A 174,440-nucleotide genomic window follows, 5' to 3' on the forward strand; every position below is an offset into this window, starting at 1 on the left:
GCCCCCAATACGGTTGTTGCCATCACGCCCAGTGAAGGGCATCAAAACGGCCCAAGGCTCTACTCGTAAATGGTAGAAACTACGGGCTCAGACCACCAGTGCCGCCATGCCCGACTTCGCAGGGCCAGTCCCGCCACGGGACGCGGGAGGTGGTGACAATAAAGGGCGCCGCCACAATGGCGACGCCCCTTTATATGGTCCGGCGGCTATCTCGGACAGCCGGTGTCTCAGTCCTCAAATTCCATGATGACCGCATCAACGGCCAGACTGTCGCCCGGCGCTGCGTTGATCGACTTCACCACGGCGGTCTTTTCGGCGCGAAGGATGTTTTCCATCTTCATCGCCTCAACCACGGCAAGCGGCTGGCCCGCCTCGACCGTGTCGCCTTGCGCTACCTCGATCCGGGTGACGAGGCCCGGCATCGGGCACAGCAGCAGTTTGGAAAGGTCAGGCGCTTCCTTTTCGATCATATGCCCGGCAAGCTCGGCGATACGCAGCGACAGCACGCGAACGCTGTGGCTGGCCCCGCGGGTCGTCAGCCGCCAGTCGGTGCGGCGACGATCGACACGCACGGCGAGCACGTCGTCCCCGAACTTCGCCTCGACCAGCTTGCGCCCCGGCAGCCAGTCGGCATCGATGTCGAACGGTTTGCCACCGACCTCGACCGCGCCGTCCTTCACCGCGACCTGATGGTCGCTGCCGTCGATCCGCACCACCCAGTCCCGCCGGGTGAGCGTTTCGTCCAGCCGTGGCGATAATTGCCCGTCGATCATGCCGTTTCGCGCGGTTTCGATACTGGCGAGCAGCCCGGCCAGCGCCGCCAGCCGTTCGGTCAGTTCAGCATCCGCAGGCGCGCCCTGAAAACCTTCGGGATATTCCTCGGCAATGAACCCGGTCGACAAATTGCCGTCGCGGAACCGCTGATGCTGCATGACGGCAGAGAGGAAGTCGACATTATTGCCCAGCCCCTCCAGTTCGAACCGGTCGAGCGCGCCGATCTGCGCGTCGATCGCTTCCTCCCGCGTCGGTGCCCAGGTGACCAGCTTGGCGATCATCGGGTCATAGAACATGCTGACCTCACCGCCCTCGGCCACGCCGTCATCGACGCGGATATAGGCGCTGTCGGTATTCTCCACCGGCTGCTGATGCGCAGCCGCGTCCGGCGTACGATAGCGAACCAGCCGCCCGGTCGAGGGCAGGAAGTTGCGATACGGGTCCTCGGCATAGACGCGGTTTTCGATCGCCCAGCCGTTGATCTGGATATCGTCCTGCGTGAACGGCAGCTTTTCGCCATAAGCGACGCGGATCATCTGTTCGACCAGATCGATCCCGGTAATCGCCTCGGTCACCGGATGTTCGACCTGAAGCCGCGTGTTCATTTCAAGGAAGTAGAAGCTCTCGCCTGTCGTATCGGCACCCGACACGATCAGTTCGACCGTGCCCGCGCTGTAATAGCCGACCGCCTGCGCCAGTGCGACCGCCTGCTCGCCCATCTTGCGGCGCATGGCGTCATCGACGAAGGGCGACGGCGCTTCCTCGACCACCTTCTGATGGCGGCGCTGAATCGAGCATTCGCGTTCGTTGAGGTACAGCGTGTTGCCATGCTTGTCGGCGAGCACCTGAATTTCGATATGGCGCGGGCTTTCGATGAATTTCTCAATGAAGACGCGGTCGTCGCCGAAGCTGGCCAGCCCTTCGCGCTTGGTCGCCTCGAAACCTTCGCGGACATCCTTTTCGGACCAGGCGAGCCGCATCCCCTTGCCGCCGCCGCCTGCCGACGCCTTCATCATCACCGGATAGCCGATATCGTTCGAAATTTCGACGGCATGTTCGGTATCGCGGATTTCGCCGACGAAACCGGGGACGACATTCACCCCTGCCTCGCGCGCCAGCTTCTTCGATTCGATCTTGTCGCCCATCGCCGCGATGGCGTTCGGCGGCGGGCCGATAAACGCAACGCCAGCATCGGCGCACGCCCTGGCAAAGCTCTCACGCTCCGACAGGAAACCGTATCCCGGATGGATCGCATCCACGCCGGTGGCCTTGGCGGCATCGAGGATCAGCTCGGCCTTCAGATAGCTTTCGGACGCCGGTGCCGGCCCAAGCCGAACAGCCTCATCCGCCATCAGCACATGGGGTGAGCGCGCATCGGCATCCGAATAGACCGCAACGGTGGCGATCCCCATCTTCTTCGCCGTGCGCATCACCCGACAGGCGATTTCACCGCGATTGGCGATCAGTATTTTTTTGAACATCCAGCTCCAGCCTTACATCGTCATGGTTTGTTGAAGGTCGCGCAGTTGCTTGATGCGCTCGCGGGTCAGCTCCGCTTTGCAGCCCGAAACCAGCATCGGTTCCATGCTGCCGCCACGCGCGACATAGCCTTCAACGCGGCATTGCGAATCGCGATATTTCAACCAGTCGCGCTGCGATTCGAGCAATGCAGGCGCGTAGCCCGGACGCGCGTCATCGGCAGGCGCGCTCGCATCCCGCGCCTTCATGAAAGCGTAAGTCGTCTTCCACTGCGCATTCAGTGTTGCATCCGCCGCCTGATAGGCCTGCACGGAACAGCGGCTCATGTCCGCCTGCGTCTTCGCATCGTCGCAGGCCGGCGCACTCTGCGCAGCCAGCGCCATCATCGCCAATATCAGCATCGCAAATCTCCTATTCCGCCGCCTCTGCGCGCATCACCCGGCGGGCAATCTGTCCGCGATTGGCGATCGGTATTTTTTGAACATTAGCGGCTCCAGCGTTTGGTAACTTTTTCGGTGATAATTTCAGTGCCGAGAAGCATTGCGATCAGCCAAACTAACGCGACCAAAGCGAATGCGACCATTCCTGCAGCCTTGGGCATTTGCGAACCAACCAATCCAACGAGGAAAAATATCGGCATTACGGAGACTATGAACAGGCCAAACCCGACCACTGTCTTGAGAAGAATGTAACGGCCCCAGCTCATCTGGATGTTATCTCGGTCAATCCTTCGTCATGCCGGACTTGTTCCGGCATCCACTCTTCATCAGGCGGGCAGGCCCGCGGCTCTGTGGCCCCCGGCACAAGGCCGGGGTGGCGAAGACGAGGAAAAATCACTCCGCCGCCTCGACCTGCGGCGCGCAGCCGCAACCGCTGCGCATCGGCTCTTCGCTTTCCATCGGCTTCAGCCCCAGCTTGGCGAACAGCGCGGCATCGGCATTGTCGCCGGCATTGGCGGCGGTGAGCAGCTTGTCGCCGGTGAAGATCGAATTCGCGCCCGCCATGAAGCACAGCGCCTGTGTCGCCTCACTCATGCTCTCACGCCCGGCGCTCAGACGCACCATGCTCAGCGGCATGGTGATGCGCGCGACCGCGATCGTGCGGACGAATTCGATATCGTCGATTTTCGCCATCGGCGTGTCGGCGAGCATATCGCCCAGCGGCGTGCCCTTTACCGGGACCAGCGCGTTAACCGGCACGCTTTCGGGATGGCGTTCAAGCGTCGCAAGCGCATGGACGAAGCCGACGCGGTCACTACGCGTCTCGCCCATCCCGACGATCCCGCCCGAACAGACATTGATCCCCGCCTGCCGCACATTGTCGAGCGTTTCCAGCCGCTCCTCAAAGCTGCGCGTCGAGATGACGTTGGCGTAATTTTCGGGCGCGGTGTCGATATTGTGGTTGTAATAATCGAGGCCCGCTTCCTTCAGCTGCGCCGCCTGTGCCGGCGTCAGCATGCCCAGCGTCATGCAGGTTTCCATGCCCATTGCGCGCACGCCTTCCACGATCTCGACGATCGCGGGCATGTCGCGCTCCTTGGGGTTGCGCCATGCCGCGCCCATGCAGAAGCGCTTCGACCCCGCATCCTTTGCCTGCGCTGCCGATTGCAGCACTTGCCGCACGTCCATCAGCTTGGTCGCCTTCACACCGCTATCGGCATGGGCGGATTGCGAACAATAACCGCAATCTTCGGGGCAGCCGCCGGTTTTGATCGACAGTAACGTGCAAAGCTGCACCTCGTCCGCCGAATGATGTTCGCGGTGCACCGTGGCAGCGCGGAACAGCAATTCGGTGAACGGAAGGTCGAACAGTTCGGCGATCTCTTCGCGGGTCCAGTCGGTACGGGTCATGCAAATAGGGTCCGGATAAATAGGTAAACGAACATGCCCACGCCGAAGCAGAGCAAAAATGGCGCGGTCACACGGTAAAAATTGAGCGAGCGGCGCGGCGCATCTGGCGCGCGTTCGCGCACCAGTTCGCCGGTCCCGCTAAACGAAAGCAATGCAGAACAGCCGATGACGATCACTGCGCCGATCAGCAATTCCTTGCCGCGTCCGGCGGCGGGCACTTTTTCGGACAGCGCCAGCACGCCGCCCAGCGAAAGCACGCAAAGCGAGGTCAGATATTTGAAATAATCATAGAGAAGCGCATCGGTTGCATTGCCATGCGGGGCGAGCGGCCCTTCTCCATCCTCGCTTATCATTCGGCGGCCTCTTCGCGTGGGGGCATATTGTGCCCGAGCAGGCGTAGCACTTCCTCGGCCGCTTTCACCAGATTGGTGCCGGGACCGAAAATGGCCTGCACACCCGCATCGCGCAGGAACTGATAATCTTTGGACGGGATCACCCCGCCCGCAATCACCTTGATATCGCTGCGGTTCTTTTCTTTGAGCAAATCGATAAGCTGCGGGATCAGCGTCTTGTGCCCGGCGGCAAGGCTCGACGCGCCGATCACATCGACATCGCGCTCGAGCGCCAGTTCTACCGCTTCCTCCGGCGTCTGGAACAGCGGCCCCGCAGTCACGTCGAAACCGAGATCGCCGAACGCTGAAGACACGAGATTCGCGCCGCGATCATGCCCGTCCTGTCCCATTTTGGCGACGAGCATACGCGGTTTGCGCCCCAGCCGCCGCTCGGTCGCGGAGACGCCTTCTTTCAGCGCTTCCCATTTGCGGTCGCTGCCATAGGCACCGCCATACACGCCCTTCACCGGCGTCGGCATGGTGTCGTAGCGGCCGAACACATCCTCCATCGCCAGGCTGATCTCGCCCAGCGATGCGCGTTCGCGCGCAGCATCGACCGCCAGCGCGAGCAGATTGCCGTCGCCGCGCGCGCCGTCCCGCAGCGCATCGAGCGCGGCCTGACATTTCGCCTCGTCACGGTTCGCCCGGAGCTTTTCGAGCCGCGCAATCTGGCTCTGTCGCACCTTGTGATTATCGACGTCGAGGATTTCGATCTCCTCCTCCGTCTCGGGCCGGAATTTGTTGACGCCGACGATGGTATCCTCGCCGCGATCGACGCGGGCTGCACGCGCGGCGCTCGCCTCCTCGATCATCGCCTTGGGCCAGCCGGCGGCGACCGCCTTTGCCATGCCGCCCTCATCCTCGACCCGGTCGATAATCTCCTGCGCCTTGTCGACCAGCTCCTTCGTCAGCGCCTCGACATAATAGCTGCCGCCGAGCGGATCGACCGTATTGGTCATCCCCGTCTCTTCCTGAAGGATGATCTGGGTGTTGCGGGCAATGCGGGCAGAGAAATCGGTGGGCAGCGCAATCGCTTCATCGAGCGCGTTGGTGTGCAGCGACTGAGTGCCGCCCAGCATCGCCGCCATCGCCTCGATCGTGGTGCGGATGACGTTGTTATAAACGTCCTGCTCGGTCAGGCTCACGCCGCTCGTCTGGCAATGGGTGCGCAGCATCTTAGACCGGTCGGACTTGGCGCCCAGCTTCGTCATGGCATTGTACCACAGCGTCCGCGCGGCGCGCAGCTTCGACACTTCCATGAAGAAGTTCATGCCGATCGCAAAAAAGAAGCTCAGCCGCCCTGCGAACTTGTCGATATCGAGGCCCGAAGCGACGCCATATTTCACATATTCGATGCCGTCGGCGATGGTGAAGGCAAGCTCCTGCACCTGCGTCGCGCCTGCCTCCTGCATGTGATAGCCGGAGATCGATATCGAATTGAAACGCGGCATCTTTTCCGCCGTATAAGCGAAGATGTCGGAGATGATCCGCATGCTCGGCTGCGGCGGATAGATATAGGTGTTGCGGACCATGAACTCCTTCAGAATGTCGTTCTGAATGGTTCCGGACAGTTTTTCGGGCGCAACGCCCTGCTCTTCCGCCGCGATGATGTAGAAGGCAAGGCACGGGATCACCGCGCCGTTCATCGTCATCGACACGCTCATTTTATCGAGCGGGATTTGGTCGAACAGGATTTTCATATCCTCGACGCTGTCGATGGCGACGCCCGCCTTGCCCACATCGCCGGTGACGCGCGGATGGTCGCTGTCATAGCCGCGATGCGTGGCAAGGTCGAAGGCGACCGACAGCCCCTTCTGCCCCGCAGCCAGATTGCGGCGATAGAAAGCGTTCGATTCCTCTGCCGTGGAAAAGCCCGCATATTGGCGGATCGTCCACGGACGCCCGGTATACATGCTGGCATAGGGTCCGCGCGTATAGGGCGGGAAGCCGGGCAGTCCTTCGTCCCACCCTTCGGTATCCGCCTTCGTATAAAGCGGCTTTACGTCGATCCCCTCCGGCGTGCGCCAAGTGAGATCAGCCCCCTTCGTCTCCTTCGAAGCGGCTGCCTGCCAGTCATCCACGGTTATTTTCTTATCAGTCATGATTTCGTCCAATCGCGTGCGGATCAGCAGGCGTCGAGCTGCTTATCCTCACCCCCCTGAAGCACATATTTGCCGTTCACCAGTTTGTAGGTCGCATCGAAACTGCGACTGCCGGTGAAGTTCACGGTGAAGGATTTACCCGGCGCGACATCAGCGATCCTGCCCGAAATATCGGTCCCGTCATCGGTAACCGCGCCCTTGTTGCTATACGCGCTCTGGAAACGGGCGACGGTCTTCGGGCCGTCAGCAGTCAGTTCGACCAGATCGGTATATTGGCAGCTATAGCCCTGCCAGGTGCCGCCGCCAATCGCTTCGATCACCGGAAGGTCGAGCAGATCGTCGCGGATTTTCCAGCTTCCGACTTCCCCGAAACTGCCGGTTTCGATGGCTTCGGGATAGCGTTTCACAACGCTGTAGCTGCTGCCCTCAGGCTTCAGATAGATGGCGGAGATCAGCCCGGCGGAGGCGTGTGCGGCATCCTGCGCCGTGCCTTCGCTGACCAGCACGGGGCCGAACGGGGCTTGAACCAACTTGTGATGGTCGAGCACATAATGCTCGTTCTTCCCGTCATAGGTCGCGTTGTCGCCAAACGCCGCCTGCACCGCTGCGTCGAGATTGCCGGTTGCAGGCGCGGTGTCGTTAGTCATCGCCGCATTATCAGGCGCGGGCGCAGTGCTGTTGCTTTCCGATCCCGGATTGCACGCGGCCAGGACTGCAATCAATCCCGCCGTCAAACCTACCCGTATTCCCGCGAAAGCGGGAATCCAGAGCCGCGAACGCCGCACCGCACCGCTCTGGACTCCCGCTTTCGCGGGAGTACGAAAGCCGCTCCGGGCTCCCGCTTTCGCGGGAGTACGGCGATGCGCGGGATCGTCGATACGCGGATACTGCATGTTCAATGCGCCTCCTTCGGCGTTTCCATGATTTCGGTGAGCTGACCGCCCATATCCTGTGGGTGGACGAAGAAAATCATCGTGCCATGCGCGCCGATCCGGGGTTCGCCCAGCACGCGCTTGCCCTGCGCTTCGAACCACGCTTTCGCCTCGTGAATATCGGGCACTTCGTAGCAAATATGATGCTGCCCCCCGAGCGGGTTCTTCGCCAGCCATTTGCCCACCGCACTGTCGGGATCGGTCGGTTCGAGCAACTCGATCTGCGTTCCCGCCGTGCCGTTTTCGCCCGGCGTGTTCACAAAGGCGACGCGCACCTTCTGGCTTTCGAGCACGAACGGCTCGGTAATGTCGCTCGCGCCCATCACATCGCGATAATGCGCGATCGCGGCATCAAGGTCCGGCGTCGCGACGCCGATATGGTTGAGACGGCCCAGTTTCATCACAAACCTCTCTCAAGAATTCCTATGGCTTGGCTAAGAGCCAAAAGGACGATCACAATTTTTATTGCCTGTTTTAGCCAGAAATACCTCCTTGAAGACTGCTCCTTACCCGCCGCAGTTCTTCCTAGCACCTGCCAAAGCCTACGCCCCAACGAGAGCGCTCCAACGGTCGCCACCGAAAGCATCAGCGCGAGCCACGGGATTACGAATGCCTCAACACCCATTACAGCGGAATATTGTCGTGCTTCTTCCACGGATTCTCCAGCTGCTTGTTCCGCAGCTTTCGCAATCCCAGCGCAATCCGGCGGCGCGTCGAGTGTGGCTGGATCACCTCGTCGATAAAGCCCTTGCTCGCGGCGACAAACGGGTTGGCGAAGCGCGCTTCATATTCCGCTGTCTTTTCCGCGATCTCCTCAGGCGTTTTCCCGCGAAAGATAATCTCGACCGCGCCCTTGGCACCCATCACCGCAATCTCTGCGGTCGGCCAGGCATAGTTGAGGTCGCCGCGCAGATGCTTCGACGCCATCACGTCATAGGCGCCGCCATAGGCCTTCCTCGTGATGATCGTGATCTTGGGCACCGTCGCCTCGGCATAAGCGAAGAGCAGCTTCGCGCCATGTTTGATGATGCCGTTATGCTCCTGTCCCACACCCGGCAGAAAGCCCGGAACGTCGACGAACGTCACGATCGGAATGTTGAATGCGTCGCAGAACCGGACGAAGCGCCCGGCCTTTTTCGATGAATTGATGTCGAGAACGCCGGCCAGCACCATCGGCTGATTGGCGACGATACCAACGGTTCGCCCCTCGATCCGGGCAAAGCCGCAAAGAATATTCGGCGCATGGGCGGGCTGAATTTCAAAGAAATCGCCCTCATCCACCGTTTTGCGGATCAGCTCATGCATGTCGTACGGCTGGTTCGCATTGGGCGGGATGATCGTGTCGAGGCTGTGCTCGATCCGGTCCCACGGATCGGTGCATGGCCGTTCGGGAACCTCTTCGCGATTGCTCGCAGGCAGAAAGTCGATGAAGTCACGCGCGGCGAGCAGCGTTTCGATATCATTTTCGAATGCGACATCGGCGACCGAGGATTTGGTCGTGTGCGTGATCGCGCCGCCCAGCTCTTCCTGCGTGACGACCTCATTCGTCACGGTCTTCACCACATCGGGGCCGGTGACGAACATGTAGCTCGAATCCTTCACCATGAAGATGAAGTCGGTCATCGCCGGGCTGTACACCGCGCCGCCCGCGCACGGCCCCATGATGAGGCTGAGCTGCGGCACCACACCCGATGCCAGCACATTGCGCTGAAACACCTCGGCATAGCCGGCCAGCGAAGCAACGCCCTCCTGAATGCGCGCGCCGCCCGAATCGTTGAGGCCGATGACCGGTGCCCCGACCTTCATCGCCATGTCCATCACCTTGCAGATTTTTTGCGCATGGCGTTCGGAAAGCGCGCCGCCAAACACGGTAAAGTCCTGACTGAAGACATAAACGAGGCGGCCATTGATCGTGCCCGACCCGGTCACCACGCCGTCGCCGGGCACCTTTTGCTCGTCCATGCCGAAATCGACGCAATTATGTTCGACGAACATGTCATATTCTTCGAAACTTCCGGCATCGAGCAGCACCTCGATCCGCTCACGCGCGGTCAGCTTACCCTTTTCATGCTGCCGGTCGATCCGCTTCTGCCCGCCACCGGCGCGCGCAGCCGCGCGGCGCTTTTCCAGTTCTTCGACGATTTCGAGCATCCGGCTCCCACCTTTGTTGATTGCTTCGCGTTGCCTGTCACTCCCAAGCTTTCGCGCGAAAAGCAAATCGCGCAGGCGCTCTGCTCAGGAACCTCCGTACAACCACGGAGATCCGGCACTTTCTTGCGATTCCCCCAAAAAAGGCGTATTTTTGTAACCCGACCGCGAAACGGCCCTGTCCGGCAGAGACAGGCAAGCGGTCGGGTTAGGAGTGGATATTATGGAACGACTCGATTCGGACGTTCGAAAGTGCCCATTTGCATTTTTGATGATGCTGTCGCTCAGCGCAGCCGCAATCATTGCATTGCTGGTGTTGCTGATCCGGTGAACGGCTGCAACGCCCTGAAATAATAGATCCGCCACCTTACAGCAATGCGTCCGGGGGGGGGGCGAGGCGGCGAGGACGATCGCGCGCCCTCGCCGGTTCAGAACGCGCGAACGATAGCCGGAATCACGGCACCACCAATGCACCTCATGCGGGCCCCTTCTTTGGTGCCCCCCGGATGAGCAGCGCCGGTCAAACGCCGCCTGTCCCAATGGACGCGACACCGTCATCATGCCGCGGCCCGGAGATCATGAAAGCGGGAGGGCAGAGATTTAAGACATCTGCCCCTGCTTCTCAGGAGATTCGAAATTCGGAATCTCTTTCGTAAACCTTCGCTTGCTTACAAAGCGGTGAAGCGGTTTCTCAACCCACCAATATGCAAGAATTCCAGCGAAGACACCTGCCGCTGTTGCGAAAATTACAATGCTGACGGACTCAAGCCTGAGCATTTGCCCTATTTTCAAAGCTATCGACAACGCGAACGTATGCCATAGGTAAATGGAGTAACTTGCATCGCCGATGAGCAACGGAATAAAATAACGCCGCACGCCGTATTTTTTCTCGATTACCAGTGTTCCCGCGACCAGCAATAGCGAGGGAACACCGAAAATCAGAATCCTGGTCGCCTCGACGTTCAAAAATTCGACAAGAATGAACAGAAACCCCGCCAGAAAGCAGAACGGAAATCCCATCCACGCCGGAAAGCTTTCCCGGGTCTTCCATACCGAGCCCAGCAGCGCGCCGGCGAGAAACTCCAGCAATATGGGGTTCGTATAGAATGTCACCAGCGTCCCATGGTTCTGGCTGACCAGCCCCGCCAACACCAGACTTGTCAGCATCGCCGCAAGAACAAATACCCGTATTCTCTCCAACCGGATAAACAGGACGAGCGAGAACAAAAGGTAAAAGAATATCTCGTAATTCAGCGTCCAGCCCTGAACCAGAATCGGATAAATCTTTCCGAGGCTCGGCGACACCGCCGGAATGAATAAAAACGAAGCAAGAATATGCCCTGCTTCAATTTTCGCACGCGGAAACATGCCGATAAGAGCACCGAGCACCATCGCCACAGTCGCAGCCCAATAAGAAGGCGCAATACGGCGGAAACGGTCCAGAATGAACTTCGCGGGCAGCGTTTTTTCGTTCGTGATAGCAACCATCAGGAAGCCGCTGAGCACAAAGAAAATATCCACGCCCGCCTCGCCGATGACAAGATCGATTCCTACCCGACCGGCAGCGTGAAATGCGACAACCCCCAAGACCGCTATCGCACGAAGATATTGCAAACCAATGATTTTATTCATCACCCCCCCCTTGGCGATAAAGCTCTGCACGCACTTGCGGTACTGGAGAATTCCAAAATAAACAGTATCTTAGGCGAAGCCCATGAAGCGATAGCCCGATATTCAACCGGACAATTCGCTATGAGGGCGGATTTTCAAGGATATACTTGTGCTCGTGTGTGTCTTCAACGATCCGGCATTAAGTTCCACTATCCCTTTGTCCCATATTCGGCCAGACTGAACAGCGGATATGCGCCGGCCCGTATCGGAAAACGGTTCAGCCGAACGCCGATTGATCCGGACGCTCCACACGACCGAAGCGCCGCGCGGCTTGCGCACGACATGACCTAAACAGATTACAGATCTGCGATCGATTATTTGCCGGACGATAACGGTGGCGAAAAAAGCGTGCCGGAAAAATCGCTGCGCTGCAGCCAAGCCAACCGTTCACGCACATATCATCCGGATCGTGCCTGGCGCTGATAGGGAACTCGCAGGGGGCGCCTACCCATCGACATGCGAAAACGCGGCGTTACCGCGCGGGCCCCTGTGCATGTGGCTTTATCTGGCGGGTAAAAACGAGCGGATCGCCCGCCATGACCAAAGCCATTGCAACAAGCCAGGAACGGCCTCAGCCACTCACCAGCCCGGTGGGAGGCGCTCGCCATGTCGCGTTCAATCTGAAGAGGGGATGGTGGAGCCTAGCGGGATCGAACCGCTGACCTCTACAATGCCATTGTAGCGCTCTCCCAGCTGAGCTAAGGCCCCATTCCCTTGGGAGGCGACGCCTTTACAAAGGCGTCGCCGGGATTGCAAGCGCGATCGACGGTGGATCGCGAAATTTTACGAATTAATTTTCGTCTTTGTCATCGGACGTGTTGACGCCCAGATCGTCGTCGCCGCCCAGATCGTCGTCGTCGACAGCATCCTCATCATCGTCATCGATGTTCAGATCCTCATCGTCCAGATCCTTATCCTCGTCCTTTTCCTTCTCCTTATCGGTCTTGGCCGAATCGAAGGGGAGCGGCTGTTTGGACTTCAGAATCGGTTCCGGCTCCCACGCATAACCGCATTCGATGCAGGTTACGGGATCGTCCTTTTCCAGGTCGTAAAATCGCGTTGCGCATTTCGGACACGTACGTTTCGTGCCCCATTCCGGCTTCACCATGTGCCGCCTTTCGCCTTTCAAGCTAACAGGAAATCGGGTTCGAACCCGGGAAAGTGGCGCGCGCCTTGCCATAGCGCAAGGGCGCTGTCAAAAGCCGCGCGCCAATGAATAGATCCGAACCCCGCCCGCTGACCCTTTCCGCCCCCGGACCGCTTACCGGTTCGCTGACCGTTCCCGGCGACAAATCGATCAGCCATCGATCGCTGATGTTCGGCGGTCTCGCCGTCGGCGAAACCCATATTACCGGCCTGCTGGAGGGTGAGGACGTGCTCGCCACCGCCGCTGCCATGCGCGCGATGGGATGCACGGTGACGCGCAGCGGACCGGGCGAATGGCGCGTCAGCGGCGTTGGCGTCGGCGGCCTGTTGCAACCCGAAACCGCACTCGACATGGGGAATTCGGGCACCTCCACCCGGCTGCTGATGGGGCTGATCGCCAGCCATGCCATCACGGCGACCTTTATCGGCGATGCGTCGCTCTCCAGACGCCCGATGGCGCGGGTGATCGAGCCGCTATCAACTATGGGAGCCGATTTCACCGCGAGCCCCGGCGGGCGCCTGCCGCTCACCCTGCGCGGGATCAGCCCGGCAGTGCCCATCACTTATACGCTGCCGGTCGCATCGGCGCAGGTGAAATCGGCGATATTGCTCGCCGGGCTCAACACGCCGGGCATTACCCGCGTGATCGAACCCGTGCTCACTCGCGACCATAGCGAGCGGATGCTCACCGGATTCGGTACTGATATCAGCGTCGAGCCGAGCGATCAGGGCCGGGTGATCTCGATTCGCGGTGAGGCCGAGCTTCGCCCGCAGCAGATCGTGGTGCCGGGTGATCCTTCCTCGGCCGCTTTCTGGATGGTGGCGGCATCGATCGTTCCCGGATCGGACATTGTGATCCGCAATGTCGGACTGAACCCGACTCGCTCCGGGATCGCGACCGCGCTCCGGGCGATGGGTGCCGATATCGTCGAACAGGATACGCGCGAAGCGGGCGGCGAGCCGGTCGCTGACCTTCGCGTGCGGCATGCACCCTTGTCGGCGATCGAGGTGCCGCATGATCTCGCCCCCAGCATGATCGATGAATATCCCGCGCTGTTCGTCGCCGCGGCGTTCGCGAGCGGTCGCACGGTGGCGCGCGGCGCGCACGAGCTGCGCGTCAAGGAATCGGACCGGATCGCCGCGATGGCCGCCGCGCTCGGCGCATGCGGCGTGGAAATCGAGGAATTTGAGGACGGGCTTGCCGTTACCGGCACTGGGGGCGACCCGCTGCCGGGCGGCGCGCGGATCGCAAGCCTGCTCGACCATCGGATCGCGATGAGCATGGGCATCGCGTCGCTTCACGCCGGAAAGCCGATCGTGGTCGACGATGCCCGTCCGATCGCGACCAGCTATCCCGATTTTACCGACACCGCCATAGCGCTGGGTGCCGAAGCACATTGGGTGACGCAATGATCATCGCCGTGGACGGACCCGCAGCGTCGGGCAAAGGAACGATCGCACGCGCGCTGGCGCGGCATTACGGCCTGCCGCATCTCGATACCGGGCTGCTCTATCGTGCGGTGGCGGCAACCGTGCTCCGCGAGGAACTCGATCCGGAGAAAGAAGCTGATGCGGTCGCGTCGTGCGGCTTTCCCGATTCGCTGCTCGACGATCCGCAGCTGCGCACCGACGATATCGGCAAGGTGGCATCGGTTGTCTCGGCACATCCGCTGGTCCGCGCGGCGCTGCTCCAGCGGCAGCGCCGGTTCGCGCAGCAACCGGGGGGCGCGGTACTCGACGGGCGCGACATCGGCACGGTGATTGCGCCCGATGCCGATGTGAAGCTGTTCGTGAAGGCGACGCCCACCATCCGCGCCCAGCGCCGCCATGCCGAATTGCGCAAGGCGGGGCAGAATGTCAGCCTCGATCGCGTGCTCGCGGATATTCGCGCGCGCGATGATCGCGATGCGCGGCGCACGCAGGCACCGCTGCGTCAGGCCGACGATGCCCTGGCGCTCGACACCAGCTTTCTGTCGATCGAGGCGGCGGTGCAGCGCGCGATCAGTCTGGTCGATACCCGGCTCGCAGCGGCGAGCGCGACAGGCAGGGGATAAGCGCGCCCGCCGCTTGCCTTTTAACCGCTATTCCGCTAATGCGCGCGGGTCCTGCAAGCCGATGCTTGTGGAGGTCGGCGCGGAGGAATTCCTCACGCGCCCTTTTCGCATTTGACGCGATTTTTCGCATCGCCCGCGAGTCCGCCTCCTCCAAGCGCCGGTGCGCAGGATGTCGCGACCGGTATTCGACCGCCGCGGCAGATCGGCCAAAAGACCGCCGGAACCAACCGGCTGGCCGGAAAAATGATTTGAACAGGAATTTGTGACCCTATGGCCACTATGGCGAATCCTTCCCGCGATGATTTCGCGAAAATGCTCGAACAGACCCTTGGCGATGCGGACAGCTTTGAAGGCCGCGTTGTCATCGGCACCGTCACCGGTATCGAAGCCGATATGGCGATCATCGATGTCGGCCTGAAATCCGAAGGCCGCGTGCCGCTGCGCGAATTCGCAGCGCCGGGTCAGAAGGCAGAGCTGTCGGTCGGTGACGAAGTCGAAGTCTATGTCGACCGCGTCGAAAATGCGAACGGCGAAGCGATGCTCAGCCGCGACCGCGCCCGCCGCGAAGCCGCCTGGGACAAGCTGGAAGCCGAATATGCGCAGAACAGCCGCGTCGAAGGCGTTATCTTCGGCCGCGTGAAGGGCGGCTTCACCGTCGACCTCAACGGCGCCGTGGCGTTCCTGCCGGGCAGCCAGGTCGATATCCGTCCGGTTCGCGACGTCACCCCGCTGATGGACATGCCGCAGCCCTTCCAGATCCTGAAAATGGATCGCAAGCGCGGCAATATCGTCGTTTCGCGCCGTGCGGTGCTTGAGGAAACCCGCGCTGAACAGCGTTCGGGCCTCATCCAGTCGCTCACCGAAGGTCAGGTCATCGAAGGCGTGGTCAAGAACATCACCGATTATGGTGCGTTCGTTGATCTGGGCGGCATTGACGGCCTGCTGCACGTCACCGACCTTTCGTACAAGCGCGTCGGGCACCCCAGCGAGATGCTGAACATCGGCGACACCGTCACCGTTCAGATCATCCGCATCAATCGCGAAACGCAGCGCATCAGCCTTGGCATGAAGCAGCTCGAAAGCGATCCGTGGGAAGGCGCGAGCGCGAAATATCCGGTCGGCATGAAGCTGAACGGCCGCGTCACGAACATCACCGAATATGGTGCGTTCGTCGAACTGGAGCCGGGCATCGAAGGCCTTGTCCACGTTTCGGAAATGAGCTGGACCAAGAAGAACGTACATCCCGGCAAGATCGTTTCGACCAGCCAGGAAGTCGAAGTTGTCGTGCTCGAGGTCGATGAGGACAAGCGCCGCATCAGCCTTGGCCTCAAGCAGGCTCAGGCCAATCCGTGGGAGAAGTTCGCCGAAGATCACCCCATCGGTTCGACCGTGTCGGGCGAAGTCAAGAATGCGACCGAATTCGGTCTGTTCATCGGCCTCGACCACGATGTCGACGGCATGGTGCACATGTCGGACATCGCATGGGGCATTTCGGGCGAGGACGCGCTGGCCCTGCACCGCAAGGGCGAACAGGTCGAAGCAGTCGTTCTGGCTGTCGAACCCGACAAGGAGCGCATCAGCCTCGGCATGAAGCAGCTTGAGCGTGGCGCACCGGCAGTTGGCGTTGCCACCACCGGCGACCGCCTCAACAAGGGTGCGATCGTCACCGTCAACGTCCTTGAAGTCCGCGACGCGGGTCTTGAGGTTCAGGCTGGCGAAGACGGCGCGACCGGCTTCATCAAGCGCACCGATCTTGGCCGCGACCGTGACGAGCAGCGCCCCGAGCGCTTCCAGGTCGGCCAGAAGTTCGACGCGATGGTCACCGGCTTCGATCGTTCGAAGAAGCCCACCTTCTCCATCAAGGCGATGCAGATCGCTGAAGAGAAGCAGGCGGTTGCTCAGTATGGTTCGTCCGATTCGGGTGCGTCGCTCGGCGACATCCTCGGCGAAGCGCTGAAGCAGCGCGGCGGCGAAGAATCTTGATAAAGATCAAAAATTAAAAATCGTGGCGCGGCAGGCACTTACGTCTGCCGCGCCATTTTTTTTGCGCGAAGTTTACGTAAAGGTAACGTTGATCGAGGTTAAATTATCAGTCTAAGGACCGATTTCGGTAAACGTTATCTTTTTTCACTCTTTCAGAAGGGACGGTTATGATCCGCTCCGAATTGGTGCAGATCCTCGCGCACGATAATCCCGAGCTCGCTATCGGCGATATTGAAAAGATCGTTGCGCTGTTTTTCGACGAAATAAGCCGTCGCCTCGCAGAAAATGGCCGTGTCGAACTTCGGGGTTTTGGTGCCTTCTCCACCCGCGCACGCGATGCGCGTACGGGCCGCAATCCCCGCACCGGCGAGACCGTCGACGTCGCCGCGAAGCGGGTTCCCTATTTCAAACCGGGCAAGGAAATGCGCGAACGCCTCAATATGTAGCGCTGTTTGCATCGGAATGGCTTGACCTCGGCCTCACCTTCGTCTTGGCAGGTCCGCAACGCGGACGTGGCGAAATTGGTAGACGCACGGGACTTAAAATCCCCTGGCTGAAAAGCCGTGCGGGTTCGAGTCCCGCCGTCCGCACCAGCATCGGGCCGGGTCGGCCAGGATCGGGGATGCAGATGAGGCCGCTGTTACATCGCATTGCTGCCGCAGGCGCGCTGTGCCTCATCCTCAGCGGGTGCCAGCAAAGCCAGGATGATTCGACGATCGTGCTAAGCGCGATCGGCGAGGCGGCCGGTCGGGCCGATCCTGTCCGGGGACCGATGATATTTCCCGATTCGGTGGTGATGGGCGCTACGGCGCAGGGTCTCGTGCGATTCGACGCAAACGGTCAGGTCGAACCCGGCCTTGCCGAACGCTGGATCGTGATCGACGACGGAACCAGCTATATCTTCCGCATCGACGATGCGGTGTGGCCCGATGGCAGCCCTGTTGATGCAAGACAGGTCGCACGCGCGCTGAACCGGGTCATCGCACCCGGATCCCGTAATCCGCTCGCGCCCTTCTTGCGCAGCGTCGAAGAGATCGTGGCGATGACCCCCGAGGTGATCGAGATTCGTCTTTCGCACCCCCGTCCCGATCTTCTCCGTCTGCTCGCCCAGCCGGAAATGGCGATTTTTCGTCCGAGGACGCTGGTCGGTACCGGCCCCTTCCGGCTGGAAGACGCTACCGCGCCACTGCGGCTGACCTCGGCTCCTGTCAGTGACGCGGATATCGACGGCGATGATGACGGCGAGGCGGCACCGCAAATCCGCCTGCGACTGCGCGGCGAACGTGCGTCGCTGGCGCTGATCCGCTATCGCGAGCATCTCTCCGATCTGGTGCTGGGCGGCACCTTTGTCGACTGGCCCACCGCCCGGGCGAGCGGCGTTTCCGATTCCGATTTGCAGATCGACCCTGCCGAGGGGTTGTTCGGATTGCAGATTCGTAACCGCAAGGGCTTTCTGAGCGATCCCGGCAATCGGCAGGCGCTGGCGATGGCGCTCGACCGCGATGCGATACTCGATCGCGTGGCGGGCGACTGGAACCCCAGCGAGACCATCCTGCCCGAACAGCTCAATTCCGCCGCCCCGCCCGCGCAGGCGCCCTGGGGCACGATGGGTCGCGACGATCGGATAGCGGCGGCGAAGGCACAGGTCGCGCGATGGAAAGCGCAGCAGCGCGAGGCGATGCCGCCGCTGCGCATTGCCCTGCCCGACGGGCCGGGAGCGAATCTGCTATGGACCGGAATCGGCCCCGCATTGAACGGGATCGGGCTGCCGGTGCTGCGCGTCCCGCTCAGCGCTGAGGCCGATCTGACGCTGGTCGATGCGGTGGCGCCGTTCGACGGGGCGAGCTGGTATCTGCGCACCGCATGCGGCGCGTGCGACGAAACGATCATTGCGATGCTCGACGCTGCGGTTACCGCGACCAATACCGGCGTGCGCGCGCAATATCTGGCGCAGGCCGATGCAGCGCTGGCGCAGGACGCCGCATATATCCCGCTCGCACGGCCGCTGCGCTGGTCGCTCGTCCGCCCCCGGCTTGGCGGGTTCCAGCGGAACTCGCGCGCATGGCACCCGTTGAACCACCTGCGCAAGGAGAATGGATCATAGCCATGGCGAAACCGACCCGGATGAGCGGACAGACAAGCGAGAACTTCCGCGCCATGGCCGCGTCGCGCAACGATCCCGCCGCGATCCGAAAGCGGGTCGAATGGCTCGAATATATTCTGGAGCGCTCGATCACCATTCCCGGCATCAACCGGACAATGGGTCTGGATGTCGTACTCGATCTGGTCCCGTTCGGCGGCACGACGATCGCAGCAGCGATGGGCAGCTACCTGATCTGGGAAGCGCGCAACCTCGGCATGTCAAAAGCGCAGATGGCGCGTATGGCGGGCAATGTCGGCGTCGACTGGGCGCTGGGGATGATCCCCTGGGTCGGCGCGGTGCCCGATTTCTTCTTCCGGTCGAACAGCCGCAATCTGAAGATCATAAAACGCCACCTCGACAAGCATCATCCCTCTTCGGTCGTGATCGACGGATAGGTCCGGGCGGAGCAGCTTGCCCCGCCCTCACCCTTACCGGTCTGCCGGACGACGTATCCGGATCGGCTGATCGTCGGGCAGGCTCTTTTCGAACGCGGGACATGCGCGATAGCGAAGCCGGGTATCGAGGCACAGCCATACCTCCTGCAACCATCCCCGCTTATCGGCGGTCAGCCGCATCATCCGCGTCGTGATACCCGGATTCGCCGCCGCGATGGCACGGGCAAGCTGACCCGCGGTCAGATCCCGTTTGCGCGAGAGCGCCGCCATATCGGGATAGCGCAGATTCCCGAACAGCCGCGCCGATGTGGCGAAATAGGTCGTCGGCGTCATGCCGGTGCACGTCCCGTGTTTGGCATATTCATGCTGAAGCAGCTGAGCCGAAGGCGTTGTGCAGATATGGCGGCGGATGACCGTTTGCGGCAGCACCGGCGCGGCCTTGCAATATTGCGGCCACTGATTTTCGCGCTTTCCGTCGGGCCAGAGCCCGTGCAGCGTAAAGCCGAAGCGGTTTTCCGGGTCGCACTGGAAGCTCGACGAAATATCGCTGCGGTGCGCGCATTGCTGCGGCGACCAGCTGATCGCCAGCGTATAGCCGCCGATGGGCAGCACGCGGCGCGGCTGCCCCTGGGTCGGCCCCTCGGCATGCGGCGGCGCGATCCGTTCCGGGATATTGCACTGATAGGATTGGGCCGCAGCGACACCCGGCGCCGCGCACACCAGCGCGGCCAGCGCCCCGGCGATCCGGTTCATTCGAACGTATCCGCGCCGACCGCTTCGTCGTTGGCGAACCATGCACGCGCGTCAGGCTGGAACAGCATGACCACCGCCGCTGCTTCGAGCAGCAGCGAAACGATCGCGATCACTGCGCCCAGGCCGTCGGGGAAACTGCCGCGTGCGAGCGACATGACATTGCTGAACAGGCTGATCGCGAAGAATATGACGATGATCCAGCGGGCGATATTGCTCGCCTTGCGCGCGGTGAAGAACCACAACAGCAGCGTGATGAGCGCGCCGATCGCGACGCTGCCCACCATGATCGCGGGACCGTAATCCTCCATCCCCGGACCGGCAGCCGCCATTTGCTGCATCGTCGCATCCCAGGCGACGACCATGTTGAGCAGTCCCACCACAAAGGACAACAGATAAAAGATTTCGAACCGCTTGATCGATATCGGACGCATGAAACGCCACTCCCCCTTCAAAAACCGGGCGCCGTTGTATGCGATTTTTCCACCGCGGGAAAGCAGCCGGATAGACGTCAGGCGGCGAAGAAATCCAGCCCGATATCGGCGGCGGGGGCGGACTGGGTCAGGCGACCGACGCTGATATAGGTGACGCCGCTTTCGGCGATCGCGCGAATGGTTTCCAGCCGCACCCCGCCCGACGCCTCGGTCGGCACTCGCCCCGCGACCAGCGCCACGGCGCGGGCGAGCATAGCCGGGTCCATATTGTCGAGCAGCAGATGCGTCGCGCCGGCACCCAGCGCCGGTTCGATCTGATCGATCCGGTCGACCTCGACAATGATCCGCTCGATCCCGGCCGCGACCGCGCGGGCCACCGCCGCCTCCACCGATCCGGCAACCGCGACATGATTGTCCTTGATCATCGCGGCATCCCACAGCCCCATGCGATGATTGGTCGCGCCGCCCATGCGGGTCGCATATTTCTCAAGCACGCGAAGCCCGGGCAGCGTCTTTCGCGTGTCGAGCAGGGTCGCGCCCGTCTCAGCGATCCGGTCGACATAGGCGCGCGTCATCGTCGCAATACCCGAGAGATGCTGGACGGTGTTGAGCGCGGAGCGTTCGGCGGTCAGCATCGCACGCCCTTTGCCTTTCAGCCGCATCAGCTCGGTGCCCGCCGCGACCTGTTCGCCCTCTGCGACCAGCGTTTCGATCTCCACATCGGGATCGAGCGCGCGAAAAAACGCTTCGGCAAGCGGCAACCCAGCGACGCAGATCGCATCGCGCGTGTCCATGACGCCAGTGAACACCGCGTCTTCAGGAATCACCGCAGCCGAGGTAATATCGCCCGCGCTCCCCAAATCTTCGGCCAGCACAGCCTGTATAAAGGCGTCGCGATCAAATCCGTCGAGTTCGAACATATGCTCCCCTTCGCAGGTCAGCGCCGAAACGCAAGGGGCATCCCAGCCCGCCTCGCTAAGCCAATCCTCATCGCGAGAAGCGCAGCGACGAAGCAATCCAGAGCGACGCACACGCCGCATCTGGATTGCCGCGCCCCTGCGGGGCTCGCAATGACGATCATGCGATGGGTCCGCCCCCTATACCCGATATCAGGCGTCGGTGAATTTCGCTACCGCACGGCGGACATCCTCCAGCGCGGGGCCGTGCAGCGCGCCTTCGGCCTGTTCGAGCAGCAGCCGTGCCTCGCGCCGCAGCGATTCGATGCGCCCCCCGGCGGGATGGCCCGCACTCGCATTATGGATCGATTCAACGAAAATCCGCGCGGCAAGCGGGCTTTCCGCCGCTGATGCGCGGATCGATCCGAAACCGCGCGACACGAAATGATCGAAATCATCGGCAAGCGCATAGACGCCCTGCTCGCCATAAGGCCGCCCGTCCGAATCGCAGGCAAGGTCGCGCTTCGCGAGCAACGCCGTCGCCGCCGACAGCCAGTGCAGGCAGGTGATCGCAGTGAACGGATCGTTGATCCCCGGCGAAAGCGCGCGCAGCCCGATCTCAACCAGTTCATCGAGCAGATATTCGATATCCTGTGCCGAGGTCCGACTGTCGCCGATCGCAAAGGCGCGGCGCAGCCGGTCGTCGACGCCTTCGCCAAACGTCCCCTCGACCTTGCAAATCGCCACATCGGGATGAACGAAATCGCCCGGTCGCACCGTCAGCCTTACGCTGATCCCCTGATCCTCGCAAACACTGCCCAGCGTATCGAAATCGATCACCTCGACATAGCCGGTTCGCTTTGCGCGCACCGGCGTCACCTCGCCGCTGGACGGCGCGATCCGCATCGTACCGTCGTCGGAATCGGGAAAGCGCGAATCGATTTCGCTCAGCGCGCGGCGGCCGATCGCGGCGACGACATTGTTGATCCGGATACTGTCGGGAACGTGATGGAGGAAATAGACCAGCACCCCGACCGATAGCATCGTCAGCGCGAGCGCGACGAGCAGCGACAGTTCGGGAACGAATCCCGGCTGCCCGCTATCGATCAGAAAGCCGCCCTCATCGGGCTGGCGCACGGTGCGCAGCACCATCAGGCAATAGGTGAAATTGGCAATGAACACGCCCAGCGAAAGCTGATTGCCGCGATCGGTCATGAAATTGGTCAGCAGGCGCGGGCCATAGCTGCCCGAGGCATAGACCACCGCAGCGATGGTGATCGCGAACACCGTGCCCGCAACCGAGATCATGGACCCCGCAATGGTGGAAAGCAGCGAGCGCGCGCCGTCGGGCTTGGACGCATGCAACCAGCCGGCAGCGTCCAGCCAGTCGGGACCCAGCCGGACATCGATATAATAGGTCAGAAACGACAACAGGATCGCACCGATGGTGAGCACCGCCGGCAGGAACCAGTAGCTCGCATTCAACCGGACGACGAGCTGACGAAACCAGGCTTTCATTCGCCTAGAACGTAGCGCGGGCGAAACGGTTTCGCGCCGACGCCACGCTTCGGAGCGGACCGATCAGTCGCCGGTGACTTTCAGCGGGCCGAGATCGCCCATGCCCACCGTCCCGCTTGCCATTGCCAGCATCCGGTCGAGGCTGGTCTTCGCTTTCAGGCGAAGCCCTTCCTCCATCTCGATCCGCGGCTCCAGATCGCGAAGCGCGATATACAGCTTCTCGATCGTGTTGAGCGCCATATAGGGGCAGATATTGCAGTTGCAGTTACCGTCCGCGCCCGGCGCACCGATGAAATTCTTGTCGGGCTTCGCCTTGGTCATCTGATGGATGATATGTGGTTCGGTCGCGACGATCAGCGTGTCGCCGTCCATGTCTTCGGAATATTTCAGGATGCCGCTGGTCGAACCGACATAATCGGCATGATCGACGATATAGGCCGGGCATTCGGGATGCGCGGCGACGGGCGCGCCGGGATGTTTCGCCTTCAGCTTCAGAAGCTCGGTTTCGCTGAACGCCTCATGCACGATGCACACGCCGGGCCAGAGCAGCATGTGGCGCCCGGTCTTGCGGGCGAGATAGCCGCCCAGATGGCGGTCGGGGCCGAAGATGATCTTTTGCTCAGGCGGAATCTGGCTGAGGATTTTCTCGGCCGACGAAGAGGTCACGATGATGTCGCTGAGCGCCTTCACCTCGGCCGAGCAGTTGATATAGGTCAGCGCGATATGATCGGGATGTTCGGCGCGGAACGCCGCGAACTGTTCGGGCGGGCAGCTATCCTCCAGACTGCATCCGGCATCCATATCGGGCAGGATCACGGTCTTTTGCGGCGAGAGGATTTTCGCCGTCTCCGCCATGAAGCGCACCCCGCAAAAGGCGATGACATCGGCGTCGGTGTCCGCCGCCTTGCGCGACAGATCGAGGCTGTCGCCGACAAAATCGGCAAGGTCCTGAATCTCCGGCCGCTGATAATAATGCGCCAGAATGACGGCGTTGCGCTCCTTGCGCAGCCGGTCGATCTCGGCCAGCAGATCGAGGCCGTTCAGGCTCCCGCCCATTCCGTTGCGTGCGTCCATGGAAATTCGTCTCCTTATGCCCCGCCACATGGCGCGGCACGAGCCGGCGATCAAGGCTATTGCTCGGTTGCGTCCTTACGATCGGCAAGCACATCGGCGATCGGGCGGCTGACGTCCCAGCGCTCGCGATCCTTGTCGGTGCGTTCGTCGGCAAAGGTCGCATGCACGGTCGCATCGATCCCGGCAGCGCGCAGCGGCATCGCGAAGCTGCGCTCGACCGCGCGCCGCGCCGAATCGCGGGCAAGCCGCATCGGAACCGCCTGACGCGCCTGATTGAGCAATTCCTGCTGCCCCGCCTTGCGATTGGCGGCATCGAGCCGCTCACCCGCATCGGTGAAGCGCAGCAACAGCCCGCCATCGTCATATTCCTTCATCGCATTCAGATCGACCTGCGGCCCGACCAGCTCGATCGGCGGCAGATGCACCTCCAGCGTCTTGGTCTGCGCATCCCAGGCGACATCGCGGTCAGTGATTTTGGCAAGGTCGATCTGATACCGGACCATGCCCGGCATGATCAGCGTCTTTTTGGCGGAAAGGCCAAGCCGGCTCTGCGTCGAAGTCACCACCGCGACATAGCGTGCGGCAAAGGTCGACAGCTTCGCCTCTTCGCGCATCCCGGCAAGGCTGCCGCTGGCGATCGTCACCGGATCGGGGTCGATCTTGCGGTCGAGATATTGGGTGAAGGCCCAGAAGGCACCCCCCGCCGCCATGGCCATCAGCGCCAGCACGCCCAGCACGATCAGGCAGCCGCGAAGCATAGCGCCGCCGCGCCGTTCGGCCTTCGCCTCGTTCACGCTGTCAGTACCCATGCATCCCCCTCCGCCCGAACCCGGTCCCGGTCGCGCAAATCGATCAGATGCGCGAGCACCGAGCGCTCCGCCGCGCCGACCAGCCGAGGATCGAGCCCGACATACATGCGCTCGACCAGCGCCGGGACGCTGTGTGGCGTTTCGCCGAGCAGCCGGACGATCTGCCCCTCGCGCTGCTTGCGATGTCCGGCAAGGCCGCGCACGAAGCGCTGCGGCCGCTCGATCGGGTCGCCATGCGCGGGCAGATACAAAGCGTCGTCGCGCGCCATCAGTTTTTCCAGACTGGCCATATAATCGGCCATATTGCCGTCGGGGGGCGAAACCACTGTGGTGGACCAGCCCATGACATGATCGCCGGTGAACAGGATATTCGATTCGCGCAGCGCGAAACACAGATGGTTCGACGTATGGCCCGGCGTCGCCACCGCCTCCAGCGTCCAGCCGCTCCCGCACACCGTCTCACCATCGGCGAGCACCCGGTCGGGGGCATAATCGCGATCAAAGGCCGCATCGGCGCGCGGACCGCTATCGTCGAGGATCAGCGCGGCGCAGCCGATGACCGGGGCGCCGGTCGCCCGCGCAAGCTCGCGCGCCAGCGGGCTGTGATCGCGGTGGGTATGGGTGCAGAGGATGGCGCGCACGGGACGCTCCGCAATCGCCGCGAGCAACGCTTCCAGATGCCGCGGATCGTCCGGGCCGGGATCGATCACCGCCAGATCGTCGGTCCCCACCAGATAGGTCTGGGTGCCGTTATAGGTATAAGGCGAGGGATTGGGGGCGAGGACCCGCGTAACCAGCGCGTCGATCCGCTCAATCCGGCCGGTGGGCGCGTCTTTCATACAGGATCAGATGGCCGCTGCGACAACCGGGCGCAAGGGGCATACCCGGCCTTCGCCCCTGTGCGCACCATGTTGTGACAAGCGTGCTTCGCAACCCGATCGTCATCGCGAGGAGCGAAGCGACGAAGCGATCCAGCGACACGCGCTGTCGTTGTGGATTGCCGCGCCCCTACGGGGCTCGCAATGACGATGGTGCCATACCCTGGGATCGATGCAGGCTGGTATAAGAGGAATTGCGCCCCCTCAGTCTTCGGATGCCTGCTGACGCCGCAGATCGGCTATCCCTGAATCGATTCCGGCCACCGCCTCTGCCCGTGTTTTGGCGGACAGCGCGTCATTTTCGGCAAGCGACGCGCGCGCTGCGACCAGTCCCTGCATCGCGGCCGCCAGCGCTACCTTTTTGTGCTGCATCGCCTGTACCTTCGCCGCACCGGCTTCGCTGGCGATGCGCGCGATACGGTCGCGACAAACCAGAATGCGGACGACCCTGCCATTTTCCCGGGTTGTTTCCACCGCCTGCGTGCCTGCGCCGCAGTCGCGCTCCTCGGTCCGGGGAATATCCTTCAGGCCCTCCTTCGTTTCCTCCATCGATGCGCGCATATCGGCCATCGCGCCTTCCAGATCATTGTCGGGGACGGCGGGCGCTTGTGGAGCTGCGGGCGGTTCGGCGCTTTGCGGGGCTGCCTCCGCCTGGACGGCCGAAACCGGAGCTACGGGCGCTGGGGGGGCGACCGGCGCGATCGGCGCGATCGGTTCCTCGCCCGGATGGCTCTCGGTGGTCGTCATGCTGCTGACACTGGTGCGCAGGTTCTCAGCCGCGCTGCTTCCCGACGCGGTCAGCCCCAGCCCGGCCATGGCGAGCACCGCCATGCCGGCCCCGCCCATCGCCATCCGGCGACGCGATACGCCCTTTGTCCGTGCAAGCATCTTCAGCCTCCCTTTCACATCGTTGATCGTGTGCAGATGGCAGGCGGCGGAGACCGCCCCGCCATGCGCCGATTTGACGATCGCCCGGCCATAGGCATGGCGCAGCGATCCTGCCCGACCGGCGAGCACCAGCGCATCGCACGCCATTTCCTGATCGGCCCGGAATGCCCGGAATGCGCGCCAGGCGATCGGATTGAACCAGTGGCAGGCGAGTACGATCAGCGCCGCCCAGTTGGCGTACAGGTCTCCGCGCAGATGATGGCCAAGCTCATGCGCCAGCGCGAGGTCGCGCTCCTGCGCATCATAGCGTTCGGAAAAATCACCGGGAAAAGCGACATATTTGCGCCACAGCCCGAAAGCGAGCGGCCCGGTCGCGGCATTGGTCTCGATCATCCGCACGCGTCCTTGCGCCAGAATCCGCTCATGGCGGCTCTGCGCCACCATCGCGCGGCAGAAATGGCGGTGGCGCAGCACGTGCCAGACGAGGAAGCCGATCGCGCCCAGCGCCCATAGCGCCACGATCAGCGTGAGGAGCGGCGCGCCGCCCGGCGTATCGGCAGGGCCGAGCACCGACGCGGATATGTCGCCGGGCACCGTCAATGTCAGCGGCGCGTGCGCTGCGATATCAGGCGGCAGCGTATCGGTCGCCATGACGCCCATCACCACTTCATGGCCGCTCGCTTCCGATAGAAACGGCGCGAACAGCGCGCTCCACTGCCGGTTGCCGGGAAGCGGCGGCAGCACCATCCGCAACAGCGGCAGCGCCCAGAGCCAGTAGGCAAGACGCGGCCCCAATGCTTCGCGCAGCGGCTTTCGCACCACCAGCACCAGCAGCATCAACAGCGTCGATGCGATCAGCGTTTCGACGGCCCAGGCGATCATGGTTTCAGCTCCTTCAACAGGGCTTCGATCTCGGCGATATCATCGGCGGAAAGTTCGTCGCGTTCGGCCATATGCGCGACCAGCGGGGTCAGCCTGCCGCCGAACAGCCGGTCCATCAGGCGGCGCGATTCGCCGGTGACATATTCGCTGCGCGCAACGAGCGGGCGATAGAGGTAGCGCCGCCCCTCCGCCTCATGCGCAATCACATTTTTGGAAAGCAGCCGCCCCAGCAGCGTCTTGACCGTATTCGCGCTCCAGTCGCGGTCCGCCGGGATGCGTTCTACCACTTCGGCGGCGGTCAGCGGGCTTTCGTCCCACAAAACCTCCATCACCGCATGTTCGGCTTCGCTGATCCGCTCGGTCACGTCTCGCTCCTTATCGACTACATACGTAATCGCACATGTTTACGCCTGTAGTCAATAGCCGGTGAACGACCGATGCGCGAAGGGGATTACCGCCCGCCGGGGGGCAGGTTGGTTTCCAGATAGCGCGTCATCAGCGTGTAGAGATGGATGGTCGTATTTTCGCCTTCGGAAATGCCATGGGTGCGGTCGGGATAGGCCATCATCGTGAACTGTTTGTTCGCGCGGATCAGCCGGTCGACGAGCTGATCCTGATTCTGATAATGGACATTGTCGTCCGCCGTGCCGTGGATCAGCAGCAGATTGCCCTGCAACCGATCGGCAAAGGTGATCGGCGAACCGTTCTTATACCCCTCCTTATTCTCCTCGGGCAGGCCCATATAGCGTTCCTGATAGACGGTATCGTACAGCCGCATATCGGTCGGCCCGGCGACCGCGATGCCGGTCTTGTAGAGATCGGGATAGCGGAACAGCGCATTCTGCGTCATCGCCCCGCCGCCGCTCCATCCCCAGATGCCGATCCGGTCGGGGTCGATATAGGGCCGCGTCGCGAGCATCTTTCGCACCGCTGCGGCATAATCGGCCGAGGCGAGAATACCGACCTGACGATAGATGCTCTTGCGCCAGTCACGCCCGCGCGGGGTCGCGGTGCCGCGCGGGTCGATACTGGCGACCAGATAGCCCGATTGGGCCAGCATGCGGTGCCACAGCCCCTGCGATCCCGTCCAGCGATCGGCGACCGTCTGCCCCCAGGGTTCGCCATAGACATAGAAGAGGATCGGATAGCGTTTGGCGGGATCGAAGTGGGGCGGCTTGATGAGCCATCCGTCAAGCTTCGTGCCGTCGCCGATATCGACGCGGAAGAATTCGGTTGCGGGAAGGCCGGTATCGGCGACCAGCGCGGCCAGTGGCGCATTGTCGACCAGCGTCCGCAGCGGCTTCTGACGGGTGAGGTCGAGCATATCGGTCACTGGCGGCGCGTCGAAGCGCGACACGGTGTGCAGCGCCCAATGTTCGCCCGGTGCGATGTCATAGCTGTGCGTGCCGGGCTGGTGCGCAGGGGTCAGCCGCTCAACGCGCGGCGTGCCCGTCAGGGTGGTGCGATACAGATAGCGCTGCGTCGGATTGTCGGGCGAGGCGATGAACCAGGCATAGCCCGCTTTCTCGTCCACCTTGAGCAGGTCGATGACATCGAACTTGCCGGGAGTGCGCAAGATGGCGCGCCCGCTCGCGCGATCGATGGTGTAAAGATGCCGCCAGCCGTCGCGCTCCGACAGCCAGGTGAACCGCTTGCCGCCGTTCAGCCATTCGGGCGCTGCGTTGGCCTCCACCCAGGCGGCATCGCGCTCGACCATGACCGGACGGACCGCACCGGTCGCCGGATCGCCGAGCAGCACCTTATAGGTGTTCTGCAACCGGTTCGATTGCTGGATGAACACCGCGTCGGAGCCGCCCGCCCAGCTCATTTGCGGCACATAATTCTGCCGCGGATCGCCCTCCAGCCGGAACCAGCGGGTAGCGCCGTCGGCAATATCGACCGTGCCGACCGTGACCGCCGAATTGGTCGTTCCGGCCTTGGGATATTGCAGCGGGATGATCTCGGAATATTGCCCGCCGGTGTTTTTAATCATGTAGAAGGTGCCGACGCCGCGCGTATCGAAGCGCCAGAACGCGATGCGCCGCGAATCCGGGCTCCATTCGAATGCGCGATGGAGCGAGAATTCCTCCTCATACACCCAGTCGGCCAGCCCGTTGACGATATACTCGTCGCCGTCCTTCGTGAGCTGAACCGGCGCACCGCCCGCGACCGGTTCGGCATAGAGATTGTTGCGATAGACATAGGCAATCTGCCGGCTGTCGGGCGAGAAGCTGGCATAGAGCGTGCTGGACGGCGCCACATCGCCGCCGATCCGCCGCAGCGACCCTGCGGCCGGATCGTACAGCCAATAGTCGGCGAGCGCATGGGTGCGACGGAAACGCTGGCCATTGGTCCGGATCAGCAGCAGGCGATGGTCGGGCGACCATGTATAGCCGTCGATTCCCAGCGGCTTGTCCGCGCCCTTCGGGATCAGCGCAGTGGCGGAAACCACGACCGCGCGCTGGCCATCGGCGATACGATAGCGGACGATGTCCTGCCCGCCCCCCGGCGCATCCTCGATCGCGAGATAACTCTCGCCATCCTCGCCCCAGCGGCTGTCGCGCACCGATTGGCTGGTGACCGCCTGCGGCCCGAAAATTGCTTGTACGGATAACGTCCCCGATGCCGCTTTTTGCTGTTCGGTCGGGCTTGCCGCCGCCACCGACATAGCGCCGGGCGGGCAGAGCGAAAACAACGTGGCGGAAATCAGGAAAGCTGCGCGCATAGGATCGTCCGTCTAAGTGCAGATTCGATCAGCCTATCGCCACAAAAGCAGATCGTATACGCATTGTCGCGAAGATTGCGCTCAGTTGGAAAGTTTGATGCCGTAATCGATCCGGATCCGCACCCAGGCGCCGATCTGCGATTTGCCTCCGACACGCGGCGGTCGCACCTTGAACTGAAACGCCGCCGCCTGTGCCGCGCGGGCGATCCCCGATCCTTGCGGATATTCGTCGATGATCTGGCAATCCTCGACCCGGTAATCGGGCGCAGTCTTACACGCGATCAGTCCCCAGCCCGGCCCCCGCGCGCTCGATAAAAAGCCGCGCAGTTCATCGGGATAGGGCTCGCGATACCAGCGCGCGGCATATAGCGGCTCGCCATTGGGGGCGGTGCCGACCTGCGGCGTATCGTCCGATCCGACGCCGGTGCCCGGCGGCGCTACCGGGCCATAGACTTTTTTCGTCGCTACGGCTTTTGGCGGCGATGCCGACGGCTTGGCCTCGATATCGCTGGCCGCCATGTCGTTCTTCGACAGCTCGATCCATGGCTGCGTGCTGTTCTTCACCGGTAGCGGCGGCGGCTTGGGCCGGTCGGGAGGCGGCGGCACGGCATCAGTCGGTTGCGCCTCAGCAGTTTCGGTTTTCTGCACGGGTTGTGCGGGTGCAGCCGGGGCGGATGCCGCCTCGTCCGCCTGCTCGCTATCCTCGCTGCTATCGGGGACGGAGAAGACGCTGAGCGACGCCTGCCCATCGTCCTTTTTGAAGAGCGTCGGCCCGCCGAGCGTCAGTAGCACCAGCGCGATCAACAGTTCGACGAGCAGCGCAAGCACCAGCCCTGCAAAACGCTGTCCGAACCGTTCCCGCAGCGGCGCATAGCCCCGCTCCCACCATTCGCGCACTGACTGAAACAAAGCGACTCCGCATTCACGGGTAGGACGATGCGCCGAAACTATCGTCGCGAAGGCAGCGGCGATAGGCCGCTATTGCGTCTAAATCATGTCCGGGCCGCGAGGAACAGCGCGCCGCGCCGCACGGCCATATTGTACGAAAATTCAGACGCATGTCCGGACAGGAAAAGGTGCCGCCGCGTCAGAACGAATGATGCGCATCCTATAAAGCCCCGGAGGGGCCTTTCTCGAACTACTATACTCAGGAGGCGAAAAGCCGGATGTCGAGCTTCTTTTCCAATCTGAAAATCTCCGTGAAGCTGATGATCGGCGTGGGACTTTCAGCCATTCTCACCTTGGCCATCGCGGCGCTGGGCATTGTCTCTCTCCATCGGACTGCGGACGCCACGCAGACGATCGCGCAGCGCGAAACTCGCGCGGTTGCGCTGACCGGCGATATTCGCGCCGACCAAAACCGTATTCAGCAAATCTGGCTGTCGAGCGTCATCGAGCATGATCGCGACGATTTCGAAGCGATGATGGCAAGCATCGCCGAAGCGCGCAAATCGATGGATCGTTCGATCGAGGAATTACAGGGCCTGCTTCCCGAAAGCCAGCAGGCAAATTTCGACACGCTGAAGTCGTCGATCGCTGACTATCAGCGCGAAAATACCAAGATTCCGCCGCTCTGGTACGCCGGGCGGCTGGACGATGCCGCCGATGTGCTGCAGCATGATTCGCTCGATCCGTTCAAGAAGACGGTCGAGACGACCGACACGATCTCCGATGCGGTACAAAAGCGCGTCGAAGCCAATGCCCAGCGGCTGGAAGACAACGCAGACTCGACGATCTGGCAGATGATCGTTTTCTCCGCAATCGGCCTTCTCGGCATCGGCGGCGCGGTCATGGCGCTGGTCCGGTTTCAGGTTTCGGCACCGATTGACGATATGACGAAGCGCATGCGCAGCCTTGCTGATGGTGATACTTCGATTGACGTCGCCAACACCGATCGTCGCGACGAAATCGGCGAGATGGCCCGCGCTTTCCTGGTGTTCCGCGACAATGCCCGCCGCCAGAAGGAAGATGCCGCCGCGAAAGCGAAAGCGGACGCCGAACAGCGTGAAGTGGTCGACGCGCTCAGCCATTCGCTGAGCGGCCTGTCGAAAGGCGATCTGACGGTCGATATCGTGCCCGACTTTCCGCCTGCTTATCGCGAGGTTCGCGCCAATTTCAACGAAGCGATCGCCAATCTGCGCGAGTTGATCCTCAATCTGATGGCCACCACGGCTACGATCGATACCGGCTCGCGCGAAATCGCATCGGCGTCGGAGGATCTTGCACGCAGGACCGAGGGGAACGCCGCCAGTCTGGAACAGACTTCGGCTGCAGTGACTCAGATGAACGACCGGCTGAGTGCAACCGCACAGGCAGCGAAGCGCACCGTGGATCGTGCGGACGGCGCCATCTCCACTGTCGCGGAAGGTCGCAACGTCGCCGATCGCGCAACGCAGGCGATGAGCCGCGTGTCGGAAAGCGCCAAGGGCATCGACAGCGTGATCGAGGGGTTGGACAAGATCGCGTTCCAGACGCGCGTCCTCGCCATGAACGCAGCCGTCGAAGCGGGCCGGGCGGGCGAAGCAGGTCGCGGGTTCGCCGTGGTCGCCGATCTGGTCTCGGCGCTGGCCATGCGCTCGGAAGAGGAATCGAAGCGGGCGCGCGAACAGCTCACCACCACGCAGGACGAGATCGTCTCCGCCGTGGACATGGTGCAGAAGGTCGATGGCGCGCTCGCCGATATTCTGAACGATGTGGGCGAGGTGCATTCGCTGGTCGGCAACATCGCCAGCGACAATCAGGCGCAGTCGATCGCGATCACCGAAATCAGCAGCGCGATCGGTGCGATGGACCATTCGACCCAGCAGAATGCGGCCATGGTCGAGCAGACATCGGCTGCCGCGCGGAACCTGTCGAACGAGGTCGCTGGCCTTGCCGAACGGGCAGGCGCTTTCCGGACCGGAAGCAAGGCGGCCGCGGCGCGGCGCGTTTCGCCCCCGTCCGCCCGGCCTAAGGCAGCGGGCCCGAGCAATACCCGGACCGCCCCTGCCGTGCCAAAGGCCGCGACGGCGCGACAGGAATATCAGTCCCCGGTAAGCGCGCTGCCCATTGCGGTTCCGGTGGATTCCAACGACGACTGGGCTTCATTCTGAGATAATCAAGCACTGGCTTTCCGGCCCGGCAGTTCACGCTGCCGGGCCTTTTTTTGGGGCAGGCACTGCGCGGATGCCCCGCTTTCCGACGATCGGGCCGACAAACAGGGTCCGCCCGTTGCGCGGCGGCGCTTGCCGCCTTATCTGCGACGGGCAACAAATTTGGGGAATGGGAACGTCCATGACGACTTTCGATGATCGTGAACGCGCATTTGAGGCGAAGTTCGCCCGCGACGAAGAGATGGCGTTCCGCATCACCGCACGCCGCAACCGGCTGGTCGGCGAATGGGCTGCCGCGAAAATGAACCTCACACCTGCCGAGACCGATGCCTATGCCAAGGCGGTCGTGCAGGCGGATTTCGAAGAGGCGGGCGATGAGGACGTCGTTCGCAAGCTGCTGGGCGACCTGACCGCGGCGGGTATCGATATCGACGATTCCGCGATCCGCAAGGCGCTGGACGAGCACACCATCGAAGCACGCCGCCAGCTGATCGGACCGGAATAAGTCATGCCCATGCCAGCCGAACAGATCGAAACGCTGATCCGCGAAAGCATTCCGGATGCGAAGGTCGAAATTACCGACCTTGCCGGCGATGGTGACCATTATGCCGCCCGGGTTGAGGCCGAAAGCTTTCGGGGGCTTCCCCGCGTGAAGCAGCATCAGGCCGTCTATGCCGCCCTGGGCGGCCGGATGGGCGGCGAACTACATGCGCTGCAGCTGACCACCGCAGTGCCCGTACAGGAGTGATTTCATGAGCCAGACTATCGAAACGCGCATCAGCGATATCGTAAAGAAAAGCGATGTCGTGCTGTTCATGAAGGGCAGCCCGCTTTTTCCGCAATGCGGATTTTCCAGCCGCGCAATCGCGATCCTTCAGCATCTGAACGTCGAATTCGACAGCGTCGATGTGCTTCAGGATCAGGAAATTCGTCAGGGCATCAAAAGCTATTCCGACTGGCCGACCATCCCGCAGCTTTACGTGAAGGGTGAATTTGTCGGCGGTTCGGACATTATGATGGAAATGTACGAAAGCGGCGAACTGGCCGAAATGATGAAGGAAAAGGGCGTGACGGCAAGCGCCTGAACGCAGACCGGCAGCGAGGCGGACACTGTCCGCCTCTTTTTCCTGCAAGAGGCGCGACGTCCGGCGGCGTGGCGCCTTTTTGCTGTCGCTTTTCCGTGGGGAAATCGGGTCGGCGGGCAATGGGAAGCCGAAAAGGCCACCATCGCCCGCCATTTGAAGCGAATCTACGCTTTCAACGAAACCGAACTATGCACCGGCCATGCCAGAACCGCAAGATGCAAGATTCCCGCGCGAGACGATCGTTAATCGAAGGTAACCGCGCGGCGCTTCTGTAAAGCAGACCGACAGATCGGATGGCCCCCATCGCTGCCCCGTTCAGCCGCGCGCCCGATCCGGCCGGCCCGATCTTCAGTCGCCGATTTCGACGACCAGTTTCCCGATCGCCTGACGCGCCGCCATTTTCGCGATCGCCTTCCCGCCCTCGGCCAGCGCGAAGGTGTCGGTCACGCGCGGTGCGATCTTGCCCTCCTCCCACAGGCGGAACAGCGTTTCGACATGGGATGCATTCGCTTTGGGATCGCGCGTCGCGAACGCGCCCCAGAACACACCGCACACATCGCAGCTTTTGAGCAGCGTGAGGTTCAGCGGCAGTTTCGGGATACCCGCCGGAAATCCGACGACCAGATAGCGCCCTTCCCAACCGATCGAGCGAAGCGCAGGCTCGGCATAATCGCCGCCCACCGGATCGTAGATGACCTGCGCGCCATCGGGTCCCAGCGCTGCCTTGAACTGCTCCGCAAGCGCCTTTGACTGGCCCTTGTCGAAGGGTGCGCGGTCATAGATCAGCGTTTCGTCAGCGCCCGCCTCGCGCGCTGCCCGCGCCTTGTCTTCGGACGAAACCGCAGCGACGACACGCGCGCCATAGGCTTTGCCAAGCTCGATCGCAGCAAGGCCGACCCCGCCCGCAGCGCCCAGCACCAGCAGATTGTCGCCCGCCTTCAGATGCCCCCGGTCGAGCAGCGCATGGATCGTCGTCGCATAGGTAAGGAGCAGCGCCGCCCCCTCGGCATGACTGCGCCCGTCGGGCAGGCGATAGGCGCGCCGCGCATCGAGCGTCAGCTTTTCCGACAGGCCGCCATGGCCGATCGTGGCGAGCATCCGGTCGCCGACCGACCAGTCGGTGACACCTTCGCCGACCCCGGCGACCACGCCCGAAATCTCGCAGCCCGGCGCGAAAGGGCGTTCGGGACGAAACTGATATTTATCCTCGATGATCAGCACATCGGGATAGTTGATCGAGCATGCCTTTATATCGATCAGCAATTCGCCCCTGCCCGGCGTCGGATCGGGCAGATCCGACAGTTCCAGAGTTTCGGGTCCGCCCGGTGCCTTAGATAGCAATGCCTTCATTACCGCTCTCCCGCTTGATCCACGGTCGAGACTGTCCGACCGCATTTTCGTAATTCGAAATTGCGGTATCTTTTGCCAGTGTAATGCCGATCTCGTCCAGCCCCTGCATCAGGCATTCGCGGCGAAACGGGTCGAGGGTGAAGGTGAAGCGATCCTGAAACGGCGTCGTGACTGTCATCGTCTCCAGATCGATCGTAATCTCGTCAGTTTTCGCGACTTCGATCAGCCGGTCGACCGCCTCCTGCGGCAGGACGACGGTAACGATGCCGTTCTTGAACGCATTGCCGGAGAAGATGTCGGAAAAGCCCGGGGCGATCACCGCTTTCACGCCCATATCGCCCAGCGCCCAAGCGGCATGCTCGCGGCTCGACCCGCAGCCGAAATTATCGCCTGCGATCAGGATCGGCGCTCCCGCATAGCGCGGATCGTCGAAAACGTTGCCGGGTTTCGCCCGGACGCTTTCGAACGCGCCCTTGCCGAGCCCTTCGCGCGTGATGGTTTTCAGCCAGTGCGCCGGGATGATGATATCGGTGTCGATATTCTCCGCGCCCCACGGATAGGCGCGACCTTCGACATGGGTAACAGCTTCCATCAATTCCTCCCGGTGACACATGCGCCGGGCAGAAAGACCGGCAGCCTTAACGTTGAGCGATTTCGGACGACGCCGCCATGGCCGAAGGGATGATGGCCTGCGTCCCCGTTTTGTGCAGCGATGCGGCATAGGCAGCAGCCATCCCGCTCAGCACGGTGCCGCACACAAGCGCCGTAAGCGCACGTTTCATCGTTTCATTCCCCCATCAGGTCACGCACATCACTCAACCGCCCCGTCACGGCCGCCGCTGCCGCCATGGCCGGCGACAACAGGTGCGTCCGTGCGCCCGGTCCCTGCCGCCCTACGAAATTCCGGTTCGAAGTGGAAGCACAACGTTCCCCCGCCGGAACTTTGTCGGGATTCATGGCAAGGCACATCGAACAGCCCGGTTCGCGCCACTCAAAGCCCGATCGGGTAAATATTTCGTGAAGCCCCTCTGCCTCTGCCTGCCGTTTGACCAGCCCCGACCCCGGCACGATCAGTGCCTGACGGATATTGTCGGCGATCCGGCGGCCCTTCAGCACAGCAGCGGCGGCGCGCAGATCCTCGATCCGGCTGTTCGTGCAGCTTCCGATGAAGATATTCTCGACCGCGATATCCTGCATCGCGGTGCCGGGGGTAAGGCCCATATAATCGAGCGCACGCAAGGCCGCATCGCGCTTTGCCGGATCGGTGAAGCTGTCGGGATCGGGCACCGCGCCGGTGATCGGCACGACATCGTCGGGGCTGTTGCCCCATGTCACGCACGGCGCGATGTCGGTGGCATCGAGCTTCACCACGCGGTCATACACAGCGCCGGGATCGCTCGGCAGCGTCTTCCAGTAATCGACCGCCCATGCCCATGCATCGCCCTTCGGCGCCATCGGACGACCGCGAATATAGTCGAACGTCGTCTGGTCGGGCGCGATCAGCCCGGCGCGCGCGCCACCCTCGATCGACATGTTCGAAACGGTCAACCGCCCCTCGACCGACAGGCCGCGAATGACACTGCCGGTATATTCGATGACATGGCCTGCACCGCCGCTCGCGCCGATCCGGCCGATGATCGCCAGGATGACATCTTTCGCGCTCACGCCGAAGCCGAGGCTGCCCTCGACGCGCACTTCCATCGTTCTGGAAGGCGACAGCAGCAGCGTCTGCGTCGCGAGCACATGCTCAACCTCGCTCGTGCCGATGCCGAAGGCGAGCGCGCCCAGCGCGCCGTGCGCCGCCGTATGGCTGTCGCCGCACACCAGCGTCATGCCCGGTAGCGTGAAGCCCTGTTCCGGCCCGACCACATGGACGATGCCCTGCTGCGGCGCGGTCGCACCGAAATAATCGATGCCGAATTCCGCCGTGTTGCGCTCCAGCGCTTCGAGCTGTCCCGCGCTTTGCGGATCGGCGATCGGCAGCCGCGCGCCGTCTGCATCGACCCGCGCGGTAGTGGGTAGATTATGGTCGGGCACTGCGAGCGTGAGATCGGGCCGCCGCACCCTGCGCCCCGCATTGCGAAGCGCTTCGAATGCTTGCGGACTCGTCACCTCATGGACAAGGTGCCGGTCGATATAGATCAGACAGGTTCCATCGTCCCGGCGCTCGACCACATGGTCGGCCCAGATTTTTTCGTACAGGGTTAAAGGTCGGCTCGCCATGCGCGCTATCTAGCCGAATGATGCGCCAACGCAAGCATTACGCTAATTTTCATGCGCGCTATCTGCGCGGTCCGGGCCAGCGAGCGCGCGAATCGGATTTGATAAAATCGACAAAGGCGCGCAGCGGCGGCGGCACATTCCGGCGACCGGGATAATAAAGGAAGGGTCCGGAAAATTCCGGCCACCAGTCGGTTAGTACGGGGGACAGCGCGCCGCTTTCGAAATGCGGCTGCAACCAGTCCTCAAACAGCGCAACCACGCCCATCCCTCCGATCGCTGCCTGAACCAGCAACTCCGTACCGCCGCCGATTTGCGCTAGCAATGGTCCCTTCGGCTCAAGCCGGATGACCTCACCATCGCGCTCCAGTTCCCAGATCAGCTTGCGCCCGCTGGTGAAGCGCCCTTCAAGGCAAGCATGATCCAGCAGGTCGTTCGGGTGCTTTGGCACGCCTTTCGCGGCGAGATAAGCGGGAGCAGCGCCCAGCGCGAAGCGCTGCCGCGCGGGGCCGATCGGCAATGCGATCATATCCTGCTCCAGCCGCTCATCATATCGGATACCCGCATCGCATCCGGCGGCGAGTACGTCGACAAAGCTTTCATCCACCGTCACCTCGATACGGATATCGGGATAGACAGCGCTGAAGGCGGGAAGGATATGCGGCAGCACCAGTCGGGCCACCCCGCCGGGAACGTTCAGCCGCAACCGACCGGCCGGGCGGTCGCGAAACGCATTCACTGCGTCGAGCGAGGCACCGACCTCCGCCAGCGCGGGTTCAAGGCGTTCGAGCAGGCGTTCGCCCGCTTCGGTCAGCGTCACACTGCGCGTCGTTCGGTTGAGCAGCCGAACGCCCAGCTGCTCCTCCAGCCGGCGCACCGCATCGCTCAGAGTCGATGCCGAATAAGCCGAGCGGATCGCCGCGTCGCGAAAACCGCCCGCGCGCGCGACCTCGGCAAAGGCAGTAAGATCGGAGAGCCTGCGCATTGTTCGATTATCCGTACGGGCCGTACAACTTCATCCGCCTTATCGGACGGCTTTGGAAGGCGCAAATAGACGCTGTCCCGAATGACAGGAGCCATCCCATGACCAATCTATCTGCTGCCGGAACCTACCGTCTGGGCGACCGCGAAGTGAAGCGCATCGGCTATGGCGCCATGCAGCTTGCCGGACCGGGCGTATTCGGCCCTCCAAAAGACGAAGCGGAAGCGATCGCCGTTCTGCGCGAGGCGGTCGAAGCGGGCGTCGACCATATCGACACCAGCGACTTTTACGGCCCGCACATCACCAACCAGATCATCCGCAAGGCGCTGCATCCCTATCCCGACAGCCTGACCATCGTCACCAAGATCGGCGCGCGCCGCGATGATGCGGGCAACTGGCTACCTGCCATGGCCCCGGACGAGCTGGAGCGCGCGGTTGAGGATAATCTTCGCAATCTCGGACGCGATTCGATGGATGTCGTCAATCTCCGCCTGATGGGCGACGATCATGCCAGCGCCAGCGACGGGCCGGTCGAACCGATGCTAAGCGCCGTCGCACGGCTTCGCGAACGCGGCCTGATCCGCCATATCGGCATCAGCAACGCGACCGCCCATGCAATCGCAGAAGCGCGCAAGATCGTGCCGATCATATGCGTGCAGAATATGTATAATCTCGCCCATCGCGGTGACGACGCGCTGATCGACGCGCTGGCTGCGGAGGGGATCGCCTATGTCCCCTTCTTCCCGCTCGGCGGGTTCAGCCCGCTGCAATCAGACCGGCTCGATGCGGTAGCAAAGCGCGTCGGCGCAACGCCGATGCAGGTGGCGCTGGCATGGCTGCTTCAGCGCTCATCCAATATCCTGCTGATCCCCGGCACCTCGTCACGCACCCATTTGCGCGAAAACCTTGCCGTGGCGGACATCCGCCTTGATGACGAAGCGATCAGCGAACTCGATTCGATCGGGTCCGAAGCCGCCTGATCGCGGGACGGGGCGCTGAGGTTGTCAGTGCCCCATCACGCCCAGCGATTCGAACGGCTTGTCATGCCCGCCATATTTGTCGATCAGCGTCGCCGTCGCCTTGTTCCGGCCGATTACCTCGACCTCCTTGCCCTCGCCGCGCAGGCGAAGCACCATCTTGTCGAGCGCGCCGGTCGCCGAAATGTCCCAGAAATGCGCGTCGCTCAGGTCGACCACCACGCGCTTCACCTTCTCTTCGCGGAACACCACTTCCTCGACGATGCGATCGACCGAGGCGAAGAAAATCTGGCCCGCAATCGTATAGGTGCGCGTGCGCCCGTCGGGGGACAGCGTCGTGGTCATATTGACCAGGCGGCGGACCTTGCCCGCAAAGAAGATGCCCGACAGCAGCACGCCGACCAACACGCCGATCGACAGATTATGCGTCCATACGACCGTGACCACTGTCGCCAGCATGACCGCGCTGGAGGGCAGCGGGAAATGGCGAAGCTCCGAAAAGCTCTGCCAGCGAAAGGTACTGATCGATACGAAGATCATCACGCCGACCAGCGCGGGCATCGGCACGCGCGCGACCAGCGGGCCGAGCGCGACCATCAGCACCAGCAGCATGGCGCCCGCAACGAAGGTCGAAAGCCTGCGGCGTCCGCCCGAGCTGATATTGATGACCGACTGACCGATCATCGCGCAGCCGCCCATCGCGCTGAGAAAGCCTGTTACGAAATTGGCGACGCCCTGCCCCATACATTCGCGGCGCTTGTCCGACCGGGTTTCGGTCATGTCATCGACGATCGCAGCGGTGAGCATGGTTTCCAGCAAGCCGACCGCCGCCATGCCCAGCGCATAGGGCGCAATGATCCTCAGCGTGTCCCAGGTGAAGGGGACGGCGGGAAGGTGGAAGACCGGAAGCGTCGAGGGCAGATCGCCCATATCGCCTACCGTGTTCACCTGCGTTCCGGTCAGCATCGTATAAGCGGCGACCAGCACCACCGCGACCAGAGGCGCGGGCACCGCCGTGGTAATGCGTGGAAAGCCGTAAATCACCGCCAGCGTCACTGCGACGAGCACATAGGTCATCCACGGCACGCCGATCAGTTGAGGCAACTGCGCCATGAAGATCAAAATGGCGAGCGCATTGACGAAGCCGGTAATCACCGAACGCGATACGAAACGCATCAGCAGATTGAGCCGGAGCAGCCCGGCGATCACCTGAAACCCGCCCATCAGGATCGTCGCGGCGAACAGATATTCGACGCCATGTTCGCGCACCAGCGGCCCGACCAGCACCGCCACCGCAGCGGTCGCGGCAGAGATCATGCCGGGACGCCCGCCAAAGATCGCAATGATGCACGCGATCGAGAAGCTGGCGTACAGGCCGACACTGGGATCGACCCCGGCGACGATCGAAAAGCCGATCGCTTCGGGGATCAGCGCAAGCGCCACCATCAGGCCGGACAGAAACTCTCGCCCCGGATTTTCCAGCCAGTCGCGGCGGACATTGGATGCGAATGACATGCGTACATCGGCCATGGCCGGGCGTTCCTCGTCTGGCGAACGAGCGCGCGCCACACCGGCACGCTATCGATCAGGGTTCGGATTGCTGCGCTGCAACATACAAAGGGCGCGCGGGGGTGCCCCTACCGCCAAGCGGCGATGCGATCAACCCTGCGGGCGTGACGCGGCTGGCTGCGCTTCGTTGCGCTTCTCCGCCAGCGCCTTGTCGATAAACGCTACCGTATCGGCCAGAACCGGCGCTTTGCCGCGAAACGGCTTGGACAGCGCCATCGCGACATTTTCGTGAGTGAGGCCCGTATATTCGCGAAACGCGACCGGCGCGCCCAGTTCGCGCAAGCGTTTGGCAAGCGCCACCGCGTTGCGCGGCTTGACCACTTCGTCCTTGGTCGAGGTTATCAGCAGCATCGGCGGCGCATCGTCGCGCGCATAGCTGATCGGCTGCGTCGCCTTCGGGTCGGGCCAGTTGCCCAGCGCATCGACCGCGCGCTTGTCGGTCAGGGGCAGGAAATCATACGGCCCCGAAAGCCCGACGCCCGCCTTGACGAAACCGGGGGCGACGCCCGCTTTTGCGAGGAACTCCCGGTCGAGCGCGAGCATCGCGACGCTATAGGCGCCCGCCGAATGGCCAACGATCGCGACGCGATTCGGGTCGCCGCCATATTCGACGATATGGTCCTCGACCCATTTCATCGCCTGCGCGCCATCCTCGACAAAAGCGGGGAAGCGGACATCGGGCACTTTGCGATAATCGGGGACGACGGTGACAAAGCCTTTCGACGCAAAGGCGCGGCCCGCAAAGGCATAGCCCTGCCGCGTGCCCTTTACCCAGCCGCCGCCATAGAAGAACACGACCACCGGCTTGGGTCGGGTCCCGCCATTCTTCGGCACCCACACATCCAGCTTCTGCCCATGCGAGCCGAACGGGGCGCCCGACACGGCCTCTTTCGTGCCCGCGCCGCCGCCGCTGACGCTGTCGAGCGTGCTGAGCAGCTTGGGCGGCGAGCAGGCGGCGAGCAGCGCCGCGATGCTGATCGCCAGAAAGGATGTCCGCCTGCTCAACCCACGAATTTCGCTTGTCCGCCCAGCAGGATCGCGATCGAACCCAGCACAAAGCCCAGAAACAATGTCTGCAAGAACAGCGCAGTGGGAAAATCCGCGGACGCCGCGGCCTGAACAAAGCCGCTATTGATCGCCACATCCGCGACCATCACAACAAGCCCCAGCACCGCGCCCGCCCGCACCTTCCACCACAAAAGCGCGACGACCAGCAGGTCGATCGGCAGCAACAAGGTCCAGAACAGGTTCAGCGCAGCCGGGGCGAAGCTGTAGGGCATCCACCCGCCCGCCAGAATCTGACGCGCATGGTTGAACGCCCCGCCAAGGAACGCCGCCGACCAGACCAGCCGGATGGCGTTCCCCGCAATCGTCATTACAGCGCGACCTCATATTTCGCGGTAGTTTTTTCAGCTACTTCCTCGGCCGTAACGCCGTCGGCGAGTTCGATCAGCTTGAAATCGCTGTCATGGTCGGGCCGCTGGAACACGCACAGATCGGTGATGATCATGTCGACGACGTTCTTACCGGTCAGCGGCAGCGTGCATTCGGGGATGAATTTCGGATCGCCATGTTTGGAGGTGTGCTCCATCACGACGATGATCTTCTTGACGCCCGCGACCAGATCCATCGCGCCGCCCATGCCCTTGATCATCTTGCCGGGGATCATCCAGTTGGCGATGTCACCATTTTCGGCGACTTCCATCGCGCCGAGCACGGCAAGGTCGATATGTCCGCCGCGGATCATCGCGAAGCTGGTTGCGCTGTCGAAATAGACGGTGCGATCGAGTTCGCTGACCGTCTGCTTGCCCGCATTGATCAGGTCGGGGTCTTCCTCACCCTCAAACGGGAACGGGCCGATGCCCAGCATTCCGTTTTCGGATTGCAGCGTCACATCGACGCCATCGGGAATATGGTTCGCCACCAGCGTCGGGATACCGATGCCGAGATTGACGTAAAAGCCGTCCTCCAGCTCCTTCGCGGCGCGCGCCGCCATTTCGTCTCTGGTCCAGGGCATCAGTTGAGGCTCCCATCCTGTATGGTGGTAATCGTGGAAAATTGGTCGCGAAGCTGTTGAGAAATGCCATCAACGATCGCCTGCAACGCTTCGCCTTCGTCCATGTCGTAGGTCGAGGCGTAGGCCCGTGCGCCGTGCCGCGCGACGTCAGCCAGGAAATGCCCGAATATATTCGGATCTTTGAGGCGATATGCCGCGATCCATACGCTTGCCAGGCCTTCGTCATTGATCCAGGCACGGATCAGCTCGGCAGCTTCGGGGCCAAGCGCGTCGCCGTCTTCCAGTGAGATTGCACCGGGATGTTCCGTCTCGCTCATGGCGCGGTGCCCCTGTCCAAGGGCGGCGACCAGCGTTTTTCCGCCGGGAACACATCGTCCATCCCGCCCTTCAGCGCCGCTCCGTAGACCGGATTGGGCAGCACGAACCAGCCATGCCCCCAAAGCGGCGCGAAAGCAGCCGACGATACCGCCGCGCGGCGCGCAGGCACCGAAAGCGCGGGCGAATCGAACAAATCGGTGAAATCGCCGAGCTGATCGCCTGCCATCGCGATCACGCAATAGCGCGCCGCGATCGCCCTGCGGCGACCATCCTTGCCGTGTTCGCCCTCCGCTTTCGTAAACAGCGTTTCGCCCGGCACCGCAGGTCCCAGCCCCGCCCGGTCGAGCATCGCCTCGGTCGCACGCGCATTCCCGGCCGATCGGTTGGTGTTGAAAATCACCGTCACGCCGTGCGCGCGGGCGCTTTTCAGCGCCTCGGCGACGCCGGGGACGGGCGCGACCTCGTCACCGCCGGTGCGCTCCCAGTCGTCCCAGCGCTCGCTGCTATACGCGTTGCCGGCAGCAGCATCCGATTCGAAGCCGAGATTGAGCACCGTCGTTTCGTCGACATCGAGCACGATCGCCGCGGGCTGTCCCGGCGCGCATTCACGCCATTTCGGTGCAGCGAGCGTCGCATCGGGCGCGAGTACTGCCGAACGAACCGGCTGTCCGCTCGCATGGCGGGCGGCGGTGTCGAGCACATAATCGGTGAGACCGGCATACGCCTGCTGCGACAGCGCCGACGCCTCGCCCGAACCATAAAGGAACTGCATCCCGGCGGGCACCGTCGCCGCGTGCGGCGCGGCGGCACTGGACACCGGTGCCTGCCCCGCCATCGTGCATCCGGCAAGCAACAGCGCGCCGGTGCAAACCGTCAACGCAGGTTTCACGCCGCTTCGCGCTCACGCACGGTGCGGAACTCGATCTTCTTGTCATAGGGCGCGCCGATGATCATGCGGTTCACATAGATGCTCGGCAGGTGAATCTGATCGGGATCGAGGCTGCCGGTCGGCACCACTTCCTCGACTTCCGCGATGCAGACCTTGCCCGCCGTGGCCATCGGCAGGTTGAAGTTGCGCGCCGTTTTGCGGAACAGCAGATTGCCCGCTTCATCGGCCTTCCAGCCCTTCACGATCGCGATATCGGCGACGATGCCGCGTTCGAGAATATAATCCTCGCCGTCGAACTGTTTGACTTCCTTACCCTCGGCGATCTGCGTTCCGACGCCGGTTTTGGTATAGAAACCGGGAATGCCCGCGCCGCCCGCGCGGCAGCGCTCGGCCAGCGTCCCTTGCGGGCAAAATTCGACCTCAAGCTCGCCCGACAGGAATTGCCGTTCGAATTCCTTATTCTCCCCCACATAAGAGGAGATCATCTTCTTGACCTGTTTCGAACGAAGCAGCTTGCCCAGCCCTTCATTGTCGATGCCTGCATTGTTGCTGGCGATCGTCAGGTCCTTGGTTCCGGCTGCCTGAATCGCGTCGATCAGCCGCTCGGGGATGCCGCACAGCCCGAACCCGCCCGCGCAGATCGTCATGCCGTCGAAAAGAAGGCCGTCGAGCGCCGCCGCCGCATCCGAATAGAGCTTCTTCATGGCATCGAATCTCCGCAAATCTGATTTGGTTCAGGGCAGCGATTACGCGCCGACGCCATATAGGGTCAAGGAGCTGAACCGGGTTTCAACCTGGAGGTGAGCATGCCCTGAGACAGGCCGAGCGCCGCTTCCAGATCGGCCAGCGCCTGCACCGCCGAGACGACCTTGATCGCTGCCATGCCAAGCGCGGCGGCCGGTTTGCAGTTCACCCCGAGATCGTCGAGATAGACGCAGCGGTCGGGCGGCACGCCCAGCCGGTCGCAGGCGATGCGATAGATAGCCGGATCGGGCTTTCGCACCCCCTCGCGGCTGCTTTCCACCACCGTTTCGAACCGGGAAAGGATCGCGGCGATCTCGTCCGCATGATCGGCGCTGCGCGACATTTGCGCGCCCTTGCCAGACCGGACATTGTTGGTGATGCATGCGATGCGGAAGCCGAGTTGTGTCAGCTGGTCGAGCGCCGCCACCATTTCCGGCCGGATATCGCCCACCAGCCGCGCGAGCACCTCGCGCCCGGCAAGATCGTGCCCCATAGCGAGCGCTTCGGCGCGAAACGCCAGGTCAAAGGCCGCAGCGTCGATCTCGGATCGTTCGAACCGCGCCCATGCATTGTCGTCGGGGTTCGCGCTGTTCACCCGACGGACAAAATCGTGCGGCAATCCGCGTTCCGCCTCCATGCGGTTGAACGCTTCGAACGGAGAGCTGGTAAGTACCCCGCCGAAATCGAAAATCACCGTATCGCGCGTCATGGCGAAAAGCTTCGCCGGGATGGATCAGAATGGCAAGCATCGCCCTTTGCGCGGTCGCTCATGAGCGGGTAGACCTTTCGCTATGACCATGAAACGCAGCGGCGGACGCATCCTTACCGACAATCTTCTGGCGCAGGGCTGCGACAGGATTTTCCATGTGCCGGGCGAGAGCTTTCTCGCGGTGCTCGACGCGCTGCACGATATTCCCGCTATCGATCTTGTCACTTGTCGTCAGGAGGGGGGTGCAGCGTTCATGGCGTGCGCCGACGGGGCGCTGACCGGCAAGCCGGGAATCTGTTTCGTGACGCGCGGCCCCGGCGCGACCAATGCGAGTATCGGCGTGCATGTCGCAATGCAGGATTCGATCCCGATGATCTTGTTCATCGGCGATGTCGACCGGTCGATGCGCGACCGCGAAGGCTTTCAGGAGGTCGATTTCCCGGCGATGTTCGCACCGCTCGCCAAATGGGCGACGCGCATCGAGGATGCCGCGCGAATCCCCGAATATATTGCGCGCGCCTGGCGGGTGGCGACCAGCGGACGGCCCGGCCCCGTCGTGATCGCGCTGCCCGAAGACATGCTGACCGACACGGTCGAGGCGACCGACCGTCCCCGCCTCTCGCCGGTCGAGCGCAGCCTGTCGCCCGATGCGCTGACCCCCATGCTCGACCTGCTGCGCACGGCGGAGCGACCGATCGCGATTGTCGGCGGCGCAGGCTGGGATGCGGCGAGCGGCGAGGCGTTCGATGCGTTCGCGCGCAGCTGGGGCCTGCCGGTCGCGGGCGCGTTTCGGCGGCAGGACGCGATTTCGAACACATCGCCGGTCTGGGCCGGCAATCTCGGCTATGGTCCCAATCCGAAACTGGTCGAGCGCGTGAAGCAAGCGGATCTGATCCTTGCGGTGGGTGCCCGGCTGGGCGAAGCGACGACCGACGGCTATACGCTGATCACGCCCGATCATCCGGGCCAGACGCTGGTCCATATCCATCCCGATGCGGGCGAGCTTGACCATGTCTATCGCACCGATATGGCGATCGCGGCGAGCATGGCCGAATTCGGCGCAGCAATTGCCGCCGTGACCCCGCCCCACCAGCCGCATCCCGCCGGGCAGGCAGCAAATGCGGAGTGGCGCGATTGGTCCACGCCGCAGTCTCGCGAGGGCGTGGCGCTCGATCTGGGGCAATGCGTCGCCGCGATGCGCGAGCGGATGGCGGCCGACGACACGATCATCTGCAACGGCGCGGGCAATTTCTCATCCTGGTGGCACCGATATTGGCGCTATGGCCATCTAGGCACGCAATTGGCGCCGACGGCCGGTGCGATGGGCTATGGCGTGCCCGCAGCCGTCGCCGCAGCGCTACGCCGCCCCAAAAAGACTGCCGTAGCGCTTGCCGGGGACGGCGATTTCCTGATGAACGGTCAGGAACTGGCAACAGCGGCGCAGCATGGCGCTGACCTGCTCATCATTCTGGTCGATAATGGCGGTTATGGCACGATTCGCATGCATCAGGAGCGCGAATATCCTGAGCGGATCAGCGGGACGACGCTCGCCAATCCCGATTTCGCCGCTCTCGCCCGTGCTTATGGCGGATGGGCCGTGACGATCGAGCAGACCGATCAGTTCGCGCCTGCGCTCCATGAGGCGCTGGAGCGCTCCGGCATTCGGATGATCCATTGCCGGACCGATATCGCCGTCATCAATCCGGCGACCACCATAGAAAAAATCCGCTCGCACCGTCCCGCCTGAATAGCGGGACCGGTACGGCGGATTCCTTTGCGGCGCTAAGGGGGGGGTAAGCGCCGCTCAGCTATCGGCAATGGTCAGACGTCGTCGCCAAGTGCGCCCTTGACCTTGCCCGCAAACTGCTGGGCCTTGCCCTTGCCTTCCTGCGCCGCGCCTTCTTCGCGCGTCTCAGGATTGTCGGACTGCTGCTTAACCTTGCCGACGGCTTCGTTGACATTGCCTTTGATCTTATCGGTAAGTTCACCCATCACACGTCTCCTTCGGGAATGATTTCGGCTGCAATCGCTTGCAAGCCGTTGATCTTTCAATCTTCCCCAACAACGTGCGACAATCGCATCGCGTTCCGCGCCATGCTTTCGGCTCGTCGCATCGGGCCACGCTTCACCGCGATCAGATCAGCCCTGATAGCGGGCTCGACGGATCGGCATAGCGGCGTTTCCCCATCCGCCCGGCGCGATAGGCGAGTCGCCCGCTTTCCACCGCAAGCCGCATCGCGCGCGCCATCATTACCGGGTCTTTCGCTTCGGCAATCGCGGTGTTCATCAACACGCCGTCGCAGCCAAGCTCCATCGCGATCCCGGCGTCCGAAGCGGTGCCAACACCGGCATCGACCAGCACTGGCACGTTCGCACCCTCGACGATCAGGCGGATCGTCACCCGATTCTGGATACCCAGCCCCGAACCGATCGGCGCGCCCAGCGGCATGATCGCCACTGCGCCCGCCTCTTCCAGCTGTTTCGCAGCGATCGGATCGTCGGTGCAATACACCATCGGCTTGAACCCTTCGGCCACCAGCGTCTCAGTGGCCTTCAGCGTCTCGCGCATATCGGGATAGAGCGTCTTCGCTTCGCCCAGCACCTCCAGCTTGACGAGGTCCCAGCCGCCCGCCTCGCGCGCCAGCCGCAGCGTACGGACCGCCTCATCCGCAGTGAAGCAGCCAGCGGTATTGGGAAGATAGGTGATCTTTTTGGGATCGATATAATCGGTCAGCATCGGCGCATTGGGGTCCGACACGTTCACCCGGCGGACCGCCACCGTGACGATCTCCGCGCCTGCCGCCTCGACCGCGGCGGCGTTCTGTTCGAAATCCTTGTACTTGCCGGTGCCGACGATCAGCCGCGAACGGAAGGTGCGACCAGCGACCGTCCAGCTATCGTCCGCGCCGACCGGCTGATGATCGCCGCCGCCGACGAAATGCACGATCTCCAGCTCATCGCCATCCTCAACCTTCACCTCGCCCAGCGTCGAACGCGGCACGACCTCCAGATTGCGTTCGACCGCGATCTTTTCGGGAACGAAGCCAAGCTCGCTCGCCAGCTCGGCGATGCTGTGCCCCGCCTTTACCCGGCGATGTTCGCCATTGATCCGGATCGATACGGTGCCGTCCTTGTGCATTGTTTTCCCTGTGCCGTTCGCTTCGAGCGCGATTTCGAGAAGCGTGGCGAATCTGGCTTTTGGTGCCCGCATGCAACAGGTGTCTCGACTTCGCTCGACACCAGCGGGTAAGAACAGCCGCGATTTAGGGGCGCGGACAGCGCCTCGCAACCGAAAGGCTGCCCTTTGGCGCAAACGATCTTTGTCCTCAACGGTCCCAACCTCAACCTGCTGGGGCTTCGCGAGCCGGAAATCTATGGCACCGACACGCTCGACGATATCGGCGGGCGGATGCAGGACCGGGCGAGCGAGCTGGATCTGGAGATTGATCTGCGTCAGTCGAATCACGAAGGGCATCTGATCGACTGGCTGCACGAGGCGCAGTCGCGCCGCGCAAAGGCAGTCATCCTTAATCCCGGCGGGCTGACCCATACATCGGTCGCGCTGCACGATGCGGTAAAAGGCATCACGACTCCGGTGATTGAGGTGCACTTATCCAACCCGCACGCCCGCGAAGAATTTCGTCATACGAGCTTTGTCGGTCGTGCCGCGCGCGGAACCATCGCGGGCTTCGGCGCGCTTTCCTACCTTCTGGCGCTTGAAGCGGCTGCCAGTCTCTGACACAGGGCCACGCTTCGTATTACGAGGGGTTCATGAGCGAAGATAAGAAGCACTCCGGTGCAATTGCGGTTGATATCGATCTGGTGCGTCAGCTGGCCGCCGTGCTGGACGATACCCAGCTTACCGAAATCGAGGTCGAGGACGGCGATCGCCGCGTCCGCGTCGCGCGCAAGGCGGCAAGCCCCGCTGCGGTAAACTACGCGCCGCCGCCGATGCAGCAGGCCGCACCTGCTCCCGCCGCCGCCGCGCCCACCGTGGACAATGCAGGGCCGTCGGCGGAAAACGATGCCAATGCGGTGCGCTCGCCCATGGTCGGCACTGCCTATCTGGCCGCCGAACCGGGGGCCAAGCCGTTCATCGCGCCGGGCCAGCAGGTTCAGGCAGGCGATACGCTGCTGATCGTCGAGGCGATGAAGGTGATGAACCCGATCGCTGCGCCCTCTTCGGGCACGGTTAAATCGGTACTGGTCGAAAACGGTCAGCCGGTCGAATTCGATCAGCCGCTGGTCATCGTCGAGTAAGCAATGGCTAAAATCGAAAAGCTGCTGATCGCCAATCGCGGGGAAATCGCGCTTCGCATCCATCGTGCATGCCATGAAATGGGCATTCGTACCGTCGCGGTCCATTCGACCGCCGATGCCGATGCGATGCATGTGCGGCTGGCCGACGAAGCCATCTGTATCGGCCCGCCTTCGGCTGCCGAAAGCTATCTCAACATCCCCAACATCATCTCGGCCGCCGAGGTGTCGGGGGCGGACGCGATTCATCCAGGCTATGGTTTCTTAAGCGAAAACGCGAAATTCGCCGAGATTGTCGAGCTGCACAATATCCTGTTCGTCGGCCCGAAGCCCGAACATATCCGCATCATGGGCGACAAGGTCGAGGCGAAGCGTACTGCGGGCAAGCTGGGCCTGCCGCTCGTGCCGGGATCGGACGGCGCGATTCATGATGTCGAAGAAGCCAAACAGCTTGCCCGCGACATCGGCTATCCGGTGCTGATAAAGGCCGCATCGGGCGGCGGCGGTCGCGGCATGAAGGTAGTGCCGGGCGAGGACCAGCTCGAAACGCTGATGCGTCAGGCAGGCAGCGAGGCAAAGGCGGCGTTCGGCGACGACACCGTCTATATGGAAAAATATCTCGGCAATCCGCGCCATATCGAATTTCAGATATTCGGCGACGGCAACGGCAATGCCATCCATCTGGGCGAGCGCGACTGCTCGCTTCAGCGCCGCCATCAGAAGGTACTCGAAGAAGCCCCGTCCCCCGTCATCACGCCCGAAGAGCGCGCGCGGATGGGCGGAATTGTCGCGAACGCGATGGCCGATATGGGCTATCGCGGCGCGGGCACGATCGAATTCCTGTGGGAAAACGGCGAATTCTACTTCATCGAGATGAATACCCGGCTGCAGGTCGAACATCCGGTGACCGAGGCGATTACCGGCCTCGATCTGGTGCGCGAACAGATTCGCGTTGCCGAAGGCCATGGCCTGTCGGTGCGTCAGGAGGATTTGGAATTTCGCGGCCATGCGATCGAATGCCGGATCAATGCCGAAGACCCGCGCACCTTCACGCCCTCGCCGGGCAAGGTCACTTATTTCCATCAGCCGGGCGGCATGCATGTCCGCGTCGATAGCGGGCTGTACGCCGGGTATCGCATCCCCCCTTATTATGACAGCATGATCGCCAAGCTGATCGTCTATGGCCGCACTCGCGAAGGCGCGCTGATGCGCCTGCGCCGCGCGCTGGAGGAATTCGTGGTCGAGGGGGTCAAGACGACGATCCCGCTGCATCAGGCGCTGCTCGACGACCCTGAATTCCAGAAGGGCGATTATACGATCAAATGGCTTGAGGAATGGCTGGCGCGGGAGACGCCCGAATGAAGGCGACGATCTGGCACAATCCGCGCTGTTCGAAATCGCGCGAAGCGTTGAAGTTGCTGGAGGAGCGCGGCGGCGTCGAGGTCGATATCGTGCGCTATCTCGAAACGCCGCCCAGCCGCGAAACGCTCGCCAAGCTCTATAAGCGCGCAGGCATGACCGCGCGTGAGGGGCTGCGCAGCGTTGAGGCAAAGGCGAAGGAGCTGGGCCTCGCACAGGCGAGCGAGGGCGAAATCCTGGACGCGATGGCGGAGCATCCGATCCTGATCGAGCGCCCGCTGGTCGAGACCGAAAAGGGCGTCGTGCTGGGCCGCCCGCCGGAAAAAGTCCTGGAAATCCTGTAAAGCTACATGGTCGCGCCCGCCCCCGTTCTGGAACCCGGTCGCAACTGCTGGCGAATCGAAACGGCGAGCGCGGCCAATGTGATCATCGATGCCGATGATTATTTTCGCATCTGCCGTGAGGCGATGAAAGATGCCGAGCATCAGATCCTGCTGATCGGCTGGGATTTCGACGCCCGGATCAAGCTGGTGCATGAACATGAGGATGAAGCACCGGGCGAGGTCGGCGCCTTTATCGACTGGCTGGTCGCGCGAAAGCCCAACCTGCACGTCAATATTCTGCGCTGGGATACGGGGGCGCTGAAAAGCTTCGTTCGCGGGCGGACCATGGTGACGCTCGCCCGCTGGTGGTGGCACAAACAAATACACCTCAAACTCGACCGCTTCCACCCGACCGGCGCCTCGCATCATCAGAAGATCGTGGTGATCGACGATTGCCTCGCCTTTTGCGGCGGGATCGACATGACCGATGACCGCTGGGACACGCGCAGCCATCGCGATGACGAACCGAATCGGGTCGAGCCGGGCGGGACCGTCTATGGCCCCTGGCACGATGCGACCACGGCGCTGACCGGCCCGGTGGCGAAGGCGCTGGGCGAATTGTGCCGCGACCGCTGGGCGCGCGCCGGGGGCAAACCGCTCGCCATCCCCAAAGCGACCGAACCGCGCTGGCCAGAAGCGCTGCCCAAGGCTTTCGAAAATTGCGAAGTCGCGATTTCGCGCTCTTTTCCGGCGATGACGGGGCAGGAACCGGTGCGCGAGATCGAGCAGCTCTATCTCGACCTGATCGCCCGGGCTGAACGCTGGATCTATGCCGAGAGCCAGTATTTCGCCTCGCGCAAGATCGCCGAAGCGATCGCAAAGCGGCTGGAAGAGCCGGACGGGCCGGAGATCGTCATCATCAATCCGGTACAGGCCGATGGCTGGCTGGAACAGGAAGCGATGGATTCGGCGCGCGCGCAATTGCTCGACGCGCTGGAAAAGCGCGATCCGCATGGGCGGCTCGGCGTCTTCCACGCCGAAACGGCGGGCGGTCAGCCGATCTATATCCATGCCAAGGTGACGGTGATCGATGGAGAAATCCTGCGCGTCGGTTCGTCCAATTTCAACAATCGCTCGCTTCGGCTCGACACCGAATGCGATGTGACGATCGATTCGACCCGGCGGGCCAATGCAGGCTGCACCGATGCGATCGCGCATGTCGCCTATGACCTGCTCGCCGAACATCTGGGGAGCGAGGCGGAACTGATTCGCGCGACGCACGCGGAAACCGGATCGCTGCTCGAAACCATCGAGCGCCATGCCGGGACCGGGCGCCGCCTGCGCCGCTATCGCCGCCCCGATATCAATGCGATCGAAGGCTGGATGGCGGATAATGAGATCCTCGATCCGGAAGGGCCGGAAGAAATGTTCGAGCCGGTTTCAAAGCGCGGGCTGTTCCGGCGACTGCGCCGTCGCTGATCCGATCGCTACTGCTTTTCGCATGAAACTATAGCGGTGCGCGACTTGCCTCGCTAAAGGCGCTTGGCATGACCGACATCACGCCAGAGATCGTCGCCGAACACGGCCTGTCCCCCGAAGAATATGCGCGCGTGCTGAGCGCGATGGGGCGCGAACCCAATCTCACCGAACTGGGTATCTTCTCCGTCATGTGGTCGGAGCATTGCAGCTATAAATCGAGCCGCATTCACCTGAAAAAACTCCCGACCGAAGGGCCGCAAGTGATTTGCGGACCGGGCGAGAATGCGGGCGTGGTCGATATCGGCGACGGACAGGCGGCGATCTTCAAGATGGAATCGCACAACCATCCTTCATATATCGAACCCTATCAGGGCGCGGCGACGGGTGTGGGCGGCATTTTGCGCGACGTCTTCACCATGGGTGCGCGGCCGATCGCGAACCTGAACGCGCTGCGATTCGGGCGGCCCGATCATCCGAAGATGCGCCACCTGATTTCCGGCGTGGTGCATGGCATCGGCGGCTATGGCAATTGCGTCGGCGTGCCCACCGTAGGGGGCGAGGTGAACTTCCACCCCGCCTATGATGGCAATATCCTCGTCAACGCGATGACGGTCGGCGTCGCCGATACCGACAAGATCTTCTATTCTGCAGCGAGCGGCGTCGGCAATCCGATCGTCTATGTCGGATCGAAAACGGGCCGTGACGGCATTCACGGCGCGACCATGGCGAGCGCTGATTTTGGCGAGGATTCGGAGGAAAAGCGCCCCACCGTTCAGGTCGGCGACCCCTTCACCGAAAAGCTGCTGATCGAGGCGTGCCTCGAACTCATGGCATCCGACGCGATCGTCGCGATTCAGGATATGGGCGCGGCAGGGCTCACCTCCTCCAGCGTCGAAATGGCGTCAAAGGGCGGGGTCGGCATCGAACTGGTCATGGACGATGTGCCGCAGCGCGAAACCGGCATGACGCCCTATGAAATGATGCTCTCCGAGTCTCAGGAGCGCATGCTGATGGTATTGAAGCCCGGCCGTGAGGCAGAGGCAGAGGCGATCTTCCGCAAATGGGAACTGGATTTCGCGGTGATCGGCCATGTCACCGATACCGGGCGGATGGTGCTGAAATGGAAGGGCGATACCGTCGCCGATATTCCGCTCGGGCCGCTTGCTGACGATGCGCCGCTCTATGACCGGCCGCATGTCGCGCCGACCGTGCCCGCCATGCCGACCGATATCGGCGAGTGCGAGGACATCCGCGCCGACCTGCTGACGCTGATGGGGTCGCCTGATATCGCCTCGCGCCGCTGGATCTGGGAGCAGTACGATCATATGGTCGGCGCCGATACGGTGCAGCGCCCCGGCGGCGATGCGGCGGTGGTGCGCGTGCACGGCACGCAAAAGGCGCTGGCGATGACCACCGACTGCACCCCGCGCTATTGCTATGCCGATCCGCATGAGGGCGGAAAGCAGGCTATTGCCGAGGCTTGGCGCAACCTGTGTGCGGTCGGTGCCACCCCGCTTGCCGTGACCAACTGCCTCAACTTCGCCAATCCGCAGCGCCCCGAAATCATGGGGCAGTTTGTCGGCTGTCTGGAGGGCATGGGCGAAGCCTGCCGCGCGCTCGATTTCCCGATCGTGTCGGGCAATGTGTCGCTTTATAATGAATCTAAGGCGACGGGCGGCGGTTCGGCGATCCTGCCCACCCCGGCGATCGGCGGGGTCGGCCTGATGCAGGACTGGACCAAATCCTGCCGCATCGGGTTTCGGGGCACGGGCGATGCCATTCTGGTCGTCGGCGACCGGATGGGGCATCTCGGCCAGTCGCTGTGGCTACGCGAAGTCCATGGCCGCGAGGAAGGCCCCCCGCCCCCCGTCGATCTCGCCGCCGAGCGCAAGGCGGGCGATTTCATCCGCAACGCGATCGAACATGGCTGGGTAACGGCGTGCCATGACGTTTCCGACGGCGGGCTTGCCGTAACGGTGGCGGAGATGGCGCTGGCGTCGAATATCGGCGCGATGATTAACGAACCCCAGCCTTTCGGCGTTGCCGGCAGCTTTTTCGGTGAGGATCAGGGCCTGTATGTCGTGACGCTTCGCGACGATTCGCTCGCTGATTTCATGGAAGCGTCGGAAAAGGCCGATGTCGTCGTCGATCTGCTCGGCCGGACGATCCGCGACCGGATCGTGTTCGAGCTGGAGGATGCCGACGCGGTCATCACGCTCGACGAGCTGCGTCAGGCCCATGAGGGCTTTTTCCCGAAGCTGATGGGCGAAGACGCCGCGCTTGCCTGAACCGGGTTAAGGGGAACCCCGACGCGCGTCGCCGGTTGCCCCTCTACCCGCAAAAACAGGCAAGGATTTCAATATGAACGACACGCTTCCCCCGCTTGCGCGCGAACTCGGTTTCGAGCGTGGGATGCGGTGCTGGTTTCGCGACCTTCCCGACGATGTGCGCAAGGCGCTCAACCCGGAGGCGGCCGGTATGGAAGAACTCGCCGCGCCCTCCGCAGGGATTGAAGGCGCGCTGATCTTCGTCGACAGCCGCGAGACGCTCAATACCGAACTGGGGGCGTTTCACGAGCTGCTCGACAGCAATGGCTTCGTCTGGGTCGCTTATGGCGAGGAATTGAGCGAATCGAACGTGCTCGACGCGGCATCGCCGTGCGACATGGTGCACGCGGGCAGCGTGACGCTGGCCGGGCGGCGCGCGATCAAGCTGGCCCATCGCCCCGGTCACTGAGGGCGGCGCTTTGCCCCTGCTATATTCCCGCCTAGGGAGGACGGCCAAGGCGAAGGGGCGGATATGGCGACGACACCGGCAAGGCGGATCATAACGCTCGATATCATTCGCGATGTGGCGGTGATGGGCATCCTGATGATGAACATCACCGGCTTCGCCTTTCCTGATCCCGCCTATCTCAACCCGCTGGCCACGCCGGGGGCCGGGCCATGGGATGTCGCGCTCTATCTGATGAACTTCCTGTTGTTCGACGGGAAGATGCGCGGGCTGTTCTCCTTTCTGTTCGGCGCGTCGATGCTGATGGTGATCCTGCGGGCCAAGGCGGGCGGGAACAGTGCGGCGCGCACGCATTTTTCGCGCATGGTGTGGCTGCTGATCTTCGGCCTCATCCATCTTTACCTGATCTGGTGGGGCGATATTCTGACGCTTTATGCGGTGATCGGGATGGTCGCGTGGTTCTTCCGCACGCTTCCCGCTCATAAGCTGGTAACGGTCGGGATTCTGCTGCTGGTGGCGCAGCTGGCGATGGTCGCGCTGGTGCCGCTGAGCCTGTTGCTGCTGAAGGCGCATGCGGCGGAGCCCGGTGCACCGGCGGGCGTGGTGATGGCGCTTATCGACATGCGGCGCGGGCTCGGCAGTCCCGAACCCGGGTGGATGGCGGAGCAGATCGCGCTGTACCGGTCAGGCTATGCGGCGATTTTGCAGGCGCGCATGGCAACGATCAACCCGGTCGGAATGGTGATGTTCAACGGGTTCGAGACGCTTGCCTATATGCTGTTCGGCATGGCCGGGCTGAAAAGCGGCTTCCTGTCGGGCGAGGCACCGCGCGCGACCTATCGCAGATGGGCGGCCATCGGATTCGGGGTGGGGCTGCCGGTCTATGCCGCGCTGGGTGCCTATCTGATCGCACAGAATTTCAGCCCTTTGTCGGTCAGTCTTGCGGTGATGACGGCGACGGTTCCGGTACGGCCGCTGATGATCATGGGATGGGCGGCGCTGATCATTCTGACGGTGCGCGGCGAGAGCGGCATGGGCAAGCGAATCGCGGCGACGGGGCGGATGGCGTTTTCCAACTATCTGGGAACCAGCCTGATCTGCACCACGATCTTCTACGGCTATGGGCTGGGCTGGTTCGGGGCGCTAAGCCGGGCCGAATCGCTGCTGGTGGTGGTCGCGATCTGGGCGGTGATGCTGGGCTGGTCGGAGCCGTGGCTTCAACATTTTCGCTATGGCCCGCTGGAATGGCTGTGGCGGTGCTGCGCGCGCGGAAGTTGGCAAAGGTTGCGCGGAGCGGCATTTGCCGGGGACTGAATTATTGCGAGCGCGACGCAATACCTATTGCAAGTCGCTATCAATAGCGCTATTAACCAACCGCGATTCGGAGAGAAAAGCCAATGGTTGTATGCGTTTGCAATGCAATTCGGGAAAAGGACGTGCGCGCGGCAGCACGGGCAGGCGCGACCAGCGCATGCCAGGCGTATCGTGCGGTCGGGTGTCAGGCCAAATGTGGCCAGTGCGTCCCCTTTGCCCGCGCGATCATCGCCGAGGAACGCAGCGCGGCGTGACGTGCGCGCCGCTGTCACCCGCCCTCCCCTTGCCCCTTTCTGCCGCCTCGCTTAGGCGGGGCCTCTGCAAAAGGAGGTAGCGATGAAGGGCGACGCACAGGTCATCGAATATCTGAATCTCGTTCTGAAAAACGAGCTGACGGCGGTCAATCAGTACTGGCTGCACTATCGGATGCTCGACAATTGGGGCGTGAAGCGGCTCGCCCATTTCGAGCGGCACGAGTCGATCGATGAGATGAAGCATGCCGACTGGCTGTCGGAGCGCATCCTGTTTCTGGACGGCCTGCCCAATTTCCAGCTGCTCGGGCGGCTGCGCATCGGCGAGACGGTCGAGGAAGTCCTCAAAGCCGACCTCGCGCTGGAAATGGAAGCCATCGCCGTGCTGCGCGACGCCATCGAACATTGCGAAAAGGTCCGCGATTATATCAGCCGCGACCTGTTCCGCCGAATCCTCGACAGCGAAGAAGACCATGTCGACACGCTGGAACGCCAGTTCGACATGATTGCGCGGATGGGGATCGAAAATTACATCCAGCTCAATTCGAAGCCCGAAGACGAGGGCGAGTAAAGTTGGCGGCGCGGCGCATTTCGCGCCGTTTTCGCACCAAAGTTGACGCCGGGGCAGCGCCGGGGCGGCCGGGACTGTCCGCGAGATCGGGATATGTAGCTGATTTTGCGCGGGTCCCTCGCCGCGCGGGGTGGTGTGAACTTTGAAGGCGCGGTGCGGTGATCGGGGCTGAGTGATACCAGGCTGCATGGATGGCGCCCCATCCCCCGCCGTCATGTCAGCGCACGCCGCGCATGACGACTGGCGGCAAAGATCGCAATACGCCGATAGGTCCATATCAGCGCAGCCTGGTATGAGTCGGATGCTCCGCCTCCTGATACTCCCCCCGTTCGTATCGAGCGAAGTCGAGATACGTTTTAGGCGGGGAGACGCTTCCCTCCCGACTGTGCTTCGCAAACGAACGGGGGTGGGCGCAGCTGTCCTTTCTCCGTCCGCCCTGAGCAGCTGCCGAAGGCAGCCAGCCGAAGGACCGGCTTTCTCCTCTAGTGCCGCGCACAGCAAGAAGGACGGCGCTTCGACAGGCTCAGCGCGAACGGGGGTTGGGTTGGGGCGAGTCGTCGTCATCACCGGTACGCCCCCTGCCCGCACCGCTATCCGGCGGCGAGGTCGGGGAGCAGCGCGGCGAGCTGATCGAGCTGTTCGGGCAATCCGGCGGCCGATCCGTGCAGCGCCTCGTCAAGCGCTTCGGGCGTGGGATAACGTTCGTGGAAGGTCAGCAGCGTGGCGCCGTCCCGATTCTCGAACGTGACCGTGGTGACCGCGCCCGCCTCCCCCTCATCATTGGTCCAGACGATCCGTTCGTTCGGCAGGACGTCGAGATATTTGCCGTAAAAGGCCATGGTCTCGCCGCCCGCACTGAATTCCAGCCGATAGGTGCCGCCGGTGCGCACATCCATCTCGCAGCCGGTCAGCGTGACGCCGGTGACCGAGCGCGGCATCCACCAGCGGCGGAAGAGGTCGGGGCTGCTCCAAGCCCGATAGACCAGAGAAGGAGGCGCATCGAACCGGCGGGTGATGGCGAGTTCGCAAGGCCCCCGCCGCTCTACCTGCGTTGCAGTGCCCTGATCATTGTTCGGGCAGGTCATGGCATCGCTCCTGCTTCAGTTCGTCGAGAATATCGTCAAGCGCTTCGAAGCGGTCCGCGAAGAGCGCGCGATGCGCCTCGATCCACTGCGCCTCTGCCGCCAGCCCGCGCGTGCCGAGCCTGCATTGCCGCACGCGCCCGGTTTTGCGGGTCACGACCAGACCGGCACGCTCCAGCACCGCGACATGTTTCTTCATACCGGTCAGTGTCATCTGAAACCGGTCGGCCAGCATCGAAATCGACGCCTCGCCCTGCCCAAGCTGTTCGATCACCCCGCGCCGGGTCGCATCGGCAAGCGCGGCAAAGGAAAGATCGAGGGCCGAGGTTGATTGCTGAACCATATGGTTCAGTGTTTTGAACCTGCTTCAGGGGCTTTTTAAGCCCTCTCTTTCCGAACCTGTTGACAGCAATTCGTGCAAGCGCATTTCGTCAGCGGGCGACGCCGGGTTGTACACGATCATCGCGAGTTCCGGGCGTCCTTCGACGGCGAATGTCGAAAACTCCACCGAGAGCCTTCCTGATTTGGGATGGAGGATATGCTTCACCCCCTCGCCATGGGCGATGACGTCGTTATCCTGCCAGAGGGCAGCGAATTGGGGACTGATCTGCGATAATTCCGCAACCAGTTCGGTCGCCGCGGCGCTGTTACTGGCCCCGACCCGCGCGACATCTGCGCGAAACGCACCCACCACGATCCGGGCGATATTGTCCCAATCCTCATTCCTTACGCGGACATGGGGCGTCGCGAACATCAGCCGGAGAATATTTCGCTGCTCACGCGGCAACTGCCCGTAATCGGTCAGCAACAGCGTTGCCGCCCGGTTCCACCCGACCACATCCCACATCGCAGTCTTTATGATCGCGGGACTGAATTTCATGCCATCGAGCACACGTTGCAGTCGCGGCGTGATGCCATCGATCGGCTGATAGCGCGCATCGGGCGGATGACCGAGCGCCAACATGTAGAGATGTTCGCGTTCAGGTTCGGTCAGCAACATGCCTTTGGCAATGCGATCCAGCACATCAGCGGACGGTGAGCCGCCGCGCCCCTGTTCGAGCCAGGCATACCAGGTCGGGCTGATATTCGATCGAAGCGCGACCTCTTCCCGGCGCAGGCCCGGCGTTCGCCGTCGTCCCACCGGAAAGCCGAAGGCGACCGGATCAAGCCTTGCCCTGCGATCGCGCAAATAGCTGCCGAGAGGATTGGATGTTTCGCCCGTCACGCCTGATCCTGTTGGTTTTTATACCATGATAAAGCCACTAGTTTAATAGCTTGAGCGGGGCCGCGATATCCGTTTTTCACAAAACGGAGATTTGCCATGCGTGTTTTCCTTACCGGCGCAACCGGCTTTGTCGGGTCGCATATCCTTACCGAACTGCTTGCCCACGGCCATCAGGTGCTGGGGCTCACGCGGTCGCAAAGCGGTGCCGAGGCGCTGGAACGCGCAGGCGCCGAGGTGCATCGTGGCACATTGGAGCAACCTGAAACATTGGCGAGCGGAGCGGCGGCGGCCGATGCTGTCATCCATTGTGCATTCGATCATAATTTCGATGCGTTCGTCGAGAATACGAAGAAGGATGCGCGCGTCATCGCGGCTATGGGAGACGCGCTGGAAGGGACGGCAAAGCCGATCCTCATCACCTCCGGCGTGGGAATAGGAACGCCGATACAGGGCGGCCCCGCACGCGAGGACATCCTGAACCCGCACCATCGCAATCCGCGTATTGCGACCGAGTTTGCCGGGGCGGCGCTGGCCGCGCGCGGTATCGACGTTCGAACGATCCGCCTGCCGCAGGTGCACGACACCAGCAAGGCGGGCCTTATAACGCCCTATATCGCCGAAGCGCGCCGCGCGGGTGCCGCTGCCTATGTCGAGGACGGCAGCACATCGATGGCGGCCGCACATATCAGCGATGTCGCAAGATTGTTCGTCGCGGCGCTGGAAAAGGGCGAGCCGGGCGCGCGCTATCATGCATCGGCCGAGGAAGGCGTTCCGTTTCGCGCTATCGCCGAGGCGGTCGGTCGCGGGGCTAACCTGCCCGTCCGGTCCGTCGGGCAGGAAGAGATCGAATATTATTTCGGGTGGATGGCGGGGTTTGCTCTGCTCGACATGCGGGCATCGAATGCATGGACGCGCGAACGGCTGGACTGGGAGCCGGTGGGACCCGATTTGCTTACCGATCTGTCCGCGATGGATCTCGCGGTAGCGCAGGAGGCGTAAGGCAACGCAAAGGGCGGCGAACGGCGGGTTGCTTTCCCCAATACGAACAGCGGGCGGATCAGTCCCCTGCCCGCCGCACCACCCGATACACCCCCTCGCCCGCCGTCTCGATTCGCGCGTCCGCCTCTTCCGCCACCAGCGTCAGTTCGCGTTTCGCTGCGGGGTCATCGGCGTGGATTTCGATTTGCCCGGCGCTCTCGCGCAGCGCTTTGGCCAACCGGATCGCCGGCCAGGGGCAGCGCATGCCGCGGGCGTCGATCCGCTGCGTCAATCGCGGTCGCGGTCGAAGGGGTTGCGCGAATTGCGGATGGTCAGGCGCACCGGAATGCCGGGAAAGTTGAATTCGCGGCGGATGCCGTTGACCAGATAGCGTTTATAGCTTTCGGGCAATTGATCGACGCGTGTGCCGAACAGCACGAAGCTGGGCGGGCGGGTCTTGGCCTGTGTGACATAGCGCGGCTTGATCCGCCTGCCGCCGGGTGCGGGGGGTGGATTTTCCTCCATCGCACGTTCGAACCAGCGGTTGAGCGCGCCGGTCGATACGCGGCGTGACCATGCATCGCGCGTTTCGAACGCAACCTTGACCAGCGTGTCGATGCCCTTTCCGGTGGCGGCGGACACGGTTAGGACGGTGACGCCCTTTGCCTGTGCGAGGCCCTCCTCAAGCGCTGCCTTCACGCCGTTGAACAGGCTGCTGGCGTCCTGCGCCACGTCCCATTTGTTGATCGCGATGATAAGCGCTCGCCCTTCCTGAAGCACGCTGTCGGCGATTTTCAGGTCCTGAAGCTCCAGCCCCTTGGTCGCATCGAGCAGCAGGACGACGACTTCGGCAAAGTTCACCGCGCGCAGGGCATCGGCGACCGAGAGCTTTTCGAGCTTTTCCTGAACGCGGGCGCGTTTGCGCATGCCCGCCGTGTCGATCAGGCGGACGGGGCGCCCTTCCCATTCCCAGTCGATCGCGATCGAATCGCGGGTAATGCCAGCTTCAGGACCGGTGAGCAGGCGGTTCTGCCCAAGCATCCGGTTGATGAGCGTCGATTTGCCCGCATTCGGCCGCCCGACAATGGCGAGTTTGAGCGGCGGGTCGCCTGCTTCGGCTTCCTCAGCGGCGTCGAGTTCGGCCTGCACCCGCTCAATATGCGGAAGCAGCGCCTCGAACAGATCGGCGACGCCGTCGCCATGTTCGGCGGACAGTTGCACCGGATCGCCCATGCCGAGCGACAGCGATTCGAGAATACCCGATTCGCCTGCGCGCCCCTCCGCCTTGTTCGCGCCCAGAATGATCGGCGTGTCGGATGCGCGCAGCCAGCGGGCGATTTCCTCGTCGAGCGGGGTGAGGCCGGCGCGGGCGTCGATGAGGAAGAGCGCGACATCGGCCTCCGCCACCGCCGCTTCGGTCTGCTGCCGCATCCGCCCGGGAAGCGACTGCGCATCCTCATCCTCATAGCCCGCCGTGTCGATGACGCGGAAATCGAGGCCGAGCAGATGCGCCTCCCCCTCCCGCCGGTCGCGGGTCACGCCGGGCTGGTCATCGACCAGCGCCAGACGTTTCCCGACAAGGCGGTTGAACAGGGTGGACTTGCCCACATTGGGGCGTCCGATAATGGCAACAACGGGAAGCGGCATTCTGGCGGTCCTAAACGATTACGCGCCGGGCTTCACGCGTTACTCGCCGACATCATGTCAGCGAAAGGCAGTGATCCGGCCTTCATCGGAAAGCGTGTAGAGCATATTGTTCGCGACGATCGGCGGCAGGCTGAACGCTTTGCCCACGTCGCGCATCTCGCCGATGCTGCCGTCGAGCGGATCGACGCTGGTCATCGCACCCCGGCTGCTGACGACATAGAGCTTGCCGCCCGCCATGACGGGGCCGGACCAGTAGATCGGGTTCTTTTTCTTCTTCTGGTTGCGATAGCCGGGAAGCTGCGCGATCCAGCGGATCTTGCCGCTGTCGCGCGCGATGCAGAGCAGTTTGGCATCGCTCGCCATGACATAGATCCACTGGCCCGCGACCCAGGGAGTCTTGATGCCGGAGAGATTCTGTTCCCACAGGCGACGGCCGCTGAGAATGTCGACGGCGACCATGCGGCCGCCCTCACCGATCGCGAAGACCTCGTCATTGTCGATCACCGGGTCGGCATCGATATCGGCGAGCGAGGAAACCGAGGTGGAGACGGTGGTGCGCGAAAGGCTGTCGCCCCACAGCGACGCGCCGTTTTCATAGCGATAGGCGTTGAGTTCGCCCGAAGAGAACCCCGCGACCACGGACCCGCGCCCCGCAGCAGGGGCCGCCACGCCGAACACGCCCTGCGATTCGAGCGAGCCGGACTGGTTCCACACGACATCGCCGGTCTGCTGCGACAGAGCGAAGAGCTGGTTATCCTGGCTCATCACATAGACATTGCCGTTGGCGACGGTAGGGGCACCGCGCAGCGGGCCGCCGGGACGCTTGCGCCAGATCACGCTGCCGTCCGCTGCGTTCATCGCGACGACATCGCCGAGCCCGTTGGTGGCGTAGAGGCGGTCGCCCCCGACGCTCACCCCGCCGCCGAACAAAGCGCGCGCGCCCTGCTGTTCCTCGGTCGCGGTCGTGGCGGTCCAGCGCTCGGCGCCGGTCGCTGCGTCAAAGGCGTGCACCTTGCCATCGGTCCCCATGGCATAGAGCGTGCCGTTCGCCACCACGGGCGCAGCGGCCATCCGGACGCGGCTGGTATCGCCCGGAATATCGGCAGTCCAGACGGTCGAGAGAGAATCGCCAAGCGCGAGATTGCCCATCACCTTGGCAGCGTTGCCGCCCGGTTGCGTCCAGTCGCCATTGGCGACCGGCGCGGGCACGGTGACGGGAATGGCCGCGATGGTTTCGTCGGGCTTTACCGAGCTTTCGGAGGAAAGCACGGGCACCCGCTCGCCCAGAACGGGCGTCGATTTCTTTCCGCTGCCGCTGCACGCGCCCAGCGCGGCGGCAAATGCCAGTATCGCGGCGGAGGTCCTGAACTTCGTCATCCTGCCTTTTGATCCTTCGCGTTCTTTTCATCCGCTCCGCCCTTCGCGGCGGGCTTGGTCCCGGCACCGTCCAAAGCACCTGCCATCTGAACGGCACGTTGCCGGATCGAGTCGGGAATGGTGTCGGCAGCGGCAAGGTCGCTGAACATCTTCTTCGCAAGGTCGCGGCGCCCGCTGCGCAGATACGCGATGGCGACCATTTCGCCCGCGCTGCCGAACCAGGGGCTTTCCTTCATCGCGAAGGGGCGTAGCCGCTGAATCACCTGCTCGGGTTTGAGCGAATCATATTGGGCCAGCGTCTGGCGCACCACCGCGAGGTCGCGATAGGGTTGCGACACATCGTCATCGTTGGCGATTGCTTCGAACTTTGCCGCCGCGCCCTTCAGATCGTCTTTCTGCAGCAGCAGATCGGCCTCGACAAAGCGCGAAAGCGCGCGATAGCCGTCGATCTTCGACGTGGTCAGCGGCTGAAGCTGTTTCGACGCTGCGTCCACATTGTTGTTGCCCAGCGCCTCAATCGCCGCATTATATTCGATGCCCGCCTTTTCCGCGCGGACATGCTTTGCGTGGACCCAGTACATCGTGCCCGCGACCGCAGCGATCACGACGACGACAGCGACGACGATCCACAGGCCATAGCGTTTGCCGAAGCTCGCAAATTGCTCGCGGCGCATCTCTTCATCGACTTCGCGGAAAAACGCCTCGTTGGACTCGGGGGACAAGGCCACGTTGTATCAGCTCCGGGGAAAAGGGGGTGTAAAGGCGCGGACCTTAGCCGCGACGGAGACAAAAACCTAGATCAGTTCTTCGGCGCATAAATCTGTCCCTCGCCGGGAAATTCCCGCGCGCGGACATCACGGGCATAGGTTTCGACCGCGGCAGAAATACGGCCGGCCAGATCGTCGAATTTCTTCACGAAGCGCGGCGTGCGTTCGAACATGCCGAGCATATCGTCGACCACCAGCACCTGACCGTCGCATCCCGCCGAAGCGCCGATGCCGATCACCGGGCAGGAGACCGATTCCGTGATGGCGAGCGCGAGCGGTTCGACCACGCCCTCGACCACGAGCGCAAAGGCACCGGCATCGGCGATGGCGTTCGAATCGGCGAGAATCTTTTCCGCCTCCGCCTCGCTTCGCCCCCGCGCGCCATAGCCGCCGAGCATGTTCACTGCCTGCGGGGTGAGGCCGACATGGCCGAATACCGGAATGCCGCGTTCGACCAGAAAGCGCACTGTCGGGGCCATCGCCGCCCCGCCCTCCAGCTTCACCGCCGCCGCGCCGGTTTCGGCGAGCACCCGCGCAGCGGCGCGAAACGCGGCTTCGGGGCTTTCTTCATAGCAGCCGAACGGCATGTCGATGACGACCAGCGCATGATGGCTGCCGCGCACTACCGCCGCGCCATGCGCGATCATCATGTCGAGCGTCACCGGCAGCGTGGAAGGCAGGCCGTAAATCACCTGCGCCAGACTGTCCCCGACCAGCAGCACGTCGCAATGCGGGTCGAGCAGTTGCGCCATGCGCATCGTATAGGCGGTGAGCATCACGATCGGCTCGCCCCCCTTGCGCTCCCGGATGGCGGGTACGGTGAGCCGCTTCATCGGTGCGGGCACCGGCGTTGCGCGGCTGGTGGCAGTGTCGAGCGTATAGGTGGACATGGGACTGCTCCTTAACGGCTGTGGAAACCATGCGCCAGCAGTGGCAACGCCTGCGTTTCCTATATTTGACTCGATGTTCGTTATACTTTACATCGAGTCGTATTGAAGCAACATTGGGAGGATGAAATGGCCTATCGCGAAAAGCTCGCCTGGTTGACGCTGGCGGTCATGCTGATGACCTATTCGGTCTATTTCCTGATGGTGGCGCTATGGATCGCGCCTGCCCCACCCCAGGGCGCGGCGATGCTGCATATGCTGGTGCTGTTCGCAGGCGTGACCGTGGTGCAGGCGGTGCTGGTCGCGATCGGCGCGGCGTTGCTTGCGGTGCGCGCACGCGCCGATGGAGAGGAGCGCGCGGACGAGCGCGACCGGGCGATTGCGCGGCGGGGAACGCATATTGCTTATTATGTGCTGATGACCGGCATGGTGCTGGTCGGGCTGGTGATGCCGTTCGGCGAGGCACGATGGAAGATCGTCAATGCGGCGTTGCTGGCGCTGGTGCTGGCCGAAGCGACTCGCCATGCGGTGGTGGTGCTGAGCTATAAGCGGGGCTGGCATGGCTAAACCACCGATCAGCAATCAGATTCGCACGCTGCGTTTCCTGAGCGGCGAAATGACTCAGGCCGAGCTCGGCGAGCGCGTCGGGGTCACCCGCCAGACGATCGCGGCGATCGAACAGGGCCGCTATTCGCCGACACTGGAAGCGGCGTTCCGCATCGCCCGGGTGTTCGGCAAGCCGCTGGAGGACGTATTCTGCTGGGAGGGGGAATAAGCCTCAGAGCAGCGCATCGCCATAGTCGCCGGGTTTGAACCCGACGAGCAGCCCGCCGGGATGGGTGAGCACCGGGCGTTTGATCATCGCGGGTTGTTCGACCATCAGCGCGATCGCTTTGTCGCGGTCGAGCCCCTGCTTCGCCTCATCGGGCAGTTTGCGGAAGGTCGTGCCCGCCTTGTTGAGCAGTTTCTCCCACCCCACCCGCTCGGCCCAATGCTGGAGCGTAGCGGCGTCGATCCCGTCAGCGCGGTAATCATGAAAGCGATAGGCAATGCCGTTTTCGTCCAGCCATAGCCGCGCCTTCTTCATCGTGTCGCAATTGCGGATGCCGTAGATGGTGACTGTCATGGGTGTGTTTTAACAGGGAAACGAGCGCGGGGGCAGCGGGTTTTTGGGCGGGTGTGGGAGGCGGGTTGCGCCCGGTTTCGGACGTGCGCCTCCTAGAGCAATAGCCACTTAACGAGCCCGGCCCCAGCGAGTAGGACCAAGGCGCAACCCCACCACGGGATAGGCGTGCCGTCATCATATTCGCCGTGATCGACATACCGGCGCACCTCTCGCCTTTGATGCGACCCGTATGCGTCGTCGCGGCATCGGATGTCGGCGTCGTCAAGATAACGATGCACAGCCTCTGGCGTCGCGTCGATTGGTAGTTCCCGCTGAAGCTCGCTCGAAAGCCGCTCCACCTCAGCCCAATCGACGGGCTTGTGCTCTTCGACAGCCAGAATGACTGCCAAGCGCTTACGCAACTCGTCCATGTCCACGCCGACAGACTACCGTTGCCGTCACTAAGCGCAACGTCCGCTTCCGCCCATTTGCCGACACTCGGCTATCATGAGAGAAAGAGTGATGCGAGTTTCCGCTTTGCCGTTGATCAGTCTGCTGCTGCTGTCGTGCCAAGGCCGGCCTGAGACTATTAGCTATTTCGAGAAAGTCACTGGGGTAGAGCTCTGCCAAGGGGCGACTGTGCGTAATCTAAACGCTGAATCTCCCGACCGATCACCCGGCTTCGACAGCATTTACGTTGTGCTAGTTAAAATGCCGTCGAGCTGCAGAAGTGCGTTTCAGCAAGCGATAGAACGTCGAATCGGCGCTGCGTGCGAGCAGGGCAAGCGATGTGCAGGGAACACTACCGAAGGTGACTTCATCGAAATTCAGCCGACTTCCGCCGGATTCCGGGTCACTCAGTCCACGTGAGCACGAACGGCTTGTATCCACTAAGTCCTGTCATTCCCGCGAAAGCGGGGATCCAGTGACGCGGGCGGGGTCTTGCGTTTCGCTGGATTCCCGCTTTCGCGGGAATACGGGCGTGCGGCGGGGGTAGCGGGAACCGGACGAAAGTTTCGCGGCGGATTCCGGGCGGTTATCCAATTGCGCCGTGGTTCGGGGGCGGTACAAAGGCGGCATGGTCTTTGTCAGCATCACCCGGCTGCGCGTCCGGTCGTGGCGGTTCATGCCTGCCTTCTTTCTGCATGCCCGCAGGATCATAGCACAGACCGGTCGGGCGGAAGGCTTTGTGCGCGGGTCGCTGCTTCGCGATCGGAAACTGACCTTCTGGACCATGACGCTGTGGCGCGAGCAGGCCGATATGAAGCGCTATATGGCGAGCGGCGCCCATCTTAAGGCCATGCCGAGGCTGAGCCGCTGGTGCGACGAGGCAAGCGTGGTGCACTGGACGCAGGACGATGCCGCCGCGCCCGACTGGCGCGAAGCCGATCGCCGGATGCGCGAAGCGGGCCGCCCGTCGAAAGTGCGCCATCCCTCCGCCGATCATCAGAACCTGACCTATGCTGCGCCGAGAACCAGCGGTGCAGTGGCGATCAGGCCGGTGCGGGCGAGGCGATAGGCGCTGCGCATCGTCGGGCGGCATGCCGCCTTGGGCCGCCGTTCGTCCCGTTCGCTCACGAGCGTCCTATAATGGCACCGGGAGCCAGTATCGGAGGTGAAGAATGTCGGAAAATCCGGGGCTGAATGCGTCGTGGCACGAAGAGCCTTCGGCCGACGATTATGCGCGGATCATCGACGTGCTTGTACAGGACCTGTCCGACGGGCTCGACCATCCCGATCTCTGGCCCGTTTTTGGCCAGTTTCTCGACCATTTTCCGCTGCTCCCGGTGTTCGTGACGCATCGCCTGAACCAGCAGCAGCGGGAGCCGCATGTCAGGGCAGCGCTGACCGCAATTGTCGCGCTCTGCCATAGCGCGCAGGGCAATGCCGATCTCGGCGTCGCCGAAATCCGGCGGGCGGGTTTTGTGCGTCCTCATCCGTTGCTCGACGGGGTCAGGCAGCATCTGGGTACCATCATAGCGGCAAGTGAGATCACCGGGTCCGATTACGAACTAAGCTGGTCGCCCGCCGTCGAAGCGATATTGCGACGCGAGCATATCTATCCCGCGCTCGATCGACGCTGGGAGGGAGTCTTTGCAGAGGGCGGGACAGTGCGCATTCCCGGCCACTGGCTCCCCGAACGCTATGCGTTCATGCCGCGCGGCGGTTTCGCGAATTTCGGTTCCTTCACCTATTGCCAGACTCCCGGAATGATACTGCCGTTCGAAGCGGGCCGCTACACTTCGGTCGCTATCGGCGTCAGGGTCATGGGTCCGGCGCATCCGACCGACTGGGTATCGACGCATTTTTGGCCATATCGCGAGAATATGGCGCAGCTTGCGCAGCAGGAATTCGGTCGCGACGTGCCGTTGCGGGCGTTCGATACATATTACGGGCCGGTCCGGATCGGCAATGATGCCTGGATAGGTGAGGATGTGCTCATCAAGGGCGGGGTGACGATCGGCGACGGCGCCATCGTTGCCGCAGGGTCGGTCGTGACCAGAGACGTGCCGCCTTATGCCATTGTCGGCGGAGTTCCCGCCAAAATCATTCGCATGCGGTTTGATGAAAGCACCGTGGATCGCCTGCTCGCCAGCCGGTGGTGGGACTATAATTATGTCGATTTTGCCGCACTCGATCCGACCGACCCCAATCGCTTTCTCGACGGGCTAGAACCGATGATCGCGAACGGCAGGATCGAACCCTTCAAGCCGGGTCGAGTCCCGGTCGCGGCGCTGCTGCGCGCGGAGCTGGAATAGCGGCGGGTTCGTTTGTCTATTTGCTTGCCCGGCACGCACGCACCACTTGCTTGAGCGGCCCGGCGACCGGGACCGATAGCGGGGCGCGGCCGTCGAGATCGGTCTCCAGCGTGCCCTTTGCCGCGAGCAGGCGGTCGAGCCACGGGTCGCGCAGCGGCATGCTGCCGCTATAGGCCGGGGGATCGCCGCCGTCGGAAAAGGCGCGGACGAGCGAAGCGCCGCCGACCAGCGACAGGTTGAGCGTGACGACGCGGACCGAAGACGCTTCGTCGGTGGTCCTGCGAAAGATCAGCGCATCGTGGGCGCGGTCGCAGGTGACGGTGATGCTCCCCTCCCCGTTCGGCGGGCCGAAAATCGCGACCGGGCCGGGACTTGCCGAACGGGCATACCAGCGGCTGGCGCGGCCCGGCGCCGGGGGAAGCGTTGCGGAGGGATCGGCGACGAGGCGCGGCTTCACCACCGGCGGTTCGTTTACCGACGGAGCGGGCGGAGGTTCGGGCGCAGCGTCCGATTGCGGCGCGGCGCGGTTGGCGGACGCGTCCGTGCCGTCCGAACAGGCGGTGAGCGCGATCAGCGCCGCGCCCATCGCCAGCGCGCCCAGCGTGTGCCGCATGGTCATGCCCGCCGCGTTCGGATCATCGAAAATTGCAGACCGTCCCTGCCCATAAGGCGGTTACCTTTGCCGTATCGCCTTTGCCGTCGAACAGGCCCGACAGATCGCCTGCGGCAAACTCCTCGCCCAGCGTGCTGTCGACCGGTTTGATGTCGAGCGAGGCGGCCACCGCTTTGCGGGTCGACCCGACCCCCACGCCGGACATGGTAGTGAGCTTTGACGGACCGGTGAGCGACCAGCCGACAAATTTGCCCTTTTCGCTCCATGCCGTGACGCCATTGTCGAACTTCGCATAGTCCATCGGGCCGGCACCGCATTCCTTATTGGTGCCGCGATCCTCCGGCTTGCCCGCAGCGAGCGCGATGGCGTCCACTGCGTCTTTCTCCGCCATGCCGAAGGTAAGATGCCGGGTGCGTCCGCTATTCGGGTCGATCAGCGTGAGCTCGCCCGGCGCGATGCCGAGCAGCGGCGCGTTGCCGTCGGCGCGGTTGGGCGAGTCCGCCGGACCCGGCGTCGCGGGACAGGCCGTTCGAAGCGTGGTGTTGCCGTCCGCAATGACCGACAATTTGCCGGTTGCAGTGCGCTGCAGAACGAATTGCCGCTCGCGGGTCATCCCCTCACCGTCGAGCACGACATTGACTCGCACCGCGTCGCCCTCGCCCGGCGTCACCGATGCGACGCGCCCCGCCGATTCGTAAAAGGCCAGCCGGTCGGGCGAGACGGTGAGCCGCATTTCGCTCGCGGGTCTGGCGCAGTGCGCGTCGTCCGCATCCCAGGTGCCGAGAAAGCGGTCGGGGATGGTCGCCGCCGGTTCCTGCGTATCGCCGAGCGCTTCGGTCGTGCTCTGATTGGCATCGGGCACGGCCTGATACCCGCCGCCGCCGCATGCTGCGAGCAGTCCCGCCGCGAGAAGAATAGCGCTGCGCATTCTATCAACACCTTTCGCAATAATGGTTGCAGGCGAGGGCCGGGCTATGCCGGGGCCTGCAACGATGGTCCAGCCGCCCGGTCATACGCGCTTGTCCGGATAGCGGCACAATTGGTTCAGAAAACAATCGGGGCATTTGGGCGCGCGGCTGGTGCAGATACGTTTGCCGAGGCGGATCAGCCAGAAATGCCCTTCAGGCTTTGCCCAATCGGGCGCGCGCTGGTCGAGTGCGGCCGCGATCGCCGCCTCGGTGCTGCCGATGGCGAGCCCGGTACGCTCGCACACCCGCCCGACATGCGTATCGACCGCGATCGCATCGCCGCCAAAGGTGAAGGACAGCACGATATCGGCACATTTGCGACCGATTCCGTGCATCGCCATCAGCCCGGCACGGGTGTCGGGAACCGCGCCATTCCGCTCATCAATCAGCTGGCGGCAGAATTTGCGGATCGCCTTTGCCTTGTTGTTGTACAGACCCGCCGGGCGGATCGCGTCGATCAGCGTGTTCTCATCGAGTTCGAGGATCGCCTGCGGCGTTTTGGCGAGCCGAAACAGCGCTTTGGTGGCCGCTGTCGTATTAGCGTCGCGCGACTGGGCCGATAGCATGCAGGCGATACAGGCGCGGAATGCATCGGGTTGCCCCTTGGGCCCCTTCGCACCCGCCATGTCGCCGCCCATCGCGTCGCGCAGCAGGACGAACACCCGCTCCACTTCATCGGCATCGAGCAGCCGGTCGGCTATATCGCTTCGTCCCCGCGCCATCGAAAAGCAAAGCGGCGAACCGGGCAAGAGTTCCCGGACGCGCCGCTAACGATTGTCATTCAAAGGGAAAAGAGGCGGCGCTGCCCCGATGGGGCACGCGCCGCCAAGGGGGGATTAAAAGGTCCCGCGAAGCCCGACCAGCCAGACACGGCCGGGGCGGTATTGGGTGAAGGTCGCGCCTTCATACTGGAAATAGGAGCTAAGCTTCGAATCGGTGAAGTTCGACACGTTCACCGTCAGCTGCGGCAGGCCGGGCACGCCGAGCAGCGTGTCGAGATCAAACGCCGAAGAGAAGTCCCAGACGGTATATTCATTGCCGAACAACCCGGCCGCCGGAATGCCGTTCTGGGCATTGCCGCTGTCCTGCGACCCGTCGCGATGCGTGGTGGAAACCCGCATCATCACGCCGCCATGTTCATAATAGCCGGTGATATTATAGGTAAAGGGAGCAACACCAAACGCAACCGCAGCGCCGTCATTCGACTGATCGACCACGGTCGCGTTGGCGTTGAAGCCGAAGCCTTCCACGCCGAAGCTGCGGGTGAGGAAATCAAGCGGCTGCACCCACTGGAATTCCAGCCCGTTGATCTTCAGCCGGTCGGGAACATTCACCTGCGACGTGACCTGCACCTGCGCCTGATCCGGGCCGCCGCGCGAATTGATCGCGATCTGCTGCGTCGGGTTCAGCGTGTTATAGGTGATGCCATATTGCGCCAGCGCGCTGAACGGCACGGTATCGATATTGGTGGTGGTGAACCCTTCGATCGATTTGCGGAAGGCGTTGAACGCGATCACCCCTTCGCCGCCGGTATAATATTCGAAACCCAGATCGATATTGTCCGAAAGATAAGGTTCGAGCGCCGGGTTGCCGATGCCCGCCTGATCCGCCGAAGGTGCGCCGAAATTGACGCCGGGAAGCTGGGCCGAAGGGCTTGGCCGCGTCATGGTGCGCGATGCCGCGGCACGGACCACCGCATGTTCGCCGACATTATAGGCAAGCGTCACCGCCGGGAGCAGGTTCGAATATTCGTTTCGCGTCTGAACGATGTTGACGACATTCGGATAGCGGCTGCCGTCGGGGATCAGCGTCCCGTCGGCATTGCTGTTGCGTGGATCGGCAAAGGATACACGGCCGCGAATGGTCTGAATCGTGTTGACGAAGCGCGCGCCGATATTGAAGCGCAGCATATTGCCGCCAAGCTCCTGCTCGCCGATCAGCTCGCCATAGGCCGATTTCACGATTTCGCGAATGTAACCGCCGCTCGCCCCCGTGGTCGAACCGCCGCTTTCCGGCGCGTTTTCGAGGAAATATTTGTAATTGGTCGCATCGGCGAATTTCGGGAAATCGACCGTGATGAAACCCGCCGGGCCGGGGCGAAGATAATTGGCGGTCTGCCCATTGGGGACCAGCGAGCCGCCATAATTTACCGGGCCGGACAGTCCGGTCGTATAGCCTGAACCAAGCCCCGGATAGGTCGGATAGCCCGCCGGTGCCCCGCCGGGCGCGTTCAGCCCCTCACAGGGCGGCTGAGAATTGGGCGACGGCAGGAAGACATCGGGATTGTTGCCGCACACCGCATTCTGCCACGCCTGACTATTGTCGAAACCGCTGATATTGCGCGAGATATCGTCATAGGCACCGCCGACCTTCAGCGCGAGGCCCTTGTCGCCCCATTTCAGGTTGCCGCGCACGCCCTTGGTCTCGTTCACGCGCTTTTCGACACTGACATTCAGGCGGCTGCCGGGATACCAGCCGAAATTGTTCGGATCGTTAAGGTCGAGGCTGCTGTCGATCACCGGCGGACCGTTGCCGTCATTCGAATAGGTCACCGTCCCCCCGACGCCCAGCGGGGTTGTCATGCCGACGGTCGGATTTTCGCGGCGGAAGGTCGAGCGCGAATAATTGGCCTGAAGATCAAGCTGCAGCTTGTCGGAGATTATCCATTCGCCGCCGGGATTGACGCTGAACAGTTCGGTCTTTTCCAGATAGGGGCGATATTCGTTGAAGAATTGCGTGTTGGCGAAGGTGCCGCCGGTCACCACGCAACCATCCGAACAATCGTCGCGGTCGAAGGTCATGTTGGTCGGGATGATCGCGCTGTTGCGCACGATCCACGCGACATTTTCGCGGGTCAGGTCGTTCTTCTTATACCCGTACAGCCCGTCGACATAGAAATGCAGATCGTCGCTCGGCCGCCATTCGGCGCTCATGATCGCATTGATGCGATCGCGGCGGCCACGCTGGCTGGAGAAACGGCCGAGACGCGGAAGCAGGCCGTTATCGATCTGCTGAATCGTCGCCCCCGGATTGTTGGCGAGCAGGAAGTCACGGTCCACCACCGTTCCGGCAGCGAGCCCGGCACCCGCGCCCTGCGGCACCGTGGCGGGGATCGTCCAGTTGCCGCCGCCGGTGCTGTTGCATCCCGAGGTCGCCCCGCACTGCGCAGCGCTGAGCGCGGGATTGGTATAGCCAATCGTTTCATAGCCGCGGGTGTCAGTGAACAGGCGCTGCGCCGACACGCCGGCAAGGATGCCGACCGTATCATTGTGCCAGCTGCCGATCAGCGAGCCGCGCGCGCCGATCTTGTCGGCATCGCCCTGCTTCGATCCCTGAATATTGTACGCGAGATAGGGTTTATCGCGGTCGAAGGGGCGGGCCGAGCGCAGGTTGATATTACCGGCGGCACCGCCCTCGACCAGATCGGCGGTATAGCTTTTGTTCACGGTAAGCTGGGTGAACAGGTCGGTCGGGAAGAAGCTGAGATCGACCGACCGGTCAGTCCCCTGCGCATCGGTGGCGCCCGACGACGCAACCGCGATCGGCGCGCCGTTCAGCGTGACATTGGTGAAGTTCGAGCCGAGCCCGCGAATCGCGACGTTCACGCCCTCCCCCGTCACATCACGCGAAATGGTGATGCCGGGGATGCGATTGAACGATTCGGCGATGTTGGTGTCGGGGAATTTGCCGATATCTTCCGCGAAGATCGAATCGGTAAAGCCGGTTGCCTCGCGCTTCGCTTCGGTCGACTGGCGCAGACTCGATCGATAGCCGGTAACGACGATGTCGCTTGCACTATCAGCGCCGAGCGGGCCGGTCTGCGCGATCGAATCCGACTGCGCCGCATCGTTATCTGAGCTTTGCTGAGCATGTGCGGGAACGGCAACCATCGCACAGGCGGTAGCGCAGAGCAGCATGGCACGCAGGTGCCGCGAAGAGCGGTGAAACCCCATTTCAATCATCCTTCCCAATGGCGCCGCCTTGCAGCGCGAACCGCCGGTTTGCCCGGTTTGTTATCGGTCACATTGGTGGATCATCATCAGATGGTAGTCAAGCCAAATTGGCAATACCAATATTCGGGTATAGATATGAGAGGGACAGACTACCGGATTGACCAGATGCGGACCAGCGCCGCCCTATCGCGTTGAATAATCGTCACATTATCGCCGCCCGTGCGCAGGTTTACGCGCGGTCCGCGAGGCGCGCTTGATACGCCGGACCGTGACAAAATTTCGCCGAAACTGGTCAAACAACCGGGCGGGAACGCTATCGCAGCCGATGGTGACGGTGAATCGACTCAGCGAAAATGGCGGCCCCCATGCCGTCCTGCGCTGCTATCCGAAGGAAAAGGCATTGGCGGGCACCTGTCCGAAACCGGTGCCCGCGAAGAGATCAGCGTTGCAGGGTGCCCGACATGGAGAAGGGCCGCGCCGATTTCGCCGTGCCCCATTGCTTGTTCGGGGTTGCCTGCATGGTGAAATGCAGCTCGCCGCCCGACCGGATTTCGGCGTCGGTCAGCCATGTCCGCGCCAGCGGCTTCCCGTTCAGCGTCACCGATCCGATATAGCGGTTAGCGGGCGACAGGCCGTCCACCGTGATTTCGAAGCGCTTGCCGTTGGGCAGGTTAATCGCGGCATGATCGACGAAGGGGCGGCCGATCACATATTGGTTGCTGCCCGGCGCAACGGGGTAAAAGCCGAGCGCAGTGAACACCAGCCAGGCCGACATCTGACCAAGATCGTCATTCCCGGCAAGGCCGTCGGGCGTCGGTTTATACTGGCTGTCGACGATCTGGGCGAGTCGCTCCTGTGTCCGCCATGGCGCGCCTGCATAGTCGTAGAGATAGGCGACATGGTGGCTGGGTTCATTGCCATGGATATATTGACCGATCAGCCCGGCAATATCCTCCGCATGGCTGTAATCGACGCCCGACAGGTCGTAATCGAACATGGCGTCGAGCTTCGCGATCGTCTTCGCATCGCCGCCCAGAATGCGGAACAATCCGGCCTGATCCTGCGGGACGAACCAGCTATATTGCCATGCATTGCCCTCGGTATAATCCGACCCGTAATTGATCGCGGCGGGATCGAAGGGGGTACGGAAATCGCCGTCGCTCTTTCGCGCGCGAAGCCAGCCCGATTTCGTATCGAAGCTGTTGCGCCAGTATCCGGCACGCTTTTCGAACCGGTCGGCAATCGCGTCCTTGCCCATGGCGCGCGCCATCCGCGCGATGGTCCAGTCGTCATAGGCATATTCGACCGTCTTGGACGCAGCCTCCGGCTCCTTGTCGATCGGAACATAGCCGAGCCGCATATAGTCGCCGAGGCCCCCATAAGGCGCATAGGTGGCGCTGGCGACCATCGCATCCAGCGCGGCGTCAGCGTCGAAGCCGCGAATACCCTTCATATAGGCATCGGCGATCACCGGCACGGCATGATAGCCGATCATCGTCCATGTCTCGCGCCCGGCGAACTGCCAGACGGGCAGGATTCCCTGCGGGCTGTATTTCTGGCTGGCGAGCAGCGAATTGACGATGTCCGAATTGGTCTTTTCCGGCTGGATCAGCGTCAGCAGCGGATGCTCGGCGCGGAACGTATCCCAGAGCGAGAAGGTCGAGCGGAAAGTGAAATCCTTCGCCTGATGCACCTGATCGTCCGGCCCGCGATAGCGGCCATCGGCATCGCTCCACACGCTGGGCGCGAGCAATGTGTGATAGAGCGCGGTGTAGATATTGGTGCGCATCGGTGCGGGCGCGTCGATCTCGACCGCGCCAAGCGCCTTTTGCCATGCGGTCTGTGTGGCGGCGCGGACCTGATCGAACGAACCGGCTTCGGCGTCGAGATTGGCGATCGCACCCGCTTCATCGACGCCCGACAACGCGACGCGCACTTCAAGCGGGCCGTCGACCTTGCCGAAATCGAGCCGTGCTTCGAGCGCGCGGCCGAGCTTTTCGGCGAGTTCGTCGCTGCCGCGCCCCGGCCCCTGAAACCCGCGATATTTTACGTTCTCGTCGCGATCGACAAAGGCGTGGGATTTGAGCGGCTTTGAAAAGCGCATCGCGAAATAGAGTTTGCGCCCCGGTGCCCAGCCGCGCGTTTCGCGAAAGCCGGTCAGCGTCCCGTCGGCATGCATGTGCAGCCCCGACCAGAGAATCTTGCCCGGATAATTGTAGAGCGAGGTGCGAAGGTCGATCAGCAGATGCGCCGCCTTCCCCGCCGGAAAGGTGTAGCGGTGCACGCCCACGCGCGTGCCCGCCGTCAGCTCGGCGCGGATGCCGCTATCGGCGAGCGTCACCGCATAATAGCCCGGCGCGGCGGTTTCGCTGTCATGGCTGAAGCGCGAGCGATAGCCCGAACCGGGCTGTTTCGGATCGCCCGCATCCATCTGCACCGTATCGCCAGCCTGCGGCATCACCAGCACATCGCCAAGATCGCTATGCCCCGCGCCTGAAAAATGGGTGTGGCTGAACCCCTGAATGGTCGGATCGTCATAGCGATAGCCCGCCGCATGGCCGTAGCATTCGCGGATCTCGCAACTGGCATCGGTATCGGGCGAAAGCTGCACCATCCCGAACGGAGCAGTGGCGCCGGGATAGGTATGCCCCTCCCCACCAGTCCCGATCATCGGATCGACCGCCTGATACGGCGTTACGGTTGCGTTCGACCCTGCCTGCGCGAAAGCCGGGGCGGGGAAAAGAGCGGCCAGAAGCAATAGCTTATGCATGGATGCAATGTATGCGGACAAGCTGCGATCCTGTCCAGCCGCGAGAATCGACGCTTTTGCGGGACTTTCACGGTTTTGCCGGACAACTGACACAAAAATAAAACAATTTGGCATGTTTTTGTCACGGCTCTGTCCGGGACATGCAACCAATGCGTCACGCCACTGCCCCAAGGCACCCTCGCCGTCGATAGCGGTAACAGGGGGAAATGATGAAATTCAAACGCGCTACCGCGCTGGTTCTGGCACTTGGCTGCCTGACCGGCTTTGCTCAGGCGGACAGCGGCTATCTCGCTCCGGGGGACCGGCCCGACCTGACGCAGATCCTGCCGCCGCCGCCCGCACCGGGCTCGGCGCGCGCCGAGGCGGATCGCCGCATCTATGTCGAGAGCCGCAAGCTGAAGGGCAGCCCCCGCTGGCAACGGGCGACCGACGATGTGTCGGGCAGCCAGTTCGACCATTTCGCCTGTGCGCTGGGCATTCGCCTGACCAAAGAAGAGGCGCCCGTGCTCACCCGATTGCTCGACCGGGCGGGCGCGGACCGCAGCGTGGTCGGCGATGCCAAACGGCATTGGCAGACGCAGCGGCCGTGGATCGGCAACGACCTTCCCATTTGCGAGCCGCGTACCGACCATCTGGCGGGCAATGGTGACTATCCCTCGGGCCATGCCGCGCATGGCGAGCATGTCGCGATGATCCTTGCCGCGATCGCGCCCGACCGAAAGACGCAGTTGCTCGCCCGCGGCCGTGAATTTGGCGACAGCCGCTGGATTTGCGGATCGCACAGCCAGAGCGCGGCTCAGGCCGGCACGCTTTCCGGCGCGGTGATTTTCGCGGCTGAGATGAATTCAGCGGCGTTTCGCGCCGATCTCGAACGTGCCCGCGCGGAGCTGGCCCGGCTGCGCGCCGAACCGCATGCCGCCCCGGAACCATGCGGGGCGAACCCCTAATCCGCTGAGCGCGGCACCCATCGCGCTCAGCCCCGGCCTTTTCGATTTTTGAACCGGAGTGCGCCTGCACGCACCCGAAGCCTTTGGAGCATTGCAATGACCTCGACCCGACTTCGTACCTCGCGCATCCCGACGCTGATGCTCGGCGCGGCACTCGCTGCGATCACCGTGCCGCAGGCCTATGCTCAGACCATGGACGCAGACGCCGCCGCCGCCGCGCAGGCCGCGGATGCCGATCCGGCAAGCGACCTGATCGTCACCGGCTATCGTGGCAGCCTGAAAGCCGCGATCGATATCAAGCGCGACACGATCGGCTTTTCGGATTCGATCGTCGCAACCGATATCGCCGATTTCCCTGAGCAAAATCTGTCCGAAGCGCTACAGCGGCTGCCCGGCATCACCATCGAACGCGATCGCGGTCTCGGCACGCGAGTCAATGTTCGCGGCCTGCCGAGCGAATTCACCTTTGTTTCGATCAACAAGCTGGCGACCGCTTCCGGCTCGGGCGGGCGCGATGTCGAATTCGACATCTTCGCCTCCGAACTGATCCAGTCGGTCACGGTGCATAAATCGCCGGTCGCCAGCGACGAGGAAGGCGGCATCGCCGGGTCGGTCGCGATCCGCACCGCCCGCCCGTTCGACATTCCGGGCCTTCGCCTCGTCGGTACGGCGGAGGGCGCGTACAACACGATTTCGGAAAAGGTCGATCCGAAATTCTCCTTCCTTGCCAGCGATACCTTCGGCGATTTCGGCGTGCTGGTATCGGTCGCCAAGCAGAAGCGCACCAATCGCACCGATTCCAATTCGGGCATCAATTTCCGCCCCATCTCGCGCTGGACCGACAAGGGCAATGCCCAGACGACTCAGGCGCTCGCCGTGCTGGAGCGCGATGCGGGGATCGTGTTCAACGATGTGAGCGACCATAATGAGGTCGATCGCGTCGTGTTCCTCGATAAGGTCGGCGACCGCGTCTATCTCAACGATCAGGACCGGTTCGGCCTGTCGGGATCGGTCCAGTATAAGCCGAGCGAGCGGTTCAGCCTGACCTTCGACGCCTTTGCCGGTTCCTATGACACCGATGAGGATGAATATGACGCGGCTGCCTATTCGGCGTCGAGCCGTTCGACGCTCGACGTCATCCATGATTATGACGACACCACGCTTGCCGATAACGGCATCGTCGTGCTGCGCGACGTTTCCTACACCGCGACCCAGCACGAATTCCTGAGCAAGGAATATCTCAACGACACCGATTATCGCCAGTTCAGCGGCGAGATGAACTGGCAGACCGGTTCCTGGTCGATCGATGTGCTGGGCGGCTATTCGGGCGCGAAGAAAACGCGCGATTATGCCAATCTGAAGCACGTCGCCTATGCGCCCTCGCGCACCCGCTATACCGCAAAGGGCGGCGAGACGATCCCGAGCGACGCATCGGGTTCGTTCGACATGTACAATTCGCCCGAAAGCTATCTCTTCGAAGCCTATGAGACGAGCTATGAGCGGATCAAGGACGATAAATATGCCGCGCAGATCGACATCCGCCGCGACTTCAACCCCAGCGACGTTCCCGGCCTGACCTCGATCGAATTCGGCGGTCGCTATACCGACAAGACCAACCAGCGCGATTATGGCGAGGAGAAAATTCAGGGGCCGACGCGCGGCGATTCTTCCTATGTGAACACGCGCACGCTTGCCGATAGCGAGCTGGAATATGTCACCGACATCACCGGCGGCCAGGACTATCGGCCCAAGGACCTGAAATGGATGCAGGTGCCCAACAGCTATGCGCGCGACTTTTTCCGGCCCGACGGCTTCGTCTCGCCCTTCGACGACGGCCAATATTACAAGGTGCAGGAAAAGACCTGGGCCGGCTATGCCATGGCCGATCTGCGCTTCGACATTGCGGTGCCGGTCTTCGTCAATATCGGCGCGCGCTATATCCACACCGAAACCCGCTCGGAAGGGTTCCAGCAGATTCAGAACACCGACGGATCGACCGGCTATACCGCCGCGCCGGTGTCGAGCGACGGCAGCTATGACAAGGTGCTGCCCGCGTTCAACGCGCATGCCGAGCTGACCGACAGCCTGTTGCTGCGCGCCGCCGCATCGCAGACGCTGATCCGCCCTGCCCTCACCGATCTTGCCTATAAGCGCACCGCGAGCTTCAACGAGTTTCGCTATAGCGACGGCAATCCGGGACTGAAGCCGACCTATGCCGATCAGTGGGAAGTCGGCGTCGAAAAATATCTGCCCAATGGCGGCCTGCTTGCCGCCTCCTATTTCTGGAAGAAGATCAAGGGCGTGGTCCGCAATCAGCTGACCGGCACGGTGCCCAACGTCACCAAATACAACGCCAATGGCACGATCGACGGCGTCTATGATTTCGATGTGTATCAGCCGGTCAATGCCAAGGGGTCGTACACGGTCAGCGGGGTCGAGCTGAACGCGATCCTGCCCTTCGGCATGTTCGTCGATGCGCTGGACGGGTTCGGGGTAAACGCCAATGCCACCTTCCTCGACAGTTCGCTGACCGGCGAATCCGATCTGGGCATTCCGACATCGCCCGTCGGGCTGGCCGACAAGGTCTACAACGCCACGGTCTTTTATGAAAAAGGTCCGGTTTCGATCCGCTTTTCGTACAATCGCAAGGGCGCTTATGTCGAGCGGATCGAGCGCAACATGTACCCCGTCTATCGCGCCGCCTATGGCCAGCTCGACGCGTCGGCCAGCTATCAGCTCACCCGCAATTTCCGGCTTGAGCTGAAGGGCATCAACATCACCGACGAAGCGACGACGGGCTATACGATGGACCCGAAATTCCCGACCATGTACGAATTTTCGGGTGCCCGGATCACCTTCGGCGTTCGCGGGCAATTCTGACCGGCTGACGATATGAGGCGGCTGCACCGGGCTTTCACCGATGCAGCCGCCGCCCCGACGGCGAACGCGCGGCGCTGGTTCAGCCGCTGCGTTTTCCTGTCTCACACAAGGATTGCGCGACGCAGTTCGCGCAATCGGGCCGGGCCGGGCGGCACCATGTCTGACCGACTTTCTTCATCAGCAGATGATGCTCGTCATAGTCGGCGGCCTGCCATTCGGGCGGCATTACCGGCATGATCGCAGCATAAGCACGCGCAGTATCCGCCTTTGCCGGGACAAGGCCCATGCGCTGCAGGATGCGGCGGTGGTGGCTGTCGAGCACCAGCACGGGGCGATCCAGCGTAGAGGCGTTCATTACCCCTGCCGCGACTTTGCGCCCGACACCGGGCAATTGCTCCAGCCAGTCCATCGCGTCCGGTGTGGCCATGCCACCGAGATGCGACAGATCAGCCGCGCCGCGCCGCGCGACAAGATCAGTGAGCGCGCTTTTCAGCCGCTCCGCCGCGATATTCGGATAGGTCTGGGTGGTAAGTTCACCCTGTAACTGCGCGATCGGTGCGTCGGCAACGCCTTCCCAACTGCCATAGCGTTGCAGCAGGCGATCGGTTGCGGCGTTCGAAATCTCCGATTTCGTCCGGGCTCCGATCACGCCCTGCACCAGCACCCATTCCGGCACCCGCCGCTCAGCAGTGGCGCGCCGCATATGCCCGAACCGCTGCACCAGCAGCGGCTGCAGCCGACGAAGCGTTTCAGTGCGCGGGTCGGGGCCGAGGGGGAGTTGCGCCATGGGACGATCGTAAGCCTGACGATACGCTCCCGAAACCCTGTTTGCCCCGGACTGCGCGCACACGATTCATTCTAAAGCAACCGACGCCGCCCACCATCGCTCAGCCCGATCATTCCCACTCGATCGTGCCCGGCGGTTTGCTGGTATAATCGTAGACCACGCGGTTGACGCCGCGCACTTCGTTCACGATGCGGGTGGCGACGCGCGGGAGGAAGTCGCCGGGGAACGGGAAGACTTCCGCCGTCATGCCGTCGGTCGAGGTCACTGCACGCAGCGCCAGCACGCTGTCATAGGTCCGGCCATCGCCCATCACGCCGACGGTGCGAACCGGAAGCAGCACAGCAAACGCCTGCCAGATGGCATCGTACAGCCCGGCGTTGCGGATTTCCTCCAGATAGATCGAATCCGCCTTGCGCAATATGTCGCAGCGTTCCTTGCTGACTTCGCCCGGGATGCGGATGGCGAGGCCCGGTCCGGGGAAGGGATGGCGGCCGACAAAGGCTTCGGGCAGGCCAAGCTCCTTGCCCAGCGCGCGCACTTCGTCCTTGAACAGTTCGCGCAGCGGCTCGACCAGCTTCATATTCATGCGTTCGGGCAGGCCGCCGACATTATGGTGGCTCTTGATCGTGACGCTCGGCCCGCCGGTGAAGCTGACGCTTTCGATCACATCGGGATAGAGCGTCCCTTGCGCGAGGAATTCGGCGCCGCCGATCTTCTTCGCCTCTTCCTCGAACACGTCGATAAAGGTTTTTCCGATAAACTTCCGCTTGGCTTCAGGGTCGGTCACGCCCGCCAGCCCCTGCATGAACAGCGCTTCGGCGCGAACATGAACGAGCGGGATATTGTAGCTCCCCCGGAACAGGCCGACGACCTGATCCGCCTCGCCCGCACGCAACAGGCCGTGATCGACGAACACACAGGTAAGCTGATCGCCGATCGCTTCGTGGATCAGCACCGCAGCGACCGCACTGTCGACCCCGCCGGACAGGCCGCAAATCACCCTGCCCTTGCCGACCTGCTTGCGGATCTCGGCGATCTTGGCATCGCGGAACTCCGCCATGGTCCAGTCGCCCGACAGGCCGCAGACATGGCGCGCGAAATTGGCGATCAGCTTGCCGCCATCGGGGGTGTGGACCACCTCGGGGTGGAACTGCATGCCATAATAGCGGCGGCTGTCATCGGCGATGACCGCCAGCGGCGCGCCGGGGCTGGTCGCGACGACGCGGAAGCCGGGGGCGAGCTCGGTCACCTTGTCCCCATGGCTCATCCACACCTGATGCGATTCTTCGGGCCGCCACAGCCCGTTGAACAGTTCGCAGCTATCCTGAATCTCGATAAAGGCGCGGCCGAATTCGCCCGAATCGCCGCGCTCCACCGCGCCGCCCAGCTGCGCCATCATCACCTGCTGACCATAGCAGATGCCGAGCACGGGGACGCCGGAATCGAAAATCGCCTGTGGTGCACGCGGGCTGTCCGCATCCGGCACCGAAGCCGGGCTGCCCGACAGGATGACGCCGCGCGGCTTCATCCGTTCAAAGGCCGCTTCAGCAGCGTTGAAAGGAGCGATTTCGCTATAGACGCCCGCTTCGCGCACGCGGCGCGCGATCAGCTGGGTCACCTGGCTTCCGAAATCGACGATCAGGATGGAATCGGCATGGCTTGTCATGCCCAGAGCGCATAGCAGATGGAACCGCGCGGAAAAGGGCTGAACGCATCCTGCCGCGCTTTCGCCGTTAAAAAGCGGGTGCCATGTCGTCAATCTTCACTGCGGTGACCTGTCCATCGGTGAAAGTGCAGCGAAATCCGCGCCGGTCCTTCGGCGGATCACGATAATCGTCGCGCAGGAACAGCGAGCCGCGCACATACCATCCGCGCGGGCCGGGATCGACGGCATCGACCTTGCCCACCTGAGCGATTCGCGCATAGCGCGAAGCGTCGGCCTCCGCAGCCTCGCCGCACCGGTTGACTGCCTCCTGCCGTTCGCTCTCCTCCGGCGGGGGCGCATCGGGGTCCGGCTCGCCATAGGGTTCGTAATAATGCGGCGGCGGCACCGGGCGTTCCTGATCGTCGGCACGCTGCCCATTGCCCTTGTCGATCGCCGAAGCAACGAGCACCGCCCCGCCGATCAGCGCAGCGCCGAGCAGCACATCGCCGCCATCGATGCCGCCGCCATCGTGATGGGCATGGGGGTGGTGCCAGTATCGATCGCCGCGATAGCGATGCTGCGCCTGTGCCGGAACGCTGGTCGCGAGCACCGCAACCAATACACCGCCGCCCGTCATCATCCGCAACATCGTCATCGCTCTTTCCCCTGCCTGTCCGCAAAGCCACGGTCCGAGCCTCGCCGGACCGTGCTTTACCGACGCTGAACCGTCATTCGACCGACTTCACCTTCATTCCCGTCCAATAGGCGGCAAAGGTCCAGAGATTGGCATATTCCTCGATAATCTTGTCGGTAGGCTTGCCCGATCCATGGCCCGCGCGCGTCTCGATCGTCACCAGATGCGGCTTGTCGCCGATATCGGCATGTTGCAGCGCTGCGGTATATTTGAACGTATGGCCGGGAACGACGCGGTCATCGGTATCGGCGGTCGACGCGAGGATCGCGGGATATTCCACGCCCGACCGGATATTGTGATAGGGCGAATAGGACCGCAGCACCTTGAAATCCGCCTCATTTTCCGGCGAGCCATAATCATCGACCCAGTAGCGGCCGGCAGTGAATTTGTTGAAGCGCAGCATGTCCATCACGCCGACTGCGGGCAGCGCGACCGCGAACAAATCGGGCCGCTGATTGGTCACCGCGCCGACCAGCAGGCCGCCGTTGGACCCGCCCTGAATGGCGAGCTGCTTCTTTGTGGTCACGCCCTGCGCGATCAGGTCTTCGCCCGCCGCGATGAAATCGTCGAACACATTCTGCTTGTTGTGCAGCCGCCCGCCGTCATGCCAAGCCTTGCCATATTCGCCGCCGCCGCGAAGATTGGCGACCGCGAGCACGCCGCCCTGCTCCATCCATGCGAGCCGCGTCGACGAGAATCCCGGAGTGAGCGAGATATTGAACCCGCCATAGCCGTAGAGCAGCGTCGGCGCGGGCAGTTTGATCCCTTTCTTGTGGACGATGAACATCGGCACGCGCGTTCCGTCCTTCGAGGTGTAGAAGCGCTGCTTCACCTCATATTGGCTCGGATCGAAATCGACCTTTGGCGTGGCCCATGCCGTGGTCTGACCGGTCGCGATATCATAGCGATAGATCGTCGTCGGCGTCGCGAAGCTGGTAAAGGCAAAGAACGTCTCGGTCGAATCGGGCTCGCCACCGAACCCCGATGCCGTGCCAATCCCCGGCAGATCGACCTTGCCCAGCGCCTTACCGTCGGGGGCATAACGCAGCACTTCGGTCTTCGCATCGACCAGATAGCTTGCGAAGATACGCCCGCCGACCATGTTCGCGCCGTCGAGCGTCGCTTCGCTCTGCGGTACGATTTCACGCATCGTCGCCACCGGATCGGCGGCGGCAACGTCAAGCGTCACGATCCGCCCGCGCGGCGCATCCTTGTTGGTGTTGAAATAGAAGGTCGAACCCATATTGCCGATCGGCACCCACTGGTTGGTGAGTTCGGGAATGATCGTGCGCGGTTCGGAATCCGCTTTGGTCAGGTCCTTCACCGTCACCGCATAGCGGTTATCGGTGCCCTCGCTGGTGATGATGACCAGCCATTTGCCGTCATCGGTGACATGCGCGCTATGGCCGTATTTGGGGTGGCCGGGGGTGGCATAGATCATCCGGTCGTCAGCCTGTGCGGTGCCGAGCTTGTGAAAATAAACCTTCTGATTTTCGTTCGTCGCCTGAAACTTCTCGCCGCTCGCCGGTTCGGGGAAGCGCGAATAATAAAATCCCGATCCGTCCTTCGCCCAGGAGAAATCGGAGAATTTGATCCATTGCAGCTCGTCGGAAAGCTGCTGCCCGGTCGCGGTGTTGAGCACCTTCACCGTGCGCCAGTCGGTACCGCCATCCTGTACCGAATAGAGCAGATATTTACCGTCTTCGGACGGGACCCATTCGGCAAGCGCGGTCGCACCGTCGGCCGACCATTCATTGGGGTTGAGCAGCACGCGCCCCTCCCCGTCGAGCGAATCGCGCATGAACAGCTCGGCCTGATTCTGCAGCCCGCTATTGTGCATGTAGAAATAATGGCCGCCCTGCTCCACCGGGATGCCGAAGCGTTCATAATCCATCAACGCCTTCAGCCGGCGGGCGAAGATATCATGCCCGGGCAGCGACGCGAGATAGCTGTCGGTAAGCTTGTTTTCGGCCGCCACCCAGTCCGCGACTTGCCTGTCCTCACGAACGTCATTTTCGAGCCAGCGATAGGGATCGGCGACCTTCGTGCCGAAATAATCGTCCGTCACATTGTCGCGGCGCGTCTGGGGATAGGTCAGCTTGCTGGCGGGCATTGCGGTTCTGGTCTCCGGTCTGGTCTGGGCATGCAGCGGCCCGGTGGCAAAAAGAAGCGGCAAAGCGAGAAGGCTAAGGCGGCGCATGAAATCCCCCGACACAAATGTGATAAGGTCGCATCGTAGGCACGACGCGCCGGTTACTCAAGCGCGTGTCGATCCGAAGCTTGTCGATCGGCGTCATTGCGCGCCCCAAGGGGCGCGGCGATCCGAGGCGCCACCGGTCGCACCGGATCGCTTCGTCGCTTCGCGCCTCGCGATGACATTGGTATTTGCACTGCGCCATACCGCACGCGCGCAATGCGGCATCGTAAACAGCGCATACCAGGCTGCGTTGATGAGGACCTATCCGCGTATTGCGATCCTCGCCACCCGTCGTCACCCCAGCGAAAGCTGGGGTCTCCGGGCGGCTTGGGGAGAACGGAGCCGCGAACCTGCAGCAGATGCCAGCTCGCGCCGGCATGACGGCGGGGAGACGGGTCGCCATCCATGCAGCTTGGTATCAGTCGGTGGGCAGGCGGTGCGCCTTGCCGAAGAAAACCCGGATCGCCCCAAAAAACAAAACCCGCCCCGCGCATCCTGTCGGAACAGGGGCGCGGGGCGGGTCTGCTTTAACCCTTCAAAGGCCGACCGCGATCAGGCGGCGTCTTCGAAATCCTCGTCGGTCATGACGGGGCCGGAATCCTGACCCTTCGCATCCACGTCGCGATCGACGAATTCGATCACTGCCATGGGCGATGCGTCGGAAGCGCGGATGCCTGCCTTGATAATGCGGGTATAACCGCCGTTGCGGCTGGCATAGCGATCGGCCAGCGTGTCGAACAGCTTGGCGAGCTGCGCGTCGTCCATCAGCCGCGCTGCGGCCAGACGACGGTTGGACAGGCCACCCTTCTTCGCCAGCGTCACCAGCTTTTCGACATAGGGACGAAGTTCCTTCGCCTTGGCGACAGTGGTGGTGATCTGCTCATGCTTGATGAGCGCGGCCGACATGTTGCGCAGCAGCGCCTGACGGTGGGACGAGGTACGCTGCAGCTTACGGCCGCCATAACGATGACGCATAATATCTTCCTTCTCGTTCGTGCCGGGGCCGTTTTACGGACATCCCCGGTACAGGCAGGGACGGCGGCCTGCTCCAAAATCCGTCACCTTCCGTGTGGAAGGCCCAAAGTCTTCAAACCGTCGTCATTCCCGCGAAAGCGGGAATCCAGCTGGTTCGGAAACGCCGCGGCAAAGCCGCGTCGTCAAACGGGTCGGCTTAGCCGACCCGCTGGCCGTGCTGATTGCTGAAACGGCGGATAGGTACCCTATCCGCCTGCAATCAGCCCAAAATCTCCTGTTCGAGCTTCTTGGCCATTTCTTCGATATTTTCCGGCGGCCAGCCCGGGATCTCCATCCCCAGACGCAGACCCATCGAGCTCAGGACTTCCTTGATCTCGTTGAGGCTCTTGCGCCCGAAATTCGGGGTGCGGAGCATCTCGGCCTCGGTCTTCTGAACCAGGTCGCCGATATAGATGATATTGTCGTTCTTCAGGCAGTTTGCCGAACGCACCGACAGTTCCAGCTCGTCGACCTTTTTGAGGAGGTAACGATTGATCTGCGCGGTGTCGCCGCTCGTTTCGCCCTGCGCCGGCGCGGCCTGACCGACCGGTGCCTGTGCCGGCATCGCCGAATCGTCGAAATGGACGAACAGCGACAGCTGGTCCTGAAGGATGCGCGCGGCATAGGCCACGGCATCTTCGGGCGTCACGGTGCCGTCAGTTTCGATCGACAGCGTGAGCTTGTCATAATCGAGTTCCTGACCGACGCGGGTGTTTTCCACCTTGTACGACACCTGACGCACCGGGCTGTAGAGCGCATCGACCGGGATCAGGCCGATCGGCGCATCCGCCGGACGATTGCCGGCAGCGGGCACATAGCCCTTACCGGTATCGGCGGTCAGCTCCATATTGAGCGTCGCGCCTTCGTCCAGATGGCAGATGACCAGTTCCGGATTGGTGACTTCGATGTCGCCGCTGACCGCGATATCGCCGGCCTTCACCTCGGCAGGGCCGGTGGCGGAAAGCTGGAGACGCTTCGGGCCTTCGCCCTGCATCTTAAGCGCGATCTGCTTCACATTGAGGACGATGTCGGTCACGTCCTCGCGCACGCCCGCAAGCGAGGAGAATTCGTGAAGCACGTTTTCGATCTTGAGCGACGTTACCGCCGCACCCTGTAGCGACGAGAGCAGAACGCGGCGAAGCGCATTGCCGAGCGTCAGGCCGAAACCGCGCTCGAGCGGTTCGGCAACGAACGTCGCCTTGCGCTTGGAATCGCCGCCCGACTTCTTCTCGAGGCCATTGGGCTTCTTGAGTTCCTGCCAGTTCTTTGCGTTGACAGACACGGGCTTCCCCTAGGTTGGGCGGGAAAAGGGGGCGTTCCCGCCGGAAAAACCGATGGAATCGAAGCGGGCGCGGGAAGCGCCCCACTCCGGTTCCGACGGCAAAATCAGACGCGGCGGCGCTTCGAGGGACGAACGCCGTTATGCGGGATCGAGGTCACGTCGCGGATCGACGTGATCTGGAAACCGACCGCCTGCAGCGCGCGAAGCGCCGATTCGCGACCCGAACCCGGGCCCTTCACTTCGACTTCCAGCGTGCGAACGCCGTGATCTGCGGCCTTGCGACCAGCGTCTTCCGCTGCGACCTGCGCGGCATACGGCGTCGATTTACGGCTTCCCTTGAAGCCCATCATGCCTGCCGAGGACCAGCTGATCGCATTGCCCTGCGCGTCGGTGATCGTGATCATCGTGTTGTTGAAGCTGGCGTTCACATGGGCGACGCCTGCGGAAATATTCTTGCGTTCGCGCCGGCGAAGGCGCTGCGGTTCACGTGCCATTTGGTATTCCTGACCTGAAATCCTGATGCGGAGAGCGGCGGGCTGCCTGCCTCAAACCGGCTTCCGGCGGAGAAAAAGCTTGAAAATCGTCCCCCGGACGATTTCCTTACTTCTTCTTGCCCGCGATCGGCTTGGCCTTACCCTTGCGGGTGCGCGCATTGGTGTGCGTGCGCTGGCCGCGGACCGGAAGGCCCTTGCGATGGCGGAGCCCGCGATAGCAGGCAAGGTCCATCAGGCGCTTGATGTTCATCGCGGTTTCGCGGCGAAGATCGCCTTCCACCGTGTAGCCGGCGTCGATCGCTTCGCGCAGATGCAGAACTTCCTGATCGGTCAGGTCCTGCACACGGCGCTCAGGCGCGATGTTCAGCTGCTGCGTGATTTCCTTCGCCTTGGCCTGGCCAATGCCGTGGATATACTGAAGCGCGATTACCACGCGCTTGTTGGTCGGGATGTTAACACCCGCAATACGTGCCATGAGCTTACTTTCTCCCAGCTCCACGGGATGCGCATGGCAGCGTCATCCCATCTCGTCGCGTTCAAATATATTCCGTAACGCACGCGACCGGCGAGCGCGCAAGCACGCCGCCGGAATCACCGGTGTGTTTCGGAATATGGGTCCGCTTAGGTTGAACGGCAAGCAGTGTCAAGCAATGCATTGCCTGTCAAGCGAGTCGATGGTGCGTACCGTCCGCTATACCACGCCATAGGCAAGCATCGCATCGGCGACCTTGCGAAAGCCCGCAATATTAGCGCCTTTGACATAGTCGCAATAGCCGGTGTCGCCGTTCATGCCATTGTCGCGGCAACGCTGGTGGATGTCCTTCATAATGTCAACGAGCAGGCCCTGCACCTGATCCTCATCCCAGGAACGGCGTTCGGAATTCTGGCTCATCTCCAGCCCCGACACCGCGACTCCGCCCGCATTCGCCGCCTTGCCCGGAGCGTACAGGATTTTCGCCTGTTTGAACGCCTGCACCCCGTCGCGTTCGGTGGGCATGTTCGCGCCTTCGGACACCGCGATACATCCATTGTCGAGCAGCTTCCTGGCGTCCTCGCCGCTCAGTTCGTTCTGAGTCGCGCACGGCATCGCGATATCGCATTCCAGTCCCCAGGGCTTTTCGCCCTTGTGAAAGGTCGCGCCGGAGAACTGATCGACATAATCGGAAATCTCGCCGCCGCGCCTGCCCTTATGCTGCTTGATCCAGTCCAGCTTTTCGGAGTCGATCCCGTCGGGATCATGGATAAAGCCCTTGCTGTCCGACATGGCGATCACCTTCGCGCCCAGCTCGGTGATCTTCTCCGCCGCATGGGTTGCGACATTGCCCGCGCCCGAAATGACCGCTGTCATCCCCTCGAGGTCGCGGTCCTGCGTCTCCAGCATCGATCGCAGGAAATAAACCGCGCCATAGCCGGTCGCCTCGGGCCGGATCAGCGAGCCGCCATATTCCAGCCCCTTGCCCGTGAGCACGCCGGTAAACTGGTTGGTGATCCGCTTATACTGGCCGAACATGAAGCCGATTTCGCGCGGACCGACGCCGATATCCCCGGCGGGCACATCGCGGTCGGCGCCGACATGGCGGTAGAGCTCGGTCATGAAGCTCTGGCAGAAGCGCATGATCTCGCGCTCGGACCGGCCCTTCGGATTAAAATCGGCGCCGCCCTTCGCCCCGCCCATCGGCAGGCCGGTGAGCGAATTTTTGAACGTCTGTTCGAACGCCAGAAATTTGAGGACGCTTTCGTTCACGCTCGGGTGAAAGCGCAGGCCGCCCTTATACGGGCCGATCGCATTGTTGTTCTGCACGCGATAACCGCGCTGGATGCAGATATCGCCATCGTCATTTTCCCAGCAGATGCGAAAGCTGATCACGCGGTCCGGTTCGCTCATCCGGCGCAAAATCTGCTGGCGGTGATATTCGGGATTTTCATCGATGATATCGACGACATCTTCGGCGACTTCGCGTACCGATTCGAAAAATTCTTTCTGGCCGGGATTGCGGCTTTTCAGGTCGTCGAGAAAGCTTTCCAGATCGAAACGATCCGCCATGGCGCTGCTCCTGTCTGCAAGGTCCGCCGCCGCTATGCGTCACGCAATGCGATACCGGGCAGCGATCCTGTTCGTCGGTCGGGACCGAAGGAACGCCCGTCGGTCACCGAAATGTCCCCGAACATGCAAAAGCCGGCGCGCAGGGCACCGGCTTTCGGCAAAAAACAGCGGTGTATCAGGCGCGAAAGCGCTCAGCCTTTCTCGTCGAGAATTGCCTTGATCTCCTGTGTCACCGCATCGATCTCGCCCATGCCGTCGACCCGGCGGACAAGACCGCGCGCTTCATAGATCGGCAGGATCGGCGCGGTCTTGGCGCGATATTCGGCCATGCGCGTGCGCACTGTTTCGGCATTGTCGTCGGGACGCCGCTTGAATTCCTGGCTGCCGCACACGTCGCACGTGCCTTCGACCTTCGGCAGATTATATTTGTCGTGATAGCCCGCGCCGCATTTGGCGCAGGTGAAGCGACCGACGATACGATCGACCAGTGCTTCCTCATCGACCTTCAGCTCGATGACATAATCGAGGCTGCGCCCCCGCTCCGCCAGAATTTCGTCGAGCGACTCGGTCTGGGCCACGGTGCGCGGATAACCGTCGAAGATCGCGCCCGTGCCGGGGGCGAGCTTATCGAGCCGCTCACCGATAATGCCTGACACGATCGCGTCGGAAACCAGCTCGCCCGCATCCATGACCGCTTTGGCCTGAAGCCCGACCGGGCTTCCTTCCTTCACCGCTGCGCGCAGCATGTCGCCCGTGGAAAGCTGGACCATGCCGCGTTCCTGTTCGAGCCGGCTTGCCTGGGTGCCCTTCCCGGCCCCCGGCGGTCCTAGCAGAATGATATCCACGCACACTCCCCTGTAAACGTGATGATGGCCGCCGCACCCCTATTGGCGCAGGCGCCCGCCCTTCAGCTTCGCCTTTTTGATCAGGTCGCCATATTGATGCGCGAGCAGATGCGACTGAATCTGCGCCACCGTATCCATGGTGACATTCACGACGATCAACAGGCTGGTCCCGCCCAGCAGGAACGAAATGCCCATCTGCGCGATCAGATATTCGGGCAGCAGGCAGATCAGCGCCAGATAGGCCGCACCGATCACGGTGATCCGGGTCAGCACATAATCCAGATACACTTCGGTATTCTTGCCGGGGCGAATGCCCGGAATGAACCCGCCATAGCGTTTCAGATTATCGGCCGTCTCTTCCGGATTGAACACCACGGCTGTGTAGAAGAACGAGAAGAAGACGATGCCCGTGCCGTATAGCAGCATATACAGCAACGACCCGTGCTGGAGATACTGGTTCAGCGTCAGGATGATGTCGCCCCAGGTGCTTTCGCCCGACACGCGATTGCCCGCGAACTGGCTGATCGTCAGCGGCATCAGCAGCAGCGACGAAGCAAAGATCGGCGGGATCACGCCTGCGGTGTTGATCTTCAGCGGCAGATGGCTGCGATCGGCATGCACGCCGCGCGCGGTCTGGCGCTTCGGATACTGGATCAGGATGCGGCGCTGCGCCCGCTCCATGAAGCAGATGAACAGGATCAGCCCCGTCACCGCGGCGATGACGACGACGATCGTCAGCGGATTGACCGAACCCGAACGGCCGCCCTCGAACAACTGCGCCAGCGTCACCGGCAGGTTGGCGACGATGCCCGCCATGATGATCAGCGAAATGCCGTTACCGATGCCGCGCGTGGTGATCTGTTCACCCAGCCACATCAGGAACATCGTGCCGCCGATCAGCGAAACCACCGCTGCGATGCGGAAGATCATGCCCGGCATCACCACTGCCTGAACGCCCTGATTCGCGCCGATCGCCTCAAGCCCCGCGGCAAGGAAATAGCCCTGCACCGCAGTCAGGCCGACCGTGCCGTAGCGGGTATATTGGTTCAGCTTCTTACGGCCCGATTCGCCTTCCTTCTTGATCGCGGCGAGCTGCGGGCTGAGCGAGGTGGCGAGCTGCACGACGATCGACGCCGTAATATACGGCATCACGCCGAGCGCGGTGACGCTCATGCGCTTGAGCGACCCGCCCGAAAAGCTGTTGAAGAAATCGAGCACACCGCCCGATGTGCTCTTGGCGAGCAGCCCCAGCGCCGTGGGATCGATTCCCGGCAGCGGGACATAGCTCAGCATCCGGAAGATGATGAGGGCGCCCAGCGTGAACCAGAGACGTTTTTTAAGCTCGGTAGCCTGGCTGAAATTAGCGAGGCTAAGCCCCGCGCCCATCTGATCGGCAGCACTCGCCATGTTTATCTACACGTCCTGAAATGATGAACGGCGGAAACGGACCAATCCGTTCCCGCCGCCCCATATAGTGAAGTGAACAGACTTGTCTAAGCCTGTGTCACGGGCCGCGGAAAATCAGCCCTCGGCCTTCGCCTTATTCTTCGAAACGCCCTTGCCCTTCTTGGCAGCGGCCTTTTCGGAAGCCGGAACGACCTCGATCACCTCGATCGAACCGCCGGCCTTCTCAACCGCTTCCTTCGCGCCCTTCGACGCGCCGGCGACGATGAACTTCGCCTTTGCGGTCAGTTCGCCCTTGCCGAGCAGGCGGACACCGTCCTTGCCGCCACGGGCAAGATGGGCTGCCTTCAGCGCCGCTTGGTCGATATCCTTGCCCGCATCGAGCTTGCCTGCGTCGATCGCCTTCTGCACCGCGCCGAGATTGACCTCGGCATAATCCTTGGCGAACGGATTGTTGAAGCCGCGCTTCGGCAGGCGCATGTGGAGCGGCATCTGACCGCCCTCGAAACCGTTGATCGCAACGCCCGAACGTGCCTTCGCACCCTTCTGGCCGCGACCTGCGGTCTTGCCCTTGCCCGAGCCGATGCCGCGTCCGACGCGCATCCGGCCCTTACGGGCGCCATCATTATCGCGGAGTTCGTTGATCTTCATAACTATGCACTCGCTTTCGCTTGGTTCGCGCTGAAAAATGGAGAAGGGGGCGTGTAGCCCCCTTCCCTTGCTTTGTCATCACCGAAGATGGGGCGCAAGCCCTTAGTCTTCGACGGTAACCATGTGATGAACCTTACGGATCATGCCGCGCACTTCGGCCGTGTCCTTCAGTTCGACGGTCCGGTGCAGCTTGCCGAGGCCAAGGCCGGTCAGCGTCGCGCGCTGCGCCTTGTCGCGGCGGATGGGCGAACCCGTCTGCGTGATGCGAACCGTTTCTTCGTTCTTCTTCGCCATGCCGGTTTACTCCGTGATCGCGGCGGCGTCAGCCTCCGCGGTCTGCGAACCGCCACGACCCAGCAGGTCGGCAATCTTCTTGCCGCGACGCTGTGCCACCGCCTTCGGGCTCGACTGGTCGCCCAGTGCCTCGAAGGTCGCGCGGATCATGTTGTAGGGGTTGGAAGTGCCGACCGACTTGGTCACCACGTCTGCAACGCCCAGCGATTCGAACACGGCGCGCATCGGACCACCTGCGATGATGCCGGTACCCGACGGAGCCGAACGGACATAGACCCGGCCTGCGCCGAAGGTGCCGCGACCATCATGGTGCAGCGTACGGCCTTCGCGAAGCGGCACGCGCATCATCTTCTTCTTCGCAGCAGCAGTCGCCTTCGAGATCGCTTCCGGAACTTCACGGGCCTTGCCGTGACCGAAACCGACCCGGCCCTTGCCGTCGCCGACAACGACCAGAGCAGCGAAACCGAAGCGCTTACCGCCCTTTACGGTCTTCGAGACGCGGTTGATGTGAACCAGCTTCTCGATCAGCTCTTCGCCATCGTCCTGACCCCGGCGATCGTCGCGACGACCACGACCACGGCCGCCGTCACGGCCACCGCGATCATTGCCGCCACGGCCGCGACCACCACGGCCACCGCGCGGGGCGCCCTGATTCTGACCCGGCTGGGTTACGTCCTGCGGCGTCGTTTCGGCGGCCAGCGTCGCTTCGGGCTGGTTGCCCTGGCCGGTCGTATTTTCGTCAGCCATACTTAAAACTCCAATCCGCCTTCACGAGCCGCGTCGGCAAGCGCCTTGACCCGGCCGTGGAACAGGAAACCGCCGCGGTCGAAAACGACCTTGGTCACGCCGGCCTTCTTGGCCGCCTCGGCGACGCGCGCGCCGACCTTCTTGGCAGCTTCGATATTCGCGCCGTTCGTGCCGCGCTCGTCCTTGTCGAGCGTGGATGCGGCGGCAACCGTCTTGCCCTCGATATCGTCGATCACCTGAGCATAGATGTGCTTGCCCGAGCGATGGATCGACAGCCGGGGACGGCCACCGGCGCGCTTCATCAGCGCGGTGCGATTGCGGCGACGCCGCTTCTGAAAGAGAGACAGACCCTTGGTCATTACTTCTTCTTCCCTTCCTTGCGGAAGATATACTCGCCGGCATATTTCACACCCTTGCCCTTATAGGGCTCGGGCTTGCGCCACTGGCGAATTTCCGCGGCCAACTGGCCTACCTTCTGCTTGTCGATGCCCGAAATCTCGACCGTCGTCTGGTCCGGAGTCTTGACGTCAAGACCTTCGGGAATCTCGATATCGACATCGTGGCTGAAGCCGAGCTGAAGCTTCAGCTTCTTGCCCTGCGCGTTCGCACGATAGCCGACGCCGTTGATCTCGAGCTTCTTGGAGAAGCCCTCGGTCACGCCCGTCACCAGATTCTGGATCAGGGTGCGCTGCATGCCCCAGAACGAGCGCGCACGCTTCGTCTGGCTCACCGGGTTCACCTGGATGCCGCGATCGGTCATCTCATAGGTGACCAGCGGATCCTTCGGCATGGTCAGCGTGCCCTTGGGGCCCTTGACCGAAATTTCTTTGCCGTCGAGATCGGCGGTAACACCCGCCGGGATCGCGATCGGCCTTTTGCCGGTACGGCTCATCAGAACACCTCCGCCAGCACTTCGCCGCCGACATTCTGCTCACGCGCTTCGGCGTCGGACAGAACGCCGCGAGGCGTCGAAACGATGGTGATGCCAAGGCCGTTGCGAACGCGCGGGAGTTCCTTGGAACCCGAATAGACGCGGCGGCCGGGCTTCGACACGCGCGCGACATGCTTGATCGCCGGCTGGCCTTCGAAATATTTCAGCTCGATGCGGATGCCCGCAGCGGGGCCCATCTGCTCTTCGCTGTAACCGCGGATAAAGCCTTCGCGCTGCAGAACGTCGAGGACGCGGGTGCGCAGCTTCGACGCGGGCGTAAGGACGGAATCCTTGCGCGCGCGCTGGCCGTTGCGGATGCGGGTGAGCATGTCACCCAGGGGATCGGTCAATGCCATTGCGTTTTCCTTACCAGCTCGACTTGGTGACGCCGGGGATCATGCCGCGGTTGGCAAGATCGCGAAGCATCACGCGCGCGAGACGGAACTTGCGGTAATAACCGCGCGGACGGCCGGTCAGCTCGCAGCGATTGCGGATGCGCGTCGGGTTACCGTTGCGCGGAATTTCCGCCATCTTGAGCCGGGCGACCCAACGATCCTGGAAATCCAGGCTTTCGTCGTCCGCAATGGCCTTCAGCCTCGCATATTGACCGGCATATTTCTTTACCAGCTTCTTGCGACGCTCGTTCTTATTGATCGAACTCAGTTTCGCCATGACTTAAGTTCTTCCTTCCTTATGCAGCCTGCTTCGCTTCACCGTCCGCATCCTGCGGGAACGGGAAGCCGAAAAGGCGCAGGAGTTCGCGAGCCTCTTCGTCGGTCTTCGCGGTGGTGGTCACGATGATATCCATGCCCCGGACCTTGTCGATCTGATCATAATTGATCTCGGGGAAGATGATCTGTTCCTTCACGCCCATGGCATAGTTGCCACGGCCGTCGAACGACTTCGGGTTCAGGCCGCGAAAGTCGCGGATGCGCGGCATTGCGATCGTGACCAGACGGTCGAGGAATTCGAACATGCGTTCCCGGCGCAGGGTAACCTTGCAACCGATTGCCATGCCTTCACGCAGCTTGAACTGCGCGATCGACTTCTTCGCCTTGGTAACGACCGGCTTCTGACCGGCAATCCGTTCCATTTCAGAAACGGCCTGATCGACCTTCTTGCGGTCCTGGGTCGCCTCGCCGACGCCCATGTTCAGGACGATCTTTTCGAGACGCGGAATTTCCATGTCGTTGGCATAGTTGAACTTCGACTTCATCGCCTTGGCGATTTCGTCGTCGTACAGCTTGCGCATACGCGGCGTGTATTTGTCAGCCATTGATGACCTCCCCGGTCTTGACGGCGACGCGGACCTTCTTGCCATCGCGCTCTTCAAAGCGAACGCGGGTGGCCTTGCCGTCCTTCGTCACATGCGCGACGTTCGAGATATCCAGCGGCGCCGGGCTGCGATCGATGCCGCCCTGCGGATTTTCCTGGGTCGGCTTGCGGTGACGGGCATGCACGTTGATCCCGTCGACAATCACCTTGCCGTCGCGCGGCATGGCCTTGACGACCTCACCGGTGCGGCCCTTGTCCTTGCCGGACAGAACGATGACCTGATCGCCCTTCCTGATCTTGGCGGCAGCCATTACAGCACCTCCGGCGCAAGCGAGATGATCTTCATATAGCCCTTCGAACGCAGTTCGCGGACCACAGGGCCAAAGATACGGGTGCCGATCGGCTCCTCGTTCTTGTTGACCAGAACGGCTGCGTTGCCGTCGAAGCGGATTACCGAACCGTCGGGACGGCGGATATCCTTCGACGTGCGCACGATAACGGCGCGATGGACGTCGCCCTTCTTCACGCGGCCACGCGGCACGGCATCCTTCACGGAGACGACGATGACGTCGCCCACGCCGGCAAAGCGACGCTTAGAGCCGCCCAGCACCTTGATGCACTGCACCCGCTTCGCGCCGCTGTTATCTGCGACGTCGAGATTGGATTGCATCTGGATCATCGATCCAATTCCTTCTCGTTAGGCCTGCCGGGAGATCCCGGTGGTTCCGTTGCTCTTAAAACCAGATGGCGATCAGGCTTCCGCCTGGACCTCTTCGGGGGTCGCATGGGTGTTCACCCGCGCAATCACCTTCCAGGTCTTGGTCTTGGAGATCGGTGCGATCTCTTCGATCCGGACGGTCTCGCCTTCCTTATACTCATTCGCCTCATCATGGGCGTGGTATTTTTTCGACCGGCGCATGATCTTGCCGTAGAGCGGGTGCTTCACCCGGCGCTCAACGAGCACGGTCACGGTCTTGTCGGTCTTGTCGGAGACGATCTGCCCCTGCAGCACGCGCTTCGGCATGTCTTCGCGTCCTTCTTACTTCGCAGCCGAGCGCGAGCGCTCGGTCTGCAGCGTCTTGATACGGGCGATATCGCGACGAACTTCCTTCACGCGGCTCGTCTTTTCGAGCTGCTGGGTCGCCGCCTGAAAGCGCAGGTTGAATGCCTCACGCTTCAGCTGGCCGAGCTGGGTGTTCAGCTCGTCATCGGATTTTGCCCGAAGATCGGTGATATCGGTCATTGTCCTCAACCCTCCAGGTGCGAATTGTCGCCGAGGCGGGCCACCACCTTGGTCTTGATCGGCAGCTTCATCGCTGCGCGCTCGAATGCCTCGGCAGCGAGCGGACCGGCAACGCCGTCCAGCTCGAACAGAATCCGGCCGGGCTTGACGCGGGCTGCCCAATATTCGGGCGACCCCTTACCCTTACCCTGACGGACTTCAGCGGGCTTTTTCGAAACCGGCACGTCGGGGAACACGCGGATCCACAAACGTCCCTGACGCTTGATGTGACGCGTGATCGCACGGCGAGCTGCCTCGATCTGGCGAGCGGTAATTCGTTCCGGCTCAAGAGCCTTCAGGCCATAGGATCCGAAGTTCAGCGAGGTGCCGCCCTTCGCATCGCCATGGATGCGGCCCTTGAAGGCTTTACGGAACTTGGTGCGCTTTGGTTGCAGCATTGTTCTTGTCCTGGTCCCTTAAGCTCAGCGTGCCGGACGGACGCCGGAGGTCTGAGCCTCCATCATCAGCCGGTCCTGCGCCATCGGGTCGTGGCCCAGGATCTCACCCTTGAAGATCCATACCTTTACGCCGCACACGCCATAGGCGGTGTGGGCTTCGGCTTCGGCGTAATCGACATTGGCGCGCAGCGTGTGAAGCGGAACGCGGCCTTCGCGATACCATTCGACGCGGGCGATTTCAGCACCGCCCAGACGGCCGCCGCACGTGATACGGATACCTTCCGCACCAAGGCGAAGCGCCGACTGCACTGCGCGCTTCATTGCACGGCGGAACGCGATACGGCGTTCCAGCTGATCGGCAACGCCCTGTGCGACGAGCTTGGCATCGATTTCCGGCTTGCGGATTTCGACGATGTTCAGCGACACGTCGGAGTCGGTCATCGTCTTCAGCTTCTGACGAAGCTTTTCGATGTCCGCACCCTTCTTGCCGATGATCACGCCGGGACGCGCAGCATAGATCGAAACTCGGCACAGCTTGGCCGGGCGCTCGATCACCACCTTCGAGATCGCTGCCTGCGGCACCGTCTTCAGGATGTACTGGCGGATCTTGAGATCCTCCATGAGGAGGCGGCCATAATCATGACCTTCGGCGAACCAGCGGCTGTCCCAGGTCCGGTTGATCTGGAGCCGAAGCCCGATCGGATTGCTCTTCTGACCCATGACTTACGCCTCTTCCATCTCGCGAACGACGATCCGCAGCCGCGAAAACGGCTTGAGGATGCGCGTCGACTTGCCGCGGCCACGTGCGTGGAACCGCTTCATGGTGATCGACTTGCCGACCGAAGCCTCGGCGACGACGAGTGCGTCGACGTCGAGATTGTGGTTGTTCTCCGCATTGGCGATCGCCGAAGCGAGTACCTTGCGAGCGTCAACCGCCATCGCACGCTTCGAAAAAGCGAGGATGTTGAGTGCTTCGTCCGCCTTCTTGCCGCGGATCAGACCGGCGACGAGGTTCAGCTTCTGTGCCGAACCACGAATGGTGGTGCCGACGGCCAGCGCTTCCTTCTCGCCGACGCGGCGTTCAGCTGCCTGCTTGCTCATCAGCGCTTACCCTTCTTGTCGGCTGCGTGGCCGGGGAAGAAGCGCGTGGGAGCGAACTCACCCAGCTTCATGCCGACCATGTCTTCGTTGATCGACACCGGCACGAACTTGCGGCCATTATAGACGTTGAACGTAAGCCCCACGAACTGCGGGAGAATCGTCGAGCGGCGCGACCAGGTTTTGATCGGCGCACGGCCACCGGCATCTTGTGCGGCTTCCGCTTTCTTCAGCAGGCTCAGTTCTACGAACGGGCCTTTCCAGACTGAACGAGCCATTATTTAGCCCTTCTTCTTCGCGTGACGCGACCGGATGATCATCTTGTCGGTCTGCTTGTTATTGCGCGTGCGCGCACCCTTGGTCGGCTTGCCCCACGGCGTAACCGGATGACGGCCACCCGAGGTACGGCCTTCACCACCACCATGGGGGTGATCGACCGGGTTCTTCGCGACACCACGGGTAAGCGGGCGCTTGCCCTTCCAGCGGGTACGACCGGCCTTGCCGAAATTCTGGTTCTGGTTGTCGGGGTTCGACACCGCACCAACCGTCGCCATGCAATTGGCGTGGATGTAGCGCTGCTCACCCGAGTTCAGACGAACGATGACCATGCCACGGTCACGACCGACGACCTGAACGTACGTTCCTGCCGAACGGGCGATCTGCCCGCCCTTCATCGGCTTCATCTCCACATTGTGGACGATGGTGCCGACCGGCATCTGACCCAGCTCCATGGCGTTGCCCGGCTTTACGTCGGTCTTCTTGCCCGCGATCACCTTGTCGCCAGCGGCAAGCCGCTGCGGCGCGATGATATAGGCCTGCTCGCCATCGGTATATTCGACCAGCGCGATGAACGCAGTGCGGTTCGGGTCATATTCGAGCCGAACGACCGTGCCTTCGACGTCCCATTTGCGGCGCTTGAAATCGACGATGCGATAGCGCTGCTTGTGACCGCCGGCGATGCCGCGCGACGTGACATGACCCTTGTTGTTACGGCCGCCCGTCTTGCGCTTGCCCTCGGTCAACTGCTTGACGGGGCCGCCCTTGTGAAGACCGCTGCGGTCGACGAGGATCAGCCCGCGCCGTGCCGGAGAAGTCGGGTTATAATGCTTGAGTGCCATGTGCCTCAGACCCCCGTCGTGACGTCGATCGAGTCGCCGTCTTTCAGCGTCACGATCGCTTTTTTCATGTCAGAGCGCTTGTAAGGAGCACCCTTCCACTTCTTGGTCTTGCCCTTCTGGACAATCGTGTTCACGGCCGTGACCGAAACGTTGAACAGCGCTTCGACCGCTGCCTTGATTTCGGGCTTGCTCGCATCGTTCGCCACCTTGAACACCACCGCATTGGCTTCGCTGACCAGCGTCGACTTTTCGGTGATGTGGGGCGCGACGATCACGTCGTAATGGCGGTTATCGACCGCCGCTTTTGCCGGCTTCTTAGCCATTGAAACGCGCCTCCAGCTTTTCGACCGCTGCCTTGGTCAGGATCAGCGTGTCATGCTTCAGGATGTCGTACACATTCGCGCCGACCGCCGGCAGGACGTTGACGCCCACCAGGTTACGAGCCGCTTTCGCCTCGTTCTGCTCGCCGTCGATGACCAGTGCGGTCTTGCCGATGCCGAGCTTTTCGAACTGCGCCTTGAGCGCCTGCGTCTTTTCAGCTTCGAAGCTGTCGAGAACGATCAGCGAACCGCTCTTGGCATGGCTCGAAAGCGCCATCTTGAGACCCAGTGCACGGATCTTCTTGTTGAGCGAGATCGAAAATTCGCGGGCACGGGCACCATGGGCCTTACCGCCGCCGATGAACACCGGAGCAGCGCGGTCGCCGTGACGGGCGGTACCACCACCCTTTTGACGGCCCCACTTCTTGCCGGTGCGCGCAACGTCGGAACGCTCACGGGTCGGACGCGCATAAGCGCGGCGATTCTCGAGCTGCCAGGTGACGACGCGGTGCAGAATGTCTGCACGCGGCTCAACCGCGAAAACCGCGTCGTTGAGCTCGATATCGCCGCTTGCCTTGGCGTCGAGGGTCTGAATCTTGACCTTCACTGGATCAGCCCTCCTGGCCTTCGGTCGCTTCCGCAGCAGCCGCTTCGTCAGCAGGCGTATCGGCGGGAGCGGAGTCGTTGGAATTCGCGGCCTGCTTCAGACCGGCCGGATAGGGAGCCTCGGCGTGCCGCGGAACCTTCATCGCATCCTTGACGATCAGCCACGCACCCTTGTGACCGGGCACCGAGCCCTTCACAAAGATCAGGCCACGCTCGACATCGGTCGAAACGATCTCAAGATTCTGCTGCGTGCGGTTACGGTCGCCCATGTGACCGGCCATCTTCTTGTTCTTGAAGACGCGGCCCGGATCCTGACGGTTACCGGTCGAACCATGCGAACGGTGCGACAGCGAAACGCCGTGCGACGCACGCAGACCACCGAAGCCCCAGCGCTTCATCGCACCGGCGAAACCCTTACCCTGGGTCCGACCCGATACGTCGACCAGCTGGCCCGCAACGAAATGATCGGCAGCCAGTTCGGCGCCGACATCCAGCAGACCATCTTCCTCAACGCGGAATTCGCAGAGGATCGCCTTCGGCTCGACTTCGGCCTTGGCGAACTGGCCGCGCTGCGGCTTGTTCAGATTCTTCGCCTTGGCGCTGCCCGCACCAAGCTGCACGGCCACATAGCCGTCTTTGTCCATTTCGCGACGGGCAACGACCTGAACGCCTTCAAGCGCCAGAACGGTAACCGGCACGTGCCGACCATCGTCCTGGAAAAGGCGGGTCATACCCATTTTCTTCGCGATCACGCCAGTGCGCATGATCCAGTCACTCCCATACAGAGGCACCGCGCGGGACCATTCCCATGCGGTGCGTGCCAACCCGATGCTATGAAATGCGAGCCCCCGTCCGGGCTGACGCCCGATATGCCGAAACATATCGAACATGACGGGGGACGCAGACCCGACTGCCGAAGCGGCCGGCGGTATCCCTATGTCGTGTGAGGGCGAGCCCTCGCGCTCACCGCTATCCGCGGGAGCCTGTTTTCATCGCGTCTCGCCAATTGGCCGAGTCGCGGGAAAACCGAATCTCTTTATCGTCGAGAAGGCGCGTCCTTACGCCAATTTGATCTCGACATCAACACCCGCGGCCAGATCGAGCTTCATCAGCGCATCGACGGTCTGCGGGGTCGGCTGAACGATGTCCAGCATGCGCTTATACGTGCGCACCTCGAACTGCTCACGCGACTTCTTATCGATGTGCGGGCCACGGTTAACCGTGAACTTCTCGATTCGCGTCGGCAACGGGATAGGACCACGAATAAGCGCGCCGGTACGGCGAGCAGTCTCGGCGATATCGCCGGTAGCCTGATCAAGCACGCGATGATCGAACGCCTTCAGGCGAATGCGGATATTGTTGTCCATAACCCTACCAATGCGAAAGAGCGGGGCCGCTCCCCCAACCACCCGCTCCGAAAAAGCAAACGGAACGACGGCTGAGAGGCAGCCTCTTGCTGTTCAAGTCAAAACCGAAGGCGCGCCTCTACCTGTAACCGCGGCGCCGATCAACCCCTCGACGAGAATATTCTCACCAAAATCGCAAAATGGGAGGAACGCCGATGGCGCGCGGTCCAGCACGTCACCGATTGCAGCGCGGCGATATCGGCGTAAAGTCCTGTGATGCGGTTTTTTCGAGGTTTCGGCGGTCGCCTCTATAAACACGACAGCCAGCTCGCGATCAACCTCGCGCGATCAGTGTTCGCGCGCTGGCAGGATCGAATTCTCGCGCTGGCACTGCTGGCCCTTTGTGTTGCGCTGCTGCGAAGCCGGGTGAGCGAAATGCAGCTGCCAACAAGGACATGGATCGCACTCGCAGTGGGTATCGCCCTCGGATGGTCTGCGGGGCAGCTGCTAAACGCTCGAGCGAAGTTTCATGCAAGCGATGGCGTGATCGCGAGTGATGCGCTGAACCCGAAACTTGTGCGCCACTTCCTCATCGCTTTCCACGTCGCGCCGATCGCCCTTACGATCGCGCTGGTTCTGATGGTGATGCCAGACCTCGTGCTGTTCGCGGTATCAGGCTATGGCGCGGGCGCATATCTTGCATATCGGCTCGCCGCATTCTCCCATGAAAAGAACGTCTCATTTCGCTGGTCTGCAGCCTCACCGGCAATCCGGGCGTTGTTGCGCAATCCGGTTATCGGCGCAATCGCAGGGGCGTTGCCGGTATTCGCAATCGCGCTGCAGCAGGGGCTCGAGCCTCGCGCGCTGCAAATTCTGGTGACCGCCGAAATCACTATTCTGGCACTGCTGTTCACTACGGTCGAATATCCGATCGTGGCCTTTATGCGCGTGAGCGGGAAAGCCCCTTTGTCGATCATTCTCTACCACATAAAGGGGCTGGCAGGTTTTGGCGCGGTGGTGGCTTGCCTTATATGGTTTGGCGACAGCACGGGCCTTGCCGTCACTGTCGTGGCAATCGTCCTCGCGGCCGGGTTCCTGATCGCTATTCGAATCCTGCTCTATTGCATCCATTTCAAAGCGATCGGCGACCTGCTGACAGGCCTTACAATCGCCGCGATCATGGGAGCAGTCGTCATAGCGGCACCCTTGGCGCCCGTTTTGATGGCATTGCTGGTCTGGAATCTGCATCGCCGGGCGTCGGCGCGAACGTGGCTGATAACATGACGCCTGCTGTCGACCTGCGGGGGGCTTCCGTCCTGCGCGCCGGAAATGTAGCGGTGGATAACGTCGATTTAATGGTAGCGCCGGGAACATGGTGCGGAATCATCGGCGCAAACGGATCTGGCAAGACCAGCCTGTTGCGCGCGCTTGCCGGTCGCCTCCCTTTTCAAAAAGGATCGTGCCGGATCGATGGCGAAGAACGCATCAGCGACCGGGCCGGGCGTGCCCGGCACTTCGGCTTTGCGCCACCGCCCGAAATGTTACCGGATGCGCTTCGGGTGCGCGACATATTAGCCCTTGTCGCTGGCGATGTGGATTGCGCACTGCAATCAGTGGGGCCGCTATGCGATGTTCTGGGCATATCTGATCTGCTGAGCCGCTGGATTGGCGATTGTTCGGCAGGCATGCGTCAGCGCGTCGCGGTGGCGTCCGCCTTCGCTGATGGCAAGCCGGCCATCATCCTCGATGAACCGTTTAACTGGCTTGATCCTGTGGCGCTCTTCGATCTTCGGGAGGAATTGCGGCGGCGAGTAACTCAGGGTCTCACGCTCATCACCGCATTGCATGATCTGCCTTCGATCGCGACCATGTGCCACGGTGCGATCATGATGGCCGATGGCGAAGTCGCGATGGCGCTCGACAGCGATACGCTGCGCGCCGGAGCGGCAGATACGAAACGCTTCGAGCGCCACACCATCGAAGCGCTACGTTCGAAACGCTCCTGATCGAAGGCAGGCTATCCGGGCGCGACCTACGCCGCGCTAGGCCGAACTGAATCCGGCGCATCGGAAGATACGCACGATACACGGCAGCTGAGACAATTCGGGCCTGCAACGCGCGCAGGGCAGGACGGCCCCCTGCGCTTCGGCGAATCAATCGGCGACGGTTCCCACGACTGCACCGGCGGCACCGCCGACAGCTGCGCCCTTTTCAACGTCACCACCAGATGCGGCAGCAACACCCGCGCCGCCTGCTGCGCCGATTCCGGCACCCTTCAGTGTGGCGCAACCGGCGAGCGAGGTTGCGGCGACGGCAAGGATCAGGATGTGTTTGCGCATGACGAACTCCTCTGTTTCCAACCATCTTTTAATCAAGATCGGCGCCGGAAGTTCCCGCCACGCGGAGGCGCCCACCCGCTGAGCCGGTCGGCTTACCGATATCTCCCGTCAAGCAGCGCTGTCTGGTGCGCAGGGGTACCCCATCACGCGTCACGCGCGTTACTTATGGCGCTGCCCCACCTGACAGACCTTGCACCCTGGAAACAACAAAACCCGACCTCCCCGTGGGGAAGCCGGGCCTTGTCAGTTCTTTTCTACCCTTGCGGGCGGAAAATTACTTCTGGATTTCAGCAACCACGCCGGCGCCGACCGTACGGCCGCCTTCACGGATGGTGAAGCGCTGGCCAACGTCCATAGCGATCGGTGCGATCAGCTTCACGCCGAGCGACACATTGTCGCCGGGCATGACCATCTCGGTGCCCTCGGGCAGTTCGACGGTGCCGGTGACGTCGGTCGTACGGAAGTAGAACTGCGGACGATAGTTCGCGAAGAACGGCGTGTGACGACCGCCTTCGTCCTTCGACAGGACGTACACTTCCGACTTGAACTCGGTGTGCGGGGTGATCGAACCGGGCTTCGCCAGAACCTGACCACGCTCGACATCGTCACGTGCAACGCCGCGGAGCAGCGCACCAACGTTGTCGCCGGCCTGACCCTGATCGAGCAGCTTGCGGAACATTTCGACGCCGGTGACCGTGGTCTTGCGCGTGTCGGTGATGCCGACGATTTCGACTTCTTCACCAACCTTGATGATGCCGGTCTCGACGCGGCCAGTCACAACCGTACCACGACCCGAGATCGAGAACACGTCTTCGATCGGCATCATGAACGGACGATCCAGCGGACGCTCCGGCTCAGGGATGTAGGCGTCGACCTGCTTCATCAGCTCGAGAACGGCCTTCTTGCCGATTTCCTCGTTGCTCTCTTCGAGAGCGGCCAGCGCCGAACCCTTGACGATCGGAATATCGTCGCCCGGGAATTCGTACGAGCTGAGCAGTTCGCGGATTTCGAGTTCGACGAGCTCGAGCAGCTCTTCGTCATCGACCTGGTCGACCTTGTTCATGAACACGACCATCGCGGGCACGCCGACCTGACGTGCGAGCAGGATGTGCTCGCGGGTCTGCGGCATCGGGCCGTCAGCAGCCGAAACCACCAGGATCGCGCCGTCCATCTGCGCCGCGCCGGTGATCATGTTCTTCACATAGTCAGCGTGGCCGGGGCAATCGACATGCGCATAGTGGCGCTTTTCGGTTTCATATTCGACGTGCGCGGTCGAGATGGTGATGCCGCGCTCACGCTCTTCCGGAGCCTTGTCGATGTTCGCGTAATCGGTGAACGTCGCGCCGCCGGTTTCAGCGAGAACCTTGGTGATCGCTGCGGTGAGCGAGGTCTTACCATGGTCAACGTGACCGATGGTGCCGATGTTCAGGTGCGGCTTCGACCGCTCGAACTTTGCTTTCGCCATTTTTTCCTACCTTCTGAGTCTACGCTATTTCGAATCGCCTGAAGCAGCGCGAAGCGCGCCCATAGCGAGCCTTTTTCAATTACGCCAGCTTCGCCTTCACTTCGTCGGCGACGTTCTGCGGCACTTCGTCATAATGCGAGAACTGCATCGTGTACTGCGCACGGCCCTGCGTAAACGAACGGAGCTCGTTCACATAGCCGAACATGTTGGCCAGCGGAACGTTGGCGATGACCGCCTGTGCGTTACCGCGGGTCTCCGTGCCCTGAATCTGGCCACGACGCGAGTTCATGTCGCCGATCACATCCCCAAGATAATCTTCGGGTGTGACGACTTCCACCTTCATCACCGGCTCAAGCAGCTTGATACCGGCCTTCTGGGCGGTTTCCCGCATTGCACCGCGAGCGGCGATTTCGAACGCCAGTGCCGATGAGTCGACGTCATGATATTTACCGTCGACCAGATGCACTTCGAAATCGATGATCGGAAATCCGATCAGGTGACCGCTCTCGGCCGCCTCACGCATGCCCTTTTCCACCGACGGGATATATTCGCGCGGAATGTTGCCGCCCTTGATCTCGTCGAAGAACTGATAGCCCGAACCACGCTCGCCGGGGGCGACCTTGATCTTCACCTCAGCGAACTGACCCGAACCACCCGACTGTTTCTTGTGGGTATAGGTCAGCTCGACCGGCTTGGCGAGATATTCGCGATACGCAACCTGCGGCGCACCGACATTCGCCTCGACCTTGAACTCGCGCTTCATACGATCGACGAGGATGTCGAGGTGAAGCTCGCCCATTCCCTTGATGATCGTCTGGCCCGATTCGTGATCGGTCGAAACGCGGAACGAAGGATCCTCGGCGGCCAGACGATTGAGCGCAACGCCCATCTTTTCCTGGTCGGCCTTGGTCTTCGGCTCCACCGAAAGCTCGATCACCGGCTCGGGGAATTCCATCCGCTCAAGGATGATCGGCTTGGCCGGATCGCACAGCGTATCACCGGTCGTCGTTTCCTTCAGACCCGCGATAGCGACGATGTCGCCCGCATAAGCCTCTTCGATGTCCTCACGCGAATTCGCGTGCATCAGAAGCATACGACCGACCTTTTCCTTCTTGTCCTTCACAGAGTTCAGATACGAACCCTTGGTGAGCTTGCCCGAATAGATACGGGTGAAGGTCAGCGTGCCGACGAACGGATCGTTCATGATCTTGAACGCCAGCGCCGAGAACGGCGCATCGTCGGACGACGGACGGCTGTCTTCCTCGTCGCTGTCGGGCTTGACGCCCTTAATCGCGGGAACGTCGATCGGGCTGGGCAGATAGTCGACGATCGCGTCGAGCAGCGGCTGAACGCCCTTGTTCTTGAACGCCGAACCGCAAACGACCGGAACAAATGCGTGCTCAAGTGTACCCTTACGGATCAGCTTCTTGAGCGTCGCGACGTCGGGCTCATTGCCTTCCAGATACGCTTCCATCGCGGCATCGTCCTGCTCAACGGCAAGCTCGACCAACTTTTCGCGATATTCGGCGGCTTCGTCCTTCAGCTCGTCGGGAATGTCGACATAGTTGAACTTCGCGCCCAGACCTTCCGATTCCCAGATGATGCCGCGCATCTCGACGAGATCGACCAGACCCTGAAGATTGCTCTCCATGCCGATCGGCAGATAGAGAACGGCAGGCGTCGCACCCAGACGATCGATGATCGACTGAACGCAATATTTGAAATCGGCGCCGGTACGGTCGAGCTTGTTGATGAAGCACATCCGCGGAACTTTATACTTGTCCGCCTGACGCCACACCGTTTCCGACTGCGGCTCAACGCCCGCAACGCCGTCGAAGCACGCGACCGCACCGTCGAGCACGCGCAGCGAACGCTCGACTTCAATCGTGAAGTCGACGTGGCCGGGCGTGTCGATGATGTTGATGCGATGGTCGTTCCAGAAACAGGTCGTGGCAGCCGACGTGATCGTGATGCCGCGTTCCTGCTCCTGCTCCATCCAGTCCATCGTTGCGGTGCCTTCATGCACCTCACCGATCTTGTAGGACTTGCCGGTGTAGAACAGGATACGCTCCGTCGTCGTCGTCTTGCCGGCATCGATGTGCGCCATGATGCCGATGTTGCGATACGTGTCGAGCGGTTCTTTACGAGCCATCTTGGAAAAACTCCGGTGCCGGGGAAAGCGTCCCCGGCGATCAGTTAAAAACTACCAGCGATAATGGCTGAAGGCGCGGTTCGCTTCGGCCATACGATGGGTATCTTCACGCTTTTTCACCGCATTGCCTCGATTATTGGCGGCATCCATCAGCTCGCCCGACAGGCGGGCGGCCATGGTGTGTTCACTGCGGGCGCGCGAGGCAGTGATGAGCCAGCGGATCGCGAGCGCCTGCGCACGTTCCGGGCGGACTTCGACGGGAACCTGATAGGTCGCACCGCCGACGCGGCGGCTGCGGACCTCGATGCCCGGCTTGATGTTGTTCAGCGCTTCGTGGAACACGCCCAGCGGTTCCTTCTTCGCGCGGGCCTCGACCGTGTCGAGCGCGCCGTAGACGATGCGCTCGGCAGTGGACTTCTTACCGTCCAGCATGACCGAGTTCATGAACTTGGAAAGGACGATATCTCCGAATTTCGGATCAGGCAGGATTTCCCGCTTTTCGGGACGACGACGACGAGCCATTTCTGTTTCCTTGGACTAATTCAGCTTACCCGGAACCCGTGGGGACCCCAACAAAATGCCATTTTGATGGGCGCCCCTGTCCGGCGCTTACTTTGGCTGTATTACTTCGGACGCTTCGCGCCGTATTTCGAACGCGACTGCTTGCGATCCTTCACGCCCTGCGTGTCGAGAACGCCGCGCAGCACGTGATAGCGCACGCCGGGAAGGTCGCGCACACGCCCGCCGCGGATCAGCACGACCGAGTGTTCCTGAAGATTGTGGCCTTCGCCCGGAATATAGCTGATGACTTCGCGCTGGTTCGTCAGACGAACCTTGGCGACCTTACGAAGCGCCGAGTTCGGCTTTTTCGGGGTCGTCGTATACACACGCGTGCAAACCCCGCGCTTTTGCGGGTTCTGGTCCATTGCGGGGACCTTGCTCTTGGCCTTTTGCGGCTCGCGGCCCTTACGGACCAGCTGGTTAATCGTTGGCATGAAGCCCTTCACCTTATCTTGCCGGAAAACCCGGCGGTTACTTTGCTGGAGCCCAGGTCGTGCAATACAAAAAGTCCCCGGCGGCCATATGACCCCCCGGGTCTTCGTCTCCAACAACGTTCAGCTCTTTGACTTGCAGGACAGCCGCCGGCCGGATTCGCCGATCGCACGGTTCTGCAGGACGCGGGCGCCTATAGCCATGTGCACGAAAAGCGTCAATGCCCGGCGCAGTGCATGAATGGGTGGCGCGAGGGCTTATCTGGCGATGGCGAGGGGATTCGTCAAGCCGCGGGAGATGCGCAACGTCTTAACCAGCTTCCTGTCATGCGCGTGCAGCGCTTTTATGCTACGCACCGGTGATATTGGGATTGATAGTCAGGGGGAGCCAGGAATGTTCGGGAAAAACAATGATAGCCGACCTGCCGTGTCGCAGGCACCGGCGGGAAGGCGCGGCATGTTTTCGGTCCTCGCCGCCGATCTGACGATTCGGGGAAATATCGAATCGGCGACGGAACTGCATATTGAGGGCCGGGTCGAGGGCGATGTGGAATGCAGCTCGCTCACGCAGGGCAAGGAAAGCCGGATCGTCGGCAATCTTAGCGTGGACACGGCCCGGCTCGGCGGCACGGTCGAGGGCGGAGTGAAGGCACGGCAGCTGGTGGTCGAACCCAGCGCGCGGATCACCGGCGATGTCGAATATGAATCGATTGCGATCGAAACCGGCGGTCAGGTCGATGGTCAGCTGAAACATGTCAGCGCTGCCGAAGCGGAAAAGGCAACGGCGCCGAAGACCGGCGATAGCGGCGAGGATAATGTCCGCTTCATGACGAAGCTCGGCGAGGCAGGGTGATTCGCCGCCGCATCTGAACCGAACAAAAAGGGCGGCGGGATCATTCCCGGCCGCCCTTTCCATATCAGATATGCAGCGCCTTGCCGTATGCGCCGAGCACGCTTTCGTGCATCATCTCCGACAGGGTCGGATGCGGGAAGACGGTTTCCATCAACTCCGCTTCCGTCGTTTCCAGCTGACGTGCAGCGACATAGCCCTGAATCAGCTCGGTGACTTCGGCGCCGATCATGTGCGCGCCCAGCAATTCGCCGGTCTTTTCGTCGAACACCGTCTTGATGAAGCCGTCGGCCTCACCCAGCGCGATTGCCTTGCCGTTACCGATGAACGGGAATTTGCCGACCTTCACCTTATGCCCGGCTTCCTTCGCCTTGGCTTCGGTCAGGCCGACGCTCGCGACCTGCGGACGCGAATAGGTGCAGCCCGGAATATTCCACGTCTCAAACGGATGCGGTTTCTTGCCAGCAATTGCTTCGACACAGACCACGCCTTCATGGCTCGCCTTGTGCGCCAGCCAGGGCGGACCGGTGACGTCGCCGATCGCATAGATGCCATCGACATTGGTGCGCGCATAGCCGTCGGTGACGATATGGCCACGATCGGTTTTGATGCCGAGTTCTTCCAGCCCGATATTCTCGGTATTGGGGACGATACCGATCGCCACGATCACATGGCTATATTCCTCGGTAACGCTCTTGCCGTCCTTGCCCTTGATCGTCGCCTTGACCGACTTCGCGCCGGGTTCCAGCTTTTCGACGCCGGCGCCGGTCATGATCTTCATGCCCTGCTTTTGCAGCGTCTTATCCATATGGGCGGAGATTTCTTCATCCTCGACCGGCAGGACGCGCGGCAGCATCTCGACGATGGTCACATCGGCGCCCATGTCGGAATAGAAGCTGGCAAATTCGACGCCGATCGCGCCCGACCCGATGACGAGCAGCTTGGTCGGCATTTCTTCGGGCACCATCGCATGGCGATAGGTCCAGATGCGCTTCCCATCCGCCTTCGCAAAGGGAAGGTCGCGCGCCCGTGCGCCGGTCGCAACGATGATGTGCTTCGCCTGCAGATCGACCGTTTTATCGCCCTGCGTGACCTGCAGTTTGCCCTTGCCGACCAGCTTGCCGACGCCTTCATGCACGGCAACCTTGTTCTTCTTCATCAGGCCTTTGACGCCTGCATTGAGCTGGCCCGACACCTTGCGGCTGCGCTCCACCACCTTGGTCAGGTCAAACCCGATATTGTCGGCCTTCAGCCCGTAATCGGCTGCGTGGCTCATATAATGATAGATTTCCGAGGTGCGCAGCAGCGCCTTGGTCGGGATACAGCCCCAGTTGAGGCAGATACCGCCCAGCCGCTCACGCTCGACAATGGCCACTTTCATGCCAAGCTGGCTCGCGCGGATCGCGGCGACATAGCCGCCCGGCCCCGAACCCAGAACGATAAGATCGTATGATTCAGCCATTTACAGTTCCTTGGGGAGATTGGATGTTTCGAGTTCAACCGCGCGCGGTTTGCCCTGTTCGTCGATCGCGACGAAGACGAAGCTCGCCTGAGTGACTTTCTCATGGCTTTCGCCAAAGCGGCCACGCCGCCATGCCTCAACCTCGATCGTCATCGACGTCCGCCCGGTCTTCACGATTTCGGCAAAAACGCTGACTTCATCGCCGACATAGACAGGGTGATGAAACTGCATGCTGTCCACAGCCGCAGTCACTGCCCTGCCCTTCGAATGGCGCGATGCGACCAGCCCGGCGGCCATGTCCATCTGACCCATCAGCCAGCCGCCGAAAATATCGCCATAGGGATTGGTATCGGCGGGCTGGGTGGTCACCCGGATCGCCGGTTCGCGCGCGGGCGGATGCGGTTCAGTCATGGTTTTCTCCGGCAAGAGCGGCCCGGTCCGCACGCCATGCGCGAAGCACCGAACCGGCCCCCATGGCGACGACGACGATCATCGACGCCACCGTCACCATCCAGATATCGTGCGCGCCCAGCGGATAGGACCAGGCCGACAACCGGCCGAGCAGCAGCGCGGCAAGAACGCCCGCCACCACATACAGCACTTCGATCAGAACGCGCATCCGCGTTGCCTTATGCAATCATGCCGAGCGGCGATTCGACCAGTTCCTTGAACAGCTTCAGCATTGCTGCACCGTCGGCACCATCGATTGCGCGATGGTCGAAACTGCCCGTGGCGCTCATCATCGTCGCGATCTGCAGCGAATCGTCGATCACATGCGGACGCTTTTCGCCCGCACCGACCGCCAGGATCATGCCCTGCGGCGGATTGATGACTGCCTCGAACTGCTTGATGCCGAACATGCCCATGTTCGAAAGCGATGCGGTACCGCCCTGATATTCCTCAGGCTTCAGCTTGTTTTCCTTGGCGCGGCCGGCAAGCTCCTTCATCTCGGTCGAAATCGCCGAGAGGCTCTTCTTCGCGGCATCGCGAATGATCGGCGTGATCAGCCCCGAAGGCGTGGACACCGCAACCGACACATCGGCGCGGGCATATTTGATCAGCTTGTCACCGGCATAGGTAACGTTGCATTTCGGGCTGGCTTCCAGCGCGACGCCAAGCGCCTTGATCAGCATGTCGTTCACCGACAGCTTGATGCCGCGCGATTCAAGGCCGGCATTGATCTGGCTACGCAGCTTGAGCAGCGCATCGAGGCGAATATCCACCGTCAGATAGATATGCGGAACCGTCTGCTTCGCTTCGGTCAGGCGGCGCGCAATCGTCTTGCGGATGTTGGAGAGCTTCTCTTCCTCATGCGGAATCGAATCGTCATACCAAACGGCCTTCGCTTCGCCTGCGGGTGCCTGTCCCGCTGCCTGCGGGGCAGTTTCAGCGGCAGGCGCGGATTTCGCGCCCGGCTTCGCACCTTCGACATCCGCCTTCACGATCCGCCCGTTCGGGCCGGAACCCGAAACGCCCGAAAGGTCGACGCCCTTGTCCTTTGCAATGCGGCGGGCAAGCGGGCTTGCCTTGATACGCTTGCCATCTTCGGTGGGAGCAGGTCCGGCCTTCGTCACCGACGCATCGGCAGGCTTTCCATGATCTTCCGCCTGCGCGGTATCGCGGTCAGCGGATTTCGCCTCACCACCCGTTTTGTTCGGATCGGCGGGGTTCGGCTTGCCCTCGTCATTCTTCGCCTTGGGCGTTTCGGCCTTGTCCGAACCGGAGGGCGCGCTGACGCTGGAAACGTCCTCACCCTCTTCGGCCAGCATCGCGATGACCGAGCCGACCTTCACGTTATCGGTGCCTTCCGCAACGGTAATCTTTGCGATGGTGCCGGGATCAACCGCCTCGAACTCCATCGTCGCCTTGTCGGTTTCGATTTCGGCAAGCAGATCGCCCGCCTCTACCGTGTCGCCTTCTTTAACCAGCCATTTGGCCAATGTGCCTTCCTCCATCGTCGGAGAAAGTGCGGGCATCTTGATTTCGATCGCCATGAAATGTCCTGAAGCGTGATTCCCGGGGATTGCCCCTCTAATTCCCTCCACGCGGTGCGCGGTCAAGCCCAACCACTTGCACAAAGCGGTTTGCTGGGTCAGGGAACGCTGGTCGGGAGAAACTTATCCATGCGTACCTATCTGGTCGTGATCGATGAAAGCAGGGAGTCGGAAATCGCGATGCGATTCGCCGCGCGCCGCGCCGTAAAGACCGGTGGCGGCATCGAAATCCTCGCTTTGCTGCCCACCCCCGAATTCGTCCAGTGGGGCGGCGTGATGGCGACCATGGAGGAGGAAGCGCGGCAGCGCGCCGAGGCGCTGGTGGCGGGTGCTGCGGGCACGTTGCTCGAAGAATCCGGCCTGAAACCATCGATTAACGTCGCCAAGGGCGATGGGGCGAAGATCGTGCGGGAGATGATCGCCGCCAATCCGGACATCGCCGCGCTGGTGCTCGGCGCTGCGCCCGACGGCGCGCCGGGGCCGCTCGTCACCCATTTCGCCGGCGTCGATGCGGGCAAGCTTCCGGTGCCGGTGATGATCATTCCGGGCAATCTCGACCGGGAGGCGATCGACCGGCTGAGCTGATCGCGGCAACGCCTTACGCATTGTAACACCCGTCTTTTCCCGGCAGGTTCGCGCGATGCGATTTTTTATTCCTGCCCTCGCCCTGATTACCGCCGCGCTTTCGGCACCGGTCAGCGCCGCCCCGACCAGCCGCGAATCGCCCGACCCTGCCCGGCTGCGCGCCAGCGTCGCGGCGCTGGTCGGCTTCGGCACGCGCCACACCCTTTCCGCGCCCGACGATCCGAAGCGCGGCATCGGCGCAGCGCGCCGCTGGGCGGGAACTGAGCTTACCCGAATCAGCGATTCGTGCGGCGGGTGCATCACCGTGGCCAATATCGGGCGCGGCTTTACCGGCGAGCGTGCGCCCGATGGCGTACAGGTCGTCGATGTGCTCGGCTTTCAGAACGGCCGCGATCCCAAACGGATGGTCATCGTGATGGGCCATATCGATTCGCGCGTCAGCGATGTGATGGACGCGGTCAGCGACGCCCCCGGCGCGAATGACGATGCCTCCGGCGTTGCGCTGGTGCTGGAAGCGGCACGCATCCTGTCGAAAGAGAGGTTCGACGCAAGCATCCTCTATGCGATCACCTCGGGCGAGGAACAGGGCCTGTGGGGCGCGACATTGCTCGCCGATACCGCGAAGGAAAAGGGCTGGGACGTCGTCGCTGTCCTCAACAACGACATTGTCGGCAATACGGTGGGGCAGAATGGCGTGAAGGTCGATGACCGGGTGCGCGTATTTTCCGAAGGCATTCGCGCATCGGAAGACCTGCCACAGCAAATGGCGCGCCGGGCCGATGGCGGAGAGGATGACGGCCCCAGCCGCGCGCTGGCCAAGGCGGTGGACCATATCGCTGACACGCTGCCCGGCGGCCTTGACGTCACGATGATTCGCAGGCCGGACCGGTTCGGGCGCGGCGGCGATCATTCGCCTTTCCTCGCGCTCGGCTATCCGGCGGTGCGATTTTCGGTGGGGGCCGAAAATTACGACCAGCAGCATCAGGATCTGCGCACCGAAAACGGCACAGAATATGGCGATACGATCGACAAGATGGACTTTCCCTATCTGGCGAAGGTCACGGCGATCAACGTCGCGACGATCGCGCGGCTCGCCGCCGCGCCCCCTGCCCCGGCTGAGGTCACGCTGAGGGGGGCGCTGGCCACCGATACCACCGTGTCATGGGAGCCGGTCGCCGGTGCGGCGGGCTATCGCGTGTACTGGCGGCCCACCGACCGGAGCGATTGGACCGACCACGTCGATGTGGCTGCCGATGCGACCAGCCATGTGCTGAAGGACGTAGTGGTCGACAACCATTTCGCCGGTGTCGCCGCGTTGTCGTCCTCGGGCGCCGAGAGCCTCGTTACCTTTGGCGGGCGCGAGCGGCGCTGATCAGGCGAGCCGGGGCGCCAGGATCCGCATCAGCGCTTCGCACCCGGCCGCATCGCCTGCGTCAAACCGCGCCGCCTTAGGACTGTCGAGGTCGAGCACGCCGATCAGCTCGCCCTGCGATACGATCGGGACGACCAGTTCGGACCGGCTCTCGGCATCGCAGGCGATATGGCCCGGAAAGGCATGAACGTCCTCGACCAGCTGCGTCTCGCGGGTTTCAGCGGCCGTGCCGCACACGCCGCTGCCAACCGCGATCCGGATACAGGCGGGCTTGCCCTGAAACGGACCGAGCACCAGCTCGCCGCCGACCATTCGGTAAAATCCCGCCCAGTTGAGGTCGGGCAGATATTGCCAGATCAGCGCCGCCACATTTGCCATATTGGCGATGGCATCGGGCTCATCGGCAGTCAGTGCATCCAGCGCGCTGGTCAGATCGCGATAAAGTTCGGCCTTGGTACCGTCCGCGACTTCAAATTCGTACATCGTCCGCCTTCTCAATCCATTTGCACGCGGCCGCGTGCCTGTTTCACTTTTGCGCGCGCCTTTTTTGTATCGACGCGTTTCGCTTTCGCGCTGCGGCTCGGCTTGGTCTTGATCCGCCGTGCATCGCGCTGGTGCGCCTCAGCGATCATCTCGATCAGGCGGCGGCGGGCGTCGTCGCGATTGGCCTCCTGCGTGCGGAATTTGCGCGCGGTGATGACCAGTTCGCCGCTCTGGTTCAACCGCGTCCCCGCAAGCTGTTTCAGCTTATGATAGGCAAAAGGCGGCAGCCCCAGCCGATAGACATCGATGCGAAGCTGCACCGCCGTCGCGACCTTGTTGACATTCTGCCCGCCCGGCCCCGACGACGCGATAAACCGCTCATCAACGATCGCATCGTCGGGAATCGCGAAATCAGCCACGATCGAACCCGGCTTCGGCAAAGCGTTCCGGCCAGGGCGCTTCGGCGATCACATCATTTTTCCCTGCGCGCGGCATAACCAGCGAGACGGCGTGCAACATCATCGCCGGACCGCCAGCGCCATAGACGGGATCGCCCATGATCGGGATGCCCATCCCTTCGGCGGCATGAACGCGAATCTGATGCGTGCGACCGGTTTCGGGATAAAAGGATACCAAAGCGCGATGCGCCTGCCGCTCCAGCACTTTCCAGCGCGTCCGGGCAGCCTTGCCCTTCGGATCGCCGCGCATCCGCCAGCCATTGGCCGCACTCGACGTCTTGGACAGCGCAAGGTCTACCGTCCCCGAATCCTCTTCGGGCACGCCGTCCAGAATCGCGAAATAGCGCTTCGTTACCTCACCCGCCTCGAACGCCTGATGAAAGCGTTTATGCGCTTTGGGATTGCGCGACAGCAGCAGACAGCCCGACGTATCGCGGTCGATGCGATGGACGATTTGCGGCAGGCGCTGAAAGCCGAAGGTCAGATCCTCCAGCATCGATTCGGCGCTGGGGCTCCCGTCGCGCGGCCGATCGACCGCCAGCCCGGCGGGCTTGTCGATCACGATAGCCTCGCCATCGATGAACAGGACGCGGTCTTCAAGCATAGTGGCGGCGCAAAGCGGAATGTTTCATGGCTGCGCACATAAGAAAGGCGGGCGGCAAACGCCACCCGCCCTTCTTCATCCCGTCGCTGAAATCAGCTGGCGAGCTTCGCCGCAGTTTCCGCGATCCGGCGACCCTGATAGCGGGCACCGTCCAGATCGGTCTTGCTCGGCTGACGGCTGCCGTCGCCGGCTGCGATCGTCGTGGCGCCATAGGGCGATCCGCCCTTTACTTCGTCCACGCCCATCTGGTCCTGAAAGCCGTAATCGAGGCCGACCACGACCATGCCGAAATGCAGCAGGTTGGTGATCATCGAAAACAGCGTCGTTTCCTGACCACCATGCTGGCTCGCCGTCGAGGTGAAAGCACCGCCGACCTTGCCGTTGAGCGCACCCTTCATCCACAGGCCGCCTGCTTTATCTAGGAACGCAGCCATCTGGCTCGGCATACGGCCGAAGCGAGTCGGCGCGCCGAGAATGATCGCATCATAATCGGCGAGTGCATTCGGGTCCTGCAACACGCCATGTTCATATTCGGTGCGGAAGCCGGCGGCCTGCACCACTTCGTCCGGCGCGGTTTCGGGAACCCGCAGCACATCGACGTCAGCGCCCGCACCGCGCGCGCCCTCGGCAACTGCATCGGCCATCTGCTCGACATGGCCGTAGGACGAATAATAAAGAACAAGAACCCTGGTCATTGCAAACAACTCCCATTTCAAAAGCGATGCGGAAAGCGCGCATCCGGCGCCGCACAAACATTGTCTGATCCCCAGATAGGGCGCATGGTCGGCAGGTAAACGGAAACGTTGGAAACGGATCGTTTCATGTCACTACCTGATTTCGAAGGCTGGGCGATTTTCGCGAGCGTTGTCGAGCATCGCTCGTTCAGCGGAGCAGCGCAGGCGATCGGCATGTCCAAGGCAACGGTGTCGAAGGCGATCACCCGGCTGGAACATAAGCTGGGGACCAGCCTGTTCCACCGCACCTCGCGCAAGTTGACGCTGACCGAAAGCGGTGCCGCGCTTGCCGAACGCGCGCAGCGAATCCTTGCCGAAGCGCAATGCGCGGAAGAAGATGCCCGCCATGCCGCCAGTACCCCCAGCGGAACGATCCACCTCGCCGCGCCGCTGACCTTCGGCCTTTCGCATGTCGCGCCAGCGATCGCCGATTTTCTGATTGAACATCCTGCGATCACGATCGACCTCCGACTGTCCGATGCGAAGGTCGATATCGTCGCTGACGGATTCGACATTGCGCTGCGCATCGCCGACCTGCCCGACAGCAGCCTGCGCGCGCGCCGTCTGGTACCCGTGCGCGTCCATATCGTCGCCGCACCTGCCTATCTCGACCGGTACGGAACCCCCGACCATCCATCGGGCCTTAGCGAGCATCGCTGTTTCGGTTATTCCAACGTCCCACGGCCGGGCATCTGGCATTTTCGCAATGCGGCGGGAGAAGAAATCTCGGTGCGCATCGCCGGTCCGCTGCAAAGCGACAATGGCGCGGCGATGCTTCCCGCGCTGCGGGCTGGGCTCGGCATAGCGCGGCTGCCCGATTTCATCGTCGATGATGACATCGCGGCAGGAACGCTGGTCCCGCTCCTTCCCGATTGGGCAACCGAAGCGGTCGCGCTGCATATGATGACCCCGCCGGGAACCCTTCGGCCCGAGCGCGTTACCCTCCTCATGGATTTTCTCACCCAACGTTTCCGCGCCCGGGAAGGACGCTAGGATGAACCGCCTCACCCCTGACAAAGCCGATGCCCGCTTCCTGCGCCGCGTCGTGCTCCTGATCCTGCTCGGAGCGATCACCGTCGCGCTATATCGCGCGCTCGACCTGCTGATCCTCGCGTTCGGATCGATGCTGGGGGCGATCACGATCCATGCGATCGCCGATCTCTATGCCGACAAGCTGCACTTTCCCCGAAGGATCTGCGTTCCCGCCGGGATTTTCACCATATTGTTCGCGATCGCCTTTCTCGTCTGGCTCGTCGCCTGGCAGTTCGGCGAGCAAGTCAACCAGCTCGTCGTCGCGCTGCCTGACCTCCTCACCCAGCTTGAAAACACGCTTTCCCAATCCCCGGTCGGAGCAAAGATCGTCGCTGCGGTCGAGGCAGCGTTCGCCGGATCGCGGATCGCGCAGGATATCGGCGGGCTGGTCGCCGGATCGGGCGAGATGGTGCTGAACTTCATCCTGCTGATCGTCGGCGCGATCTTCTTTGCCGCCGATCCCGATCTGTACAAGCGCGGCATCCTGCTCCTCATCCCCAAAAGCAAGCGCCCGGCAATTTCGGATGCGCTGCACGATGCGTCGGACACGCTGCGGCTGTGGCTGCGCGCGCAGCTCATCTGCATGTTGTCCATGGGGATATTGGTCTGGCTTGGCCTGTGGATTTCGGGCGTGCCCTCCGCGGCCGCGCTCGGCCTGCTCGCCGGACTTAGCGAATTCATTCCCTATGTCGGCCCCACCGCCGCGATGCTGCCTGCGCTGGGGCTGGCCGCTACGAAGGGGACCGGCTCGCTGATCGGCGCGCTGACCACCTATGCGCTGGTTCGCGTGGTACAAACCAACTTCATCACCCCGTTCGTTCAGGCTCGGGTCGTGGCCATTCCGCCCGCCGTCACGCTGTTCCTGATCATCGGCATCGGAATGGTGTTCGGAATTTTTGGCCTCTTCTTTTCCGCCGCACTTCTTATCGTTCTATATACCTTGATACGTAGTCTTTATCTGCGCGAAACGCTGGGCGAAGAGGTGTAAAAAGCCGCAAAACCCGCGCAAATGCAGGCATTCGACGGTTAGTTTTAAATTAACCTTTCATGGTATAGTCAGTTTAGGTTAATGTTCGTGGGTAAGCGCATCAGGCGCAACGCCCGGTCCGCTGACGAAGTCACGAGGTAAGGCCCATGCGCGTACTGCTGATCGAAGACGAACCGACCACGGCTCAGGCTATCGAACTGATGCTGAACGTCGAGGGGTTCAACGTCTATATGACCGACCTTGGCGAGGAAGGTCTGGATCTCGGCAAGCTCTATGATTACGACATCATTCTGCTCGACCTGAACCTGCCTGACATGCACGGCTATGACGTGCTGAAAAAACTTCGCGTCGCGCGGGTGCAGACGCCGGTGCTGATCCTTTCGGGCATTTCGGAAATGGACAGCAAGGTGCGCTCGTTCGGCTTCGGCGCTGACGATTATGTCACCAAACCTTTTCATCGCGAAGAGCTGATCGCACGCATCCATGCCGTGGTCCGACGGTCCAAGGGGCATAGCCAGTCGGTCATCCGCACCGGCAAACTGTCGGTCAATCTCGATACCAAGACGGTCGATGTTGACGGTGCCCGGGTGCATCTGACCGGCAAGGAATATGCGATGCTGGAGCTGCTCTCGCTTCGCAAGGGCACGACGCTGACCAAGGAAATGTTCCTCAACCATCTCTATGGCGGGATGGACGAACCGGAACTGAAGATTATCGACGTGTTTATCTGCAAACTCCGCAAAAAACTGTCGATGGCGGCTGATGGCGAAAATTATATCGAAACGGTCTGGGGGCGCGGCTATGTGTTGCGCGACAGCGACGATGGCGCGCTCGATCAGTCCAAAGTTGCCTGATTTAATCAAAACACAAACCTTTTAGCGGGGCCTCCTGCTTTTTGCCGTGACATTCCGGGGGGAACGTCACGGCTTTTTTTGGTCGGCTCCCGCCTCGCCGGCGGCGATGGCTCCCATGCTGGCGCGCGTGATCACCGATCAGTCGCCGAAGGTATATCGCGCTGCTTTCGCTACTATTTTGCGCCGGCTGTTCGTCAGTCTCATATATTTTGACGCCTCACCCGTCCTGCCGAAGCTATCACCATGCTATTGGCGGCGATAAAGCACGACAGGCTTCGTCGCACGATCAATACGGCTTCATGGCAAGTTTTGCATTGAATCATCGGATCATCCTTCCCACCATTAAAGTGCCGAGCGGTTTTTCATATGCTGCTCATCGGAAAGCCGCACATGCTTTCCGCGCGACACTCACGAAGAAGGATACCCTATGCCGACAGCAAAAAATGGCGACACCGTATTGATCGATTATGTCGTCCGCAAAAGCGACGACAGCATCGTGGGCGGCACTGAACAGGCAGGCCCGCAAAGCGTCACGATCGGCGCATCGCAGATTTTCCCGCAGATCGAGGCGGCGCTGACCGGCATGGAAGTCGGTGAGGAGCAGACGGTGGAAATCGCTGCCGCCGATGCATTCGGGCCGCGCCATGAAGACCGCATCATCGAAATTCCGCGCTCCAACCTGCCGCAGGACCCTGCCCCCGAACCCGGCATGGCACTTTCAGCGCAGCAGCAGGACGGATCGACCGCGACGCTGGTCATTACCGAAGTCGGCGAGGATTCGGTGAAGGCCGATGCGAACCATCCGCTCGCGGGCGAAGACCTGACCTTCGGCGTCAAGCTGGTTGAGATCAAAGAAGCCGCCTGACCCCTTTGCCACCTGCTTCCCCGCCCGCGGATGGGCGCGGAAGCAGCGCGGGCCGACCGCCGCCGATCGAGATCGTTCCGTCAGTCGGGAAGGTCGTGGCTGTTACGGCCGGCCCAGCCGCCATGTTCTATGCGTCCGCTGGCGAAACAGATCGACGGCCCGGCCAAGGCGGATCGATGGTGCGCTCGCACGGCGCTTTCCGAATGGTGGCGAATATATTCAGCACATACTTGCATATCGCCCGAATCAGCGGCGTGCGACCTTCGTCCCCGCTTTGTTTCGTTTCTAGCACGACAGAAACAATGCCTGCTTAATAAGGCCTTACTATAGATTCCTCTCAAGCGGAACCGGAGTCTACGTATAATCGCCTATAATGCTCCGTATAAGCCCTTACCTTATTGCGGAGCAAAGCATGATTGATATCTTCAATGCTTGGCGACTACCAAAGAAGCTGCTGGTTTCCTTTTCGGTCATCGCCATCATCTTGGCCTTCGTGGCCGGAGCCGGAATTTATGCCACCCAAACAATGAGCAACACTGCGTCTGCGCATGTATCCCGCGGGCTCGCCGGAACCGAAGCGCTCGGCGACCTCACGGCGGCGCTGCGCGAACGCCGCATCATCATCTGGTCGCTGATGAGCGCGAACTCGGCGAAAGAGCGCGATGAATATATAGCGCGCTACAATAAGACCGATAGCGATATCGAAGCTGCTATCGCTCGATATCAGCCGCTCGCCGAGCAATTCGCGCCGCAGCTCGAAGCGCTAAAGGCTGATATCGTAGAGCTCGATCAGGCCAATAAGCGGATCATTGCCACCTATACCGCGAACGGAGCAGGTGCTGCCCTGCCCATGGTTTCGGGCGAAGGCCGTACGACTTCACGTGCTGCGATCAACAAGGCCGATGCACTGATCGTTCTGCAGAAAGATCGCGCGCAGGCTAATGATGCCGCCGGCAATGCTTTCGCGGCGAAAGCATTCACCTTTCTGGTCACGCTATCGATGCTCGGCATGGGCATGTTGTTCGCGATCTGGAAGCTGCTCGGCAAAACCGTATCGAAACCGATGAGCGAGCTTTCCAATGCCACCACCGCGCTTGCGGCAGGAGGCAAGGCCTCGGTACCGCATCAGGATCGCTCGGATGAATTGGGCGATGTCGCAAAGGCGGTGGAGATGTTCCGCGTCGCCGCCGTCGAGCGCGCCGAGTCCGACGCCAAATCCGCCGCCGAGCAGCAAATCGTCACCACCTCGCTCAGCGAAAGCCTGCAGGCGCTCAAAAACGGCGATCTGACCGTCGATATTCAGGCGACGTTTCCGACCGCTTATGGCGAGCTGAAGGTCAATTTCAACGAAGCGCTCGCCAGCCTTCGCGAACTGATCGCTTCGGTTATCGAAAGTGCCGCGACAATCCAGACCGGATCGGGCGAAATCGCTCAGGCTTCGGAAGATCTTGCCCGCCGGACAGAAGCGAACGCCGCCAGCCTGGAAGAGACCTCAGCTGCGATAACGCAGATCGACGACCGGCTCGGGGCCAGTGCCAAAGCGGCAGCAAAGACGGTGCAGCGCGCGGACGGCGCGATTTCCACCGTCAATACCGGCCGTACCGTCGCCGACGAAGCCGTACAGGCAATGACTCGCGTTTCGGATAGCGCCAAGGGCATCGATGATGTCATTGAGGGCCTCGACAAGATTGCCTTCCAGACACGCGTTCTCGCCATGAACGCCGCAGTCGAAGCAGGCCGCGCGGGTGAGGCCGGCCGTGGCTTCGCGGTAGTCGCCGACCTCGTTTCCGCACTTGCGATGCGCGCCGAGGAAGAGGCGGGCCGCGCCCGCGAACAACTCACCGCAACACAGGCTGATGTCAGTGTGGCGGTAGAGATGGTGCAGAAGGTCGATGGCGCGCTGAACGACATTGCCGGGGATGTTACCGAAGTGCATACGCTGCTGGGCAACATGGCTGCGGACAATCAGGCGCAGTCCACCGCAATCACGCAGATTTCGGTGGCCATCGGTTCGATGGATCAGTCGACCCAGCAAAATGCCGCGATGGTCGAACAGACATCGGCTGCCGCGCGCAACCTTTCGCACGAGGTCAGCTCGCTCACCGATCGGGCGTCACGCTTCGAAGTGGGCAAGGTCGCGTTCCACAACGCCCCGCGCGCCACGGTGCTCTCGGCCCCCGCCCGGCCAAAACCCGTCGCAGCGAAACCGGACAGGGCCCCGGTCAAAGCTGTCGTCGCGGCAAAGGCCAATGGCGTGCTGGAAAGCGCTGACTGGACTGAGTTCTGACGATCGCGGGCAGCGCGATACGTCATCGCCTGCATTAACGGCATCGGCGGATCGCCGGCACCTTCCGCGATCCGCCTGTCGCCTGCTTCGGCAACAACAACAAAGCCCGATCCGCCATTATCCGGCGGATCGGGCTTTGCGCATGGTTCAGCCCTGCAATAGCGTTTCAGGACGCCAGTGCGTCCACCAGTGCCTTGACCTTTGCCTGCCGCCATTGCGGAAGCGGCGCGACCAGCCAATAGCCATAGCGCGCGACCTTCGGCTCGCCGATCAGCGTGACTCGGCCGGCCGCGATATCCGCGCGGGCGATCAGTTCGGGGACGGTGGCACGACCCAGTCCCGATGCCGCCGCATCCAGCGCCAGCCCGGCATCGCCGACCCGCACCAGCGCGCGCGCATCTTCGCTCAGGCATCCGGGCCAGCCGATCACCATATCGGCACCGCCGCCGGGCCGTTCGACCGTAACCATGCCGTCGGATTCGAGCGCTTCGCCCTCATGCTCGCCCGGCCCCTCGCCCCAGCGGATGGCGAGATCGAGATTAGCCTCGGTAAAATCGATCTGCGCATCGGCGGGAACGACCGAGAAGCGGAATTCGCCGTCGCTCGCCGCGATTTCGGCAAGCCTGGGCATCAGCCATTTGGCGCTGAGGTCGCGCGGGGCAGCGATGGTCAGCGATTTGGACGACTGCCCCGCCTGCATCGCACGCACCGCGTCCTCGAATTGCAGGAAGCCGGTGCGCAGCGCCTCAAGCCCCGCCTCGCCCTCCGGGGTCAGTTCCAGCCCGCGCGTCGTACGACGGAACAGCACGACGCCCAGCGTATCCTCCAGCGCGCGAATCTGCTGCCCTACAGCGGCCGGCGTGACCGCCAGTTCATCGGCGGCACGCGTAAAGGACAGATGGCGCGCGGCAGCATCGAGCACCCGCAGGCCGTTCAGCGGAAGATGCGTGCGCTTCATAGGATGTTCTGCCTTCCCGTTGCGGGATGGGTTGGTGTCGAAAACATGGACGGAAGCGATACGCTTCCCGACTTCGCCGCAAGCGAACGGATGGGGCCGGGAAAGCGTACGCCGTTCATTGCGTTTCCGCCGGTGCGATCAGGGGGAATTTGGGGATCGCGACATCGAAAAATTCGCCGTCCTCGCCGATCATGCGATAGCTGCCCTCCATCGATCCGGTCGGCGTCGACAGCGGGCAGCCGGAGACATAATCGAAACTGCCGTCCGGTTCGATCATCGGCTGTTCGCCGACCACGCCTTCGCCCTCGACGCTGTGGCGCGTGCCGCGGCCATCGGTGATGATCCAGTTGCGGCTGATCAGCTGCGCAGACTGTCCGGCACCGTTTTCGATCCGAACATGATAGGCCCAGAACCAGCGCCCGTGTTCCGGTTTGGATTGTTCGGGCAGATAGCTGACCGACACGCGGACCGTAATGCCGCGCGTTTCAGCACCATATCCGAACAATTCCTTCACAAACCCGCCTTTTCCAGCGCCCGGTCGAGATCCTCGATCAGATCGTCGGCATCTTCCAGCCCGACATTGAAACGCAGCATGCCTTCGGAAATACCCATTTCGATGCGCTTTTCTTCTGCAACGCCCGAGTGCGTGGTCGAGGCAGGGTGCGTCATCAGCGATCGGGAATCGCCGATATTGTTGGAAATATCAATCAGTTCCAGCGCGTCGAGCAGAGCATGCGCCTGTGTCCGCCCCTCCACTTCGAACGAGAAGATCGATCCGCACGCCGCCATTTGCTGCATGGCAAGCGCATGTTGCGGATGGCTGGCGAGGCCGGGATGCAGGATGCGCGGCACCCGCTTTTCGAGGAAACTGCCGACCTTCAGCGAATTCTCGCTCTGACGGCGGATGCGCAGATCGAGCGTTTCCAGCCCCTTCAGCACCACCCAGGCATTAAAGGCGCTCAGCGTCGGACCGGTATTGCGGTGGAACGGCAGCAGCACGTCGTTGATAAACGTTTCGCTGCCGCAGATCGCACCGGCAAGCACGCGTCCCTGCCCGTCCATCATCTTCGTCGCCGAATAGGCAACGACATCGGCGCCGAATTCCATCGGACGCTGCAAGGCAGACGTCGCGAACGCATTGTCCACGACGGTGGTCAGCCCGCGTTCCTTCGCAATATCGCACACTGCCTTCAGATCGACGATGTCCATCGTCGGATTGGCGGGCGTTTCGAAGAAGAATAGTTTCGTTTCGGGCCGTACCGCGTCGATAAAGGCCTGCGGATCGCGGGCATCGACATTGGTTGCCGAAATCCCGAATTTGGGGAGCAGCGTATCGGTCAGCCAGCGGCACGATCCGAACAGCGCACGCCCGGCCACGATATGATCGCCCGCCTCCAGCTGGCAGAGCAGCGCCGCAGTCATCGCCGCCATGCCGCTCGCCGTGGCGCGGCAGGCATCGGCCCCTTCCATCAACGCGATCCGCTGCTCCAGCATCTCGACGGTGGGATTCTGGAGGCGCGAATAGGTCATCCCCTCCTGATCGCCCGAAAAGCGCGCTGCCGCGTCCCCGGCGCAGTCATAGGCATAGCCGGAGGTGAGGAACATCGCTTCGGATGTTTCGCCCCATTCGCTGCGAGCGGTTCCGCCGCGCACCGCCTGAGTCGCGGGGCGCCAGTTGCGGGTGATATTGCGGTCCTGACCAGTTTTTCGCTTCATATGGTCGCTTTGCAGGTTCAGCGCCGGTCCCGTCAATATGATCGGTGATGGCGAGGACGCCTGTTTGCCCCTAAACCAATGCCACAATGTTTGACCGCCTTCGCGAACGCCCTGTTTTGACGGCCTTTCTTCTGGGGCTGGCTGCGCAAATTCTGTTCCTCGTCCATCTCGGCCATCCGGCGGTGCTGATGTTCGATGAACAGCATTATGTTCCCGCAGCGCGGGTGCTGCTGTCGCTCGACCATCCGGTGAATCGCGAACACCCCCTGCTGGCGAAGGAGATCATCGCCGCCGGAATCGCATTGTTAGGCGACAATCCCCTGGGCTGGCGGCTGTTTTCGACGCTGTCCGGGGCGGCGACCGTCGCCTGCGTGTACGCGATCCTGTTTCAGCTGTGCCGCGAATGGAGCACTGCCGTTGCCGGAGCGCTGTTCACCTTATGGAACCAGATGGTGTTCGTTCAGGCGCGGATCGCGATGCTCGACGGCTTTCTGGGGCTGTTCCTGACGGCGAGCGTGGCGGCGATGCTCTGGGCGATGCACGGTCCCGATGGCGGAGCGGTGAAGCGGCGGCTGGCGCTGACCGGACTGCTCCTTGGCCTTGGCGTCGCGGTGAAATGGGCGGCGGTGCCCTATGTCGCATGTGCGGGCGCCGCACTGCTGTTCCTGCGCGCGCGCGACGTGCACCGGGCCGGCAGGCCCTGGCGCGATGCCGTGTCGGCGCAGCGTCAGCGGCTATGGACCGACACCCATGCGATTACCGCGCTGCTGATCGTCGGGCTGGTCAGCATCGCCACCTATTTCGCGACCTTCGCGCCTGCCTTTTTCTATGCCCATGACGCGATGACCTTTGCGCAGCTGATCCCCTTCCAGTTCGAAATGTGGGCGCTTCAAACGCAGATCCTTCCCGCCCATCCCTATCAGTCCGACTGGTGGAGCTGGCCGCTGATCCTGCGCCCGATCTGGTATTTCTACGCCCCCAATAACGGCGCATGGCGCGGGGTGCTGCTGATCGGCAATCCGGCGATCCTGTGGGGCGGTATCGTCGCGGTCGCCGCCTGCCTGATCCAGTGGTGGCGCAGCGGCAACGGTCCGGCACTCGGTGCAGCGGGGCTATGGATCGGATCGCTCGCCATCTGGGCGATCATCCCGAAATCGCTGGGCTTTTTCTACTATTATTACCCCAGCGCGATCTTTCTCAGCATCGCGCTCGCGCTTGCCCTTCGTCCGCTCGCGGGAAAGCGCGGGCACCGCTTTCGCACTGGCTTCATGCTGCTGTCGGCCGCGCTATTCGTGTATTTCTACCCGATCCTGTCGGCAATGCCGCTTGACGGCGAGCGGGCATTTACGCGCTGGATCTGGTTTCGCGGCTGGATTTAAGCCGTGCGCCGGCGGCCGTAGCGCCCCCAGGTGAAGCGCGAGGAAAGCGCGAAATTCCACACCGCCGCGACGATCACCCCGACCAGCGCGCTGCCCGCCCAATTGCCGTTGCGGACATCGTGCAGAAACGCCGCCACGCCGATATTGGCAACCGCTCCCAGCGAGCAGACGACGCAGAACGACACCCACCCGTCGACCATCTGCCGCATCCCCCGAAGCCGCTGATCGCGATAGGTAAGCGCGTTGTTGAGGAAAAAGTTGAACGTCATCGCAGCGATCGTCGCCAGAATCGTCGCGGTCAGAAAACGCAGCGGCAGCACGCGGAACAGCAGCGCGAGCACGATCATATGCACCGCCGCCCCCAATGCGCCCACTGCCGAAAACATCGCGAAACGCACCGGCACATAGCGCCCGAAGCTGCGGTCATACAGCGCGATCAGATATTCGAGCGCGACGACATGATCCAGCTTGCTCTCCCCCGCCGCACGGCTGCGAAATACATAAGGCAGTTCGATGAAGTTCAGCGGGCGGCGGCTCGCCGTCAGCAGGTCGAGCAATATCTTGAACCCGATCCCCGACAGGCCCGGCGCAAGATCGCGCACGATCTGCGTTCGGATCATGAAGAACCCGCTCATCGGATCGCTGAGATCGGCGCGCAGCACCATGCGGGCAAGCCGGGTCGCCAGGGCCGACTTGCCCCGCCGGTCGCGGTCCCAGTCGCCCGTTCCCCCGCCCGGCGCAAAGCGCGATCCGATCACCAGATCGAGTTCGGGCCGCTCGGCCAGCGCAGCGAACATGGCGGGCAGCAGCGCTTCGTCATGCTGAAGATCGCCGTCGATCACCGCGACCAGCGGCGCTGCGGTCGCGCACATCCCCTCGACACAGGCAGTCGCAAGCCCGCGCCGCCCGATCCGTTGAATCACCCGGATGCGCGGATCGGTGCGGGCAAGCGCGCGGGCGGCATCGGCGGTGCCGTCCGGGCTGTCGTCATCGACGAAAATCGCTTCCCAGCAGCGCCCGGCAAGCGCGACGTCGAGCCGCTCGACCAGTTGGCCGACATTCGCCGCCTCGTTGAATACGGGGATGACGACTGCCAGTTCGAGCGGGCGTGTCACGCAAGCGCCGCCAGCACTGCCTCCGCCATCGCGGTGGTGGACAGCGATCCGCCGAGATCGGCGGTACGCGCGCCATCGGTGATTGCCTTTGCCACCGCCGCTTCGATCCGGTCGGCCTCCGCTGCCATGCCGAGCGAATAGCGCAGCAGCATCGCCGCCGACAGGATCGCAGCGCACGGATTGGCTTTGCCCTGCCCGGCAATGTCGGGCGCGCTGCCATGGATCGGTTCGTACATGCCGCGCCCGCCTTCGCCCGAAAGCGAGGCGGAGGGCAGCATCCCGATCGAACCGGCGCACATGCTCGCCTGATCCGACAGGATATCGCCGAACAGATTGCCGGTAACGATCACGTCGAACTGGCCCGGATCGCGCACCAGCTGCATCGCGGCATTGTCGACATACATATGGCTGAGCGTCACATCGGGATAGTCGGCCGAGACTTCGATCACGACATCGCGCCACAGCTGCGAGGTTTCGAGGACATTGGCCTTGTCCACCGAACAGAGCCGCTTTTTGCGGCGCATCGCGGTTTCGAACCCGACCCGCGCGATCCGTTCGACCTCGCGCTCGTCATAGCGCATCAGGTCATGGCCCTCGCGCAGCCCCTCCGGCGTTTTGCGATGGCCCTTTTCGCCGAAATAGACATCGCCGGTCAGTTCGCGCACGATCATCACATCAATGCTCCGCGCGATTTCGGGGCGAAGCGAGGATGCGTCCTCCAGCCCCGCGAACAGCTTTGCCGGGCGCAGATTGGCGAACAGATTGAGTTCCTTGCGAATGCCGAGCAATGCTGCTTCGGGGCGCAGCGAGCGTTCGATCGCTTCGAATTCGGGGTCACCGATCGCGCCGAACAGCACTGCATCCGACCGCCGCGCGAGCGCGAGCGTGGCCTCCGGCAGGGGATGGCCGGTCTCGCGATAGGCAGCGCCGCCGACCGGCGCCTCCTCGAACGTGAAGTCGCCGACGCGTTCGAGCACGCGCCGCGCCTCGCGCGTGACTTCCGGTCCGATCCCGTCGCCGGGCAATATCGCGATCAGCGGCATGGCCTGTTCCTTTTGTCTGATGATGCGCGATCCTGTGCCTGCCCGCGCGGCTTCACGCAACCGCCCTTTTCAGCCGGTCGATCAGCCGCTCGCGCGCGGCGAGAATATCGCGCCTGCGGTCGGTCAAAAGGTCGCGCGCCAGGAAATGCCCGGTGAGCGAAAGCCCTTCCAATATGTCTAGCCATATTGCGGAGCCGCCATCGAGCAGAAAAGCAGGAAGGCGAAAAAGCCTTTTTTCATAACCACTTGCACCGACCGTACTTACCGCGCGTCCGCTGCGTGGGCTGACATAGTTCAGATTTTCGGTCGTCCCGGTCGCGGCACAGGCCGACAGATCGAGCCCGAATCCGAGCGCGGTGAGCAGCAGCAATTCATAACGGACGAGCGCGCTTGCCCAGCCGCGGGCGCTGGGTGCAGCCTCGATCGCAGCGAACAATCCGTCGAGCGCATCGTGGATTTCGGGATAGGGCTGGCCCTCGGGCAGCACAGCGGCGGTCAGCACGCTGGCCCAGTCGAGCGCTGCTGCGGCGAGCGGTTCACCGTACAGCCCCGCCCGGCTGTGGATCAGCTCCAGCGTCAGCGCAGGCAGCGCGCCCTCGGTTCGCGCGCGCCATTCCCCCAGAATCGTATTTGCCGGTTGCAGCACGGGGCGAAGCCGCCGCGAATTGCCGCCGCGCACATAGCCGGGCTGCACCCCGGCCTGGCTAGTCAGCGCACGGACAATCGCGCCGCTCTCGCCATGCGGACGAACCGACAGGATCAAAGCGGGAGCGCGAAACTGCATCGCGGCAGCTATAGCCCGGTTTCCCGGCGCGGGGAATTGCCGGGGGTGGTCGTGAGGCTGTCCGCGCGTTTTCGGTCAGAGCAAGGAGAAGAAGGGCCGCACTTCGACAGGCTCAGCGCGAACGGGGTGTAGGCCGGGAGCCAAACACCTGCACCGTTCGCGCCGAGCTGCTCGAAGCCTGTCCAGAGCGCCTGCCTCGGCAGGCAGGCGAAGGGGGCTGTTCTTCTCCCGCTTCACCGCCCTTACTTCAGGGCGCGATGCCCCAGCGGGCATATTCCTTGTCGATTCCCGGCTGGCCGGCGCGGGCGGCGGCGATATCGGCCATGCCCTCCGTCTTGTTGCCCATCCGGTTGCGCACGACGCCGCGCATGAACATGCTGGCGGGTCGCCCCGGCGCGATGTCGAGCGCTGCGTTGAGATCGGCGAGCGCCTCTTCCATCCGACCCATCCGGAAATAGACCATGCCCCGGCTGTCGAGCGCAGCCGAAGGCTGATCGGCAAGCTCGATCGATTTGGTGCAATCCTTCAGCGCGCCGGGAAGGTCGACATTCATCGTGCCCTTGACCCAGCAGCTCTGGTTGAACAGGCTCGGTTGCCCCGGATGCTGTTTCAGCTCGGCATCGATCGTCGCGATCGCATCCTGCACCTTGTCCTGCCGGGTCAGCAGGTCGCTCTTCAGGATCGTCAGCGCTTCGCGGTCATCGCCGCCCAGCGCCAGCTGGTCATTGACCAGCGCCAGCCCCTTTTCGCTGTTGCCGGTGTCGGCATAGAGCAGCGCAAGCGTCGCCAGCGCCTCGACCGACCCGGGTTCCAGCTTGCGCGCCTCCTCGGCATCGGGAATCGCTTTTTCCGGCTCGCCCATGCTGCGAAGCGTATTGGCGCGAAGGAGCAGCGTATCGGCGCTGGCTTCCAGTTTGATCGCCGATCCCAGATCGGCCAGAACGCCGTCCCAGTCCTGAATTCCGCGCCGGAAATATGCGCGCACCAGATAGCTTTGCGCCTTGTCGGGCTCCTGCGCGATGACCTTCGCATAAGCATCGCTCAGCGCGGCAAAACGCTGTTTCTTGTTCGCGTCGCGCAGAATTTCCCAATTGGCGGGATAATCCTCGGACGCGACGGCTTCGAGCAGGCGCGAATTGGCGAGCGTCACGGCGGCGCGCGTATCAGCGATGCGATCGGCGGGTATCTCGCCGCCGCGCGAAAGTACGACATCGTCGACGCTGATCACGCCGTCTTTCAGCGTCACTTGCCGCTTCAGCCGATATCCGGCGAGCGTTTCGGGCAGGCTGGTATCGCCGTTCAGCGTGACGCCCTTTGCCTCGGGCGGCAATTCGACCCGAATATTGACTTCCTGCCCGCCGGGATCGCTCAGCTTGACCGGAATGTCGCGCCATGCGGTTCGCGCGCGATCGGGATTGAAATTGATCTCGCCGACCGCCTGATCCAGCGTCTTGCGGTAGCGATCGTTGCGCTTGTCCCAGCCGCTATCGGCGATTCCGGTCGCGTGCAGGACCACCATGCCCGAACCGTCTTTCGACTGTTCCAGCGATTTGCTGACGATCAGCGTGTCACCGAGCACCGACGATACCGACCGGGCGATCATATCGCGCTTCTGTTCGTCATCCGCCTGCGACCAGCCGGTCGAAATCATCTCAGCCGCCGGGCCGTGAACCGCAACCGACGCTTCGTACAGCGAGGGGAAGTTCAGCCCGGCGCGCTGGTCAAGCGTTACCGACATGCTGATATCGGGGCGTGCGGGATAGCGAAGGTCGATCTTCTCCAGCCCCGCGCCCGACGCCTGTACGGGCAGCACGGTTCCGAAATCGGGCGTATCGGTGATATCGATCAGCCGGTCGCCATTCTTCGTACCGTCGAGCCACAGCGTTTCGCCGCCGACCTTCGCACGCACCAGCACATGATTGAACGCCGCCGCACTCGGCAGGCGCTGCGGCACCAGATCGCCGAGGCCGATACTGGCGAGCACCGGCTGCGCGTCGATATCCAGCTCGTGCAGCAGAGCGAGCAGCAGCAGCGACTTGGCCTTGCAATCGCCATAGCGCATCCGCCAGGTATCGGCCGGCGATTGCGGGCGGTAATTGCCGCCGTTCATGCCGTTGAACAGATAGCGGGTCTTGTCCTGCACCAGTTGCAGCGCCAGCGCCGCGCGTGTCTTGGGGTCGCTGCTCTTCGCCTTGATCTTCTCGACCTCCGCGGCAAGGGGGCTACCCGGCGCGATCATTCCCTTCGTATCGTAGAGCGGGGCCATCACCGAGGAAACCTGCGCCCAGCTGTCAAAGGTCGATGCTTCGAGCAGCGACAGCGGTTGATAGCGTTTGGGCGCATCGGCCGGAACTTCTTCCGGCTTTTCGAGCGGCAGCGGAATTTCGAGCACATTATAGCCGTTTGTCACCACCGGCTTTGCGGTAATCTCCCGATGCGATTTCCAGCGCAGATCGGTTCCGACGGGCCAGCTCAGCCGCACGCGTGCGAAATCGGCGCGCATCGGCTTGGTCAGCAGCGGCAGCAGCGCCTGCGCATTGCCGCTCAGCGCCGGGTCCTTGTTCGTCGTCGACACGGTGATGTGCAGCACATCGCCGACGCGCAGTCCTTCGGCCTGCAGCGTCGCGGTCAGGATGCCGTTGATTTCCAGCTGCTCCATCGCCTCTTCGCGGCGAAGCACGCTGAATTTCTGTCCCTGCGCCAGCAAATCGATATGCTGGTCGCCGCGAATGATCTCCACGCCATGGATGATCAGGTCGCCGCCATCCGGCTGCCAGGGGAGCGCGATATTGCCCGCCTGCGCCAGCATCTGGCTGTTGGCGATGCGGATGGCATTGTCCGAATAGGTCCAGACGCGGCCGTCCTCCACCCGCTGCTGCTGATCGTAGCGCAGAAATATCGGCGACGCGTCGTTCAGATTGGTCGCATCGATCGGCGGTGCTGCCGCGATCCAGTCAGGGGCCGGCTTGTAGAGCGGAACATCGCCCGCATGGGCCGCAGCCGGTGCAAGCAGAACAACAGAAGCGGCGAACGCACGCGAAAACATCAGGCCCCCAAAAAACAGTCCATCTTCGGGTCAGCGTAACGGCCGCACGAACCGCCGCAAGGGGGCATCGCCTATCGCGCGTGATAAAAGTCGTACACGGTCTGCGCGACGCCCTTGCTCACCCCCGGCGCGCGCTGCAAATCCTCCAGACTGGCGTTGCGCACCGCGCGCGCCGTGCCGAAATGCATCAGCAGCGCCTTTTTGCGCGACGGGCCGATTCCCGGCACATCGTCGAGCGGGCTTGCCCCCATCGCCTTTGCCCGTTTCTGGCGATGCGCGCCGATCGCGAAGCGATGCACTTCATCGCGCAGCCGTTGCAGATAAAACAGCGTCGGCGAATTGGTCGGCAGCGTGAATTCGCGCCCGTCCATCATGTGAAACACCTCGCGCCCCTCCCGGCCATGATGCGGCCCCTTTGCCACACCGACCAGACAGACATCTTCGATGCCGAGTTCTTCCAGCACCGACCGGGCGGCGTTCAGCTGCCCGCGCCCGCCGTCGATCAGCACCAGATCGGGCCAGTCGCCCTTGTCGCGATCGGGGTCCTCCGCCTGAGCACGCGAAAAGCGGCGGGAGAATACTTCGCGCATCATGCCGTAATCGTCGCCCGGTTCGGTCTCTTTGCGCTTGATATTGAACTTGCGGTACTGGTTCTTGCGATAGCCCTCCGGCCCCGCCACGATCATCGCGCCCAGCGCATTCGTGCCCTGAATATGGCTGTTGTCGTACACTTCGATCCGGTCGGGCGGGCCGTCGAGATCGAACAATTCCGCCACCTCGCGCAGCAGTTTCGCCTGTGTCGTCGATTCGGCGAGGCGGCGTTCGAGCGCCTCCACCGCATTGCGCTTCGCCTGATCGATCAGGCGGCGGCGATCGCCGCGCTGCGGCACGCTGATCGCGACCTTATGCCCCGCGCGCTCGCCCAGCGCCTCCGCCAGCAGATCGCGCTCGGCAAGATCGCGATCGACGAACACATTTTTGGGCGGCGGCACTTCCTCGTAAAATTGCACGAGGAAGCTTTGGAGCACCTCATCTTCGGGCACGTCATTGGTGTGCTGCGGAAAAAAGCTGCGATGCCCCCAATTCTGCCCGCCGCGAATGAAGAACGCCTGAATGCCGATCACGCCTTCCTTGCACGCCAGCGCAAAGATATCGGCGTCGCCCACCCCCTCGGCATTGATCGCCTGACTGCCCTGAATGAAGGTCAGCGCGCGGAGGCGATCGCGCAGCAGCGCGGCATGTTCGAAATCGAGCTGCTCGCTCGCTGCCTCCATCTGCGCGCCTAGCTTTTCCTGAACACTGGTCGATTTGCCCGCGAGGAACTCCTTTGCGTCGCTCACCAGTTCGGCATAGCCGGCCGAATCGATCCGCCCCACGCACGGCGCCGAACAGCGCTTGATCTGATAGAGCAGGCAGGGCCGGTCGCGATTGTTGAAGAAACTGTCGGTACAGCTACGCAGCAGGAACAGCTTTTGCAGCGCGTTGAGCGTGTTGTTCACCGACCCGGCACTGGCGAACGGCCCGTAATAATTGCCCTTGGCCCGCCGCGCGCCGCGATGCTTCTGGATGCGCGGAAAATCATGATCGGCGCGCAGCAGGATGAAAGGGAAGCTCTTATCGTCGCGCAGCAGCACGTTGTAAGCGGGGCGATAGCGCTTGATCAGTTGCGCTTCGAGCAGCAGCGCCTCCGCCTCATTGTTCGTCGTCACGATCGTCATGCTGCGCGTCTGGGCGACCATGCGCTGCAACCGTTTCGACAGGCGGGTGACCTGCGTATAGTTCGTCACGCGGTTCTTCAGCGCGCGCGCCTTGCCCACATAGAGCACCTCGCCACGCGAATCCTGCATCCGGTACACGCCGGGCCGCGCGGGGAGCGTGGCCAGCACATTGCGGATCGCCGCGACCCCGGTTTCCAGATCGGGCTTGTCGGTGCCCCGCACCGTATAGGTCTGCGCTTCCTCGTTGAAACGCGAAGCGGCATTGGGGGTCTCGGGTCGGTCGGCTTTACTGGGGGGCATGGGCGCTATTTAGGACAGCCGTGCGGTAAATTCGAGCGGCGATGCGACGCGCAGATGCCGCTCAGCTCTGCGCGAACAGCTTCGTACCGACGACGCCGATCACGGTCAGCCCCATGAAGAGCGCCTGCACCGTGCCGACCTTGTCGCCGAACAGGATGACCCCGCCGATGATGACGCCGACCGCGCCGAGGCCGGTCCAGACCGCATAAGCGGTCCCGGCGGGCAGGCCGCGCATCGCGAGCGCAAGCAGGCCCATATTGACGAAGGACAGGATGATGGGAATGGCCGAAATCTGCCAGCTCGCGGCGCTTGCCGCCCATTTCAGGCTGAGCGCCCAGCAGATTTCGGTGATGACGGCGATGCCAAGAATGAACCAGTACATCGCCGCGCCCTTAGCCCGGTTCGCAAGCGGGTGCAAAGCCGGGTTTGCTTGGGGCGCTGAAAGCAAATCTGAACCAAGCGGAAGGATACAGGCGGCACGGGGCGCTTATAGCGACCTATGTTGATGCCAGCCTATGATACCAGTGTCAGGCAATCCAGAGCCGCACCAACCGCGCCCCACTCCGCGCCACCATAGTGCCACACGCCATCGGCCCCGGCCTTCGCCGGGGCGACGATAGTGGAAATCGCTGTGATATAAAGCCGCTAACCCAATGCGTCGCCCCGGCGGAGGCCGGGGTCGCCATCGTCTGCCACCGCCCAACCCACACCCGCCCTTGTGAGAAGCAAAAATGGCATTGTTGCCAATTCTTGCCAATTTTTTGCCAAACGGCGTATATGCCTGCACATGGCAACAATGAACGTCTCTTTGCCGGACACGATGAAAAGCTTCGTCGATGAGCAGGTCGCGGGCCGGGGCTATGGCACAAGCAGTGAATATATCCGGGAATTGATCCGCAGGGATCAGAACAGGCAGGATTTGCGCAACCTGCTTCTGCAAGGTGCGCGCTCGGCTGCGGGCAAGACGGCGGATGAGGATTATTTCCGGAATCTTCGCAAACGCATCGATCCGTCTGCGCAATGAGCGCAAAGCCGGTCGTCCTCAGGGACCTCGCCGACCGGGATATCGAAGCGGTTGTTGACTATTACGCTCAGGAATCGGGCGCCGATGTCGCCACGGGATTCGTAGAAGAACTTCAGAACGGCTTGCACACCATTGCCGAACATCCCGGCACGGGATCGCCGCGATATGCGCAGGAACTTGATTTGCCGGGGCTGCGAAGCCGAAAAGTGGCTCGTTATCCCCGACTGATCTTCTACATCGAGCAGAACGACCATATCGATGTGTGGCGCCTACTTCGTGCCCAACGCGACATACCGGCCTGGCTGCAAGAAGGGGGTGACTGACCTGCAACGGCCGCCTGCTGGCCCGCTGCGTCCCGGCGGGTCTGGACGGTGCGGCGCACCACCAATCTCACATCCGGGTCATTGAAAAGGTGGTGAGCCCTGCTGGATTCGAACCAGCGACCTACTGATTAAAAGTCAGTTGCTCTACCGACTGAGCTAAGGGCCCGTCACCGGGGGGCAGCAGGTAAGCGGGCTTTGCCGCGCGGTCAACCGCTTTGCTGCGTTAAACGCGCGAATTTCGCGTTCGGGCCAGAAGCTGGCGCATCGTGTGCCCGGTGAGCGGGTCGCGCCAGCCGGGCGCAATCGCCGCCAGCGGCCCCATCACAAACCCGCGCCGGCGAAACTGCGCGTGCGGCACAACCAGCCCCGGCGATGCCCATGCACCGCCCGACCAGAGCAGGATATCCAGATCGAGCGCGCGTTCGCCCCAGCGCTGCCCTCGCCGCCGCCCGAAAGCGCGTTCGATCGCCTTGAGCCGGGTGAGCAGCTCGGGCGGCATCTCCTCGCTCGCGACGATCGCCACCGCATTGGCGAATCGGCGTCGCGACGGCCCCAGCGGCGCGGTTTCGATGACCGGGGAGGCAGCCGCCACGCCGCCCAGCGCATCGAGCGCGGCATGCAGCGTCTCGCGCGGCGATCCGTGCACCGTGCGACGATTCGACCCAAGCGCAATGGCATAGCTTGCTCGCTCCATCGCCTGTCCTTATTCCGGCGCGATGTTCGCTGCCAGCCCCATTCCCGATACCGAACCGCCGCGCGATTGTCCCCGCTGCCCGCGCCTCGTCGCGCTGCGCGAGGAAATTCGCGCCGAACATCCCGACTGGTGGAATGCGCCGGTCAATGCGTTCGGCGATCGGCACGCCTGGCTGGCGATCATCGGGCTCGCGCCGGGAAAGCATGGCGCGCATCGCACCGGTCGGCCCTTTACCGGCGATTATGCGGGCGACCTGCTCTTCGCGACGCTGGACAAGTTCGGCCTAGCGAACGGACGCTATGGCTGTCGCCCCGATGACGGGCTGGAGCTGACCGGCGCGGTCATCATCAATGCGGTCAAGTGCCTGCCGCCGCAGAACAAGCCGACGCCCGAGGAAATCCGCACCTGCCGGCCGTTTCTGGATGGTCAGCAGGCGGCGCTGCCCGATGTGAAGGTGTTTGTTGCGCTGGGCCGGATCGCGCATGACAGCGCGCTGAAACTGTTCGGGGTGCGCGCGGCAAATGCGAAATTCGGTCACCTTGCCGAACATCGCCTGCCCGACGGGCGCTGGCTGCTCGATAGCTATCATTGCTCACGCTACAACACGAACACCGGGCGGCTGACAGACGCGATGTTCGAGGCGGTGTTCGCGCGGGCAGAGCAACTGCGCGACGGTTAGTCGGCGCGCTCCAGCGTCACGAAGCTGAACGCCGGACGGTCGCCCTCGGCGGCCTGATCCTCGCGAAATGTCTCGCGCCATTCGGGTGCGGTGAAGGCGGGCACGATCGTATCGCCTTCGGGGCTTGCATGCACTTCGGTCAGTTCGACCCGATCGGCGCGGTCGCGAAAAAGCGCGAAAATCTCCGCCCCGCCGATCACCGCCACCGTCTCCGCCTCGCCCGCAAGCGCAAGCGCGCCATCGACATCATGCGCGACTTCCGCGCCTTCGGCCTGCCAGCCGGCGTCGCGGGTCAATACGATATGGCGACGGCCCTTCAGCAGCGAGGGGAAGCTCTCGAACGTTTTGCGCCCCATCACCATCGGCTTGCCCATGGTCAGCGCCTTGAAACGTTTGAGGTCGGCGGGAATGTGCCAGGGCAGCCGGTCGTCCACGCCGATCACGCCATTATCCGCGCGCGCCAGAAAGAAGCATATCATACCGCCACCGGCGCCTTGATATGCGGCTGCGCGGCATAATCGTGCAGCACGAAATCCGCATATTCATAAGCATCGATGCCGTCGGGTTTGCGAGTGATTTCGAGACGCGGCAGCGGCCCGGGCGTGCGGCCGAGCTGTTCGCGTGCCTGATCGAGATGGTTCGAATACAGGTGGCAGTCGCCGCCGGTCCAGATGAACTCGCCCACCTCCAGATCGCATTGCTGCGCCAGCATATGGGTGAGCAGCGCATAGCTTGCGATATTGAACGGCACGCCCAGAAAAATGTCCGCCGAACGCTGATAGAGCTGGAGCGACAATTTGCCGTTCGCGACATGGCACTGGAACAGGCAATGGCACGGTGCCAGCGCCATCGCGCCGAGCTCGCCCGGATTCCACGCCGTAACGATGTGGCGGCGCGACGCAGGGTTGGTCTTCAGGTCGGCGATCAGCCCTTTGATCTGATCGATATGGCTCCCGTCCGGCGCCTGCCAGTCGCGCCACTGCTTGCCATATACCGGGCCAAGGTCGCCCTGTTCATCCGCCCATTCGTTCCAGATGCTGACGCCGCGCTCCTGCAACCAGCGGACATTGGTGTCGCCGCGCAGGAACCACAGCAATTCGATGATGATCGATTTCAGGTGCAGCTTCTTGGTGGTGAGCACCGGAAAGCCCTTGCCCAGATCGAACCGCATCTGATGGCCGAATACGCTGCGCGTACCCACGCCCGTGCGGTCGTCCTGCACCGCGCCATGGTCCAGCGCGCGCGCCATGAGATCGAGATATTGCTGCATGGGATTCATGCCTAGCCGGTCCGCGCGCCTCCGCCAAGACGGAGCAAATAGTCCGAAACGGAGGAATCTAGCTTCAAAGCCGATCAGCTTCCCGATGCAGCCGACGCTACGGGCGTGCAACGACGTCCGGATGATCGCGCTTGCCGGAATCGTACCCGATCCGGGCACCCTGCCCCATTTCTTTGCCCCACTCGCCCGGGCGCGGAAGGAACTGGCGGTCTTTGCCTATCGCAACCGTCGGGGAATGCTGATCGGCCTGCGCCACTGTCATGGCGGGCTGGACGAGACCATATTGCCGCTACGTTCGGTGGTGCGCGATGCGCTTGCGCTCAATGCCGCTTCGATCATGATCGCGCACAACCATCCCAGCGGCATGTCGCAGCCGAGCAAGGCCGATTGCGAAACGACCCGGCTGATCGCGCGGACGCTGCGCCCGATCGGACTATGGCTCGCCGATCACTGGGTAGTGGGACGCGAGGATTCGTCGAGTTTTCTGGCGCTGGGATTATTGTGACCGGGCAGGCGACAGGGCCGGATCGCGCCCGGTTCGGGACGATCGCCGGCGCGTTCGAACACCGCCAGATAGCCGCCCGCCGAGGGCATGGCCGTCATCCGCACCAGCCGATAGCCGACCGCGGCGAATTCGCATTTTAACAGCGCGGGCGGCGTGCCGTGATTTTGCGTCGCACGATTCGCATCCACCACGATCACCTGCCCGCCCTCGCGCAGCGACGGACGCATCCGCCACAGAAATTCATAAGGCTGCGCGATCTCGTGATACATATGGACCAGCAGGATGCGGTCGAAGCTGTCGTCGGGCAATTTGGGATCGTTGGGGTCGCCGAGACGCACCGAGACATTGTCGAGCTGGTCGCGGCTCACCCGGCGGGCAAGCGCGTCGCGCACGTCGGGAACGATATCCTCGGCGAGCACCCGGCCATGCGGACCGACCCGGCGGGCGAGGCGGACGGTGTAATAGCCTTCGCCCGCGCCGATATCGGCGACGCTCATGCCCGGCGCGATCCCGGCCTTTTCCATTACCTCGGCCGCTTCATGTAGCCGGTCGCGTGCCTCTTCGGTCGACCAGCGGCTCGATATGATCGGCGAAACCGGACGGTCGGGCGCGGGAAACGGCCCGACCGGCGCGGCCTGTGTGCGGGTGGCGCGCGGCGGTCCGCCGTCGCACCCCGCCAGCATCGCCAGCGCTGCTCCAAGCAATGCCAGCGAGACCGGCGCCCGTCTCAATCCACATCCTCCACTTCGACGGCTTCGCCGCTCACCCGCTGCGACAAAGCAGCGGCCATGAAGGGATCGAGATCGCCGTCGAGCACATCCGACGGCGCTGTAGAGGTCACGCCCGTGCGCAGATCCTTCACCAGCTGATAGGGTTGCAGCACATAAGAGCGAATCTGATGGCCCCAGCCGATATCGGATTTGGAGGCATGGATATCCATCGCCGCCTCTTCACGCTTGCGAAGTTCGGCTTCGTACAGCCGCGCCTTCAGCATGCTCATCGCGGTCGCGCGGTTCTTGTGCTGCGACCGGTCATTCTGGCTGGCGACGATGATGCCGGAGGGAACGTGCGTGATGCGGACGGCCGAATCGGTGGTGTTGACGTGCTGTCCCCCCGCGCCGGACGCGCGATAGGTGTCGATCTTCAGATCGGCCTCGTTGATATCGATGTCGATATCGTCGTCGATCACCGGATAGACCCAGACGCTGGAAAAGCTGGTGTGGCGGCGCGCCGAGCTGTCATAGGGCGAAATGCGCACCAGCCGGTGGACGCCGCTTTCGGTCTTTGCCCAGCCATAAGCGTTTTCGCCCTTCATCAGCAGCGTCGCCGATTTGATGCCCGCCTGCTCGCCCGCGTGATAATCGACCAGTTCGACCTTCATGCCCCGCCGTTCGGCCCAGCGCTGATACATGCGCTGGAGCATCTCGGCCCAGTCCTGGCTTTCGGTACCGCCTGCGCCCGCATGGATTTCGAGATAGGTGTCGTTGGCGTCGGCTTCGCCTGCGAGCAGCGCCTGCACCTTGTCGCGTTCGGCGCGTTCGGCAAGCGCCTTCAGCGCTTCGGTGCCCTCGCTCGCCATGTCCTCATCGCCCTCGGCCTCGGCCATTTCGATGAGTTCGCTGGTATCGCTCAGCTCCTGCTGAATCGCTTTGGTCGCGCCGATCGCCTCGTCGAGGTGGCGGCGTTCGCGCATGACCGCCTGCGCCTCTTTGGGATTGTCCCAAAGGCTCTGATCCTCGACCCGTGCATTGAGCTCGTCTAGCCGCCTGAGCGCCTTGTCCCAGTCGAGAAAGCGGCGCAGCAGTTCGAGCGCGTCCTTGATTTTATCGGCATATGCCTGCGCTTCGGCGCGCATAATCTACTCCAAACATATCTGTCGCACCGGCCCCGTACGCGATTGTCCGCCGGGACCGGCAACCGGTCAATATATGCCGCCTTCGCGCTGGAGGAAGTCACTGTCCCCCTGCGATTCGCGGCGCGTGGGCGCGGCCTTTTTGGGCGCGGCCCGTTGGTCGTCATCCCGCCGCGCGGCACGGCGCGGCGCATTTTCGGGCTTGAACGCTTCCCAGATCACCGGCGCAAGCGGTTCATCGGTCGGCCAGACCCCGAACACCGGCCTGCCGCTTCGCCGGTCGATCTTCACCATGCGGATTCCGGACGGCGCCCGGAACGGCACTTTGGGAAGGTCCTTCAGCGCCTGTTCGAAAAACTGCTTCATGATCGGCACCGCGATCGAACTGCCCTGCGCATAGCCGCCCAGATTGCGGGGATTGTCGTAGCCGACATACACGCCACCGATCATCTGCGGCGTGCCGCCCATGAACCACACATCGGTCGGCCCGTTGGTCGTGCCGGTCTTACCCACCATCGGCCGGTCAAGCGAGCGCAGGCGAACGCCCGTACCGCGCTGGATCACGCCCTCCATGATATGCACCATCTGGTACGCGGTCAGCGGATCGACAACCTGCTTGGAATGCGAAACCGGGCGCGGCATCGCCTTTCCGTTCCAGTCGGGCGCATTGCACCCGTCACAGGCACGCCAGTTGTCGGGCCAGATCACCTGGCCACGCCGGTCCTGCACATAATCGATCAGCGTCGGGGTAAGCTTCTGCCCGTGATTGACGAGGGTCGAATAAGCATTGACCATCCGCATCACGGTGGTTTCCCCAGCGCCCAGCGAATAGGACAGATAGGGCGGATATTTCTCCCGACTGACGCCGAGGCGCTGTATCATGTCGACGACATGCTCCATGCCCGTCTGCGCGGCGGCGCGCACCGTCATCAGGTTGCGCGACTGTTCGATGCCCCAGCGCAGCGTGTGCGCGCCCGAACCACCCTCATGCGCGAAATTCTTGAAGCATTTCTGCCCCAGATTCGCACCCTGATAGACGCAGAAGGTCGTATCCTGGATCATCGTCGCAGGGGTCATGCCCTGTTCCAGCGCGGCGGAATATACGATCGGCTTGATCGTCGACCCGGGCTGGCGCTGCGCCTGAATTGCGCGGTTGAACGACTGGATGCGCGAATCGAATCCGCCCTGCATCGCCATGATCCGGCCGGAGGTCGGGTTTTCGACCATCAGGCCGCCCGAAACCCTGGGAATGCTCTCCAGCGAGAACCCGCTGCCCGATGGCGATACCGCGATCACGTCGCCCGCCTTCAGCGCATCGAACGCCGCACCGCCCTTGCCGCGCACCGGCATGGTCGCGCCCGATCGCGGCAACGTTCCGGTGCTGCCGTCGCCAAAGCCGATCTGCGCATCGCCGCCGTCGATCGAAATGACGATCGCCGGCCGCCAGTCGCGATAATCGAGCCCGACATGGGTACCGACCAGCGCACGCTGCCAGTCGCCATCGTTGATTTCGACCTGCCGCATCGGGCCGGACCAGCCGCGTCCGCGATCATAGCGGACGAGCCCGTCGCGAAGCGCCTCCTGCGCATATTTCTGCAGCGTGGGATCAAGCGAGGAACGCACCCACAGGCCGCCCGCATAAACGCTGTGCGGACCGTCCTGCGAATTATCGCCGAATTTGTCGACCAGCTGGCGGCGCACTGCTTCGATGAAATAGCCGCCGACCTGTTGCTGATCGTCCTCGCTCTGTTCGATGCGCGATACGGTGCCCAGCGGCTCTGCAACCGCCTCCTGATATTGCGGACGCGTGATGAAGTCGTTCTTCAACATCTCGCCCAGCACCCAGTTGCGCCGGTCGAGCGCGCGCTCAGTATCGCGCTCGGGATCGTAATTGGCCGGCCCTTTGGGCAGGATCGCGAGATAGGCCATCTGTGACAATTTGAGCTGGTCGAGATCCTTGTCGAAATAGGCGTGGCTCGCCGCTTCGACACCATAAGCGTTCCGACCGAGGAATATCTGGTTAAGATACAGCTCCATGATCTGCTGCTTGGTCAGCGCATTTTCGATCCGCCAGGCAAGGATCGCCTCCTTGATCTTGCGGACATAGCTGACCTCGTTGGTCAGCAGCAGATTTTTCGCCACCTGCTGCGTGATTGTGGAGGTACCGCGCGGGGTACGGCCTTTGATGATGCCCTCCGCAGCAGCTCGAATCAGACCCGGAAAATCGACCCCGTGATGCTGGAAGAAGGTCTTGTCCTCAGCCGACATATAGGCGCGCACGAGCAGCGGCGGATATTCGTCATACGACAGCTCGACCCGCCGTTCGCGCGCGAAGGTGTGAATCGGCTCGCCGTTGATCGACCGGACATTGGTCGGCAGCGGCGGTTCATAGGTTTTGAGCTGATCGACCGAGGGCAGCCCGCGCGCGAACAGGAACCAGAGCAGGAACGCGCCGATCCCGGCTGCAAGCGCCGCCCAGGCAATCAGTTTGAACCACCAGCGCGAACGAATCCGCGCAAACCGGCTGGGTTCTGCGCCCGAAGCGCGATGCAGCCGATATTCGGTCGTGCTATGGTCGGTATCTTCCATGTCGCGGGGAGGTCTAGCAGGATTTACCGGCCTTTCCAGTCATTCGCGCGCCGGATCGATCCGATGGCGGCGATCAGCGTATCTGCGCGCGCCGCGCGAAATAGATGCGCACCGCGCGCGCCACGCTTTGCGCGATCTGCACCCGCCCTGCCGGTGAATTCAGAAAGGCGGCATCGCGCGGATTGGAAATATAACCGGTTTCGAACAGGATCGATGGCATGTCCGGCGCCTTCAGCACGATGAGCGAGGCCATGCGGTGGAACATCGCCTTTTCCGGAATATGTCCCCGCGCCTCGCGACCCAGCAGCCGGGCAAAGGCAGCCGATTGCTCCATCGTCTGGCGCTGCGCGAGATCGATCAGGATCGACGAGATTGCCGGCGTCTGCCGGTTGAGGTCCATCCCTGCCAGAATATCCGCCCGGTTCTCGCGCGCGGCGAGGCGCGCCGCCTGCGCATCCGAAGCGGTTTCCGACAGCGTATAGACGCTCGCGCCGCCCGCCTCGCGATCGGGCGCGCTGTCGCAATGGATCGACAGGAACAGCGCCGCGCCCAGTCGGCGCGCAACGGCATAGCGTTCCTGCAAAATCACGAAGCGATCGTCTTCACGCGTGTACGCGACGCGCACCCGGCCGGTTTCGAGCAGCGCGTTACCGATCGCCCGCGCCGTTTTCAGCGTCAGATCCTTTTCGCGCAGACGGTCTATCCCGATGGCGCCCGGATCGCGGCCGCCATGGCCGGGATCGATCATGACGAGCGGGCGCGTATCGTCATCGCCATAGATTTTGGGAAGCGGCGCCGCTTTGCCTGCCGGGGGCGGAAGGTCGATCAGCACGCGATAGCGCTGCCCCTCCCGCGCCGCAGCGCGCTCCGCCAGTCCGGCTGCCGCCGGTTGCTGATGCGGGCCGAACCATAAGGCGAAGAGAGCGAGGAGCAGTTCCACGCCCCGCGCTATGCCAAGCGCCGGCCCTGCCGGTCCAGCCAAAAGCTGCGTCCCATACCCGCACCGCCATGCGCCGGTGTTGCCGCGCCGCGCAGGCGGTGCTAGGCATTGGTGCAACCGGCTATGGGAATACGTTATTTCCCGAAGGTCCGCCGGTCCCGTTTCGCCGCGGCACCGTCCACCCGGGCCATTGCCGCAGCAAAGTCAGGTTGAAGCTGCATGAGGCAAGTTCCGTTCCATCCGCAACGCACCGCCCTTCCGGGCAGGCGCGCGGGCGCGGAAGCGCTGGACCACGGGTCCGGCCGTGCCTTTGCAGCAGCAGCAATTTTACAAACACCCCGCGCGCGCCCCGCCATGCTTTCGGACAGGCCGCGCTTACAAGATTTCGTGCCGAATGCGCGTTCGCGCCGGCGCGACCGGAGAATTATAAATGACCATGCGTATGCTGATCGACGCCCGCCACCGGGAGGAAACCCGGGTGGCCGTCGTCAAGGGAAACCGGATCGAGGAGTTTGATTTCGAATCTGCCGAGCGCAAACAGCTCAAAGGCAATATCTATCTCGCCAAGGTAACGCGCGTCGAACCGTCGCTTCAGGCGGCGTTCGTCGATTATGGCGGCAATCGCCACGGATTTCTGGCGTTCAGCGAAATCCACCCCGATTATTACCAGATCCCGAAGGAAGACCGCGACGCCCTGCTCGCCGAAGAGGCCGAGCATGCTGCCGAAGAAGCGGCTTTGCGCGCCGAAGCGGAAGCCGAAGAGGAAGATGGCGGCGACGTCGAGGTGCTGGAACGCAGCAGCGACGACGAGGAATCGGACGACGAATCGAGCGGCAATGGCCGCAAAGGCAACAAGACCGAAAAGGCGGTTGAGGCACTGCGCCAGCGCCGCATGAGCCTTCGCAAGCGCTACAAGATTCAGGACGTGATCCGCCGCCGTCAGGTGCTGCTGGTACAGGTCGTGAAGGAAGAGCGCGGCAATAAGGGCGCTGCGCTGACCACCTATCTCAGCCTTGCCGGGCGTTACTGCGTCCTGATGCCCAATACCGCGCATGGCGGCGGGATCAGCCGCAAGATTTCGAGCGCGGCCGACCGCAAGCGGCTGAAAACGATCATGGCGGACATGGACCTGCCGCCCAGCATGGGCTGCATCGTGCGCACCGCAGGCCTTCAGCGGACCAAGACCGAGATCAAGCGCGATTTCGACTATCTCGCCCGGCTGTGGGACGGAATTCGCGAAGATACGCTGAAATCCTCCGCGCCCGCGCTGGTCTATGGCGACAGCGACCTCATCAAGCGCGCGATCCGCGACATCTATAATCGCGACATCACCGAAGTCGTGGTCGAGGGCGAGGAAGGCTATCGCGCGGCCAAGGATTTCATGAAGCTGCTGATGCCGAGCCATGCCCGGCGAGTGAAGCAATATGCCGATGCGGTGCCGCTGTTCCAGCGCAACCATGTCGAGGATCAGCTCGCCGCGATGTACAATCCGGTCGTGCAGCTGAAATCGGGCGGCTATCTGGTCATCAACCCGACCGAAGCGCTTGTTTCGATCGACATCAACTCGGGCCGCTCCACCAAGGAGCATAATATCGAACAGACCGCGACCGCGACCAATCTGGAAGCAGCGCAGGAAATCGCCCGCCAGCTTCGTCTGCGCGACATGGCGGGTCTGGTCGTCATCGACTTTATCGACATGGATCATAACTCCAACGTCCGTAAGGTCGAAAAGGCGATGAAGGAGGCGCTGAAATCCGATCGCGCGCGTATTCAGGTGGGCCGCATCTCCGCATTCGGCCTGATGGAAATGAGCCGCCAGCGGCTGCGCACCGGGGTGCTGGAAGCCTCGACCGTCACCTGCCCGCATTGCGAAGGCACCGGTCTTGTCCGCACGCCCAGCTCGTCGGGCCTGTCGGCGCTGCGCCTGATCGAGGATGAAGCCGCACGCGGCAACGGCTCGCTGCTGACGCTGCGTTGCAGTCAGGAAGCTGCCTTTTACGTGCTCAACAAAAAGCGCGCCGATATCGCCGAGATCGAAGAACGCTATGGCGTCAGCGTCGAAGTCGAATCGGATGGCGAGATGGAAGGCGCGCGCATGTCGGTGGAGGTCTCCGGACCGCCCCCCGCCCATGCTCCGCGTATCGACCCGATCATCGAAGATCAGGATGAAGATTATCCTGAGGAAATCGAGGACGATTTCGAGGATGAGGCAGAGGCAGACGCCGAGCAGGAGAATGAGCGCGAAGCGGGCAGCGACAGCGATGACGAGGCTCGTCGCAGCAAGCGCCGCCGGCGTCGTCGCGGACGTCGCGGCCGGGGCCGGGACGAACAGGGAGAAGATAACGGTCGTGACACCGCTCAGGATGATTCGGACGAGCGCGAGGAGGCCGAGGACACGGACGAACCGCATAATGCGCGGGACGATGACGCCGAAGAGGGTGAGAATGGCGAGAAGCGCCGCCGTCGTCGCCGTGGCAAGCGCGGTGGACGCCGCAAATCGGGCGAGGGTCGCAGCGAGGAACAGGATCGCGACCATGGCGCGGACGAAGCAGCGATAGCGTCGGACGACGCCCCCGCCGCCGAAGAAGCGCCGGCTCCCGAACCGGCACCCCAGGCCGAGCCGGTCGAGGCAGCGGAAGCTGCGCCGGAAGCGAAGCCCAGGCGCGCCCGGCGTCGGCCCAAGGCGCGCGACGAGCAGGAGGGCGATGCTGCGGCTACCGCTGCAACGGCAACCGAAGCGGAGGCCGAACCTACCCCGCCCGCTACTGAAGAAGCAGCCGAAGCGCCCAAACCGAAGCGGACGCGCCGCAAAAAGGCTGATGCAGAGGGTGAGGCTCCGGCCAAGCCAGCACGCACGCGGCGCACGGCCAAGGCCGCTGCCGACCCCGGCGAGGCCGAGGAAAAGCCGAAGCCGAAGCGGACCCGCCGCAAAAAGGCGGATGCGCCGGTAACCGAACCGGTGGCTGAGGAAGCGGCGGCCCCTGTGTCCGTCGAAAAATCCGCGCCCGTCGAACCGAGTGCCGCTCCTGCATCCGCTGGCGCCGCGCCCGCCGACACCGCAGCAGCCGATACCGAGGCGGCCGAGACAGCCGAGGGCGATTCGCAGACGCCGCGTCGCGGCTGGTGGCAACGCACCTTCGGCGCATGACCTATGATCGCCCGTCCCGGCACGAAAGTCGGGGCGGGCGATTGGCTTTGCCTGTTTCAGCGCAAGTTAAGGTCGTGCCGGGTATGAGAATCGCTACTCTGCCTGAAGGCTATCCGGGGATTCGGCCGCTCGAATGACGATGATGAAGCGCCTGTTCGCGACGTTCGCGATGATGTGCCTGTTCGCTGCCCAGTCCGCGACGGCGCAGACCATCCTGCGCGATGCGGAGACCGAGGCGCTGTTTCAGGACATGACCCGCCCGATCATCGAAGCGGCGGGCCTGTCGCCGCGCAATGTGCAGGTCGTCGTCCTGCAAGACCCCGAAATCAATGCCTTCGTGGCGGGCGGCCAGACGGTCTATATCAATTCGGGCCTGATCGAAGCGGCGGAAAATTACAACGAAGTGCAGGGCGTGTTCGCGCATGAACTAGGCCATGTCGTCGGCGGCCATGCGCCGCTGTCAGGCCGGATGGGCAAGAGCGCGACCGGAATCACCATCGCCAGCCTGTTGCTGGGCGCGGTCGCAGCCGCCGCCGGATCGGGCGATGCGGCGATGGGCGCGATCCTTGCCGGACAGCGCGCGGCGATGGGCAGCGTGCTTGCCTATAGCCGCACACAGGAAGCCTCTGCCGATGCGGCTGGCGCGAGCTTTCTCACCAAGGCGCATATCACCGGCAAGGGGATGCTGGATTTCTTCAAAATCCTGCAAAATCAGGAATATCGCCTCGCAATTCCGCAGGATGATGCGTTCAACCGCAGCCATCCGCTGACCGGGGACCGTATCGCTGCGCTCACTCAGACGCTGCAAAGCGCTCCCAACTGGAACACGCCGCTCGATCCCGAACTGGAAAAGCGGTTCGAACGGGTGAAGGCAAAGCTTGCCGGCTATGTCGAACCGATGGACAGCGTGCTGCGCGAATATCCCGCGACCGATCCGTCGCTAACCGCGCATTATGCCCGCACCTATGCCTTTCACCGCGGCGGCTATCCCGACAAGGCGAATGCCGAAGCAGCAGCGCTGGTGCAGGGCGAGCCGAACAACCCCTATTTTCTGGAAGTCCAAGGCCAGATCCTGATGGAGGGCGGCGACCCGCAGGCAGCGCTTGTCCCGCTGCGCAAAGCGACACAATTATCGGGCAATTCTCCGCTGATCGCCACGACCTTCGGCCATGCGCTCGTCGCGACCGACGATCCTGCGCATCTGGATGAGGCGGAGGCGGTATTGCGACAGGCAGTGCAGCGCGACGATGCCAATCCCTTCGCCTGGGTGCAGCTCGGCACCGTCTATGAACGGCGCGGCGATGAAGTGCATGCGGCGCTTGCCAAGGCGGAGCTTTCGAACCTGACCGGCGATACCCGCATGGCGCTGGTAAGCGCGCAGCGGGCGATGGCGGGGCTTGAAAAGGGCAGCTCCGACTGGCTGCGCGCGCAGGACATCCTCATGGTGTCGCAAAATGAAATTCAGGACAGCAAAAGGCATTAGCGCAATTCTCTCATGACCGAATCCCAACCGCTTTCGCGCGCCACCCTTGCCCTGTTGCTGATCCTCGCCGCCATCCTCGGCGCAGGCGCAATGCTGCTTGTCCAGCGTCTGGTCCCTGCAATGAGCACCAATCGCGCCGCGATGGAAGGCGTCGTGCATGATTATGTCATGGCGCATCCCGAACTCATCCCCGACGCCATGGACGCCCTGCGCGCGCGTCAGGCGGCGGAGGCAGTGAATGCCAATCGCGATGCCATTGTGCAGCCCTTTGCTTCCGCATGGCGCGGCGCAAAGGCTCCGAAGGCCAATGTCGTCGTCTATATGGACTATGCCTGCGGATTCTGCCGGGCGAGCCTTCCCGAAATCGACAAACTGGTGAACGCCGATCCGGACGTGCGCGTCGTATATCGCGAACTCCCCGTGCTGAGCGAGGAAAGCCGCACCGCCGCTTTGTGGAGCCTTGCGGCCGCTCAGCAGGGCAGGTTTCAGCAGTTTCACGATAGCCTGTTCGCAGCCGACGGCCTGACCGATCAGTCCATCCGTCAGGCGGCGCAAAAGGCCGGGCTGGATATGGCAGCCGCGCAGAAATTCGCGGCATCCGATGCGGCGGCAGCGGAGATTCGCAAAAACCTCTCGGTCGCGGGCGAAATCGGCGTCACCGGAACGCCCGCGTGGGTGATCGGCGATACAGTGCTGTCAGGCGCTCAATCTTTCGCCATGCTACAGGATGCGGTGAAAAAGGCGGAAGACACGCGTTCGTAACGGTGGCGCTTGTCGCGGAAGGGGGCACCACCTACTTTAACGCTTCCTGAACCCGCCTTTTTCCCGGAGCGTGCATTTTTCATGGACACGATCCTGTCGCTTGCCGGCGTCGGCAAGACCTATAAATCCGGCCATGTCGCGTTGCGATCGGTCGATCTCGAGATCAAACGCGGAGAGATTTTCGCACTGCTCGGCCCCAATGGCGCGGGCAAGACGACGATGATCGGCATTGTCTGCGGGCTGGTTTCGCCCAGCAGCGGCACGATCACCATCGACGGCCATGATGCGGTAAAAGACTATCGCAAGGCGCGGGCGATGCTGGGGCTGGTGCCGCAGGAATTGTCGACCGATGCCTTTACCAAAGTCCGCGCAACACTGGAATTCACGCGCGGCCTGTTCGGTCGCGGTCCCGACCGCGCCTATATCGACGAATTGCTGAAAGACCTGTCGCTCTGGGACAAGCGCGACACGAAGATCATGGAGCTTTCGGGCGGCATGAAACGCCGCGTGCTGATCGCCAAGGCGCTGGCGCATCGCCCTGAAATCCTGTTCCTCGACGAACCGACCGCCGGCGTCGATGTCGAGCTTCGCCGCGATATGTGGCGGCTGATCGCGAAGCTGCGCGAGCGCGGCACGACCATCATCCTCACCACCCATTATATCGAAGAGGCCGAGGAAATGGCCGACCGGGTGGGAGTGATATCGAAAGGGCAGCTGCTGCTGGTCGAGGAAAAACACGCGCTGATGAAAAAGCTGGGCAAGCGCGAGATGGATATCCTGCTCGTCGATCCGCTCACCGCCATTCCGCCCGAACTGGCCGAATGGGATCTGACGCTGGAGGATGACGGCAATCGCCTGCGCTATGTCTTCGACGCGCAGGCAGAGCGTACCGGCATCCCATCGCTGCTCCGCCGCCTTCCCGACCTTGGCATCGCGTTCAAGGATCTGGAGACGCACAAGAGCAGCCTTGAAGATATTTTCGTCGATCTGGTTTCGGAAAAGAAGGAGCAGGCGGCATGAGCGTCGGCGCGTTCAACGGCCATGGCGTCTGGGCCATTTATAAAGCGGAAATGGCGCGCGCGCTGCGCACCCTGTGGCAATCGGTGGCGACTCCGGTCATCACCACCTCGCTCTATTTCGTCGTGTTCGGCGGCGCGATCGGCAGCCGGATGCAACAGGTCGGCGGGGTCGATTACGGCAGCTTCATCGTGCCCGGCCTCATCATGCTGACGCTGCTGACCCAGAGCATTTCGAATGCGTCGATCGGTATCTATTTCCCCAAATTCACCGGCACGATCTACGAACTGCTCTCGGCCCCCATCTCGGCAGTGGAGACGGTGATCGGCTTTGTCGGTGCAGCGGCGACCAAATCGCTGGTGCTTGGCCTCATCATCCTCGCCACCTCGACGCTGTTCGTCGATCTGCATATTCAGCATCCGGGCGCGATGATCGCCTTTCTGGTGCTGACCGCGCTGACGTTCAGCATGTTCGGGTTCATCATCGGCGTCTGGGCGAACGGGTTCGAACAATTGTCGATCGTCCCTGCCCTGCTGGTGACGCCGCTCACCTTTCTGGGCGGAGCCTTTTATTCGATCGACATGCTGCCCGAACCCTGGCGCACGGTCAGCCTGTTCAATCCGGTTGTGTATCTGGTGAGCGGCTTTCGCTGGAGCTTTTTCGGGCAGGGCGATGTCAGTGTCGGGGTCAGCCTCGGCTTTATCGGGCTCTTATTGCTGCTGTGCCTCGGCGCGATCATGTGGATCTTCAGGACCGGCTATCGCCTGAAGCCCTGAGCCCAAGCACGAGCGGGCGAAGGACCAGCCCGTTGAGATCGACCAGCATGTGGAGCGCCATCGTCATCCACAGGCTGGCGGTCATCCAGTAAAAAACGGTGAAGATCACGGCCAGTGCGCCCGATCCCGCCATGCCTTTCCACCCCTGATAGCGATGCGCGCCCGCAAACAGCAGTGCCGAGACCGCAAAGCCGAACAGCGCCGATCCGCTGAGCACGCCGATCAGCAGCGGCAATAGCAGGCGGAAGAACAGCTCTTCGCTGATCCCGGCAGCGACCGCGATTCCAGCGGCATAGGGCAGTTCGGCGCGCGTTGCGGGCAGGATCGAACGCAGATCGCCGATCATCCACGGCCTGCGCCCGCGTTTGCGCTGCATCCGGGCGACAATGGCGCCGAGCAATGCGCCGCCAGCCAGCCCGCCTACCACCGCAAACAGAAAGCCGGTGTCCTGCATTGCACCGCCGGGAGTAACGCCGAGCTGCAACGCCGCATCGGCAAAGGCGCGCGGCATGACGATCAGGCTACCCAGCGCGCCGAGACAGGCAAGGATCAACAGCGTCGGCGCGACGAACAGCGCAGCGCTCTTCGCCACCCAGAACAGATAAGAGGCCCGCCTCCCGCGCTGATGAACCCCCAGCCGGTCGGCGAGCTTCCCTTTCAGAAACAACCAGTAACAACCAAGCGCCAGCAGCAGCGCCATGGATGCGGCAAGCATCGCGTCAGTCGATGCGATGTTCGCCCTTTACCCAGCGCACGGTGCCCGAGCTGGCGCGCATCACCACGCTTTCGGTCGTCATTTTTCCGCGGACACGCTTCACGCCCTCCAGCAGCGACCCGTCGGTCACGCCGGTTGCCGCGAAGATGCAGTCGCCGCTCGCCAGATCGTCGAGCGTGTAGATGCGGTCGAGGTCATCAATGCCCCATTTTTTCGCGCGGCCACGTTCATCGTCGTTGCGGAACAGCAGACGGCCCTGAAACTGGCCCCCGACACAGCGCAGCGCGGCGCAGGCAAGCACGCCTTCAGGTGCCCCGCCGGTGCCCATATAAATATCGATCGTGGTGTCGGGATCGGTCGTCGCGATCACGCCCGCGACATCGCCGTCGGGGATCAGGTGAATGCCGCAGCCGATCGAGCGCAGCTCGGCGATGATCTTTTCATGACGCGGACGATCGAGGACGCAGGCGATGATTTCTTCGGGCTTCACGCCCTTGGCCTCAGCCAGCGCCTTCACATTTTCGGTCGGCGATCTGGCAAGGTCGATCGTACCTTCGGGATAGCCCGGCCCGATCGCGATCTTTTCCATATATACATCGGGCGCGTTGAGCAGGCAGCCCTCTTCAGCAGCAGCCAGCACCGCAAGCGCGTTCGGTCCCGCCTTTGCGGTGATGGTGGTGCCTTCCAGCGGATCGAGCGCGATATCGATCTTCGGCCCCTTGCCCGGCGCGCCGCCGACCTTTTCACCGATATAGAGCATCGGCGCTTCGTCGCGCTCGCCCTCACCGATCACGACGGTGCCGTCCATATAGAGCGTGTCGAACGCCTCGCGCATCGCGGCGACGGCGGCGGCATCGGCCGCCTTTTCATCGCCCCGCCCCACCAGGCTGGATGCGGCGATCGCCGCCGCTTCGGTGACTCGCACCATTTCGAGAACAAGAACGCGATCGAGTATCTTGCTGGGAGACGTCATGGAGCGTGTCACCTCTGTTCGGCTATGCAGATATGTCGGCGATAAGCGAGCCCGTTAACCTTGTCGAGCTACGCTTTTCATTCGTCCAGAATATGCATCCACATCGGTTCCGCCATCAGGCTGGCCGAACCGCGCAGCGTGGCGAGCGCCTGCTCGACACAGCGTTCGGGGCTTTCATGCGTGACGATGACGACCAGCACGCTGCCGTCCGCTGCCGCGCCGCGCTGGATCAGGCTTTCGATCGATACGCCCGCATCGCGCATCGCCGTTGCGATTTCGGCGAGCACACCGACACGGTCGGCGACGTTGAGGCGGATATAGGCGCTTGCGCGGCGCTCCCCGCTATCGGCGCGGGCCTGTGCGGCGAGCGACTCAGCCGGCATCGCATAAGGCGGTCCGAATTCGCCGCGCGCAATGTCGATCAGATCAGCGACCACCGCGCTTGCCGTGGGCCCGTCGCCCGCGCCTGCGCCCTGAAAGAACAGCCGCCCGACATAATTGCCCTCCGCGACCACCGCGTTCAGCGAACCCTGCACATGGGCGAGCGGATGGCGCATCGGGATGAGATAGGGATGGACGCGCTGGAACAGCCCGCTTTCGCCCGCCTCGGCAATCCCGATCAGGCGGATACGATAGCCGAGTGCAGCGGCCTCGGCGATATCGGCGGCGACGACATGGCGCACGCCGCCGATCGCGACATCGCCGAAGGACGGACTGGTGCCGAAAGCGAGGCTCGCCAGAATCGACAATTTATGCGCCGCATCGACGCCGTCGATATCGAAGCCCGGATCGGCCTCGGCATAGCCGAGCGCCTGCGCCTCAGCCAGCACGTCGGCAAAATCGCTGCCTTCGCTTTCCATCTTGGAGAGGATGTAATTGCAGGTGCCGTTGAGGATTCCGTAGACCCGCGCAATCTCGTTCGCCGCCGCGCCTTCGCGAAGTCCCTTGATGACGGGCACGCCGCCCGCGACCGCTGCTTCGAACTTCATCGCTGCATCATGCGCTTCGGCCGCGCGGGCAAGTTCCAGCCCGTGATGCGCGATCATCGCCTTGTTCGCGGTGACGAAGCTCTTGCCAGCGCCCAGCGCCGCCCGGGCGAGCGCCAGCGCCGGACCGTCCGATCCGCCGACCAGCTCGACCACCACATCGGCGCGCGGATGGCGGGCAAGCTCGATCGGATCATCGACCCAGTCGAGCCCTGAAATATCGATTCCGCGATCCTTTGCCCGGTCGCGCGCGGACACCGCGACGACCTCGATCGACCTTCCTGCGCGCCGGGTAATCAGCGAACCGTTCGCTTCCAGCAGGCGAATGACGCCCGCCCCCACGGTTCCAAGGCCTGCTATCGCCACGCGCAACGGTTCGGTCATCGGCTCCCTCGCTTCATCAATCCATGGAACCGCTAGTGACGCCGTGCGCGCTTCGGATCAACCCCGGCGCGGGGCAGGAAATCTATGCAACGCTCAAGCCTTGATGAGGCCGATCTCGACCAGCCGTTCGTGCAGATAGTCTCCGGCCGTGATCGGTTCGGGATAGCGGTTGGGATTTTCCGCGCTTTCACAGGACGGCAGCGTTTTGATCAGGAAATCGGATGCGGGGTGGAGGAAGAAGGGCATCGAATAGCGCGAATGGCCGCGCCGCTCCGCCGGCGGATTGACCACCCGATGCGTCGTCGACGGCAGAACATGGTTGGTCAGCCGTTGCAGCATGTCGCCGACATTGACGACCAGCGCGCCCTCGGGCGGCTTGACCGCAAGCCAGCGCCCGTCGCGGTCGAGCAGTTCCAGCCCCGCCTCCTCAGCCCCCAGCAGCAGCGTGATGAGGTTGATATCCTCATGCGCGCCTGCGCGGACATTGGGCGCATCCTCGGCGATCGGCGGATAATGGAGCAGCCGCAGGATCGAGTTACCGTCGCGAATCGCCGAATCGAACCAGTTCGGTTCCAGCGAAAGATAGCGCGCGATCGCGCTCAACAGCCGCGCCCCGGTCGCTTCGAACGCGTCGTAGAGCGTGGTGAAGGTGTCGCGAAATCCCTCGGGCTGATCCGGCCAGATATTGGCGGGCATGTCCGCGGCACTGGGATGCCCTTCCGGCAGTTCGCGCCCGACATGCCAGAATTCCTTCAGATCGACATGGGTCGCCCCCTTGGCAATCTCGGTCTTGAACGGCGTATAGCCGCGCTGGCCGCCGCCGCCCTCGACGAAATAGCGGCGCTTCTCCGCTTCGGGCAGCGCGAAAAAGGCTTCGGTCTTCTCCCATGCGCGCGCGATCAGGTCGGAGGGAATGCCATGATCCGACACCATCGCGAAGCCGAACCGCCGGAATGAATCGCCGAACGCCTGCGCGAAACCATCGGGATCGGCACCGGCGGTTTTCAGCGATACCAGCGGGACTTCGGCAGTCGGGTTATTCAGCATCTCATTGCGCCTTTGGCATATTTCAAACGGGTGATGGCGGTGCAGATACAGGTTCTGATGGCCGAACAACATACGAAACTGTCCGTAGCGTGTCGCTGGCAGGACCGACCGGCACGGCGCTGCAGGCGCGGACAAGCTGCTCGCGACATGGGGTCCGATGGCAGATCTTGCCGGTAGCCGATATCCGGCCCCTATACGACCGGCACGGTAGAGCGAAAGAATTCCGGGCCTTTGCTGGCCGCGAAGAGAAAACCAATAGCCGACCGGGCTGGCTCCGGCGCGGCGTGTCCGAAGCGACGGCATCCGTCAGCCTGTTCAGGAAAAGATACAACATAACATTGACGAGGCGGGTCTGGTCGGTCAGGGGCGCAGCTGAAAGAGACATTGTCTCATCCGGCCCATCCTATTCCGGCATTCGAGTGTTCCCGATGATCCCAGCTTTCCACGCCGCCTCGGCCCTCTGCTTGCTCGGTTTCCTGCTCGTGCCGTCCCCGGCGCTTGCCACGACCGAAACAGACGAAGCTGAAACCGTAGACGAGCTCGCGCAGAGCGAGGAGCAGATCGTCGTTATCGGCGTGCGTCAGTCCTATCGCGGCGATTTCGCGATCTCCGAAATCCCGCAATCGATCGACGTGATCGATGCCGTGACGCTGGAAGAGAACAATCTCATCCGCCTGAACGACGCGCTCGACCTCAACGCCTCTGTCGCGCGCCAGAACACGCTCGGCGGGCTGTGGGATTCCTTTGCCGTTCGCGGTTTCGCAGGTGACGAGAACATTCCCACGGGCTATCTGGTTAACGGGTTCAACGGCGGGCGCGGTTTCGGCGGTGAGCGCGACACGGCCGGGATCGAGCGGATCGAGGTGCTGAAGGGTCCGGCGGCCGCCCTGCTGGGACGCGGAGAGCCGGGCGGCACGGTCAATCTGGTCACCAAGCAGGCGCGAATCGGCGATACGTTCGGCACGTTCGGCGCCCAGTTCGGCAGCTTCGATCGGATACGGTCCGAAGCCGATGTCAATCTCGCGATCACCGACGGGCTGAGCGCGCGCCTGATCGGCTATGTCGAAAATGGCGACACGTTCCGCGACACGGTGGAAGAATATCGATGGGGCTTCCTGCCCTCCATCGGTCTCGCCATCGGGCCGGATACACGCATCACCTACGACCTCGAAAAGACCCGGGTGGAGGTTCCCTTCGATCGTGGTATCGTGGTGCTGGACGGCGATTTCGATACCGTGCCGCGCAATCGGTATCTCGGAGAACCGGGTGACGGCGACCACATCGCGCGTGCCGAAGGACATTCGTTGCGTGTCCAGCATGACTTCAACGATCGCTGGAACGTGCTGTTGGGCGGCAGCATTCGCGACACGCTGCTGACCGGCTCCTCTTCCGATCCCGAGCTCGCCGTGTCGCGCCAGCCAATTTTCCGCGACGGACGCTCGCTGTCGCGCCAGCGCCGCTCGCGCGTTTACGATTCGCGGCAGGTCGTCGTGCGTGGCGAGGTGAGCGGGACGTTTATGACCGGTCCCCTGCGCCACCGCATCCTGATCGGCGCCGATCACGACGAGTTCGACAACCTTCAGGATTTTCGCCGGGTCCGCCCGCCTTCGGTAAGCAGCAATCCCAGCGAGCAGGCCGCCTATATCATCGACATTCTCGATCCCGTCTATGGGCGGTTTCCGCTGCCCGTGCCGCTGCCGCAGAACAACCGGCTGGACAAGCAGAAATCGACCGGTTTCTTTGTTCAGGATCAGATCGAGCTGACGAATCGCCTGCAGGTCCGGTTCGGCGCGCGCTACGACGATTTCAGCCTACGGACCGAAAATTACCTCACCGGCGTCGACAGCGAGCGCAAGGATGATCGCATCAGCCCACAATTCGGGGTGGTCTACGAAATCGCCGATCCGGTCACATTTTATGCCGCCTATAGCGAGGGTTTCCGCGCCAATATCGGCACCGACGCGGCCGGACGCATCTTCGATCCCGAGATCAGCAAATCGATCGAGGCAGGCGTCAAGCTGACGCTGATGAACGGTGCGCTGACCGGCACCTTTACCGTCTACCAGCTCGAGAAGGACAACGTCCTTGCCAGCGATATCAACAATCCCGGCTTCTCGGTCGCCATCGGTGAGGCGCGCAGCCGCGGGGTGGAGCTGGACGTCAACGGGCGTCTGCCGGGCGATATCCATGTCCGGTTGAGTTACGCCTATGTCGATGCCGAATCGCGTTCGAGCGTGCTCGATCCCAACTTCTCCTTCGTCATCGAGCCGGGCGATCCGCTGATCAACATTCCGGATCACAGCTTCAACGTGCAGGCATCCAAGACCTTTCGGGTCGCGGGGCGCGCGGCGAAATTGGGCGGCGGGGTACAGTATGTCGGCGAGCGTCTCGGCGCGACCGGCACCGATTTCTTCCTGCCCGATCACACGCTGTTCCGCCTGTTCGGCGAGGTTGAACTGTTCGACGACGTCACTTTGTTTGGGACGGTTGCCAACCTCTTCAATGCCGATTGGTACGCCAACAGCTATTCGCAACTCTGGGTACAGCCGGGCGCGCCGCGCACCGCGACCCTCGGCTTTCGGGCAGATTTCTGATGACCATGACTGATACCAATTTCCCCGCGATCGCGATCGAGGGTCTGCATCACAGCTACGGTGCGAACACCGTGTTGCGCGGCCTCGACCTCACCGTGCGGCGCGCCGAGATTTACGCGCTGCTCGGCGGCAACGGCGCAGGCAAGTCGACCACGCTTTCCGCGCTCCTCGGCTTTCTGACGCCCGAAAAAGGCACGGTGCGCGTGTGCGGGATTGATCCGGTTACCGATCCTAAGGCCGCGCGCGCGACGATGGCCTATGTGCCGGAGAACGTCTCGCTCTATGAGCATCTCACCGCGCGCGAGAATATCGGCTACTTCCTCGCGCTGGCCGATGCCGACCGCGGACAGGACGCGGTCGAAAGCGGCCTGAGCGCCGTCGGCCTCGCACCGGATGCGTGGGACAAGCGCCTGTCGGGCTTCTCCAAGGGCATGCGTCAGAAGGTGGCCATCGCCCTGGCGCTTGCCCGCGATGTCCCCGTGCTCTTGCTGGACGAGCCGACCTCGGGTCTCGACCCCCGCGCCGTGCTTGAATTCAACCGCCTGCTCGACGCCGCGCGCGAACGCGAAGTCGCGGTGCTGATGGTCACCCATGATATTGTCAGTGCGGTCGATATCGCCGACCGGATCGGCTTTCTGGGCGCAGGACGGATCGAGGAAGAGCGCGAGGCCAATGTCACCGGTCCGCGCTTCGACCTGAACGCCCTCCACGATTCCTACGCTCATGCCGGAGCACCCGCATGAGCGCAGCTAGCCTGATCGCGCGCGAGGAATGGCGCGTCCTGACGCGCAACCGTGCCGGACTTATCGCCAGCGCGCTGCTGGTCGTGCTGATCCTCGTCGCCAGCTTCACCAGCCTGGAACGGTGCAGCGCCATTGAGGCTGATCGCGAACGCTACCAGACGAGCGCGGACGAAACCTTCGACGCGCAGCCGGATCGACACCCGCATCGCATGGTGCATTACGGCCAGTTCGTGTTTCGTCCGATTGCGCCGCTCGCTTTCTTCGATGCAGGCGTGGACAGCTTCACCGGCAATACGGTCTTTCTGGAAGGGCATCGCCAGAACAGCGCCAATTTCGCCGAGGCGCGCCAGTCCTCGCTGCTCTTGCGGTTCGGGCAGCTAACCCCGGCCTTCGTCCTCCAGACGCTCGCACCGCTTCTCATCATCTTCCTCGCCTTTGCGAGCGTAGCGCGCGAGAAGGAGAACGCCACCTTGAAGCTGATGCTTGCTCAGGGGGTGAGCGGGCGCAGCGTGATCGCGGGCAAATTGCTGGGCCATGGGGCGATTGCGCTTGGCGTCGGCGTGCCTGCCTTCGCCGTCCTGATCGCCTTCGCCGCCACGGGTGCTGCCGAATGGGCGAGCGTGGCGCTGATGGTCCTTGGCTATGCCTCATGGTTGCTTTTATGGGCGGCGCTCGGCGTGGTGGTTTCGGCACTTGTCGCAAAACCGCGCGATGCGCTTGCGATCCTGATCGGGCTGTGGATGGTGATCGTCATCCTCTTACCCCGCGCGCTCCCTGAGGCAGCTTCGGCGCAAAGCCAACTGGCGACCAAGATCGAGACCGAAATCGCGCTCCACCGCGACCTGCTGGAGATCGGCGACAGCCACGATCCCGACGATCCCTATTTCAACGATTTCCGCGACCGGGTGCTTGCGCGCTATGGCGTCGAAACGGTTGAAGACCTCCCGGTGCAATATGCCGGACTTGTCAGCATCGAGGGCGAGCGTCTGACGACGCAAATCTATGCCGATGCAGCCAATCGCCAGATCGCCCGCGAAAGCGATCAGAACGCGTTCGTCCACGCATTCTCCGTCGTGAGTCCGCTGATCGCCATTCGCCAGTTGTCGATGGCCCTCGCGGGCAGCGATCCGGCGGCGCATTACGATTTTCTCGAACACGCGGAAACGTTTCGCTATAATTTCGTCCAGCGACTGAACCGGATGCAGGCAGAACTCCTTCCCGGTATCAAAGGCGATGATCCGCGCATTTCCGCCGCTTACTGGCAGCAGATTCCGCGCTTTGCCTATACGCCCGTCGATCCCCTCGCACGGCCCGGCAGCCTCGTCTGGCCGTTCCTTGTTCTGCTCGGCTGGCTTGCCGCACTGACCGTTCTGGCAATTGTCGCCGCGCGCCGTATCGGGAGGGCAGCACGATGAGCGCGCCTGTGTCGATCTGGTTCGCCGAACTGCGCCTGTTGCTGCGATCGAGCCGCAACCTGCTCGCGTTGCTCCTGCTGTTCCTGCTCTCCGGCGCAGCGGTCTGGGCGGGAATCACCGAAATCAGGGACCAGCGCGCGACCATAAAACGGGTCGAGGCCGAACAGATGCGGGACCTTGCCGCGGTCGAGGACGCGAATGCGGGCCCTGAAGGCGATGCCGGCTACAATGCCTATTACGCCTTCATGCTGACTAAGGACCCGCCGCCCGCACTTGCTTTCGCCGCGATCGGCCAACGCGATCTGCAGCCCTATGTCCTGCGGGTGCGCGCGCTGGGGCTTCAGGCGCAGCTCTACGATTCCGAAACCTACAATCCCGAACTGGCATTGCCCGGCGTGTTCGACTGGGCCTTTGTGCTCACCTATCTGCTACCACTGGTGGTCATTGCGCTGGGTCACGACTTGGCGACCGGCGAGCGCGAGACCGGGCGGCTGCGGCTGCTGCTCTCGCTGCCGGGCAGTGGACTATGGCGCCGCCGCGTGGTCCTGCGTTACGGCGCGGTGCTGGCGGCGCTCGGCCTGCCGCTGATCGCGGGGGGAATCGTGATGGCGGCACCAGCGTCCGGCATTGCAATCATGCTCGCGACGGCAGCGCTCTATTGTGCCTTCTGGTTCGGGCTCGCCATGCTGATCGGCGCGAGCCTGCGCACCTCGGCCACCGCCGCGGCGGCAATGATCGGATGCTGGATCGTCCTGACGTTGGTCCTGCCAACGCTCGCCAGCGCCGCGATCGCGCGCAGCGTTCCGGTCGCCAAGGGGATCGACCTCACATTGGCGCAGCGCGAGATCGTGCATCGCGGCTGGGACATACCCAAAGACGAGACCTTCGGCCGCTTCTTCATCAACCATCCCGAATGGCGTGGGAAAGAGCAGTTCGAGGGGCGTTTCCACTGGAAATGGTATTACGCCATGCATCAGGTGGGCGACGAAGCGGTGGCCGCAGACGTCGCGGCCTATCGCGCCAGCCTGGAAGCGCGCGAAGAACTGACCAGCGCCCTCGGTCTGATCCTGCCCGGCGTGGGCACGATGACCATATTGCACCGGGTGGCCGACACCGACATCACGGCGCAGCTCGCCTATCAGGACAGTATCGCGGCCTACCATGCGAATTTGCGGCGGTTCTACTATCCCTATCTGTTCAATGACCGCGTTTTTACCCGAACAGATTTCGCGAGAATCCCGCGTTACGAGGTCAGAAGCGCGACGGGAACGCTGGCGTTCGGATCGCTAATCGCTCTCGCCATGCTGGCACTGCTCTTGCTTTTGGCAGGCGGCGCGCGACTGGCGCGGATCAGCGCGCGGACGCGGAGTTGATGTCGGACAACCGGTATGGCCTTCGCGTTGATGTGACGGAGATTTTCGAAAGACCGCTCCTGGCAAGCGGGAGAGTGAATATGATGAGGTAGCGACCGGCTTTGCGACAATTTTCCGATCGTCGCCCGCATTGAGAGGGCGATTAAGGGCAGGCGATCGGACCAATGAGCAAAGCTGACGCTCGTGCTAAACAACAGTCGCAACGAACGCAGACACATTGATGATTGCCCGCCGGTGCAGCTTTCCCCGGTTCAGCGCTGGTGAAACGAACGCGACACCGCTTCGCTGAGCGGGCCGAGCAAATAGGCAAGCGCGGTGCGCGCCCGTACCCGCACAGTCGCCTGAACCGGAATTCCCGGCCGCAATCCGGCGTTCGTCCCGCGTGCTTTGGCGAGCATTACGAGCTGATCGTGCGGAACCACGATGTCGGCGGTGTAATAGCTCCGGCCCGTCTTCTCATCGTGAAGCGTGTCGGCCGACACGTTGCGCACCATGCCTTTCAGGATCGGCAGATCACGTTCATGGAATGACAGGAAACGAACCTCCGCAGGCATATTTTCGCCGACGCCGTCGATATCGGTGGGATCGAACTGCGCGCGAATGATCAGCGGCGCTGCGTCGGGCACGATGTCCATGATCGGCTGACCGGGGCTGATGACGCCGCCTTCGGTGAAGACGTGCAGCCCCACGACCCGGCCCGACACCGGTGCGCGAATCTGGATGCGCGCCAGTTGCTCGCGCGCCGCCCTGAGTTTGGGCAGCAGGTCGTTGAGCTGAAAATGATCGTCGCGCAGCTGGGCCGCGCTGTCCTCGACATATTTGCGCTGGGCGCGAATGAATTCATCGCGGCTCTGGCCGATCTGCTCGCCCGCAGCCGCCGCGCGCGCCCGGTAATCCGCCTCGGCGCCCTCCATTTCGGTCACGCTGCGCCGCAGCGCGCGAATCTGATTTTTCGAGACATAACCCTTTTCGGCGACAGGCCTCATTGCTTCGAGCTGCTCAGCATAGGAATCGCGCTGGCTTGCCGCTGATGCCGATTGCGCGCGATTGCCCGCCGCCTGTTCGCGCAGCTGCGCTTCCTGCTGGCGGAGCACGGCATGTTCGGCCGCGATCGACCGGCGGCGCGCATCATATTGGTCGAGCTGAAGCCGCTTGGCATGTTCGGCGATCATTCGGTCTTCGGGCGACAGCCGAGCGAAGCTCGCCGGCCACGTAATCGGGTGGCCGCTGATCTCCGCCTCCAGTCGGGCGTCCTGCGCCTGCAGGTTGATCACCGAACTGGCCAGCGAGCGCTCCTGCGCCCGGACCTCGTCTCCGGCAAGGCGGATCAGCACCTGCCCTGCCTTCACATGTTGACCTTCGCGAACATCGAGCGCGGCAATAACGCCGCCGTCACGTTGCTGCACTGTCTGACGGTTGCCGACCACGGTAACCTCGCCGCGTCCCTGCGCCGCCGCGTCGAGCCGGGCGAGCGATGCCCATCCGAGGAACACGACAAAAAACAGCCCCGCGACGACCCAGCCGAGCAAAGCCACGCGCGCGGGCGGTTTATCGAGTCCTTCGAGGATCCGACGCGGCGGAAGGGCGCTGATCGAACCGGTCATTCCGCAGCCTCCACCAGATCGCTATCGTCCGCACCGGCGGTGTTTCCGCTGCCTTTGTCGCCGGTATCGCGCACCAGCATCTTTTCGCGAGGACCGAATGCCTGCACCGTGCCGTCGCGCAGCACCATGATCTTGTCGGCGATCCGGAGCACCGCCGGGCGATGCGTCGACAGGATGACGGTCGAACCGCGCCGTTTGAGTTCCTGCAACGTCTGAAGCAGCCGTGCCTCGCCATTGCGATCGAGATGCGCATTGGGCTCGTCGAGAAGCACGAGCCGCGGCGAACGATACAGCGCGCGGGCGAGCGCGATCTGCTGGCGCTGCCCCGCGGACAGCCCGCCTTCGCGGCTGCGCAAATCGGTATCATAGGCTTTGGGCAGCTTCAGGATCATCTCATGCGCGCCGGCCAGCATCGCCGCCTCCACCACCGGACGATCGCCGTCGGGCGAAGCGACAAGCCGCGCGATATTGGCATAGACGCTCGCCGGGAACAGTACGGCGTCCTGCGGCATATAGCCGATATGGCGGCCCAGCGCCTCACGGTCCCAGTCGGCATGCCGTGCGCCGTCGATCCTGAGGTCGCCCGAATCGGCATCGATCGCACCCGACAGCACCCGCAGCAGCGTCGATTTGCCTGCCCCGCTCGCTCCCACCATCACCAGAATTTCGCCCGGCGCGGCGCTCATGTCGATCCGGTCGAGGGTCTTGCGCTCGCCGTCGGGCGCGAGAACCGTGACTCCCCTGGCGACGATATGCCCTTTGGGCGCTGGCAGTTCGGTGCGCTGCGGCTCGAACGCGCCTGCTTCCGAAAATTTGACGAGATTGCGATAGGCGGAGCGTGCGCCGATCAGGCTCTTGTACGACGCGATGATCTGTTCGATCGGTTGCAGCGACCGGCCGAGCAGCAAGGACGCGGCAAAGATCGCTCCGGCCGAGATCTGCTGGTTGATCGCAAGCCATCCCCCCAGCGCCAGCGCCATCGACTGGAGCAGCATACGCAGGAATTTGGTGGTCGCGAGATGCAGACCCGATATCCGCGCGGTATCCGCCTGAACGAGCGCAACCGAGGCGCGATCGTTCAGATGCCCGGCGACAACGGCTTCGCGCATCCCCAGCGCCCGGACGACCTCGGACGACTGGACCGAATATTCCTGGCTGCGTATCAGTTCGGCCGAGCGCGCCTGTGCCGTGCGCAGCCCGGCGCGGGTTCGCACTTCGCCGCTCCACGCGATCGCGCCGAGCAAGATTCCGGCGAACAGCGCGAGCAGGCCGAGCCAGGGGCTGAGCAGGCAGCAGACGATGATATAGACCGGCGCCCACGGCCCGTCGAAAAGCGCGATGATCGCCGGTCCGACCAGCACGCCGCGCAAGCTGTCAAAGTCGCGCAGCGCCTGCGATCGTTCGGCATTGTCCATCCCCTCGGCACCAAGCACCTCGACCAGCAACGCCGGCGCAAGCGTGCGCTCCAGCCTGATGCTCGCGCGCTGCAACAGGCGCATCCGCACCATGTCGAGCAGCGCGAGCGTGATCAGCGCAAAGGCAAGGATGATGCTGAGCAGCAGCAGCGTCGATCCGCTGCGCGACGGTACGACACGGTCATACACCTGCAGCATGAACAATGAGGGCGCGAGATATAAAAGGTTGATGAGGCCGCTGAACAGGGCGGCATAGGCAAAGTGCCGCCGACACGCGGAAAGCGCATGCGACAATGCGTTGAAGGCAGCACTTTCAGTCATTCAGCAATCCGCAAACAAACAAGCGGGGCCGGTCGGGCCGGCCCCTCCCCCAACTCAATGATGAAACGCATCCATCAGTCCGTGCGAGGCATAGCCAAGCTCATGATGATCCTGGTCCTCGAACAAGCCGCCGACAAACGCGGGCAGGCTGCGGTCGGCCGGGGCTCCCAGCCAGCCGTGATGACCGTTGGTCAGCGCGCTGGCGAGCGACGGTGTGCTGCCGTGCCCGAACTCGACTGCATCTGGATCGCTGACGCCGAGCAATGTTACCGATCCGCCGAGCGAGAAGCCGAACACCGTGTCCTTTATGCCGTCGTGATCGACATCGGTCACCTTTGCGGAGCGAACGCGAACGCCAAAGCCCAGTTCGATCCTGTCCTCGTTCGTGTCGAAATCGGTGATGGTATCGCGACCGCTCAGCAGTTCGAACCCGAAGCTGTCGTGACCGTCGCCACCGGTCATCACATCGTTGCCGAGACCACCGAAGATGCGGTCATTACCCGCACCGCCATCGATCCTGTCATTGCCCGGTCCACCGAGGAGCAGGTCATTGCCCTTCATCCCCTCGATCACATTCTTTCCGAACAGACCGACCAGCGTGTCGTCACCGGCAGTCCCCGTCAGGTTCCCGCCGAAGAGCCCGCCGAGCCGGACCACGCCCTGATGATCGATACCGTTGACGGTCACGTCGACGGTGCCGGTATCGGTCAGGCCATGAGCATCGGTGACCGTATATGTGAAATGGTCGATCACGGTTTCGCCGGGCTTGAGATCGTCAAAGCTGTCGGCATCGGCGACATAGACCAGCTGATGTGCATCGGCGTCGAACTGGAGCGTGCCGTGGGTCTGCGATCCGTCAACACCCGTGATGACGATCGAATCGCCGGAATCGGGATCGCTGTCATTGCCGAGCAGCATGTCCCACAGATTGGCCGTTTCGGCATCATCGTCGACACTGATCGCATCCTGCACGGCATGGGGCGCTTCGTTCACGTCACCCACGGCGATTTCAATCGTCTGCTGCGTCGACAGCCCTCCCTGATCGGTGGCCTGCGCCACGATCGTGAAACTCGCATTCGATTCATGGTCGAACGCTTCGGTCGTGCTTACCGCGCCGGTGCGCGCATCCACCGCGAACCGCCCGCCGGCATCATCGACCAGTGCATAAGTCAGCCTGTCGGTCGCTGCATCATCGGCGTGAAGCGTGCCGACCAGAGTTCCCGCCGGCCGGTTTTCATCTACCGATGCATGGTCGATGGCAAGGTCTGCCGGCGCGACATTGGGTGCGGCCAGATGCAGCAACGCGACTTGCGGGTCATGGTCGGTCGGGCGCGTGTCGGGGGAGAATTCGGCATTGATATGCACCGAATCATATTGTGCCCCTGCGGCCAGTCCGCCCGTCGCGAGGATGTAATCGAATTCCTGCAGGTTGCCCGAATATTGGTAGCTGTACCGCTCCTCGGTCGGCAACAGCGAGCTGAGGTTGGTCAGCACGCCACCTTCGGTCAGATGCTGGATCGCATCTTCCCAGTAAAAGCCGTTGAAATCCCCCATGACCGCGAAGTTCAGGGCCGGATCGTCGGCGAGATGGTCGTTGATATACGCACGCACCCCGTCGGCCTGCGCCGTCCGGCGGTCATCACCCGACTGCGCCGGCGGCTGAACATTGCCGAAATCCGGGTCGCTGCCGCCTCGCGAATAGGAGTGCATGTTGATGAGCGTCACGTTCTGATCGTTGAACGAGAACGTGCCGACCAGCGGGTTGCGGCTGTGATAATATGCATCGCCAGTAATCTGGGTGAGGCTGCCGTCGACGAGCGTGACGCGGTTTTCGTCGTAAACAAAGGCGTTGCGGATATTGCCATTGGGTTCGCCGCCGGTCGAATTTTCGGTCGCCGGATCGATCTGCGCGAAGACATAATGCGCCGAAGCATCTGCTGCATTCATCGCCTCGACCAACGCACCGAGATTCTGGTTCGCGCTCAATACGCCCGATGCGTTGCCGTTATCATCCTGCACTTCCTGCAGCGAGATGATGTCGGGCGCGCCGAGATTGTAAATCATGTCATGCGCAAGGATGTCGTATTTATTGTCCGACGGATCGAGATTTTCGACATTATAGGTCGCTACCGAAAGATGGTCGGCATCGCCCTGAAGCGCTGTCGTCTCCCGCGCGAGTGTGGTCGGCGTCACCACGGTCGGTTCGGCATCGGGCAGCACTTCGTAGGAATCATAGCTGTACCCGACAACGCCGGTGACGCTGGCGATATGATCGCCCTGCGTCAAATGGGTGAAATCGCGACTGGTGCTGTCGATCTGGATACGTTCGGGATTGGCATCGCCTTCCGAAATCGTCAGGCCGCCGCGCTGCGAAACCCCGCTCGCGCCCTCACCATCCGACGCGACGACATAGGTTTCGCCGTAATTGTTGGTGCTCTGGATCACCAACGGGTTTTCGATCGTGACGCGCATCCCTTCGAGCGATTCGTAAAAATCGATCCCGTCATGCTGGGGGTCGTAGGACGTCAGGCCGTCGTCATCGATCACCTTGTCCGGGGGAAGAACACCGTCGGCACCGATGACCACCGCATCGGGAAGCACGTTGCCCGTGCTCGTCACCGTCACGATCGCATGGTCGAGCTCGGTCGTGGTCAGCCCTTTATCGTCGGCTGCATATTCGGAAACGGTGCCTTGCGCCTTTACGCCGTCGCCGACCGAGACCGTCGGGGTGCTGCCGGTATAGACATAGATCGCGTCCGACGTCGCGCTGTCGCCGTCTCCCTGCGCATCCTGCAGGTAGAAACCAAAGGGGCCGACCTGTGTGACGATGCCGGTCGTCGTCACATCCTGACCGACATAGGCGCTGGTGTGGCCCGAGCCCTGAATTTCATAGATGGCGAGGGCGATCGGATCGTCGTTGATGATCGTGCCCGTCGCGCTGGCTTCGTCGATGACGATATCGCCCTGCGGGTTGGACAGGGTCAGGCCCACCGCCTCATTATATTCCGAATTCGTATCACCCTGCACCTGCAACACGATCTGTTGCGTGGATTCGCCTGCGGCGAAATGGACGGTGCCGGTCAGCGCCTGTCCGGGCGCCAGATCGTCGGCTGAGATGCCGCTGGTGTCGAAGGCATAATCCACCGACGCCGCACTCGCGCTACCGCCCGCGCGATGGATGGTGAAGACGAGAGCGCTCGTCCCGCTGTCGCCTTCCAGCGTGGTGGCATCGTCGACCCGGATATGACCAGTGTCGGTCGCCGACAGGAAGCTTTGCCCTTCATTGACCGCGCCGAAACTGTCGTCGCTCGCGCTGCTCCAGGTGAAATCGGCAGCGGTCGAACCCGACCCTTTTAGCTGCAGCGAAAAGCCGGTGCCCGGCGCCGGTTCCTCGGCGACGCCGATATCAGTGCTCGTCATACCGCTGGCGGGACCGCTGGTGGCTGTGAAACTGCCTTCATAGGACAGGAACTGGACGACATTGCCGCCCGCATCGACGAGTGCGAGGCCATCGGGTGAGCCGTTCTGGATGCCGGGCGCATCGACCGAGACGGTGCCGAAGCCGTTCGACTGGTCAGCGATCACGCCCGAAAGCGCGATCGTCTGGTAATCCGCGCCGCCATTGCCGTTGTAGAGCACGACCGACCAGCCGGTAAGGTCGGTTCCGGCGGTTCCCGCAACCTCGATCGCCTCGCCCGTGTCCGAACCGCTATTGTCGTAGTGCAGCTCGTTAACGAAGACGTTTTCCGCGCCCGTCGAGCCGCTTGAATCGTCGTTCACGATCGTTCCGGTGGCGGAAGCCTTGTCGATCGTCGCCCCACCGGTCGCATCCGACAGGGTCACCGAGAAGGTTTCGTCGGCTTCGATCGTCGTATCGCCGGCGACCGCGAGCGTGATCGTCTTGCTCGTTTCTCCGTCGGCAAAGGCAATATCGCCGCTGAACGTCTGGCCGTCTGCAAAGTCGGCCGCATCGGCGGTGCCGAAGGCGACGTCGTAATGCGCCGTCACCGCACCGGTGCTGCCGCCGTCGCGCGACACGGTGAAGCTGATCGGTTGCGTGCCCGTATCGCCTTCGGTGACGCTCGCATCCGCGATTGACAGCACGCCGGGCTGACCGCCGCTGCCGCTGCCGCCCAGCGTTTCGCCGCTATTGAGCGAGCCGAAGCTGCTCGGCGCCTCGGCCTGCCAGGTCAGATGATCGATATCGCTCCCGACGAGCTGCAGCGAGTCGGTGGCGGGCGTCGTACCGCTTTCGGAAACACCGACATCGGTGCTGGTCATCCCATCGGCGGGACCGCCCACTGCCGTGATCGTTCCTTCATACGAAAGGAACTGCAGCACCTCGCCGGTGGCGGTGCGGACCAGCGCGAAACCGTCGGGCGATCCGTTCTGAAGCCCCGGCACATCGAAGGCGAGCGCGCCATAACCATTGCCTTCGTCATCGATGACGCCCGAAAGATCGATCGGCGAGCCATAGGTGCCACCGCCATTGCCGTTATAGAGCACCAGGCTGTAGCCGCTAAGGTCGGTGCCTGCCGTTCCGGCGATCTCGATCCCTTCGTTCACATCGCCACCGGCATTGTCGTAGTGGAATTCGTTGATGAACGGATCGATCGCCGGGGGCGCTGCAACTGCCGCCTGGCTGGTGACATGGATATTGTCGATCCCGACCCATTCGTCGCTGCCATTTGCATTGGCGGTCATTATCCGAACCTCCAGCTTCGACGCGCCGTTAGCGTCGTCGGGCAGCGTCACGCTGAGCGGCGTCACCAGCGTATCCGAAGCATCGGTCGCATCAGCGATATAGCCGCCCGGGACATCGGCCCACTCGCCGGTATCGGCGGTACGGTACTGAACCACAATCTGCTGCACCGCATCGTCGCGAGCATCGATGTCGCGCGCGTCGAAGCTGAGTGTCATGCTTTGCCGGTCGGTCGCGTCAAGATAGAGGACGAGGTTAGGATTGTCAGCAGTTCCCGATCCCTGAAGTGCGATCGTCGGATCGGCGATCTCAAATTCAGCGACCCCGCCATTGTTGATTCCGCTATTGGTTTGATTCGCGATCGCGTCGACCGTGGAAAAATCCTGTGTGACCGTCCGCGCATCACGATCGGCGGACGTTGTCGACGGATCGTCGCCCAGATAGCCCATGATGCCCGGGACATTGCTCCAGTCGTCATTCGTCGTGATCAACCCGGTATCGGACCAATCCTGCACAAAATCGCCGCTCGAAAGATCGAAATACACCTTGGACATGAGATTCCTTCCCCCAATACACCCGCGACCTATGGCTACCGGGACCCGATCGCGCGAAACTATGTCGCCGGGGATTAATTCAGGCCTGTGACAGACAGGTGAAATCGTTCACGGAATTTTTACCATAGCCGGCCGGCCGCAAAACAGGTCTGCGTCTTCGCTGCCGAATCGCATGTCTTCAACCGACACGATCTGAAACCGCGCGTTCCCCGCCGCTTATAAAAGGTGGTACACGAAGCTGAGGCGCGAGATGCCGGATATCCGGACCAGCGCTCATTGACCTAGGCTCAGGACCTATTAAATTGCTTGCGAACGGCCCGATCGATTGATTCACTGGCGGCGTGAGGAGGCGCTGCCATGAGTGATTTGATTTGGT

General features: G+C 62.6%; 172 protein-coding genes and 3 tRNA genes. 54 read left to right on the plus strand and 121 right to left on the minus strand.

Features of this window, described 5'->3' with window-relative positions:
• Positions 1–227 precede the first annotated feature (227 nt).
• The 12 genes from EV664_RS12645 to EV664_RS12700 form a co-directional block, all read right to left on the minus strand.
• A complete protein-coding gene (locus tag EV664_RS12645; protein WP_133496096.1) occupies positions 228–2,255 on the minus strand; it encodes an acetyl-CoA carboxylase biotin carboxylase subunit in 2,028 nt (675 codons plus the stop codon).
• Positions 2,256–2,267: 12 nt separating this feature from the next.
• Positions 2,268–2,654: a lysozyme inhibitor LprI family protein gene (locus EV664_RS12650; protein ID WP_133496097.1), complete on the minus strand. Its 387-nt coding sequence runs from the start codon at positions 2,652–2,654 to the stop codon at positions 2,268–2,270.
• Between the two features lie 83 nt (positions 2,655–2,737).
• Positions 2,738–2,959: a hypothetical protein gene (locus tag EV664_RS12655; protein WP_133496098.1), complete on the minus strand. Its 222-nt coding sequence runs from the start codon at positions 2,957–2,959 to the stop codon at positions 2,738–2,740.
• 127 nt (positions 2,960–3,086) lie between these two features.
• Complete coding sequence (gene bioB / locus EV664_RS12660) at positions 3,087–4,103, minus strand: biotin synthase BioB (protein WP_133496099.1); 1,017 nt, start codon at positions 4,101–4,103, stop codon at positions 3,087–3,089.
• Positions 4,100–4,456 carry a hypothetical protein gene (locus tag EV664_RS12665; protein ID WP_133496100.1) on the minus strand — a complete coding sequence of 119 codons (357 nt, stop codon included), beginning with the start codon at positions 4,454–4,456 and terminating at the stop codon, positions 4,100–4,102. The genes bioB and EV664_RS12665 overlap by 4 nt, the downstream gene beginning before the upstream one ends.
• Positions 4,453–6,597: a methylmalonyl-CoA mutase gene (gene scpA, locus EV664_RS12670; protein ID WP_133496101.1), complete on the minus strand. Its 2,145-nt coding sequence runs from the start codon at positions 6,595–6,597 to the stop codon at positions 4,453–4,455. The genes EV664_RS12665 and scpA overlap by 4 nt, the downstream gene beginning before the upstream one ends.
• Positions 6,598–6,620: 23 nt before the next feature.
• A complete protein-coding gene (locus EV664_RS12675; protein WP_133496102.1) occupies positions 6,621–7,244 on the minus strand; it encodes a hypothetical protein in 624 nt (207 codons plus the stop codon).
• A gap of 248 nt (positions 7,245–7,492) precedes the next feature.
• Complete coding sequence (gene mce / locus EV664_RS12680) at positions 7,493–7,930, minus strand: methylmalonyl-CoA epimerase (protein ID WP_133496103.1); 438 nt, start codon at positions 7,928–7,930, stop codon at positions 7,493–7,495.
• Positions 7,931–8,153: 223 nt separating this feature from the next.
• A complete protein-coding gene (locus tag EV664_RS12685; RefSeq protein ID WP_133496104.1) occupies positions 8,154–9,680 on the minus strand; it encodes an acyl-CoA carboxylase subunit beta in 1,527 nt (508 codons plus the stop codon).
• Positions 9,681–10,277: 597 nt separating this feature from the next.
• On the minus strand, positions 10,278–11,309 hold the full coding sequence (locus EV664_RS12690; RefSeq protein WP_133496105.1) for an acyltransferase family protein: 1,032 nt from the start codon (positions 11,307–11,309) through the stop codon (positions 10,278–10,280).
• A 671-nt stretch (positions 11,310–11,980) separates the two neighbouring features.
• Positions 11,981–12,056, minus strand: a tRNA-Ala gene (locus EV664_RS12695).
• An 82-nt stretch (positions 12,057–12,138) separates the two neighbouring features.
• On the minus strand, positions 12,139–12,456 hold the full coding sequence (locus EV664_RS12700) for an FYDLN acid domain-containing protein (protein ID WP_133496106.1): 318 nt from the start codon (positions 12,454–12,456) through the stop codon (positions 12,139–12,141).
• A 104-nt stretch (positions 12,457–12,560) separates the two neighbouring features.
• On the opposite strand from EV664_RS12700, the gene aroA reads away from it, so the two are divergent.
• From aroA to EV664_RS12735, 7 genes are all read left to right on the plus strand, one after another.
• Complete coding sequence (aroA, locus tag EV664_RS12705) at positions 12,561–13,907, plus strand: 3-phosphoshikimate 1-carboxyvinyltransferase (RefSeq protein WP_133496107.1); 1,347 nt, start codon at positions 12,561–12,563, stop codon at positions 13,905–13,907.
• Positions 13,904–14,548: a (d)CMP kinase gene (locus EV664_RS12710; protein WP_133496108.1), complete on the plus strand. Its 645-nt coding sequence runs from the start codon at positions 13,904–13,906 to the stop codon at positions 14,546–14,548. The genes aroA and EV664_RS12710 overlap by 4 nt, the downstream gene beginning before the upstream one ends.
• Before the next feature lie 270 nt (positions 14,549–14,818).
• Positions 14,819–16,531, plus strand: a complete 1,713-nt coding sequence (rpsA, locus tag EV664_RS12715; protein WP_133496109.1) for a 30S ribosomal protein S1 — start codon at positions 14,819–14,821, stop codon at positions 16,529–16,531.
• Between the two features lie 167 nt (positions 16,532–16,698).
• Entirely contained in the window at positions 16,699–16,977 is a 279-nt protein-coding gene (locus tag EV664_RS12720) for an integration host factor subunit beta (RefSeq protein ID WP_133496110.1), read from the plus strand.
• A gap of 60 nt (positions 16,978–17,037) precedes the next feature.
• Positions 17,038–17,124, plus strand: a tRNA-Leu gene (locus EV664_RS12725).
• A 35-nt stretch (positions 17,125–17,159) separates the two neighbouring features.
• Positions 17,160–18,635, plus strand: a complete 1,476-nt coding sequence (locus EV664_RS12730; RefSeq protein ID WP_133496111.1) for an ABC transporter substrate-binding protein — start codon at positions 17,160–17,162, stop codon at positions 18,633–18,635.
• Positions 18,636–18,655: 20 nt separating this feature from the next.
• Entirely contained in the window at positions 18,656–19,069 is a 414-nt protein-coding gene (locus EV664_RS12735; RefSeq protein WP_133496252.1) for a DUF4112 domain-containing protein, read from the plus strand.
• A gap of 33 nt (positions 19,070–19,102) precedes the next feature.
• On the opposite strand, the gene EV664_RS12740 is transcribed toward EV664_RS12735, so the two are convergent.
• The 11 genes from EV664_RS12740 to EV664_RS12790 form a co-directional block, all read right to left on the minus strand.
• Positions 19,103–19,822, minus strand: coding sequence for a ribonuclease T2 family protein (locus EV664_RS12740; protein ID WP_133496112.1), 720 nt, complete (start codon positions 19,820–19,822; stop codon positions 19,103–19,105).
• A complete protein-coding gene (locus EV664_RS12745) occupies positions 19,819–20,253 on the minus strand; it encodes a hypothetical protein (RefSeq protein ID WP_133496113.1) in 435 nt (144 codons plus the stop codon). Before EV664_RS12745 ends, EV664_RS12740 begins: the two co-directional genes overlap by 4 nt.
• A gap of 77 nt (positions 20,254–20,330) precedes the next feature.
• A complete protein-coding gene (gene nadC, locus EV664_RS12750; protein WP_133496114.1) occupies positions 20,331–21,173 on the minus strand; it encodes a carboxylating nicotinate-nucleotide diphosphorylase in 843 nt (280 codons plus the stop codon).
• Between the two features lie 189 nt (positions 21,174–21,362).
• Complete coding sequence (locus EV664_RS12755; RefSeq protein WP_133496115.1) at positions 21,363–22,667, minus strand: DUF2254 domain-containing protein; 1,305 nt, start codon at positions 22,665–22,667, stop codon at positions 21,363–21,365.
• A gap of 63 nt (positions 22,668–22,730) precedes the next feature.
• Complete coding sequence (nadA, locus tag EV664_RS12760; RefSeq protein WP_133496116.1) at positions 22,731–23,741, minus strand: quinolinate synthase NadA; 1,011 nt, start codon at positions 23,739–23,741, stop codon at positions 22,731–22,733.
• Positions 23,742–23,797: 56 nt separating this feature from the next.
• On the minus strand, positions 23,798–24,550 hold the full coding sequence (locus tag EV664_RS12765) for a DUF4230 domain-containing protein (RefSeq protein WP_373287518.1): 753 nt from the start codon (positions 24,548–24,550) through the stop codon (positions 23,798–23,800).
• Positions 24,532–25,389 (minus strand): MBL fold metallo-hydrolase, encoded by an 858-nt coding sequence (locus tag EV664_RS12770; RefSeq protein ID WP_133496117.1) that lies wholly within the window; start codon positions 25,387–25,389, stop codon positions 24,532–24,534. Before EV664_RS12770 ends, EV664_RS12765 begins: the two co-directional genes overlap by 19 nt.
• Before the next feature lie 243 nt (positions 25,390–25,632).
• Complete coding sequence (locus EV664_RS12775) at positions 25,633–27,198, minus strand: M56 family metallopeptidase (protein WP_133496118.1); 1,566 nt, start codon at positions 27,196–27,198, stop codon at positions 25,633–25,635.
• Positions 27,195–27,563 carry a BlaI/MecI/CopY family transcriptional regulator gene (locus EV664_RS12780; RefSeq protein WP_133496119.1) on the minus strand — a complete coding sequence of 123 codons (369 nt, stop codon included), beginning with the start codon at positions 27,561–27,563 and terminating at the stop codon, positions 27,195–27,197. The genes EV664_RS12775 and EV664_RS12780 overlap by 4 nt, the downstream gene beginning before the upstream one ends.
• An 86-nt stretch (positions 27,564–27,649) precedes the next feature.
• Positions 27,650–29,923, minus strand: coding sequence for a S9 family peptidase (locus EV664_RS12785; protein WP_133496120.1), 2,274 nt, complete (start codon positions 29,921–29,923; stop codon positions 27,650–27,652).
• Positions 29,924–30,004: 81 nt separating this feature from the next.
• Positions 30,005–30,832, minus strand: coding sequence for a hypothetical protein (locus tag EV664_RS12790; RefSeq protein WP_133496121.1), 828 nt, complete (start codon positions 30,830–30,832; stop codon positions 30,005–30,007).
• Between the two features lie 257 nt (positions 30,833–31,089).
• Between EV664_RS12790 and EV664_RS12795 the strand changes: the two genes are divergently transcribed.
• The 4 genes from EV664_RS12795 (at position 31,090) to grxD (ending at position 34,100) form a co-directional block, all read left to right on the plus strand.
• Complete coding sequence (locus tag EV664_RS12795; protein ID WP_133496122.1) at positions 31,090–33,015, plus strand: HAMP domain-containing methyl-accepting chemotaxis protein; 1,926 nt, start codon at positions 31,090–31,092, stop codon at positions 33,013–33,015.
• A gap of 181 nt (positions 33,016–33,196) precedes the next feature.
• Positions 33,197–33,520: a DUF1476 domain-containing protein gene (locus tag EV664_RS12800; protein WP_133496123.1), complete on the plus strand. Its 324-nt coding sequence runs from the start codon at positions 33,197–33,199 to the stop codon at positions 33,518–33,520.
• A gap of 3 nt (positions 33,521–33,523) precedes the next feature.
• Positions 33,524–33,763, plus strand: a complete 240-nt coding sequence (locus tag EV664_RS12805) for a BolA/IbaG family iron-sulfur metabolism protein (RefSeq protein WP_133496124.1) — start codon at positions 33,524–33,526, stop codon at positions 33,761–33,763.
• A gap of 4 nt (positions 33,764–33,767) precedes the next feature.
• A complete protein-coding gene (gene grxD / locus EV664_RS12810) occupies positions 33,768–34,100 on the plus strand; it encodes a Grx4 family monothiol glutaredoxin (protein ID WP_133496125.1) in 333 nt (110 codons plus the stop codon).
• A 348-nt stretch (positions 34,101–34,448) separates the two neighbouring features.
• Here grxD and EV664_RS12815 read toward each other — a convergent pair whose 3' ends face one another.
• The 5 genes from EV664_RS12815 to EV664_RS12830 are packed head-to-tail and all read right to left on the minus strand — an operon-like array spanning position 34,449 to position 38,655.
• On the minus strand, positions 34,449–35,450 hold the full coding sequence (locus tag EV664_RS12815) for an NADPH:quinone oxidoreductase family protein (protein ID WP_188656431.1): 1,002 nt from the start codon (positions 35,448–35,450) through the stop codon (positions 34,449–34,451).
• Positions 35,431–36,042 (minus strand): 3-isopropylmalate dehydratase small subunit, encoded by a 612-nt coding sequence (gene leuD, locus EV664_RS12820; RefSeq protein WP_133496126.1) that lies wholly within the window; start codon positions 36,040–36,042, stop codon positions 35,431–35,433. The genes EV664_RS12815 and leuD overlap by 20 nt, the downstream gene beginning before the upstream one ends.
• A 46-nt stretch (positions 36,043–36,088) precedes the next feature.
• Positions 36,089–36,232, minus strand: coding sequence for a hypothetical protein (locus tag EV664_RS19275; protein WP_162848849.1), 144 nt, complete (start codon positions 36,230–36,232; stop codon positions 36,089–36,091).
• Positions 36,233–36,236: 4 nt separating this feature from the next.
• Positions 36,237–37,673, minus strand: coding sequence for a 3-isopropylmalate dehydratase large subunit (gene leuC / locus EV664_RS12825; protein WP_133496127.1), 1,437 nt, complete (start codon positions 37,671–37,673; stop codon positions 36,237–36,239).
• Between the two features lie 58 nt (positions 37,674–37,731).
• Positions 37,732–38,655 (minus strand): LysR family transcriptional regulator, encoded by a 924-nt coding sequence (locus EV664_RS12830; protein ID WP_133496128.1) that lies wholly within the window; start codon positions 38,653–38,655, stop codon positions 37,732–37,734.
• Between the two features lie 98 nt (positions 38,656–38,753).
• On the opposite strand from EV664_RS12830, the gene EV664_RS12835 reads away from it, so the two are divergent.
• A complete protein-coding gene (locus tag EV664_RS12835; protein WP_133496129.1) occupies positions 38,754–39,632 on the plus strand; it encodes an aldo/keto reductase family oxidoreductase in 879 nt (292 codons plus the stop codon).
• Positions 39,633–39,656: 24 nt separating this feature from the next.
• Here EV664_RS12835 and EV664_RS12840 read toward each other — a convergent pair whose 3' ends face one another.
• The 8 genes from EV664_RS12840 to EV664_RS12875 all read right to left on the minus strand — a co-directional run bounded on the left by EV664_RS12840 (position 39,657) and on the right by EV664_RS12875 (position 45,875).
• Positions 39,657–41,144: a SulP family inorganic anion transporter gene (locus EV664_RS12840; protein ID WP_133496255.1), complete on the minus strand. Its 1,488-nt coding sequence runs from the start codon at positions 41,142–41,144 to the stop codon at positions 39,657–39,659.
• 144 nt (positions 41,145–41,288) lie between these two features.
• Entirely contained in the window at positions 41,289–42,203 is a 915-nt protein-coding gene (locus tag EV664_RS12845) for an alpha/beta hydrolase (RefSeq protein WP_133496130.1), read from the minus strand.
• Positions 42,200–42,574 (minus strand): hypothetical protein, encoded by a 375-nt coding sequence (locus tag EV664_RS12850; RefSeq protein ID WP_211338509.1) that lies wholly within the window; start codon positions 42,572–42,574, stop codon positions 42,200–42,202. Before EV664_RS12850 ends, EV664_RS12845 begins: the two co-directional genes overlap by 4 nt.
• On the minus strand, positions 42,574–43,215 hold the full coding sequence (locus EV664_RS12855; RefSeq protein ID WP_133496131.1) for a CoA transferase subunit B: 642 nt from the start codon (positions 43,213–43,215) through the stop codon (positions 42,574–42,576). Before EV664_RS12855 ends, EV664_RS12850 begins: the two co-directional genes overlap by 1 nt.
• Complete coding sequence (locus tag EV664_RS12860) at positions 43,215–43,532, minus strand: DUF5076 domain-containing protein (RefSeq protein ID WP_133496132.1); 318 nt, start codon at positions 43,530–43,532, stop codon at positions 43,215–43,217. Before EV664_RS12860 ends, EV664_RS12855 begins: the two co-directional genes overlap by 1 nt.
• Complete coding sequence (locus EV664_RS12865; protein ID WP_133496257.1) at positions 43,529–44,368, minus strand: HAD family acid phosphatase; 840 nt, start codon at positions 44,366–44,368, stop codon at positions 43,529–43,531. The genes EV664_RS12860 and EV664_RS12865 overlap by 4 nt, the downstream gene beginning before the upstream one ends.
• Positions 44,369–44,418: 50 nt before the next feature.
• Positions 44,419–45,126, minus strand: a complete 708-nt coding sequence (locus EV664_RS12870) for a CoA transferase subunit A (RefSeq protein WP_133496133.1) — start codon at positions 45,124–45,126, stop codon at positions 44,419–44,421.
• Between the two features lie 65 nt (positions 45,127–45,191).
• A complete protein-coding gene (locus tag EV664_RS12875; protein WP_133496134.1) occupies positions 45,192–45,875 on the minus strand; it encodes an HAD-IA family hydrolase in 684 nt (227 codons plus the stop codon).
• A gap of 82 nt (positions 45,876–45,957) precedes the next feature.
• Between EV664_RS12875 and EV664_RS12880 the strand changes: the two genes are divergently transcribed.
• Positions 45,958–47,622, plus strand: a complete 1,665-nt coding sequence (locus EV664_RS12880; protein WP_133496135.1) for a thiamine pyrophosphate-binding protein — start codon at positions 45,958–45,960, stop codon at positions 47,620–47,622.
• A gap of 74 nt (positions 47,623–47,696) precedes the next feature.
• Here the strand turns inward: EV664_RS12880 and EV664_RS12885 are convergent, their stop codons facing one another.
• Positions 47,697–47,867: a CsbD family protein gene (locus tag EV664_RS12885; RefSeq protein ID WP_133496136.1), complete on the minus strand. Its 171-nt coding sequence runs from the start codon at positions 47,865–47,867 to the stop codon at positions 47,697–47,699.
• A gap of 142 nt (positions 47,868–48,009) precedes the next feature.
• Entirely contained in the window at positions 48,010–49,014 is a 1,005-nt protein-coding gene (thiS, locus tag EV664_RS12890; protein WP_133496258.1) for a sulfur carrier protein ThiS, read from the minus strand.
• Between the two features lie 165 nt (positions 49,015–49,179).
• Here thiS and aroQ point away from each other — a divergent pair, with 165 nt between their 5' ends.
• The 10 genes from aroQ (at position 49,180) to bfr (ending at position 58,162) form a co-directional block, all read left to right on the plus strand.
• The gene (gene aroQ, locus EV664_RS12895; RefSeq protein ID WP_133496137.1) at positions 49,180–49,614 is read left to right on the plus strand and encodes a type II 3-dehydroquinate dehydratase; all 435 of its coding nucleotides are present in this window, start codon (positions 49,180–49,182) and stop codon (positions 49,612–49,614) included.
• 32 nt (positions 49,615–49,646) lie between these two features.
• On the plus strand, positions 49,647–50,135 hold the full coding sequence (accB, locus tag EV664_RS12900) for an acetyl-CoA carboxylase biotin carboxyl carrier protein (RefSeq protein WP_133496138.1): 489 nt from the start codon (positions 49,647–49,649) through the stop codon (positions 50,133–50,135).
• A gap of 3 nt (positions 50,136–50,138) precedes the next feature.
• Complete coding sequence (gene accC / locus EV664_RS12905; protein ID WP_133496139.1) at positions 50,139–51,494, plus strand: acetyl-CoA carboxylase biotin carboxylase subunit; 1,356 nt, start codon at positions 50,139–50,141, stop codon at positions 51,492–51,494.
• On the plus strand, positions 51,491–51,835 hold the full coding sequence (gene arsC / locus EV664_RS12910; RefSeq protein ID WP_133496140.1) for an arsenate reductase (glutaredoxin): 345 nt from the start codon (positions 51,491–51,493) through the stop codon (positions 51,833–51,835). The genes accC and arsC overlap by 4 nt, the downstream gene beginning before the upstream one ends.
• A 6-nt stretch (positions 51,836–51,841) precedes the next feature.
• Positions 51,842–53,293, plus strand: a complete 1,452-nt coding sequence (locus tag EV664_RS12915; RefSeq protein ID WP_133496141.1) for a phospholipase D-like domain-containing protein — start codon at positions 51,842–51,844, stop codon at positions 53,291–53,293.
• 68 nt (positions 53,294–53,361) lie between these two features.
• A complete protein-coding gene (gene purL, locus EV664_RS12920; RefSeq protein ID WP_133496142.1) occupies positions 53,362–55,581 on the plus strand; it encodes a phosphoribosylformylglycinamidine synthase subunit PurL in 2,220 nt (739 codons plus the stop codon).
• Between the two features lie 73 nt (positions 55,582–55,654).
• The gene (locus tag EV664_RS12925) at positions 55,655–56,029 is read left to right on the plus strand and encodes a hypothetical protein (protein WP_133496143.1); all 375 of its coding nucleotides are present in this window, start codon (positions 55,655–55,657) and stop codon (positions 56,027–56,029) included.
• A gap of 63 nt (positions 56,030–56,092) precedes the next feature.
• Positions 56,093–57,340, plus strand: coding sequence for a DUF418 domain-containing protein (locus EV664_RS12930; protein ID WP_133496144.1), 1,248 nt, complete (start codon positions 56,093–56,095; stop codon positions 57,338–57,340).
• 83 nt (positions 57,341–57,423) lie between these two features.
• Positions 57,424–57,594 (plus strand): (2Fe-2S)-binding protein, encoded by a 171-nt coding sequence (locus EV664_RS12935; RefSeq protein ID WP_133496145.1) that lies wholly within the window; start codon positions 57,424–57,426, stop codon positions 57,592–57,594.
• Between the two features lie 82 nt (positions 57,595–57,676).
• Positions 57,677–58,162: a bacterioferritin gene (gene bfr / locus EV664_RS12940; RefSeq protein WP_133496146.1), complete on the plus strand. Its 486-nt coding sequence runs from the start codon at positions 57,677–57,679 to the stop codon at positions 58,160–58,162.
• Positions 58,163–58,752: 590 nt separating this feature from the next.
• On the opposite strand, the gene EV664_RS12945 is transcribed toward bfr, so the two are convergent.
• Genes EV664_RS12945 through EV664_RS12955 form a run of 3 tightly spaced genes read right to left on the minus strand, consistent with a single transcriptional unit; the run spans position 58,753 to position 60,469 of the window.
• Positions 58,753–59,247, minus strand: coding sequence for an SRPBCC domain-containing protein (locus EV664_RS12945; protein ID WP_133496147.1), 495 nt, complete (start codon positions 59,245–59,247; stop codon positions 58,753–58,755).
• Complete coding sequence (locus EV664_RS12950) at positions 59,228–59,587, minus strand: ArsR/SmtB family transcription factor (protein WP_133496148.1); 360 nt, start codon at positions 59,585–59,587, stop codon at positions 59,228–59,230. Before EV664_RS12950 ends, EV664_RS12945 begins: the two co-directional genes overlap by 20 nt.
• Before the next feature lie 24 nt (positions 59,588–59,611).
• Positions 59,612–60,469 (minus strand): helix-turn-helix transcriptional regulator, encoded by an 858-nt coding sequence (locus EV664_RS12955; protein WP_133496149.1) that lies wholly within the window; start codon positions 60,467–60,469, stop codon positions 59,612–59,614.
• Between the two features lie 96 nt (positions 60,470–60,565).
• Here EV664_RS12955 and EV664_RS12960 point away from each other — a divergent pair, with 96 nt between their 5' ends.
• On the plus strand, positions 60,566–61,468 hold the full coding sequence (locus EV664_RS12960; protein WP_133496150.1) for an SDR family oxidoreductase: 903 nt from the start codon (positions 60,566–60,568) through the stop codon (positions 61,466–61,468).
• 58 nt (positions 61,469–61,526) lie between these two features.
• On the opposite strand, the gene EV664_RS12965 is transcribed toward EV664_RS12960, so the two are convergent.
• The 5 genes from EV664_RS12965 to panB all read right to left on the minus strand — a co-directional run bounded on the left by EV664_RS12965 (position 61,527) and on the right by panB (position 66,128).
• On the minus strand, positions 61,527–61,739 hold the full coding sequence (locus tag EV664_RS12965) for a sulfurtransferase TusA family protein (protein ID WP_229668264.1): 213 nt from the start codon (positions 61,737–61,739) through the stop codon (positions 61,527–61,529).
• Positions 61,736–63,094 carry a ribosome biogenesis GTPase Der gene (gene der, locus EV664_RS12970; protein WP_133496151.1) on the minus strand — a complete coding sequence of 453 codons (1,359 nt, stop codon included), beginning with the start codon at positions 63,092–63,094 and terminating at the stop codon, positions 61,736–61,738. Before der ends, EV664_RS12965 begins: the two co-directional genes overlap by 4 nt.
• A gap of 57 nt (positions 63,095–63,151) precedes the next feature.
• Positions 63,152–64,471 (minus strand): outer membrane protein assembly factor BamB family protein, encoded by a 1,320-nt coding sequence (locus tag EV664_RS12975; protein WP_133496152.1) that lies wholly within the window; start codon positions 64,469–64,471, stop codon positions 63,152–63,154.
• The gene (locus tag EV664_RS12980; RefSeq protein ID WP_133496153.1) at positions 64,468–65,199 is read right to left on the minus strand and encodes a tetratricopeptide repeat protein; all 732 of its coding nucleotides are present in this window, start codon (positions 65,197–65,199) and stop codon (positions 64,468–64,470) included. The genes EV664_RS12975 and EV664_RS12980 overlap by 4 nt, the downstream gene beginning before the upstream one ends.
• A gap of 71 nt (positions 65,200–65,270) precedes the next feature.
• Entirely contained in the window at positions 65,271–66,128 is an 858-nt protein-coding gene (gene panB / locus EV664_RS12985; protein ID WP_133496154.1) for a 3-methyl-2-oxobutanoate hydroxymethyltransferase, read from the minus strand.
• Positions 66,129–66,254: 126 nt separating this feature from the next.
• Between panB and EV664_RS12990 the strand changes: the two genes are divergently transcribed.
• Positions 66,255–66,692 carry a hypothetical protein gene (locus EV664_RS12990; protein ID WP_133496155.1) on the plus strand — a complete coding sequence of 146 codons (438 nt, stop codon included), beginning with the start codon at positions 66,255–66,257 and terminating at the stop codon, positions 66,690–66,692.
• Positions 66,685–66,900: a helix-turn-helix transcriptional regulator gene (locus tag EV664_RS12995; RefSeq protein ID WP_133496156.1), complete on the plus strand. Its 216-nt coding sequence runs from the start codon at positions 66,685–66,687 to the stop codon at positions 66,898–66,900. Before EV664_RS12990 ends, EV664_RS12995 begins: the two co-directional genes overlap by 8 nt.
• Positions 66,901–66,903: 3 nt before the next feature.
• Here the strand turns inward: EV664_RS12995 and EV664_RS13000 are convergent, their stop codons facing one another.
• On the minus strand, positions 66,904–67,251 hold the full coding sequence (locus EV664_RS13000; protein WP_133496157.1) for an ArsC family reductase: 348 nt from the start codon (positions 67,249–67,251) through the stop codon (positions 66,904–66,906).
• Positions 67,252–68,308: 1,057 nt separating this feature from the next.
• On the opposite strand from EV664_RS13000, the gene EV664_RS13005 reads away from it, so the two are divergent.
• Positions 68,309–68,749, plus strand: coding sequence for a DUF3291 domain-containing protein (locus tag EV664_RS13005; protein WP_133496158.1), 441 nt, complete (start codon positions 68,309–68,311; stop codon positions 68,747–68,749).
• A 103-nt stretch (positions 68,750–68,852) separates the two neighbouring features.
• Positions 68,853–69,989, plus strand: a complete 1,137-nt coding sequence (locus EV664_RS19675) for a CatB-related O-acetyltransferase (protein ID WP_133496159.1) — start codon at positions 68,853–68,855, stop codon at positions 69,987–69,989.
• Between the two features lie 16 nt (positions 69,990–70,005).
• On the opposite strand, the gene EV664_RS13015 is transcribed toward EV664_RS19675, so the two are convergent.
• From EV664_RS13015 to EV664_RS13035, 5 genes are all read right to left on the minus strand, one after another.
• Positions 70,006–70,608 (minus strand): hypothetical protein, encoded by a 603-nt coding sequence (locus tag EV664_RS13015; RefSeq protein ID WP_133496160.1) that lies wholly within the window; start codon positions 70,606–70,608, stop codon positions 70,006–70,008.
• 16 nt (positions 70,609–70,624) lie between these two features.
• Positions 70,625–71,530, minus strand: a complete 906-nt coding sequence (locus EV664_RS13020) for a hypothetical protein (protein WP_133496161.1) — start codon at positions 71,528–71,530, stop codon at positions 70,625–70,627.
• Between the two features lie 81 nt (positions 71,531–71,611).
• A complete protein-coding gene (locus tag EV664_RS13025) occupies positions 71,612–72,292 on the minus strand; it encodes an endonuclease III domain-containing protein (RefSeq protein ID WP_133496162.1) in 681 nt (226 codons plus the stop codon).
• Between the two features lie 114 nt (positions 72,293–72,406).
• The gene (locus tag EV664_RS13030; RefSeq protein ID WP_229668266.1) at positions 72,407–75,532 is read right to left on the minus strand and encodes a TonB-dependent receptor; all 3,126 of its coding nucleotides are present in this window, start codon (positions 75,530–75,532) and stop codon (positions 72,407–72,409) included.
• A gap of 430 nt (positions 75,533–75,962) precedes the next feature.
• Positions 75,963–78,293, minus strand: coding sequence for a GH92 family glycosyl hydrolase (locus tag EV664_RS13035; RefSeq protein WP_133496163.1), 2,331 nt, complete (start codon positions 78,291–78,293; stop codon positions 75,963–75,965).
• Positions 78,294–78,499: 206 nt separating this feature from the next.
• Between EV664_RS13035 and EV664_RS13040 the strand changes: the two genes are divergently transcribed.
• Together EV664_RS13040 and EV664_RS13045 are read left to right on the plus strand one after the other, a co-directional pair.
• Positions 78,500–79,240: an acid phosphatase gene (locus EV664_RS13040; protein WP_133496164.1), complete on the plus strand. Its 741-nt coding sequence runs from the start codon at positions 78,500–78,502 to the stop codon at positions 79,238–79,240.
• 96 nt (positions 79,241–79,336) lie between these two features.
• Positions 79,337–82,120, plus strand: coding sequence for a TonB-dependent receptor (locus tag EV664_RS13045; protein WP_133496165.1), 2,784 nt, complete (start codon positions 79,337–79,339; stop codon positions 82,118–82,120).
• 79 nt (positions 82,121–82,199) lie between these two features.
• On the opposite strand, the gene EV664_RS13050 is transcribed toward EV664_RS13045, so the two are convergent.
• The 32 genes from EV664_RS13050 to rpsJ form a co-directional block, all read right to left on the minus strand.
• Positions 82,200–82,907, minus strand: coding sequence for an endonuclease III domain-containing protein (locus EV664_RS13050; RefSeq protein WP_133496166.1), 708 nt, complete (start codon positions 82,905–82,907; stop codon positions 82,200–82,202).
• 109 nt (positions 82,908–83,016) lie between these two features.
• Positions 83,017–84,573, minus strand: a complete 1,557-nt coding sequence (gene guaA, locus EV664_RS13055; RefSeq protein WP_133496167.1) for a glutamine-hydrolyzing GMP synthase — start codon at positions 84,571–84,573, stop codon at positions 83,017–83,019.
• A 67-nt stretch (positions 84,574–84,640) separates the two neighbouring features.
• The gene (locus tag EV664_RS13060) at positions 84,641–85,207 is read right to left on the minus strand and encodes a hypothetical protein (protein WP_133496168.1); all 567 of its coding nucleotides are present in this window, start codon (positions 85,205–85,207) and stop codon (positions 84,641–84,643) included.
• A gap of 73 nt (positions 85,208–85,280) precedes the next feature.
• Positions 85,281–87,446, minus strand: a complete 2,166-nt coding sequence (locus EV664_RS13065; RefSeq protein WP_133496169.1) for a prolyl oligopeptidase family serine peptidase — start codon at positions 87,444–87,446, stop codon at positions 85,281–85,283.
• Between the two features lie 549 nt (positions 87,447–87,995).
• Positions 87,996–88,418 carry a 50S ribosomal protein L17 gene (rplQ, locus tag EV664_RS13070; protein ID WP_133496170.1) on the minus strand — a complete coding sequence of 141 codons (423 nt, stop codon included), beginning with the start codon at positions 88,416–88,418 and terminating at the stop codon, positions 87,996–87,998.
• A gap of 259 nt (positions 88,419–88,677) precedes the next feature.
• Positions 88,678–89,739, minus strand: a complete 1,062-nt coding sequence (locus EV664_RS13075) for a DNA-directed RNA polymerase subunit alpha (protein WP_133496171.1) — start codon at positions 89,737–89,739, stop codon at positions 88,678–88,680.
• A 104-nt stretch (positions 89,740–89,843) separates the two neighbouring features.
• Positions 89,844–90,233 (minus strand): 30S ribosomal protein S11, encoded by a 390-nt coding sequence (gene rpsK / locus EV664_RS13080; protein WP_133496172.1) that lies wholly within the window; start codon positions 90,231–90,233, stop codon positions 89,844–89,846.
• Between the two features lie 106 nt (positions 90,234–90,339).
• Complete coding sequence (gene rpsM / locus EV664_RS13085) at positions 90,340–90,708, minus strand: 30S ribosomal protein S13 (protein ID WP_133496173.1); 369 nt, start codon at positions 90,706–90,708, stop codon at positions 90,340–90,342.
• A 216-nt stretch (positions 90,709–90,924) separates the two neighbouring features.
• Entirely contained in the window at positions 90,925–92,277 is a 1,353-nt protein-coding gene (gdhA, locus tag EV664_RS13090; protein ID WP_133496174.1) for an NADP-specific glutamate dehydrogenase, read from the minus strand.
• A 191-nt stretch (positions 92,278–92,468) separates the two neighbouring features.
• A complete protein-coding gene (locus tag EV664_RS13095; protein ID WP_133496175.1) occupies positions 92,469–93,122 on the minus strand; it encodes an adenylate kinase in 654 nt (217 codons plus the stop codon).
• 39 nt (positions 93,123–93,161) lie between these two features.
• On the minus strand, positions 93,162–94,529 hold the full coding sequence (secY, locus tag EV664_RS13100) for a preprotein translocase subunit SecY (RefSeq protein ID WP_133496176.1): 1,368 nt from the start codon (positions 94,527–94,529) through the stop codon (positions 93,162–93,164).
• Positions 94,530–94,643: 114 nt separating this feature from the next.
• Complete coding sequence (gene rplO, locus EV664_RS13105) at positions 94,644–95,177, minus strand: 50S ribosomal protein L15 (protein WP_133496177.1); 534 nt, start codon at positions 95,175–95,177, stop codon at positions 94,644–94,646.
• Positions 95,178–95,279: 102 nt separating this feature from the next.
• Positions 95,280–95,471 carry a 50S ribosomal protein L30 gene (rpmD, locus tag EV664_RS13110; protein WP_133496178.1) on the minus strand — a complete coding sequence of 64 codons (192 nt, stop codon included), beginning with the start codon at positions 95,469–95,471 and terminating at the stop codon, positions 95,280–95,282.
• A 6-nt stretch (positions 95,472–95,477) separates the two neighbouring features.
• Positions 95,478–96,218, minus strand: a complete 741-nt coding sequence (gene rpsE, locus EV664_RS13115; protein ID WP_133496179.1) for a 30S ribosomal protein S5 — start codon at positions 96,216–96,218, stop codon at positions 95,478–95,480.
• Between the two features lie 2 nt (positions 96,219–96,220).
• Positions 96,221–96,577 carry a 50S ribosomal protein L18 gene (gene rplR, locus EV664_RS13120; protein WP_133496180.1) on the minus strand — a complete coding sequence of 119 codons (357 nt, stop codon included), beginning with the start codon at positions 96,575–96,577 and terminating at the stop codon, positions 96,221–96,223.
• The gene (rplF, locus tag EV664_RS13125) at positions 96,577–97,110 is read right to left on the minus strand and encodes a 50S ribosomal protein L6 (RefSeq protein WP_133496181.1); all 534 of its coding nucleotides are present in this window, start codon (positions 97,108–97,110) and stop codon (positions 96,577–96,579) included. Before rplF ends, rplR begins: the two co-directional genes overlap by 1 nt.
• Positions 97,110–97,505 (minus strand): 30S ribosomal protein S8, encoded by a 396-nt coding sequence (gene rpsH, locus EV664_RS13130; protein WP_133496182.1) that lies wholly within the window; start codon positions 97,503–97,505, stop codon positions 97,110–97,112. Before rpsH ends, rplF begins: the two co-directional genes overlap by 1 nt.
• Positions 97,506–97,515: 10 nt before the next feature.
• Positions 97,516–97,821 carry a 30S ribosomal protein S14 gene (gene rpsN / locus EV664_RS13135; protein ID WP_133496183.1) on the minus strand — a complete coding sequence of 102 codons (306 nt, stop codon included), beginning with the start codon at positions 97,819–97,821 and terminating at the stop codon, positions 97,516–97,518.
• Between the two features lie 19 nt (positions 97,822–97,840).
• Positions 97,841–98,425 carry a 50S ribosomal protein L5 gene (rplE, locus tag EV664_RS13140; RefSeq protein WP_133496184.1) on the minus strand — a complete coding sequence of 195 codons (585 nt, stop codon included), beginning with the start codon at positions 98,423–98,425 and terminating at the stop codon, positions 97,841–97,843.
• On the minus strand, positions 98,418–98,735 hold the full coding sequence (rplX, locus tag EV664_RS13145) for a 50S ribosomal protein L24 (protein WP_133496185.1): 318 nt from the start codon (positions 98,733–98,735) through the stop codon (positions 98,418–98,420). Before rplX ends, rplE begins: the two co-directional genes overlap by 8 nt.
• Entirely contained in the window at positions 98,735–99,103 is a 369-nt protein-coding gene (gene rplN / locus EV664_RS13150) for a 50S ribosomal protein L14 (protein WP_133496186.1), read from the minus strand. Before rplN ends, rplX begins: the two co-directional genes overlap by 1 nt.
• Before the next feature lie 72 nt (positions 99,104–99,175).
• Positions 99,176–99,448: a 30S ribosomal protein S17 gene (gene rpsQ / locus EV664_RS13155; RefSeq protein WP_133496187.1), complete on the minus strand. Its 273-nt coding sequence runs from the start codon at positions 99,446–99,448 to the stop codon at positions 99,176–99,178.
• 15 nt (positions 99,449–99,463) lie between these two features.
• Complete coding sequence (rpmC, locus tag EV664_RS13160) at positions 99,464–99,667, minus strand: 50S ribosomal protein L29 (RefSeq protein WP_133496188.1); 204 nt, start codon at positions 99,665–99,667, stop codon at positions 99,464–99,466.
• Between the two features lie 5 nt (positions 99,668–99,672).
• Positions 99,673–100,104, minus strand: a complete 432-nt coding sequence (rplP, locus tag EV664_RS13165; protein ID WP_133496189.1) for a 50S ribosomal protein L16 — start codon at positions 100,102–100,104, stop codon at positions 99,673–99,675.
• 24 nt (positions 100,105–100,128) lie between these two features.
• The gene (gene rpsC, locus EV664_RS13170; RefSeq protein ID WP_133496190.1) at positions 100,129–100,824 is read right to left on the minus strand and encodes a 30S ribosomal protein S3; all 696 of its coding nucleotides are present in this window, start codon (positions 100,822–100,824) and stop codon (positions 100,129–100,131) included.
• A gap of 3 nt (positions 100,825–100,827) precedes the next feature.
• Positions 100,828–101,205 (minus strand): 50S ribosomal protein L22, encoded by a 378-nt coding sequence (gene rplV / locus EV664_RS13175; protein ID WP_133496191.1) that lies wholly within the window; start codon positions 101,203–101,205, stop codon positions 100,828–100,830.
• Positions 101,205–101,480 carry a 30S ribosomal protein S19 gene (rpsS, locus tag EV664_RS13180; protein WP_133496192.1) on the minus strand — a complete coding sequence of 92 codons (276 nt, stop codon included), beginning with the start codon at positions 101,478–101,480 and terminating at the stop codon, positions 101,205–101,207. Before rpsS ends, rplV begins: the two co-directional genes overlap by 1 nt.
• Positions 101,481–101,483: 3 nt before the next feature.
• On the minus strand, positions 101,484–102,320 hold the full coding sequence (gene rplB / locus EV664_RS13185) for a 50S ribosomal protein L2 (protein WP_133496193.1): 837 nt from the start codon (positions 102,318–102,320) through the stop codon (positions 101,484–101,486).
• Positions 102,321–102,325: 5 nt separating this feature from the next.
• The gene (locus EV664_RS13190; protein WP_133496194.1) at positions 102,326–102,643 is read right to left on the minus strand and encodes a 50S ribosomal protein L23; all 318 of its coding nucleotides are present in this window, start codon (positions 102,641–102,643) and stop codon (positions 102,326–102,328) included.
• Positions 102,636–103,247 (minus strand): 50S ribosomal protein L4, encoded by a 612-nt coding sequence (rplD, locus tag EV664_RS13195; protein ID WP_133496195.1) that lies wholly within the window; start codon positions 103,245–103,247, stop codon positions 102,636–102,638. The genes EV664_RS13190 and rplD overlap by 8 nt, the downstream gene beginning before the upstream one ends.
• Before the next feature lie 4 nt (positions 103,248–103,251).
• On the minus strand, positions 103,252–104,010 hold the full coding sequence (gene rplC / locus EV664_RS13200; RefSeq protein WP_133496196.1) for a 50S ribosomal protein L3: 759 nt from the start codon (positions 104,008–104,010) through the stop codon (positions 103,252–103,254).
• Between the two features lie 294 nt (positions 104,011–104,304).
• Positions 104,305–104,613: a 30S ribosomal protein S10 gene (gene rpsJ, locus EV664_RS13205; RefSeq protein WP_133496197.1), complete on the minus strand. Its 309-nt coding sequence runs from the start codon at positions 104,611–104,613 to the stop codon at positions 104,305–104,307.
• Positions 104,614–104,868: 255 nt separating this feature from the next.
• On the opposite strand from rpsJ, the gene EV664_RS13210 reads away from it, so the two are divergent.
• The gene (locus EV664_RS13210; protein WP_133496198.1) at positions 104,869–105,876 is read left to right on the plus strand and encodes a hypothetical protein; all 1,008 of its coding nucleotides are present in this window, start codon (positions 104,869–104,871) and stop codon (positions 105,874–105,876) included.
• 53 nt (positions 105,877–105,929) lie between these two features.
• The gene (locus EV664_RS13215; protein WP_244923135.1) at positions 105,930–106,598 is read left to right on the plus strand and encodes an ATP-binding cassette domain-containing protein; all 669 of its coding nucleotides are present in this window, start codon (positions 105,930–105,932) and stop codon (positions 106,596–106,598) included.
• A 147-nt stretch (positions 106,599–106,745) separates the two neighbouring features.
• On the opposite strand, the gene EV664_RS13220 is transcribed toward EV664_RS13215, so the two are convergent.
• The 5 genes from EV664_RS13220 to rpsL form a co-directional block, all read right to left on the minus strand.
• Entirely contained in the window at positions 106,746–106,931 is a 186-nt protein-coding gene (locus EV664_RS13220; protein WP_133496200.1) for a hypothetical protein, read from the minus strand.
• A gap of 274 nt (positions 106,932–107,205) precedes the next feature.
• Positions 107,206–108,396: an elongation factor Tu gene (gene tuf / locus EV664_RS13225; RefSeq protein WP_133496201.1), complete on the minus strand. Its 1,191-nt coding sequence runs from the start codon at positions 108,394–108,396 to the stop codon at positions 107,206–107,208.
• A gap of 79 nt (positions 108,397–108,475) precedes the next feature.
• Positions 108,476–110,548 carry an elongation factor G gene (fusA, locus tag EV664_RS13230; RefSeq protein WP_133496202.1) on the minus strand — a complete coding sequence of 691 codons (2,073 nt, stop codon included), beginning with the start codon at positions 110,546–110,548 and terminating at the stop codon, positions 108,476–108,478.
• A gap of 51 nt (positions 110,549–110,599) precedes the next feature.
• The gene (rpsG, locus tag EV664_RS13235; protein ID WP_133496203.1) at positions 110,600–111,070 is read right to left on the minus strand and encodes a 30S ribosomal protein S7; all 471 of its coding nucleotides are present in this window, start codon (positions 111,068–111,070) and stop codon (positions 110,600–110,602) included.
• Positions 111,071–111,171: 101 nt separating this feature from the next.
• Positions 111,172–111,543, minus strand: coding sequence for a 30S ribosomal protein S12 (gene rpsL / locus EV664_RS13240; protein WP_133496204.1), 372 nt, complete (start codon positions 111,541–111,543; stop codon positions 111,172–111,174).
• A 391-nt stretch (positions 111,544–111,934) separates the two neighbouring features.
• Between rpsL and EV664_RS13245 the strand changes: the two genes are divergently transcribed.
• A complete protein-coding gene (locus EV664_RS13245; RefSeq protein ID WP_229668261.1) occupies positions 111,935–112,393 on the plus strand; it encodes a bactofilin family protein in 459 nt (152 codons plus the stop codon).
• 64 nt (positions 112,394–112,457) lie between these two features.
• Here EV664_RS13245 and lpdA read toward each other — a convergent pair whose 3' ends face one another.
• The 4 genes from lpdA to EV664_RS13265 are packed head-to-tail and all read right to left on the minus strand — an operon-like array spanning position 112,458 to position 115,846.
• Positions 112,458–113,852, minus strand: a complete 1,395-nt coding sequence (gene lpdA / locus EV664_RS13250; RefSeq protein WP_133496205.1) for a dihydrolipoyl dehydrogenase — start codon at positions 113,850–113,852, stop codon at positions 112,458–112,460.
• The gene (locus EV664_RS13255; protein ID WP_133496206.1) at positions 113,853–114,263 is read right to left on the minus strand and encodes an acyl-CoA thioesterase; all 411 of its coding nucleotides are present in this window, start codon (positions 114,261–114,263) and stop codon (positions 113,853–113,855) included.
• A complete protein-coding gene (locus EV664_RS13260) occupies positions 114,256–114,471 on the minus strand; it encodes a hypothetical protein (protein WP_133496207.1) in 216 nt (71 codons plus the stop codon). Before EV664_RS13260 ends, EV664_RS13255 begins: the two co-directional genes overlap by 8 nt.
• Before the next feature lie 10 nt (positions 114,472–114,481).
• Entirely contained in the window at positions 114,482–115,846 is a 1,365-nt protein-coding gene (locus EV664_RS13265) for a pyruvate dehydrogenase complex dihydrolipoamide acetyltransferase (RefSeq protein WP_133496208.1), read from the minus strand.
• A 129-nt stretch (positions 115,847–115,975) separates the two neighbouring features.
• Between EV664_RS13265 and EV664_RS13270 the strand changes: the two genes are divergently transcribed.
• Positions 115,976–116,431, plus strand: coding sequence for a universal stress protein (locus EV664_RS13270; RefSeq protein WP_133496209.1), 456 nt, complete (start codon positions 115,976–115,978; stop codon positions 116,429–116,431).
• A gap of 55 nt (positions 116,432–116,486) precedes the next feature.
• On the plus strand, positions 116,487–117,803 hold the full coding sequence (locus EV664_RS13275; RefSeq protein ID WP_133496210.1) for a M28 family metallopeptidase: 1,317 nt from the start codon (positions 116,487–116,489) through the stop codon (positions 117,801–117,803).
• On the opposite strand, the gene EV664_RS13280 is transcribed toward EV664_RS13275, so the two are convergent.
• The 4 genes from EV664_RS13280 to wrbA form a co-directional block, all read right to left on the minus strand.
• On the minus strand, positions 117,804–118,286 hold the full coding sequence (locus tag EV664_RS13280) for a GAF domain-containing protein (protein ID WP_133496211.1): 483 nt from the start codon (positions 118,284–118,286) through the stop codon (positions 117,804–117,806).
• An 11-nt stretch (positions 118,287–118,297) separates the two neighbouring features.
• Entirely contained in the window at positions 118,298–118,705 is a 408-nt protein-coding gene (gene arfB, locus EV664_RS13285; RefSeq protein ID WP_133496212.1) for an alternative ribosome rescue aminoacyl-tRNA hydrolase ArfB, read from the minus strand.
• The gene (locus tag EV664_RS13290) at positions 118,698–119,348 is read right to left on the minus strand and encodes an RluA family pseudouridine synthase (protein ID WP_133496213.1); all 651 of its coding nucleotides are present in this window, start codon (positions 119,346–119,348) and stop codon (positions 118,698–118,700) included. Before EV664_RS13290 ends, arfB begins: the two co-directional genes overlap by 8 nt.
• Positions 119,349–119,440: 92 nt before the next feature.
• Positions 119,441–120,043 (minus strand): NAD(P)H:quinone oxidoreductase, encoded by a 603-nt coding sequence (wrbA, locus tag EV664_RS13295; protein ID WP_133496214.1) that lies wholly within the window; start codon positions 120,041–120,043, stop codon positions 119,441–119,443.
• Between the two features lie 126 nt (positions 120,044–120,169).
• Here wrbA and EV664_RS13300 point away from each other — a divergent pair, with 126 nt between their 5' ends.
• The 5 genes from EV664_RS13300 to EV664_RS13320 all read left to right on the plus strand — a co-directional run bounded on the left by EV664_RS13300 (position 120,170) and on the right by EV664_RS13320 (position 126,108).
• Entirely contained in the window at positions 120,170–121,075 is a 906-nt protein-coding gene (locus EV664_RS13300; RefSeq protein ID WP_133496215.1) for a LysR family transcriptional regulator, read from the plus strand.
• Between the two features lies 1 nt (position 121,076).
• Positions 121,077–122,102 (plus strand): AI-2E family transporter, encoded by a 1,026-nt coding sequence (locus EV664_RS13305; protein ID WP_133496216.1) that lies wholly within the window; start codon positions 121,077–121,079, stop codon positions 122,100–122,102.
• A 146-nt stretch (positions 122,103–122,248) separates the two neighbouring features.
• On the plus strand, positions 122,249–122,956 hold the full coding sequence (gene ctrA, locus EV664_RS13310) for a response regulator transcription factor CtrA (RefSeq protein WP_133496217.1): 708 nt from the start codon (positions 122,249–122,251) through the stop codon (positions 122,954–122,956).
• Positions 122,957–123,383: 427 nt separating this feature from the next.
• Positions 123,384–123,821, plus strand: coding sequence for an FKBP-type peptidyl-prolyl cis-trans isomerase (locus tag EV664_RS13315; RefSeq protein ID WP_133496218.1), 438 nt, complete (start codon positions 123,384–123,386; stop codon positions 123,819–123,821).
• Between the two features lie 412 nt (positions 123,822–124,233).
• Positions 124,234–126,108, plus strand: coding sequence for a HAMP domain-containing methyl-accepting chemotaxis protein (locus tag EV664_RS13320; RefSeq protein ID WP_133496219.1), 1,875 nt, complete (start codon positions 124,234–124,236; stop codon positions 126,106–126,108).
• Between the two features lie 166 nt (positions 126,109–126,274).
• On the opposite strand, the gene EV664_RS13325 is transcribed toward EV664_RS13320, so the two are convergent.
• The 3 genes from EV664_RS13325 to EV664_RS13335 form a co-directional block, all read right to left on the minus strand.
• Positions 126,275–127,066 carry a LysR family transcriptional regulator gene (locus tag EV664_RS13325; protein WP_133496220.1) on the minus strand — a complete coding sequence of 264 codons (792 nt, stop codon included), beginning with the start codon at positions 127,064–127,066 and terminating at the stop codon, positions 126,275–126,277.
• A 115-nt stretch (positions 127,067–127,181) separates the two neighbouring features.
• Positions 127,182–127,580, minus strand: coding sequence for a Co2+/Mg2+ efflux protein ApaG (gene apaG, locus EV664_RS13330; RefSeq protein ID WP_133496221.1), 399 nt, complete (start codon positions 127,578–127,580; stop codon positions 127,182–127,184).
• Positions 127,577–128,782: a trans-sulfuration enzyme family protein gene (locus tag EV664_RS13335; protein ID WP_133496222.1), complete on the minus strand. Its 1,206-nt coding sequence runs from the start codon at positions 128,780–128,782 to the stop codon at positions 127,577–127,579. The genes apaG and EV664_RS13335 overlap by 4 nt, the downstream gene beginning before the upstream one ends.
• A gap of 86 nt (positions 128,783–128,868) precedes the next feature.
• Here EV664_RS13335 and EV664_RS13340 point away from each other — a divergent pair, with 86 nt between their 5' ends.
• Positions 128,869–130,161, plus strand: a complete 1,293-nt coding sequence (locus EV664_RS13340; protein ID WP_133496223.1) for a phospholipid carrier-dependent glycosyltransferase — start codon at positions 128,869–128,871, stop codon at positions 130,159–130,161.
• Here the strand turns inward: EV664_RS13340 and EV664_RS13345 are convergent.
• The 6 genes from EV664_RS13345 to EV664_RS13370 form a co-directional block, all read right to left on the minus strand.
• On the minus strand, positions 130,158–131,276 hold the full coding sequence (locus EV664_RS13345) for a glycosyltransferase family 2 protein (protein WP_133496224.1): 1,119 nt from the start codon (positions 131,274–131,276) through the stop codon (positions 130,158–130,160). The genes EV664_RS13340 and EV664_RS13345 overlap by 4 nt on opposite strands.
• Complete coding sequence (gene leuB / locus EV664_RS13350; RefSeq protein ID WP_133496225.1) at positions 131,273–132,319, minus strand: 3-isopropylmalate dehydrogenase; 1,047 nt, start codon at positions 132,317–132,319, stop codon at positions 131,273–131,275. The genes EV664_RS13345 and leuB overlap by 4 nt, the downstream gene beginning before the upstream one ends.
• A gap of 52 nt (positions 132,320–132,371) precedes the next feature.
• Entirely contained in the window at positions 132,372–133,103 is a 732-nt protein-coding gene (gene recO, locus EV664_RS13355) for a DNA repair protein RecO (RefSeq protein WP_133496226.1), read from the minus strand.
• Between the two features lie 247 nt (positions 133,104–133,350).
• Positions 133,351–136,149 carry a DUF3857 domain-containing protein gene (locus EV664_RS13360; RefSeq protein WP_133496227.1) on the minus strand — a complete coding sequence of 933 codons (2,799 nt, stop codon included), beginning with the start codon at positions 136,147–136,149 and terminating at the stop codon, positions 133,351–133,353.
• Positions 136,150–136,220: 71 nt separating this feature from the next.
• Positions 136,221–138,167 carry an excinuclease ABC subunit UvrC gene (gene uvrC / locus EV664_RS13365; RefSeq protein ID WP_133496228.1) on the minus strand — a complete coding sequence of 649 codons (1,947 nt, stop codon included), beginning with the start codon at positions 138,165–138,167 and terminating at the stop codon, positions 136,221–136,223.
• A gap of 61 nt (positions 138,168–138,228) precedes the next feature.
• A complete protein-coding gene (locus EV664_RS13370; protein ID WP_133496229.1) occupies positions 138,229–138,549 on the minus strand; it encodes a DMT family transporter in 321 nt (106 codons plus the stop codon).
• Between the two features lie 405 nt (positions 138,550–138,954).
• Here EV664_RS13370 and EV664_RS13375 point away from each other — a divergent pair, with 405 nt between their 5' ends.
• A complete protein-coding gene (locus EV664_RS13375; RefSeq protein WP_133496230.1) occupies positions 138,955–139,191 on the plus strand; it encodes a type II toxin-antitoxin system ParD family antitoxin in 237 nt (78 codons plus the stop codon).
• Positions 139,188–139,514, plus strand: coding sequence for a type II toxin-antitoxin system RelE/ParE family toxin (locus EV664_RS13380; protein WP_133496231.1), 327 nt, complete (start codon positions 139,188–139,190; stop codon positions 139,512–139,514). The genes EV664_RS13375 and EV664_RS13380 overlap by 4 nt, the downstream gene beginning before the upstream one ends.
• Before the next feature lie 90 nt (positions 139,515–139,604).
• On the opposite strand, the gene EV664_RS13385 is transcribed toward EV664_RS13380, so the two are convergent.
• Positions 139,605–139,680 (minus strand) — tRNA-Lys (locus tag EV664_RS13385).
• A gap of 57 nt (positions 139,681–139,737) precedes the next feature.
• On the minus strand, positions 139,738–140,208 hold the full coding sequence (folK, locus tag EV664_RS13390) for a 2-amino-4-hydroxy-6-hydroxymethyldihydropteridine diphosphokinase (protein ID WP_133496232.1): 471 nt from the start codon (positions 140,206–140,208) through the stop codon (positions 139,738–139,740).
• Between the two features lie 22 nt (positions 140,209–140,230).
• Here folK and EV664_RS13395 point away from each other — a divergent pair, with 22 nt between their 5' ends.
• Positions 140,231–140,887 (plus strand): uracil-DNA glycosylase, encoded by a 657-nt coding sequence (locus EV664_RS13395; protein WP_133496233.1) that lies wholly within the window; start codon positions 140,231–140,233, stop codon positions 140,885–140,887.
• On the opposite strand, the gene EV664_RS13400 is transcribed toward EV664_RS13395, so the two are convergent.
• Positions 140,884–141,366 (minus strand): dihydrofolate reductase, encoded by a 483-nt coding sequence (locus EV664_RS13400; RefSeq protein ID WP_133496234.1) that lies wholly within the window; start codon positions 141,364–141,366, stop codon positions 140,884–140,886. The genes EV664_RS13395 and EV664_RS13400 overlap by 4 nt on opposite strands.
• Positions 141,363–142,157 (minus strand): thymidylate synthase, encoded by a 795-nt coding sequence (locus tag EV664_RS13405; protein WP_133496262.1) that lies wholly within the window; start codon positions 142,155–142,157, stop codon positions 141,363–141,365. Before EV664_RS13405 ends, EV664_RS13400 begins: the two co-directional genes overlap by 4 nt.
• A gap of 94 nt (positions 142,158–142,251) precedes the next feature.
• Between EV664_RS13405 and EV664_RS13410 the strand changes: the two genes are divergently transcribed.
• A complete protein-coding gene (locus tag EV664_RS13410; RefSeq protein ID WP_162848850.1) occupies positions 142,252–142,671 on the plus strand; it encodes a JAB domain-containing protein in 420 nt (139 codons plus the stop codon).
• Here the strand turns inward: EV664_RS13410 and EV664_RS13415 are convergent.
• The 4 genes from EV664_RS13415 to EV664_RS13430 form a co-directional block, all read right to left on the minus strand.
• Positions 142,614–143,354: a class I SAM-dependent methyltransferase gene (locus EV664_RS13415; protein ID WP_133496263.1), complete on the minus strand. Its 741-nt coding sequence runs from the start codon at positions 143,352–143,354 to the stop codon at positions 142,614–142,616. The two genes, EV664_RS13410 and EV664_RS13415, sit on opposite strands and share 58 nt — an antisense overlap.
• A gap of 44 nt (positions 143,355–143,398) precedes the next feature.
• Positions 143,399–144,526: a peptide chain release factor 2 gene (prfB, locus tag EV664_RS13420; RefSeq protein WP_133496236.1), complete on the minus strand. Its 1,128-nt coding sequence runs from the start codon at positions 144,524–144,526 to the stop codon at positions 143,399–143,401.
• A gap of 66 nt (positions 144,527–144,592) precedes the next feature.
• Positions 144,593–147,112 (minus strand): penicillin-binding protein 1A, encoded by a 2,520-nt coding sequence (locus EV664_RS13425; protein WP_133496237.1) that lies wholly within the window; start codon positions 147,110–147,112, stop codon positions 144,593–144,595.
• Between the two features lie 73 nt (positions 147,113–147,185).
• Complete coding sequence (locus tag EV664_RS13430; RefSeq protein WP_133496238.1) at positions 147,186–148,094, minus strand: N-acetylmuramoyl-L-alanine amidase family protein; 909 nt, start codon at positions 148,092–148,094, stop codon at positions 147,186–147,188.
• A 388-nt stretch (positions 148,095–148,482) separates the two neighbouring features.
• Between EV664_RS13430 and EV664_RS13435 the strand changes: the two genes are divergently transcribed.
• The 5 genes from EV664_RS13435 (at position 148,483) to EV664_RS13455 (ending at position 155,238) form a co-directional block, all read left to right on the plus strand.
• Positions 148,483–151,200 (plus strand): Rne/Rng family ribonuclease, encoded by a 2,718-nt coding sequence (locus EV664_RS13435; protein ID WP_229668260.1) that lies wholly within the window; start codon positions 148,483–148,485, stop codon positions 151,198–151,200.
• A 142-nt stretch (positions 151,201–151,342) separates the two neighbouring features.
• Positions 151,343–152,683: a M48 family metalloprotease gene (locus tag EV664_RS13440; RefSeq protein WP_133496265.1), complete on the plus strand. Its 1,341-nt coding sequence runs from the start codon at positions 151,343–151,345 to the stop codon at positions 152,681–152,683.
• 12 nt (positions 152,684–152,695) lie between these two features.
• Positions 152,696–153,445, plus strand: coding sequence for a DsbA family protein (locus EV664_RS13445; protein ID WP_133496239.1), 750 nt, complete (start codon positions 152,696–152,698; stop codon positions 153,443–153,445).
• Between the two features lie 81 nt (positions 153,446–153,526).
• A complete protein-coding gene (locus tag EV664_RS13450; RefSeq protein ID WP_133496240.1) occupies positions 153,527–154,465 on the plus strand; it encodes an ABC transporter ATP-binding protein in 939 nt (312 codons plus the stop codon).
• Complete coding sequence (locus EV664_RS13455; RefSeq protein WP_133496241.1) at positions 154,462–155,238, plus strand: ABC transporter permease; 777 nt, start codon at positions 154,462–154,464, stop codon at positions 155,236–155,238. The genes EV664_RS13450 and EV664_RS13455 overlap by 4 nt, the downstream gene beginning before the upstream one ends.
• On the opposite strand, the gene EV664_RS13460 is transcribed toward EV664_RS13455, so the two are convergent.
• The 4 genes from EV664_RS13460 to EV664_RS13475 form a co-directional block, all read right to left on the minus strand.
• Positions 155,210–155,953 carry a CPBP family intramembrane glutamic endopeptidase gene (locus EV664_RS13460; RefSeq protein ID WP_133496242.1) on the minus strand — a complete coding sequence of 248 codons (744 nt, stop codon included), beginning with the start codon at positions 155,951–155,953 and terminating at the stop codon, positions 155,210–155,212. The genes EV664_RS13455 and EV664_RS13460 overlap by 29 nt on opposite strands.
• A gap of 4 nt (positions 155,954–155,957) precedes the next feature.
• Positions 155,958–156,926 carry a class II fructose-bisphosphatase gene (gene glpX, locus EV664_RS13465; RefSeq protein WP_133496243.1) on the minus strand — a complete coding sequence of 323 codons (969 nt, stop codon included), beginning with the start codon at positions 156,924–156,926 and terminating at the stop codon, positions 155,958–155,960.
• Between the two features lie 77 nt (positions 156,927–157,003).
• Complete coding sequence (locus EV664_RS13470; protein ID WP_133496244.1) at positions 157,004–158,296, minus strand: homoserine dehydrogenase; 1,293 nt, start codon at positions 158,294–158,296, stop codon at positions 157,004–157,006.
• Between the two features lie 93 nt (positions 158,297–158,389).
• Positions 158,390–159,343, minus strand: a complete 954-nt coding sequence (locus EV664_RS13475; RefSeq protein ID WP_133496245.1) for an isopenicillin N synthase family dioxygenase — start codon at positions 159,341–159,343, stop codon at positions 158,390–158,392.
• Between the two features lie 428 nt (positions 159,344–159,771).
• On the opposite strand from EV664_RS13475, the gene EV664_RS13480 reads away from it, so the two are divergent.
• From EV664_RS13480 to EV664_RS13495, 4 genes are read left to right on the plus strand one after another with little or no spacing between them, the layout of a single operon-like run.
• Complete coding sequence (locus EV664_RS13480; protein WP_133496246.1) at positions 159,772–161,937, plus strand: TonB-dependent siderophore receptor; 2,166 nt, start codon at positions 159,772–159,774, stop codon at positions 161,935–161,937.
• Positions 161,937–162,680 (plus strand): ABC transporter ATP-binding protein, encoded by a 744-nt coding sequence (locus tag EV664_RS13485; protein ID WP_133496247.1) that lies wholly within the window; start codon positions 161,937–161,939, stop codon positions 162,678–162,680. The genes EV664_RS13480 and EV664_RS13485 overlap by 1 nt, the downstream gene beginning before the upstream one ends.
• Positions 162,677–164,095 (plus strand): ABC transporter permease, encoded by a 1,419-nt coding sequence (locus tag EV664_RS13490; protein ID WP_133496248.1) that lies wholly within the window; start codon positions 162,677–162,679, stop codon positions 164,093–164,095. The genes EV664_RS13485 and EV664_RS13490 overlap by 4 nt, the downstream gene beginning before the upstream one ends.
• On the plus strand, positions 164,092–165,468 hold the full coding sequence (locus EV664_RS13495) for an ABC transporter permease (RefSeq protein WP_229668259.1): 1,377 nt from the start codon (positions 164,092–164,094) through the stop codon (positions 165,466–165,468). The genes EV664_RS13490 and EV664_RS13495 overlap by 4 nt, the downstream gene beginning before the upstream one ends.
• Before the next feature lie 251 nt (positions 165,469–165,719).
• On the opposite strand, the gene EV664_RS13500 is transcribed toward EV664_RS13495, so the two are convergent.
• The 3 genes from EV664_RS13500 to EV664_RS13510 are packed head-to-tail and all read right to left on the minus strand — an operon-like array spanning position 165,720 to position 174,064.
• The gene (locus tag EV664_RS13500) at positions 165,720–167,072 is read right to left on the minus strand and encodes an HlyD family type I secretion periplasmic adaptor subunit (protein WP_133496249.1); all 1,353 of its coding nucleotides are present in this window, start codon (positions 167,070–167,072) and stop codon (positions 165,720–165,722) included.
• On the minus strand, positions 167,069–168,808 hold the full coding sequence (locus tag EV664_RS13505) for a type I secretion system permease/ATPase (RefSeq protein WP_133496250.1): 1,740 nt from the start codon (positions 168,806–168,808) through the stop codon (positions 167,069–167,071). The genes EV664_RS13500 and EV664_RS13505 overlap by 4 nt, the downstream gene beginning before the upstream one ends.
• A 54-nt stretch (positions 168,809–168,862) precedes the next feature.
• Entirely contained in the window at positions 168,863–174,064 is a 5,202-nt protein-coding gene (locus tag EV664_RS13510; RefSeq protein ID WP_133496251.1) for an Ig-like domain-containing protein, read from the minus strand.
• Between the last annotated feature and the right edge of the window lie 376 nt (positions 174,065–174,440).

Origin of the sequence: Stakelama pacifica, from assembly GCF_004361835.1 — a bacterium.
In the GTDB taxonomy this organism is placed as follows: domain Bacteria; phylum Pseudomonadota; class Alphaproteobacteria; order Sphingomonadales; family Sphingomonadaceae; genus Sphingomonas; species Sphingomonas pacifica.

Bases quoted from the DNA above. Each gene is read 5' to 3' on its own strand.
- EV664_RS12645 (WP_133496096.1), bottom strand. From the start codon at position 2,255: ATGTTCAAAAAAATACTGATCGCCAATCGCGGTGAAATCGCCTGTCGG.
- EV664_RS12650 (WP_133496097.1), bottom strand. From the start codon at position 2,654: ATGCTGATATTGGCGATGATGGCGCTGGCTGCGCAGAGTGCGCCGGCC.
- EV664_RS12655 (WP_133496098.1), bottom strand. From the start codon at position 2,959: ATGAGCTGGGGCCGTTACATTCTTCTCAAGACAGTGGTCGGGTTTGGC.
- bioB (WP_133496099.1), bottom strand. From the start codon at position 4,103: ATGACCCGTACCGACTGGACCCGCGAAGAGATCGCCGAACTGTTCGAC.
- EV664_RS12665 (WP_133496100.1), bottom strand. From the start codon at position 4,456: ATGATAAGCGAGGATGGAGAAGGGCCGCTCGCCCCGCATGGCAATGCA.
- scpA (WP_133496101.1), bottom strand. From the start codon at position 6,597: ATGACTGATAAGAAAATAACCGTGGATGACTGGCAGGCAGCCGCTTCG.
- EV664_RS12675 (WP_133496102.1), bottom strand. From the start codon at position 7,244: ATGACTAACGACACCGCGCCTGCAACCGGCAATCTCGACGCAGCGGTG.
- mce (WP_133496103.1), bottom strand. From the start codon at position 7,930: ATGAAACTGGGCCGTCTCAACCATATCGGCGTCGCGACGCCGGACCTT.
- EV664_RS12685 (WP_133496104.1), bottom strand. From the start codon at position 9,680: ATGCTCGAAATCGTCGAAGAACTGGAAAAGCGCCGCGCGGCTGCGCGC.
- EV664_RS12690 (WP_133496105.1), bottom strand. From the start codon at position 11,309: ATGAATAAAATCATTGGTTTGCAATATCTTCGTGCGATAGCGGTCTTG.
- EV664_RS12700 (WP_133496106.1), bottom strand. From the start codon at position 12,456: ATGGTGAAGCCGGAATGGGGCACGAAACGTACGTGTCCGAAATGCGCA.
- aroA (WP_133496107.1), top strand. From the start codon at position 12,561: ATGAATAGATCCGAACCCCGCCCGCTGACCCTTTCCGCCCCCGGACCG.
- EV664_RS12710 (WP_133496108.1), top strand. From the start codon at position 13,904: ATGATCATCGCCGTGGACGGACCCGCAGCGTCGGGCAAAGGAACGATC.
- rpsA (WP_133496109.1), top strand. From the start codon at position 14,819: ATGGCCACTATGGCGAATCCTTCCCGCGATGATTTCGCGAAAATGCTC.
- EV664_RS12720 (WP_133496110.1), top strand. From the start codon at position 16,699: ATGATCCGCTCCGAATTGGTGCAGATCCTCGCGCACGATAATCCCGAG.
- EV664_RS12730 (WP_133496111.1), top strand. From the start codon at position 17,160: ATGAGGCCGCTGTTACATCGCATTGCTGCCGCAGGCGCGCTGTGCCTC.
- EV664_RS12735 (WP_133496252.1), top strand. From the start codon at position 18,656: ATGAGCGGACAGACAAGCGAGAACTTCCGCGCCATGGCCGCGTCGCGC.
- EV664_RS12740 (WP_133496112.1), bottom strand. From the start codon at position 19,822: ATGAACCGGATCGCCGGGGCGCTGGCCGCGCTGGTGTGCGCGGCGCCG.
- EV664_RS12745 (WP_133496113.1), bottom strand. From the start codon at position 20,253: ATGCGTCCGATATCGATCAAGCGGTTCGAAATCTTTTATCTGTTGTCC.
- nadC (WP_133496114.1), bottom strand. From the start codon at position 21,173: ATGTTCGAACTCGACGGATTTGATCGCGACGCCTTTATACAGGCTGTG.
- EV664_RS12755 (WP_133496115.1), bottom strand. From the start codon at position 22,667: ATGAAAGCCTGGTTTCGTCAGCTCGTCGTCCGGTTGAATGCGAGCTAC.
- nadA (WP_133496116.1), bottom strand. From the start codon at position 23,741: ATGGACGCACGCAACGGAATGGGCGGGAGCCTGAACGGCCTCGATCTG.
- EV664_RS12765 (WP_373287518.1), bottom strand. From the start codon at position 24,550: ATGGGTACTGACAGCGTGAACGAGGCGAAGGCCGAACGGCGCGGCGGC.
- EV664_RS12770 (WP_133496117.1), bottom strand. From the start codon at position 25,389: ATGAAAGACGCGCCCACCGGCCGGATTGAGCGGATCGACGCGCTGGTT.
- EV664_RS12775 (WP_133496118.1), bottom strand. From the start codon at position 27,198: ATGATCGCCTGGGCCGTCGAAACGCTGATCGCATCGACGCTGTTGATG.
- EV664_RS12785 (WP_133496120.1), bottom strand. From the start codon at position 29,923: ATGCGCGCAGCTTTCCTGATTTCCGCCACGTTGTTTTCGCTCTGCCCG.
- EV664_RS12795 (WP_133496122.1), top strand. From the start codon at position 31,090: ATGTCGAGCTTCTTTTCCAATCTGAAAATCTCCGTGAAGCTGATGATC.
- EV664_RS12800 (WP_133496123.1), top strand. From the start codon at position 33,197: ATGACGACTTTCGATGATCGTGAACGCGCATTTGAGGCGAAGTTCGCC.
- EV664_RS12805 (WP_133496124.1), top strand. From the start codon at position 33,524: ATGCCCATGCCAGCCGAACAGATCGAAACGCTGATCCGCGAAAGCATT.
- grxD (WP_133496125.1), top strand. From the start codon at position 33,768: ATGAGCCAGACTATCGAAACGCGCATCAGCGATATCGTAAAGAAAAGC.
- EV664_RS12815 (WP_188656431.1), bottom strand. From the start codon at position 35,450: ATGAAGGCATTGCTATCTAAGGCACCGGGCGGACCCGAAACTCTGGAA.
- leuD (WP_133496126.1), bottom strand. From the start codon at position 36,042: ATGGAAGCTGTTACCCATGTCGAAGGTCGCGCCTATCCGTGGGGCGCG.
- EV664_RS19275 (WP_162848849.1), bottom strand. From the start codon at position 36,232: ATGAAACGTGCGCTTACGGCGCTTGTGTGCGGCACCGTGCTGAGCGGG.
- leuC (WP_133496127.1), bottom strand. From the start codon at position 37,673: ATGGCGAGCCGACCTTTAACCCTGTACGAAAAAATCTGGGCCGACCAT.
- EV664_RS12830 (WP_133496128.1), bottom strand. From the start codon at position 38,655: ATGCGCAGGCTCTCCGATCTTACTGCCTTTGCCGAGGTCGCGCGCGCG.
- EV664_RS12835 (WP_133496129.1), top strand. From the start codon at position 38,754: ATGACCAATCTATCTGCTGCCGGAACCTACCGTCTGGGCGACCGCGAA.
- EV664_RS12840 (WP_133496255.1), bottom strand. From the start codon at position 41,144: ATGTCATTCGCATCCAATGTCCGCCGCGACTGGCTGGAAAATCCGGGG.
- EV664_RS12850 (WP_211338509.1), bottom strand. From the start codon at position 42,574: ATGACGATTGCGGGGAACGCCATCCGGCTGGTCTGGTCGGCGGCGTTC.
- EV664_RS12855 (WP_133496131.1), bottom strand. From the start codon at position 43,215: ATGCCCTGGACCAGAGACGAAATGGCGGCGCGCGCCGCGAAGGAGCTG.
- EV664_RS12860 (WP_133496132.1), bottom strand. From the start codon at position 43,532: ATGAGCGAGACGGAACATCCCGGTGCAATCTCACTGGAAGACGGCGAC.
- EV664_RS12865 (WP_133496257.1), bottom strand. From the start codon at position 44,368: ATGGCGGGGCAGGCACCGGTGTCCAGTGCCGCCGCGCCGCACGCGGCG.
- EV664_RS12870 (WP_133496133.1), bottom strand. From the start codon at position 45,126: ATGAAGAAGCTCTATTCGGATGCGGCGGCGGCGCTCGACGGCCTTCTT.
- EV664_RS12875 (WP_133496134.1), bottom strand. From the start codon at position 45,875: ATGACGCGCGATACGGTGATTTTCGATTTCGGCGGGGTACTTACCAGC.
- EV664_RS12880 (WP_133496135.1), top strand. From the start codon at position 45,958: ATGACCATGAAACGCAGCGGCGGACGCATCCTTACCGACAATCTTCTG.
- EV664_RS12885 (WP_133496136.1), bottom strand. From the start codon at position 47,867: ATGGGTGAACTTACCGATAAGATCAAAGGCAATGTCAACGAAGCCGTC.
- thiS (WP_133496258.1), bottom strand. From the start codon at position 49,014: ATGCACAAGGACGGCACCGTATCGATCCGGATCAATGGCGAACATCGC.
- accB (WP_133496138.1), top strand. From the start codon at position 49,647: ATGAGCGAAGATAAGAAGCACTCCGGTGCAATTGCGGTTGATATCGAT.
- accC (WP_133496139.1), top strand. From the start codon at position 50,139: ATGGCTAAAATCGAAAAGCTGCTGATCGCCAATCGCGGGGAAATCGCG.
- arsC (WP_133496140.1), top strand. From the start codon at position 51,491: ATGAAGGCGACGATCTGGCACAATCCGCGCTGTTCGAAATCGCGCGAA.
- EV664_RS12915 (WP_133496141.1), top strand. From the start codon at position 51,842: ATGGTCGCGCCCGCCCCCGTTCTGGAACCCGGTCGCAACTGCTGGCGA.
- purL (WP_133496142.1), top strand. From the start codon at position 53,362: ATGACCGACATCACGCCAGAGATCGTCGCCGAACACGGCCTGTCCCCC.
- EV664_RS12925 (WP_133496143.1), top strand. From the start codon at position 55,655: ATGAACGACACGCTTCCCCCGCTTGCGCGCGAACTCGGTTTCGAGCGT.
- EV664_RS12930 (WP_133496144.1), top strand. From the start codon at position 56,093: ATGGCGACGACACCGGCAAGGCGGATCATAACGCTCGATATCATTCGC.
- EV664_RS12935 (WP_133496145.1), top strand. From the start codon at position 57,424: ATGGTTGTATGCGTTTGCAATGCAATTCGGGAAAAGGACGTGCGCGCG.
- bfr (WP_133496146.1), top strand. From the start codon at position 57,677: ATGAAGGGCGACGCACAGGTCATCGAATATCTGAATCTCGTTCTGAAA.
- EV664_RS12945 (WP_133496147.1), bottom strand. From the start codon at position 59,247: ATGACCTGCCCGAACAATGATCAGGGCACTGCAACGCAGGTAGAGCGG.
- EV664_RS12950 (WP_133496148.1), bottom strand. From the start codon at position 59,587: ATGGTTCAGCAATCAACCTCGGCCCTCGATCTTTCCTTTGCCGCGCTT.
- EV664_RS12960 (WP_133496150.1), top strand. From the start codon at position 60,566: ATGCGTGTTTTCCTTACCGGCGCAACCGGCTTTGTCGGGTCGCATATC.
- der (WP_133496151.1), bottom strand. From the start codon at position 63,094: ATGCCGCTTCCCGTTGTTGCCATTATCGGACGCCCCAATGTGGGCAAG.
- EV664_RS12975 (WP_133496152.1), bottom strand. From the start codon at position 64,471: ATGACGAAGTTCAGGACCTCCGCCGCGATACTGGCATTTGCCGCCGCG.
- panB (WP_133496154.1), bottom strand. From the start codon at position 66,128: ATGTCCACCTATACGCTCGACACTGCCACCAGCCGCGCAACGCCGGTG.
- EV664_RS12990 (WP_133496155.1), top strand. From the start codon at position 66,255: ATGGCCTATCGCGAAAAGCTCGCCTGGTTGACGCTGGCGGTCATGCTG.
- EV664_RS12995 (WP_133496156.1), top strand. From the start codon at position 66,685: ATGGCTAAACCACCGATCAGCAATCAGATTCGCACGCTGCGTTTCCTG.
- EV664_RS13000 (WP_133496157.1), bottom strand. From the start codon at position 67,251: ATGACAGTCACCATCTACGGCATCCGCAATTGCGACACGATGAAGAAG.
- EV664_RS13005 (WP_133496158.1), top strand. From the start codon at position 68,309: ATGGTCTTTGTCAGCATCACCCGGCTGCGCGTCCGGTCGTGGCGGTTC.
- EV664_RS19675 (WP_133496159.1), top strand. From the start codon at position 68,853: ATGTCGGAAAATCCGGGGCTGAATGCGTCGTGGCACGAAGAGCCTTCG.
- EV664_RS13015 (WP_133496160.1), bottom strand. From the start codon at position 70,608: ATGACCATGCGGCACACGCTGGGCGCGCTGGCGATGGGCGCGGCGCTG.
- EV664_RS13020 (WP_133496161.1), bottom strand. From the start codon at position 71,530: ATGCGCAGCGCTATTCTTCTCGCGGCGGGACTGCTCGCAGCATGCGGC.
- EV664_RS13025 (WP_133496162.1), bottom strand. From the start codon at position 72,292: ATGGCGCGGGGACGAAGCGATATAGCCGACCGGCTGCTCGATGCCGAT.
- EV664_RS13030 (WP_229668266.1), bottom strand. From the start codon at position 75,532: ATGATTGAAATGGGGTTTCACCGCTCTTCGCGGCACCTGCGTGCCATG.
- EV664_RS13035 (WP_133496163.1), bottom strand. From the start codon at position 78,293: ATGCATAAGCTATTGCTTCTGGCCGCTCTTTTCCCCGCCCCGGCTTTC.
- EV664_RS13040 (WP_133496164.1), top strand. From the start codon at position 78,500: ATGATGAAATTCAAACGCGCTACCGCGCTGGTTCTGGCACTTGGCTGC.
- EV664_RS13045 (WP_133496165.1), top strand. From the start codon at position 79,337: ATGACCTCGACCCGACTTCGTACCTCGCGCATCCCGACGCTGATGCTC.
- EV664_RS13050 (WP_133496166.1), bottom strand. From the start codon at position 82,907: ATGGCGCAACTCCCCCTCGGCCCCGACCCGCGCACTGAAACGCTTCGT.
- guaA (WP_133496167.1), bottom strand. From the start codon at position 84,573: ATGACAAGCCATGCCGATTCCATCCTGATCGTCGATTTCGGAAGCCAG.
- EV664_RS13060 (WP_133496168.1), bottom strand. From the start codon at position 85,207: ATGACGATGTTGCGGATGATGACGGGCGGCGGTGTATTGGTTGCGGTG.
- EV664_RS13065 (WP_133496169.1), bottom strand. From the start codon at position 87,446: ATGCGCCGCCTTAGCCTTCTCGCTTTGCCGCTTCTTTTTGCCACCGGG.
- rplQ (WP_133496170.1), bottom strand. From the start codon at position 88,418: ATGCGTCATCGTTATGGCGGCCGTAAGCTGCAGCGTACCTCGTCCCAC.
- rpsK (WP_133496172.1), bottom strand. From the start codon at position 90,233: ATGGCACGTGAACCGCAGCGCCTTCGCCGGCGCGAACGCAAGAATATT.
- rpsM (WP_133496173.1), bottom strand. From the start codon at position 90,708: ATGGCACGTATTGCGGGTGTTAACATCCCGACCAACAAGCGCGTGGTA.
- gdhA (WP_133496174.1), bottom strand. From the start codon at position 92,277: ATGGCGGATCGTTTCGATCTGGAAAGCTTTCTCGACGACCTGAAAAGC.
- secY (WP_133496176.1), bottom strand. From the start codon at position 94,529: ATGGCGAGTGCTGCCGATCAGATGGGCGCGGGGCTTAGCCTCGCTAAT.
- rplO (WP_133496177.1), bottom strand. From the start codon at position 95,177: ATGAAGATCAACGAACTCCGCGATAATGATGGCGCCCGTAAGGGCCGG.
- rpmD (WP_133496178.1), bottom strand. From the start codon at position 95,471: ATGGCGAAGAAGAACGAAGAAACGGTTCGCATCACGCAGACGGGTTCG.
- rpsE (WP_133496179.1), bottom strand. From the start codon at position 96,218: ATGGCTGACGAAAATACGACCGGCCAGGGCAACCAGCCCGAAGCGACG.
- rplR (WP_133496180.1), bottom strand. From the start codon at position 96,577: ATGACCAAGGGTCTGTCTCTCTTTCAGAAGCGGCGTCGCCGCAATCGC.
- rplF (WP_133496181.1), bottom strand. From the start codon at position 97,110: ATGAGCCGTACCGGCAAAAGGCCGATCGCGATCCCGGCGGGTGTTACC.
- rpsH (WP_133496182.1), bottom strand. From the start codon at position 97,505: ATGGCATTGACCGATCCCCTGGGTGACATGCTCACCCGCATCCGCAAC.
- rpsN (WP_133496183.1), bottom strand. From the start codon at position 97,821: ATGGCGAAACTGAGTTCGATCAATAAGAACGAGCGTCGCAAGAAGCTG.
- rplE (WP_133496184.1), bottom strand. From the start codon at position 98,425: ATGGCTGACAAATACACGCCGCGTATGCGCAAGCTGTACGACGACGAA.
- rplX (WP_133496185.1), bottom strand. From the start codon at position 98,735: ATGGCTGCCGCCAAGATCAGGAAGGGCGATCAGGTCATCGTTCTGTCC.
- rplN (WP_133496186.1), bottom strand. From the start codon at position 99,103: ATGATCCAGATGCAATCCAATCTCGACGTCGCAGATAACAGCGGCGCG.
- rpsQ (WP_133496187.1), bottom strand. From the start codon at position 99,448: ATGCCGAAGCGCGTGCTGCAGGGGCAGATCGTCTCCGACAAGACCGAC.
- rpmC (WP_133496188.1), bottom strand. From the start codon at position 99,667: ATGACCGATATCACCGATCTTCGGGCAAAATCCGATGACGAGCTGAAC.
- rplP (WP_133496189.1), bottom strand. From the start codon at position 100,104: ATGCTGCAACCAAAGCGCACCAAGTTCCGTAAAGCCTTCAAGGGCCGC.
- rpsC (WP_133496190.1), bottom strand. From the start codon at position 100,824: ATGGGTCAGAAGAGCAATCCGATCGGGCTTCGGCTCCAGATCAACCGG.
- rplV (WP_133496191.1), bottom strand. From the start codon at position 101,205: ATGAGCAAGCAGGCAGCTGAACGCCGCGTCGGCGAGAAGGAAGCGCTG.
- rpsS (WP_133496192.1), bottom strand. From the start codon at position 101,480: ATGGCTCGTTCAGTCTGGAAAGGCCCGTTCGTAGAACTGAGCCTGCTG.
- rplB (WP_133496193.1), bottom strand. From the start codon at position 102,320: ATGGCACTCAAGCATTATAACCCGACTTCTCCGGCACGGCGCGGGCTG.
- EV664_RS13190 (WP_133496194.1), bottom strand. From the start codon at position 102,643: ATGGCTAAGAAGCCGGCAAAAGCGGCGGTCGATAACCGCCATTACGAC.
- rplC (WP_133496196.1), bottom strand. From the start codon at position 104,010: ATGCGCACTGGCGTGATCGCGAAGAAAATGGGTATGACCCGCCTTTTC.
- rpsJ (WP_133496197.1), bottom strand. From the start codon at position 104,613: ATGGACAACAATATCCGCATTCGCCTGAAGGCGTTCGATCATCGCGTG.
- EV664_RS13210 (WP_133496198.1), top strand. From the start codon at position 104,869: ATGCGGTTTTTTCGAGGTTTCGGCGGTCGCCTCTATAAACACGACAGC.
- EV664_RS13220 (WP_133496200.1), bottom strand. From the start codon at position 106,931: ATGCGCAAACACATCCTGATCCTTGCCGTCGCCGCAACCTCGCTCGCC.
- tuf (WP_133496201.1), bottom strand. From the start codon at position 108,396: ATGGCGAAAGCAAAGTTCGAGCGGTCGAAGCCGCACCTGAACATCGGC.
- fusA (WP_133496202.1), bottom strand. From the start codon at position 110,548: ATGGCTCGTAAAGAACCGCTCGACACGTATCGCAACATCGGCATCATG.
- rpsG (WP_133496203.1), bottom strand. From the start codon at position 111,070: ATGGCTCGTCGTCGTCGTCCCGAAAAGCGGGAAATCCTGCCTGATCCG.
- rpsL (WP_133496204.1), bottom strand. From the start codon at position 111,543: ATGCCAACGATTAACCAGCTGGTCCGTAAGGGCCGCGAGCCGCAAAAG.
- EV664_RS13245 (WP_229668261.1), top strand. From the start codon at position 111,935: ATGTTCGGGAAAAACAATGATAGCCGACCTGCCGTGTCGCAGGCACCG.
- lpdA (WP_133496205.1), bottom strand. From the start codon at position 113,852: ATGGCTGAATCATACGATCTTATCGTTCTGGGTTCGGGGCCGGGCGGC.
- EV664_RS13255 (WP_133496206.1), bottom strand. From the start codon at position 114,263: ATGACTGAACCGCATCCGCCCGCGCGCGAACCGGCGATCCGGGTGACC.
- EV664_RS13260 (WP_133496207.1), bottom strand. From the start codon at position 114,471: ATGCGCGTTCTGATCGAAGTGCTGTATGTGGTGGCGGGCGTTCTTGCC.
- EV664_RS13265 (WP_133496208.1), bottom strand. From the start codon at position 115,846: ATGGCGATCGAAATCAAGATGCCCGCACTTTCTCCGACGATGGAGGAA.
- EV664_RS13270 (WP_133496209.1), top strand. From the start codon at position 115,976: ATGCGTACCTATCTGGTCGTGATCGATGAAAGCAGGGAGTCGGAAATC.
- EV664_RS13275 (WP_133496210.1), top strand. From the start codon at position 116,487: ATGCGATTTTTTATTCCTGCCCTCGCCCTGATTACCGCCGCGCTTTCG.
- EV664_RS13280 (WP_133496211.1), bottom strand. From the start codon at position 118,286: ATGTACGAATTTGAAGTCGCGGACGGTACCAAGGCCGAACTTTATCGC.
- EV664_RS13290 (WP_133496213.1), bottom strand. From the start codon at position 119,348: ATGCTTGAAGACCGCGTCCTGTTCATCGATGGCGAGGCTATCGTGATC.
- wrbA (WP_133496214.1), bottom strand. From the start codon at position 120,043: ATGACCAGGGTTCTTGTTCTTTATTATTCGTCCTACGGCCATGTCGAG.
- EV664_RS13300 (WP_133496215.1), top strand. From the start codon at position 120,170: ATGTCACTACCTGATTTCGAAGGCTGGGCGATTTTCGCGAGCGTTGTC.
- EV664_RS13305 (WP_133496216.1), top strand. From the start codon at position 121,077: ATGAACCGCCTCACCCCTGACAAAGCCGATGCCCGCTTCCTGCGCCGC.
- ctrA (WP_133496217.1), top strand. From the start codon at position 122,249: ATGCGCGTACTGCTGATCGAAGACGAACCGACCACGGCTCAGGCTATC.
- EV664_RS13315 (WP_133496218.1), top strand. From the start codon at position 123,384: ATGCCGACAGCAAAAAATGGCGACACCGTATTGATCGATTATGTCGTC.
- EV664_RS13320 (WP_133496219.1), top strand. From the start codon at position 124,234: ATGATTGATATCTTCAATGCTTGGCGACTACCAAAGAAGCTGCTGGTT.
- EV664_RS13325 (WP_133496220.1), bottom strand. From the start codon at position 127,066: ATGAAGCGCACGCATCTTCCGCTGAACGGCCTGCGGGTGCTCGATGCT.
- EV664_RS13335 (WP_133496222.1), bottom strand. From the start codon at position 128,782: ATGAAGCGAAAAACTGGTCAGGACCGCAATATCACCCGCAACTGGCGC.
- EV664_RS13340 (WP_133496223.1), top strand. From the start codon at position 128,869: ATGTTTGACCGCCTTCGCGAACGCCCTGTTTTGACGGCCTTTCTTCTG.
- leuB (WP_133496225.1), bottom strand. From the start codon at position 132,319: ATGCCGCTGATCGCGATATTGCCCGGCGACGGGATCGGACCGGAAGTC.
- recO (WP_133496226.1), bottom strand. From the start codon at position 133,103: ATGCAGTTTCGCGCTCCCGCTTTGATCCTGTCGGTTCGTCCGCATGGC.
- EV664_RS13360 (WP_133496227.1), bottom strand. From the start codon at position 136,149: ATGTTTTCGCGTGCGTTCGCCGCTTCTGTTGTTCTGCTTGCACCGGCT.
- uvrC (WP_133496228.1), bottom strand. From the start codon at position 138,167: ATGCCCCCCAGTAAAGCCGACCGACCCGAGACCCCCAATGCCGCTTCG.
- EV664_RS13370 (WP_133496229.1), bottom strand. From the start codon at position 138,549: ATGTACTGGTTCATTCTTGGCATCGCCGTCATCACCGAAATCTGCTGG.
- EV664_RS13375 (WP_133496230.1), top strand. From the start codon at position 138,955: ATGGCAACAATGAACGTCTCTTTGCCGGACACGATGAAAAGCTTCGTC.
- EV664_RS13380 (WP_133496231.1), top strand. From the start codon at position 139,188: ATGAGCGCAAAGCCGGTCGTCCTCAGGGACCTCGCCGACCGGGATATC.
- folK (WP_133496232.1), bottom strand. From the start codon at position 140,208: ATGGAGCGAGCAAGCTATGCCATTGCGCTTGGGTCGAATCGTCGCACG.
- EV664_RS13395 (WP_133496233.1), top strand. From the start codon at position 140,231: ATGTTCGCTGCCAGCCCCATTCCCGATACCGAACCGCCGCGCGATTGT.
- EV664_RS13400 (WP_133496234.1), bottom strand. From the start codon at position 141,366: ATGATATGCTTCTTTCTGGCGCGCGCGGATAATGGCGTGATCGGCGTG.
- EV664_RS13405 (WP_133496262.1), bottom strand. From the start codon at position 142,157: ATGCAGCAATATCTCGATCTCATGGCGCGCGCGCTGGACCATGGCGCG.
- EV664_RS13410 (WP_162848850.1), top strand. From the start codon at position 142,252: ATGCAGCCGACGCTACGGGCGTGCAACGACGTCCGGATGATCGCGCTT.
- EV664_RS13415 (WP_133496263.1), bottom strand. From the start codon at position 143,354: ATGCTGGCGGGGTGCGACGGCGGACCGCCGCGCGCCACCCGCACACAG.
- prfB (WP_133496236.1), bottom strand. From the start codon at position 144,526: ATGCGCGCCGAAGCGCAGGCATATGCCGATAAAATCAAGGACGCGCTC.
- EV664_RS13425 (WP_133496237.1), bottom strand. From the start codon at position 147,112: ATGGAAGATACCGACCATAGCACGACCGAATATCGGCTGCATCGCGCT.
- EV664_RS13435 (WP_229668260.1), top strand. From the start codon at position 148,483: ATGACCATGCGTATGCTGATCGACGCCCGCCACCGGGAGGAAACCCGG.
- EV664_RS13440 (WP_133496265.1), top strand. From the start codon at position 151,343: ATGAAGCGCCTGTTCGCGACGTTCGCGATGATGTGCCTGTTCGCTGCC.
- EV664_RS13445 (WP_133496239.1), top strand. From the start codon at position 152,696: ATGACCGAATCCCAACCGCTTTCGCGCGCCACCCTTGCCCTGTTGCTG.
- EV664_RS13450 (WP_133496240.1), top strand. From the start codon at position 153,527: ATGGACACGATCCTGTCGCTTGCCGGCGTCGGCAAGACCTATAAATCC.
- EV664_RS13455 (WP_133496241.1), top strand. From the start codon at position 154,462: ATGAGCGTCGGCGCGTTCAACGGCCATGGCGTCTGGGCCATTTATAAA.
- EV664_RS13460 (WP_133496242.1), bottom strand. From the start codon at position 155,953: ATGCTTGCCGCATCCATGGCGCTGCTGCTGGCGCTTGGTTGTTACTGG.
- glpX (WP_133496243.1), bottom strand. From the start codon at position 156,926: ATGACGTCTCCCAGCAAGATACTCGATCGCGTTCTTGTTCTCGAAATG.
- EV664_RS13470 (WP_133496244.1), bottom strand. From the start codon at position 158,296: ATGACCGAACCGTTGCGCGTGGCGATAGCAGGCCTTGGAACCGTGGGG.
- EV664_RS13475 (WP_133496245.1), bottom strand. From the start codon at position 159,343: ATGCTGAATAACCCGACTGCCGAAGTCCCGCTGGTATCGCTGAAAACC.
- EV664_RS13480 (WP_133496246.1), top strand. From the start codon at position 159,772: ATGATCCCAGCTTTCCACGCCGCCTCGGCCCTCTGCTTGCTCGGTTTC.
- EV664_RS13485 (WP_133496247.1), top strand. From the start codon at position 161,937: ATGACCATGACTGATACCAATTTCCCCGCGATCGCGATCGAGGGTCTG.
- EV664_RS13490 (WP_133496248.1), top strand. From the start codon at position 162,677: ATGAGCGCAGCTAGCCTGATCGCGCGCGAGGAATGGCGCGTCCTGACG.
- EV664_RS13495 (WP_229668259.1), top strand. From the start codon at position 164,092: ATGAGCGCGCCTGTGTCGATCTGGTTCGCCGAACTGCGCCTGTTGCTG.
- EV664_RS13500 (WP_133496249.1), bottom strand. From the start codon at position 167,072: ATGACCGGTTCGATCAGCGCCCTTCCGCCGCGTCGGATCCTCGAAGGA.
- EV664_RS13505 (WP_133496250.1), bottom strand. From the start codon at position 168,808: ATGACTGAAAGTGCTGCCTTCAACGCATTGTCGCATGCGCTTTCCGCG.
- EV664_RS13510 (WP_133496251.1), bottom strand. From the start codon at position 174,064: ATGTCCAAGGTGTATTTCGATCTTTCGAGCGGCGATTTTGTGCAGGAT.